Source organism: Acuticoccus kandeliae (genome assembly GCF_003073115.1).
Map to the genome: position 1 here is coordinate 283813 of NZ_QBBV01000001.1, position 223935 is coordinate 507747.

General features: G+C 69.0%; 217 protein-coding genes and 1 tRNA gene (2 of these 218 cut by a window edge). 122 read left to right on the top strand and 96 right to left on the bottom strand.

Annotation, left to right across the window (positions count from 1 at the left end; translation table 11 throughout):
- The 4 genes from DBV35_RS01295 to DBV35_RS01310 form a co-directional block, all read left to right on the top strand.
- Positions 1-203, top strand: partial view of a DapH/DapD/GlmU-related protein gene (locus DBV35_RS01295; protein ID WP_108658451.1) — the end only. It extends 409 nt beyond the left edge of the window; 203 of the gene's 612 nt are visible here — the last part of the coding sequence; its start codon lies off the left edge, out of view; the stop codon is at positions 201-203.
- Positions 204-378: 175 nt separating this feature from the next.
- Positions 379-1038 carry a DUF1045 domain-containing protein gene (locus DBV35_RS01300; RefSeq protein ID WP_157961526.1) on the top strand — a complete coding sequence of 220 codons (660 nt, stop codon included), beginning with the start codon at positions 379-381 and terminating at the stop codon, positions 1036-1038.
- A 3-nt stretch (positions 1039-1041) separates the two neighbouring features.
- Positions 1042-2172 carry an alpha-D-ribose 1-methylphosphonate 5-triphosphate diphosphatase gene (locus tag DBV35_RS01305; protein WP_108658453.1) on the top strand — a complete coding sequence of 377 codons (1131 nt, stop codon included), beginning with the start codon at positions 1042-1044 and terminating at the stop codon, positions 2170-2172.
- Between the two features lie 232 nt (positions 2173-2404).
- Positions 2405-4501: a putative bifunctional diguanylate cyclase/phosphodiesterase gene (locus tag DBV35_RS01310; RefSeq protein ID WP_170134858.1), complete on the top strand. Its 2097-nt coding sequence runs from the start codon at positions 2405-2407 to the stop codon at positions 4499-4501.
- Positions 4502-4531: 30 nt separating this feature from the next.
- Here DBV35_RS01310 and DBV35_RS01315 read toward each other — a convergent pair whose 3' ends face one another.
- Both DBV35_RS01315 and DBV35_RS01320 read right to left on the bottom strand, forming a co-directional pair.
- The gene (locus DBV35_RS01315) at positions 4532-5611 is read right to left on the bottom strand and encodes a metallophosphoesterase family protein (RefSeq protein ID WP_108658455.1); all 1080 of its coding nucleotides are present in this window, start codon (positions 5609-5611) and stop codon (positions 4532-4534) included.
- Positions 5608-6513 carry a diacylglycerol/lipid kinase family protein gene (locus DBV35_RS01320; RefSeq protein WP_108658456.1) on the bottom strand — a complete coding sequence of 302 codons (906 nt, stop codon included), beginning with the start codon at positions 6511-6513 and terminating at the stop codon, positions 5608-5610. Before DBV35_RS01320 ends, DBV35_RS01315 begins: the two co-directional genes overlap by 4 nt.
- Before the next feature lie 148 nt (positions 6514-6661).
- Between DBV35_RS01320 and DBV35_RS01325 the strand changes: the two genes are divergently transcribed.
- From DBV35_RS01325 to DBV35_RS01340, 4 genes are all read left to right on the top strand, one after another.
- The gene (locus tag DBV35_RS01325; RefSeq protein ID WP_245943803.1) at positions 6662-8113 is read left to right on the top strand and encodes a YcjX family GTP-binding protein; all 1452 of its coding nucleotides are present in this window, start codon (positions 6662-6664) and stop codon (positions 8111-8113) included.
- Positions 8110-9156 carry a YcjF family protein gene (locus DBV35_RS01330; RefSeq protein ID WP_205648418.1) on the top strand — a complete coding sequence of 349 codons (1047 nt, stop codon included), beginning with the start codon at positions 8110-8112 and terminating at the stop codon, positions 9154-9156. Before DBV35_RS01325 ends, DBV35_RS01330 begins: the two co-directional genes overlap by 4 nt.
- 6 nt (positions 9157-9162) lie before the next feature.
- On the top strand, positions 9163-10350 hold the full coding sequence (locus DBV35_RS01335; protein ID WP_108658458.1) for a vWA domain-containing protein: 1188 nt from the start codon (positions 9163-9165) through the stop codon (positions 10348-10350).
- A gap of 77 nt (positions 10351-10427) precedes the next feature.
- Complete coding sequence (locus DBV35_RS01340) at positions 10428-11753, top strand: DUF3754 domain-containing protein (protein ID WP_108658459.1); 1326 nt, start codon at positions 10428-10430, stop codon at positions 11751-11753.
- 33 nt (positions 11754-11786) lie between these two features.
- On the opposite strand, the gene aroQ is transcribed toward DBV35_RS01340, so the two are convergent.
- The gene (gene aroQ, locus DBV35_RS01345) at positions 11787-12233 is read right to left on the bottom strand and encodes a type II 3-dehydroquinate dehydratase (RefSeq protein ID WP_108658460.1); all 447 of its coding nucleotides are present in this window, start codon (positions 12231-12233) and stop codon (positions 11787-11789) included.
- Between the two features lie 55 nt (positions 12234-12288).
- Positions 12289-12969: an aspartate/glutamate racemase family protein gene (locus tag DBV35_RS01350; protein WP_108658461.1), complete on the bottom strand. Its 681-nt coding sequence runs from the start codon at positions 12967-12969 to the stop codon at positions 12289-12291.
- A 138-nt stretch (positions 12970-13107) separates the two neighbouring features.
- On the opposite strand from DBV35_RS01350, the gene alaS reads away from it, so the two are divergent.
- On the top strand, positions 13108-15747 hold the full coding sequence (alaS, locus tag DBV35_RS01355) for an alanine--tRNA ligase (protein ID WP_108658462.1): 2640 nt from the start codon (positions 13108-13110) through the stop codon (positions 15745-15747).
- 74 nt (positions 15748-15821) lie between these two features.
- On the opposite strand, the gene DBV35_RS01360 is transcribed toward alaS, so the two are convergent.
- The gene (locus DBV35_RS01360; RefSeq protein ID WP_108658463.1) at positions 15822-16226 is read right to left on the bottom strand and encodes a DUF4112 domain-containing protein; all 405 of its coding nucleotides are present in this window, start codon (positions 16224-16226) and stop codon (positions 15822-15824) included.
- A gap of 193 nt (positions 16227-16419) precedes the next feature.
- On the opposite strand from DBV35_RS01360, the gene DBV35_RS01365 reads away from it, so the two are divergent.
- The 10 genes from DBV35_RS01365 to DBV35_RS01410 all read left to right on the top strand — a co-directional run bounded on the left by DBV35_RS01365 (position 16420) and on the right by DBV35_RS01410 (position 24581).
- Positions 16420-17265 (top strand): transporter substrate-binding domain-containing protein, encoded by an 846-nt coding sequence (locus DBV35_RS01365; protein ID WP_170134859.1) that lies wholly within the window; start codon positions 16420-16422, stop codon positions 17263-17265.
- A gap of 79 nt (positions 17266-17344) precedes the next feature.
- Positions 17345-18070, top strand: coding sequence for an amino acid ABC transporter ATP-binding protein (locus DBV35_RS01370; protein ID WP_108660491.1), 726 nt, complete (start codon positions 17345-17347; stop codon positions 18068-18070).
- Positions 18070-18771 (top strand): amino acid ABC transporter permease, encoded by a 702-nt coding sequence (locus DBV35_RS01375; RefSeq protein ID WP_245943804.1) that lies wholly within the window; start codon positions 18070-18072, stop codon positions 18769-18771. Before DBV35_RS01370 ends, DBV35_RS01375 begins: the two co-directional genes overlap by 1 nt.
- Positions 18772-18780: 9 nt before the next feature.
- Entirely contained in the window at positions 18781-19446 is a 666-nt protein-coding gene (locus DBV35_RS01380) for an amino acid ABC transporter permease (RefSeq protein ID WP_108658464.1), read from the top strand.
- 10 nt (positions 19447-19456) lie between these two features.
- On the top strand, positions 19457-20380 hold the full coding sequence (locus DBV35_RS01385; RefSeq protein ID WP_108658465.1) for an N-carbamoyl-D-amino-acid hydrolase: 924 nt from the start codon (positions 19457-19459) through the stop codon (positions 20378-20380).
- The gene (locus DBV35_RS01390) at positions 20380-21021 is read left to right on the top strand and encodes a flavin reductase family protein (protein WP_108658466.1); all 642 of its coding nucleotides are present in this window, start codon (positions 20380-20382) and stop codon (positions 21019-21021) included. The genes DBV35_RS01385 and DBV35_RS01390 overlap by 1 nt, the downstream gene beginning before the upstream one ends.
- Positions 21018-21968 carry a dihydrodipicolinate synthase family protein gene (locus DBV35_RS01395; protein ID WP_108658467.1) on the top strand — a complete coding sequence of 317 codons (951 nt, stop codon included), beginning with the start codon at positions 21018-21020 and terminating at the stop codon, positions 21966-21968. The genes DBV35_RS01390 and DBV35_RS01395 overlap by 4 nt, the downstream gene beginning before the upstream one ends.
- A complete protein-coding gene (gene hydA / locus DBV35_RS01400) occupies positions 21965-23422 on the top strand; it encodes a dihydropyrimidinase (protein WP_108658468.1) in 1458 nt (485 codons plus the stop codon). Before DBV35_RS01395 ends, hydA begins: the two co-directional genes overlap by 4 nt.
- A gap of 194 nt (positions 23423-23616) precedes the next feature.
- On the top strand, positions 23617-24096 hold the full coding sequence (locus DBV35_RS01405) for a carboxymuconolactone decarboxylase family protein (RefSeq protein WP_108658469.1): 480 nt from the start codon (positions 23617-23619) through the stop codon (positions 24094-24096).
- The gene (locus tag DBV35_RS01410) at positions 24096-24581 is read left to right on the top strand and encodes an RrF2 family transcriptional regulator (protein ID WP_108658470.1); all 486 of its coding nucleotides are present in this window, start codon (positions 24096-24098) and stop codon (positions 24579-24581) included. The genes DBV35_RS01405 and DBV35_RS01410 overlap by 1 nt, the downstream gene beginning before the upstream one ends.
- Before the next feature lie 136 nt (positions 24582-24717).
- On the opposite strand, the gene recA is transcribed toward DBV35_RS01410, so the two are convergent.
- The 3 genes from recA to dksA form a co-directional block, all read right to left on the bottom strand.
- Positions 24718-25821 carry a recombinase RecA gene (gene recA / locus DBV35_RS01415; protein ID WP_108658471.1) on the bottom strand — a complete coding sequence of 368 codons (1104 nt, stop codon included), beginning with the start codon at positions 25819-25821 and terminating at the stop codon, positions 24718-24720.
- A 107-nt stretch (positions 25822-25928) separates the two neighbouring features.
- Complete coding sequence (locus tag DBV35_RS01420) at positions 25929-27932, bottom strand: ATP-binding protein (protein WP_205648419.1); 2004 nt, start codon at positions 27930-27932, stop codon at positions 25929-25931.
- Between the two features lie 78 nt (positions 27933-28010).
- On the bottom strand, positions 28011-28427 hold the full coding sequence (dksA, locus tag DBV35_RS01425) for an RNA polymerase-binding protein DksA (protein WP_108658472.1): 417 nt from the start codon (positions 28425-28427) through the stop codon (positions 28011-28013).
- 477 nt (positions 28428-28904) lie between these two features.
- Between dksA and DBV35_RS01430 the strand changes: the two genes are divergently transcribed.
- Positions 28905-29813, top strand: a complete 909-nt coding sequence (locus DBV35_RS01430) for a DMT family transporter (RefSeq protein ID WP_108658473.1) — start codon at positions 28905-28907, stop codon at positions 29811-29813.
- A gap of 91 nt (positions 29814-29904) precedes the next feature.
- Here DBV35_RS01430 and DBV35_RS01435 read toward each other — a convergent pair whose 3' ends face one another.
- Positions 29905-30948 carry a metallophosphoesterase family protein gene (locus DBV35_RS01435; RefSeq protein WP_157961528.1) on the bottom strand — a complete coding sequence of 348 codons (1044 nt, stop codon included), beginning with the start codon at positions 30946-30948 and terminating at the stop codon, positions 29905-29907.
- A 408-nt stretch (positions 30949-31356) separates the two neighbouring features.
- Here DBV35_RS01435 and DBV35_RS01440 point away from each other — a divergent pair, with 408 nt between their 5' ends.
- From DBV35_RS01440 to DBV35_RS01465, 6 genes are all read left to right on the top strand, one after another.
- Positions 31357-32199 (top strand): AAA family ATPase, encoded by an 843-nt coding sequence (locus tag DBV35_RS01440; RefSeq protein WP_108658475.1) that lies wholly within the window; start codon positions 31357-31359, stop codon positions 32197-32199.
- Positions 32199-32669: a SixA phosphatase family protein gene (locus DBV35_RS01445; protein ID WP_108658476.1), complete on the top strand. Its 471-nt coding sequence runs from the start codon at positions 32199-32201 to the stop codon at positions 32667-32669. The genes DBV35_RS01440 and DBV35_RS01445 overlap by 1 nt, the downstream gene beginning before the upstream one ends.
- The gene (gene otnC / locus DBV35_RS01450; protein ID WP_108658477.1) at positions 32666-33316 is read left to right on the top strand and encodes a 3-oxo-tetronate 4-phosphate decarboxylase; all 651 of its coding nucleotides are present in this window, start codon (positions 32666-32668) and stop codon (positions 33314-33316) included. The genes DBV35_RS01445 and otnC overlap by 4 nt, the downstream gene beginning before the upstream one ends.
- A gap of 106 nt (positions 33317-33422) precedes the next feature.
- Positions 33423-34925 carry an amidohydrolase family protein gene (locus tag DBV35_RS01455; RefSeq protein WP_108658478.1) on the top strand — a complete coding sequence of 501 codons (1503 nt, stop codon included), beginning with the start codon at positions 33423-33425 and terminating at the stop codon, positions 34923-34925.
- A gap of 87 nt (positions 34926-35012) precedes the next feature.
- Positions 35013-35849, top strand: coding sequence for an ABC transporter ATP-binding protein (locus DBV35_RS01460; protein ID WP_170134860.1), 837 nt, complete (start codon positions 35013-35015; stop codon positions 35847-35849).
- A complete protein-coding gene (locus tag DBV35_RS01465) occupies positions 35846-36673 on the top strand; it encodes an ABC transporter permease (RefSeq protein WP_108658479.1) in 828 nt (275 codons plus the stop codon). The genes DBV35_RS01460 and DBV35_RS01465 overlap by 4 nt, the downstream gene beginning before the upstream one ends.
- On the opposite strand, the gene DBV35_RS01470 is transcribed toward DBV35_RS01465, so the two are convergent.
- Together DBV35_RS01470 and DBV35_RS01475 are read right to left on the bottom strand one after the other, a co-directional pair.
- Entirely contained in the window at positions 36621-37607 is a 987-nt protein-coding gene (locus DBV35_RS01470) for a DMT family transporter (RefSeq protein ID WP_245943805.1), read from the bottom strand. The two genes, DBV35_RS01465 and DBV35_RS01470, sit on opposite strands and share 53 nt — an antisense overlap.
- A gap of 153 nt (positions 37608-37760) precedes the next feature.
- Entirely contained in the window at positions 37761-38813 is a 1053-nt protein-coding gene (locus DBV35_RS01475; protein WP_108658481.1) for an ABC transporter substrate-binding protein, read from the bottom strand.
- Between the two features lie 249 nt (positions 38814-39062).
- On the opposite strand from DBV35_RS01475, the gene DBV35_RS01480 reads away from it, so the two are divergent.
- Positions 39063-40493, top strand: coding sequence for a dihydroorotase (locus tag DBV35_RS01480; RefSeq protein WP_108658482.1), 1431 nt, complete (start codon positions 39063-39065; stop codon positions 40491-40493).
- A 25-nt stretch (positions 40494-40518) separates the two neighbouring features.
- Positions 40519-42867 (top strand): xanthine dehydrogenase family protein molybdopterin-binding subunit, encoded by a 2349-nt coding sequence (locus DBV35_RS01485; protein ID WP_108658483.1) that lies wholly within the window; start codon positions 40519-40521, stop codon positions 42865-42867.
- A gap of 70 nt (positions 42868-42937) precedes the next feature.
- On the opposite strand, the gene DBV35_RS01490 is transcribed toward DBV35_RS01485, so the two are convergent.
- The 5 genes from DBV35_RS01490 to DBV35_RS30085 all read right to left on the bottom strand — a co-directional run bounded on the left by DBV35_RS01490 (position 42938) and on the right by DBV35_RS30085 (position 46202).
- On the bottom strand, positions 42938-43831 hold the full coding sequence (locus DBV35_RS01490) for a polysaccharide deacetylase family protein (RefSeq protein ID WP_108658484.1): 894 nt from the start codon (positions 43829-43831) through the stop codon (positions 42938-42940).
- A complete protein-coding gene (locus tag DBV35_RS01495) occupies positions 43828-44562 on the bottom strand; it encodes a maleate cis-trans isomerase family protein (protein WP_108658485.1) in 735 nt (244 codons plus the stop codon). The genes DBV35_RS01490 and DBV35_RS01495 overlap by 4 nt, the downstream gene beginning before the upstream one ends.
- Positions 44559-45281, bottom strand: a complete 723-nt coding sequence (locus DBV35_RS01500) for a GntR family transcriptional regulator (RefSeq protein ID WP_108658486.1) — start codon at positions 45279-45281, stop codon at positions 44559-44561. The genes DBV35_RS01495 and DBV35_RS01500 overlap by 4 nt, the downstream gene beginning before the upstream one ends.
- A gap of 138 nt (positions 45282-45419) precedes the next feature.
- Complete coding sequence (locus tag DBV35_RS01505) at positions 45420-46058, bottom strand: aspartate/glutamate racemase family protein (RefSeq protein WP_108658487.1); 639 nt, start codon at positions 46056-46058, stop codon at positions 45420-45422.
- 6 nt (positions 46059-46064) lie between these two features.
- Positions 46065-46202, bottom strand: a complete 138-nt coding sequence (locus tag DBV35_RS30085) for a hypothetical protein (RefSeq protein ID WP_157961529.1) — start codon at positions 46200-46202, stop codon at positions 46065-46067.
- A 294-nt stretch (positions 46203-46496) separates the two neighbouring features.
- On the opposite strand from DBV35_RS30085, the gene DBV35_RS01510 reads away from it, so the two are divergent.
- The 5 genes from DBV35_RS01510 to DBV35_RS01530 are packed head-to-tail and all read left to right on the top strand — an operon-like array spanning position 46497 to position 51108.
- Positions 46497-47552 carry an ABC transporter substrate-binding protein gene (locus tag DBV35_RS01510; RefSeq protein ID WP_108658488.1) on the top strand — a complete coding sequence of 352 codons (1056 nt, stop codon included), beginning with the start codon at positions 46497-46499 and terminating at the stop codon, positions 47550-47552.
- A 13-nt stretch (positions 47553-47565) separates the two neighbouring features.
- A complete protein-coding gene (locus tag DBV35_RS01515) occupies positions 47566-48663 on the top strand; it encodes an ABC transporter ATP-binding protein (RefSeq protein ID WP_245943807.1) in 1098 nt (365 codons plus the stop codon).
- Positions 48663-49532 carry an ABC transporter permease gene (locus DBV35_RS01520; RefSeq protein ID WP_108658489.1) on the top strand — a complete coding sequence of 290 codons (870 nt, stop codon included), beginning with the start codon at positions 48663-48665 and terminating at the stop codon, positions 49530-49532. The genes DBV35_RS01515 and DBV35_RS01520 overlap by 1 nt, the downstream gene beginning before the upstream one ends.
- Positions 49529-50329, top strand: a complete 801-nt coding sequence (locus DBV35_RS01525) for an ABC transporter permease (protein ID WP_108658490.1) — start codon at positions 49529-49531, stop codon at positions 50327-50329. Before DBV35_RS01520 ends, DBV35_RS01525 begins: the two co-directional genes overlap by 4 nt.
- A gap of 29 nt (positions 50330-50358) precedes the next feature.
- Positions 50359-51108: an aspartate/glutamate racemase family protein gene (locus DBV35_RS01530; protein ID WP_108658491.1), complete on the top strand. Its 750-nt coding sequence runs from the start codon at positions 50359-50361 to the stop codon at positions 51106-51108.
- A 22-nt stretch (positions 51109-51130) separates the two neighbouring features.
- Here DBV35_RS01530 and DBV35_RS01535 read toward each other — a convergent pair whose 3' ends face one another.
- Genes DBV35_RS01535 through DBV35_RS01555 form a run of 5 tightly spaced genes read right to left on the bottom strand, consistent with a single transcriptional unit; the run spans position 51131 to position 55416 of the window.
- Entirely contained in the window at positions 51131-51319 is a 189-nt protein-coding gene (locus DBV35_RS01535; protein ID WP_108658492.1) for a hypothetical protein, read from the bottom strand.
- Positions 51316-52161 carry an ABC transporter permease gene (locus tag DBV35_RS01540; protein ID WP_108658493.1) on the bottom strand — a complete coding sequence of 282 codons (846 nt, stop codon included), beginning with the start codon at positions 52159-52161 and terminating at the stop codon, positions 51316-51318. The genes DBV35_RS01535 and DBV35_RS01540 overlap by 4 nt, the downstream gene beginning before the upstream one ends.
- On the bottom strand, positions 52158-53123 hold the full coding sequence (locus DBV35_RS01545) for an ABC transporter permease (RefSeq protein ID WP_425428458.1): 966 nt from the start codon (positions 53121-53123) through the stop codon (positions 52158-52160). The genes DBV35_RS01540 and DBV35_RS01545 overlap by 4 nt, the downstream gene beginning before the upstream one ends.
- Before the next feature lie 5 nt (positions 53124-53128).
- Positions 53129-54433, bottom strand: a complete 1305-nt coding sequence (locus tag DBV35_RS01550) for an ABC transporter substrate-binding protein (RefSeq protein ID WP_108658494.1) — start codon at positions 54431-54433, stop codon at positions 53129-53131.
- 11 nt (positions 54434-54444) lie between these two features.
- Entirely contained in the window at positions 54445-55416 is a 972-nt protein-coding gene (locus DBV35_RS01555; RefSeq protein WP_245943808.1) for an ABC transporter ATP-binding protein, read from the bottom strand.
- A gap of 280 nt (positions 55417-55696) precedes the next feature.
- Here DBV35_RS01555 and DBV35_RS01560 point away from each other — a divergent pair, with 280 nt between their 5' ends.
- The 4 genes from DBV35_RS01560 (at position 55697) to DBV35_RS01575 (ending at position 60059) form a co-directional block, all read left to right on the top strand.
- A complete protein-coding gene (locus DBV35_RS01560; RefSeq protein ID WP_108658496.1) occupies positions 55697-56752 on the top strand; it encodes an ABC transporter substrate-binding protein in 1056 nt (351 codons plus the stop codon).
- The gene (locus DBV35_RS01565) at positions 56752-57657 is read left to right on the top strand and encodes an ABC transporter permease (RefSeq protein ID WP_108658497.1); all 906 of its coding nucleotides are present in this window, start codon (positions 56752-56754) and stop codon (positions 57655-57657) included. The genes DBV35_RS01560 and DBV35_RS01565 overlap by 1 nt, the downstream gene beginning before the upstream one ends.
- Positions 57654-58445, top strand: coding sequence for an ABC transporter ATP-binding protein (locus DBV35_RS01570; RefSeq protein ID WP_108658498.1), 792 nt, complete (start codon positions 57654-57656; stop codon positions 58443-58445). Before DBV35_RS01565 ends, DBV35_RS01570 begins: the two co-directional genes overlap by 4 nt.
- 75 nt (positions 58446-58520) lie before the next feature.
- The gene (locus DBV35_RS01575; RefSeq protein WP_108658499.1) at positions 58521-60059 is read left to right on the top strand and encodes an amidohydrolase family protein; all 1539 of its coding nucleotides are present in this window, start codon (positions 58521-58523) and stop codon (positions 60057-60059) included.
- A 43-nt stretch (positions 60060-60102) separates the two neighbouring features.
- Here the strand turns inward: DBV35_RS01575 and DBV35_RS01580 are convergent, their stop codons facing one another.
- From DBV35_RS01580 to DBV35_RS01620, 9 genes are all read right to left on the bottom strand, one after another.
- Complete coding sequence (locus DBV35_RS01580; protein WP_108658500.1) at positions 60103-60288, bottom strand: hypothetical protein; 186 nt, start codon at positions 60286-60288, stop codon at positions 60103-60105.
- A gap of 77 nt (positions 60289-60365) precedes the next feature.
- On the bottom strand, positions 60366-61460 hold the full coding sequence (locus DBV35_RS01585) for a DUF1513 domain-containing protein (RefSeq protein WP_108658501.1): 1095 nt from the start codon (positions 61458-61460) through the stop codon (positions 60366-60368).
- Entirely contained in the window at positions 61460-62539 is a 1080-nt protein-coding gene (locus tag DBV35_RS01590) for an imelysin family protein (protein ID WP_108658502.1), read from the bottom strand. Before DBV35_RS01590 ends, DBV35_RS01585 begins: the two co-directional genes overlap by 1 nt.
- Positions 62536-64254 (bottom strand): di-heme oxidoreductase family protein, encoded by a 1719-nt coding sequence (locus DBV35_RS01595; protein WP_108658503.1) that lies wholly within the window; start codon positions 64252-64254, stop codon positions 62536-62538. Before DBV35_RS01595 ends, DBV35_RS01590 begins: the two co-directional genes overlap by 4 nt.
- A gap of 246 nt (positions 64255-64500) precedes the next feature.
- Complete coding sequence (locus tag DBV35_RS01600; RefSeq protein WP_108658504.1) at positions 64501-65763, bottom strand: imelysin family protein; 1263 nt, start codon at positions 65761-65763, stop codon at positions 64501-64503.
- A gap of 177 nt (positions 65764-65940) precedes the next feature.
- Entirely contained in the window at positions 65941-67101 is a 1161-nt protein-coding gene (locus tag DBV35_RS01605) for an MFS transporter (RefSeq protein ID WP_108658505.1), read from the bottom strand.
- 184 nt (positions 67102-67285) lie between these two features.
- Entirely contained in the window at positions 67286-67609 is a 324-nt protein-coding gene (locus DBV35_RS01610) for a hypothetical protein (protein WP_108658506.1), read from the bottom strand.
- Complete coding sequence (gene ctaD / locus DBV35_RS01615) at positions 67606-70086, bottom strand: cytochrome c oxidase subunit I (protein WP_108658507.1); 2481 nt, start codon at positions 70084-70086, stop codon at positions 67606-67608. The genes DBV35_RS01610 and ctaD (DBV35_RS01615) overlap by 4 nt, the downstream gene beginning before the upstream one ends.
- Positions 70083-70685 (bottom strand): cytochrome c oxidase subunit II, encoded by a 603-nt coding sequence (locus tag DBV35_RS01620; protein WP_245943914.1) that lies wholly within the window; start codon positions 70683-70685, stop codon positions 70083-70085. The genes ctaD (DBV35_RS01615) and DBV35_RS01620 overlap by 4 nt, the downstream gene beginning before the upstream one ends.
- 72 nt (positions 70686-70757) lie before the next feature.
- Between DBV35_RS01620 and DBV35_RS01625 the strand changes: the two genes are divergently transcribed.
- Positions 70758-71273, top strand: a complete 516-nt coding sequence (locus tag DBV35_RS01625; RefSeq protein WP_108658509.1) for a DUF2231 domain-containing protein — start codon at positions 70758-70760, stop codon at positions 71271-71273.
- Here DBV35_RS01625 and DBV35_RS01630 read toward each other — a convergent pair.
- From DBV35_RS01630 to DBV35_RS31440, 6 genes are all read right to left on the bottom strand, one after another.
- Positions 71243-71755, bottom strand: coding sequence for a CopD family protein (locus tag DBV35_RS01630; RefSeq protein WP_108658510.1), 513 nt, complete (start codon positions 71753-71755; stop codon positions 71243-71245). The genes DBV35_RS01625 and DBV35_RS01630 overlap by 31 nt on opposite strands.
- Positions 71752-72450 carry a cytochrome c oxidase assembly protein gene (locus DBV35_RS01635; protein ID WP_108658511.1) on the bottom strand — a complete coding sequence of 233 codons (699 nt, stop codon included), beginning with the start codon at positions 72448-72450 and terminating at the stop codon, positions 71752-71754. Before DBV35_RS01635 ends, DBV35_RS01630 begins: the two co-directional genes overlap by 4 nt.
- A 247-nt stretch (positions 72451-72697) precedes the next feature.
- Positions 72698-72931: a DUF2093 domain-containing protein gene (locus tag DBV35_RS01640; RefSeq protein ID WP_108660497.1), complete on the bottom strand. Its 234-nt coding sequence runs from the start codon at positions 72929-72931 to the stop codon at positions 72698-72700.
- Positions 72931-73671, bottom strand: a complete 741-nt coding sequence (locus tag DBV35_RS01645) for an aldolase (RefSeq protein ID WP_108658512.1) — start codon at positions 73669-73671, stop codon at positions 72931-72933. Before DBV35_RS01645 ends, DBV35_RS01640 begins: the two co-directional genes overlap by 1 nt.
- A gap of 35 nt (positions 73672-73706) precedes the next feature.
- Positions 73707-75122, bottom strand: a complete 1416-nt coding sequence (gene tldD, locus DBV35_RS01650; RefSeq protein WP_108658513.1) for a metalloprotease TldD — start codon at positions 75120-75122, stop codon at positions 73707-73709.
- An 18-nt stretch (positions 75123-75140) separates the two neighbouring features.
- Entirely contained in the window at positions 75141-76193 is a 1053-nt protein-coding gene (locus DBV35_RS31440) for an invasion associated locus B family protein (RefSeq protein ID WP_108658514.1), read from the bottom strand.
- Positions 76194-76585: 392 nt separating this feature from the next.
- On the opposite strand from DBV35_RS31440, the gene coxB reads away from it, so the two are divergent.
- The 7 genes from coxB to DBV35_RS01690 all read left to right on the top strand — a co-directional run bounded on the left by coxB (position 76586) and on the right by DBV35_RS01690 (position 82993).
- A complete protein-coding gene (gene coxB / locus DBV35_RS01660; RefSeq protein ID WP_108658515.1) occupies positions 76586-77497 on the top strand; it encodes a cytochrome c oxidase subunit II in 912 nt (303 codons plus the stop codon).
- Positions 77498-77591: 94 nt separating this feature from the next.
- Positions 77592-79187 (top strand): cytochrome c oxidase subunit I, encoded by a 1596-nt coding sequence (gene ctaD, locus DBV35_RS01665; RefSeq protein ID WP_108658516.1) that lies wholly within the window; start codon positions 77592-77594, stop codon positions 79185-79187.
- A 197-nt stretch (positions 79188-79384) separates the two neighbouring features.
- Positions 79385-80302 (top strand): heme o synthase, encoded by a 918-nt coding sequence (locus DBV35_RS01670; RefSeq protein WP_108658517.1) that lies wholly within the window; start codon positions 79385-79387, stop codon positions 80300-80302.
- On the top strand, positions 80302-80508 hold the full coding sequence (locus DBV35_RS01675; protein ID WP_108658518.1) for a hypothetical protein: 207 nt from the start codon (positions 80302-80304) through the stop codon (positions 80506-80508). The genes DBV35_RS01670 and DBV35_RS01675 overlap by 1 nt, the downstream gene beginning before the upstream one ends.
- A complete protein-coding gene (locus DBV35_RS01680) occupies positions 80505-81089 on the top strand; it encodes a cytochrome c oxidase assembly protein (protein ID WP_108658519.1) in 585 nt (194 codons plus the stop codon). Before DBV35_RS01675 ends, DBV35_RS01680 begins: the two co-directional genes overlap by 4 nt.
- Positions 81090-81345: 256 nt before the next feature.
- Positions 81346-82215 (top strand): cytochrome c oxidase subunit 3, encoded by an 870-nt coding sequence (locus DBV35_RS01685; RefSeq protein ID WP_108658520.1) that lies wholly within the window; start codon positions 81346-81348, stop codon positions 82213-82215.
- Between the two features lies 1 nt (position 82216).
- Positions 82217-82993: an SURF1 family protein gene (locus tag DBV35_RS01690; RefSeq protein ID WP_157961530.1), complete on the top strand. Its 777-nt coding sequence runs from the start codon at positions 82217-82219 to the stop codon at positions 82991-82993.
- Positions 82994-83190: 197 nt separating this feature from the next.
- On the opposite strand, the gene DBV35_RS01695 is transcribed toward DBV35_RS01690, so the two are convergent.
- Both DBV35_RS01695 and DBV35_RS01700 read right to left on the bottom strand, forming a co-directional pair.
- Positions 83191-84147 carry a bifunctional riboflavin kinase/FAD synthetase gene (locus tag DBV35_RS01695; RefSeq protein WP_425428430.1) on the bottom strand — a complete coding sequence of 319 codons (957 nt, stop codon included), beginning with the start codon at positions 84145-84147 and terminating at the stop codon, positions 83191-83193.
- A 22-nt stretch (positions 84148-84169) separates the two neighbouring features.
- Positions 84170-85021: a TIGR01459 family HAD-type hydrolase gene (locus DBV35_RS01700; RefSeq protein WP_245943809.1), complete on the bottom strand. Its 852-nt coding sequence runs from the start codon at positions 85019-85021 to the stop codon at positions 84170-84172.
- 192 nt (positions 85022-85213) lie between these two features.
- Between DBV35_RS01700 and mutL the strand changes: the two genes are divergently transcribed.
- The 15 genes from mutL (at position 85214) to serA (ending at position 101954) form a co-directional block, all read left to right on the top strand.
- Entirely contained in the window at positions 85214-87124 is a 1911-nt protein-coding gene (mutL, locus tag DBV35_RS01705) for a DNA mismatch repair endonuclease MutL (RefSeq protein ID WP_108658524.1), read from the top strand.
- On the top strand, positions 87121-87528 hold the full coding sequence (locus DBV35_RS01710; RefSeq protein ID WP_108658525.1) for a YbgC/FadM family acyl-CoA thioesterase: 408 nt from the start codon (positions 87121-87123) through the stop codon (positions 87526-87528). Before mutL ends, DBV35_RS01710 begins: the two co-directional genes overlap by 4 nt.
- 236 nt (positions 87529-87764) lie before the next feature.
- Positions 87765-88475: a protein TolQ gene (tolQ, locus tag DBV35_RS01715; protein ID WP_108658526.1), complete on the top strand. Its 711-nt coding sequence runs from the start codon at positions 87765-87767 to the stop codon at positions 88473-88475.
- Entirely contained in the window at positions 88475-88924 is a 450-nt protein-coding gene (gene tolR, locus DBV35_RS01720) for a protein TolR (protein ID WP_108658527.1), read from the top strand. The genes tolQ and tolR overlap by 1 nt, the downstream gene beginning before the upstream one ends.
- A gap of 3 nt (positions 88925-88927) precedes the next feature.
- Positions 88928-89884 (top strand): cell envelope biogenesis protein TolA, encoded by a 957-nt coding sequence (locus DBV35_RS01725; RefSeq protein WP_108658528.1) that lies wholly within the window; start codon positions 88928-88930, stop codon positions 89882-89884.
- 32 nt (positions 89885-89916) lie between these two features.
- The gene (gene tolB / locus DBV35_RS01730; protein ID WP_108658529.1) at positions 89917-91230 is read left to right on the top strand and encodes a Tol-Pal system beta propeller repeat protein TolB; all 1314 of its coding nucleotides are present in this window, start codon (positions 89917-89919) and stop codon (positions 91228-91230) included.
- A gap of 41 nt (positions 91231-91271) precedes the next feature.
- A complete protein-coding gene (gene pal, locus DBV35_RS01735; RefSeq protein ID WP_108658530.1) occupies positions 91272-91775 on the top strand; it encodes a peptidoglycan-associated lipoprotein Pal in 504 nt (167 codons plus the stop codon).
- Between the two features lie 120 nt (positions 91776-91895).
- Positions 91896-92771 (top strand): tetratricopeptide repeat protein, encoded by an 876-nt coding sequence (locus DBV35_RS01740; protein WP_157961531.1) that lies wholly within the window; start codon positions 91896-91898, stop codon positions 92769-92771.
- A complete protein-coding gene (gene tilS, locus DBV35_RS01745; RefSeq protein WP_157961532.1) occupies positions 92768-94006 on the top strand; it encodes a tRNA lysidine(34) synthetase TilS in 1239 nt (412 codons plus the stop codon). Before DBV35_RS01740 ends, tilS begins: the two co-directional genes overlap by 4 nt.
- Before the next feature lie 128 nt (positions 94007-94134).
- Complete coding sequence (gene ftsH, locus DBV35_RS01750) at positions 94135-96054, top strand: ATP-dependent zinc metalloprotease FtsH (RefSeq protein ID WP_108658533.1); 1920 nt, start codon at positions 94135-94137, stop codon at positions 96052-96054.
- A 212-nt stretch (positions 96055-96266) separates the two neighbouring features.
- Positions 96267-97196 (top strand): CAP domain-containing protein, encoded by a 930-nt coding sequence (locus DBV35_RS01755; RefSeq protein ID WP_108658534.1) that lies wholly within the window; start codon positions 96267-96269, stop codon positions 97194-97196.
- 145 nt (positions 97197-97341) lie between these two features.
- Positions 97342-98685 (top strand): phosphoglucosamine mutase, encoded by a 1344-nt coding sequence (gene glmM / locus DBV35_RS01760; protein WP_108658535.1) that lies wholly within the window; start codon positions 97342-97344, stop codon positions 98683-98685.
- An 88-nt stretch (positions 98686-98773) separates the two neighbouring features.
- Positions 98774-98971: a hypothetical protein gene (locus DBV35_RS30090; RefSeq protein WP_157961533.1), complete on the top strand. Its 198-nt coding sequence runs from the start codon at positions 98774-98776 to the stop codon at positions 98969-98971.
- A 161-nt stretch (positions 98972-99132) separates the two neighbouring features.
- On the top strand, positions 99133-100299 hold the full coding sequence (locus DBV35_RS01765) for a phosphoserine transaminase (protein WP_108658536.1): 1167 nt from the start codon (positions 99133-99135) through the stop codon (positions 100297-100299).
- A gap of 71 nt (positions 100300-100370) precedes the next feature.
- Positions 100371-101954 carry a phosphoglycerate dehydrogenase gene (gene serA / locus DBV35_RS01770; protein ID WP_108658537.1) on the top strand — a complete coding sequence of 528 codons (1584 nt, stop codon included), beginning with the start codon at positions 100371-100373 and terminating at the stop codon, positions 101952-101954.
- A 101-nt stretch (positions 101955-102055) separates the two neighbouring features.
- Here serA and DBV35_RS30840 read toward each other — a convergent pair whose 3' ends face one another.
- Positions 102056-103558, bottom strand: a complete 1503-nt coding sequence (locus DBV35_RS30840; RefSeq protein ID WP_108658538.1) for a coiled-coil domain-containing protein — start codon at positions 103556-103558, stop codon at positions 102056-102058.
- Between the two features lie 41 nt (positions 103559-103599).
- Complete coding sequence (locus DBV35_RS01780; RefSeq protein WP_205648424.1) at positions 103600-105834, bottom strand: Gfo/Idh/MocA family protein; 2235 nt, start codon at positions 105832-105834, stop codon at positions 103600-103602.
- Positions 105835-105969: 135 nt separating this feature from the next.
- Here DBV35_RS01780 and ltnD point away from each other — a divergent pair, with 135 nt between their 5' ends.
- Genes ltnD through DBV35_RS01795 form a run of 3 tightly spaced genes read left to right on the top strand, consistent with a single transcriptional unit; the run spans position 105970 to position 108865 of the window.
- The gene (gene ltnD / locus DBV35_RS01785; protein WP_108658540.1) at positions 105970-106878 is read left to right on the top strand and encodes an L-threonate dehydrogenase; all 909 of its coding nucleotides are present in this window, start codon (positions 105970-105972) and stop codon (positions 106876-106878) included.
- Positions 106875-108119: a 3-oxo-tetronate kinase gene (otnK, locus tag DBV35_RS01790; protein WP_108658541.1), complete on the top strand. Its 1245-nt coding sequence runs from the start codon at positions 106875-106877 to the stop codon at positions 108117-108119. Before ltnD ends, otnK begins: the two co-directional genes overlap by 4 nt.
- Positions 108120-108121: 2 nt before the next feature.
- A complete protein-coding gene (locus DBV35_RS01795) occupies positions 108122-108865 on the top strand; it encodes a hydroxypyruvate isomerase family protein (RefSeq protein WP_108658542.1) in 744 nt (247 codons plus the stop codon).
- 51 nt (positions 108866-108916) lie between these two features.
- Here DBV35_RS01795 and DBV35_RS01800 read toward each other — a convergent pair whose 3' ends face one another.
- Positions 108917-109867: a DMT family transporter gene (locus DBV35_RS01800; RefSeq protein ID WP_108658543.1), complete on the bottom strand. Its 951-nt coding sequence runs from the start codon at positions 109865-109867 to the stop codon at positions 108917-108919.
- Positions 109868-110028: 161 nt separating this feature from the next.
- Between DBV35_RS01800 and DBV35_RS01805 the strand changes: the two genes are divergently transcribed.
- From DBV35_RS01805 to DBV35_RS01820, 4 genes are all read left to right on the top strand, one after another.
- The gene (locus DBV35_RS01805) at positions 110029-111318 is read left to right on the top strand and encodes an adenylosuccinate synthase (protein ID WP_108658544.1); all 1290 of its coding nucleotides are present in this window, start codon (positions 110029-110031) and stop codon (positions 111316-111318) included.
- 111 nt (positions 111319-111429) lie between these two features.
- Entirely contained in the window at positions 111430-113250 is a 1821-nt protein-coding gene (locus tag DBV35_RS01810; protein ID WP_108658545.1) for a hypothetical protein, read from the top strand.
- Positions 113251-113394: 144 nt separating this feature from the next.
- Positions 113395-114150 carry an ABC transporter permease gene (locus DBV35_RS01815; protein ID WP_108658546.1) on the top strand — a complete coding sequence of 252 codons (756 nt, stop codon included), beginning with the start codon at positions 113395-113397 and terminating at the stop codon, positions 114148-114150.
- Between the two features lie 105 nt (positions 114151-114255).
- Entirely contained in the window at positions 114256-115188 is a 933-nt protein-coding gene (locus tag DBV35_RS01820) for an ABC transporter substrate-binding protein (RefSeq protein ID WP_108658547.1), read from the top strand.
- A gap of 24 nt (positions 115189-115212) precedes the next feature.
- On the opposite strand, the gene DBV35_RS01825 is transcribed toward DBV35_RS01820, so the two are convergent.
- Entirely contained in the window at positions 115213-115764 is a 552-nt protein-coding gene (locus DBV35_RS01825; RefSeq protein WP_108658548.1) for a DUF1003 domain-containing protein, read from the bottom strand.
- A 170-nt stretch (positions 115765-115934) separates the two neighbouring features.
- Between DBV35_RS01825 and DBV35_RS01830 the strand changes: the two genes are divergently transcribed.
- The gene (locus DBV35_RS01830; RefSeq protein ID WP_108658549.1) at positions 115935-116567 is read left to right on the top strand and encodes a peroxiredoxin; all 633 of its coding nucleotides are present in this window, start codon (positions 115935-115937) and stop codon (positions 116565-116567) included.
- Between the two features lie 60 nt (positions 116568-116627).
- On the opposite strand, the gene DBV35_RS01835 is transcribed toward DBV35_RS01830, so the two are convergent.
- Positions 116628-117479, bottom strand: a complete 852-nt coding sequence (locus DBV35_RS01835) for a class I SAM-dependent methyltransferase (protein WP_108660498.1) — start codon at positions 117477-117479, stop codon at positions 116628-116630.
- 127 nt (positions 117480-117606) lie between these two features.
- Between DBV35_RS01835 and DBV35_RS01840 the strand changes: the two genes are divergently transcribed.
- Both DBV35_RS01840 and DBV35_RS01845 read left to right on the top strand, forming a co-directional pair.
- On the top strand, positions 117607-118608 hold the full coding sequence (locus DBV35_RS01840; protein ID WP_108660499.1) for an MDR family oxidoreductase: 1002 nt from the start codon (positions 117607-117609) through the stop codon (positions 118606-118608).
- A gap of 126 nt (positions 118609-118734) precedes the next feature.
- The gene (locus DBV35_RS01845) at positions 118735-119553 is read left to right on the top strand and encodes an ion transporter (protein ID WP_108658550.1); all 819 of its coding nucleotides are present in this window, start codon (positions 118735-118737) and stop codon (positions 119551-119553) included.
- Positions 119554-119574: 21 nt separating this feature from the next.
- On the opposite strand, the gene purD is transcribed toward DBV35_RS01845, so the two are convergent.
- Positions 119575-120843, bottom strand: a complete 1269-nt coding sequence (gene purD, locus DBV35_RS01850) for a phosphoribosylamine--glycine ligase (protein WP_108658551.1) — start codon at positions 120841-120843, stop codon at positions 119575-119577.
- A 200-nt stretch (positions 120844-121043) separates the two neighbouring features.
- On the opposite strand from purD, the gene ubiA reads away from it, so the two are divergent.
- Positions 121044-121988, top strand: a complete 945-nt coding sequence (ubiA, locus tag DBV35_RS01855) for a 4-hydroxybenzoate octaprenyltransferase (protein ID WP_108658552.1) — start codon at positions 121044-121046, stop codon at positions 121986-121988.
- Between the two features lie 2 nt (positions 121989-121990).
- On the opposite strand, the gene DBV35_RS01860 is transcribed toward ubiA, so the two are convergent.
- The gene (locus DBV35_RS01860; protein ID WP_157961534.1) at positions 121991-122626 is read right to left on the bottom strand and encodes a DUF6101 family protein; all 636 of its coding nucleotides are present in this window, start codon (positions 122624-122626) and stop codon (positions 121991-121993) included.
- 201 nt (positions 122627-122827) lie between these two features.
- Between DBV35_RS01860 and DBV35_RS01865 the strand changes: the two genes are divergently transcribed.
- The 5 genes from DBV35_RS01865 (at position 122828) to lpxK (ending at position 127552) form a co-directional block, all read left to right on the top strand.
- Entirely contained in the window at positions 122828-124189 is a 1362-nt protein-coding gene (locus DBV35_RS01865; RefSeq protein ID WP_108658554.1) for a TldD/PmbA family protein, read from the top strand.
- Positions 124190-124211: 22 nt separating this feature from the next.
- On the top strand, positions 124212-124991 hold the full coding sequence (locus DBV35_RS01870; protein ID WP_157961535.1) for an inositol monophosphatase family protein: 780 nt from the start codon (positions 124212-124214) through the stop codon (positions 124989-124991).
- 67 nt (positions 124992-125058) lie between these two features.
- The gene (locus tag DBV35_RS01875; RefSeq protein WP_108658556.1) at positions 125059-125301 is read left to right on the top strand and encodes a DUF4170 domain-containing protein; all 243 of its coding nucleotides are present in this window, start codon (positions 125059-125061) and stop codon (positions 125299-125301) included.
- Positions 125298-126575, top strand: coding sequence for a 3-deoxy-D-manno-octulosonic acid transferase (locus DBV35_RS30485; protein WP_117434467.1), 1278 nt, complete (start codon positions 125298-125300; stop codon positions 126573-126575). Before DBV35_RS01875 ends, DBV35_RS30485 begins: the two co-directional genes overlap by 4 nt.
- Positions 126572-127552: a tetraacyldisaccharide 4'-kinase gene (gene lpxK, locus DBV35_RS01885; RefSeq protein ID WP_108658558.1), complete on the top strand. Its 981-nt coding sequence runs from the start codon at positions 126572-126574 to the stop codon at positions 127550-127552. Before DBV35_RS30485 ends, lpxK begins: the two co-directional genes overlap by 4 nt.
- A gap of 155 nt (positions 127553-127707) precedes the next feature.
- Here the strand turns inward: lpxK and DBV35_RS31445 are convergent, their stop codons facing one another.
- A complete protein-coding gene (locus DBV35_RS31445; protein WP_108658559.1) occupies positions 127708-127938 on the bottom strand; it encodes a DUF1127 domain-containing protein in 231 nt (76 codons plus the stop codon).
- A gap of 264 nt (positions 127939-128202) precedes the next feature.
- Here DBV35_RS31445 and DBV35_RS01895 point away from each other — a divergent pair, with 264 nt between their 5' ends.
- On the top strand, positions 128203-129132 hold the full coding sequence (locus DBV35_RS01895) for a LysR family transcriptional regulator (protein ID WP_108658560.1): 930 nt from the start codon (positions 128203-128205) through the stop codon (positions 129130-129132).
- Between the two features lie 12 nt (positions 129133-129144).
- Here the strand turns inward: DBV35_RS01895 and DBV35_RS01900 are convergent, their stop codons facing one another.
- The 4 genes from DBV35_RS01900 to DBV35_RS01915 form a co-directional block, all read right to left on the bottom strand.
- On the bottom strand, positions 129145-129282 hold the full coding sequence (locus DBV35_RS01900; protein ID WP_157961536.1) for a hypothetical protein: 138 nt from the start codon (positions 129280-129282) through the stop codon (positions 129145-129147).
- Positions 129283-129399: 117 nt separating this feature from the next.
- Positions 129400-130893, bottom strand: coding sequence for an oligosaccharide flippase family protein (locus tag DBV35_RS01905; protein WP_170134861.1), 1494 nt, complete (start codon positions 130891-130893; stop codon positions 129400-129402).
- Between the two features lie 25 nt (positions 130894-130918).
- Complete coding sequence (locus DBV35_RS01910; protein WP_157961537.1) at positions 130919-132160, bottom strand: glycosyltransferase; 1242 nt, start codon at positions 132158-132160, stop codon at positions 130919-130921.
- A 28-nt stretch (positions 132161-132188) separates the two neighbouring features.
- Positions 132189-133550: an O-antigen ligase family protein gene (locus DBV35_RS01915; protein WP_157961538.1), complete on the bottom strand. Its 1362-nt coding sequence runs from the start codon at positions 133548-133550 to the stop codon at positions 132189-132191.
- 128 nt (positions 133551-133678) lie between these two features.
- Between DBV35_RS01915 and DBV35_RS01920 the strand changes: the two genes are divergently transcribed.
- Entirely contained in the window at positions 133679-134614 is a 936-nt protein-coding gene (locus DBV35_RS01920) for a glycosyltransferase family 2 protein (RefSeq protein WP_108658565.1), read from the top strand.
- 56 nt (positions 134615-134670) lie between these two features.
- Here DBV35_RS01920 and DBV35_RS01925 read toward each other — a convergent pair whose 3' ends face one another.
- Complete coding sequence (locus DBV35_RS01925; RefSeq protein ID WP_108658566.1) at positions 134671-134865, bottom strand: 4-oxalocrotonate tautomerase; 195 nt, start codon at positions 134863-134865, stop codon at positions 134671-134673.
- A 209-nt stretch (positions 134866-135074) separates the two neighbouring features.
- On the opposite strand from DBV35_RS01925, the gene DBV35_RS01930 reads away from it, so the two are divergent.
- The 9 genes from DBV35_RS01930 to DBV35_RS01970 all read left to right on the top strand — a co-directional run bounded on the left by DBV35_RS01930 (position 135075) and on the right by DBV35_RS01970 (position 143836).
- Positions 135075-135860, top strand: a complete 786-nt coding sequence (locus tag DBV35_RS01930) for a DeoR/GlpR family DNA-binding transcription regulator (RefSeq protein WP_108658567.1) — start codon at positions 135075-135077, stop codon at positions 135858-135860.
- A complete protein-coding gene (locus tag DBV35_RS01935) occupies positions 135857-137401 on the top strand; it encodes a sugar ABC transporter ATP-binding protein (RefSeq protein WP_108658568.1) in 1545 nt (514 codons plus the stop codon). The genes DBV35_RS01930 and DBV35_RS01935 overlap by 4 nt, the downstream gene beginning before the upstream one ends.
- Before the next feature lie 44 nt (positions 137402-137445).
- On the top strand, positions 137446-138390 hold the full coding sequence (locus tag DBV35_RS01940; protein ID WP_108660500.1) for an ABC transporter permease subunit: 945 nt from the start codon (positions 137446-137448) through the stop codon (positions 138388-138390).
- 57 nt (positions 138391-138447) lie between these two features.
- Complete coding sequence (locus DBV35_RS01945; protein ID WP_108658569.1) at positions 138448-139392, top strand: ABC transporter substrate-binding protein; 945 nt, start codon at positions 138448-138450, stop codon at positions 139390-139392.
- Positions 139393-139563: 171 nt separating this feature from the next.
- Positions 139564-140253 (top strand): L-ribulose-5-phosphate 4-epimerase AraD, encoded by a 690-nt coding sequence (araD, locus tag DBV35_RS01950; protein WP_108658570.1) that lies wholly within the window; start codon positions 139564-139566, stop codon positions 140251-140253.
- A gap of 1 nt (position 140254) precedes the next feature.
- Positions 140255-141826 (top strand): ribulokinase, encoded by a 1572-nt coding sequence (locus tag DBV35_RS01955; RefSeq protein WP_108658571.1) that lies wholly within the window; start codon positions 140255-140257, stop codon positions 141824-141826.
- A gap of 97 nt (positions 141827-141923) precedes the next feature.
- On the top strand, positions 141924-142670 hold the full coding sequence (locus DBV35_RS01960) for an aspartate/glutamate racemase family protein (RefSeq protein ID WP_245943810.1): 747 nt from the start codon (positions 141924-141926) through the stop codon (positions 142668-142670).
- A gap of 18 nt (positions 142671-142688) precedes the next feature.
- Positions 142689-143123, top strand: a complete 435-nt coding sequence (locus tag DBV35_RS01965; RefSeq protein ID WP_108660502.1) for a lysozyme inhibitor LprI family protein — start codon at positions 142689-142691, stop codon at positions 143121-143123.
- A 77-nt stretch (positions 143124-143200) separates the two neighbouring features.
- Complete coding sequence (locus DBV35_RS01970; protein ID WP_108658572.1) at positions 143201-143836, top strand: isochorismatase family protein; 636 nt, start codon at positions 143201-143203, stop codon at positions 143834-143836.
- 94 nt (positions 143837-143930) lie between these two features.
- On the opposite strand, the gene DBV35_RS30100 is transcribed toward DBV35_RS01970, so the two are convergent.
- The 3 genes from DBV35_RS30100 to DBV35_RS01980 all read right to left on the bottom strand — a co-directional run bounded on the left by DBV35_RS30100 (position 143931) and on the right by DBV35_RS01980 (position 145413).
- Positions 143931-144311 (bottom strand): hypothetical protein, encoded by a 381-nt coding sequence (locus tag DBV35_RS30100; protein ID WP_157961539.1) that lies wholly within the window; start codon positions 144309-144311, stop codon positions 143931-143933.
- Positions 144312-144569: 258 nt separating this feature from the next.
- Positions 144570-144645 (bottom strand) — tRNA-Ala (locus tag DBV35_RS01975).
- A gap of 369 nt (positions 144646-145014) precedes the next feature.
- Complete coding sequence (locus tag DBV35_RS01980) at positions 145015-145413, bottom strand: TIGR02300 family protein (protein ID WP_108658573.1); 399 nt, start codon at positions 145411-145413, stop codon at positions 145015-145017.
- A 120-nt stretch (positions 145414-145533) separates the two neighbouring features.
- Here DBV35_RS01980 and aroA point away from each other — a divergent pair, with 120 nt between their 5' ends.
- The 4 genes from aroA (at position 145534) to DBV35_RS02000 (ending at position 150553) form a co-directional block, all read left to right on the top strand.
- Complete coding sequence (gene aroA, locus DBV35_RS01985) at positions 145534-146871, top strand: 3-phosphoshikimate 1-carboxyvinyltransferase (protein ID WP_108658574.1); 1338 nt, start codon at positions 145534-145536, stop codon at positions 146869-146871.
- Entirely contained in the window at positions 146868-147506 is a 639-nt protein-coding gene (gene cmk, locus DBV35_RS01990) for a (d)CMP kinase (RefSeq protein WP_108658575.1), read from the top strand. The genes aroA and cmk overlap by 4 nt, the downstream gene beginning before the upstream one ends.
- Positions 147507-147695: 189 nt before the next feature.
- Positions 147696-149399, top strand: coding sequence for a 30S ribosomal protein S1 (gene rpsA, locus DBV35_RS01995; protein WP_108658576.1), 1704 nt, complete (start codon positions 147696-147698; stop codon positions 149397-149399).
- A gap of 287 nt (positions 149400-149686) precedes the next feature.
- Complete coding sequence (locus DBV35_RS02000) at positions 149687-150553, top strand: RNA polymerase factor sigma-32 (protein WP_108658577.1); 867 nt, start codon at positions 149687-149689, stop codon at positions 150551-150553.
- A 78-nt stretch (positions 150554-150631) separates the two neighbouring features.
- On the opposite strand, the gene xseA is transcribed toward DBV35_RS02000, so the two are convergent.
- On the bottom strand, positions 150632-152200 hold the full coding sequence (xseA, locus tag DBV35_RS02005; protein WP_108660503.1) for an exodeoxyribonuclease VII large subunit: 1569 nt from the start codon (positions 152198-152200) through the stop codon (positions 150632-150634).
- 63 nt (positions 152201-152263) lie between these two features.
- Here xseA and DBV35_RS02010 point away from each other — a divergent pair, with 63 nt between their 5' ends.
- The gene (locus DBV35_RS02010) at positions 152264-152983 is read left to right on the top strand and encodes a 16S rRNA (uracil(1498)-N(3))-methyltransferase (RefSeq protein ID WP_108658578.1); all 720 of its coding nucleotides are present in this window, start codon (positions 152264-152266) and stop codon (positions 152981-152983) included.
- 3 nt (positions 152984-152986) lie between these two features.
- Here the strand turns inward: DBV35_RS02010 and DBV35_RS30105 are convergent, their stop codons facing one another.
- Positions 152987-153145, bottom strand: a complete 159-nt coding sequence (locus DBV35_RS30105) for a hypothetical protein (RefSeq protein ID WP_157961540.1) — start codon at positions 153143-153145, stop codon at positions 152987-152989.
- Between the two features lie 177 nt (positions 153146-153322).
- On the opposite strand from DBV35_RS30105, the gene DBV35_RS02015 reads away from it, so the two are divergent.
- Entirely contained in the window at positions 153323-154693 is a 1371-nt protein-coding gene (locus DBV35_RS02015) for a glutamate--cysteine ligase (RefSeq protein ID WP_108658579.1), read from the top strand.
- Positions 154694-154738: 45 nt separating this feature from the next.
- Here the strand turns inward: DBV35_RS02015 and DBV35_RS30110 are convergent, their stop codons facing one another.
- Both DBV35_RS30110 and DBV35_RS02020 read right to left on the bottom strand, forming a co-directional pair.
- Positions 154739-156400 (bottom strand): hypothetical protein, encoded by a 1662-nt coding sequence (locus DBV35_RS30110; RefSeq protein WP_157961541.1) that lies wholly within the window; start codon positions 156398-156400, stop codon positions 154739-154741.
- Between the two features lie 95 nt (positions 156401-156495).
- Positions 156496-157167: a DUF1134 domain-containing protein gene (locus DBV35_RS02020; protein ID WP_108658580.1), complete on the bottom strand. Its 672-nt coding sequence runs from the start codon at positions 157165-157167 to the stop codon at positions 156496-156498.
- Between the two features lie 55 nt (positions 157168-157222).
- Here DBV35_RS02020 and DBV35_RS02025 point away from each other — a divergent pair, with 55 nt between their 5' ends.
- Complete coding sequence (locus tag DBV35_RS02025) at positions 157223-157846, top strand: histidine phosphotransferase family protein (protein ID WP_170134862.1); 624 nt, start codon at positions 157223-157225, stop codon at positions 157844-157846.
- Positions 157847-157921: 75 nt separating this feature from the next.
- Here the strand turns inward: DBV35_RS02025 and ctrA are convergent, their stop codons facing one another.
- Positions 157922-158623: a response regulator transcription factor CtrA gene (ctrA, locus tag DBV35_RS02030; RefSeq protein ID WP_108658582.1), complete on the bottom strand. Its 702-nt coding sequence runs from the start codon at positions 158621-158623 to the stop codon at positions 157922-157924.
- A 362-nt stretch (positions 158624-158985) separates the two neighbouring features.
- Here ctrA and DBV35_RS02035 point away from each other — a divergent pair, with 362 nt between their 5' ends.
- Positions 158986-159360, top strand: a complete 375-nt coding sequence (locus DBV35_RS02035; protein WP_108658583.1) for a hypothetical protein — start codon at positions 158986-158988, stop codon at positions 159358-159360.
- Between the two features lie 70 nt (positions 159361-159430).
- On the opposite strand, the gene DBV35_RS02040 is transcribed toward DBV35_RS02035, so the two are convergent.
- From DBV35_RS02040 to lgt, 6 genes are all read right to left on the bottom strand, one after another.
- Positions 159431-160363 (bottom strand): ribose-phosphate pyrophosphokinase, encoded by a 933-nt coding sequence (locus tag DBV35_RS02040; RefSeq protein WP_108658584.1) that lies wholly within the window; start codon positions 160361-160363, stop codon positions 159431-159433.
- A gap of 156 nt (positions 160364-160519) precedes the next feature.
- Positions 160520-161020 carry a hypothetical protein gene (locus DBV35_RS02045; RefSeq protein WP_108658585.1) on the bottom strand — a complete coding sequence of 167 codons (501 nt, stop codon included), beginning with the start codon at positions 161018-161020 and terminating at the stop codon, positions 160520-160522.
- Positions 161017-162168, bottom strand: a complete 1152-nt coding sequence (locus tag DBV35_RS02050) for a M24 family metallopeptidase (RefSeq protein WP_108658586.1) — start codon at positions 162166-162168, stop codon at positions 161017-161019. The genes DBV35_RS02045 and DBV35_RS02050 overlap by 4 nt, the downstream gene beginning before the upstream one ends.
- A 3-nt stretch (positions 162169-162171) precedes the next feature.
- Positions 162172-162951 carry a peptidoglycan editing factor PgeF gene (pgeF, locus tag DBV35_RS02055; protein ID WP_205648600.1) on the bottom strand — a complete coding sequence of 260 codons (780 nt, stop codon included), beginning with the start codon at positions 162949-162951 and terminating at the stop codon, positions 162172-162174.
- 40 nt (positions 162952-162991) lie between these two features.
- Complete coding sequence (locus DBV35_RS02060) at positions 162992-164071, bottom strand: class I SAM-dependent methyltransferase (protein ID WP_108658588.1); 1080 nt, start codon at positions 164069-164071, stop codon at positions 162992-162994.
- Positions 164068-164904 (bottom strand): prolipoprotein diacylglyceryl transferase, encoded by an 837-nt coding sequence (lgt, locus tag DBV35_RS02065; RefSeq protein ID WP_108658589.1) that lies wholly within the window; start codon positions 164902-164904, stop codon positions 164068-164070. The genes DBV35_RS02060 and lgt overlap by 4 nt, the downstream gene beginning before the upstream one ends.
- A 148-nt stretch (positions 164905-165052) precedes the next feature.
- Here lgt and DBV35_RS02070 point away from each other — a divergent pair, with 148 nt between their 5' ends.
- From DBV35_RS02070 to DBV35_RS02095, 6 genes are all read left to right on the top strand, one after another.
- Positions 165053-165313: an accessory factor UbiK family protein gene (locus DBV35_RS02070; protein WP_108658590.1), complete on the top strand. Its 261-nt coding sequence runs from the start codon at positions 165053-165055 to the stop codon at positions 165311-165313.
- Between the two features lie 165 nt (positions 165314-165478).
- Positions 165479-165982 (top strand): type III secretion system chaperone family protein, encoded by a 504-nt coding sequence (locus tag DBV35_RS02075; protein WP_108658591.1) that lies wholly within the window; start codon positions 165479-165481, stop codon positions 165980-165982.
- Between the two features lie 4 nt (positions 165983-165986).
- On the top strand, positions 165987-166784 hold the full coding sequence (gene proC, locus DBV35_RS02080; protein WP_108658592.1) for a pyrroline-5-carboxylate reductase: 798 nt from the start codon (positions 165987-165989) through the stop codon (positions 166782-166784).
- 84 nt (positions 166785-166868) lie between these two features.
- Positions 166869-167639 carry a TetR/AcrR family transcriptional regulator gene (locus DBV35_RS02085; RefSeq protein WP_108658593.1) on the top strand — a complete coding sequence of 257 codons (771 nt, stop codon included), beginning with the start codon at positions 166869-166871 and terminating at the stop codon, positions 167637-167639.
- Positions 167636-167983 carry a tRNA-binding protein gene (locus DBV35_RS02090; protein ID WP_108658594.1) on the top strand — a complete coding sequence of 116 codons (348 nt, stop codon included), beginning with the start codon at positions 167636-167638 and terminating at the stop codon, positions 167981-167983. Before DBV35_RS02085 ends, DBV35_RS02090 begins: the two co-directional genes overlap by 4 nt.
- A gap of 71 nt (positions 167984-168054) precedes the next feature.
- Positions 168055-168522, top strand: a complete 468-nt coding sequence (locus DBV35_RS02095) for a GFA family protein (protein WP_108658595.1) — start codon at positions 168055-168057, stop codon at positions 168520-168522.
- Here the strand turns inward: DBV35_RS02095 and DBV35_RS02100 are convergent.
- From DBV35_RS02100 to DBV35_RS02110, 3 genes are read right to left on the bottom strand one after another with little or no spacing between them, the layout of a single operon-like run.
- The gene (locus tag DBV35_RS02100; protein WP_245943813.1) at positions 168519-169898 is read right to left on the bottom strand and encodes an ATP-binding protein; all 1380 of its coding nucleotides are present in this window, start codon (positions 169896-169898) and stop codon (positions 168519-168521) included. The two genes, DBV35_RS02095 and DBV35_RS02100, sit on opposite strands and share 4 nt — an antisense overlap.
- A gap of 7 nt (positions 169899-169905) precedes the next feature.
- Positions 169906-170631: a response regulator gene (locus DBV35_RS02105; protein ID WP_108658596.1), complete on the bottom strand. Its 726-nt coding sequence runs from the start codon at positions 170629-170631 to the stop codon at positions 169906-169908.
- Positions 170631-171122 carry a MarR family winged helix-turn-helix transcriptional regulator gene (locus DBV35_RS02110; RefSeq protein ID WP_108658597.1) on the bottom strand — a complete coding sequence of 164 codons (492 nt, stop codon included), beginning with the start codon at positions 171120-171122 and terminating at the stop codon, positions 170631-170633. Before DBV35_RS02110 ends, DBV35_RS02105 begins: the two co-directional genes overlap by 1 nt.
- A 165-nt stretch (positions 171123-171287) precedes the next feature.
- Here DBV35_RS02110 and DBV35_RS02115 point away from each other — a divergent pair, with 165 nt between their 5' ends.
- Positions 171288-172184 (top strand): branched-chain amino acid aminotransferase, encoded by an 897-nt coding sequence (locus DBV35_RS02115; protein WP_108658598.1) that lies wholly within the window; start codon positions 171288-171290, stop codon positions 172182-172184.
- 128 nt (positions 172185-172312) lie between these two features.
- On the opposite strand, the gene DBV35_RS02120 is transcribed toward DBV35_RS02115, so the two are convergent.
- From DBV35_RS02120 to DBV35_RS02170, 11 genes are all read right to left on the bottom strand, one after another.
- On the bottom strand, positions 172313-173161 hold the full coding sequence (locus DBV35_RS02120) for a tetratricopeptide repeat protein (protein WP_108658599.1): 849 nt from the start codon (positions 173159-173161) through the stop codon (positions 172313-172315).
- A gap of 55 nt (positions 173162-173216) precedes the next feature.
- Positions 173217-173465, bottom strand: coding sequence for a 30S ribosomal protein S21 (gene rpsU, locus DBV35_RS02125; RefSeq protein ID WP_245943814.1), 249 nt, complete (start codon positions 173463-173465; stop codon positions 173217-173219).
- Between the two features lie 128 nt (positions 173466-173593).
- Positions 173594-174682: a 5-(carboxyamino)imidazole ribonucleotide synthase gene (locus tag DBV35_RS02130; RefSeq protein ID WP_108658601.1), complete on the bottom strand. Its 1089-nt coding sequence runs from the start codon at positions 174680-174682 to the stop codon at positions 173594-173596.
- Positions 174682-175143: a 5-(carboxyamino)imidazole ribonucleotide mutase gene (gene purE, locus DBV35_RS02135; RefSeq protein WP_108660505.1), complete on the bottom strand. Its 462-nt coding sequence runs from the start codon at positions 175141-175143 to the stop codon at positions 174682-174684. The genes DBV35_RS02130 and purE overlap by 1 nt, the downstream gene beginning before the upstream one ends.
- Before the next feature lie 41 nt (positions 175144-175184).
- Positions 175185-175388 carry a YdcH family protein gene (locus DBV35_RS02140; protein ID WP_108658602.1) on the bottom strand — a complete coding sequence of 68 codons (204 nt, stop codon included), beginning with the start codon at positions 175386-175388 and terminating at the stop codon, positions 175185-175187.
- Positions 175389-175463: 75 nt separating this feature from the next.
- Complete coding sequence (locus DBV35_RS02145; protein WP_108658603.1) at positions 175464-176771, bottom strand: M16 family metallopeptidase; 1308 nt, start codon at positions 176769-176771, stop codon at positions 175464-175466.
- A 23-nt stretch (positions 176772-176794) separates the two neighbouring features.
- A complete protein-coding gene (locus tag DBV35_RS02150; protein WP_245943916.1) occupies positions 176795-178132 on the bottom strand; it encodes a M16 family metallopeptidase in 1338 nt (445 codons plus the stop codon).
- A 373-nt stretch (positions 178133-178505) separates the two neighbouring features.
- On the bottom strand, positions 178506-179210 hold the full coding sequence (locus DBV35_RS02155) for a hypothetical protein (protein ID WP_108658605.1): 705 nt from the start codon (positions 179208-179210) through the stop codon (positions 178506-178508).
- Positions 179211-179340: 130 nt separating this feature from the next.
- Complete coding sequence (gene lspA, locus DBV35_RS02160) at positions 179341-179829, bottom strand: signal peptidase II (RefSeq protein WP_108660506.1); 489 nt, start codon at positions 179827-179829, stop codon at positions 179341-179343.
- Positions 179830-179831: 2 nt separating this feature from the next.
- Positions 179832-182900, bottom strand: a complete 3069-nt coding sequence (ileS, locus tag DBV35_RS02165; protein ID WP_108660507.1) for an isoleucine--tRNA ligase — start codon at positions 182898-182900, stop codon at positions 179832-179834.
- Between the two features lie 386 nt (positions 182901-183286).
- Positions 183287-183772 carry a peroxiredoxin gene (locus DBV35_RS02170; protein ID WP_108658606.1) on the bottom strand — a complete coding sequence of 162 codons (486 nt, stop codon included), beginning with the start codon at positions 183770-183772 and terminating at the stop codon, positions 183287-183289.
- 127 nt (positions 183773-183899) lie between these two features.
- Between DBV35_RS02170 and DBV35_RS02175 the strand changes: the two genes are divergently transcribed.
- From DBV35_RS02175 to DBV35_RS02200, 6 genes are all read left to right on the top strand, one after another.
- Positions 183900-184490, top strand: a complete 591-nt coding sequence (locus tag DBV35_RS02175) for a YqgE/AlgH family protein (RefSeq protein WP_108658607.1) — start codon at positions 183900-183902, stop codon at positions 184488-184490.
- A 70-nt stretch (positions 184491-184560) separates the two neighbouring features.
- Positions 184561-185958 (top strand): threonine synthase, encoded by a 1398-nt coding sequence (gene thrC / locus DBV35_RS02180; protein WP_108658608.1) that lies wholly within the window; start codon positions 184561-184563, stop codon positions 185956-185958.
- Positions 185958-187232, top strand: a complete 1275-nt coding sequence (locus DBV35_RS02185) for a M16 family metallopeptidase (protein WP_205648430.1) — start codon at positions 185958-185960, stop codon at positions 187230-187232. The genes thrC and DBV35_RS02185 overlap by 1 nt, the downstream gene beginning before the upstream one ends.
- Entirely contained in the window at positions 187229-187867 is a 639-nt protein-coding gene (locus DBV35_RS02190) for a GNAT family N-acetyltransferase (protein WP_108658610.1), read from the top strand. Before DBV35_RS02185 ends, DBV35_RS02190 begins: the two co-directional genes overlap by 4 nt.
- Entirely contained in the window at positions 187864-190716 is a 2853-nt protein-coding gene (locus DBV35_RS02195; protein ID WP_205648431.1) for an EAL domain-containing protein, read from the top strand. Before DBV35_RS02190 ends, DBV35_RS02195 begins: the two co-directional genes overlap by 4 nt.
- 4 nt (positions 190717-190720) lie before the next feature.
- Positions 190721-191332: a tetratricopeptide repeat protein gene (locus DBV35_RS02200; RefSeq protein WP_108658611.1), complete on the top strand. Its 612-nt coding sequence runs from the start codon at positions 190721-190723 to the stop codon at positions 191330-191332.
- Between the two features lie 107 nt (positions 191333-191439).
- On the opposite strand, the gene DBV35_RS30115 is transcribed toward DBV35_RS02200, so the two are convergent.
- Positions 191440-191610 carry a hypothetical protein gene (locus tag DBV35_RS30115; RefSeq protein WP_157961543.1) on the bottom strand — a complete coding sequence of 57 codons (171 nt, stop codon included), beginning with the start codon at positions 191608-191610 and terminating at the stop codon, positions 191440-191442.
- Between the two features lie 262 nt (positions 191611-191872).
- On the opposite strand from DBV35_RS30115, the gene DBV35_RS02205 reads away from it, so the two are divergent.
- Complete coding sequence (locus DBV35_RS02205; protein WP_245943815.1) at positions 191873-192547, top strand: DUF2848 family protein; 675 nt, start codon at positions 191873-191875, stop codon at positions 192545-192547.
- Between the two features lie 27 nt (positions 192548-192574).
- Here DBV35_RS02205 and DBV35_RS02210 read toward each other — a convergent pair whose 3' ends face one another.
- Positions 192575-193393: a ferredoxin--NADP reductase gene (locus tag DBV35_RS02210; protein WP_425428432.1), complete on the bottom strand. Its 819-nt coding sequence runs from the start codon at positions 193391-193393 to the stop codon at positions 192575-192577.
- Between the two features lie 176 nt (positions 193394-193569).
- Here DBV35_RS02210 and DBV35_RS02215 point away from each other — a divergent pair, with 176 nt between their 5' ends.
- The 3 genes from DBV35_RS02215 to cydB all read left to right on the top strand — a co-directional run bounded on the left by DBV35_RS02215 (position 193570) and on the right by cydB (position 197454).
- A complete protein-coding gene (locus tag DBV35_RS02215) occupies positions 193570-194769 on the top strand; it encodes an amidohydrolase family protein (protein WP_108658614.1) in 1200 nt (399 codons plus the stop codon).
- 238 nt (positions 194770-195007) lie between these two features.
- Positions 195008-196429, top strand: a complete 1422-nt coding sequence (locus DBV35_RS02220; RefSeq protein ID WP_108658615.1) for a cytochrome ubiquinol oxidase subunit I — start codon at positions 195008-195010, stop codon at positions 196427-196429.
- 5 nt (positions 196430-196434) lie between these two features.
- Entirely contained in the window at positions 196435-197454 is a 1020-nt protein-coding gene (cydB, locus tag DBV35_RS02225; protein ID WP_108658616.1) for a cytochrome d ubiquinol oxidase subunit II, read from the top strand.
- Between the two features lie 95 nt (positions 197455-197549).
- Here cydB and xylB read toward each other — a convergent pair whose 3' ends face one another.
- Genes xylB through DBV35_RS02255 form a run of 5 tightly spaced genes read right to left on the bottom strand, consistent with a single transcriptional unit; the run spans position 197550 to position 203177 of the window.
- Positions 197550-199019 carry a xylulokinase gene (gene xylB, locus DBV35_RS02235; protein ID WP_108658618.1) on the bottom strand — a complete coding sequence of 490 codons (1470 nt, stop codon included), beginning with the start codon at positions 199017-199019 and terminating at the stop codon, positions 197550-197552.
- Positions 199016-200008 carry a sugar-binding transcriptional regulator gene (locus DBV35_RS02240; RefSeq protein ID WP_108658619.1) on the bottom strand — a complete coding sequence of 331 codons (993 nt, stop codon included), beginning with the start codon at positions 200006-200008 and terminating at the stop codon, positions 199016-199018. The genes xylB and DBV35_RS02240 overlap by 4 nt, the downstream gene beginning before the upstream one ends.
- 9 nt (positions 200009-200017) lie before the next feature.
- Positions 200018-200893: a carbohydrate ABC transporter permease gene (locus DBV35_RS02245; protein ID WP_205648432.1), complete on the bottom strand. Its 876-nt coding sequence runs from the start codon at positions 200891-200893 to the stop codon at positions 200018-200020.
- On the bottom strand, positions 200890-201783 hold the full coding sequence (locus tag DBV35_RS02250; RefSeq protein WP_211099926.1) for a carbohydrate ABC transporter permease: 894 nt from the start codon (positions 201781-201783) through the stop codon (positions 200890-200892). Before DBV35_RS02250 ends, DBV35_RS02245 begins: the two co-directional genes overlap by 4 nt.
- 56 nt (positions 201784-201839) lie before the next feature.
- A complete protein-coding gene (locus tag DBV35_RS02255; protein ID WP_108658621.1) occupies positions 201840-203177 on the bottom strand; it encodes an ABC transporter substrate-binding protein in 1338 nt (445 codons plus the stop codon).
- A 156-nt stretch (positions 203178-203333) separates the two neighbouring features.
- Between DBV35_RS02255 and DBV35_RS02260 the strand changes: the two genes are divergently transcribed.
- The 8 genes from DBV35_RS02260 to DBV35_RS02295 all read left to right on the top strand — a co-directional run bounded on the left by DBV35_RS02260 (position 203334) and on the right by DBV35_RS02295 (position 210401).
- The gene (locus DBV35_RS02260; RefSeq protein ID WP_108658622.1) at positions 203334-204392 is read left to right on the top strand and encodes an ABC transporter ATP-binding protein; all 1059 of its coding nucleotides are present in this window, start codon (positions 203334-203336) and stop codon (positions 204390-204392) included.
- 7 nt (positions 204393-204399) lie between these two features.
- On the top strand, positions 204400-205734 hold the full coding sequence (locus tag DBV35_RS02265) for a sn-glycerol-1-phosphate dehydrogenase (RefSeq protein ID WP_108658623.1): 1335 nt from the start codon (positions 204400-204402) through the stop codon (positions 205732-205734).
- A 10-nt stretch (positions 205735-205744) separates the two neighbouring features.
- Positions 205745-206305 carry an SIS domain-containing protein gene (locus tag DBV35_RS02270; protein ID WP_108658624.1) on the top strand — a complete coding sequence of 187 codons (561 nt, stop codon included), beginning with the start codon at positions 205745-205747 and terminating at the stop codon, positions 206303-206305.
- A 4-nt stretch (positions 206306-206309) separates the two neighbouring features.
- Entirely contained in the window at positions 206310-207080 is a 771-nt protein-coding gene (locus DBV35_RS02275) for an SDR family NAD(P)-dependent oxidoreductase (protein ID WP_108658625.1), read from the top strand.
- On the top strand, positions 207077-208009 hold the full coding sequence (locus DBV35_RS02280; RefSeq protein WP_108658626.1) for a TIGR01459 family HAD-type hydrolase: 933 nt from the start codon (positions 207077-207079) through the stop codon (positions 208007-208009). The genes DBV35_RS02275 and DBV35_RS02280 overlap by 4 nt, the downstream gene beginning before the upstream one ends.
- 14 nt (positions 208010-208023) lie before the next feature.
- A complete protein-coding gene (locus DBV35_RS02285; RefSeq protein ID WP_108658627.1) occupies positions 208024-208881 on the top strand; it encodes a sugar phosphate isomerase/epimerase family protein in 858 nt (285 codons plus the stop codon).
- Positions 208878-209978, top strand: coding sequence for a mandelate racemase/muconate lactonizing enzyme family protein (locus DBV35_RS02290; protein WP_108658628.1), 1101 nt, complete (start codon positions 208878-208880; stop codon positions 209976-209978). Before DBV35_RS02285 ends, DBV35_RS02290 begins: the two co-directional genes overlap by 4 nt.
- Before the next feature lie 99 nt (positions 209979-210077).
- The gene (locus tag DBV35_RS02295) at positions 210078-210401 is read left to right on the top strand and encodes a hypothetical protein (protein WP_108658629.1); all 324 of its coding nucleotides are present in this window, start codon (positions 210078-210080) and stop codon (positions 210399-210401) included.
- Between the two features lie 21 nt (positions 210402-210422).
- On the opposite strand, the gene DBV35_RS02300 is transcribed toward DBV35_RS02295, so the two are convergent.
- From DBV35_RS02300 to DBV35_RS02345, 10 genes are read right to left on the bottom strand one after another with little or no spacing between them, the layout of a single operon-like run.
- Positions 210423-210845, bottom strand: a complete 423-nt coding sequence (locus DBV35_RS02300) for a MarR family winged helix-turn-helix transcriptional regulator (RefSeq protein ID WP_108658630.1) — start codon at positions 210843-210845, stop codon at positions 210423-210425.
- A complete protein-coding gene (locus DBV35_RS02305) occupies positions 210842-211543 on the bottom strand; it encodes an ABC transporter ATP-binding protein (RefSeq protein WP_108658631.1) in 702 nt (233 codons plus the stop codon). The genes DBV35_RS02300 and DBV35_RS02305 overlap by 4 nt, the downstream gene beginning before the upstream one ends.
- Positions 211536-212306, bottom strand: coding sequence for an ABC transporter ATP-binding protein (locus DBV35_RS02310; protein WP_108660510.1), 771 nt, complete (start codon positions 212304-212306; stop codon positions 211536-211538). The genes DBV35_RS02305 and DBV35_RS02310 overlap by 8 nt, the downstream gene beginning before the upstream one ends.
- On the bottom strand, positions 212303-214153 hold the full coding sequence (locus DBV35_RS02315; RefSeq protein ID WP_108658632.1) for an ABC transporter permease: 1851 nt from the start codon (positions 214151-214153) through the stop codon (positions 212303-212305). The genes DBV35_RS02310 and DBV35_RS02315 overlap by 4 nt, the downstream gene beginning before the upstream one ends.
- Before the next feature lie 49 nt (positions 214154-214202).
- Positions 214203-215414, bottom strand: coding sequence for an ABC transporter substrate-binding protein (locus tag DBV35_RS02320; RefSeq protein WP_108658633.1), 1212 nt, complete (start codon positions 215412-215414; stop codon positions 214203-214205).
- Positions 215415-215435: 21 nt separating this feature from the next.
- Positions 215436-216020, bottom strand: coding sequence for an amino acid synthesis family protein (locus DBV35_RS02325; protein ID WP_108658634.1), 585 nt, complete (start codon positions 216018-216020; stop codon positions 215436-215438).
- Positions 216021-216061: 41 nt separating this feature from the next.
- Positions 216062-216925, bottom strand: coding sequence for a UPF0280 family protein (locus DBV35_RS02330; RefSeq protein ID WP_108658635.1), 864 nt, complete (start codon positions 216923-216925; stop codon positions 216062-216064).
- On the bottom strand, positions 216925-218433 hold the full coding sequence (locus DBV35_RS02335) for a 6-hydroxynicotinate reductase (protein WP_170134864.1): 1509 nt from the start codon (positions 218431-218433) through the stop codon (positions 216925-216927). The genes DBV35_RS02330 and DBV35_RS02335 overlap by 1 nt, the downstream gene beginning before the upstream one ends.
- Complete coding sequence (locus DBV35_RS02340; protein ID WP_245943816.1) at positions 218430-221207, bottom strand: molybdopterin-dependent oxidoreductase; 2778 nt, start codon at positions 221205-221207, stop codon at positions 218430-218432. The genes DBV35_RS02335 and DBV35_RS02340 overlap by 4 nt, the downstream gene beginning before the upstream one ends.
- 2 nt (positions 221208-221209) lie before the next feature.
- Positions 221210-222046 carry an FAD binding domain-containing protein gene (locus DBV35_RS02345; protein ID WP_108660512.1) on the bottom strand — a complete coding sequence of 279 codons (837 nt, stop codon included), beginning with the start codon at positions 222044-222046 and terminating at the stop codon, positions 221210-221212.
- 226 nt (positions 222047-222272) lie between these two features.
- Here DBV35_RS02345 and DBV35_RS02350 point away from each other — a divergent pair, with 226 nt between their 5' ends.
- Positions 222273-223820, top strand: a complete 1548-nt coding sequence (locus DBV35_RS02350) for an acetolactate synthase large subunit (RefSeq protein ID WP_108658636.1) — start codon at positions 222273-222275, stop codon at positions 223818-223820.
- Between the two features lie 82 nt (positions 223821-223902).
- On the top strand, positions 223903-223935 hold the start of the coding sequence (locus DBV35_RS02355) for a cytochrome-c peroxidase (protein WP_108658637.1). 1305 nt of this gene lie beyond the right edge of the window; 33 of the gene's 1338 nt are visible here — the first part of the coding sequence; the start codon lies at positions 223903-223905; the stop codon falls past the right edge of the window.

Here is a 223935-nt window from a genome sequence, read left to right on the forward strand (position 1 = left end):
CCGTCGTCACGCGCGATGTCGACCCCTACACCATCGTCGCCGGCGTCCCCGCCCGGCCGCTGCGCCGCCGCTTCGCTCCCGACATCGCCGACCGGATCGACGCGCTCGGATGGTGGGACTGGCCGCACGCCAGCCTGCGCACCGCCCTCGCCGATTTCCAGCGTCTCGACGCCGCTTCGTTCCTGGAAAAATACGAGCGCTGACGGCGTCTCGCGCGCTGTTGCCACACTGTCACGAAAGTGTGGGAACGACGGAAGCGCGCGTTGCCCCGCCCCGCACTTTGCGCCGCCATCGGGCCGAAAGATGGTATCGGCCTCTTGCGCGGACGGCCGCAATCGGCCACCCGGTCCTGTTCGATTGAGCGAAAGTGAGACCCTCTTGAGGTACGCCGTCTATCTGACGCCGCCGCGCGGCGCTCCCTTCCTCGGAGCGGCCGAACGCTGGCTCGGGCGTTCGGCGTTCACCGGGACGGTCAGCGAGCCCGAGGCCCCGGTCGAGGCCCGCGCCGCGACGCCCGCGCGCTACGGCTTCCACGCCACGATGCGCGCCCCGTTCCGCCTCGCCGACGGGGCGTCCGAGGGCGATCTCGTCGCCGCCTTCCATGATTTCTGCGCCGAAAACCCGCCCCTCTCGGTCGCGCTGGAGATCGCCGAGCTTTCCCACTTCGTGGCGCTCGGGGCGGTCGACACCGCGCCGGTCGTGGCGGCGGGCGAGGCGGCCGTGCGCGCCTTCGAGCCCTGGCGCGCCGCGCTCGACGAGGCGGACCTTGCCCGGCGCCAGCCCGCGCTCCTCGATGCGCGCGGACGGGAGCTTCTCGACGCGTGGGGCTATCCCTATGTGATGGAGCGCTTCGTGTTTCACATGACGCTGAGCGGGTCGCTCGACCCGGCAGCGGTTCCGGAGGTCAAGCGCTGCGCCGCGGCCCATTTCGAGCCGCACCTCGCGACGCCGCAGACCCTCCACCACGCCCTATTCCGGGAGGACGAGCCGAACGGCCCGTTCACCATCATTGCCACCCAAGATGACCGGGACGCCTGAGCCGTGACCATCCTGACCAATGCCCGCATCGTTCTCGACGACGAGGTGATCCACGGCCACGTCGTGATGGAGGACGGGATCATCAATGCGATCGGCGAGGGGGCGGCCGCCGGCGAGGATTGCGAGGGCGACTATGTCGTCCCCGGCCTCGTGGAGCTGCACACCGACCATCTGGAAGGCCACATCTCGCCCCGCCCGCGCGTGCGCTGGAACACGACGGCCGCCATCCAGGCCCATGACGCGCAGATCGCCGCCTCCGGGATCACGACGGTGCTCGACGCGCTGCGCGTCGGGCTCGACGCCGATTCCTCGCTGACCTCGGAGGATTCGCGTCAGATCGCCGACGTGATCGCCGCCGCGCAGGACGAGGGGCGGCTGCGCGTCGACCACCGCTTCCACCTGCGCTGCGAGGTGTCGGACGAATACGCGCTCGGCGGGTTCGCCCTCTTCGACGACATGCCGCGCGTCGCGCTCGTCTCGCTGATGGACCACACGCCCGGCCAGCGCCAGTTCCGTTCGCTCGACGCCTACCGCGCCTATTTCCAGACGAAGAGCGGCATGTCCGACCCCGAGTTCGAGCGCTTCCAGGCCGAGCGGCGCGAGCGGGCGGCGATCTGGTCCGACAGCAACCGCCGCGAGCTTGCGATCCGGGCGAAGGCGCGTGGTGTGATCATCGCGAGCCACGACGACGCGACCGAGGCGCACGTCGCCGAGGCAGTCCGCGACGGCGTGACGCTGGCGGAGTTCCCGACGACCATCGACGCCGCCGTCGCGTCGCGCGCCGCGGGGATGAAGATCCTGATGGGCGGACCCAATCTCGTCCGCGGCGGGTCGCATTCGGGCAATATCTCGGTGGGTGAGCTCGCCGATATCGACGCGCTCGACATCCTGTCCTCCGACTATGTGCCGTTTTCGATGCTCCAGGCGGCCTTCGTCCTCGGCGAGCGCGAGGGGTGGACGCTGCCGCGCGCCATCGCGACGGTTACAAAGAACCCGGCAGCCGCGGTGAATCTCACCGATCGCGGCCGGATCGCGGTGGATTATCGCGCCGACCTCGTGCGCGTCCGCTGTCACAATGACGGCGACATCCCGGTGGTGCGCGCCGTCTACCGCGCCGGTGCCCGCGTCGCGTGAATCTCAACCCGTGGGACTTGACGCGCAATTCGCGTTGCCGTGCAATACAAGCTATGCATCCATGCAAGACACGTGCAACGAGGGCCGGGTTGATCTAGGTTGGCGGGACAAGCGCCTGCAGCTGCCGGTTTTTCCAACGAGGCGCGCTTGCGTCCAAACTTAGGGTAGAATGCAACGGACCACACAGGATAGGTGCGCCCAGAGCGATAGCGAATCCGGCGCGGAAACCGGTGTGTCCGTCAGTGCATCCTCGGAACGGCGCGATCCGCGCCTGACGCGATTGGCCGAACTCGCGGCCAAGGCGCTCCAGATGCCGGTCGGCCTGATCGATCTCGCGGACGGGCGACCCCTGGTGGTGGGCGCGGACGAGGCCGAACGATGGGCCGCGCACTGGACGCCGCCCGCCTCCCGCGACGGACCCGCGATTTCGCTGGTGGACGGCCCGTCCGGACCGCTGACGGTGGTGGCGATCCCGGTGGTCATCAAGGGCCGCCAGGCCTGGATCGGCGCGATCGGCCGGGGCGATGCGCCGCCGCCCGCCAGTGTCCTCGCCGTGCAGCACCTCATCGCCGAGCTTCAGGCCGAGACGGTGCGCGCGGCCGACACGGCGCGGAGCTGGCTCGCCCGCCTCGAACACGAGAACCGGCAGATGAACCGCGCCCAGCGCCTCATGGGCGTCGGCACGGTCAATTACGACTTCCTGGAGGACCAGCTCGACCTGTCGCCCGCGGCGGTCGACATTCTCGGCGGCGGCCGGTTCGGCTCGCTCGGCGACCTCCTCATCGCCTTCGACCCGTTCGACCGCAGCTTCGTTCACCGCGTCCTCACCGGTGTCGGCTCGCGCGGGGACGTGTTTGATTTCGAGCGCGAAATCGATTCCGGCGACGGCGGCCGCCGCCTCGTGCGCGTCAACGGCGAGGTGATGCGCGCCGAGGGTTCGCCGAGCTACATGTTCGCGACTGTGCACGACATGTCGTCCCTGCGCGGCGACGCGTTCGACCCGCGCACCAGCGCCGAACACGACCGCCTCACCGGCGTCTATAACCGATCCATGCTCGACGCGACGATCGCGAAGGCGACGCTGCGGGCGGGCGAGCAGCGCGTCCACGCCGCGCTCTTCATCATCGACGTCGACAACTTCAAGGACATCAACGACACCTACGGCCGCGAGGCGGGGGATGATGTCCTGCGCTTCGTCGCCCGCGCGCTCGCGAGCATCATCCGCGGCTCCGACACCGTCATCCGCCTCGGCGGGGACGAGTTCGCCGTCGTCATCTCGGGCCTGCCCCATCTCGACGGGGTGAACGAGCTCGCCGGCCGCATCCGCACGATCCTGACCTCGCGGGTCAATGTCGGCGCGACGATGGTCGAATTCTCCGTCTCGGTCGGCGTCGCGGTCTACCCGGAAGACGTGTCGGAGGGGGTCGACGCCTACCGCGCCGCCTCGCAGGCGCTCTTCGAGGCGAAGGCGGAGGGCGGCAACCGGCTGAAGCGGTTCGACCCGGCGCTGCGCGAGCAGCGCGAGGAGCACCGCGCCTTCACCGCGAGCGTCAGGGCCGGCCTCCTGCGCAACGAGTTCCTGCCCTTCTTCCAGCCCAAGCTCGACCTGCGGACCGGGACGGTCGTGGGCTTCGAGGCGCTCTGCCGCTGGCGCCATCCGGTGCGCGGCACGCTGGGCCCCGCCGCCTTCTTCCGCGCGTTCGAGGATCGCGATATCGGCGGCCCGCTCTCCGACGTCGCCCTCGTCGGCTCGTTCAAGGCGGTGCGCGGCTTTCACGAGTACGGCGTCTCGCCCGGCCACATCGCGGTGAACCTCAACCAGACCCAGCTCGAGCGGGTCGATCTCGTCCCCCAGGTCGAGCGGCTGACCAAGGAATATGGCGCGGAGCCGAGCGAGATCCTGTTCGAGGTGGTCGAGAACGTCCTCATCCGCGACAAGCGCGTCGTCTACGACAATCTGACCGAGCTCTTCCATCGCGGCTACCGCGTGGCGCTCGACGATTTCGGCACCGGCTTCGCCTCGCTGACCCACATCCGCGAGCCCTTCATCCGCGAGGTGAAGATCGACCGGAGCTTCGTCACCAACTCGGCCCTCAACCCGCTCGACCGGCAGATCGTGGCGGCGATCGTGCAGATGGCGCGCAAGCTCGGCCTCAGCGTGGTCGCCGAGGGGATCGAGGACGAGGAGACGATCAAGAACCTGCGCAGCCTCGGCTGCACGCTCGGCCAGGGCTTCGTCTTCTCCCACGCCCTCCCGTTCGAGGAGGCGCTTCAGTTCGTGGGACGGCAGGAGCGGATCATGGCGCTCCTCGACGATTCGCGCCTCTGACGGACGCCGGCCGGAAGGGCGGCGGCGCGGCTAGCTCTTGCGGCTCGGCGTCTTCGGCCGCGTGCCGAGCCCCAACCTGGCGCGCACGGGGTCCTTCTTCGCCTTGTCCTTCTCCCGGTCCCGCTCGCGGTCCTTGGATTTCGGCTTCTCCGCATCCTTCGCCGGCAGCTTCCCGCGGCTGATATCGCGGCGCTCCTCCAGCTCCTTCACCGCCTCGCGCAGCGCCTCAAGCTCCTCCTCGTCGTCCTCATCGAAGACGGTCGAGGAGTGGGCGTGGCGCTCGATGAAGACGAGGGGCTCCTCCTCGCGCTGCCAGCCCTTGCGGCCCCAGATCACCGGATGGACGGCCAGTTCGTCCTCCTCGATCTCGATCCGGTTGAAGCTGTTCGGCTCGCCGCGAGTGCGAGAGGAGAGGGCGGTGCCAGCCTGGATCACCGTCACCCGCTGGCCGGGCTGGGTGCGCGAGGCGACGACGGCGCCGACATCTTCCGGGGTGTGGAAGGCGGCCGAATAGGTGCGGTGGAGGTGCCCGGCGGTCACGAGGTCGACGCGCTGCTCCGCGAAGGCGGCGAGCGCCTTCTGCGCCCGGCGCACCATCACGCGCGGCCGGTCGGAGAGGTCCTCCGCGTCCTCGGCGATGAAGGGGTGATGGGCGACCACGATGCGGAAGGCGCTGTCGCGCGCACGGGCGAAGCGGTCGGACAATTCGTCGATCTGGCTGCGCGAGAGGCTGCCGTGCGACCAGTCGAGCCGCAGCGACATGCGCCGCGCGGTGTTGAGGCCGACGACCGCGACATCGCGACCGAACCAGCTCGGCTCCAGCTCGCGATGGACGTAGGAGTGCCAGCGGCGATAGGGCGCGAAGAAGCGCTCGCCGAGCGCATAGGGCGTGATGTCGTGATTGCCGGGGACCGCGATCACCGGCGCGTCGAGCGCGTCGATGAAGGCGCGGGCGCGCTCATATTCGTTGTGGCGCGCGGCCATGGTCAGGTCGCCCGACAGAATGATGAGGTCCATCTTCTCCCGGTTGAGCTCGTCGATGAGCGCTGCCGTCGTCTCCGGGTCCTCCGAGCCGAAATGGAGGTCGGAGATGTGGGCAAGGAGCGTCATGCGTGAACCTCTTGCACGTCAGGTTTGGCGAACACGGACACCTCGCCCGAATGCACCTCGATCGGGCACGGAGATGGCACGAGGACGCGCTCCCCGTCCAGCATCGCATGAAGTCTGCGTCGCGGCCCGCGAATTTCCGCGCTTGTGACGATGAGCTGTTCGACATGCGGATCGTCGGCGAGCGCGCCGAACGCGCCGCGCACCAGGAGGCGGGCGAAGTCCACGCCCGATTCGGGGTGGAGCGCGAACACCGTCAGCTTGCCGCCGGTGACGCTCGCCCGGTGCGGCACGGGGAGGAGCATCGGGTCGAGCGTGCCGACCACGATCGCGAAGGAGCGCGCCGTCATCGTGCGCGTCTCCCCGTCCGGGGTGGTCGCGGTCAGGACGTGGTTCGGGTCGCGCGGCAGCGTCGCGAGGGCGTGGAGGCCGAGCCAGATGCGGTCGAGCATCCGCATCCGCCCGCGCCGGTGCTCGCGGTGGACGCCGATGCGCACCGGCAGGCCCGTGAAGGCGGCGTGGAGGAAGACGTTGTCGCCGATCGTCGCGTAGTCGACCTCGCGCGTGTGGCCGCCGGTGATGACCTTCGTCGCCTCGATCGGGTCGATCGGGATGCCGTAATCGTGGGCGAGGAGGTTCATCGTCCCGCCCGGAATGATGCCGATCGGGCGGCCGCCGCCGCGATGGGCGGCGATCGTGGAGCGGATCGTCCCGTCACCGCCCGCGACGACGACCATGTCGGACGGGGTTTCGACGCTCTTGGCGATCTGTTTGCCGATCGATCCTTCGAGGGGCGTGACGCTGACGCCCCCCTCTTCGAGGCACGCGATCACGTTGTCGCGTGCGTTTCCGTGGTGGAGGTAGGTGCCGGAGGACGTGTTGAAGATCAGGACAGCGGATGGCATCGCAGACTTTTCATGAGGGGCCTACAACAACGCGCTTGGCGGGCATCCGTTGCGCCGGCAGCCGGGAAACCGCGCGTCAACGGGGCCTGCCGTCTGTTCAGCGGCGCACCCTGCCCTTAAGTGAGACCGCGGACAAGGGAGAGATGGATTGCGGCAAAGGCTCAGGCGGATCGAGGACCAGGCGCGTCTCGCCGCCACCACCTTGCACGAGCGCTTCGGCGGGATCATGGCCCCGACGCTGCGGCTCGGCGTCACCGGGTTGTCGCGCTCGGGGAAGACGGTGTTCCTCGCCGCGCTCGTCCACAATCTCGTCCATGGCGGCCGCCTGCCCCTCTTCGCGGCCTACGCGGAGGGGCGGCTGTCGAACGCCGCCCTCGCGCCGCAGCCGGATGACGAAGTGCCGCGCTTTCCCTACGAGGACCATGTCCGCGCGCTCGTCGACGAGCGGGTCTGGCCGGCCTCGACCCGGCGGATCGCGCAGCTTCGCGTCACCATCGAGTACGAGACGGCGCGCCTCCTCGGCCGCCGCTTCGGGCCGGGGCGGCTCCACCTCGATCTCGTCGACTATCCGGGCGAATGGCTCCTCGACCTTCCCCTGATGCACCTCTCCTTCAAGGATTGGTGCGCGACCTCGCTCGACGAGGCGGCGCGGCGGCCGGCCGAATCGCGCCACTTCCGCGGCGATCTCGACGCGCTCGACCCGCTCGCCCCGGCGCGCGAGGCTGACGCGCAGCGCCTCGCCGAGACCTTCACCGCCTACCTCCAGGCCGCGCGCGCCGACCCGCACGCGCTCGCCTCCCTGCCGCCCGGCCGCTTCCTGATGCCGGGCGACATGGAAGGCTCGCCCGCGCTCACCTTCGCCCCGCTGCGCCTGCCCGAGATCGACGAGATGCCGGCCGGCTCCCTCTGGGCGATGATGGAGCGGCGCTACGAGGCCTATAAGACGCACGTCGTGCGGCCTTTCTTCCGCGACCATTTCGCCCGGCTCGACCGGCAGATCGTCCTCGTCGACGTGCTTGCGGCGCTGAATGGCGGGCCGGAGGCGCTCGACGAACTGCGCCGCGCCATCACCTCCGTCCTTTCCTGCTTCCGCACGGGGCGTCTCTCCTTCCTCGGCTCGCTCGTCGACCGGCGGATCGACCGGATCCTCTTCGTCGCCACCAAGGCCGACCACATCCACCACACCGACCACGACCGGCTGGAGCGGATCCTCGAACACCTCGTCGCCGAGGCGAAGGCGCGGGCGCAGTTCACGGGCGCGGCGGTGGATGTCGCGGCGATGGCGGCGGTGCGGGCGACGCGCGAGGCGAGCGTCACGCGCGACGGCGAGGTCTGGCCGACCATCGTCGGCACGCCGATGGCGGGGGAGCGCATCAACGGGCGCGTCTTCAACGGGGAGTCGGAGATCGGCCTCTTCCCCGGCGACCTGCCGAATGACCCCTCGGCGGTGTTCTCCGAGGAGCGGGACGAGTATGGTGTGACGACGATGCGATTCCGCCCCGGCCGGGTGGAGCGCTCGAACACCGGCCTCACCCTGTCGCTGCCGCACATCCGGCTCGACCGCGTCCTGCAATATCTGATCGGAGACCGCCTCTCGTGAACCGACGCCGCCCCACGATCTTCGAAATCGACGAGGTGGCGTTCGAGGAGGATTCGGCCTTCGACGAGGCGCCGCGCGAGACCTACCGCGCCCGGCCGCAGCCGGACGAGGGGTTCGAGGCGGAGGAGGCGGCCCCGCTGCCGGTGCCGATCGAGCCGGAACCGCTGAAGAAGCGACGCCGGATCACCTGGCTTTCCCTCTTCACGATGGGCATCTCGGGCCTTGCCGCCCTCGCCCTCTCGATCTCGCTCTATGCGTTCGTGGAGGATCTTCTCGCGCGCATCCCGGCGCTCGGCTGGGTCGCCGCGGCGCTGACGGCGGTGATGCTCCTCGGCCTCCTCGGCATGGTCGGTCGCGAGTGGATCGCGCTGCGCCGGCTCAAGGAGGTAGAATCGCTGCGCCGCCGGGCAGACGAGGCCGTCATCAACGACGACCGTCATCAGGCGCTGGCCGCGCTGAAAGAGCTGATCGACCTCTACGACGATCGCCCGGTCACCGCCCGCGGCCGCAAGGCGATGAAGGGCCACATGCGCGAGATCATCGACGGGCGCGACCTCATCGCGCTCGGCGAGCGCGAGATCCTCGGCCCGCTCGACCGTGAGGCGATCGCGGAGATCGTCGGCACCGCGCGGCGCGTCGCGGCGGTGACGGCGCTCTCCCCGCGCGCGCTGGTGGACCTCGCCTTCGTGATCTTCGCCGCGCTCAGCCTCGTGCGGCGCATCGCGACCATCTATGGCGGGCGGCCGGGCACGCTCGGCTTCCTGCGCGTCCTGCGCCACGCCATCGCGCACCTCGCGGTGACGGGCGGCATGGCGGCGGGGGACAGCCTCGTCGGCGAGGTGATCGGCAAGGGCATCGCGGCGAAGCTCTCCGCCAAGCTCGGCGAGGGCATCGTCAACGGGCTGATGACGGCCCGCCTCGGCCTCGCGACGCTCGACGTCCTGCGCCCGCTGCCCTTCACGGGCACGCGCCGTCCGCGCATCAACGACATCCTGCCCGAGATCGCCCGCATCGTGCCGCGCAGCAAGGACGGGAAGGAGTAGGCGGCGATGTTCACGCCGCTCTTCGAGGGGCTGCGCGAGGAGGGCGTTCCGGTCTCGCTCCGGGAATATCTCGCGCTTCTGGAGGCCATGGAGAAGGGCCTCGACGACACCGACATCGAGACCTTCTACCACCTCGCCCGCACCATCCTCGTGAAGGACGAGACGAAGATCGACGCGTTCGACCGCGTGTTCGGCCGCGTCTTCCACGGCATCGCGGCCCTCTCTGAGGCGGAGGACGGGGTCGATGTCGTCGACCTGCCGGAGGAGTGGCTGCGCAAGCTCGCCGAGCGCGTCCTCTCGGCCGAGGAGATGGCGAAGATCGAGGCGCTCGGCGGCTTCGACGCGCTGATGGAGACGCTGCGAAAGCGCCTCGCCGAGCAGGAGGGCCGCCACCAGGGCGGCTCCAAGTGGATCGGCACGGCGGGCACCTCGCCCTTCGGCGCCTATGGCTTCAATCCGGAGGGCGTGCGCATCGGCCAGGCCGAGAGCCGCCACCGCCGCGCGGTCAAGGTCTGGGACCGGCGCGAGTTCCGCGACCTCGACGGGGATGTGGAGATCGGCACCCGCGCGATCCGCATCGCGCTGCGAAAGCTGCGCCGCTTCGCCCGCACCGGCGCCACCGAGGAGCTGGACCTGCCGGCGACGATCGATGCGACGGCGCGCGAGGGTTATCTCGACGTGCGCACCCATCGCGAGCGGCAGAACAACGTGAAGGTGCTCCTCCTCCTCGATGTCGGCGGGTCGATGGACGACCATGTCGCCGTCTGCGAGGAGCTGTTCTCGGCGGCGAAGTCGGAATTCCGCTCGCTGACGCACTACTACTTCCACAACTGCGTCTATGAGGGGCTGTGGACGTCGAACCGCCGCCGGCGCACCGAGCAGACGGCGACGCTCGACGTCATCCGCACCTTCCCGCCCGACACGCGCCTCGTCCTCGTCGGCGACGCCGCGATGAGCCCTTACGAGATCGTGACCCCCGGCGGCTCGGTCGAGCATTGGAACAAGGAGGCGGGGGCGATCTGGATGCAGCGCCTCCTCGGCCACTTCCCGAAGGCGGCGTGGATCAACCCTGTCCGGAGGGACCTCTGGAGTGTCACGCAGTCGACGCAGATCCTCTCCAAGCTGATGGGCGGGCGCATGTTCGAGTTGACTCTCGACGGGCTCGACGGCGCAATTAACGAATTGCGCCGGTAGGCGAAGGCCGAACGGCACGGGGAGATGCGGCGCGCGCCGGCCACCGGCCGAGGCCGCACGAGGGAGGACTGCGAGGAATGGATGCGACCATGGCCCCTCCGGCCCGGCCGCTGAGCCGCTACATTCCGCTTACGCGCCATGCGGTGATCGCCGACCTCTGCGCGAAGCTCACCGGTGACGATGACGGAGACCGCGACGCGTTCGCCCAGGTTGCCCTCCGCCTCCAGCGCCATCGCGGCCACGGCTACCGCCTCCTCGCCGAGGAGATCCGGCGCTGCTACCTGCCCTTCAGCCCGGACCAGGACACGGTGCGCGTCATCGAGTTCTCGCCCGAGGAGCGCAAGGCGATGGGCGACCGCCTCGCCGGGCTCATCAAGCATCTCCTCGAACGGGCGAACTACACGCGCCTGTCGAACGACGAGCTGACCGAGATGCTCTCGGCCCAGTCGCCCTATTCGCTGCGCATCGAGGTGGACCTTGCCGAATATGACGTGATGCACGTCTTCGTGCGCGACTCCTTCGACGAGACGCGCACGACGCGGCGGCCCGAATGGGCCTACCTCCTCAAGGAGCGCTATACCGTCCACATCTACCGCCGCCTCTTCGTCTTCCTGAAGCTGAAGTCGGACGAAATGCGCGCGAAGGAGATCGCTGAGGCGGAGTCCATCACCGAGGCGAAGGCGCTGAAGCTGGTCGCGAAGCGGCGCAAGCAGCTCCCGACGGGGACGAGCACGGACTTCATCTACGTGAAGGTCTTCAAGGACATGCCGCAGCATGACCTTCAGATCCTGTTTCCGCTGCGCCGCGTGCAGTTCCGCCCGTTCGACAAGATGAAATTCTACGCGACCGCCGGCGGCGGCACGCTCTTCGGCGTCTTCACCACGACCGGCAAGGTGCTGGCGGCGAGCAATCCGTTCACCGCGGTCGGCGCGCTGATCGCCTTCATCGGCCTCCTCGCCCGGCAGATCTCCACCTTCTTCAACCAGCGCACGCGCTACATGATGGAGCTGGCGCAGAAGCTCTTCTTCCACAATCTCGCGAACAACCGCGCCGCGCTCGCGCTGCTTCTCGACCGGGCGGAGGAGGAGGACGTGAAGGAAGATCTCATCACCCTCTCCTTCGCGGCGGGGCGCACGGTGCCGGAAGACGGGCTCGACGGGCTGAAGGACGAGATCTGCGCGAGCCTTTCGGAGCGCTACGGCGTTTCGGTGAATTTCGAGCTGCCCGACGCGCTCTCGCGCCTCGAGGAGGACGGGCTCGTCACGCGATCAGGCGGGATGGTGCGCTTTCCGACCCTCGCCGCCGCGGCGGATCGGCTCGAGGCGATCCTGAAATCGGACGATGCGGACGACGAGCGGCACCTGTGCGACGAGGCGCCGGCGGACGCGGTGGCCGAGGTCTGAGCCGCCGCGCCGTCGCCGTCCGGCGAGCCGTGGTCAGCCCTTCGGGCCGACGAGCGACACCATCTTCTGCAGGGCGAGATCGTAACCCTCGGTCCCGAAACCGGCGATGACCCCGTCCGCGCGCAGCGAGACGTAGGAGAAGTGGCGGAAGGATTCGCGCTTGTGCACGTTCGAGATGTGCACCTCGATCACCGGCCCGTCGAAGGCGTTCAGCGCGTCGAGCACCGCGACCGAAGTGTGGGTGAAGGCGGCGGGGTTGATGATGATCCCGGCCGCGATCTCCCGCGCCTCGTGGATCCAATCGATGATCTGATATTCGGCGTTCGACTGGTGAAAGCGGACCGCCATGCCGTGCCTGGCCGCGCGCTCGGCGCACATCGCCTCCACGTCGGCGAGCGTCACGTGTCCGTAGATCTCCGGCTGGCGTTTCCCGAGGAGGTTCAGATTGGGTCCGTTGAGGACCATGATTGTCGTTGTCATTGGTCGTCCCAGGTGAGTTCGGGGGCGACCATACACGCTCAACAGGTTTGTGCAGCTACGCCGCCGCGGCGTGGGCTCCGGCGCCGGCGCGCGCGAGGAGGACGAGGCCGAGCGCGTGGGCGGTCGCCGCCTGCGTCGGCTCGATCACCGGCACACCCAGCGCCTCGGTGAGGGGCGCGCGGTGGCGGGCCATGCCGGCGCAGCCGAGGATGATCGTCTCCGCCCCGTCGGCGACCAGCGCGCGCGAAACCTCGAGGACGCGCGGGAAGGCGGAGGCCTCCTCGGCGGCGGCGACGGAGAGGTGGAGGGGCCCCGATCCCGCCCACCGGCTCGCCACCCCCATCTCGCGGAAGGCGCGGGACTGGCGCTTCACGGAGGCCGGGCCGAGCGCGACCACGCCGAACCGGTCCCCCTGCATCAGGGCCGACATCACGGCGCACTCGCGGATGCCGAGGACCGGGCGCGTCGTCGCCTCGCGGCACACGGCGAGGCCGGGGTCGGAGAAGCAGCCGATGATGAAGGCGTCGACATCGGTCCGCTCCAGGACGATCTCGCGCAAGGGGAGCGTCACCGCCTCCACGTCGCGCTGCGTCTCGACGCCGAAGGGGCCGGAGGCGAGCGTCATCGCCTCGATCCGCGGCCCGCCGGGGAGGGCGAGCGCGGTGACGGCCTCGGCCATGCCGGCCGTGACGTCGGGGTTGGAGTTGGGGTTGATCAGGAGAATTGTGCCGGTCATGACATTCCGCTGCCGCCCGCTGGGGCCAAGGCTGGATGATGAGAGATGCGGGCAGGGCGCGTCAACGCGCGTTGCCCGTCGACATTTCACGGCGGAGTCGCTACCTCCGCCACTGGACATGAGCGAGGAGCCCCACAGGTGAGTGGCGTCAACGACATCCGCGGCAAGTTCTTGGACTATTTTGCGAGCGAAGGTCACGAGATCGTCGCGTCGAGCCCTCTTGTGCCGCGCAACGATCCGACGTTGCTGTTCACCAACGCGGGCATGGTGCAGTTCAAGAACGTCTTCACCGGCGCCGAGCATCGCCCCTATGACCGGGCGGTGACGAGCCAGAAATGCGTGCGCGCCGGCGGCAAGCACAACGATCTGGAGAATGTCGGTTACACGGCCCGGCATCACACCTTCTTCGAGATGCTCGGCAACTTCTCCTTCGGCGACTATTTCAAGGAACGCGCGATCGAGCTCGCGTGGCGTCTCGTCACGAAGGAGTTCGGCCTCGACCCCGACCGTCTCCTCGCGACGGTCTATGCCGAGGACGACGAGGCGGCGATCCTGTGGAAGAAGATCGCCGGCCTGCCGGACCACAAGATCATCCGCATCGCGACGTCGGACAATTTCTGGCAGATGGGCGACACCGGCCCGTGCGGCCCGTGCTCGGAGATCTTCTACGATCACGGCGACCACATCTTCGGCGGCCCTCCCGGCTCGCCGGACGAGGACGGTGACCGCTTCATCGAGATCTGGAACCTTGTCTTCATGCAGTTCGAGCAGGAAGCGGGCGGGGTGCGCCACAACCTGCCGAAGCCGTCGATCGACACGGGCATGGGCCTCGAGCGCATCGCGACGATCCTGCAGGGCGTCCACGACAATTACGACATCGACCTCTTCCGCGCGCTGATCGCCGCGGCCGAGGACGCGATCGGCGCGAAGGCCGAGGGCGCGGCGAAACCGAGCTTCAAGGTCATCGCCGACCATCTGCGCGCGACCTGCTTCCTGATGGCCGACGGGGTGCTCCCGTCCAACGAAGGCCGCGGCTACGTGCTGCGCCGGATCATGCGCCGCGCGATGCGCCACGCGAACATGCTGGGGGCGACGCAGCCTGTCTTCTACAAGCTCGTCCCCGCGCTGACGCGGGAGATGGGGCAGGCCTATCCGGAGCTGCGCCGCGCCGAAGGGCTCATCATGGAGACGACGCAGGCCGAGGAGGTCCGCTTCGGCCGCACCCTCGCGCGCGGCCTGACGCTCCTCGAGGAGGCCGTCGCCGACCTCCAGCCGGGCGCCGCGCTTCCGGGCGAGACCGCCTTCAAGCTCTACGACACGTACGGCTTCCCCTACGACCTCACCGAGGACGCGCTGCGTCCGCGCGGGCTGAGCGTCGACCGCTCCGGCTTCGAGACGGCGATGGAGGCCCAGAAGGCCGAGGCGCGGCGCCACTGGGCGGGTTCGGGCGAGGCGGCGGACGACAAGGTGTGGTTCTCGATCCGCGATCGCGTGGGCGCCACCGAATTCCTCGGCTACGACACGACGGTCGCGGACGGCGCGGTCGTCGCGATCGTGGTCGACGGGCAGGAGGTCGACACGCTGGAGGCGGGGAAGGAGGCGCGCGTCGTCTTCAACCAGACCCCGTTCTACGGCGAGTCGGGCGGCCAGGTGGGCGACCAGGGCGTCGCCGTCGCCGGGGACGCGCGCTTCGTCATCACGGACACGCAGAAGGTGGCGAACGGCCTCTTCATCCATCGCGGTACGCTGGAATCGGGCACGCTCGGCGTGGACGACGGCATGACGCTGACGGTGGACGAGAGCCGGCGGAACGCGATCCGCGGCAACCACTCGGCGACGCACATCCTGCACGAGTGCCTGCGGCGTGTGCTCGGCGATCATGTCGCCCAGAAGGGCTCGCTGGTGGCGCCGGAGCGGCTGCGCTTCGACTTCTCACACGCCAAGCCGATGTCGCGCGAGGAGCTCGCCGTGGTCGAGGTCGGGGCGAACGACCGCGTGCGCGAGAATGACGAGGTCGACACGCGCGTCATGGCGATCGACGAGGCGATGCAGTCCGGCGCGCGCGCCCTCTTCGGCGAGAAATATGGCGACGAGGTCCGCGTCGTCTCGATGGGGCGCGACGGCAACCGCCGCTTCTCGGTCGAGCTGTGCGGCGGCACGCACGTCAAGCGCACCGGCGATATCGGCCTCATCGTGCTGACGGACGAGAGCGCCGTCTCCTCGGGCGTGCGCCGTCTCGAGGCGCTGACGGGCGAGGCCGCGCGCCAATATCTCTCCGGCCAGCGCGACCAGCTCCGCGCCGTCGCGGCCGCGATGCGGGTCGCGCCCGACGATGCCGCCGCCCGCGTCGAGGCGCTGGTGGAGGAACGCCGCCGCCTGGAGCGTGACCTCGAGGAGGCGAAGAAGCGCCTCGCCCTCGCCGGTCCCGCGCAGTCCGAGGCGGCGAAGACGGTGGCGGGGGTGAGCTTCGTCGGCCGCGTGGTCGACGACCTGCCGGGCAAGGCGCTGAAGGGCCTCGCCGACGAGGCGCGCGATGCGGCGGGGTCGGCGGTGGTCGCGATCGTCGGCCGCGCCGAAGGGCGCGCGAGCGTCGTCGTCACGGTGAGCCCGGACCTCGTCGACCGGTTCGATGCGGTGGCGCTGGTGCGCGCTGGCTCCGAGGCGCTCGGCGGCAAGGGCGGCGGCGGCCGGCGCGACATGGCGCAGGCCGGCGGCCCTGACGCGGCGAAAGCGGACGAGGCGATCGCCGCGATCGTCGCCGCGATGGAAGCGGCCTGAGTGTCAGACACGAAAAAGCCCGGTGCCTCCTGCGAGGCGCCGGGCCCTTCGATCCGTCCGACGGGACGCTGCGTCTAGAAGCGACGGGGGTGCGCCTGGTTGCGCTCCAGCTCGCGCTTCAGGATCCGCATGTTGCTGCGGTTCGCCTTCCACATGACGTCGAACACCGAGCCGAGCAGCGGGATCGACCCCAACACCGTGTCTCCGGCGACATTCGCGGCCATGCGCGCGATGGTGCGCTTGCGCGCGCCCATGCGGTACGCCTGGATCAGCAGATAGGACGATAGGAAAAAGCCCACGAGGTCGCCGATGCCCGGCACGAGGCCGAGGATCGAGTCGAACCCGAACCGGATTCCGAACAAGCTGAACTTGGAATCCAGCCAGATGGCCAGATTGTCCAGCTCACGGGTCGACGGCGTGCCACCAGAAACGGCCCGGCGGTCACTGGCCCAGCGGTCAAACGTGATCGTGCGCGCCATACGCATTGTTCTCCTTGCAGCGACAGAACGCGCGATATGGGGAATTCGTTCCCAAATGCGAGACCCTGCGACGCGCGGCGCCACGGCACGGACCGCCCCGAGATCGACATCCGACGCAGATGTATGAGAACGTATGGATTGGCACGCCATTCGCTAAGACCACCGACAGAGAGTGGTCCGGAGGAGAAGCACCATGAAAACGATCCGCCCTGTCGCGTTCGCGATGTGCGCGCTGGCCGCACTGGCGACCGCCGGCCCGGCCTTTGCGCAGGACACCTACAAGGTCGCGCTGGACGGGACGTTCGCCCCGCACGCAATGCCCAAGCTCGGCGGCGGGATCGAGGGCTTCAACGTCGACCTCGCCAACGAAATCGGCAAGCGGCTCGGCGTCACGATGGACATCACCGCCGCCCAATTCTCCGGCCTGCTGCCCGGTCTCCAGGCAGGGACCTACGATTTCATCGTCGCGCCGACGACGATCACGCCCGAGCGGGCCGAGAACCTCCTCTTCAGCGAGGGCTATCTCGACACCGACTACCAGTTCGTCGTGAAGGCGGGGACGGAGGAGATCACCGATCTCCACCAGCTGAAGGGCAAGACCGTCGCCGTGAACAAAGGCTCGGCCTATGATGCCTGGGCGCGCGGCCTCGCCGACGAGATCGGCTGGACGGTCGAGAGCTACGGCACCAACACCGACGCGATCCAGGCGGTCCTCTCCGGCCGCGCCGACGCCAACGTCGCCGGCAACACCGTGTCGGCCTGGGCGGTGAAGAAGAACCCGGCGCTCGCGCTCTCCTACCTCCACTCGACCGGCCTCGTCTGGGGCATGCCGTTCCGCAAGGACGACGTCGAGACGCGCAACAAGGTCGAGGCGGTGATCGAGTGCATGAAGGCCGACGGCACGATTGCGGCGATGTCGGAGAAGTGGTTCGGCGTCACCCCGCCGGAAGGCTCCACGCCGACGACGCCGATGAAGGGCTACGGCCAGCCCGGCTTCCCCGGCTATGACGAGACCGAGCACGAGCTGAACTGCGGCTAAGGACGACGTGAGCGAGACCGACACCGCGTCCGCGCCGGCCGCCGGCGCGGGCAGGGCGCCCGCCAGGGGCACCCCGCCGATCCTGCAGCTCATCGCGCTGCACAAGCATTATGGCCCGCTCGAGGTGCTGAAGGGCATCGATCTCGCCGTCACCCCCGGCGAGATGGTGTTCCTGATCGGCCCTTCGGGGTCGGGCAAGAGCACGCTCCTGCGCTGCTGCAATCGCCTGGAGGAGCCGACCTCCGGCGCCGTCATCGTCGAGGGGCAGGACATCACGGCGCCCGGCGTCGACCTCAACAAGGCGCGCCGGCGGATCGGGATGGTCTTCCAGTCCTTCAACCTCTACCCGCACAAGACCGCGCTCGGGAACGTGACGCTCGCGCTGCGCAAGGTGTCGGGCCTCTCGCGCCGCGACGCGCGGGAGAAGGCGGCGGCCGCGCTCGCCGATGTCGGCCTCGCCGACAAGGCGGACGTTTACCCGGCCGCGCTCTCGGGCGGCCAGCAGCAGCGCGTCGCGATCGCCCGCGCGCTGGCGCTGGAGCCGAAGGTGATGCTCTTCGACGAGCCGACCTCCGCGCTCGATCCCGAACTCGTCGGCGACGTGCTCGACGTGATGCGCAAGGTGCGCGAGGCGGGGATGACGATGCTCGTCGTCAGCCACGAGATGCGCTTCGCCGCCGAGGCCGCCGACCGCGTGATCTTCATGGACGGCGGGGTGATCGTCGAAGAGGGGCCGCCCGAGGCCGTGTTCGGCGCCCCGCGCGAGGCGCGCACGCAGGCCTTCCTCGCGCGGGTGACGCACTGATGGACGAGGCCGCGCCGATGTCGGCGGGCGCGCGCTTCGTCGAGACCTTCTTCAACTGGACGGTCATCGAGCGCTATCTGCCGGCGATCCTGAAGGGCATGGTCGTCACGCTGGAGCTCGCGGTTCTCGTCGTGGCGAGCGGCATCCTTCTCGGCCTCGTCCTCGCGTGCCTGCGCGCCTACCGGGTGCTGCCGCTGAACCTCCTCATCGTGGGGTTCGCCGACATCTTCCGCGCGCTGCCGCCGCTCGTCCTCATCCTCATCGCCTATTTCGGGCTCCCCAATGTGGGGATCTCGCTCTCGGCCTTCGTGGTGATCTGGCTTATCCTGTCTCTGGCGCTCGCCGCGTTCGCGGAGGAGATTTTCTGGGCGGGGATCCTGTCGATTGGGAAGGGCCAGTGGCAGGCGGCGCGCTCCACCGGCCTCACCTACACGCAGACCCTCGTCTATGTGGTCCTGCCGCAGGCGGTGCGCCTCACCGTCCCGCCGCTCACCAACCGCGCGATCGCCATCACCAAGTCGACCGCGCTCGGCATGGTGATCGGCCTCTCCGACATTCTCGGCGCGGCGACCACGGCGCAGAGCTTCTCCGGCAGCGCGACCCCGCTGATGATGGCGGCGATCGCCTACGTGATCCTCTTCCTGCCCTTCGTCATCTTCGCGCGGTGGCTGGAGAGCCGCTTCAAGTGGCGCCACGCATAGGCCGATGTGATGGACGCCTTCCTGCAGCAATTCTTCAATTTCGAGATCATGGGCCAGGCCTGGCCGATGCTCCTCACGGGGCTGAAGATGACGGGGCTCATCTGCCTCATCGTCATCCCGCTCGGCCTCCTCGCGGGGATCGGGACGGCGCTGCTGTCGCTTGCCGAGCGGCGGTGGATCCGCTGGCCGGCCGTCGCCTTCGTCGACATCTTCCGCGCCCTGCCGCCGCTCGTCCTCCTGATCTTCGTCTATGCCGGGCTCCCCTTCGCCGGGATCCGCCCCTCGCCCTTCCAGGCGGTCGCGATCGCCTTCCTCCTCAACAACGCCGCGTACTATGGCGAAATCTACCGCGCCGGCATCCTGTCGATCGGGAAGGGGCAGTTCGAGGCGGCCCGCTCGACCGGCCTCACCGCGACGCAGGCGATGATCCACGTGGTCTTGCCGCAGGCGGTGAGAAATGTTCTGCCGGATCTCATTTCCAACACGGTGGAAGTGGTAAAGCTGACCTCCATCGCGAGCGTGGTGTCGCTGGCCGAGCTCCTCTACCAGGCCGACATGGCGCGATCCGTCACCTACAATGCCTCGCCGATCGTGGCGGCGGCGGGCATCTATCTCGTTCTCCTGTGGCCCCTGGTGCGCCTCGTCAGCCGCCTGGAGCGCCGCATCGCCGCCTGAGGATAAGACTATGAGACCGGTGCACATCGGGGCCGCGCAGCTCGGCCCGATCCAGAAGGCGGAGACGCGCGAGGAGGTCGTCGCGCGCATGATCGCGCTCTTCGACCAGGCCGCCGAGAAGGGTTGCGACCTCGTCGTCTTCCCCGAGCTGGCGCTCACCACCTTCTTCCCGCGCTGGTACATGACCGACCAGGCCGAGGTGGACACCTGGTTCGAGACGGAGATGCCGAACGCGGCCGTGCAGCCGCTCTTCGACCGTGCGCGCGAAGCGAACATCGCGATCTCCTTCGGCTTCGCGGAGCTGACGCCGGACGGGCACCACTTCAACACCTCGATCCTCACCGACCGCACCGGCGAGATCGTCGGCAAGTACCGGAAGGTCCACCTGCCGGGGCATGACGAATTCGATCCCGAGCGTGCCTTCCAGCACCTCGAGAAGCGCTATTTCGAGCCCGGCGATCTCGGCTTTCAGGTCTGGAACGCGCTCGGCGGCGTCGTCGGCATGTGCATCTGCAACGACCGGCGCTGGCCCGAGACCTATCGCGTGATGGGGCTGAAGGGCGTCGAGCTCGTCCTCCTCGGCTACAACACCCCCTCGGTGAACAGCCAGCGCAGCGACGAGGGGCCGGCCGACCGCCTCTTCCATCACCGCCTCGTGCTGCAGGCGGGCGCCTACCAGAACGCCACCTTCGTCGTCGCCGTCGCGAAGGCGGGCGTGGAGGACGGGCATCCGCTCATCGGCGGCAGCGTCATCGTGGATCCGAACGGCCACGTCATCGCCGAAAGCCAGACCGAGGACGACGAGCTGATCACCGCCGTCTGCGATCTCGACGACACCGTGTTCGGCAAGTCGACCATCTTCGACTTCGCCCGCCACCGCCGGATCGAGCACTACGGGGTCATCACGACGCAGACCGGCGTCGTGCGCGACTGATGGCCGTCTTCGACTGCGATGCGCTGACGCCGCAGGAACGCTACAAGATGCTGTGCGCCGCGGTGATCCCGCGGCCGGTCGCATGGATCACCACGGTCGACGGGGAGGGGCGCGTCAACGCCGCGCCCTACAGCTTCTTCAACGTGTTCGGGCAGACGCCGCCGCTCGTCATCATCGGCATCGACCTGCGTGAGGACGGGACGAAGAAGGACACCGTCGTCAACGCGCGCAGCGCCGGCGCGTTCACCGTCAACCTCGCCGACAGCGCGCTCGCGCCGCAGATGGTCGCGACCGCCGCCGCCTTCCCGCCCGGCATGAGCGAACCGGAGGCGATCGGCCTCGCCCTCGCGCCCGGCACGCGCATCGACGTGCCGCGCGTCGCCGATGCGCCGATCGCGCTCGAATGCGCGCTCTACGATATCATGGAGGTCGGCCCGTCCCGCTCGCTCCTGATGGGGGACGTGAAGGCGATCGTCGCGCGGGACGGGCTTTTCGACCCACAGACCAAGCGCCTCACGGTGCCGCATTGGGACCCGGTGGCCCGCCTCTACGCGACGTCCTATGCTCGCCTCGGCGAGGCCTACGAATTGCCGATCCCGGACTGGACCACCCTCGCCGATCGTGCGGAGACGACCAAATGAGCCATCGCCTGACCGAGGACGCGAAGGGCGTCTTCATCATCTCGGCGACCCCGTTCGCCGATGACGGGGCGCTCGACGAAGCGAGCCTCGACAGCCTGACCGATTTCTATCTCGGCCACGGCGTCACCGGCATCACCATCCTCGGCATGATGGGCGAGGCGCCGAAGCTGACCGCCGCCGAATCGGTGAGCGTGCTGAGCCGTGTGCTGAAGCGCGTCGACGGCCGCGTCCCGGTGATCGTCGGCGTCTCGAACGCCGGGCTCGACAATCTCCTCACCCTCGCCAGGACCTCGATGGACCACGGCGCGGCGGGCGTGATGATCGCGCCGAATGCCGGGCACAAGACCGAGACCGGGGTCATCGCGGCGTTCAAGACGATCTCCGACCGCCTGCCGGACGTGCCGCTGGTCTTCCAGGACTTCCCGCTCTCCACGCAGATGCCGATCTCCGCCGACGCCTTCACGCGCCTCGTGGAGGAGGTGCCCTCGGTGGTGATGCTGAAGCACGAGGATTGGCCGGGCCTCCAGAAGCTCACCGCCGTGCGCGAGACGGCCGCCAAGCGCGGGGCGCGGCGCGTGTCGATCCTCACCGGCAATGGCGGGCTCTACCTGCCGCAGGAGCTCGCGCGCGGCGCGGACGGCGCGATGACGGGATTTGCCTATCCGGAAATGCTGGTGGAGGTGGTGCGCCGCCATCAGGCCGGCGACGCGGACGGGGCGGAGGACCTCTTCGACGCCTATCTGCCGATCGTGCGGCACGAGCAGCAGCCGGGCTTCGGCCTCGCCGTGCGCAAGGAGATCCTGCGCCGGCGCGGGGCGATCCGCTCGGCGACGGCGCGCGCCCCCGGTCCCAAGCTCGACGCCGCCGGGCACGAGGAACTGACCCGGCTCATGCAACGCATGGAGCGCGCCTTAGAGAGCGTCGCTCCCGCCATGGCAGCAGAATGAATTTCGATCTCGTCATCAAGGGCGGCACGGTCGCGACCGCCGCCGACACCTTCACCGCCGATATCGGCATTGAGCACGGCATCGTCACCGCGATCGCGCGGGGCCTGCCGGACGGGCGCGACACGATCGACGCGTCCGGCAAGCTCGTGCTGCCGGGCGGCATCGAGAGCCACTGCCATATCGAGCAGGAATCGGCGACCGGGGCGATGACCTCGGACGACTACCTGTCGGGCAGCATCTCCGCCCTCTTCGGCGGGAACACGTCGTTCATCCCGTTCGCCGCGCAGCATCGCGGCCAGTCCGTCCACGACGTGCTCGCCCTCTATCGCGAGCGCGCCTCGAAGTCGGTCATCGACTACTCGTTCCACCTCATCATCACCGATCCGACCGAGACGGTGCTGAAGGAGGAGCTGCCGCAGGCCTTCCGCGACGGCGTGACGAGCTTCAAGGTCTTCATGACCTACGACAAGATGATCGTGTCGGACGAGATGATGCTCGACATCCTCGTGACCGCACGCGAGCACGGCGCGCTGACGATGACGCACGCCGAGAACAACGCGATGATCAAGTGGATGGTGCGCCGCCTCGTTGAGCGCGGCTACACCGAGGCCAAGTTTCACGCGGTGAGCCATCCGGCGGCGGCCGAGGCGGAGGCGATCAATCGCGGCATCCGCCTCGCGAACTTCGTCGGCGCGCCGCTCCTCATCGTCCACGTGTCGACGGACGAGGGGGCGCGCCTCGTCCAGGCGGCGCGCACCGACGGGCACCCGATCTTCGGCGAGACGTGTCCGCAATATCTCTTCCTCACCAAGGAGGAGCTCGACCGGCCGGGCGCGGAGGGGGCGAAATTCTGCTGCTCGCCGCCGCTGCGGGACGCGCAGACGCAGTCGGACCTTTGGCGTCACCTCCACGCCGGCAGCCTCCAGCTCTGGTCCTCCGACCACGCCCCTTACCGTTTCGACGCGTCGGGCAAGCTGTCGGCCGGCCCGAACCCGCCCTTCAACCGCGTCGCGAACGGGATGCCGGGGATCGAGCTGCGCGCCCCGCTCCTTTTCTCCGAGGGCGTGCGCAAGGGGCGTCTGTCGCTGAACCAGTTCGTGGCGCTGACTTCCACCAACGCGGCGAAGATCTTCGGCCTCCATCCCCGCAAGGGGACCATCGCGGTCGGCGGCGACGCGGACATCGCGATCTGGAACCCGGACGAGCGGCGCGTCGTCACCCAGTCGGGGATGCACGACGCGATGGACTACACCCCGTTCGAGGGGATGGAGCTGACCGGCTGGCCGGAGACGATGATCACCCGTGGCCGCGTCGCGATGTCGGACGGCACGCTGCGCGCGACACGCGGCGACGGCGCGTTCATGGCCCGTGCCCCGTTCGACTGGACGGGCTACAAGGCGCAGCTCCCGCCGGAACTGACGCCCGAGACGAATTTCGGCGCGGAGCTACTCTAGGAACCGCGGCGCGCGCCGGGCGGCCTCGCCCGGTCGCCCCCGGCATCGAGAACGCCTCCCGAGCGGAGGCTCAGCGCGGCAGACCCTGCCGCGCTTTTTTTGTGCCCAACGCCGTGTGGCAACTATTGACGAGTCATAATGCGGATACCAAATATCCTTAAGGATAAAAAATATCCGTATTAGGAGCGGATCACATGACGCAACGCCTCGACTACACCGCGATCTCCGGGGATCTCACGAAACGTCTCTTCGGCGTCGCCCAGGCGCTGAACCAGAGCAGCATCGAAGCCTCGCTGCGCCATCTCGTGGATATTCGGGCCTCGCAGCTCAACGGCTGCGCCTTCTGCGTGGACATGCACGTCAAGGAGGCGATGATCGACGGCGAGCGTCCGCTGCGCCTTCACCATGTCGCGGTTTGGCGCGAATCGCCGCTCTTCACCGAGCGGGAGCGCGCGGCCTTCGCCTGGACCGAGGCGCTGACCGCGCATGTCGGAGAGGGGGTCTCCGACGCCCTTTATGAGGAGGCGCGCCAGGTGTTCTCGGAGAAGGAGATCACGGACCTCACCTTCGCGGTGTCCGCGATCAACGCGTGGAACCGGCTGAGCGTCGCCTTCCGCACCGTTCCCGGCTCGCGGGACGAGGCGTTCGGGCTGACGCGGGCGGGCCTTGCCTGATGCAGCTGCGCAATCAGGTGGAGTGGGCGCTTCACTGCGGCGCGATCCTCGCGGGGCTTCCCGCGGGGCGCTACCTCTCCACCAAGGCGCTCGCCGAGCTGCACGGGGTGCCGAAGGAATATCTGTCGAAGGCGCTCCAGGGGCTCGCCCATGCGGGCCTCGTGGAGAGCACGCTCGGCCCCTCTGGCGGCTACCGGCTCGCGAAGCCCGCGGCCGAGATCAGCTTTCTCGACATCGTCGAGGCGATAGAGGGCAAGGGCCCGACCTTCGTGTGCACCGAGATCCGGAAGAACAACCCGTGCCGGCCGGCAGACACTTGCGAGACGGCGCCGTGTCCGGTCGCGCGCGCGATGTGGCGGGCCGACAAGGCCTGGCGCCGTGAGCTCGCCGCGGTCTCGCTCGCCGACATCGCGACGGCGGTGTCGGAGGAGGTGCCGGCGGAAATTCTGGAGAAAACGCGCGACTGGATCGCGGACCGGCGCTGAAGCACGGGCCTCTCGATCCGAGGCAGATCGGGAAGGCGAAGCGCTCGCCCACATATCTTGCGCTTCGCTCCTCGCTCAGATTGATCCAACCTGAGCGAAGAGTGCGCTGGGCGCGTCCGCGATCGTCGCGGTCGGCTTATTCGGCGGCGGGGAGCTCGCCGTCCTCGTCCGGATATTCGGCGTCGCCGTCGGGCTCGGCCGTGCCGGTGATGCGCTCGGCGATCAGGCCGGCATTCTGGCGGATGGCCGCTTCGATCGCCTGGGCGATCTCCGGATTGTCGCGCAGGAACTGCTTGGAGTTCTCGCGGCCCTGGCCGAGGCGCTGGCTGTCATAGGAGAACCACGCGCCCGACTTCTCGACGATGCCGGCCTTCACGCCGAGATCGAGAAGCTCGCCGGTCTTCGAGACACCCTCGCCGTACATGATGTCGAACTCGACCTCACGGAACGGCGGCGCCAGTTTGTTCTTCACAACCTTGACGCGCGTCTGGTTGCCGGTCACTTCGTCGCGATCCTTGATCGAGCCGATGCGGCGGATGTCGAGACGGACGGAGGAGTAGAATTTGAGGGCGTTGCCGCCGGTGGTCGTCTCCGGCGAGCCGAACATGACGCCGATCTTCATGCGGATCTGGTTGATGAAGATGACCATCGTGTGGGAGCGCGAGATCGACCCGGTGAGCTTGCGCAGCGCCTGGCTCATCAGGCGGGCCTGGAGGCCGGGGAGCTGGTCGCCCATCTCGCCCTCGAGTTCGGCGCGCGGGGTGAGCGCGGCGACCGAATCGACCACCAGCACGTCGACCGCGCCGGAGCGGACCAGCGTGTCGGTGATTTCCAGCGCCTGCTCGCCCGCGTCGGGCTGCGAGATCAGCAGATCGTCGACCTGGACGCCGAGCTTGCGGGCGTAGATCGGGTCGAGCGCGTGCTCGGCGTCGATGAAGGCGCAGATGCCGCCCTTCTTCTGCGCCTCGGCGATCGTGTGGAGGGCGAGCGTGGTCTTGCCCGACGATTCCGGCCCGTAAATCTCGACGATGCGGCCCTTCGGCAGGCCGCCGATGCCGAGCGCGATGTCGAGCCCCAGGGAGCCGGTCGACACGGTCTCCACCTCGATCGAGGAGCCCGCGCCGAGCTTCATGATGGAGCCTTTGCCGAAGGAGCGCTCGATCTGGGAGATCGCCGCGGTCAGCGCCTTGCTCTTGTCCACCGAGCTGCCCTCAACCAGACGTAGGTCCGACTGCGCCATGCTATTTCCCTTACGCTTCATCGCGTTATGCCCATCCCGTTGAAGCCCACCATCGCACAAAACGTAGACGTTCGCAATCTGTTCGATAACTTAAAATTGCGTTAACGCTATCCGCGTCCCAATTCCCGCTTCACCGCCTCCGCCAACGCCTTGAGCGTGAACGGTTTTGGCAGGAATTGCGCGTCACCCAATTCATCCACAGACGCGCCGTCGGCGTAGCCCGACATGAAGATCACCTTCAGATCCGGCCGTTCCGCGCGGATCTGTCTTACCAGACTTGGACCGTCGAGCTCCGGCATGATCACGTCGGTCAACAACAAATCGATCGAATCGGGGTCGGCGTCGAAGATCTCGGCCGCCTCGACGCCCGAGCTTGCCGAGAGAACATTGTAGCCCTTGGCCGCGAGGGCGCGCGCCGCGAAGGTGCGAATCGCCTCCTCGTCCTCCACGAGGAGGAGCGTCGCGCTGCCGGTGAGGTCGGCATTCTGGCCGGGCGGGCGGGCGCCGGGGCGGGCCTCGTCGCCCGATGGCGCGGTGCGGGTCTCGGCCGCCGCCTCGGTGCGGGGGAGGTAGACCTCGAAGGTCGTGCCCTTGCCCTCCTCGCTGGTGACGGAGAGCGCGCCGCCGGTCTGCTTGACGATGCCGTAGACGGTGGAGAGGCCGAGCCCGGTGCCCTCGCCGGTCGCCTTGGTGGTGAAGAAGGGCTCGAAGATCTTGTCGAGGATCTCCTGCGGCATCCCCGTGCCGACATCCTCGATCTCGATCAGCACCGCGTCGCCGTCGAGGCCCTCGCCGGGGCGGTCCGCCTCGGGTGCGCCGTGCGGCACGTTGCGGGTGCGGATGGTGAGCTGGCCGCCGCCCTTCATCGCGTCGCGCGCGTTGACGGCGAGGTTGATCACCACCTGCTCGATCTGGCTGAGGTCGGCGAGCACCGGCCACAGATCGCGGCCATAGCTGATCTCGAGCTGGATGGTCTCGCCGAGGAGGCGGTCGAGCATCATCGAGAGATCGGCGACGACGTCGTTGAGGTTCAGCACCGTCGGGCGCAGCGTTTGGCGGCGCGAGAAGGCGAGGAGCTGCTTCACCAGGCCGGCGGCGCGCTGCGCGCTCTGCTTGATGTTCATGATGTCCCGGAAGGCCGGGTCGGACGGGCGGTGGCTCTGGAGGAGGAGGTCGGAGAAGCCGATGATCGCCGTCAGCACGTTGTTGAAATCGTGCGCGATGCCGCCGGCGAGCTGACCGATCGCCTGCATCTTCTGGCTCTGCGCGATCTGCGCCTCGAGCTCTGACTGCTCCGTCACGTCGGAGACGGAGATGATCACGCGGCCCTTCGCGCCCGGAAAGGGCTTGGCCGAGAGGCGCACGCGGCGTTCCGGATTGTCGCGCAGGGGCGCGTCGACGCGGCTCGCATTGCGCTGCTCGGCCTGCGCGACGAGGCGGGCGATGCTCGCCTCGTCGACGTTCAGCCCGTCGGCGAGGTTCGCGCCCGATCCCGCGAGCGAGCGGTAGGGGGCGTTGGAGGCGAGGATGCGGCCGGTCTGGTCGGCGATGGCGGCGGCGGTCGGGAAGATCTCGACGAGGCTCGCATCGACCGGCGTCGTCAGCGCCTCGGGCGGCGCGCCGTCCTCGAAGACGTGGACGAGGTGGCCTTCCTGGCGCGTCAGGCGGGCGAGGAGGGACGGGGGGATGAAGCCGTCGGCCCGGCCATCGGCGATGGCGCGGCGGCGCAGCGCGAAGAGGGCGAGGGCGGCGGCGTCCTCGTCGGCGAGGGCGTCCGGATGGGCGGGGCGGCCGCGCGCGGCCATCATCGCCTGGAAGGCACGGTTGGTGGCGACGAGCGTGCCGGAAAGTGTGGTGACGGCGACCGGCTTGTCGAGCTCCTCGAGCCGCGCGAAAGGCACGGCCGGGCGCACGACGCGCCACGCACTCACCCCGGCCGCGACGAGCGCGAGGGCGGAGGCGGCGATGGTGATCGTGTCCGGCCCGGTGATCGCGACATTGCCCGCGGCGAGCGCCAGCCCGCCGAGCGCGACACCTGTCGGCCACCCGGTTTCAAGGCGTTTGGGCGGCACGCCCTCGCGTGGCGCCCCCGTTGCGATCAGATCGACCATGGGCCGACTATGCCCGATTCGCGGCGCCGTCGCGCCGGCCGGTGATCAGGTCCCGCGGCGCGAAGGCGCCGCAGGCCGTCAGTCGTCGCGATGGACGCGCTCGCGCCGCTCGTGACGTTCCTGCGCCTCGATCGACAGTGTCGCGATCGGGCGCGCATCGAGACGGCGCAGCCCGATGGGCTCCCCAGTCTCTTCGCAATAGCCGTAGGTGCCTTCGTCGAGCCGCGCCAGGGCGGAATCGATCTTGGCGATCAGCTTGCGCTGGCGATCACGGGCCCGCAATTCGATTGCATGGTCCGCTTCCGACGTTGCTCTGTCGGTCAAATCGGGATGATTTCGTTCCCGTTCGGCCAACTGTTCTAAGGTGAACTTCGCTTCGCGTAGGATCTCGGAACGCCAGTCAAGTAGTTTCTTGCGAAAATACTCTTGCTGCCGTTCGTTCATGAAGGGCTCGTCCTCTGACGGACGATAGGCCTCGTCGATCCCCTCTTCCATCACGGTACTCATCGGCGGCACGCTCCCCCGTCAGCGGTGCCGCTATACACCCTCCCTCAACGATTGCAACAGGAAGAGTGCAGCAATTACCGAACATTAAAGGACATTCCGTGGCTATGTGGTCGCGTGGGCGCAATTGCCGCGAGGCTCGCAATCGCTGGTTTTGGTGCCTTGCCACCTATGCGCGCTTCCCTTGGCCGTGCCCCCGCCAGGGGCTCCGCTGCGCCCGATCGGCCTCGGTTTGCAAATATTTATCCAAAAGCCGGCGTAGCTTTTCTCAAAAGATCATGGAACGTTCTTGCCTTCGTGCACCGCGAGACCGGCGCGTCGCGTCTCTGTGGACAGATGCCTGCGCGCAGGCGCCGCAGAAGCCTTGGCCGCGACACTTTACCCGGAGCGCCGAGGCGAGCATTCTTACTCTCCTGCCGACTTCCCGCCGGCCTCCAGCGCGTTCCGCGCCGAGACGGATCCCTTCTGATGACCTTCCTTCCCCTGTGGGTGCTCACGACCCTCGGCGCGGCCGCGGCCCAGACCGCGCGCAACGTGATGCAGCGCCATCTCACCGCGAGCCTCGGCACCCTCGGCGCCACGCTCGTGCGCTTCCTCTACGGCCTGCCCTTCGCGGTGGTCTTCCTCGTCCTCGTCATTGCGGTGACGGGCGAGGCGGTGCCGGAGCCGAGCCTCTCCTACGTCGCCCAGGTGGCGGTCGCCTCGACCTGCCAGATCGCCGGGACGGCGCTGATGCTCGCCGCGATGCGGATCACGACCTTCTCGATCACGGTCGCCTACACCAAGACCGAGCCGGTCCAGGTGGCGCTCTTCGGCTTCCTCGTGCTCGGCGAGCGGCTGAGCCTCGTCTCCGTCGCCGGCATCCTCGTCGCGACGGCGGGCGTCATCATCATGTCGCAGGTGAAGGGCGGGGCGCTCCTGCGCGGCCTTCTCGCGCGGCCGGCCCTCTTCGGCCTCGCCTCGGCGGCGGGCTTCGCGGCGGCGGCGGTGTTCTTCCGCGGCGCGATCCTGACGCTGGAGGAGGGGTCGAGCCTTGTGCGGGCGACGACGACGCTCGTCTGGTCGCTCGCGATCCAGTGCATCCTCCTCGTCGGCTGGCTCGCCATCACCGACCCGAAGGTCATCCTCGCGACGCTGCGCGCCTGGCGCCAGTCGATGTTCGCCGGTGCGATGGGCGCGCTCGCCTCGCAGCTCTGGTTCATCGGCTTCGCGCTCACCTCCACCGCGAACGTGCGCACGCTCGGCCTCGTGGAGGTGCTCTACGCGCACCTCGTCTCGCGCCGCCTCGCGGAGGCGACGACCCCGCGACAGCTCCTCGGCATGGCGCTCGTGGTCGCCGGCGTCGCCGCGCTGATCATCGGCCACGCCACCAGCTAGGACGTGCCTCGGAGCGTCAATCACACTGGCGCGCGCGGTCGCAACCGGGACCGCGTGTCTGTTATCCAACCGGATGCGGCCGTCGGACCGCTCAGTGACCCTTGCGGTCGTAGGCACCGAACAGGGACGGATCGAGCCCTTTCCGATCGAACAGTCCCTTGAGCGCGATGTTCGCGATTTGGGGCCCATCGTCGGTCATCGTCACCCACATGACGTGATCGACGTTGCCCGGGCCCTCCTCGTGGAAAGAGGCCCCGGCCGGTCCCATCGTGATGTATTCGGTGCCATCGATGAGGTCGTAGTCATAATAGTGCAGATGCCCCCCGAAGAAGGTGTGTTTCCTATCTTCGAGCAGCGCGCGAATCGCCTCGAAACTCGCTGACGGCTTTTCCCACGCGGGTTCATGCAGGAAGATGAAGGTCCAGCGAACGTCGGGGTTCTGCTTAAGGGTATTTTCCAGAAAAGCGAGTTGATCGGCCTGAAATTCCACGGGGACAGCGAGTCCCGCCACGACTGATTCATCCGACATGAATTCTGCGAGCATTTTCTTAGCCGCTTCGGGATCCTCCGTCTGCAGGCGGTTGTAGGTGTCGATCTTGTCCCTGATGCCCTCAGGCTCCGGACGGGGAGGATCTTCGCTGTCGAGCACGACGAACAAAGTGTTGTCGTACACGAAAGCGTAGTAGGTCGACCCATATCTCTCGCGCCATACCGCCTGGGCTGTCGTATTGGCGATATCGTGATTGCCCGTCACGCGGAAGAATGGCATGTCGAGGCCGCCGAGCATCTTGTCGATGCCATCCCATTCGGCATTCAGCTCCGCTTTGTCGTCGCTGTAACCTTCGATCAGGTCGCCGACATTGATCACGAATTCAGGCTGCAAGAGATTGATCTGATCGATGGCCAGCGCAAAGGTGCCCTGAACATTGGCGCCTCCGGTGCGGTCGCCGACGATCAGGAACTGAAAGTGTCCGGGATCATCGTTGAAGTTATCGGAAGTCCACGGTTTCGCATGAGGCAATGCGTTCTGATCATAGCTGAAATCGGCTCCGACGGCCGCGCCTACGCCAACTCCCAGAACGCAGAGCGCGGTCAGTCCCGCTGAGATGGGGAGCCGCAAATTCCGAGTGATCATGATGACCTCCCTCGCATGATCTGCTGCAGATCGGGCCATCGATAGAGCCACGCGTCAGGAATTGCGTTTTGATACTCATCAAGCCGATAACCGAGGCAGCAGCTGGCCGGCCGGCGCCGGGGCCTGATCGGCAATCTCGGCAGCCGGGAAGGCTGATTCCGTCGTATTGGCGCGCACAAGCTGGGTTGAAGATGCTCCAAGAGAAGCGCCATCGGGCTCCAGCCGTATCGCCATGACGTTTCGTGAGTCACCAACCTGGCCCGCCCGTCCGACACGCCCGGCGCGAAGGTTCGCCGCGCGCCGCGGGCTTGACTTTGAATCGGATGGCATAAACTCATGCCCTATCCATCGCGTGGGACGCCTCTAGCCTGCGCCTGAAGCTCCGTTCCCACGCCAAGGTTGCCGTCCATGCGCTTCGAAGGCTCCGATACCTACGTCGCGCCGAAAGATCTGCAGATCGCCGTCAACGCCGCCATCGCCCTGGAGCGCCCGCTCCTCGTGAAGGGGGAGCCGGGGACGGGCAAATCGGTGCTTGCGCGGGAGGTCGCCGACGCGCTCGGCGCCCCGCTGATCGAGTGGCACATCAAGTCGACCACCAAGGCGCGCGAGGGCCTCTACGAGTATGACGCGGTGGCGCGGCTACGCGACAGCCAGCTCGGCGACCCGCGCGTGTCGGACATTGCGAACTATATCCGCAAGGGCAAGCTTTGGGAGGCGTTCGTCGCGCCGACACGGCCGGTCCTCCTGATCGACGAGATCGACAAGGCCGACATCGAGTTCCCGAACGACCTCCTCCTCGAACTCGACCGGATGGAGTTCACCGTGGTCGAGACCGGCGAGCGCATCGCCGCCGGCACGCGGCCGATCGTGCTCATCACCTCGAACAACGAGAAGGAGCTGCCGGACGCGTTCCTGCGCCGCTGCTTCTTCCACTACATCAAGTTCCCGGACGCCGAGACGCTGGCGGAGATCGTCGAGGTCCACTTCCCGCGCCTGAAGCCGCGCCTCCTGAAGGCCGCGCTCGAAACCTTCTTCGAGCTGCGCGAGGCGCCGGGCCTCAAGAAGCGTCCCTCGACCTCGGAGCTTCTCGACTGGATCAAGCTCCTCGTCGTGGAGGATCTCGACCCCGACGCGATCGCCGAGCGCTCGGCCGGCAACGTGCTGCCGCCGCTCTACGGCGCCCTCCTCAAGAACGAGCAGGACGTCCACCTCTTCGAACGACTCGCATTTCTGGACAGGGCCCGCCGCTGATGCGCCATCTCGTGATCATGCGCCATGCGAAGGCCGAGCACGGCTACGACAAGCCGGACTTCGAGCGCATGCTGGAGCCGCGCGGCATCGCCGATGCCGACAGCGTCGGCGGCAAGCTCGCCGCGCTCGACCTCGTGCCGGACACGGTCCTGTGCTCCGCCTCGCGGCGCACGCGCGATACGCTGGCGGCGGTGCTTCCCCATATCGGGCGCGACTGCGTCGTCCACCTGCGCCGCAGCCTTTATGACGCCGAGGTCGCGGACCTGCGCGACGCGGTGCGCACCGCGCGTGGGCAGTGTATCCTCCTCATCGGGCACAACCCGTCCGTCCACGGCCTCGCGCTCGCCTTCGCCGGCTCGAACCCCGAGGCGGCCGAGCTGCAGACCGGCTTTCCCACGTCCCACGCGGCGGTCTTCTCCATGGGATTTGCCGTCGACACCGTGAAATTCGAGCGCGTGGTGACCCCATGAATACTGGCGTGATCTCCGAGACCACGAAAATCCGCGAGCGCATCGTGCGCCTCGCCGAGCTCCTCTATCTGCGCGGCTACGCGCACGGGACGACGGGCAACATCTCGGTCCGCACCGAGGGCGGCATCATCGTGACGCCCACGAACTCCTCGATGGGCCTCCTCGACCCGGCGCGCCTCTCCTTCGTGCGCGCGGACGGCACGCATGTGAGCGGCGACAAGCCTTCCAAGGAGACCTTCCTCCACATCGCGATGTACGAGGAGCGGGCGACCTCGAACGCCGTCGTCCACCTCCACTCGACCCATTCGGTCGCGATCTCGATCCTCGCCGAGACGGACCCGGCGAACGCGCTCCCGCCGCTCACCGCCTACCATCACATGAAGGTCGGCCGCCTGCCGCTCGTTCCTTATGTGCGGCCGGGCGACATGCGCCTTGCCGACGAGGTGCGCCAGCGCGCCGGCACCTATCACGCGATGCTGCTCGCCAATCACGGGCCGGTCGTCGCCGGCAAGTCGCTGGAGGACGCGCTCGCGATCGCCGAGGAGCTGGAGGAGACGGCGAAGCTGCGCCTCCTCACCGAGGGGCGGCCGGTGAACGCGCTGACCGCCGCACAGCTCGCCGAGCTCGACCACCACTTCCCGAGCTGACCCCGCCGCGCCCGGCAGCGGCGCGCGCGAAGAGTGGTGCTTCGGCCCATTCCTGATAGAAGGCGGCAGCCGCCCGCGCGGGCGGTGCAACGATCTCGGAGATGATATGGCGGCTTACACAGCCATCCGCGGCGCGACCCTCGTCACGCTCGACGAAGCGGGCACCGTGGTGGAGAACGGCGACCTCGTGATCGAGGGCACCCGGATCGCCTATGCCGGCCCCGCCGGCGGCCACAGCCTGCCCGAAGGGGCGGAGGTGGAGGAGGTGTCCGGCGCCGGGCGCGTGCTGATGCCGGGCCTCGCCAACTGCCATACCCACTCCTACGCCGCCCTCCTCAAGGGCTCCGTCGACACCGAGCCCGTCGACCTCTTCATGGTCAACGCGATCCTCGGTGCCGGCACGCGCGATGCGCGCGACGCCTACGTCTCGGCCCAGATCTCCGCGCTCGAGATGCTGGTGACGGGCTCCACCGCCTGCCTCGACCATTTCTCCCACCGCCCCCGCCATGACGGCGAAGTGCTCGACGCGGTGATGTCGGCCTATCGCGATGCCGGCGTGCGCGCGGCGGTCGCGCCGATGTTCTCCGACATCCCCTTCGTCGAAACGATCCCGCTCCTGCCGGAGGAAATGCCCGAGGCGCTGCGCGCCGAGCTTCCGGGCGCCCGGCAGCCGCACGACCCCTATTTCGAGATGATGGCCGACCTCGCCCCGCGCTGGCGCGACGACCCGCTCGTCGACCTGATGCTCGGCGTCGACAGCCCGCAGCGCTGCACGGAGGCGCTCCTGCGCCGCGGCGGCGATTTCTGCGCCGAGCACGGCATCGGCAACCACACCCATCTCCTGGAGGCGAAGACCCAGTGGGCGATGGCGGAGGGTCGCGCGCCGCACGGCTTCGTCGCCTACCTCGCCGATTGCGGCCTCGCCGGGCCGAAATCCTCCTTCGCCCACTTCGTCTGGTTCACCGACGCCGACGTCGAGAAGGCGGCCGAGACGGGCGTCCATGTCGTCCACAATCCGGCGAGCAACCTCATCCTCGGCTCCGGCATCCAGCCGCTCCTGCGCCTCATCGATGCGGGCGTCCCGGTGGCGTTCGGCTCGGACGGGCTCAACACCGGCCACATGTCGATGTTCGAGAAGACGCGCCTCGCCGCGCTCCTCACCCGCGTCACCGACGCGGACCCGGACCGCTGGCTGAAGGCGCCCTCGGCGCTGCGCATGGCGACGGTGAACGGCGCGTCGGCGCTCGGGCGCGGCGGCGAGGCGGGCGTCCTCGCGGCCGGCCAGCTCGCGGACGTGGTGGTTCTCGACGGCGAGACCGTCGCGCTCAGCCCGCGCGGCGAGATGCAGGCGCAGATCGTCTTCCACGAATCTGGCTCGAGCGTGCGGGACGTCTATATCGACGGGCGCAAGGTGCTCGCCGACGGCAAGCCGACCCTCTTCGACGGCGCGGCCATCCTCGGCGAGGCGCGCGAGCGGGCGGCCCGCCTCGCGCGCGACAGCCGCGCCGCGCTCGAGAGCGCGGAACGCTTCTATCCCGGCATCAAGGCCATGGTCCGCCGCGTCGTCGGCGGCGAGGCGGGCCCTTGCCGGATCGCCACCCTGTCATAGGGCAGGGCGCCACGCCGCGGACCCGTGGCGTGGATTTTGCCTTTTGAAGGCGCTACCGACAGGATGAGCGAGGAGGGCTCACACGCGATGGCATTGGCCGAACCGGCCCCCGCAAGGGGCGGCACAACGAGCGATCATTTCGTCAGCATCCGCGACGTCGACCTCGTCTATGGGCGGGGCGAGGCGAGGATGCAGGCGCTCGGCGGCGCGACCATCGACGTGAAGAAGGGCGGCTTCGCGGCCGTCGTCGGCCCGTCGGGCTGCGGCAAGTCCTCGCTGATGAAGCTCGTCACCGGCCTCCTGCCGCCCACCAAGGGGACGATCACCGTCGCCGGCAAGCTCGTCGACGGGCCGGTCAACGTCGCCGGCATGGCCTTCCAGAACCCGACGCTGCTGCCGTGGCGCTCGACGCTGAAGAACATCATGCTGCCGCTGGAGGTGGTGCAGCCGCACCGCCGCCAGCTCCGGCGCAACCGCAAGGCCTACGAGGCGCGGGCGAACGATCTCCTCGCCGCCGTCGGCCTCACTGGCTTCGGCGACAGCTCGCCCTGGCAGCTCTCGGGCGGGATGCAGCAGCGCGCCTCGCTCTGCCGCGCCCTCATCCACGAGCCCGAGCTCCTTATGCTCGACGAGCCGTTCGGCGCGCTCGACGCCTTCACCCGCGAGGAACTCTGGGGCGTCCTGCAGAAGCTCTGGATGGAGCGGCGCTTCACCGTCATCCTCGTCACCCACGATCTGCGCGAGGCGGTCTATCTCGCCGACACGATCCACGTGATGTCGGCCCGTCCCGGCCGGATCGTCGCGAGCCGCGACGTGCCGCTCCCCTATCCGCGCACGCTGGAGGACACCTTCAAGCCCGAGTTCGTCGACATCGTTCACGAGCTGCGCGACCATATCAGCCGCGAACGGCAGGCGGTGAAATGACCGACACAACCGAGACCGAGGCCGCTGCCGAGCCGGTGCGCCGCCGCTTCCGGATCAGCGACAACTGGGCGCCGTGGATCGTGGGCGCCGGCACCCTCGTCGTCTGGGAGGCGGCGTGCCGGATCTTCGCGATCAAGCAGTTCGTGCTGCCGGCCCCGTCGGCCATCATCGCGAGCCTGTGGAAGTGGCACGAGGTCATCGCGATCCACGCCGCGCAGACGCTCTACACCACGCTGTTCGGCTTCGTGTTCGCTGTCATCGGCGGGCTCATCCTCGGCGTCGCGGTCGGCTACTCGCGCTTCCTCTACAAGGCGCTGTACCCGATCCTCATCGCCTTCAACTCGGTGCCGAAGGTCGCGATCGTGCCGGTCCTCGTGATCTGGTTCGGCATCGGCACCATTCCGGCGGTCATCACCGCCTTCCTCCTCTCCTTCTTCCCGATCGTCGTGAACGTCGCCGCCGGCCTCGCGACCGTCGAGCCGGAGATGGAGGACGTCCTGCGCTCGCTCGGCGCGTCGCGGCGCGACATCTTCTTCAAGGTCGGCCTGCCGCGCTCGATGCCCTACTTCTTCGCCTCGCTGAAGATCGCGATCACCCTCGCCCTCGTCGGCTCGGTGATCTCGGAGACGATCGCCTCCAACGCCGGCATCGGCTACCTGATGCTGAACGCCAGCTCCCGCTTCGACGTGCCGCTGGTGTTCGCAGGCCTCTTCGTCGTCGCCTTCCTCGGCGTGATGATCTACTCGGTCTTCGCGATGTTCGAGACGCGCTTCACCGGCTGGGCGACCCGCGCGCAGGCGATTCGCTTCGAGGGCGGCGGCTGATCCTGCCGAGGGCGCGCCACGGCCGCCCGTCGATCGCCGCGAGGCCGAGCCCGATGAGGGCGATCCCGGCGAGATGCTGCGGTCGCAGGATCTCGCCGAGGAAGAGGATCCCGAGGAGGATCGCGCTCACCGGCACCAGGAAGGTGACGAGCACGAGGTTCGTCGCCCCCGCCGTCGACAGAATCCGGAAATAGAGCACGTAGGCGAGCGCGCTTGAGAGGCTCGCGACGGCGACGAGCGCGGCGATCACGTCCCATCCCGGCATCGCGAGCGTCCACGGCCGGTCGACGGCGAGCATCACCGGCATCAGGACGAGGGTCGACGCGGCGAGCTGGCCCGCCGCCGTCGTGATCGGCGGCACTCCCATGCGCGCGAAGCGGCGGCCGAAGATCCCGGCAAAGGCGTAGGAGATCGCGGCGCCGACGCACAGGAGCTGGGCGACGACGTGCCCGCCCATCGCGGAGACCGCGTCGAGCCCGACCATCACCCCGACCCCGCCGAGACCGAGGACGACGCCCGCGAGGCGGTTCGCGGTGAGCTTCTCGTCCGCCGTCAGCACATGGGCGAAGAGGACGGTGAAGAGCGGCGTCGAGGCGTTGAGGATCGCCGCCACCCCGGCCCCGATCTCCCGCTGCCCCGCCACGATCAGCGAGAAGGGGATGACGTTGTTGAGGAGCGCCATCACGACGAAAGCGCCGAGAATGCGCGGCGCGCGCGGGAAGGGGCGGCCGGTGAGGCGCAGCACCGCGGCGAGGATCAGCGCCGCGAGGCCGACGCGCGCGACGACCACGGTGAAGACCGGCAGCGCCGAGACCGCGATGGCGTTGAAATAGAAGGACCCGCCCCAGACGATCGAGAGGGCGACGAGCATCGCCCATTCGCCGCCATTCATGGCGGCGCGGGGCGGGACGGGTGCTTTGGCGGGGGTGGGCATCGGGCGGTCCTGACGGTGGCGTCGGCGCGGATGTGCCACCGCCGCACGCCGAGCGCCACCCGGACCTTGCGATCAAATCCGCCGGGCACGCGCCCGAAACGAAAGAAGCCGGCGCGGGGCCGGCTTCCTCGTCGTCGCGATGGGCGGGTCGCCTTACTTGGCGGCCTTCGCCTTCACGTCGTCGCTGATCGCGCGGGCTTCGGCGGGCGGCAGGAAGCTCGCGTCATAATAGTCGCCGATCTTCGGGTCGACATCGATGCCGTAGGCGGTCGCGATCTGCTTCGCTGCGGTCTCGAAACGGGCCGGGTCGACCTCGCTGATGCCGCGCTCGATCACGCTCGGCGTCAGGATGGAGAGCTCCTGGGCGAGCTCCCAGCGCGCGGCCTCGACGGTCTCGTCGACCAGCGGCTCACGCTTCTTGAGGAGCGCGAGGCCCTCGGCGGGGTCGGCGAGCATGTCCTGCAGGCCCTTCACGGTCGCGGCGACGAAGCCCTTCACCACCTCGGGGTTCGCCTCGGCGAAGTCCTTCCGGACGATGATGCCCGACGAGTAGGGGTTGAGGCCGAACTGGGCGAGGGTGAAATAGTTCACGTCGTCCTTGTCGACGCCGGCGAGCACGAAGTTGAGCGCCGTGGTCGTCGCGAAGCCGAAGGTGGCGTCGGCGGCGCCCTGGATCACCAGCGAGTCGCGCAGGTTCGGTTCGACGAACATGAACTCGACCGAAGCGGGGTCGATGTTGTTGAGGCCGGCGACGACCGGCCAGGCGAGCACCGTCGCCTCGTTCTGCGTGGCGGAGATCTTCTTGCCCACGAGGTCGGCCGGGGAGTTGATGCCGCTCTCCTTCAACGAGATCGCGCCGGTCGGCGACTGGTCGTTGATGATGAGGACGGAGATCACCGCGTCGTCCGGGTTCTCCTTGTTGAACTTGAAGAGGCCCGTGCCCTCGGCGAAGCCGATATCATAGGCGCCGGAGGCGACCTTGTTGATCGTGTCGCCCGAGCCGAAGCCGCGGTCGATCGTGACGTTGAGGCCCTCGTCCGAATAGTAGCCCTTCTCGAGCGCGATGAGGAACGGGCCGTGCATGGCCTGCCACGCCCAGTCGAGGACGAAGCGAACGTCGGTCTTGTCCTGGGCCTGCGCCCCGACGGTCGGCAGCGCGAACGCGGCGCTCGCCAGAGCCACGCCAAACAAGCGTGCAATCGTCATGTATCACCCCTCCAGATGTATGATGGTTGTCGGCGGCGGCATGCCGCGTGGCTGCCGCCTGCTCGTCGCGCGAAAGGATGCAACATCGAGACCAGCGCATCCGCCATCGTGCGCCGCGGCCCGAGCCGATCGCCGCACGACATGCAGTCAAAACACGGCGACGGTCTCTTCGGCAAGGCGGCGTCGTGGCGCTGGATCGGCGGGACAAGGTGTGCGACCAGAACCCCTGACGCGACGGAGTGAGAGACGATGGCGCAAACCGCCGACCTCGTGATTGCGAACGGGACGGTCGTGACCGAGCGGCTCGTGTTCGAGGCGAGCATCGCGATCCGGGACGGAACGATCGCCGCGATCGGCGCTGCCGCCGACATGCCGCCCGCGGCCGAGACGATCGACGCCACCGGCCTCCATGTCCTGCCCGGCGTGATCGACGATCACGTCCACTTCCGCGAGCCCGGCATGGACCACAAGGAGACGTGGCTGACCGGCGCGCGCGCGGCGGCGATGGGCGGCGTCACCACCGTCTTCGACATGCCGAACACCGCCCCGCCGGTCCATTCGGTCGAGACCTACCGGGCGAAGAAGGCCCTCGCCGAGGCGTCCTCCATCGTCGATTTCGGCATCTATGGCGTGCTCGACGAGCACAATCTCGCCGACCTCGCGCCGCTTTCGGAGGCCGGCGTCGTCGGCTTCAAGCTCTTCCTCGGCAACACCACCGGCAACCTGCCGTGCCCGTCGGACGGGGCGGTGCTCGAGGGGTTCGAGATCCTCGCCCGGCTCGGCAAGCGCTGCGCCATCCACGCGGAGAATTCGCCGATCCTCTTCTGGCGTGAGGACCGGCTGAAGGCGGCCGGGCGGAACGCGCCGATCGACCATCTCCACGCGCGCACGGACGTCGTGGCGCTGGAGGCGCTGTCGAAAAGCTGCATCTTCGCGGAGTGGACCGGGGCACGGATCCATATCGTCCACGAATCGTGCGCGGCGAGCCTGCCCTATATCGAGTTCTTCAAGTCGCGCGGCGTCGACGTCACCATCGAGACGCTGCCGCAATATCTCGTCCGCGCCGTGGAGGACATGGACCGGCCGGGCGGCGAGATCCTGCGCATGAACCCGCCGATCCGCGAGCGGCGCAACCAGGAGCCGCTGCGCCGGGCCCTCGCCGACGGCCTCATCGACATCATCGCGACCGACCACGCCCCGCACAGCCCCGAGGAGAAGGCGGGCAACCGCATCTGGGACATCGCGTGCGGCTTTCCGGGCGTCGAGACCTCGCTGCCGATCCTCCTTACCCTCGCGAAGGAGGGGGTGATGCCGCTCACCCGCTATGTCGAGGTGTCCTCCGCGAACCCGGCGCGCGCCTGGGGCCTCTATGGCCGCAAGGGCGTGCTTGCGCCGGGTGCCGACGCCGACATCGTCCTCGTCGACATGAACCGCGAAGAGATCCTCGGCGCCGATCGCCTGTCCTCCAAGACCAAGGTCTCCGCCTATGAGGGGATGAAGGTCACGGCATGGCCGGTCGCGACCCTCGTGCGCGGCAGGCCGGTGATGCGCGACGGGGAGATCACGGCCGAGCCCGGATGGGGTAGGGAGGTGATGTCTGCGATGCCGCCCGCCGCGCCCCGCAATCTCGACAAGCACCTCGCGACCCTCGTGGGGGTCTCGCCCGCCCCCTCCGCCTGACTGACGCCCAACCGCTTCGGTGACAATGACGACTGACGACACCGCGCCGGAAGGCGCCATCGGCCTATCCGTTCCGAATGTCCGCTCCGGCCGGCTGGTACAGGGGGGCGGGCACTTCCTCGCGAACCTTCGCCGCGCCGACGCGCTCGCCGCCGTGGTGGTCCGCTCGCCGATCGCGCACGGCATCATCACGGGCCTCGATGTCAAGGCGGCGCGCGCCTGTCCGGGCGTCGAGGCGGTGTTCACGGCGCAGGATGTCGACGCGGTGTGCGCGCCCTGGCAGGCGAACCACGCCTTCTTCGCCGATGCGCGGGTGCCGGCCGAGCGCCCGCTCGCGCGCGAGCGCGTGCGCTATGTGGGCGAGCCGGTCGCGATCGTCGTCGCCGACACGCTGTTCGCGGCGATGGAGGCGGCCGAGGCCGTGATCCTGGAGTTCGACGAGCTCGACCCGCTCCTTGACCCGCTGGAGGCGGCCGCGAACGAGGCGGACCCGATCCATCCGGACCTTCCGGGCAAGGGCGCCGCGAACGTCCACGCGGTCTTCGCGCGCCGCTCCGCGACGCCGGCCTCGGGCGAGGCGAAGGGGCTGTCGCTGCGCCTCTCGCGCGTCGCCGTCCAGCCGCTGGAGACGCGCGGCGTCCTTGCCGACTTTGACGTCGCGGACGGGACGCTGACCGTCCACCAGTCGCACCAGCATCCCCACCAGATGCAGGACATCTACGCCCGCCTCCTCGGCCTTCCCGAGCACAAGGTGCGGGTCGTCTGCGGCGATGTCGGCGGCGCGTTCGGCATGAAGCAGCAGCTTCATCCGGACGAGATGGCGGCGGTGTGCGCCGCGCGCCTCCTCGGCCGCCCGGTTCGCTTCCTCGTCGGCCGCAATGACAGCCTCCTGTCGGACGCGCAGGCGCGCGACCATCACCTCACCGCCGAGGCGCTGTGGGACGATGCGAAGGGCCGCGTCACCGGCTTTCGCCTGCGCGACGTGTGCGGCCTCGGCGCCTTCCCGCACTATCCGCGCACGAGCTTCGGCGAATCGGGCCAGGCCGTCCGCCTGATGGGCGCGCCCTACGCGATCGACCATCTCGACGCGGAGGCGAAGCTCGTCTTCCAGAACCGCCCGCATCTCGGCCACTATCGCGGTGTCGGGCACCCGGTCGCCTGCATCGCGACCGAGGCGCTGATGGACCGCATCGCGCGCGAGACGGGCGAGAACCCCATCACCTTCCGCCGCCGCCACCTCCACGACCTGGCCGCCGGTCCGGTCACGACGCCGGGCGGCATCCTCGTCGACCGCTACCGGATGGCCGAGTGCCTCGACGCGCTGGAGGCCGCGCTCGGCGCCGAGGCCTTCGCGGCGCGCTCCGATGGCGGGCGGATGCGCACGGGCGTCGGCATCGCGTGCCTCCTCGAGATCTGCGCCGGCAACTCGCGCTATTATGGCGATGGCGGGGTCCGCATTTCGGTCAACGAGAGCGCGACGCTGCGGATGGAGCCGAGCGGCGTCGTGCGCGTCGCGACCGCCAACACCGACCAGGGCCAGGGTGCGGACCAGGCGCTCGTTCAGATCGTCGCCGATGAGCTCGGCCTCGATGTCGGGAGCGTCCGCGTCGTCTCCGGCGATTCGGAGGCCTGTCCCTATGGTGGCGGCGCGTTCGCCTCGCGCGGCACGGCCCATGGCGGCGCGGCGGCCCATGACGGCGCGAAGCGGCTGAAGGCGCGGCTCCTCGCTTCGGCCGGCCTCCTCCTCCAGCGCGATCCGGCGAGCCTCGACATCCGCGACGGCCACGTCGTCGCGCCCGACGGCACCGCCCTGATGGACGTTCCGGCGCTCGCCGCGACCTGCCACTTCAAGCCCCACCTTTTCCCGCACGACCACGACACGGGCCTTGCCGTCGTCGGCCGCTTCACCCCGCAGAAGGATTTCCAGATCTGCTGCGCCGCCTTCGCGGCCGTCGTCACCGTCGACACCGACACCGGCGCGGTCACGACGGACCGGATCGTCGTCGCGCACGATGGCGGGCTCATCATCAACCCGGCGCTCGTTGATGCGCAGATCCAGGGCGGCTCGATCCAGGGTCTCGGCCAGGCGCTTCTGGAGGCGGTGCGGGTGGACGATGCCGGCCAGCCGCAGACCGGGTCGTGGATGGACTATGCGATGCCGCGCGCCGAGGACGCGCCGTCGGTGGAGATCATCCACATCCCCTCGCTCCCGAACGAGGGCTTCGCGCCGCGTGGAGTCGGGGAATCCGGCAATTCCGGCGCCCCTGCGGCGGTGTTCAACGCCGTCCTCGATGCACTCGCCCCCCTCGGCGCGACGCTCGACACCATGCCGGCGACGCCGCTCCGGGTGTGGGAGGCGATCCACCTCAAGTGAGGCGAGGCTTCAGAGCGCGTCATCCCGCCATGGAAACATGGCGGGATGAACCAACGCGCTCGTCAGATCGTCAGCGCGTCGCCTCGATCCAGTGGCGCGCGATCTCCATGCGCGGGGCGATGAAGGCGCCGCGCCGGGTGATGTGGTCGAGGATCGCGTCGAGTCCGCCGATCCGCCCCGGCCTGCCGATGAAGCGCAGGTGCAGCCCGATCGACATCATGCGCGGCATGGTCTCCCCCTCGCGCTCCAGCCAGTCATAGGCCGCGATCGTGTAGCGGGCGAAATCCTCGCCGTGGATGAAGCCGCCGCCCGGCGAGAAGCGCATGTCGTTGGTGTCGAACGCGTAGGGCATCACGAGATGCGGGCGGCCGGCGACCGGCACGTAGTAGGGCATGTCGTCGTCGTAGGCGTCCGAATCGTAGAGGAAGCCGCCGTGCTCCACGAGGAGGCGCCGCGTGTTGGGCGTCGAGGAGGAGCGGGTGTGCCAGCCGACCGGGGCGACGCCGGCCGCCTCGGTGATCGCGGCGTGGGTCTTCGCGATGATTGCCCGCTCCTGGTCCTCCGCCATGCCGGCATGGCGCTCCCACAGATAGGAGTGGCAGGAGACCTCGTGCCCGGCCTCGACCGCCATGCGCGCCATCCAGGGCGATCGCGCGACGGAGCGGCCGCAGGCCGAGAAGCTCGCGCGCACGCCGTGCTTTGCGAAGAGGGCGAGGAGGCGCGGGAAGCCGGCGCGCGGGCCGTATCCGAAATGGCTCTCCATGCACAGATCCGGCACGAGGCCGATGTCCTCGTTGATCTCGTGGACGGTCTCGTTGCGCGCGTCCCCGTCGCCGACCGACAGTTCGGCCCCCTCCTCGACATTGACGACGATGGAGACGGCGACCGGCGCCCCGCCCGGCCAGGTGACGGCCGGCGGGTTGGTGCTTTCGCCGATGAAATTGCGGCGGTCGTGGGCGGTCATAGGGCCCTCTCGAAGAGCTGGCCCCAGCCTTTGACGCGCGTCACGTCCTGGCCGGTCTGGCGCAGCGTGCCCCAGATCGAGGTCGCCACCGTGTCGTAGACGGGGATCCCCGTCTCGGCCTCGATCGCGGCGGCGATCGGCGCGCCGCGCATGTTGGTGCAGTAGATCACGATCGCGTCCGGCTTGGCGCGGGCGACGTCGCGGCAGAGTTCGGCAATTTCGGCCTCGGTGCTGTTGGCGAAGGCGAAATTCTCGCTGATGCCGAGGCGGCGGTCAGCGACGCATTCGATCCCGTTCGCGCGGTAGTTGGCGATGATGCGATCCTGCACATCGTCGATGTAGGGCGAGACGAGTCCGATCGTCTTCGCCTCGGTGAGGGCGAGGATCTCGTTGAGGGCGAGGATGGCGGAGGTGGCCTTCACCCCCGTGCGCGCCTCGATGGCGGCGCAGAGCGCGACGTCACGGTCGAAGCCGAGCCAGCCCGCCGACGTGCCGTTCCAGGCGATGGAGCCGACATGGGCGTCGGCGAGGAGCTCGGCGGCCGCCAGCATCGGCTCCATCTCGAACTGGCCGAGCGCGGCCTCGCGCAGCGAGATCTCGACGACGCGGAAGCGCCCGAAATGGGCCGTCACGTCGGGAAGGCCCGACAGCATCGCCGCCGTCACCGGCTCGAGCACGGTGTTGGAGGATGGGGTGAGCATCCCGATCAGGGTGCGGGGCGGAGACGTCATGAAGCATCCTTGTCGCGCTCGGTCCGCTTCAGCACGGCGGCGACGGTCTGTCCTGTGTGGGTGAGGTGGGTGCGCCAGATGCGGCCGGCGTCGGCGGCGTTGCGGCGCATGATGGCGTCCATGAGCTCCTCGTGCTCCTCCATCGCCTGCTGCCAGCGGCGCGGGTCGACGATCGCCATGTAGCGGCCGCGCTTGGCGCGCAGCATGAGCTGGCGGTGGGTCGCCAGGAGAACGGGGTTCTCGGTCGCGACGATCACCGCCTCGTGGATCTGGCTGTTGAGGGCGAAATAAGGGTCCTTCTCGCCGCGGGCATAATGGTCGGCCATGCGGCGGTGGAGGGCGAGGAGGTTGCGCATGCCTTCCGGCGTGATGCGCGCGGTCGCGAGCTCGGCGGCGAGGCTTTCGAGCCCGGCGAGCACCTCGAACAGGGAGACGGCCTCCTGCGTGGTGAAGGGGCGCACGCGCGCGCCGCGGTTCTGCGACAGCTCGATCAGCCCGTCGAGCTCCAGGAGCTTCAGCGCCTCCCGCAGCGGCGTGCGCGAGACGTTCATCTTGGCGCAGAGCGCCCGCTCCACGATGCGCGAGCCGGGTGCGAGGTCGCCCTTCACGATCAGCCCGCGCAATTCGTCGAGCACGCGCTGGGCGGCCGGCTGTCCGCCCGTCGGGTGTTCGGTGTCCGGGTCGGAGACGAGGGTCACGTGGGACGGCGGGCGGGGCATGGTCGGTCCGGTGTCGTCAAATGGAATGCCAATTCTAGAGCCTCGCCCGCCGATGGGCCAGACGTCCGCCTCACCGTGCGCGCCAACAGGCACAGGCACGATGCCTCAGCGCGCGTTTTCGGCGTGGACGGCGCTGCGCTAGAGGACCTCGCCCAAGGCCGCTTCCATCGCGGCGACGGCACTCGCGAGCGGGTCGATGAGCGCGATCTCGGCGCCGAGCCCGTCCGCCATGTCGGCGCGGAAGGCGCGCCAGTCGACGATGACCGACCGCGCCCCGTCATCCTTGAAGGCGGTGTGGACGCTCGCGAAGAAGCGCGCCGCGTCGCCGGGGCCGGCGGTGAAGGGGGTCTCGGTCTCGAACGCGCGCACCGAGGCGAGATGGGGCGCGAGGCCGTACGCCTTCGCGAGGGCGCGCAGGGCCTCGCCGAGCTTCGGGGCGGTGGTGACGATGGAGAAGGGGCCGCGCCGCGCGGCCGTGCGCATCGCCGCCTCACCCGCGCCGACGACCTTGCCGGGGAGGACGGCGCGGAGCCGCTCGATGCCTGGATCGAAGGCGGAGCCGACGATGACCCCGTCATCGTGGATGAGCGTGTCGGCCATCGTGCCGATCGCCTCGTGCGCGAGGCGCAGCGTCGAGGGGGTGGAGATGAGCTGGGCGCCGAAGGGCGCGCCGAGGGCGCGGATCGCCATCCCCTCCGGCGCGTGCGCGCGGGCGGCCGCCGCAAGCTCCTGCGCATCGCCGATGCGTGTGCTGGGATGGATCACCGACACACGCATCGTGGCTCAATCTGTGATGGGGATGGGGCGCGCGATGCGACGCCGGACGGTATTTTGATGCGAAAATTGGATGAAGGCAATCTCGCGCAACGACGCCTGACGCGCGTCCGCGCCCGTGTCCAGCATCCCGATTGCCTTCGCCATGCCGCGACTTCTCCCAATGCGCCGCCGGTTCGATCTGAGCCGGCGGTGGCATCCGGGTCGTGAAGTTGGGCAGCAAACTAAGGCGAGATTGCGGTGTAAATGGCATTCCGCTGCCTATACCCAATGTCAGATGCCGGTTCATCACGCTGAGTCTCAGTCGAATCTCCCGGTCGGAGAGGGAGTTTTCGGCTGTGAATCGCGTCAATGTCCTCGGCTCCATCGATTTGGCATGCAATTTGATTGCAGGGTTCGACAGTGCCGGTCAAGGGGGCCGGGTGACCCATTGGGGGATGTATGGATAAGAAAATAATCGACCTTGGGCTCAATCGTCGCCGCTTTCTGAAGTCGACCGTTGCCGCGGGCGCCGCAACTCTGGCCATGCCGGCAATCGTGCGTGCGCAATCGAATGAAATCGTCATCGGTTGTGCTGCCAGTCATACATCGTGGATGGAACAGATCGTCATTCCTAACTTCGAAAAGAAGTATGACGCGAAGGTTCTGTTCGAGGGAACGAAGTCGACCGTCAATCTGGAGAAGATGCGGGCGAACCGCGACAAGCCCTACCTCTCCGTCGTCCAGATGGACGATCCGGTCATGATCCTCGCGGTGGAGGAGGGCGTGCTCACCCCGATCACCGCCGAAGCCGTCCCGAACATCACGAAGTTGCGAGCGGGTGCCGTACATATGGACGGCATGTGGGCAAATTATGTGCAGCCTTGGGCAGGCATCGCCTACAACACGTCCGCGATGGACGGCGTGCCGAGCTGGTCGACGCTGTGGGAGCCTTCGTATGAAGGCAAGATCATCATCCCCTCGCTGCAGAACACGGAGGGCATGTGGACGCTCTTCGCTGCGGCGATGCTCGCGACCGGACTGCCTTTCGAACAGGCACAGTATGAAGTCGACGCCGCGTTCGACAAGCTCGCCGAGCTAAAGCCGAACCTCCTCAGCATCTATTCGGTGATGACGCAGAGCTTCAATCTCCTGGAGCAGGGCGAAATCTCGATGCTCTCCGGCCAGTTCTCGTCCTACGCGCTGCCGCGCAAGAACGAGGGGGCGCCGGTGGACCTCGCCGCGCCGAAGGAGGGGATCTTCGCGATGCCGTCCGGCATCTGCCTCGTGAAGGACGGGCCGAACCCGGAACTCGCCACCGCCTACGTGAACGAGATGCTCTCGGCGGACCTCCAGAAAGAGATCGCCGAGTTCGCGTTCTCGCTCCCGGCCAACACCGAAATCACCGGCCTCGGCGTGGTGCCGGAGGGCATCCCGGTCTTCGGACCGGACTGGGCCTTCGTGTCGGGAAACCGCAAGGACTGGGTCGAGCGGTTCGACAAGCTGATGGCCTCCTGATCGGAGGTCGGCCGTGACCGGGCAGATGACCGCCGAGAGCTACCTCTCCGTCGAGAAGGTGGCCAAATCCTACGGCTCGACGTCGGTGATGGAGGATCTCGATTTCTCCGTCGCCCGCGGGGAGCTCGTCTCGCTGCTCGGCCCGTCCGGCTGCGGGAAGACGACGCTCCTGAAGCTCGTCTCCGGTCTCATCGCGGCCGATCGCGGCCGGATCGTTGTGGGCGGTCGCGATATCACGCGGCTGCCCGCCCACAAGCGCAACATCTCCGTCGTCTTCCAGAATTACGCGCTCTTCCCGCACCTCAATGTGCGCGACAACGTGGCGTTCGGGCTGAAGGCGCGCGGGGCGGCGGCGGGGGAGATCCCCGGCCGGGTCGAGGAGGCGCTCGGCCTCGTGCGGATGACGGAGCTCGCCGAGCGGCCGATCGCGGCGCTCTCGGGCGGCCAGCAGCAGCGCGTCGCGGTCGCCCGCGCGCTCGTCGTCGGGCCGGACCTCATCCTCCTCGACGAGCCCTTCTCCGCGCTCGACCGCAAGCTGCGCGAGACGATGCAGGTGGAGCTGAAGAGCCTCCTGCGCGAGCGCGGCATGACGGCGATCTTCGTCACCCACGACCAGGAGGAGGCGCTCGCGGTTTCGAGCCGCATCGCGGTGATGAACCGCGGCCGGATCGAGCAATATGCCGACCCGACGACGCTCTATGCGCGCCCCTCCACCGCGTTCGTCCTCGATTTCGTGGGCCTGTCGAGCCACCTCACCGGGCGCGTGCTCGATGGGGCGGACGGCCATGTCCGGGTCGAGACCGCGCTCGGCGAGATCGTCGTGCCCGGCCGCTTCACGCCGGGATCGGACGTCCTCGTCGGCGTCCGCCCCGAGAATATCGACGTCGCGCCCGCCGGGACGCGCCCCGCCGAGGACCGGATCGCGATCGAGACGCGCCTCGCCGACGTGATGATCCTCGGATCGAAGACGCACCTCCACGCCGTCACCGGCGAGCAGGATCGCCTCGTCGCCGAGATCTCGGGCGGCACCGCCCCGCACGGGACGGGCGAGGCGGTGACCTTCCACTGGCCGCGCGCCTCGACCCTCGTCTATGCCGGCGAGGCCGGGTGATGGCGACGCTCGCGGCCGACCGCCGGCCCCTCCCGCGCCCCCGCATCGACGGCTTCGCCCTCCTCGCCGCGCCGGGGCTCCTTTATCTCGGCATCTTCTTCGCCCTGCCGCTCGCGATCCTGCTCTTCCGCAGCGTGCAGGGGCCGGACGGCGCGCTCTCCTTCGCCGGCTATGTCGAGTTCTTCTCCGAGCCGCTCAACCTTATCGTCACCTGGCGCACCTTCCGCGTCGCGATCCTGTCGACGCTCCTCTCCCTCGTCCTCGCCTATCCGACCGCCTTCGTGCTGGCGCGGGCGAAGGGGCTCGTACAGACCATCATCCTGATGGCGATGATCCTGCCCCTCTCGGTCGGGGTGATCGTGAAGGCCTTCTCCTGGTCGATCGTGCTCCGCTCGGACGGGATCGTGAATTCGGCGCTCGTCGCGACCGGCATCGTCGAGGCGCCGATCCGGCTCCTCTTCACCGAGACGGCGCTCGTCATCGGCGCGGCGAACGTGTTCCTGCCATTCATGGTGCTGCCGATCTACGCGGTGGTGCGCCAGATCGACCCCTCGCTCGGCTCGGCCGCGGCGACGCTCGGCGCGGGGCCCTTCTACCGCTTCTTCCGCGTGACGCTGCCGCTCACTTTGCCGGGCGTCATCGCCGGGGTCGCCTTCGTGTTCTCTCTGACGATCTCGATGTACGTGATCCCGAGCCTCATCGTCGGTGAGCGGCAGTCGACGCTGTCGATGCTGATCGCGCGCTCGTTCCTCTTCTACCGCGACGCGCAGCTCGGCTCGACGATCTCGGCGATCCTCCTCGTAATCGCCATCGCGGTGGTGCTCGGCTCGTCCTGGCTGATGCGGCGCTTTGCGGGAGAGCGGGCATGACGCGCGTCGACAGGGCCGCGATCTTCGGTGCATGGGTCGTGGCGGCGCTCGTCGTCGTCTACCTGCTGACACCGCTCGTGGTGACGGTGATCGTCTCCTTCACCTCGTCCACCGTCTACACCCTGCCGCCGCCGGACTGGTCGCTGCGCTGGTACGCGGCGCTCGGGCGCAAGTCGGGGCTGTGGGGCTCGGTGCTCCTCTCGTTCAACCTCGCCTTCGTGTCGACGGTGCTGTCGCTCGTCGTCGGCACGGCGGCCGCGCTCGGCGTCGCGCGCGGGCGCTTTCCGGGGCGCGGCGCGGTCGCGACCTTCGTCGTCTCGCCGCTGATGATGCCGGGCCTCGTGGTCGGCGTCGCGCTCCTCCAGTTCCTGCGCGAACTCGGGCTGCGGGACGCCTATTGGAGCCTCCTCATCGCCCACGTCGTCATCACGCTGCCCTATGTGATGCGCACGCTCCTCGCCTCCGTCGCGGCGTTCGACTTCTCGCTGATCGACGCGGCGCGCACGCTGGGGATGCCCTATCCGAAGGCGGTGCTGAAGATCATGGTGCCGAACCTTGCACCGGCCTTTCTGACGGCGAGCCTCTTCGCCTTCCTCGCCTCGATGGACAACTACCCCATTTCCATCTTCCTCACGGATGCGCGCAACAAGACGCTGCCCATCCGGATGCTCCAATATCTGGAGGAGACGCCCGATCCGACGATCGCGGCCATCTCCTCCCTCCTGATCCTGATGGCCTTGATCGCCCTCGTCCTGAGCGCCCGCACCGTCGGTCTCAACCGGATGATGGAGGGCTGAGTGGCCGAACGCGACCGAGGCGAGCGAACTTGAAGATACTCGTTGTCAATCCGAACACGACCGAGCTGATGACGGAGCGGATGCTCGACGTCGCGACCGCCGTCGCGGCGCCCGGCACCGAGCTCGTCGGCGTCACCGCCGCGCGGGGCGTGCCCTATGTCGCGAGCCGGGCGGAGGCGCAGCTCGCCGGGGCCTCGGTGCTGGAGCTGATCGCGGAGCACGGGGAGGGCGTCGACGCCGTCATCGTCGCCGCGTTCGGCGATCCGGGCCTCCAGGCCGCGCGCGAGCTCTTCGACGTGCCGGTGGTCGGGATGGCGGAGGCCGCGCTCCTCACCGCCTGCATGCTCGGCGACCGCTTCGTGCTCGTCACCTTCTCGCCGACGCTGACGCGCTGGTACGCGGACTGCGTGTCCCTCTACGGGCTCGACCAGCGCTGCGGGGCGATCGTGGTGCCCGACGTGGGCTTCGCGACGGTGGAGGGGGTTCGCTCGGAGCTGCGCGCGCCTCTCGTCGCCGCCGCGAACGAGGCGGTGGAGAGCGGGAAGGGGGATGTCGTCATCCTCGGCGGCGCGCCGCTGACGGGGCTCGCGAACCAGGTGAAGGGGGAGCTTCTCGCCCCCGTGGTCGACCCGATCTCGGCGGCCGTGGTGCAGGCGGAGGCGCTGGTGCGCCTCGGCGTGTGCGTGACGCGGCAGCCGACGAAGCCGCCGGGCAAGCCGAACAGCGGCCTCGCCCCCGCCCTCGCCCGCGCGATCGCGCGCAAGCACGCCGGGGGCTGAGCCGGGCGCGCCGCCCGCCGCGTCAGCGCCGCGGGTGGGCGGGGCGTCGCCGCGCCGAGCGGCGATCGAACCAGGTGCGGGCCGCGGCGAGCATTCCCTCGACCATCGCCGGGTCGACGCTCGGGGCGCTGAGCGCCTTCAGCCCGGTCGCGCAACGCCGGTCCGGCTCGCCGCCATCCTCGCGGCGCTGGGGCTTGTGGCGGCAGGTCAATGCCGCACCCGCTTGCGACGCACGAGCGTGATGAGGGCGAGCGAGATGCCGATCACGACCAGCGAGACCGCCGTCGTCATCGTGCCGAGCGCGTAGATCGCCGGCGTCGTCACCGTCTGGGTGAGGCCGCGCAGTTCGAGCGGCAGCGTGTTGCGGCCGCCGAGCGCCTGGCTCGTGCGCGCGATCTCGTCCCACGACAGGGTGAAGCCGAAGAGCGCGATGCCGATCAGCGACGGGGCGATGATCGGCAGGATGACGAGCCACAAGGTCTGCCCCGGCGAGGCGCCGAGATCGCGCGCGGCCTCCTCATAGCGCCGGTCGAACCGGTTGAAGGCGGCGAGCAGGATCAGGAGGCCGAAGGGCAGCGTCCAGGTGAGGTGCGCGCCCAGCGCCGAGGTGAAGAGACCTGCCGACGTCTCGTGGTTCGCGACGAATTCGCGGATCTCGTCGTCCATCAGCCGGAACTCGAGGCCGATGCCGAGCGAGACCACGATCGAGGGCATGATGAGGCTCGCGATCACCGTGTAGAAGAGCAGCGAGGCGCCGCGGAAGCCGATCCGGTAGGCGAGCGCGGCCGGCACGCAGATGAGCAGCGTGAGGCCGGACACGATCGCCCCGAGGCGCAGCGAGCGCCCGAACGCGGCCCAGATGTCGACGACGCCGACGCCCTTCCAGAGCTCCGAGAACCAGTAGGTCGACAGGCCCCGCATCGGGAAGACGAGGCCGCCCTCCGGCCCCTGGAAGGAGAGGGCGACGATCGCGAACATCGGCCCGTAGAGGAACAACGCGAACAGCGTGAAGATGCCCGCGAGGATCCAGAAGCGGCGTCCCCTCTCGTTCATAGCTCACGCCTCACGTCGACGATGCGCGTCATGCCCCAGATGATGAGGAGGACCGCGCCGAGGAGCACCACGGCGTTGGCCGCGGCGATCGGGATCTGAAGGAAGTTGAGCTGTGTCTGGATCACCTTGCCGACGGAGGCGATCTGCTGCCCGCCCATCACGCCGATGGTGAGGAAGTCGCCCATCACAATGGTGACGACGAAGATCGACCCGATGACGATGCCCGGCCGGCAGAGCGGGGCGATGACGAGGAGCGCGATCTTGATCGTGCCGGCGCCGGCGTCGCGGGCGGCCTCGATGATCTCCGGGTCGATGCGCAGCATCGAGTTCACGATCGGCACCATCATGAACATCGTGTAGAGGTGCACGAAGGCGAGCACGACGGCGAAATCGGAATAGAGCAGCCACTCGATCGGCTCGGTGGTGAGGCCGATCCCCATCAGCGACTCGTTGACGAGCCCGTTGCGCCCGAGAAGCGGGATCCACGCGATCATCCGGATGACGTTGGAGGTCCAGAACGGAATCGTGCAGATCAGGAAGAGGATGATCTGCGTCGAGACGTTCTTGATCTCGAACACGATGAACCAGCCGAGCACGAAGCCCAGCACCAGCGTGATCGCCCAGACGATCAGGCAGAATTTCAAGGTCGACAGGTACGTCGCGAAGGTGACGCACAGGTCCGGAAGCTTGGCGATGCAGCCATAGAAGACGTCATAATAGTTGACGGTCGTGAAGGCCGGCTCGATCGAATATTGCGTGTAGTTCCAGAAGGATACGATCAGCGTGAGGATCAGCGGCCCCACGAAGAAGACGAGCATGACGATCGCCAGCGGCGCCGCCAGGGCGTAGGGCGAGTTCAGGATCGAACGCTCGACGGCGACGCTGTGCGCCGCCGCCGCGTCGTGGCCGGTGGCCACGACATCTTCGGCAGGAGGGGTGAGCGGGCGCGTCGCCCGCTCCATGCTCGTCATGCTGCGACGAACTCGTTCCACTTGCGGATCATGTAGACGTTCTCGTCCATGACCGCATTCCAGCACGCGATCCCGCCCATGCGCTCATTGTAGGAGCCGCCGTCGCGGGTCTCGCCGGCCTTGGCGAGGAGCTGGCCGGACGGGGACATGATGTCCTGCGAGGCGGCTTCGCCCTCCATCCAGTAGGCCCACTCGTAGGGCTCCATGTTCTCCTTCGCGGTCTCGAGGACGGCGGAGTAGTAGCCCTGGCGGTTGAGGAAGGCGCCCGCCCAGCCGGACAGGAACCAGTTGATGAAGTCGTAGGCAGCGTCGAGCTTGCGGCCCTCGACGGTGCGCGGCAGGCCGAAGCCGGCGGCCCAGGCGCGGTAGCCTTCCTTCAGCGGCTGGTAGGTGCAGGGGATGCCCTGCGTGCGCACGGCCGTGACGGCGGGCGACCACATCGACTGGATGACGACTTCGCCCGAGGCCATCAGGTTGACGCTCTCGTTGAAGTCCTGCCAGAGGGCGCGGAACTGGCCGGCCTTCTTCGCCTCGATGAGGGTGTCGACGGTGAGGTCGATCTCCTCGCGGGTCATGTTGCCCTTGTCGGCATATTTGTGCTTGCCGAGCGCCTCGACGACCATCGCGGCGTCCATGATGCCGATCGACGGGATGTTGAGGATCGAGGTCTTGCCCTTGAACTCGGGGTTCAGCAGCTCGGCCCAGGTCTCGATCGGGCGGCCGATGAGGTCGGGGCGGATGCCGAGCGTGTCGGCGTTGTACACGGTCGGGATGAGGGTCATGTACTGGGTCGGCTCGTCCGCGAATTCCTTCGCGTTCTCGGACGGCATCCAGATGACCTTCTTCGGCGCCGTGCCCTGGTCGCCTACGAGCTTGCCGTCGATCTCACCCTTGGTGAAGAGCGGGGTGATCTGGTCGGACAGCGTGATGCGCTTCGTATCCATGCCGAGGAGGTTGCCCGTCGGCACGACGTTCTTCAGCGACATGTATTCGATGTCGATGAGGTCGAAGGTGTTCGGCTGAGTGACCGCGCGCCGCACCACGTCGTCGGTGGTGACGGGGATGTACTCGATGGTGATGCCGAGGTCTTCCTTCGCCTTGTCGGCGATTTCCTTGTGCTGGTTCACCGCGGTGCCGAGATAGCGCAGCGTGACCGCCTCCTGCGCGTGCACGGCGGGGGCGAAGAGCGGCGTGGTCGCGGCCGCGGCGGCGACACCGGCCGTGCCTTCCAGGAAGCGGCGGCGGGTGACGGACGTCTTCGGGGTCTTATTGTCTGCCATCGATTGTTCCTCTCTCCTCATTATGTCGTGGATCAGTCCGCGCCGCGGCTGAACGGAGTCGCGTCCTCGTCGCGCCAGGTGGCGCCGACGGTGGCACCCGGCTCGACCGGGTGGGCGATGATGTCGGCCTCGGGCACGATGGCGGCGAGCTCGTGCTCCCCGCCATTCAGCCGCACGAGGACGAAGTGTCCCTGATATTCGACCGAGACGACCTTCATCGTGAGGCGTCCGTTGGCCGGGTCGGTGAGGCGCACGCGGTCGGAGCGCAGGCTCGCATCATGACCGCCGGTGCGGATGATGTTGTGGGCGCCGATGAAGCGGGCGACGAACGGGGAGGCGGGCTCGTCGAACACCTCGCGCGGGGTGCCGACCTGCTCGATCCGCCCGGCATTCATGAGGACGACCATGTCGGACAGGGCGAGCGCCTCGTCCTGGCTGTGCGTGACGTGGATGAAGGAGATGCCGAGCTCGTTCTGGAGGCGCTTCAGCTCGGTGCGCATCCTGAGGCGCAGCGTCGGGTCGAGCGCCGACAGCGGCTCGTCGAGAAGGAGGACCTGCGGGTCGGTGATGAGGGCGCGGGCGAGCGCGACGCGCTGCTGCTGGCCGCCCGACAGCTCCGCCGGCTTGCGGCTCGCATAGGGCGTCATCTCGACGAGCTCGAGCCGCTCCATCGCCTCCTTGCGCCGCTTCGCCTTGGGCACGTTGCGCACGCGAAGGGCAAAGGCGACGTTGTCGACGACGCTCATGTGCGGAAAGAGGGCGTAGGACTGGAACATCATCGCGGTGCCGCGCTGGGCCGGCGGCAGGATGGTGACGTTCCGCCCGTCGAGGATGACGTCGCCGCCGCTCGCCCTCTCGTGCCCGGCGATCATGCGCAGGGTCGAGGTCTTGCCGCAGCCGGACGGTCCGAGAAGGCAACAATAGGCGCCGGCGGGTATTTTCAGATTGATCCCGGCCACCGCGACCGTGTCGCCGTATCGCTTCGACACGTCGACGAGTTCCAAGGTTGCTCCGCGCACAACGATCCCCTGCCTGGTGCACTCTGAACGTGCAATCGCTATGCCAAACGATCAAGCACGCAAGCGCAAGCGCGCTCCGCGGCGGCGGCATTCCATCGCCCCCCGAACGCCGCCGCCTCGCTGAATTCCTCCAGCAAAATCGGACGTTTTCGCGGTCGTGATCGCGTTTGGCATGCAATCTGCAGCGTCGGTGTCACGCTGGCCTTGCGTGATTTCGCGCCAGGCACCGCGGACTTTGGCCAACCGGACTGAGGGGAGTCCCACCATGTGTGATCACCACGGAAATCGCTGCTTTCCGAAGTTGGAGAATATCGACGTCAGCCGCCGTTCCGTCCTGAAGGGCGCGGGCGCCGCGACGCTGACCTTCGGCGTCGCCGGCATGTGGGCCCATCCCGCCGCGGCCGCCTCGACGGTGACCTCGACGCACGGCACCGGCTTCTGCAACCTGCCGCTCTTCCTCAGCCACGCCCGGCAGACCGCGAAGGAAGACGGCCTCACCCTGGAATTCGTGAACACCCCCACCTTCGCCGAGCACGTGACCTTCCTCGGCGCGGGCCTCGTCGATGTCGGCGTCCTGCCCTACACGAGCTTCGTCGCCCTCTATGACGCCGGCGCGCCGGTGAAGATCGTCGCGGGCTCGGGCATCGAGGGCTGCGCCATCGTCACCCAGCCGGGCCTCGACACGCCCGAGAAGCTGAAGGGCAAGACGCTCGGCACCTTCCAGCTCGATACGCTCGAAGTGATGCCCTACGACTTCCTGAAGAAGAATGGCATTCCGTTCTCCGACGTGAACGTGCGCTACATGGGCAATACGCCCGAAGCGGTCGAGGCCTTCAAGGCCGGCGCGCTCGACTGGATCTGCACCATCGAGCCCTACGCGTCCGCCCTCCTCCAGGACGTTCCGGGCAGCCACATGCTGACCGACGGCAAGGACCTCTACGGCGCGAACTACACCGACTGCGTGCTGTGCGCGCGCGACAGCCTGATCGCCGAGAACCCGGACGCCATCAAGGCGCTCATCAAGGCGATGATGAAGTCGCAGCTCGCCTTCGAGGAAGACCGCGAGGCGGTGCTCAAGGAGGTCGTCGGCACCTACTACAAGACGTCGATGGAGAACGCGATCATCGGCTCCACCAAGCAGCCGCCGATGGTGGACCAGCGCGCCAACACCGACTTCATCCTCGACCGCACCGACAGCCTGATGGAGATGGGCTACATCAAGCAGAAGCCCGGCCGCGACGCCATCGACTGGACGATGCTCGAAGCGGTCATCGCCGAGAACCCCGACGTGTACTCCAAGCTGCAGTACAAGTCGGCCTGATGGCGAGCACAGAAGCAGTCGAGCGCGAGGAGCTCGTCGCTCCTCCGCGCCGGCCTCTGGCCGACTGGTGGCGCGCCTCCGCGCCCCAGATCGGCTGGACGTTTGCGTCGGTCGGGCTCTTCGTCCTGATCTGGGAGGTGCTGTGGGCGACCGGCGTCGCCGATCCGAAGCTCCTCCCGCCGCCCCATGTCTTCATGGGCGACATCATGGGACAGGCGAAGAACTTCAACACCGCGCAGCGCTGGCAGATCGGGGCCGATGCCTCAGCCGGGCCGACGCCGCTGATGGCTGTCGTCATCACCATCCTGTCCACGACGATGCGCGTCATCGCCGGGCTGTTCGTCGCGTCCGTCGTCTCGATCACGGTCGGCGTCGCGATCCGCTACTGGTCGCTGTTCCGCAACCTCACTCTGCCGACGATCACCCTGCTCGCCCCGGTCTCGCCGATCGCGTGGCTGCCGGTGGCGATCTTCATCTTCGGCATCGGTGACAAGCCGGCGATCTTCATGGTGTTCATCGCGCTCTTCTTCACCATGACGCTGGCGACGATCACCCAGATCGACAGCGTGAACGTCAACTACATCAACGTCGCGCGCACGATGGGGGCGTCCAAGCGCCAGATCTACACGCGCGTGATCCTGCCGGCGATCCTTCCGGGCCTCCTGGTCGTGCTGCGGCTCAACATGTTCGCGGCATGGATGGTCGTGCTGATCGCCGAGGCGACCGGCGTCGGCTATGGTCTCGGCCAGGTGATCATGCTCGCCCGCAACACGTTCAATCCGGGCCTCGTGTTCTTCACGATCGTCCTGATCGGCCTCGTGGGCTTCCTGTTCGACCTCATCCTGCGGCTCGTCCAGCGCAAGATCCTCTACTGGGTGCCGAACGGCCAGGGGGCCCTGTCATGAGCGACATCGCGATTTCCTGCCGCAATGTCGGGAAGATCTGGGCCAAGGGCACGCCGCGCGCGCACGAGGCGCTCGTCGGGATCGACCTCGAGGTCGCGCCCGGAGAGTTCGTCGTCCTCCTCGGCCCGTCGGGCTGCGGGAAGTCGACGCTCCTCTATCTGGCCGCCGGGCTTGAGGACAACACCTCCGGCGAGCTCCTCTCGTTCGGCCAGCCGGTAGAGAAGCCGGGGCCGGACCGCAGCCTCATCTTCCAGGAAACGTCGCTCTTTCCCTGGCTCACCGTCGGGGAGAACGTGACGTTCGGGCTGCATCTTGCCGGCGTCGACAAGGCGACGCGGCGCAAGACGGCGGACGAGGTGCTGCAGCGCGTCGGCCTCAAAGCGGCGATCGACAAGCGGCCGAGCGAACTCTCGGGCGGCATGCGCCAGCGCGTCGCCGTGGCGCGCGCGCTCGCCATGCATCCGAAGGTGCTCCTCATGGACGAGCCCTTCGCCGCGCTCGACGTGCAGACCCGCGCCAAGATGCAGGACTTTCTCGTCGACGTGTGGCGGGCGTCCGAGGCGTCGGTGCTCTTCGTCACGCACCATATCGACGAGGCCGTGGCGCTCGCCGATCGCGTGGCGATCTTCACCGCGCGACCGGGACGCATCAAGGAGATCGTGACCGTGGACCTGCCGCGCCCACGCGATCCGTTCTCGCCAGAGGCGCAGGAATTGCGCAAGCATCTGACCGCGGTGCTGAGCGCGGAGGTCGACCGCGCCTTCGCCGAGCAGGAAGCGCTCGCCTAAGGCGGCGCCATCGAAGAAGGGGAGGCCGCGGCGCGTGCTGCGGCGTCCGTCATCAGGGGCAATCAAGGAGCCAAGATGTCTGCCTCAATCGTTCGTGGCCGGCAGGTCGTCACCCACGTGGTCGACCGCCACCATGCCCATGCCGTCGATGACGGCGCCGTCCTCGTCGAAAACGGGATCGTGCGCGCCGTCGGCCCGTTCGCCGAGATCCAGGCGGCCCATCCCGATCTTCCGGTCCACGGCACGGGCAACCAAGTGGTGCTGCCGGGCTTCGTGAACGGTCACCACCATGTCGGCCTCACCCCGGTGCAGCTCGGCTCGCCGGACATGCCGCTGGAGCTGTGGTTCATCACCCGCCTCGTGTGCCGCTCGGTCAATCTCTATCTCGACACGCTCTATTCGGCGTTCGAGATGATCTCCTCCGGCTGCACCACCGTGCAGCACATCCACGGCTGGATTCCGGGCACGGTCGACAAGGTCACCGCCGGGGCCAACGAGGTCATCCGCGCCTACGAAGACATCGGCATGCGCGTGTCCTACTCGTTCGCCGTGCGCAACCAGAACCGGCTCGTCTACATGGACGACACCGAGTTCGTGAAGATGCTGCCGGAAGAGCTTCAGCCGCCGATGCGCAACCACTTCGCGCGCTTCGAGATGACGCTCGACGACAACATGAACATGTTCGAGACGCTGCGCGCCCAGCACCACAACAAGGAGCGCGTCGGCATCCAGCTCGCCCCGGCGAACCTGCACTGGTGCTCCGACGAGGCGCTGGAGCGGCTCTCCGACATGTCGGAGCGTCACGACGTGCCGATGCACATGCACCTTCTGGAGACGGCCTATCAGAAGGAATATGCGCGCCGCCGCGGCGGCGGCACGGCGGTGGACTATATCGACCGCTTCAAGATGCTCGGACCGCGCATGACGCTCGGCCACGGCGTCTGGCTGAACGAGAGCGACATCGAGCGCGTCGCGGAGACGGGCACCAACATCTGCCACAACTGCTCGTCGAACTTCCGCCTGCGCTCCGGCGTCGGCGCGCTGAACGTGTGGGAGGCGAAGGGCGTCAACACCGCGATCGGCATGGACGAGGCGGGCATCAACGACGATCGCGACATGCTCCAGGAGCTGCGCCTCGTCCTGCGTGCCCACCGCACGCCGGGCGCGGACGACAGCGTCCCGACCGTGCCGCAGGTGCTGCGCATGGCGACCGCGGGCGGCGCGGCGACGACCGCCTTCCGCAACAAGATCGGCACGCTCACCGAAGGGCAGGGCGCCGACCTAACCCTCATCGACTGGGACAAACTCTCCGCGCCCTATCTCGACCCGGAGATGCCGATGCTCGACGCGCTCGTCCAGCGCGCCAAAACCGACGGCGTCGACATGGTGATGTGCGCGGGCGACGTGATCTATGAAGGCGGCAAGTTCGCCAAGATGGATCGCGCGGCGGCGCTGGAGGCGCTGCGCCAGGACCTGACCCGCGCCCTCACCGAGGACGAGGTGGAGCGGCGCGGCCTGTCGAAGAAGCTCCTGCCGCACGTGAAGGACTTCTACGACAAGTACTTCGATCCCGGCCAGCACGAGCCCTTCTACAAGCCCTCGTCGCGGGTCTGATAACGCAAAAAGGGCGCCCTCGGGCGCCCTTTTTCATAGCGGATCATTCGCCGATCCGGGCCTTCAGATCGTCGATATTGTGCGTGAGCAGGTTCGTGTGATGGTGGATCTTCTGCGCCGCCACGCTGTCCGTTTCGCTCACATGGTCGCCGATGACGCGCAGCGCGTGTGAGATCCGCTCCAACGCCTCGTGGACGTCTCGCTCCAACTGTTTGATCCGGTCTTCCATGCCGTCCTCCTCATGACTGCGCCCCCATGGAAAAGCAGGGCGCGGCGGAGGACAAGCTCAACCCCAAATCGCACCGCTCAGGCAGGGACGATGCGGCGCAGATGGTTGTCCCACCGCACGTCCGAATGGGTCGGCCGGCTCTCGGCGGTCAGGATGTCCCCTTCGCCCGAGGAGTAGGCGAACGCGTCATGGTCGGCGGTCGCGCCGGCGACATCGACGACGTCGGAGGCGTGGACGAGGTCAAGGCTCTTCGCGTCCCACACCATGATCTGGCCGCCACGCGGGCTCGTCGCGGCGACGCGCGAGCCGTCCCGGTTCGCGGCGATCGAGCCGACATAGTGGTTCATCCGCGCGTAGATGTTGTCCGGCGCCTCCACGAGGCGGATGCCCGCGCCGCGCTTGTAGATGCCGACCACCGGGATCCGGTCCGTGTTCGGCCCCTCATACTGGCAGCCGAACCAGATCGTGTCGGGATCGGGCTGGGCGAGGTGGCGGATCGAGAGGCGATGCTGGCCCGCGGGCAGCGCCGCCTCCTCGATGAGGTCGCCGGTCCTGATGTCGACGAGGGTGAGGTTCGGCGCCATCGTCGCAAGGTTCAGCTTGTGGCGGGGGAAGTCGGGGTGGGTGAGGATGCCCCCGTTGGCGACCGCGATCGTGCGCCCGTCCGAGAGGAGCATCGCCTCGTGCGGGCCGACTCCGCGCGTCGCGAACTCGCCGATCCGCTTGTACCCGTCCGTCGCGTCATAGACGCCGAGGACGCCGTGCTCGCCGTCGAAATCGTTCTCCGTCGCGATGAGGAGCTTGCCGTCCGAGGAGTAGAAACCGTGCCCGGCGAAGCGGCGGTCGTCGGGCGGGGCGAACGAGGTCGCCTTGCGCCGGTTCGCGATGTCGAGGACGAGGGCGAAGCGACCGGGGCGGCGGGCGAAGAAGACCGCATTCGCGCCGTCCGGGCTGACGGTCGCGTCATGACCGCGCCCGTCGAGCTCCTCGGTGAAGAGGATGCGGCCGGATGCGTCGAGGACCGCGGCGGCGAAATCACCGCTCGCCTGGCGGCAGGCGGCGACGAAGGCGGGCGCCGCCTCGGCGCGGGCGGGGCGGAGCGGGATTGACAGGAGGCCCGTCGCGCCGGTGGCGGCGGCCCCGGAGAGAAAGGTGCGGCGATCGAGGGGCATCAGTCACCATCCATCGAGTTGAAGCCGACGATGAGGCCGAAGGCGGTGGGGATCTGCTCGGCGAAGAGGCGGCGGGCGGCGTTGAGCGGGCTCTCGGCATAGGTGAGGCGCCGGTGCGCGTCCGGGTCCTCGGCGAGCTCCGGCCAGGGGCGCGGGTCGGCGAGGAGCGGGGCGAAGGCGCGGTCCACCTGCGACAGCTCGAAGAGGATCGAATCGGCGAGGTTGTACTGGTCGCCGAGGAGGGCGCGCAGCGGCTCGATCACCAGCGCACGCGCGCCCGCGACGTTCGCGGCGTAGGAGGGGAGGGTGAGGTTGGAGCGCCAGAAGGGCGCGCTCTTGGCGTTCCCGTCCCCGGCCTCCTCGCCGATGACGGCGCGGAGCTTGATATCGCCGAGGAGCTGCAATTCCTCCGCCCCGGCCTGGAGGATGTCCTGGATCGCCTCGCCGTGGGAGCGATAGGCGGGGTTGTCGGGCCCGGCCGTCATCAGCGTCTCGCGAAAGGAGGTGCGCCAGCCGTCCTCGATCGCGGCGGCGACCTCGGCGATGGAGGTCGCCACCGTCGCGGCGTAGCGGCAGCGGAAGGGCGTCGGGCCGGTGAGCGTCTCGCTGCCGGAGCCGAAGAGGGCGAATTCCAGCGCCGGCAGCCCCTGCACCGCGACGCTCTTCGCGTGGAGCGTGGTGAGGTCGAGAGCCGTCTCGTCCTCGGTGGCGATCAGGCGCTGGATCTGCTGGAGGCCGCGGCTGCGCCGGTCCGGCCAGAAGAGGAGGCGCTCGGCGCGGTTGTCCTCGCGCGCAGGGCCGAAGCGGTACATCTCGACCTCGGAGAAGGCGAGGACGAGGCCGCCGAACGCCTCGCGCGCCGCGTTCAGCGTGGCCTCGCCCGGCGCCTCGCACAGCGCCGCGGTCGCGGTGGCCGCGGTGCCGGCGGCGGCGGTGAAGCGGGCGTGCGCCGGGATGATGACATCGTCGATGAGGGCCTCGACCACCGGGGCGAAGGCGAAGCCGCCCTGGCTCTGCGCACCGGCGGGGGTGAGGGCGACCGCGGCGAGCGCGGCCCCGGCGAGGAGCGGTCGGATCATAGCGACTCCAGGAACTTGAGAAGCGAACGGCGCTCCTCGGGGGACATTTCGACGACGCGGGTCTTCGCCGCCTCCGCCTCGCCGCCATGCCAGAGGATCGCCTCGAGAAGGTTCCGGGCCCGCCCGTCGTGCAGGAAGAAGGTGTGCCCGTTGACGGTCTCGGTGAGGCCGATCCCCCAGAGCGGCGGCGTGCGCCATTCGCTGCCCGACGCGCTGCCGACGGGGCGTCCGTCGGCGAGCCCCTCGCCCATGTCGTGGAGGAGGAGGTCGGTGTAGGGCCAGATGAGCTGGAAGCGGTGCTCGTCATTCGCGGCGCGGCGGCTCGTCACGAATTTCGGCACGTGGCAGCTCGCGCAGCCCGCCGCGTAGAACAGCGCCTTGCCGGCGAGCACGTCCGGGTCGTCGACATCGCGCCGCTCGGGAACGGCGAGATTTTTGGAATAGAAGGTCACGAGGTCGAGGATCGGGTCCGGCGCCTCGACCTCGCCAAGCCGCGGCTGCACGCCGGACGGCATGTCGCGGCAGATCTGCTGGGCGATGGAGCACTCGCCGAACGCGTCGGTCACGAGAGGGGTGGAGATGCCGATATCGCCGGAAAAGGCCTCTGCCGCCTGCACCTCGACGGAGGGCGTCGTCGCCTTCCAGCCGAAGCGGCCGACCGTGAGGACGCCCGTCTCCGGGTCGCGCGCGAGCGAGACGCGGCCCGAGATGCCGTCCGCGTCCGCATCATCGGGGTCGGCAAGGGCGAGGATATCGGCCGGGTGGATCGCCTCCAGGAGGCCGAGACCCAGCATCGGGTTCGCGACGCGCACCGAGGTCATGACATTGGCGGCCATCGGGCCATAGCCGAGATTCGTGACCGTCGCGGTGGGCTTGCGCAGCGAGGCGGTCTCGCCGCCCGCTAGCGCGACGGGGATCTCCTCGTAGGTGATGGCGATCTTGCCCTCGGCATCGAGGCCGGGGACCGCGAAATCCTGGAGCTGGCCGCCATAGGTGGGCTCGGGAATGCGGGTCGTCGTGAAATTCGCGAGCGCGGCCTTCTCCTCCTCCGTCGAGGGGGGGACGGAGAGGCGCATCAGCATCGTCGTCGTGTCGTTATCGTTGGGGCCGGGGGGATGGCCGCGCCCGTCCTTCAGGTGGCAGCGCTGGCAGGCGCGCGCGTTGTAGAGCGGGCCGAGCCCGTCCGAGGCGGCCGTGGAGGAGGGCGCCGAAACCCAGAGCTTCTTGAAGATGCCGTTGCCGACGAAGAATTGCTCGCGCCCGGCGAAGGTGAGGTTCTCGGACGGGTGGGAGAAGGCGTTGCCGTCGGCGGTCTTGGTGGAGGTCGCCGCGCCCCCGGACTTCGCCTCGAAGCGCTCGGCCTTGGTGAAGTCGCGCGCGGGCTTCGTCACCGCCTCGACGCGCTTGCGGTCCTTCGGCGTGAGGTCGTCGCGCACGGTCGGGACCGACAGCGCGGCCTCGGGTGTGGCGCGGTCGGCGGTGGCGGCGCCCGCAAGCGTCAGCGCGACCGCGACGGCGAGCCCCCCCGTCAGCCCCTGCCAGGCGGTGAAACGGATCGGTTGGCGCAACCGGTGGCGCTTCGACGGGTTCGAAGTCTCGCCGGATGGACTCCCTCTGGTCACTCTTCTCAGTCCTGGTTCGCGGGCCGGATCGGAACGCGCGGGCGCATTCCGGCCCCGTCCTCTTGGTCTTCGCGGATTGTCCACCCCATCCATAGCGCTTCATCGGCGGCCGTGGCGCAACTGATTGCGCGCATCGGGGTTGCGCGTGGAGCCGGTCGGCGGGGCGCCGCTTCGGCTCCTGATGGGGTGCGATCGTTCGGGGATGGATGCATCGGCCGCGTCTCCGCCTCTGGTGCGGGTCGTCGCGTGGCGGCGGACGGGAGCGTCGGGCGCCGGCGGCGGCTCGGGTCGTGGGGTCGCGCGGGCGCGCAGTGGCGCCCGCGCGGGGCCGGTGTCGGCTTACTGGAAGACGGCGTCCGGGTCGTCGAGGCTGTCGGAGCCTTCGATCTCGATCGCGCCGAGATCGAGGGCGGCGACGGCACGCTCGATGAACGGGGTCTGGGCGATGAGCGCATCGATCGCGGCCTGGACCACGGCGTTGCCCTCCTCGTTGCCCTCGCCGATCATCTGATCATAGGCCTCGACGCTCTCGGCGCGCGCCTTCATCACGGCCATCGCGTCTATGGTGGCGTCGAGATGGGCGAGGAGCTCCTCGTTCAGCGCCGGGTCGATGGCGGCGACGAGATCGGCGACGGACGGGCCGGACACCACCGTGCCGTCCACGCGCTTGTAGTGGCCGGTGTAGACGTTGCGGATGCCCACCGCGTCGAAGAAGTGGGAGTTGTGCGTGTTGTCGGAGAAGCAGTCGTGCTCTTCCTCCGGATCGTGGAGGAGGAGGCCGAGCTTCATCCGCTCACCCGCCTGCTCGCCATAGGAGAGCGAGCCCATCCCGGTGAGGATCGCCGAGAGGCCGGCGCTCGCGTCGGCGAGCACGGCGGTGCGGGCCTCGCCGTCCGCGTCCCACGCGGCGACGATGTCCCCGAGATCGGAGATGAGGAGGGTGGAGGCCGCCTTCAGATATTCGGCGCGGCGCTCGCAATTGCTGCCGGTGCAGTTCGCCGGGTCGTAGTCGGTCGCGGGACGGTTGCCGGCGCCGGGTTCCGTGCCGTTGAGGTCCTGGCCCCAGAGGAGGAACTCGATGGCGTGATAGCCGGTCGCGACATTCGCCTCGACCTCTTCGGCCTCATGGAGCGTGTCGGACAGGAGTTCCGGCGTGATCGATGAGGCGTCGACGGTCTCGCCGTTGATCGTGATCTCGGGGTTCGCGATCACGTTCACGGTGTAGAGGGCGTTGGAATCCGACTCGGTGCCGTAGAGCGCGTCGACATAGTCGATCAGCCCCTCGTCGAGCGGCCAGGCGTTCACCTTGCCTTCCCAGTCGTCCACCACCGGATTGCCGAAGCGGAAGGCCTCGGTCTGCTGGTAGGGCACGCGGGCCTGGACCCAGGCGGCGCGGGCGGCGAGCAGCGTCGCATCGCTCGGCGCCGCAATGAGGGCGTCGATCGCGGCGTCGAGGGCTTCGGCGGCGCGCAGCGCGTCGGTGTAGCCGGCCAGCGCGATGTCCGCATAGGTCTCGAGCACGGCCTCTGGCGCGGGCGATTGCGCATTGGCGCTGCCAGCAACCGCACAGCATGCGACCACAGCGAGTGTCGCAACTCTCATTGTTGCCTCCGGTTCGGGGGAAGGGGTCTGATCCGGCGCAACTTACAGATCGAAGATCGGTGCGACAACCGCGAATATTGATTAAGCGGGTCGCAAAGCTTTCAATGGGCTACAATAGATTTTATAAATTCTACTTAGCGCGATATTTTACTTAGTGTGATTCTAATCCGCGACGGCCTACGGGACCGCGACCGGGGCCGGGCGGACCAGGCAGAGCGTCGCGAGGATCAGCGCCGAGGCGGCGGCGACGATGAGATATCCGGTGGTGATCGACGTCGCCTGCATCATCGGGCCGAGCACGATCGGCGCCAGGAACTGGCCGAGGAAGAACAGCGTCGCGGAGAGCGAGGTGCCGCGTCCGAGGAGGCGGTCGGGCACGAGGTCGGCCACCATCAGCGACAGCGTGGCGAAGGCGACGCCGTTGCCGAAGCCGAGCAGCATCGTCGCGACGACGAGGATCACCGGGTCGCCCGTCAGCCCGAACAGCGCATAGGCCGCGACCCAGCAGCAGGCGGAGAAGCGCAGGAGGGCGAGCTTCGACAGATGCTGGCGGGCGCGGGCATAGCCGAGGCCCGCGACGCTCATCATGCCGGCCATCAGCGCCATGTAGAGGGAGGCGATGATCGGCGAGGTGATGTCGATCTCGGCGAGGCGCTGCGGCAGGAAGACCGCGATCGCGTAGATGAGGACGGCCATCATCAGGAAGAGGACGTAGACGCCGAGGAGGGCGGGCTTGCGCAGGAGCACGAGCGTGCTCTCCGAGGTGCCGCCCCGCTCGATGATGCGGTCCGGCAGGATGCGCAGCACCGCGATCGCGAGCGGGATGCCGAAGAGGTAGATCGCGAAGGCGAAGTGCCAGGACGAGAAGCTGCCGATGAGCCCGGCGAGGATCGGGAAGACGACGCCGCCCGCGCTCGTCGCCGTCGTGCGCCAGCCCATCACGCGGTTGCGGAAGGCGCCCTGCCAGATGGTGAGGATCGCGGTGGTGGTGCCGGTGAAGACGATCGCCGCGCCCATGCCGAAGATGAGCCGGCTCACGATGAGCGCGGGGAAGGTGGACAGGAAGACGCCCGCGCCGCCCGCGAGGCCGTAGATCACGAGGCCGATGGCGAGCGGGACACGCGGCCCCCAGCGGTCGATCATCATGCCGGCGACGGGGCCGGTGATCGCGATCGCGAGGCCGTGGACGGCGAGGATGAGGCCGGCCTGCGTACCGGTGAGGCCGAGATCGGTGCGCAGGAGTTCCAGGATCGGCGTCACGATCGCGCCGGCCATTACGCCGAGGGTGGAGGATAAAAGCAACACCGCGAGGGCGGACGGGTGAGCGATCGTGGGCATGGAGACGACGTCCGGAAGGGTTTGCGGGTCCGCAGGCGAGTCAAACCCTCGGCTCGGCGCGCCACCTATGGGGTGACGTCCGACAGGACAGGTCGTGAGACGTCTTCGATCCGAACAGGTGCCATACCGCGTTTCGCCCCCCGATGCACCCTCTCATTCGTTGCCGCGGTGCTAGCGCGGCCCATCAGAGGCAGACGGAGGTGACGGCGACGGGGAAGAGCGTCCACACCGTCGCGACGAGCCCGGCGAGGGCGCTGACGATCCCGACCTGGCGGAAGAAGGGCGAGGCCGAGCCGAGGCGCGTGCTGCGCACCGCCTGGAGCGTCGCGGCCTGGGCGAGAATCGCGACCGCGAAGGCGGCGAGGAGGGCGAGCCGCAGCGGCGTCGGTGAGGCGGGCGCCTCGCGCCCCCAGCCGAGGGAGCAGCCATAGCCCTCGATCGCGTAGAGGAGCGCGAAGGCGGCGGCCCAGACGAGAAGCCCCGCCATGGCGCGAAAGACCTCGATCATGGCAGCACCGCGAGGTTCGCGGCCGCGAGCGAGACGATTCCGACCCCCGCCCCATAGTCGGCCCAGAGCCGCACGATCTCGAACTCCGCCCGCCGCGCGCGCGAGGTGTAGCCCGCCGCGTGCCGGCGCCAGAGATTGACGACCATCAGGAGCGCGAGGCCGGCGTGGAAGAGGCCGTACGCGCCGAGGACGAAGAGCGTTGCGGCGTAGGCGTGCCCGGTCGGCGGCGGCGTGCGCAGGAGGAGCGAGAGGAGCGCGCCGAACAGGAGCGCGAGACCCGCCGCCGCCGCGAGGAGGCCGGGGAGGGGCGTCGCGCCGCCCGCGTTCCGCCGTCCCGCGAGGCGCGCGCCCACGACCGCGATCGCCCCGCCCGAGATCCCCGCACCGAGCTCGGTGAGCGAAGGGGTGAGCCAGGTTTCGGGCGGCCAGCCGGGCGCGATCGTCCACAGGAAGGCGTAGCCGAAGAGGAGGGAGGCGAAGAACGTCCCGTCGGCGGTGAGGAGCGCGGCACTCCCCCAGAAGCCCGGCCCGCGATCGACCTCGCTGTGGACGGGAAGGCGCGTGTCGCACCCGACCGGCGCCGGCCCCTCGTCCGCGCGCGCGCCGAGCTGCCAGACCCAGCGCAGCGCGAGCGCCGCCATCATCAGGAGGGCGACGGGCGTCAGCACGTAGACCTTGATGAGGAGGGAGAGGAAGAAGAGCCCCGTCGCGAGCGCGAGCCAGAGGGGAAGGGCGGAGTTTCCGGGCAGGACCACCAGAATCTCGGGCTTTCCGGACACGGTGTCGACCATCAGCGTCTCGCGCCGGTCGCCCACGGGGTCGCCGAGATAATATTCGCCGCGCGCGATCCGGACCGGGAGCTGCGGGTCGTCGGCGAGCGGTTCGCGCGAATGGATCGCCGGCAGGCTCGCGAAATTGTAGGCCGGCGCCGGCGTCAGCATCGCCCATTCGAGCGTCCCCGCCCGCCACGGATTGCGCGGCCCGCGCGAGGCGAGGAGCATCTGGAGGGCGAGGTCGATGAGGATCAGCGCGAACCCGATCGCCATGATGAAGCTGCCGATCGAGGAGATGAGGTTGATCGCCGTCCACCCCGCCTCCGCGCTGTAGGTCTCGATCCGGCGCGGCTGGCCGAGAAGGCCGACCCAGTGCATCGCGAAGAACGTGCCGTGGAAGCCGATCGCGACCAGCCAGAAGGCCGCCTCGCCGAGCTTGAAGAAGCGCTGCCGCCCGGTGAAATGGGGCAGCCAATAATAGGCGCCCGCGAGGATCGGGAACACGAAGCCGCCGACGAGCACATAGTGAAGGTGCGCGGTGATGAAGGCGGTGTCGTGCGCCTGCCAGTCGAACGGGACGACGGCGACCATCACCCCGGTGAGCCCGCCCATCACGAAGGTGGCGAAGAAGCCGAGGAGGTAGAGCATCGGCAGACGCATCTGCGGCCGCCCTTTCCACAGCGTGCCGATCCAGGCGAAGATCTGGATCCCCGTCGGGATCGCGACGAGCGTCGATGCCGCCGAGAAGAAGGCGAGCGCCATGTGGGGGATGCCCGTCGTGAACATGTGGTGGACCCACAGCCCGAACGACAGGAAGGCGAGCGAGAGCGCCGACGCGACGACCCAGCCGTAGCCGAGCAGCGTGGTGCGCGCCATCACCGGCAGCACGGTGGAGATCACCCCCGCCGCCGGGAGGAAGATGATGTAGACCTCCGGATGGCCGAAGAACCAGAAGAGGTGCTGCCAAAGGAGGCTGTCCCCGCCGAGCTCGGCCTGGAAGAAGGGGAAGCCGAAGGCGCGCTCGATCTCGAGGAGGACCGAGCCGAGGATCAGCGGGGGAAAGCCCGTCAGCATCATCAGCGCGGTGACGAGGATGTACCAGGCGAAGATCGGCATCTTGTCGAGCGACATCGAGGGCGCGCGGTATTTCAGCACCGAGACGGTGATCTCGACCGCCGCCGCGATCGCGGAGATCTCCACGAAGGTGATGCCGATCAGCCAGAAATCGGAGTTGATTCCCGGCGAATAGAGCGTCGAGGAGAGCGGGGTGTACATGAACCACCCGCTGTTCGGCGCGATCCCTGCGAGCAGCGAGACGAGCAGCATCGAGCCGCCGAAGATGTAGCACCAGAAGCCGAAGGCGGTGAGGCGCGGGAAGGCGAGGTCGCGCGTGCCGAGGAGCTTTGGCAGGAGATAGACCGCGAGCCCCTCGAACATCGGGATCGCGAACAGGAACATCATGATGCTGCCGTGCATCGTGAAGAGCTGGTTGTAGATCTCCGGGCCGACGAAGGCGGAGCGTGGCGAGGCGAGCTGGGCGCGGATCAGCATCGCGAGGAGGCCGCCGACCAGGAAGAAGAAGCACGCCGCGCCCATGAAGCGCTTGCCGAGCGTCGTGTGGTTCACCGAGGTGAAGTTGCCCCGGAAGCCTGGGTCGTTCTGCCAGATCCGCGTCAGCCGGCGGTGGCGGGCGAGCGCGGTCATGGCGTCTCTCCATCGAGGAAATTCTGCCATCCGGCCGCGTCGTGGGCGATGACGGTGAAGGTGTGGCCGAGATAGCCGACGCCGCTATATTCCGCGCTCCGCCCGGCATAGGTCCCCGGCGCGTCGGCCTCGATGCGCAGCGTGTTGACGCGGCCCGGAATCGCGTCGAGCTTGCCGGCGAGGCGCGGGACCCAGAAGGCGTGGATGACGTCGGTCGTGCTGATCGCGACATCGACGGGCCGTCCCGCCGGGATGTGCAGCGTGCCGACCGTCACGCGGTCGCTGTCGCCATATCCGAAGCGCCACTGCCACTGGCTCGCCTCGGCCCGCACGCTCACCGCGTCGTCGGCCGGGCGCGGCAGGAAGCGCTCGCCGATCACGAGCCCGTAGGCGAGGAGGGCGGCGAGCACCACGACCGGGAAGGCGAGGCCGAGCTTTGCGAGGAAGAGGCGCTCGTGCCGGGCCTCGTCGCCCGCCCCGCCGCCCCGGAAGGCGGCGACGAGAAGGCCCATCACGAACAGGAAGATCGCGGTGGCGCCGGCGAGCATCACCCACCAAAGCGTCGCGATCGCCCTTGCCGACGGGCCGGCGGGATCCATAGTCGACAAGGCACCCTCGCATCCGGCGAGGGCGAGGCACGCCACCAGCAACGCGCCGAGGAGCCGCACGCGATGACCGAGATTCAAGTCCAGACGCATGACGAGCGGCTGATCGACCCGATCAGCGAGGACCCCGAGTTCGACGACACCCGGTCCTTCGTCGCGATCTCGGGCCATCCGATCCACGCGATGAGCGTGGCCTTCCCGGTCGCGCTCACCTTCTGCACGTTCGGCGCGGACATTTTCTACTGGTATACGGGCGACCTCTTCTGGGCGCGGGCGGGCCTGTGGGCGGCGGGCACGGGCTTCCTGTTCGGCCTCCTCGCCGGCCTCTCGGGCACGGCGGAGCTGCTCCTCGTGCCGGGCATCCGGGCGCGCGCCGCGGCGTGGACGCACTTCATCCTCGCCGTGCTGCTCCTGTCGCTCCTCGGCACGAACTGGGGGATGCGCCTCTCCGGCTTCGAGACCGCGGTGCTTCCCTACGGGATCCTGATGTCGGCGCTGTGCCTCATCGTGGTGATGATCGCTGGCTGGCATGGCGGCAAGCTCGTCTTCGACTACCGGATCGGGACATCGACGGGGAGCTGACGCCCCAGCGGCTCGGTCAGCCAGTCCGGAAAGACGATCCACGAGAGATCGGGCTTGGCGAGAACGAGAAAGAGGATCGCGAGCATCGGGGTGATCGCGATGGCCGTCGGCCACAGGGGATTGGGCGGCCGGTGCGTCCCGGCCGTCTCGGCGACGGCGACGAGGGTGTGGCCGACCCAGGCGTGGACGAGCACGAGAAGCGCCACGAAGACGAGCTTGGCATAGAGCCACGGCTCGAACACCGCGCGCAGGAAGATGAGCGCGGTGCCCGAAGCGACGGCGATCACCGCCGTCGGCGTCACCGCCAGCACATAGGTGAAATGGGAGAAGCGGCGCACGCGGGTGTAGTCGGCCTGGGTGATCGCCGGGTCGTGCCGCGCGAGCATCAGCGGCAGGGCGAGGAGCCCCGCGCACCAGGTGACGAGCGCCGCGATGTGGATCGCCTTCAGAAGCGGGATGAACCCCGAGAGGGCGGGGATCATGCGGTCCGCTCCCCGAACTGCGCCCAGAGCCGGCGGGCGAGAAGCGCGCCGATCACCGCATAGGGGAGCGCCGCCGGGACCCACATGATGAGGCCGCCGAGCTGCTGGTCGGCGATCGGCCGCATCCCCCAGTCGAGCGGGGCGAGGCGGTGGATGGCGTAGAGCGGCTCCGGCGCGAAGGTGAGGAGCGCGCCGAGGAGGCCCATCTGGGCGAAGGCGGCGATAACGGCGAGCAGCGCGTCGGCGGGCGAGCGGTCCGCCGCGAACACCGCGCGCCAGAACCAGACGGCCGAGGCGAGAAGTGTCGTCTGCATCAGCCAGTAGATCGCGACGTTGGCGAGCGCGACGTCATAGAGCGCCGGCGCGTGCCACAGCCACAGGACCAGCGAGGAGATCGCGAGCGGGAGCGCCACGGAACGGGCCCGCGCGACCGGCCACACGAGGGCGAGGAGCGGGGCGGCGACCGCGACGAGGAGGAGGTGGTGGACGACGCGCGCCGAAAAGAGCGCCGCCGACAGCGCGCAGAGCGGCGAGACGAAGGCGACGAAGAGCACGCCGACGGCGGCAAGCCCCGCCGGCCGGCGACCCACCACGAGCGCGAGGACGGCGAGCGCGGCGAGAAGGGGCGGATCGAAATTCCACCGCGTCAGGAGGTCGGCCGGAAGAGGTGCGGGGCCGCAATAGGTCCAGTTCATCGCATCCGTTCGCGTCGCGGGGTCAGGGAACGCTGCGCGGAGCGTCCCGGAACCAACGACGAAGGGGGCGATTTGGTGCCGCAGCCGCGACGATTTATCGTATCCGCCGCATCATTCTTGCGTCGGCCGTGCGAGATCTTGCGGCATTCGGTGCGTGCCAGCGATCATCCGGGCAATCCGGCGCGGTCGGTCGCGGCCGGCGGGTGGCTCCAGCGCTGCGGCGCCCCGATGAAAGGGCGCGGCGCGGTCAGCCCTTCTTCTTCTGGGCCTCGTAGGCCTTGAAGGCGGTGTAGGCGGCCGCCGCGTCGAGGTAGGCTTCCTGGGTGTCGACGTTCCAGTAGCGCAGTTCGGCCAGCGGGATCGGCTTGCCGGTGATCGCGCAGCGCACGAACGTGCCCGGCGACATCACCTGGAAATCCGCGTCGAGATAGCGCAGCCGCGCTTCGCCGCCGGGCCGCCCGGCCATTTCATGTCGGTTCATCATGAGCGTGCGGGGGCGGGGTGAAGGCGCTTCAACACGACGAAATGCTCCTCGGCCTGGACCTTCATGACCTGCCGGATCTGGCGGGCCGTGTGCTCGATCTGGTCCTTCGTCATCAACTTGAGCGGCAGCCCGGTCGACTGGGCGAGGATCTGCTGACGCGCCGCACGCTCCAGATAATAGAGATCATCGAAGGCTTCCGCCACCGTTGCGCCGCAGACGGTGACGCCGTGATGGGCGAGGAAGAAGACGTCGGACAGATTGTCCGACTTCGCGCTGGTGGCGATCGCCTCGCCTTCCTCGGCGTCGAGCGCGAGGCCGCCGAACTCCTCGATATAGATGACGCGGCCGTGATAGCGGCAGGCGGTCTGGTGGGCCATTTCGAGGCGGCCGCCCTGGAGCATCGTCAGCGCCGTGCAGTGCGGCATGTGCGTGTGCATCACCGCCGCGTGGCGCGGGTTCGCCCGGTGCGCGGCGATGTGGAGGTTGCGGGCGGTCGCCTCGACCTCGCCTTCGCCCTCGATCACCAGCCCGTCCCCATCGATGAGGACGAGGTCCTCCGGCCGCATCTCCGACCAGTGCACCCCGTACGGGTTGATGAGATAGCGCTCCTCATCACCCGGCACGACGACGGAGAAGTGGTTGCAGATCCCCTCGTTGAGATCCATGAACGCCGCCACGCGGAAAGCGGTGGCAAGGTCCTCGCGAAGGGTGGCGATGTCGGTGGCCTCGGTCGTCAACGGCGGGTCCTCAACGTGTTCTTGGTGCGTCTTTTTCAGGTTTCCGTGCCGCCGACCGTCATCGCGTTGATGCGGATCGTCGGCTGCCCGACGCCGACGGGGACCCACTGGCCTTGCTTGCCGCAGGTTCCGATGCCGTGGTCGAGCGCCATGTCGTTGCCGACCGCGGTGATGCGCGTCAAGGCGTCCGGCCCGTTCCCGATCAGCATGGCGCCGCGGACGGGCTCGCAGATCTTGCCGTCGCGCAGGCGATAGGCCTCGGTGGAGGCGAACACGAACTTGCCGCTCGTGATGTCCACCTGCCCGCCGCCGAAGGAGACCATGTAGAGGCCGTCCTTGACGCCGGCACGGATCTCTTCCGGGTCGTGGTCGCCGCCGCGCATCAGCGTGTTGGTCATGCGCGGCATGACGGTGTGGGCGTAGGACTGGCGCCGGCCATTGCCCGTCGGGAGCATCCCCATCAGGCGCGCATTCTGCCGGTCCTGCATGTAGCCGACGAGGCGGCCGTCCTCGATGAGGACCGTCTCGTGCGAGGGGGTGCCCTCGTCGTCGATGCTGAGCGAGCCGCGCCGGTCCGGGTGGGTGCCGTCGTCGACGACGGTGACGCCGGGCGAGGCGACGCGCTCGCCCATAAGGCCCGCGAACGCGCTCGTCTTCTTGCGGTTGAAGTCGCCCTCGAGACCGTGCCCGACCGCCTCGTGGAGGAGGATCCCCGGCCAGCCGGGGCCGAGCACGACGTCGAACGTGCCGGCGGGGGCGGGGGCGGCGTCGAGATTGACGAGCGCGCGGCGCAGCGCCTCGTCGACCGCCTTCTGCCAGGACCCGTCGGCGATGAAGCGCGCATAGGGCTCACGACCGCCGGCCCCGTAGCTGCCGGTCTCGCGCCGGCCGTTCTCGGCGACCATCACCGTGACGGAAAACCGCACCAGGGGGCGGATGTCGAAGAGGCGCTGCCCGTCGGCGCGCAGGATGTTGACCACCTGGCGCTCGGCGTTCAGCGAGACCGAGACCTGCCGCACACGGCTGTCCTTGCCGCGGGCGTAGGCGTCGATCTTCGCGAGGAGGTCCGCCTTCTCGCCGAAATCGGGGGCGGCGATCGGGTCGAGATCGCCATAGAGGCGGCGGTTCGTGCCGGACGGGGCGACGTCGGTCGTGCCCTCGCGCCCGCGCCCGACGATGCCGACCGCGTCGGCGGCCCGCCGCAGCGCCCGCTCCGAGACGTCCGAGGCGTGCGCGACGGCGACCGATTCGCCCGCGACGGCACGCAGGCCGAACCCGTCCGAGACGTCGAACGCCGCCGATTTCAGGCGGCCATCGTCGAAGACGAGGCTTTCCGAGGTGCGATGCTCGACGAAGAGCTCGCCATCGTCCGAACCGATGAGGGCGTCCTCGACGATGGATGTGGCGCGGGATGCATCCAGCCCGTGCCGCTCGAAGAGGTCTTCACTCATTGTCTACCCTTCTCCTTCCTACGACGACCGCGGAGGACGTGGGGTTCCGGGGGAACGCGGTCCCGTGGGAAGGCGGTTCGGCTTTGCGCCGGGCCGCTCACCCCGCTTCTGCGGTGCCTGAGGGAGTTGGCGCTGCGTGGTCGGCCCGGCAAGACGCGGCGGCTCGCGACGGCCCGTGATCATGCGTCGGGCGGCCGGATCGAGGTCCTCTTCCGGCTCCTCGTCGTCGTGCTCTTCATAGAGTTCGGCCTCGGCCGCGCTCTGGGCCTGCGCCTCCTCCTCGGCGCGCGCCTCGGCCCGCCGCCGGCGCCGCTTGCGGCCGCTGCGCACCGCCATCCAGATGATGAGGACGAGGAGGACCATGCCGCCGGCGACCGCGCCGCCGACATAGGGGAGGAGATCGTCTTCCAGGAGCCGGTCGAGTTCGGACCGCTCGTCGGGCGGGATCGAGAAGCTCGACGCCGTGGGCGCGCCGCTCGGGGGCGCGGCGACGACGCGCGTGTTCGTCTCCACGGGCTCGCCCGCGGTCTCGATCTCGGGCGTCTCGGCCGCGGGGGGCGGATTGTCGAGCGCGCTGAAGCCTTCGCTGAACCCGTTCAGCGAGATCGGGATGCCGATCCCCTCCTCGGGCGTCTGGAAAATGACGAAGGTCGCCGTGTTCCCCGCCTCGAAGCGCTCCATCAGCCCGTCATCTAGCTCGACCTCGGCAATGCAGCCTTCGGGGAGGCAGCGCACGAAGCCGGCGAGGCCCACCTCGTTCTCGTCGATCGAGAGGCCGAGGCCGGAGGGGAGGAGGACGCCGAGCGGGGCGAGGACGCGCAGGATGCGGGCCTGCCGGTCCGCGGTGTGGAGAAAGATGACGGTGAGGCCGACATTGGCGCGGTCCTGCGCCTCGACATTCTGGACGAGGGCGCATTGCTCGGACGGCGCGCCGACCGGCCTTTCGCAGCGGATCTGCCAGTCGCCATGGCGCCCGACGATCCGCCCTTGCGCGGCCGCGGGGTCGGCGGTGGCGATCGCGCCGGCGGCGAGCGCGAGGCCGGCAATCAGGAAAAAGAGGGTACGCAACATCGTGGCAATCCTTCGGCGGCGGCGCTTGACCTAGCACACCTCGCCGCGGTGGTCAGGTGTCCGCAACGATCTGTCCGCGCGAGGGCGGCGCGAAAGCGATTCGCAACCATAGCGCTTCATGTCGCGAAGCCCGAGGGTTGTGTGACCCATTCTCCACGCCTTCCACGTCACACGCCGTCTTGGGGCTGGACCCGCGACGTCTCTGGCTTGCCTTCGCTGTGGCGTCGGCGGACCGAGAGGGATATGGAGATGCCTGTGCCCACAGAAGGTTCGGCGCCGCCGGATCGGTCTGTGGACGTCGGTTCGTTCTGCCGCTAAGTTCAGGACATACCGAAATCCGTGAGATAACGGTCCGCGCAGGGCATGGGCGAAACGTTGAGATGGGGCGAGGAATGATACGAGCGCTTGCGAAGTGCGGGCTTTTGAGCGCGGTGGTGCTTTCGGCGATGATGGGGCTCCTGGGTGTGGCAGAGGCCGCCCAGCCCGCGCCGTGGGGGATCGGTCCGCAGGAGGCCGCGACCGGCCTTGCCGAGCAGGTGTTCTGGTTCGAGAGCTATACGCTCTGGATCGTGACCGCGATCGTGATCTTCGTCCTCGCGCTGCTGGTGTGGGTGATCGTCCGCTTCAATGCGAAGGCGAACCCGACGCCGAGCGCGACCTCGCACAACACGATGATCGAGGTGATCTGGACGATCGTTCCGGTCCTCATCCTCGTGATGATCGCCTTCCCGTCCTTCCGTCTCCTGTTCGCGCAGACCACGATCCCGACGCCCGACCTCACCATCAAGGCGATCGGCGGCCAGTGGTACTGGAACTACGAGTACATGGATCCGGGCATGGAGGAGATTAAGATCACCTCGTACATGCTCGACGACGACCAGCGCGCCGAGCGCAAGGAAAAGTACGGGATGAACGAGCACGACGTCCCGCGCCTCCTCGCGGTTGACTATCCGATCGTCGCGCCCGTCGGGGCGACCGTGCAGGTCCTCGTCACCTCGCTCGACGTGAACCACGCCTGGACGGTGCCCGCCTACGGCATCAAGCGCGACGCCATCCAGGGCCGTCTCAACGAGACCTGGTTCAAGGCCGATGAGGTCGGCGTCTATTACGGTCAGTGCTCCGAGCTGTGCGGCACCCAGCACGCCTTCATGCCGATCGAGGTCCACATCGTGACGCCCGAGCGTTTCGAGGAGTGGTCGACCGCGGCGAAGGAGAATCTCGACGCGGCGAACGAACTGCTGCTTGGCTGGCAGGCCGAGGCGAGCGGCCAGGCCGTCGCGAGCCTCAGCACGAACCTGCGTTAATCGGGGAACGCGGCCGCGGCGACGCGGCCGCCGACCCTTCGAATAAGAATTGAACGGCTTCGCATGAGCCGGAGCAAATAAAGCGGAGAAACCGATGGCGCACGCGGCAGCAGACCACGCGCACGATCATCCAACGGGCTGGCGGCGCTGGTTGTTTTCGACCAACCACAAAGACATCGGTACGATGTACCTGATCTTCGCCATCTTCATGGGCTTCTTTGGTGGCGGCCTGTCGTTCGCGATGCGCCTCGAGCTCCAAGAGCCGGGGATGCAGATCTTCGCCAATCCGCACGTCTACAACGTGTTCACGTCCTCGCACGGCCTGATCATGATCTTCTTCATGGTGATGCCGGCGATGATCGGCGGGTTCGGCAACTGGTTCGTCCCGATTATGATCGGCGCGCCGGACATGGCGTTCCCGCGCATGAACAACATCTCTTTCTGGCTGCTGCCGGCGTCGATCACGCTGCTGATCATCTCGCTCTTTGTCCCCGGCGCGCCGGGCGCGAACGCCTTCGGCGGCGGCTGGACGATCTATCCGCCCTTGTCGACGACCGGGAACCCCGGACCGGCGATGGACTTCCTGATCCTGTCGCTGCACATCGCGGGCGCCTCGTCGATCCTCGGCGCGATCAACTTCATCACCACGATCCTGAACATGCGCGCGCCTGGCATGACCATGCACAAGATGCCGCTGTTCGTGTGGTCGGTGCTGGTGACGGCCTTCCTGCTCCTGCTCTCGCTCCCGGTGCTCGCCGGCGCGATCACGATGCTGCTGACGGACCGCAATTTCGGCACGACCTTCTTCAGCCCCTCCGGCGGCGGTGACCCGATCCTCTACCAGCACCTCTTCTGGTTCTTCGGCCACCCGGAAGTGTACATCCTGATCCTGCCGGGGTTCGGCATGATCAGCCAGATAGTGTCGACCTTCTCGAAGAAGCCCGTGTTCGGCTATCTCGGCATGGCCTACGCCATGGTCGCGATCGGCGTCGTCGGCTTCGTCGTGTGGGCGCACCACATGTACACGGTGGGCCTCTCGGCCAACACGCAGGCCTACTTCGTGTTCGCGACGCTGGTGATCGCGGTGCCGACCGGCATCAAGATCTTCTCGTGGATCGCGACGATGTGGGGCGGCTCGATCGAGTTCCGCACGCCGATGCTGTGGGCGATTGGCTTCATCTTCCTGTTCACCATCGGCGGCGTGACGGGCGTGCAGCTCGCCAATGCCGGTCTCGACCAGGTCTTCCACGACACCTACTACGTGGTGGCGCACTTCCACTACGTGCTGTCGATGGGCGCCGTGTTCGCGATCTTCGCCGGCTGGTACTACTGGTTCCCGAAGATGTTCGGGATCATGTACTCCGAGCGCCTCGCCAACATCCATTTCTGGCTGATGTTCGTGGGCGTGAACGTGATCTTCTTCCCGCAGCACTTCCTCGGCCAGCAGGGCATGCCGCGCCGCTATGTGGACTATCCGGACGCGTTCGCCGGGTGGAACCTCGTGTCCTCGATCGGCGCCTACATCACGGCGGTCGCCATGTGCGTCTTCGTGTGGGTGATCGTCGATGCGCTGGTGAAGCACCGCAAGGCGCTCGCCAATCCGTGGGGCCCGGGCGCGACCACGCTCGAGTGGACGCTGTCCTCGCCGCCGCCCTTCCACCAGTTCGAAACGCTGCCGCGGATCCGCTAACCCCGCGACGACATTGCGCAGGCCGGCTCACCCCCGGCCTGCCACGCATTCGGCCCGGTGCGGGCACGGCGAAACGCACCCTCGGCCCGACCTTCGAAACGGACGGGTTCCAAGGCCAGATGTGAATTACTATAGAGAACGGCGCGGCGCGGCTCTGGCCCGCCGCATGTCTGCGTAAGGGGGAGGAAACCGGCGAGATGACCATTCGAGAGACAGACGCGGATGCCGTCTTCCTGTCGGAAGCGACCCCTCAGGATTTCTTCGAGCTCCTGAAGCCGCGCGTCATGTCGCTCGTCGTGTTCACGGCGTTCGTCGGCCTCATGCTTGCCCCCGGCTCGATCCACCCGGTTCTCGCGGTGGTCTCCCTCTTCGCGATCGCGGTGGGCGCGGGCGCGTCCGGCGCGCTCAACATGGGCTTCGATTCCGATATCGACGCCATCATGACGCGGACCTCCAAGCGCCCGGTTCCCTCCGGCCGCGTCTCGCGCGAGGCCGCGCTCTCCTTCGGCGCGATGCTCTCGCTCGGCTCGGTCGTCCTCCTCGGCATGGCCTCCAACTGGACGGCGGCGACGCTCCTCGCAGTCACCATCGGCTTCTATGTCGTCATCTATACGCTCTGGCTGAAGCGCCGGACCCCGCAGAACATCGTCATCGGCGGTGCGGCGGGCGCGCTCCCGCCGGTCGTCGCCTGGGCGGCGGTGACCGGGTCGGTCACGCTGGAGCCGATCGTGCTCTTCACCATCATCTTCCTGTGGACGCCGGCGCACTTCTGGGCGCTCGCGATCCTGAAGCGCGAGGAATATGCCCGCGCCAACGTCCCGATGCTGCCCGTCGTGGCGACGAAGGCGGCGACGCGCGCGAACATCCTCGCCTACGCGGTGCTGACGGCCGTCTCCGGTCTCCTCCCCACCGCGCTCGGCTATGCGAGCCTTGCCTACGGCGCGATCGCGCTCGCTCTTGGCGCATGGTTCGTCCAGCGCGCGCTCATCCTGCGCAAGGCCGATGATGCGAGCGAGCGGCGCGACGCTGGCCGTCTCTTCGCGGTCTCGATCGTCTATCTCTTCGCGATCTTCGGCGCGCTTCTGGCCGACCGTCTCATCGCGGGGCTGATCTGATGGCGGCGAGCGCACCCCAGGTCGGCGGCGAGGACAGCCCGCCGCAACCCGAGTTCCTGTCGCGCGAGGCGAGCGAGGAGGCCGGCCGCCGTCGCCGCAGCCGCTCCATCGCGATCGCCCTCGTGCTCCTCGGCATGGTGATCCTCTTCTACGTGATCACCATCATCCAGATCGGCAACGCGGTCAGCGGGGGCGCGGCGTCATGAGCGAGGACGCCCCGCGCCCGGCCCCGAATCGCCACCGCTTCGTCGCGCTCGCCTGCGCGGCCTTCGTGTGCCTGATGGTGGGCGCGGCCTACGCCGCCGTCCCGCTCTACAACCTCTTCTGCGCCGTCACCGGCTTCGCCGGCACGCCCTCGATCGCCAAGGTCGAGGCGCTCCCCGCGATCGAGGTGCTCGACCGCCAGCTCACCATCCGCTTCGACACCAACGTCGCCAACGGCCTGCCCTGGCGCTTCCGGCCGAAGGAGCGCACGATGGTGGTGCGCGTCGGCGAGATCGCCGAGGCGACCTTCATCATCGAGAATCTCTCGGACAAGCCAACCGTCGGAAACTCGGTCTACAACGTGACCCCGTTCCAGGGCGGCGGCTACTTCACCAAGGTCCAGTGCTTCTGCTTCAACGCGCTGCCGCTCGGGCCGAGGGAGAAGATCGAGGTGCCGATGGTCTTCTACGTGGACCCGGCCTTCGACAAGGACCGTGACGCCCGCGGCATCGGCGTGATCACGCTGTCCTACACCTACTTCCCGCATGTGGGCGGGGCCGTGACGGAGGACGTCGCGGGCTGAGGCCCACAGACGGGAAAAATGCGACCGATGGAGCACCCTTCGGCCATCGCCGTGTCGACGACGCGGGCAGAGCATGGCACAAACGAAAGGTGAGCGTTGAATTCGACGGGGCGCGAGCCTCGACCGCAGGGGCGGGCGCCTTCGCAAGGAGGCGCGCCGCGCCAAAGGCGCCGGCCTCGTCCGGCACAGGGATGGGGCCCCGCCCCGCTTAGGCAGCACGACCGGCCGCTGTCGTCTGGCCGGCAAAGGAAGAACGATGGCAGGCGCGACGAAGCCCAACCACGACTATCACATTCTGCCCCCGAGCCCGTGGCCGGCGGCCGGCTCCGTCGGCGCGTTCACCATGGCCATCGGCGCGGTGTCGCTGATGCGGTGGAACAAGGGCGACCAGCTCGTCCTGGCCGGCGTCGATATCGCGGGGTGGGGCATCTTCGCGATCGGCCTCGCCATCGTGCTCGGCACCATGGCCGGCTGGTGGGCCGACACGACGAAGGAGTCGCTTCGCGGCGACCACACGCCCGTCGTCAAGCTGCACCTGCGCTACGGGATGCTGCTCTTCATCGCCTCCGAGGTGATGTTCTTCGTCGCCTGGTTCTGGGCCTATTTCGACGTCGCGCTCTTCCCGGCCGCGATCAATCAGCCGCTGCGCCTCGAAGAGACCGGCGGCGTCTGGCCGCCGATGTCGATCGAGACGTTCGATCCCTGGCACCTGCCGCTCTTCAACACGATGATCCTGCTCCTGTCGGGCACGACCGTGACCTGGGCCCACCACTGCCTTCTCGAGGATGACCGCGAGGGGCTGCGCTGGGGCCTCCTCATCACCGTGATCCTCGGCGCGCTGTTCTCGATCGTGCAGATCTTCGAGTACACGCACGCCACGTTCGCCTTCGGCGGCAACATCTACGGCGCCACCTTCTTCATGGCGACGGGCTTCCACGGCTTCCACGTGTTCGTCGGCACGGTGTTCCTGCTCGTCTGCCTGGTGCGGGCGATGAAGGGCCACTTCACGCCGCAGCGCCATTTCGGCTTCGAGGCGGCGGCCTGGTACTGGCACTTCGTCGACGTGGTGTGGCTGTTCCTCTTCATCTGCATCTACGTCTGGGGTGCGAGCGCCGCCGCGCACTGACGTGGCCCCTCGGACGATCTCGGGAGCGCGGGTCCTTCTCGCGCTCCTGATCCTGTCGGCGTTCGCGATCCTCGTCGGGCTCGGAACGTGGCAGCTCCAGCGCCTCGCCTGGAAGGAGGCGCTGATCGCGACGGCCGGCGAACGGCCCGGCCTTCCCGCCGTCGCACCGCCTGGCCCCGGGGACTGGGCCGCCTTCGACATCAAAGACTGGGATTTTCGCCGCGTCCGCCTCACCGGCACGTTCGGTGAGAAGGAGGCGCACGCCTGGGCCGTGCTCGCCGAGCCGCACGGGCCGCTCGGCGGAGCAGGGGAGTTCGTCGTCGCCCCCCTCACCACGGCCGAGGGCTGGTCCGTCCTCGTCAATCGCGGCTTCGTGCCCGAGGCGCAGAAGGACCGGTCGACACGCCACGGTTCCGAGCCGCCGTCCGGTCCGGTCACGATCGAGGGCATCATCCGGCGCGACGACACGCCCGGCATGTTCACGCCCGATCCGGATCCCGCCGCGAACCGCTTCTACGGCCGCCACATCGCGACGCTCGCCCGCTTCCTCGGCCTCGACCCGGCGAAGACGGCGCCCTACTCGATCGACCTCGTCGCGTCGGAGACCCCGCCGGGCGGACTGCCGCAGGCGGGCGAGAGCGTCGTCACTTTCCGCAACCCCCACCTCCAATACGCGCTGACCTGGTACGGCCTCGCGGCCGCGCTCGTCGGCGTGGTGATCGCCGTGCTGGTGAAGCGCCGGCGCGAGGGGCGGGCGGCGAAGGCGGACGCGGTCTGAACCACCCGCTCAGTTCGGGTCGGACGGCGCGTTCACTGCACAGATCCGGGCCGATTGCTCTTCGCTGAGGTCAATCCAACCCGACCGGAAAGCGCGATAGTGCGCGTCATCCCGTCATGGAAGCATGGCGCGATGAACGGTCGTGCTCGTCAGGCAAAAGACGGGAGCCGGGCGTTTCCGCGAGGAAATGGCTGGCGCTAGAAATTCACCGCCGCGTCGAGCGGGGAGATCGGGGCGATGCCGATGAGGGAGGCGCGGGCGTCGCGGCTGTCCTCGTCCATCTGGGCCATCAGCGCGTCCATGCCGGTGAAGGCGATTTCGGGCCGCAGATAGCGCACGAATGTGACGGGGAGGGTCTTCCCGTAGAGGTCGCCCGCGAAGTCGAACACGAACGTCTCGAGGAGGGGGGCGCCGTTGTCGAAGGTCGGGCGCCGGCCGTAGCTCGCCACCCCGTCATGCCATTCGCCGTCGATCCCGATGCGCACGGCGTAGATCCCGTGCTGGAGGCGGTTGTCGGGGCCGAGCGTCTGGTTCGCCGTCGGGTAGCCCATCGTGCGGCCGCGCTTCTCGCCGTGGATGATCTCTGCCTCCACCGTGTAGCGGTAGCCGAGGAGCATCGCGGCGGCGTCGAGGTCGCCCTCGGCGAGGAGGCGGCGGATGCGCGAGGACGACACCGCCCCGCGTTCGTCGGCGAACTGGTCGACGACGATCACCGAGAAGCCGTGCCTGTCGCCGGCCTCGATGAGGCTCGCGACGCTGCCGCCGCGGCGGGCGCCATAGTTGAAATCGTGCCCCACGACGACCGTCTTCGCGGCGAAGCGGTCGACGAGGATCTCCGTCACGAAATCATCGGCGGAGAGGGCGGCGAAGGTCGCGTCGAACTGGCCGATCACCATCCCATCGAGCCCCAGCGCCTCCATGAGGCGGCCCTTGAGGTGCGGCGGGGTGAGACGGAAGAGCGGCTCGCCGGAGAAGAAGGCGCGCGGGTGCGGCTCGAAGGTGAGGGCGGCGACCGGGCGGCCGGCCGCGCTCGCAACGTCGAGCACGGCCTGGTGGCCGCGATGGACGCCGTCGAAATTGCCGATTGCCACGGTCCCGCCGCGCAGCCCGTCGGGGACGGCGTCGAGGGTGGCGATGAAAGAGGCCGCGCGCATGGTCATCGTCCCGCCGGGGTCTTTACCAGACGAGGCGCGGGGCGAAGTGCGTCGCGACCAGCCGGTCTTCGGCGAGGCGCGCGTCGATCTTCGCGGGATCCGGCGAGCCGTGGCCGCCGAACTCGTCCGCATGGATGCCGTTGGTGATGAGGAGGGCGTCGAAGCCCTGGTTCTTGGCGCCCAGAATGTCGGTCGGCAGGCCGTCCCCGACCACCAGCACGCGGCCGGCGCCGGGCTTGCGCGCGCGCACCTCCGAGAGGGCCGCCTCGTAGATCGCGGCGTGGGGCTTGCCGAAATGGAGCGTGGTGCCGCCGAGCTGGTCGAAGAGGCGGGCGATCGAGCCGGCGCAATAGACGAGCGTCTCGCCGCGCTGGACGACGATGTCCGGATTGGCGCAGATCACCGGCAGGCCGAGCGACAGGATCGCTTCCAGCTCGGCGCGATAATCTTCCGGCGTCTCGGTCCGATCGTCGCGCAGCCCGGCGATGACCACCGCGTCCGCCTCGTCCACCGTCTCGGCGAGAGTGATCGGCGTGCCCTCGTAGAGGGGAAGGTCGCGGGTCGGGCCGATATGGAAGACGTTCATCAGCCCGTTGCCGAGGAGATAGCTCCGGACAACGTCGCCGGACGACACGATCGCGTCGAAGGCGTCGCGCTCGATCCCGAAGCTCTGGAGCTGATGCACCACCGGGGCGGACGGGCGCGGCGCGTTGGTGATGAGCACCACCGGCCCCTTCTCGCGGAAGCGCGCGAGCGCGTCGGCGGCGCCGTCATGGGCCTTGATGCCGTCATGGAGGACACCCCAGACGTCGCACAGGATGGCGTCGTAGGTGTCGGCGATGGTGGACAATCCAGGCAGCGGAGCGTTCGGCATAATTTGGGACCGGCGCGCGGGGCGGGGGCTCCCGACGCGTGTAAGACCTGTGGACGGATGGCGGACGAATGGGCGTCGCTGGGGACGCCCGACCCGGCTGGCCTAGCGCAAACGGCGCCGACATCATAGACCTTTCCAGGATTTGACCCGAGACGCCCCAACGCGTCGCACCCGATCCGAGCGAGGAGGAGCATGGGCGACCCCGCCGAGACCCTTCGCATTTCCGCCTCCGTCCGCCGTCTCGACGACCGGCTGATCGACAAGATCGCGGCGGGCGAGGTGGTCGAGCGGCCGGCGAGCGTGGTGAAGGAGCTCGTCGAGAACGCGCTCGATGCCGGGGCCCGCGCCATCGAGATCACCATCGAGGCGGGCGGGGTCGGCCTCATCCGCGTCGCCGATGACGGGCACGGGATCGCCGCGGACGAGCTGCCGCTCGCCGTCGCGCGCCATTGCACCTCGAAGCTCTTCGACACGGCGGGCCTTTCGCGCATCATGACGATGGGCTTTCGCGGCGAGGCGTTGCCCTCGATCGGCGCGGTTGGTCGCCTGACGCTGACCTCGCGCCACCAGGGCGCCGAAAGCGGCGCGCACATCGTCGTGGAAGGCGGGCGGACCGCCCCGGTCGAGCCCGCGGGCCGGGCCGTCGGCACCACGGTCGAGGTGCGGGACCTCTTCTTCGCGACCCCGGCGCGGCTGAAATTCTTGAAGAGCGAGCGGACCGAGGCGACCGCGATCACCGACACCGTGCGCCGCCTCGCTTTGTCGGCGCCGGGCGTCGCGTTCACGCTCGCGATGGGCGGGCGGCCGACGCGCTTCCAGCCCGGAACGCCGGCGACGCGGGCGCGCGAGGTGCTGGGCGCCGATTTCGCCGAGGAGGCGATCGCGCTCGCGGCCGAGCGGGAAGGGGTCCGCCTCACCGGCCAGCTTGGCCTGCCGACGAACGGCCGCTCGACCTCGCAGCACCAATACGCCTTCGTGAACGGCCGCGTGGTGCGCGACAAGCTCGTCACCCAGGCGCTGCGGGCGGGCTACCAGGATGTGATGGCGCGTGACCGGCAACCGATGGCCGTCCTCCATATCGAGCTCGATCCGGCCGCCGTCGACGTGAACGTCCACCCGGCGAAGGCGGACGTGCGCTTCCGCGATTCACAGCTCGTGCGCGGGCTGATCGTCTCTGCGATCCGCCGCCAGCTCGCTGACGCGGCGCCGCGCAGTTCGCGCTCGGTGGCGAACGCCGCGATCGCGGCCCTCTCGAGCCGCCCGCGCCCCGAGCCGCAGCCCCTCTTCGCGATGGCGCCCGAGGCGGAGGTGGACGAGCTGCCGCCGGGCTTCGCCGACGAGGGGACGCCCTGGCGCGAGAGCGAGGCGGCCCGGCGCGAGGCGACGCGCGCCCCCGCCGCGCGGGCGAGCTTCCCGCCGGTGGCGCGCACCTTCGTGCGCCCACCGATGCGGCCGATGGCGACGGCCCCGGCCCCGACCCCTGCGGCGATGCCCGAGCCCGCACCGCCCGCGACGGCGCTCGACCATCCGCTCGGCGCGGCGGTCGCGCAGGTGCACGGCAACTATATCGTCGCGCAGACGGCGGACGGGGTCGCGATCGTCGACCAGCACGCCGCGCACGAACGCATCGTCTACGAGGCGCTGAAGAGCGCGGCGAAGAGCAAGGCCCCGCCGACGCAGGGCCTCCTCATCCCCGACGTGGTGGAGCTCGACCCCAACGACGTCGCGGCGCTCGCCGAGCACGCCGATGCCTTCGCCCGCTTCGGCCTCGTCCTGGAGCCGTTCGGGCCCGGCGCGGTCGTCGTGCGCGAGACGCCCGCCGCGCTCGGCAATTTCGACGTCGCGCGCCTCGTGCGTGAGCTTGCAGACGAGATCGCCGAATGGGGCGCGGCGAGCGCGCTGGAGGTGCGGCTCGACCATGTGGCCGCGACGATGGCCTGCCACGGCTCGGTCCGCTCGGGCCGCCAGCTGCGGCCGGAGGAGATGAACGCGCTCTTGCGTCAGATCGAAGCGACGCCGTCGGCCGGCCAATGCAATCACGGCCGGCCCACTTTCGTGGCATTGTCGTTGGCGGAAATTGAGAGATTGTTCGAGCGGCGATGACATTCCGGTTCGACATCCGCGTCTACTTCGAGGACACCGACTTCACCGGCCGGGTCTATCACGGCGCCTATGTCCGCTACCTTGAGCGGGGCCGGACCGAGTGGCTGCGCGTCGCGAAGATCGACCATGCCGAACTCGCCCGCCGCGAGACGCCGCTCTTTTTCACGATCCGATCACTTTCTCTTACGTTCCATGCACCCGCCGTCATCGACGACGTGGTGACCGTGACCGCGACGACCGCCGAGGAGCGGCGCGTCGCCTTCGTGATCGACCAGTCGATCTGGCGCGGGGATGTGAAGCTCGTCACGGCCCAGGCCGAACTTTGCCTGATTGATCAGAATGGTCGCCCGCAGCGCCCGCCGCCCTCCGTGCGCGATGCGCTGTCGAGCCGGCCGGTGCGCTGATCGCGGCTGTGGCAAGTCGACACGCGGCCTCCAACTGGCCGCCAGAATGGTTCAGATGGGCGCTTCATGCGTCCCTCGGACGGCGGACGGCTAGCCAGCGCTAGGCCGACGCGCTAGAGGGACCGTTGGTGCCGCAAACGAATTTGCGGCGATCGTTGCGAAATGGTGACGTCAGCGTTGGAGTGTGGGAGTGGCCCCCAGCACGACTATGACAAGATTTGCGTCAGGACTCCTCCGTGGGTGATGCTGTAACGACAGGCGCGGCACTCGCGTCTCCCGGTGATTTCTCTCTCCTCACCCTCTTCCTCGAAGCACACATCGTTGTGAAGTTGGTGATGATTGGCCTCGTCCTGGCATCCTGCTGGTGCTGGGCGATCATCTTTTACAAGAGCCTCGCCTTCCGCCGCGTGCGGTCGCGCATCGGGGCGTTTGAGGATGATTTCTGGTCCGGCCAATCGCTGGAGGAGCTTTATCGCAAGCAATCCGAGGAGAACCCGGACGGGCTCGCCGCGGTCTTCGTCGCGGCGATGCGCGAGTGGAAGCGAAGTCACGAGGGCGAGAAGCCCGCGCTGGCCTCGCTCGCTCAGCGCATCGACCGGGTGATGACGATGACGCTCGCCCGCGAGGGAGAAGAGATGGAGCGCGGCCTCACGGTGCTCGCCTCCGTCGGCTCCGCGGCGCCCTTCATCGGCCTCTTCGGCACGGTCTGGGGCATCATGAGCTCGTTCCAGGCGATTGCGGCCTCCGAGTCGACCAATCTCGCCGTCGTCGCGCCGGGCATCGCCGAGGCGCTGCTCGCCACGGCGCTCGGCCTGCTCGCCGCCATTCCGGCGACGATCTTCTACAACAAGCTCGCGTCTGACGTGGGTCGGATCACCCAGCAGATGGAAGGGTTCGCCGACGAGTTCCTCGCGATTCTGTCGCGGGAGATTGACGAGAGGCTCTGATGGGAATGTCGGCGCCACGCTCCGGGGGCATGGGAGGCGGTCGCGGTCGTCGCGGACGCCGCTACCAGCCCATGAGCGAGATCAACGTCACGCCGTTCGTCGACGTGATGCTCGTGCTCCTCATCATCTTCATGGTCTCGGCGCCCCTCCTCACGGTGGGCGTGCCGATCGACCTGCCGAAATCGGCCGCCAAGCCGCTGGAAGGCAATGTCGACCCGCTGACCATCTCGATCGACGCGAACGGTGTGATCTTCCTCCAGGAGACGGAGATCGAGATCGACCAGCTCATCCCGCGCCTCGAGGCGATCGCGCAGACGGGCTACGAGGAGCGGATCCTCGTGCGCGGCGACGCCTCGTCGAACTATGGGACGATCATGCGCGTGATGGGGCGGCTCAATAAGGCCGGCTTCAATCGCATCGCGCTCGTGACGACCGAGGAGGCCAGCTAGACGATGCGGGCAGCGTTCATCGTCTCGGCGGTGCTGCATATCGCGATCCTCGCGACCGCGATCATCTCGCTGCCGCCAGCCGAAACGTTCGCGACGCCGTCGGTCAACGCGCTGCCGGTGGAGCTGGTGACGATCGCCGACGAAACCGATCTCACCGCCGGCGACGTGCGGGAGACCGAGGTGATCGAGAACGCCGCGCCGGAGACGGTGGAAGCGGAAACGCCGGCCGAGCCCGAGACGCAGCCGGGCGCGACCGACGCCCCGGCCGAGACGGTCGCGACCGAGGAGAACGCCATCGCGTCGGGCGCCGAATCGAGTGCGCCGGAGCCGGCCGCCGAGCCGGAGGTCGCCGAGGAGACGCCGCCGCAGCCCGAGGCCGCCGAGCCCGAGCAGCAGGTGGCCGCGCTCCCCGAGCCCGACCCGGTCGAGACGCCGCCCGATCCCGCCGAGACGCCCGCCCCCGTCCCGCAGACGGTGACGCCGACGAAGAAGCCCCGCCCGCCGCGCCGCACGCAGCAGGCGCGCGTGCAGCAGCAGGCGAACCCGGATGCGTTCAACGCGGACCGCCTGTCCCAGCTCATCAACCGGACGAACCCGACAGGCGGCGGCAGCGGCGCCTCGCAGGCCTCGCTCGGCACCCAGAGCGGGCGCGCGCAGGCCTCGCTCACCCTGTCCGAGATGGACGCGCTGCGCGCGCAGATGCAGCGCTGCTGGAACCCGCCGATCGGACTTGCCGGGGGACAGGACATCATCGTTCAGGTACAGATCCGCCTGACGCCCGACGGCGCCGTGGAATCGATCGACCAGATCGGGGCCCAGGGCGTCGGCTCGCTCTACGATGTCGCTGTGGACGCCGCGCGCCGTGCGGTGCTGCAGTGCCAGCCCTACCGCCTGCCCGCGGAGAAGTACGAGGTCTGGAAGGATGTTCAGGTCTCGTTCGATCCGAGAGAGTTGTTTTGAGAATTCTGTCTGGTGACCCAAGGTTGAGAGTGATGTTCACCCGCACCAAGCTCGCTGCGTTGGCCTTCGTCGCGATGACGCTCTATTCGATCGGAGCGGCACAGGCGCTGGTCTCGATCGACGTGACCGAAGGCGAGGCGCGGCCTTTGCCGATCGCCATCCCCTTTTTCTCCGGCCAGGTGCGCGACGACCAGATCGCCGCACAGATCGCCGACGTGGTGAGGGCGGATCTCGCGAGTTCCGGCCTCTTCGCCCCGATCGACCGCGCCGCCTATATCGAGCAGACGCTCGGCGTGTCGACGATGCCCCGCTTCCAGGACTGGCGCACGATCGGCGCGGAGGCGCTCGTCACCGGGTCCGTCACGCGCGAGCAGGGCGACCGGCTGAAGGTCGAGTTCCGCCTGTGGGACCCGCTCCAGGAGCAGCAGGTCGTCGGCCAGCAATTCTACACGACGCCCGAGAACTGGCGCCGCGTCGCCCACATCGTGGCGGACGCGATCTATGAGCGGCTGACGGGCGAGACCGGCTATTTCGACACGCGCATCGTGTTCGTGGGCGAATCGGGGCCGAAGAATGCCCGCGTGAAGCGCCTCGCGATCATGGATCAGGACGGGGCGAACCTCACCTACCTGACGAATGGCGGCAATCTCGTCCTCACGCCGCGCTTCAGCCCGGCCGGCCAGATGCTCACCTACATGAGCTATGAGGGCGCGCAGCCGCAGGTCTATCTCCTCGATATCGAGACGGGCCGGCGCGAGCTCCTCGGCAATTTCAACAACATGACCTTCGCGCCGCGCTTCTCGCCGGACGGCTCGCGCGTCGCGATGAGCCTCGAAGAGGGCGGCAACGCCAACATCTTCGCGATGGATCTGCGCTCGCGGAAGATGCAGCGCCTGACGAATTCGGGCGCGATCGACACCGCCCCGTCCTATTCGCCGGACGGCTCGCGCATCGTGTTCGAGAGCGACCGTGGCGGCACGCAGCAGCTTTACGTGATGGGGGCGGATGGCTCGAACCCGACGCGCATCTCGTTCGGCGACGGGCGCTATTCGACGCCGGTCTGGTCGCCGCGCGGCGACCTCATCGCTTTTACCAAACAGTCGCAGGGACGCTTCGCGATCGGCGTCATGCGGCCTGACGGCACGGGGGAGCGTATCCTCACCTCCGGCTATCACAACGAGGGCCCGACCTGGGCCCCGAATGGTCGCGTCCTCGCCTTCTTCCGCGAATCGGGAGGTCCGCAGGGGGGACCCGGCATCTATACGGTCGACATCACGGGTCGCAACGAGCGCAAGCTTGACATTGCGACGCTGGCGTCCGATCCCGCGTGGTCCCCTCGGCGTTAACGTTGTCTGCCAAGGACCCGTTTACCGAGTTCCCTTACCTAATGGCTCTCCCGCCCCTTCGGAGTCGTGTGATGACAGAGTTCCGAGCGAAACGTTGGCTGCCCACCTTGGCGGCGATCTGCCTGATGGCATTCGCCGCCGGCTGCGCCAAGCAGCCGACCAATACCGGTGCCGGTGCAGCGACACCCGGTTCGCCGCAAGATTTCGCGGTCAATGTTGGTGACCGCATCTATTTCTCGGTGGACTCCTCGTCCATCGACGCCACCGCCGCCGGTATCCTGAACCGGCAGGCCGCCTGGCTGAACAAGTATCCCAAGTACAACATCACGGTCGAAGGCCACGCCGACGAGCGCGGCACGCGTGAGTACAACATCGCGCTGTCGGCCCGCCGTGCCAATGCGACCCAGAGCTACCTGCAGAGCCGTGGCGTCGCCAGCAATCGGATGCGCACCATCGCGTTCGGCAAGGAGCGGCCCGTGGCCGTCTGCGACAACGAATCGTGCTGGTCGCAGAACCGCCGCGCCGTGACGGTGCTCGGGAACTAGCGCCCCTCCGGCGTCTCCGGACCGCAGCCAGCGCGGTCCGGGCGCAACGAAACCGTTCAAATGCGCGACGGGTCGCGTTATAAGGCGACCCGTTCCATAACTCGCCGCAGGAGACCTGAGATGCGCTCGCGCCTCGCCGCCCCTGTCGTCGGATGTCTCGTCGCTGCGCTCGCCCTCCCGGCGGCCGCGCTGCCGCGCCTTCCGCTCGCCGCCGACCCCGGGGTCGTGTCGGTGCAGAATCGCTTCATCCCCCGCATCTTCGGTGAGGGTGAGAAGGATGAATCGCAGGCCCAAACGCAGATGCGCCTCCAGGAGCTGGAGTCGCAGGTCCGCATGCTCACCGGCCAGGTCGAGCAGCTGACCTTCACCGTGCGCCGGCTCGAGCAGGCGATCGCCGCCGGCGGCACCCCCAATCTCGGCGACCGGAGCCAGGCGACGCCCGGCCCCGGCGAGCCGCCGCGCTCGCTCGGCTCGCTGCCGACGACGCCCGGCCAGTCCACCGCGAGCAACGGGGGCGGCGCCGTCGTCGATCTCGGCCGCGGCCCGGTCGACCTCTCCGCCCTCAACCAGGGCAATCCCGCCGTCTCGACGGCGAGCGCGCCGCCGCGCCCGGTCTCGACCGACGCGTTGCAGCAGGTGCGCGACCTCCAGCAGTCCGGCCGCTATCAGATGGCCGCGCAGGAGGCGCGCAAGGTCCTGACCGACAATCCGAGCGGCCCGGTCGCCGGCGAGGCGCGCTTCCTCCTCGGCGAGGCGATGCTCGCCCAGGGCGACTATCGCAACGCCGCGAACCTCTTCCTCGAGAACTACACGTCCGACCCCAACGGGGCGCGGGCGCCCGCGAGCCTCCTGCGCCTCGGCACCGCGCTCAACGGGCTCGGCGAGAAGGAAGCCGCGTGCTCCTCGCTCGCGGAATTCTTCGGCGCCTACCCGAATGTCGACGGCCAGCTCCGCGCCGAGGCCGAACGGGAGCGCCGCGCCGCCAACTGCGCGTGACGATCGCGCCGGCGCCTTCGCTGCCGGCCGCGATCACGCTCGACCGCGCGACGCTCGACGCGGTCGACGGCCCGCTCGGGATCGCGGTCTCGGGGGGAGGGGACTCCACGGCGCTCGCCATCCTCCTCGCCGATTCCTGCCGCGATCGCGGCCTCGTCATCCTCACCGTCGACCATCGCCTGCGCGCCGGATCGGCGGATGATGCCGCCGCAGTGATCGAACTCGGCGCGCGCCTCGACCTCCCGACCGAATCGCTCGCCATCGAAGGCGGGGCCAAAGGCTCGCTCCAGGCCTGGGCGCGGGCGGAGCGCTACCGCCTCCTCGCCGAGGCCGCGCGCCGGCTGGGGCTCGCCGCCATCGTCACCGGCCACACGCGCGACGACCAGGCCGAGACGCTGCTCCTGCGCCTCGCGCGGGGCAGCGGGCTGCGCGGGCTCGGGGCGATGCGCCCCGTCGCGCGGCACAGCGGGACCACGATCCTGCGCCCGCTCCTCGGCGTCTCGCGCGAGGAATTGCGCGCCTTTCTCCTCGCGCGCGGCCATGGCTGGCGCGAGGATCCCTCGAACGAGAACCCGCGCTTCGACCGGATCGCGATGCGCGCGATCATGCCCCGCCTCGCCGCGCTCGGCCTCACCTCCACGCGCCTTGCCGAATCGGCCTCCCACCTTGCCCGCGCGAGCGAGGTGGTCGACACCCTGGCGCGCCGTCTCTGCGCGGACGTGATGCGGATGGACCAGGCGGGCGCGCTCGCCATCGACCGCCCCGCCTTCGCCGTGGCCGAAACCGAGGTGCGCCTGCGCGCCCTCGCAGACGCCATCCAGCGTACCGGCGGCCTCGACCACACGCCCCGCTTCGAGGCGCTGCGTCGCGCCGATGCGGCGATACGTGCCGGCGGCGCAAGCCTCACGCTCGGCCGCGCGCGCATTCTCTCCGAGGCGGACATCGTGCGGTTGTGGCGCGAGGATCGGGGCATTTCGCCGGTCGCCCTCGGCTCGGGCGGCCGCGTGACGTTCGACGGACGCTTCACGTTTTCGTCACGAAATGGGGCGCCCGATGTCGTCATCGCGGCAATCGGCACGGCCAATGCGCGCGCGGTTCCGACCGATGCGTTCCGCCCGGCTGTCGCCACCGCGCCCGGCATCTTCCAGGCGGGCCGCCTCGTCGCCGCGCCGACATTCGGCGCGCGGCTGAAATCCTGGGATGCAGGAGCGTTCGCGTTTCAGCGGATGCGCTGATTCGCGTCATGCCCCAAGGATGGGGCGAAGTGTTGGCACAAGCCCCGCTACTCCCTATGTTGGGACAGGAAACGGCGGGGCGACGACCGCCATACGCGCCTCGGGAGAGCGCAACGCAAGGTCCGCGAATGAACAATCATTTCCGAAATTTCGCGCTATGGGTGGTGATCGCATTGCTGCTGATCGCCTTGTTCCAGCTGTTCCAAAATCCGGGACAGCGCGCGAACACGTCCGAAATTTCCTACTCGCAATTCCTGACCGAAGTGCGCAACGGCAACGTGCGCGCCGTCACAATTCAGGATCGTGAGGTCAGCGGCCAGTACAATTCCGGCGGCCGCTTCCAGACCTACACGCCGCACGACGCCAACTATCTCGACGCGCTCGAAACCCAGAACGTCACGATCCGGGCCGAGCCGCCGAACGACGGCATCTCGCTCTGGGGCATCCTTGCGACCTGGTTCCCGATGCTGCTCATCCTCGGCATCTGGCTCTTCCTGATGCGCCAGATGCAGGGCGGCGGCGCCGGCAAGGCGATGGGCTTCGGCAAGTCCAAGGCGAAGCTGCTGAACGAGGCGCACGGCCGCGTCATGTTCGAGGACGTCGCCGGCGTCGACGAGGCGAAGGAAGACCTGCAGGAGATCGTCGACTTCCTGAAGGATCCGTCCCGCTTCCAGAAGCTCGGCGGCAAGATCCCGCGCGGCGTGCTCCTCATCGGCCCTCCGGGCACGGGTAAGACGCTTCTCGCCCGCGCCATCGCCGGCGAGGCGAACGTGCCCTTCTTCACCATCTCGGGCTCGGACTTCGTGGAGATGTTCGTCGGCGTGGGTGCGTCACGCGTGCGCGACATGTTCGAGCAGGCGAAGAAGAACGCCCCGTGCATCATCTTCATCGACGAAATCGACGCCGTCGGTCGTCACCGCGGCGCGGGCCTCGGCGGCGGCAATGACGAGCGCGAGCAGACGCTGAACCAGCTCCTCGTCGAGATGGACGGCTTCGAGGCGAACGAGGGCATCATCCTTATCGCCGCGACCAACCGGCCGGACGTTCTCGACCCCGCGCTGCTGCGTCCGGGCCGTTTCGACCGCCAGATCGTCGTGCCGAACCCCGACCTCATCGGCCGCGAGAAGATCCTGAAGGTCCACGTGCGCAAGGTGCCGCTGGCGCCGGACGTGAATCTCAAGGTGCTCGCCCGCGGCACGCCGGGCTTTGCCGGCGCGGATCTTGCCAACCTCGTCAACGAGGCGGCGCTTCTGGCGGCGCGGCGCAACAAGCGCCTCGTCACCCACCAGGAGTTCGAGGACGCGAAGGACAAGGTGATGATGGGCGCCGAGCGGCGGACCCTCGTCATGAGCGAGGACGAGAAGAAGCTGACCGCCTATCACGAGGCCGGTCACGCCCTCGTCGCGCTGCACATGCCGGCGTCCGACCCGATCCACAAGGCGACCATCATCCCGCGCGGCCGCGCGCTCGGCATGGTCATGCGCCTGCCGGAGCGGGACCAGATCTCGCTGACCCGCGCCAAGTGCAAGGCCGACCTCGCGGTGGCCATGGGCGGCCGCGTCGCCGAGGAGCTGATCTTCGGCCACGAGAAGGTGACCTCGGGCGCCTCGGCCGACATCAAGATGGCGACCAAGCTCAGCCGCGCGATGGCGACCCAGTTCGGCATGTCCGACGAGCTCGGTCCGCTGCTCTATGGCGAGAACGAGGAAGAGGTCTTCCTCGGCCATTCGGTGGCGCGCAGCCAGAACGTCTCGGAATCGACGATGGAGCTCGTCGACCGCGAGGTGAAGCGCTTCGTCAATGACGGGTACGAGACCGCCATGGCGATCGTGAAGACCAACCTCGACGATCTGCACACGATCGCGAAGGGTCTCCTCGAATACGAGACGCTGACGGGTGACGAGATCCGCGATCTCCTCAAGGGCAAATCGCCGGTGCGTGAGACGACCGACGACGATATGACCCCGCGCGCCTCCACCGTGCCGACGACGGGCGCCTCGAAGCCGCGCCCGCCGAGCGGCGGCGGGCTGGAGCCGCAGCCCTTCTGACGCTTCGCGACCGCGCGAGACATCGAACCGCCCGGGTTTCCCCCGGGCGGTTTTTTGTTGCCGAGGCTCCGCGTGAAATTTCGCGTATGTTGCGCTGAGCCTTTGATTGTTGGCTGAAATTCACAAAACGTGTCGTTGGATTGTTGCATCCGGCGAGTCAAACGTCCTAGATCAGAGGAAGAGTTTCCGCGGACTGCTTCTGGAAGACGTGAATGGTCGACATCTACTCTCCCTCTCCCGACGATCACCTGTCCCTCGACGAGCTCGAACTCTACAAGCTGATGATGGACTACCGGGCGAGCCTCGGCCTGCCCGACATTCCGCTGTCGAAGAGCCTCACCCTCGTCGCCGGCCGCCACGTCCTCGACACGGTCGAGAATTCCAAGGGCTATGTCGGCCACAATTGGAGCGACGCGCCCTATGACAGCGCCGACTCCTCCACCTATCCGAACATGTGGGACGCGCCGCAGCGCCTCGGCACGCCCTACACGGGGTCGGGCTTCGAGATCTCGACCGGCTATCTCGGCAACGCGATCAACCTCTACGACGTGACGCCGCAGAGCGCGCTCACGAACTGGCAGAACTCCGCCCCCCACAACGACGTCATCACCAATGGCGGCCCCTGGACGACGCCCTGGATGGCGATCGGCGTCGGCATGAAGGACGGCGTCGCGCACGTGTGGTTCGGCTGGGACACCGATCCGGGCGTCCCGCAGATCAAGGGCACCAACGGCAAGGACAAGATCGTCACCACCCGCTTCGATGACAACATCAAGGCGGGGAAGGGCGACGATGTCGTGAAGGCGCTCGGCGGCGACGACTCGCTGCGCGGCATGGGCGGCGACGACAAGATGAATGGCGGCCCGGGCGCGGACCTTCTCATCGGCGGCGGTGGCGACGACACCATGACGGGCGGCGGCGGGCCGGACCGCTTCGTCTTCAACAACCGCTCGGGCGACGACGTGGTGCGCGGCTTCAAGAACGGCGACGTGCTCGACCTGCGCAAGACCGATGCCGACGATTTCGGTGACCTCGCGATGTCGCGCCAGGGCGACCACACCCTGATCGAGTTCGGCAATGCGAGCGTCCTCATCGTGCGGACCGCCCCGCAGGATCTCGACGCGAGCGACTTCCTCTTCTGACCCCGGCCGGCGGCGCGCGAGTGTGGCATCGGTGACAGCGGCACGCCGCGCGGCGCGCCCGCGGGGCTGCATCCGCGCACGCCGCGGTTGACTTCACATTGGCGCGATCGCTTAGTTCGGCCGATGTGTGCGGGAGTGTGAGTCGATGTCACGCAGCTACTTCGGAACCGACGGGATTCGGGGCCGCGCCAACGATGGCGTCATGACGCCCGAGGTCGCGATGCGCGTCGGGATGGCGACCGGGATCGTGCTTGCCGAGCACGACGCCGCGCAGCGGATCGTCATCGGCAAGGACACGCGCCTGTCGGGCTACATGCTGGAGAACGCGCTCGTCGCGGGCTTCACCTCAGTCGGCGCCGACGTCCTCCTCCTCGGCCCGATGCCGACGCCCGCGGTCGCGATGCTCACCCGCTCGCTCCGCTGCGATATCGGGGTGATGATCTCCGCCTCGCACAACGCCTATTTCGACAACGGCATCAAGATCTTCGGCCCCGACGGCTACAAGCTGTCGGACGACGTTGAGATGAAGATCGAGGCGCTGATCGACGGCGACATGTCCCGCCGCCTCGCGCGGGACGGCGATATCGGCCGCGCCACCCGCATCGACGGCGTGCGCGACCGCTATATCGAGTTCGTGAAGCGCACCTTCCCGCGCCAGCACAGCCTCGAAGGGTTGCGCGTCGTGGTCGATTGCGCGAACGGGGCGGCTTACCGCGTCGCCCCCGAGGCGCTGTGGGAGCTCGGCGCCGAGGTGGTGACGCTCGGCGTCGGCCCGAACGGCACGAACATCAACCTCGATTGCGGCTCCACTTCGCTCGACGCCGTGCGCGCGAAGGTGCTGGAGGTCCGCGCCGATATCGGCATCGCCCTCGATGGTGACGCCGACCGCGTGATCATCATCGACGAGAAGGGGAAGGCGGTCGACGGCGACCAGCTCCTCGCCGTCATCGCCTCGTCCTGGCTCCAGACGGGCCGCCTGCGCAAGGCGATGGTGGTCGCGACCGTGATGTCCAATCTCGGCCTCCAGCGCTATCTGGAATCGATCGGCGTCGGCCTGGAGCGCACCAAGGTGGGCGACCGCTACGTCTCGGAGCGGATGCGGGCCGGTGACTTCAATATCGGCGGCGAGCAGTCCGGCCACATCATCCTGTCCGACTACACGACGACCGGAGACGGCCTCCTCGCCGCGCTCGAGATCCTCGCCGTGGTGGTCTCCTCCGGCAAGCGCGTCTCGGAGATCTGCCACCTCTTCGAGCCGGTGCCGCAGATCCTGAAGAATGTCCGCTTCAACGGCGGCAAGCCGCTCGAGAGCGACGTCGTCGCCGGCGCGATCGACGCGGCGAAGGAGCGGCTCGGCAAGTCCGGCCGCATCGTGGTGCGCCCCTCCGGCACCGAGCCGCTGATCCGCATCATGGCGGAAGGCGACGATGCCGGCCTCATCCACACGCTCGTCGACGAGCTCGCCTCCGTGGTCAGCGCGCACGGCTGATCTGCAGCCCGCGGGCCCCGCTGGCGGGGCCGCCGCCGTTGTGTAGAATGCAAGGCGTTCCGGCACCGGAGGAGGTTGAGCGCGCTTGATGGAAGGGCTCCTGGTTCGCATGGCGATCTGGTTGCGGCGGCCGCCTTCGCGCCGCTTCATCCTCGTCGCCATCGTCGTTCTCGTCGCCGCCGCGCTCCTCTACTCGATCGAACGCCTCGGCCACTGGCCCGACTGGCTCACCGCCGACCGCATGGGCCGCCGCGGCCCGGTGATCCACCCCGTCCCGCCTCAATAGTTCACGCCCCATCGCCGCGCGTGCGCTGGCGTTTCGCGCGCTCAGCGGCCCGGATTCGCAAATGTTGCGAGAGGCCCCTTGCCGAGATTTAGGGGAAGGCGTATGTCCGCGAGTGGGACACCCCTCCCCAACGAGGGGCGCCTATCTGAGAGGATAGCTACATGGCGAATCTTGCGATGCCTGGCCGCCGGCCGGGCAATCCCCACTTCTCGTCCGGACCCTGCGCCAAGCGCCCGGGTTGGACCCTCGCCGGGCTCGAGGATGCCTCGCTCGGCCGCTCCCACCGCTCCAAGATCGGCAAGGCCAAGCTCGGCGAAGTCATCGACCGCACGCGCGCCCTTCTCGGCGCGCCGGCTGACTATCGCATCGGCATCGTGCCCGCGTCCGACACCGGCGCCGTCGAGATGGCGATGTGGTCGCTCCTCGGCGCACGCCCCGTCACGCTGCTCGCCTGGGAATCCTTCGGCGAAGGCTGGGTGACGGACGCCGTCAAGCAGCTGAAGCTCGACGCTACGATCATCAAGGCCGACTACGGCCACGTGCCGGACCTCGCCAAGGTCGACTTCAGCAACGACGTCGTCTTCACCTGGAACGGCACCACCTCCGGCGTGCGCGTCCCGAACGGCGACTTCATCCCCGCCGACCGCGAGGGCCTCACGATCTGCGACGCCACCTCCGCGGCGTTCGCGCAGGACCTGCCGTTCGACAAGCTCGATGTCGTCACCTTCTCCTGGCAGAAGGTGCTCGGCGGCGAGGCGGCGCACGGGATCCTGATCCTCAGCCCCCGCGCGGTCGAGCGGCTCGAGACCTACACCCCCGCCTGGCCGATGCCGAAGCTCTTCCGCATGACGAAGGGCGGCAAGCTCAACGAAGGCATCTTCAAGGGCGAGACGATCAACACCCCGTCCATGCTGGCGGTGGAGGACTGCCTCGACGCGCTGAAGTGGGCCGAGAGCCTGCCTGAGACGCTCGCGGCGCGCTCCGACCGCAATCTCGGCGTGATCGCGGACTGGGTGGCGAAGACGCCGTGGGTCGACTTCCTCGCGGTCGATCCGGCGACGCGCTCCAACACCTCGGTCTGCCTCAAGATCGTGGACCCGGCGGTCGCGAACGCCTCGGCCGACGAGCAGGCGGCCTTCGCCAAGGCGATGGTCTCCAAGCTCGAGGCGGAAGGCGTCGCCTTCGATATCGGCGCGTACCGCGATGCGCCTCCGGGTCTGCGGATCTGGACCGGCGGCACGGTGGAAGCGGACGACGTCGCCGCGCTCACCGAGTGGCTCGACTGGGCGTTCGCCGCGACGGCGAAGCCCCAGGCCGCCGCCGCCTGACGCACCGCACCCTTTCCTGAAATTCTCTTCGGCGGACGGCCTCGGGCCGTCTCGCCTGTCAGAGCACGCCCATGCCCACCGTTCTCATTTCGGACAAGCTGTCCCCCACCGCCGTCGACATCTTCAAGGATCGCGGCATCACCACGATCTACGAGCCCGATCTCGGCAAGGACAAGGACGCCCTCCTCGCGGCGATCGCCGAGGTCGACGGGCTCGCGATCCGCTCCGCCACGAAGGTGACCGAGAAGGTCCTCGAGGCCGCGAAGAACCTCAAGGTCATCGGCCGCGCCGGCATCGGCGTCGACAATGTCGACGTGCCCGCCGCTTCCCGCGCCGGCGTGATCGTGATGAACACGCCGTTCGGCAACTCGATCACCACCGCCGAGCACGCGGTCGCCATGATGTTCGCCGTGTCGCGCCAGATCGCGGCGGCCGACGCCTCCACCCAGGCCGGGAAGTGGGAGAAGAACCGCTTCATGGGCCGCGAGCTCACCGGCAAGACGCTCGGCGTGATCGGCTGCGGCAATATCGGCTCCATCGTCGCCTCGCGCGCCATCGGTCTGCGCCTGCGCGTCATCGCGTTCGACCCGTTCCTCACGTCCGAGCGGGCGCAGGAGATCGGCGTCGAGAAGGTGGAACTCGACGAGCTCTTCCGCCGCGCCGACCTCATCACCCTCCACACCCCGCTCACCGAGCGCACGAAGAATATCGTGTCGGCTGAGGCGATCGCCTCCATGAAGGAGGGCGCGATCCTCATCAACTGCGCGCGCGGCGGCCTCGTCGACGAGACGGCGCTCCGGGCCGCGCTCGATTCGGGCAAGCTCGGCGGCGCGGGGATCGACGTGTTCTCGACCGAGCCCGCGACCGAGAACGTCCTCTTCGGCGCGCCGAACCTCGTCTGCACGCCGCACCTCGGCGCGGCGACGACCGAGGCGCAGGAGAATGTGGCGCTCCAGGTCGCCGAGCAGATGGCGGACTATCTCCTGCGCGGCGCGGTCTCGAACGCGCTCAACATGCCGTCGATCACCGCCGAAGAGGCCCCGATCCTCACCCCGTTCGTGACGCTCGCCGAGCGGCTCGGCTCGTTCGCCGGCCAGCTCACCGAGACCGGCATCAAGGGGCTGCGCATCGAGTATGAGGGCACGGTCGCCTCGCTGAACCTCAAGGCGCTGACGGCGGCGGCCGTGACGGGCCTGATGCGCCCGCTCCTCCAGGACGTGAACATGGTCTCCGCGCCGACCATCGCGCGCGACCGGGGCATCGCCGTCGAGGAGGTGCGCCGCGAGCAGCAGGGGGCGTACGAGAACTATATCCGCCTCACCGTGATCACCGAGCGGCAGGAGCGCTCGGTCGCCGGCACCGTCTTCTCCGATGGCAAGCCGCGCATCATCCAGGTGAAGGGGATCAACCTCGACGCCGACTTCGCCTCGCACATGCTGTACGTGACGAACCAGGACAAGCCGGGCTTCATCGGCAATATCGGCACGACGCTCGGCGAGGCCGGGGTGAACATCGCGAACTTCACGCTCGGCCGCAAAGAGGCCGGCGGCGAGGCGATCTGCCTGATCGAGGTCGACGGCGCGCCCGATCCCGCCATCCTCGCCAAGGTCGAGGCGCTGCCGCTGGTGACGCAGGCGAAGGCGCTCAGCTTCTGATCGTCCGGCCGGCGAACCGGCCGCTCAAACAGAAAAGGGCCCGGCGGTGATCCGCCGGGCCCTTTTTCGTTCCGCCGATGCCCCGCTGCGGGGCCGCGCCCTTACTGGCGGGCGAGGGAGACGCCGCTCAGCTCCATGCAGGAGCCCTGGTGCTGGCCGAAGGTGAGGATCTCGCCTTCGAGCATCACGCGGCAGGTCATCGGGAAGGTGTTGGCGGTCGGCCCGTCGACATTGGCGAGGCGCAGAAGGTCGTCGCCGTAGCTGAAATCGCCCTCGATCGTCGCGCCGCCCGCGACCTCCAACGAGAAGTGCTCGCTCGCATCGAGGCGGAGCGACACCTGCTCATTGGCATAGACGACCTCACCCTCGCCGCTGCCGGGCGAGAAGGGGAGGAGGCCGGTGGTGTCGCCGGTCGCCGGGGTCTCTGTCGCCGGCGCTTCGGTCGCGGGGGCGTCCGTGGCGGGCGCCGCAGCCGGGGCCGCGTCCGTCCCCTCGGTGGCCTCGGGAGAATCGATCAGCGGGGCCATCGCGGCCTTCGAGGCTTCGAGGTGCTCGCGCAGCGTCTCGATCGAGCCTTCGAGCTCGTCCTTCATGGTCTCGATCTGCTCGACGGTCGTCTCAAGCACCTGGTTGCGCTGTTCCAGCGTGTTGACCGCGTTGGAGAGCGTCGAGCGCGTCTTGCGCAGCACGCTGACCTCTTCCTGCAGCGCGGAGAGCTGGCCCTTCGCCGCCTCGCTGTCGCTGCGGTGAGCCTCGATCTCCTCCTGGAGCGCGCCGTTCTGGAGCTGGAGGGTCGACACCTCGTCGGAGAGCTGCTCGCGCGACTGGTCGAGCCCGCGCACCGTCTCCTGAAGGAGGAGCTCGCGGCGCTGCAATTCGCCCTGCTGCGTCTCGGCCGCCTCCAGCGCGGCCTGGAGCTCGTCGCGCGTGGCGTTCAGCGCGGTGATCTCGTCGTTGAGGGCCGTCTGCCGACTCTCGGCCGAAGCGATATCCTCGCGTGCGGAGGCGAGGGTCGCTTCCGTCGCTTCGAGGTCCTTCGACATCTGGTCGTTCTGCTCGGTGAGCGCGTTGATCTGGTCGGACAGCTCGCTGCGCGTGCCGGTCAGCCCTTCGACCTCCTCGCGGATCGAGGCGAGCGACTGGCGCGCCTCCTCGGCCTGGGCCTGGCTGTTCTGCAGCGAGGTCTGCACCTCCTCGAGGCTCGACGTGGCGCTCGCGTGCTGTTCCTGGGCGGCCGTGAACTCGCTGGAGAGCGATTGGACGCGGTCGGACAGGGTGGACGCCTCGGACTGCATCGATTCGATGCGGGCACGGGCTTCCTCTTCCGCGGTGGCCGCCTCGGTCGCCGCGGTCTCGAGTTCGGCAAGGCGCGTCTGGGACTCGGTGATGGAGCCCTGGATCGTGTCGAGCTCGCCCGAGGTCTCCACGAGCGTGTCGTATTCGGACTGGAGCGACGTGCGCGACTGGGTCGCCGTCGCGAGCTCGGCTTCAAGTTCCGCGACTTCACGCGCGCCTTGGAAGTAGAACGTGGCGGCGGCCGCGATCGCGATGATCGCGATCACCGACACCGCAAGGAAAAGCGGTTGGCGCAGGAGGGTCGTCATGAAGAAGCTCCAATTCAGCCGACGGGCGGTAGATTGAAGATTTAGCCCGCAAGATCAGCGCTGTCAGCAGTCTCGGCATCCGCCGCAAGCGCGGTCGCGATGCGCGCGCGCAGCCCGGCGAGACCGGCCGAGAGGGCGAGCGGGGCGATGGGGCTCTCCGTGGCGCGCTCCGCGACGAGGCGCGCGAAGTGCTCCAGAAGGGGCGAAAAGGCGCTGGCGCCGTAGCTCACCGTCTCCATGCGCGGGGGCGTGACGGCGCGGCCGACGCGCCGCGCGACGCCGCTCCGCTTCAGCCGCGCCGCGATCTGCGCCCGCGTCGCCGCGCCCGGCACGGGGGCGGCGTGGCTCTCGGCGTCGGCGGCCGGAGGGGGCGAGGCAAGACGCCGCACGCCGAGCGTCTCGGCCGCGCCGATCGGCTCCTCGATCCGCACCGCGCCCTCCGTGCAGGCGATCCGCGCCGCGTTCGACATCATGCCGACGAGCGAGGCCGCGATCTGGCTGATCCCGCCGCGCGAATGGCGCAGGATGAGGCTCGCGTGGACGGGCACCCCGTCCTGCCGCGTCGCGACGGCGTCGATCTCGGCGACCTCGCCGAAGAGGGCCAGCGCAAGCGCCAGCGGATCGGAGAGGGTGGCGACGATGCCGGGCGCGGCGAAGAGGTCCGGCCGCGCCTCGCGCGGCAGCGGCTCGCCGACCTCCAGCGAGAGCTGGGTCGGGGTGCCGAGCGTGCCTGAATTCGCGAGGTCGAGCGCGCGTCCGATGGCGGGCAGCAACTTCACCGGCAGCGCCTCGACGAGGAGGACCCGCGCCGCCTGCGCCGCTGCGATCACCGCCTCGACCTCCGCGGGCGAGGCGCCGAGCGGGGCCTCGCACAGCACCGGCTTGCCGGCCTTCAGCGCCGCGATCGCCGCCGCGGCGCGTTCGGCAAGGGGGAGGGCGATATAGACCGCGTCGACCTCGCCGGCGACGAGCGCGTCGACGCCGCCGAACGCGTGCTCGACCCCGAGCTCGCCCGCGAAGGCGTCGGCGGCGTCTTTCTCCGCCGCGCCGACGGCGACGATCGCGAGGCGCCGTTCGTGCCGGACGGCGTCGGCGAGGGCGATTGCGGACGGTCCGGTGCCGAGGATGCCAAGCTTGATGGGTTCCACCGTGCTCTCCCGCCTGGAGGGTTTGGCCCACGCCATCGGCGCCATGGGCTCGAAGGTCGACTGGATCGCGACCGCCGCTTCCGACCGCGCATTGTGCATCGCGAGCATCACCTCGGTGAGGTGGAGCGCGAAGTCTCCCGCGAGGCGCGGCGCGCGGCCCGCCGCGATGGCGGCGAGCATCTCGTCCGGCCCGAGCATCCGGTTGAGCGGCAGGCGACGGCGCGCGAAGGGGCGCGCATAGGGCGGGCGGGCGATCCGCACCGGCTCGCGCACCAGCCCCTCCACGAGGCGGCCGCGCACCGTGCGCCGCCGCTCGATCCGCACCGACGCGCCATCGTCCCACACATCGTCGACCACGAGCGTGCCGCGCTCTCCAATGATCCTGAGGCGGTGGTCGCGCCGGCCGAGCGTGGAGCAGGTGAGGCGGGCGACGACACCATGGTCGAAGGTGAGGACGGCACTCGCGAAATTCGGCCCGTCCTCCGCGCCGCCGCCGATGGTGGCGGTGCTGCCGGTGAGCGTGCGCACGGGGCCGAACATCGCCATCAGCCAGGTGAGGTGGTAGCCGGCATAGTCGAGGACGGCGCCGGTCGCGAACGCGCCTGCGGCATTCCACCGCGCCCCGCTCTCCGACACCCACCCCTCATGGGGTGCCTGGGCGAGATAGCCGTCGTCGAGGTCGGCGTAGATGAGCTGGGGCCGGCCGATCATCCGGCGCCTGAGGGCTGACCACATCGTCTGCGCCGCCTCGCCGAGAATGGTGGAGGGGGCGCTCGCGATCGGCACGCCCCGCGCGGCCGAGAGGTCCATGAGGTCGCGTGCGTCGGCGAGCGTCGTCGCGAGCGGCTTCTCGCAATAGACCGGCACACCCGCCTCCAGCGCGGCGCGGTTGATGGCTGCATGGACCGACGGGGGCGTCAGGTTGAGGAGGAGGTCGGGCCGCTTGGCGCCGGCGAAGAGGTCGTCGAGCCCGCGCGCGGCCGGCACGCGCCAGTGCGCGCAGAAGCGGGCGAGGCGCTCCGGATTCTCGTCCCACGCGCCGACGAATCGGTGATCCGGGAAGAGGCCGGTGGATCGCATGTAGGAATCGGCCACATAGCCGGCGCCGACGATGGCGATCTTTCCCATGCGCATTCCTCTGTCCCGAACGAGCATCTGCCATAGACGGGCGGACGGATCGAGAGGCAAAGGCTTGGGAACGCAACCATCCGGGTCGCCTCCGCGCGAGAGGAGGCTTAAGTTGCCCCGCGAGGAGGACCAACAATGACAAAGAAACGTGTGGCTCTTATCGGGCTCGGCTCGATGGGGGGCGGCATGGCGCGGACGCTGGTGAAGGCGGGATTCGCCGTTCACGGGTTCGACGTCGATGCGGACCGTGAGGCGGCCTTCGCGGCCGAGAGCGGCGAGGCCGCCGATCCCGCCGCCATCGCCGATGCCGATGTCGTCGTCCTCGTCGTCGTGAACGCGGCGCAGACCGAGGGGGTCCTCTTCGGCGCCGGCCGCTACGGCCCCGAGGGCATCGCCGCGAACCTCAAGGCGGACGCCGTTGTGGTGAGCTGCGCGACCGTGCCGCCCGCCTTCGCGCGCGAGATGGCCGAGCGCGTGGGCGCCGACCGCTATCTCGATGCGCCGATCTCCGGCGGCAGCGTGCGCGCAGCGAAGGGCGAACTGTCGGTGCTGGCGTCGGGCACGGAAGAGGCGTTCCGCCGGGCCGAGGGGGTGCTGTCGGCGGTCGCCGTCAACGTCTTCAATCTCGGCGACGCCGCCGGGATCGGGTCGGCCATGAAGGCCGTGAACCAGCTCCTCGCCGGCGTCCATATCGCCGCCGCGGCCGAGGCGATCACCTTCGGGATGTCGCAGGGGCTGGAGCCGGGGCAGATCGTCTCGGTGATCAACGAATGCGCAGGGAACAGTTGGATGCTGCAAAATCGCGGCCCCCACATCGTCGAGGGGGACTACACGCCACACTCCGCGGTGGACATCTTCGTCAAGGACCTCGGCCTCGTCGGCGACATCGCGCGCACCGCGCGCTTCTCCGCCCCGATCGCGGGCGCGGCGCTCCAGCAATTTCTCGCCGCCTCCGGCTCCGGCCTCGGCCGTGAGGACGACGCGGCCGTCGCCAAGGTCTACGCCCGCAATGCCGGCATCGATCTTCCCGGGAGCAAGGCATGATCCTCGGCGCGATTGGAGATGATTTCACCGGCTCGTCTGACCTCGGCCTGATGCTCGCCGATGGCGGGATGCGCACGGTCCAGTATGTCGGCGTCCCGGACGGGCCGGCCGACCCGTCGGTCGAGGCGGGGGTGGTCGCGCTGAAGTCGCGCTCGATCCCGGTCGAGGACGCGGTCCGCCAGTCGCTGGAAGCGCTCGAATGGCTGATCGCGGCCGGCTGCAAGCAGTTCCTCTTCAAGATCTGCTCCACCTTCGATTCCACGCCCGAGGGCAATATCGGCCCGGTGGCCGAGGCGCTGATCGAACGGCTCGGCACCAAGGAGCCGGTGGTGGTGTGCCCGGTGTTCCCCGCGACGGGGCGCACGCTCTACTTGGGCCACCTCTTCGTCAACGACACGCTCCTGTCCGAATCGGGTCTCGAGAATCACCCGATCAACCCGATGACGGATCCCGACATCCGCCGCTGGCTCGCGCTGCAGACGAAGACGCCCGTCGGCCACGTGCCACTCCCGAAAGTGCGCGGCGGCGCCGAGGCGTGCCGCGCCGCGCTCCTCGCCGAGCGCGATGGCGGGCGCCAGCTCGCGATCGTCGACGCGATCGATGACGGTGATCTGGAGATCATCGCGGACGCGGCGGACGGCTTCCCGCTCCTCGTCGGCGGCTCTGGCATCGCGCTCGGCCTGCCGGCCCTCTACCGCCGCACCGGCCTCATCGGCGCGACGAGCGGGGCCTGGGCGGGGGCGGGCGGTCGCGCCGTCGCGCTCTCCGGCTCCTGCTCGAAGGCGACGCGCGCGCAGGTCGCGGCCCACGCCGCCGCCGGTCCGCAAAAGAAGATCGACACCGACGCCGTGATGGACGGCTCGCTCTCCGTCGGTTCGCTCGTCGACTGGGCGATGGCGCAGGACGGGCTCCCGCTCATCTACTCCTCCGACGATCCGGCGGCCGTCGCGGCGGCGCAGACCAAATATGGCGGCGCCAAGGTCGCCCACGCGCTGGAGAACCTCTTCGGCGAGGTCGCCAAGGGCCTCGTCGCGAACGGGGTGGAGCGGCTCATCGTGGCGGGCGGCGAGACGTCGGGCGCCGTCGTCACCGCGCTCGACCTCGACGCGCTGGAGATCGGTCCGAAGATCGATCCGGGCGTCCCGGCGGTGCGCGCGGGCGATCTCGTGCTCGCGCTGAAATCCGGCAATTTCGGTGCGCCGGACTTTTTCGAGAAGGCCAAGAAGGTAATGGGGCGGTGACGATGCTGTTTTCTGCAAATCTCGGATTTCTCTGGAAGGATCGCCCCTTCCTGGAGCGGATCAAGGCGGCCCGCGCGGCCGGCTTCACCCACCTCGAGTTCCACGATCACGCGCAGAGTGAGGACGTCGAGGCGCTGAAGGACGCGATCAACGGGATGCCGGTCGTCGGCATCAACGCGCGCATGGGGCCGACCAATGGCTGCGCTGCGATCCCCGGCATGGAGGCGCAGGCGAAGGAGGACATCGCAACCGCGATCGCCGTCGCGCGCGCGATCGGCGCCAAGGCGGTCCACGTCATGTCCGGCCGCACCGAGGATCCGGCGGGGATGGACCTCCTCGTCGCGCGCCTCCGCGAGGCCTGTGACGAGGCGCCCGAGATCACCATGCTCGTGGAGCCGCTCTGCCCGCAGGCCTTCGCCGGCTACTTCGTGCCGTCGCTGGAGAAGGGGGTCGAGGTCATCGAGAAGACCGACCGGCCGAACGCCAAGATCATGTACGACTGCTACCACATGCAGCGCACGGGCGGTGACATCCTCGCCCGCTACGAGGCGAACAAGGACCTCATCGGCCACATCCAGATCGCCGGGGGCCTCACCCGCGCCGAACCCGATGATGGCGAGCTGAACTACGGCTTCCTCCTGCCGGCCTTCGTGAAGGCGGGTTATGACGGGCCGTTCGGGTGCGAGTACAACCCGCGCACGACGGTGGAAGAAGGGCTCGGCTGGCGCGACGCGTTCACGCGCTGAGACGATGCGCGCTCCGTCGGGTTCGACGGGGCGCGCCACATTCTCCCACTATCAGGACGCCCGCGCGGTCGCCCCGACCCGCTTGCCGAGCTGCGCCGCAGCGATCCCCGTGAGGATCAGGAGCCAGCCGATGGCGTGATGGGCGCCGATGCTCTCGCCGAGAAAGAAGACCGCCATCAGCGAGCCGAACACCGGCACGAGGTGGAAGAACGGGCTCGCGCGGTTGGAGCCCACCAGCGCGACCCCGCGATTGAAGCAGAAGAAGGCGATCAGCGAGGGGAAGATCGCGACATAGAGCGCCGCCCCGACCATCGTGAGGTCGAACGGCACGTGTGCGCCGCCGGCCGCCTCGAGCAGCGCGAAGGGGATAAGCGCGATCGTCCCGAAGAAGATCGTCACCGTGAGGAGGGAGACCGGATGGATCGCCGGACGCTTCCTGAGGAGCACGGTGTAGGCCGCATAGGCGACCTGAGCGGTGAGGATCCACAGATCGCCGACCGCGAAGTGGAAATTGCGCAGCGCCGCGAGGTCGCCCTTCGACAGGACGACGAGCGCGCCGAGGCACGAGATGAGGATGCCGAACGCCTGCGCGAGGGTCAGCCGGTCGCGGAACAGGACGAAGCCCGCCGCCGCGATCATGACCGGGAAGGTGGAGGACAGCACCGCCGCGTTCACCGCCGTCGTGTGGTGGACGCCGATATAGAGGAGCGTGTTGTAGGCCCCGATCCCGAGGATGCCGAAGAGGAAGAGCATCGGCCAATGGGCACGTATCTCGGCCCAATCGGTCCGCAGATGACGCCGGGCGAGCGGCAGGATCAGCACGAAGGCGAGCGCCCAGCGGATCTGCGCGAGCGCCACCGGCGGGATGTGATCGACCACCGCGCGCCCGACGATGAGGTTGCCCGACCAGAGGAGCATGGTGAGCGTCAGGAGCACGTAGGGCTGGTTGTCGATCATCGCGAGGAGGCCGCGGCCCGCATGGGCATCGGGGCTGTTTCTCATGGCATCACATTTCGTGCATGGAGGTCCGCGGTGGGCAGGACGTGGAATTGCTTGCTCGCGTGGCCCGTTTCGGGCGAGAACCGCCGCTTGCCGGTCTGTGACACGGCAGGAAGCCCACGACCAGAGGGTCGCGGGAAGTTCTAGAAGCAAAGTCGAGGCTGATGGGCAGCGTTGTGGTGGTCGGCTCCCAGTGGGGAGACGAGGGCAAGGGAAAGATCGTCGATTGGTTGTCGGAGCGCGCCGAGGTGATCGTGCGCTTCCAGGGCGGCCACAATGCCGGCCATACGCTGGTGATCGACGGGGTGACCTATAAGCTGAGCTTGCTGCCGTCCGGCGTGGTGCGGCCCGGGAAGCTCTCCGTGATCGGCAACGGCGTCGTGCTCGACCCGAAGGCCCTTCTCAGCGAGATCGAGGCGATTCGCGCCAAGGGCGTCGAAATCTCTCCGCAGAGCCTGAAGGTGGCCGAGACCGTGCCGCTGATCCTCTCCCCCCATCGCGAGCTCGACCAGCTCCGCGAGGCGGCGAGCGGGGCCGGCGCGATCGGCACGACCGGGCGCGGCATCGGCCCGGCCTACGAGGACAAGGTGGGCCGCCGCGCGATCCGCCTCGCCGACCTTCTGGACGAGGCCTCGCTGGCGCAGCGCATCGAGCGGCTCCTCGCGCACCACAACGCGCTGCGCGTCGGGTTCGGCGCCGAGCCGATCACCGCCGCGGCGATTACCGAGGAGCTGGATGCCGCGCGGCCGATCCTCGCCTATGCCGACGCGCCCTACCGCCTCCTGCGCGAGGCGCGGCGCGAGGGGCGCAACATCCTCTTCGAGGGCGCCCAGGGCACGATGCTCGACATCGACCACGGGACATATCCGTATGTCACTTCGTCGAATACTGTCGGCGGGCAGGCTGCGGCAGGAAGCGGCGTCGGGCCCTCTTCCCTCGGGCGGATACTCGGGATAACCAAGGCGTATACGACCCGAGTGGGCAACGGACCGTTTCCAACCGAGCAGGCCAACGCGATCGGCGAACGGATGGGTGAGCGGGGCGCCGAGTTCGGCACCGTCACCGGCCGCAAGCGTCGCTGCGGTTGGTTCGACGCGGTGATGGTCCGCCAAGCGGTCGAAGCCGGCGGCATTGACGGCCTCGCACTGACCAAGCTCGATGTCCTCGACGGGTTCGATGAGCTGAAGATCTGCGTCGCCTACAAGCTTGACGGAAAGACGCTGGATCGACTTCCCGCGGACGGTGCGAGCCAGATGCGGGTCGAGCCGGTCTATGAGACTGTCGAGGGCTGGAAGCGCTCCACGCGGGGCGCCAGGACATGGGGTCAACTGCCTGCCGAGGCTGTCAAATATGTCCGTCATGTGGAAGAGTTGGTGGGCGCGCCGGTGGCCATGTTGTCGACGAGTCCTGAGCGAATCGATACAATACTTGTTGACGACCCTTTTCGCGTTTAATTCGATGCCGATGGGCAGGAAGGGCGTGTGGTCGAAATGACCGACTTTTATTCCGTGCTGCAGCGGGCGGTATCCTCGTTGCCCGACGGAAGCGGGCCGCAGCGACGGGCCGTGTACGACAAGGCGCGCAAGGCGCTGTTGAAGCAGTTGCAGAGTTTCGATCCGCCGCTCCCCTCGGCGGACGTGACGGCGCAACGGCTCGCACTCGAAGACGCGATCCGCAAGATCGAGAACGAAATCGCGCGGCAGATCCGCACGCGCCGCGCCGTCCAGGGCGCCGCGCTGCCGCCCCGCGCCGGGACCGCCGGCGCCGCCAGCGGCCCGCGCGAGACCGAAGCCGAGCGTGAGGCGCGTCGTCGCGCCGAGGCCCAGCGCAATCGCGAACAGCAGGCCGAACTCCTGCAGAGCGCCGTCTCCCAGGCGACGCTCGGCCAGGAGACCGGAGACGATTCCCGCCTTCTCCCCGTGCCGCAGCAGCACATCGTCCCGGCCCCCGTCGAGGAGGAGCCCGAGCCCGACTCGATGATGTTCGAGGCCGAGGTCGAGGACGACCATGACATGGTCCTCGGCAACGCGCGCAGCCGCCGCCGTCCCGAGCCCGCCATCGAGGAAGAGGCCGAGGACGTCGCCTACGAGGACGAGCGCGAATACGCCGACTCCTACGAGGACGAGGAATACGAGGACGAGGACGAGGAGCAGCCGGCCGAGAGCCGCCGCGACCGTCGTCGTCGCGAGAAGGAAGAGGAGCGGGCGCTCCGTGCCGAACGGCGCGCCGCGCGCTCCAGCCGCAGCCCCCGTGGCCGCGATCGCGGCGGCAAGGCCGCCCGCCGGTCCGAGGTCGCGGCGGCCGAGAATCCGGCGCGCGAGAAGTCGGGGCGTTCGTTCGTCTCCCGCCTCGTCCTGCCGGTCGTCGTGCTCGCCCTCCTCGTCGGTGCGTCCTACGCCGCCTTCACGCAGCGCGAGAAGCTGATGGCGGTGATCGATTCGTTCGAGGGGCAGGGCGGCCAGACCGCCGGGACCACCCGCGCGCCGATCGCATCGGCCGGCCCCGCCGTCTCCAAGAATTCCGACCGCCTGCCCTCCACGCTCGAGGGCGAGGACACGCGGACCGTCACGACCACCCCCTGGCCGCCGCGTGACGAGAATGTTGCCGAGGGCGAGGAGATGCTCGATGGCGGCGACGCCGTCGCCGAGGCCGCGCCCGATTCAGGGCAGGCTGCCCCGTCGCGCACCGTCGGCGAGGACGTGAGCCCGTTCACGACCGAAGGCGCCGAGACCCCGGCCGAGCAGCAGCTCGCCGCGGTGGACGCCACCTCCGACGAGGCCGAGGCGACCGCCGAGGACCAGCAGGTCCGCTCCGAGGCGCCGATCGGCGACATCTCCCCCGGCGGCAGCCAGCAGGCGGTCCTCTACGAGGAAGCCGCCCAGGCCGGCGAGCAGGGCTCTGCGGTGCCGGGTGCGGTGGAATGGTCGATGGTGCGCCAGTCGGTCGGCGGCGGCGAGCCCGAGCCGGTCGTGCGCGCCACGGCCGAAGTGCCCGATCGCGGCATGACGGCGACCATCACGATCCGCGAGAACCGCGACGGCCAGCTCCCGGCGAGCCACCTGATCGAGATCTCGTTCGACGTGCCGGCGAGCTTCGAGGGCGGCGGCGTGAAGAACGTCCCTGGCCTCATCATGAAGGAATCGGAGCAGGCGCGCGGCGACGCGCTGCGCGGCGCCGCCGCGCGGGTCTCCTCCGGCCTCTTCTGGATCGCCCTGTCGGAGGATGCGAACGACCGCGCGCAGAACTTGCGCCTCCTGCGGGACCGCGACTGGATCGACATCCCGATCCTCTACGAGTCCGGCCGTCGCGCGATCCTGACCCTGCGCAAGGGCAGTGACGGGTACAAGTCCGTCAACGCCGCGATCCAGGCGTGGAGTCCCGGCTAGGCCCGGTCGACGCCACGCGTCACGCCCGGCCCGTCCCATGAAGTCGATGATTGTCGCACGCGGTACGCCGCGTGCGTTTTCATGTGGTGAGAGGGCTTCGGCCCCGGCCCCGGCCCGCCGCGGATCGCGCATGGACCCGCGGCCATGAAAAGGCGGCTCGGCCGGCTGGCGCGCGCCGTCTCGGGCGTCGCGCTCGTCCTCGTCCTGTGGTGGGCGGCGACCGAGATCCTCTCGCCTCCATCCTATGTCTTCCCCGGACCGCTCGATGTCGGCCGCGTCTTCCTGACGCGCTGGTCCTATCTCCTCCACCATGCCGCGATCACCGCGAGCGAGATCGTGCTCGGCCTCCTCGTCGGGCTCGTCGCCGGGGTGGGGACGGCGCTCGCGATCGCGGCGACGCCGCTCGTGCGCCGCCTCGTCCTCCCCGCCGTGGTCGTGACGCAGACGCTCCCCGTCTTCGCGATCGCGCCGCTCCTCGTCGTCTGGCTCGGCTACGGCCTCGTCTCCAAGATCACGATGGCGGCGCTCATCATCTATTTCCCGATCGCGACCGCCTACGCGGAGGCGATGGCGCGGGTGGACCGCCAGCTCATCGACCTCGCCACGCTGAACGGGGCGAGCCGCACGCAGATCCTCTGGATCATCCGCGCGCCGGGCGGCCTTCCCGGCCTCGTCGCGGGTCTCAAGGTGGCCGCGACGGTCGCGCCTATCGGCGCAGTGGTCGGCGAGTGGGTGGGGGCGTCGGCCGGGCTCGGCTTCATCATGCTCCACGCCAACGCGCGGCTTCAGACCGACACGCTCTTCGCCGCGCTCTTCCTCCTCGCCGCGCTCGCCCTCGTCCTGCGCGCCGTGGTGGACCGGATCGCCGACCGGCTCGTGCGCTGGCAGCCCTCGCTTTGACGAATGCAGGACACCTATGCGCGAGCGGTCAGCTCGCGGGGCCCTTTCGCCTTGCGCGCCCGGCCCCCGCCCCTAGCATGGGCGAAAAATACATGGGATTCCTCGATGCTACGCACCGGCCTTCTCACGCTCGCGCTCCTCGGCGCGACCCTTTCGGGCGCCTCGGCGCAAGACCGGCTCACCGTCCTCCTCGACTGGTTCATCAATCCGGACCACGCCCCGCTGATCGTGGCGGAGGCCCGCGGCGCCTTTGCGGCGCGTGATCTCGATGTCGAGATCGTCGCGCCGGCCGACCCGTCCGCGCCGCCCCGCCTCGTCGCCGCAGGCGAAGGCGACATCGCCATCACCTACCAGCCGAGCCTCTACCAGCAGGCCGCCGAAGGGCTGCCGGTCACGCGCGTCGGCACGCTGGTCGCGACGCCGCTGAACAGCCTCGTCGTCCTCAAGGATCGCGGCGTCGAGACCCTCGCCGACCTCGAAGGCAAGACCGTCGGCTACTCGGTCGGCGGCTTCGAGGACGCGCTCCTCGGCAAGATGCTCGAAAGCGTCGGCCTCGGGCTCGACGACGTCACGCTCATCAACGTCAACTTCGCGCTCTCGCCGGCGCTCCTGTCCGGCCGCGTCGACGCCGTCATCGGCGCGTTCCGCAATTTCGAGCTCACGCAGATCCACCTCGAAGGGGCCGAGGGCGTCGCCTTCCTCCCCGAGGAGCACGGCGTTCCTTCCTATGAGGAGCTGATCTTCATCACGAAGAACGACCGGACCGACGATCCGGCGGTCGCCCGCTTCCTCGACGCGCTCGACGAGACGACGGCCTGGATGCAGGCGAACCCGGAGGAGGCGGCGAAGGTCTTCTTCGAGGCGCAGCCCGACATCGACGACGCGCTGAACCAGCAGGCCTTCGTCGACACGCTGCCGCTCTTCACCGCCGAGAGCCGCCCGCTCGACACCGACGCCTACGCCGCATTCGCCGACTTCATGGTCGAGGCGGGCCTCGTCTCCGACCTCCCGCCGCTCGAGACCTACGCGACGGAATAGACCTGCCGCACCGCGGGCCGTGTCTCAGGTGCGGTCCGCGAGGCGGGACTCGATCCGGTCGAGGCGCTCGATGATCGAATTCATCGCGCCCGACAGCTCGGCCACCTCGGCGTGCTTCAGCGCGTCGATCTTCTCGTGGAGCGCGATGATCTCCACCTCGGCCTTGAGGTTCACCTCGTAGTCGTGGTTCGCCTCGATGCGGTCGCGATCGGCCGCCCGGTTCTGCGACATCATGATGATCGGCGCCTGGATCGCCGCGAGCATCGACAGGATCAGGTTGAGGAAGATGAACGGGTAGGGGTCGAACGCGTCCGTCGCGAGGACGACGACATTGACGATCGCCCAAAGGACCAGAAAGCCCAGAAAGCCGAGGATGAAGACCCAGGAGCCGCCGATCTCGGCGATCCTGTCGGCCACGCGGTCGCCGAACGAGGTGGCGGCGTCGACGCGGGCGTTGGCGTCGGGCGCCATCGGCTTGCCGGCATATTCGATGACGCGCCGCTCCACCGGGTGAAGCGAGTCGAGGGGGCGTCCGAACCAGCGGCGGGCGCGCTCCCGGCTGACGTCGTTTGTCATGGTTCCACGTCTCCCGTTCGCGGGACGGCCATATCAGCCCCTTGCCCGCGTGCGAAGCGGTCCGCGACGGGGATGGCGATCTCGATTACGCCTTGAACCGGCGCACCAACAAGGCGATGTGACAGGTTCAGGGCCGGGCCCATGGACCGGTCCCAACAAGGAGGAGCAACATGGCACTGCAGATTGGCGACAAGGTCCCCGATTTCGAGGCCGAAACGTCCGAAGGCCCCATCCGGTTCTACGATTACATCGATGGGAAGTGGGCGGTTCTGTTCTCGCATCCGAAGAATTTCACCCCCGTCTGCACGACCGAGCTCGGCTACACCGCGAAGCTGAAGGACGAGTTCGCCAAGCGCGGCGTCGTCGTGATGGGCCTGTCGGTCGACAAGCTCGTGGACCACGACAAGTGGGCGAAGGACATCGAGGAGACGCAGGGCACCGCCCTCAACTTCCCCCTCATCGCCGACCATGACCGCAAGGTCGCGACGCTCTACGGGATGATCCACCCGAACGCCAGCGACACCATGACGGTGCGCTCCGTGTTCGTGATCGGCCCGGACAAGGCGCTCAAGATGAGCCTCAACTACCCGGCCTCCACCGGGCGCAATTTCGACGAGATCCTGCGCGTGATCGACTCGCTGCAGCTCACCGCGCAGCACAAGGTCGCGACGCCGGTGAACTGGAAGCACGGCGAGGACGTCATCATCGTCCCGGCCGTCAGCAATGAAGAGGCGAAGGAGCGCTTCCCCGGCGGGTGGAAGGAGCTGAAGCCTTATCTGCGGATCGTCCCGCAGCCGAAATGAGTGATTGAGGGCCCGCTCCGCGGGCCCTTCTCACATGGGGAGCCGCGCGCCGGCGCGGCGTCAGCGAAGGCGCAGGAAGAGCGCGCTCTCCCGCGCCCCCTCGACGAGGGGAAGCCGGTCGAGCACCGTCCCGGCCATCGCATCGCGCATCGCGTCGAGCACATAGGCGCTGGAGAAGAGGATGTCCGCCCGCCCGCCGATCAGCGGGGCGACCCCGTTCTGCTCGTTGTAGGCGGTGAAGGGCCAGGCGTCCGGATAGGGTCCCGGCAGGAAGATGTCGTGGAAGGCGACGACCACGCCCGCCGGCAGCGCCGGGACGACGTGGTTGAGGAGCATGTCGACGTCCGTCCCCGGCATCAGGACGTGGCTGGAATCGACGAGCAGGATGTCCCCCGGCGCGAGCCCGGCGAACGGGGCGAGCCCCGCCTCCTGCACCGGCTTGCGCAGGAGCGTGATCGGCAGCCCCGCAAGGTCCGCGCGCGGCTGCGGGTCGATCGCCGTGAGGTCCGTCCCGAGCCCGCCATCGCGGATCGCGCGGGCGATGAAGCGGGTGGAGTGACCCGAGCCCACCTCCACGATGCGCTGCGGGCGCATATGGCGGACCATCGCGTAGAGTGCCGCCGCGTCGAGGCGGGGGAACCAGGACTGGTCGAAGCGCGGCTCCGGCGGCGGGCCCTTCAGCAATTCGAGGTCGGCGGCGAGCGCGTCGATGCGGGCGATGTGCGCGCGCATCTCCCCCTCGGCCGCGGCGAAGGCCGGGCGCAGCGCGTCGAACGGGCGGCGCGACCAGTCGGCGGAGGCGGGCGCGTTGCGCATCGGGATGAAATAGCCGCGCTGGCGAATGCCGAGCACGGTCTGGAGCCCGAAGGAGAGGGTGCGCCGCTGGGCGCGGGTCGAGAAGGGGATGGGCATCATGGCTCCGGGTCGCCTCGCGTCGATCCGATGTCGCCCACCTCGCCCCACGGCGCAAGCGAAGCGGCGCGATTTGACTTTGCGCCCCAACCGGTCGATGCGCCGTGAGGAAGCCGAGGAGAGCACCATGAAGGCATTGATCGTCGACAAGACCGACGATGGCGTCGTCGCGAAGATCGAGACGGTGGACGAGGCGCGGCTGCCGGCGGGGGAGGCCGGCGACGCGATGGTCACCGTCCGCGTCACCCACTCCACCGTCAACTACAAGGACGGGCTGTGCCTCTCGGGAGGCGGCGGCCTCGTGCGCACCTATCCGCACGTGCCGGGCATCGACTTCGCCGGGATCGTCGAGGCCTCGGACGATCCGCGCTATGCGCCGGGCGATGCGGTGGTGCTCACCGGCTGGCGCGTCGGCGAGACGTGGTGGGGCGGCTATGCCGAAAAGGCGCGGGTGAAGGGCGACTGGCTCGTCCCGCTGCCGAAGGGCCTCACCGCGCGCCAGGCGATGGCGGTCGGCACCGCGGGCTTCACCTCGATGCTGGCGGTGATGGCGCTCGAGGCGCACGGCATGAAGCCTGGCGGACGGCCGGTGCTCGTGACGGGCGCGGCGGGCGGCGTCGGCTCGGTCGCGACGGCGATCCTCGCCAAGCTCGGTTACGAGGTGGCCGCGGTCACGGGCCGGCCGGAGACGGAGCCGTACCTGAAGTCCCTCGGCGCGGCGAGCATCCTCCCGCGTGACGCGATCGCCGGACCGCCGACGCGCCCGCTCGGGCGCGAGACCTATGCCGGTGTCATCGACGCGGTGGGCGGGGCGATGTGCGCCCACGCACTGACCCTCCTCCAATATGGCGGCGGCGTCGCCGCGGTCGGCCTCGCGGGCGGGGTGGCGCTGGAGGGGGCGACGGTGATCCCGTTCCTGTTGCGCGGGGTCAATCTCCTCGGCATCGATTCGGTGATGCAGCCGCGCGAGAACCGCCTCGTCGCCTGGGAGCGCGTCGCCTCGGACCTCCCGCTCGATCTCCTGGAGACGATGATTGAGGACGTGCCGCTGGAGAAGGTCACCGCCATCGGCGATGCGATCCTCAAGGGGAATGTGCGCGGGCGGGTGGTGGTGGACCTCACGGCCTAGCCAGACCGGCCGGCTCCGGCGCCGTCCCGTCCTCGGCGGATCGTCGCACCTGGCGGGGCTGGCCCCGAAGCTGGATTGAGCCTTTCCGCGGGCGCCCCATATCCCGCCTGCCCGCGGAGACCCTTGATGCGCGAAACGATCCGTCATGTCCTTGAAACGCGGTGGTGGGACCAGGCCATCACCGCGCTCATCGTCGTCAACGCCGTCACGCTGGGGCTGGAGACGAGCGAGACGATGATGGCCCAGGCCGGGCCCATCCTGCTCGTGATCGACAAGGCGATCCTCGCGATCTTCGTCGTCGAGATCGCGCTGCGCCTCTACGTCCATCGCCTGCGCTTCTTCCGCGACCCCTGGAGCCTCTTCGACTTCGCGATCGTGGCGATCGCGCTCATCCCGGCGAGCGGGCCGTTCCAGGTGCTGCGCGCGCTGCGGATCCTGCGCGTCCTGCGGCTCCTGTCGATGGTGCCGTCGCTCCGGCGCGTGGTGAACGGGCTCGTCACCGCGTTGCCGGGGATGGGGTCGATCATCGTGCTCCTGTGCATCGTCTTCTACGTCGCATCGGTGATCGCGACGGAGCTCTTCGGCGCGACCCATCCCGAGTGGTTCGGCACGATCGGCCTCTCGGCCTACACGCTCTTCCAGGTGATGACGCTGGAATCCTGGTCGATGGGGATCGCGCGGCCGGTGATGGACGCCATGCCCTATGCGTGGATCTTCTTCGTCCCCTTCATCCTCCTCACCTCCTTCGTCGTCCTGAACCTCTTCATCGGCGTCGTCGTCTCCGCGATGCAGGAGACGGTCGAGGCCGAGGCGGAGGAGGACCGCGAGGCGATCCACGAGGAGAGCACCGAGATCGCGCGCTCGATCCGCGAGCTGCGCGGCGAGATCAGCGAATTGAAGCGCGCCCTGGAGCGGAACGTGCTCGCGGAGCGCTCGGGCGGCTGAGCCGCCCCGCGCTCCGGCGGGTCAGCCCGCGATGTCGCGGCGCATCCGGCCGCCCGGCCAGTCGAGGTGGGCGAGCGCGTCGTAGACGGTCTTGCGCGCGGCGGCGACGTCCGGCCCGGTCGCGACCACGGTGAGCACGCGCCCGCCGTTGGAGAGGACGAGCTCTCCGTCCGGCCGCGTCCCGGCATGGTAGACCGTGGCGCCGGCGGCCGAGACGGCGTCGAGCCCGCGGATCACCTCGTCCTTGCGCACGGCGGCGGGGTACCCCTCCGCGGCGACGACGACACCGACGGCCGCGCCATCCTCCGTCGTCAGCTTCATGTCGGCGAGGTTGCCGGTCGCGGTGGCGTAGAGCACCTCGTAGGCGTCGGCGCCGAGGCGGGGGAAGATCACCTGGCACTCCGGATCGCCGAAGCGGACATTGTATTCGATGAGCTTCGGCCCCTCGCGCGTCAGCATAAGCCCGGCATAGAGGACGCCCACATAGTCGATCCCGTCCGCCGCAAGCGTCGCGAGGGAGGGGCGCACGATCGTGTCCATCGCCGCGTCGCGCTCGGCATCGCTGAAGCCGGGGGCGGGGGAGACCGCGCCCATGCCGCCGGTGTTCGGGCCGCGATCGCCGTCGAAGGCGCGCTTGTAGTCGCGGGCGGTGGCGAGCGGGCGCACGCACTTGCCGTCGGAGAGGGCGAAGAGGCTGACTTCCGGCCCTTCGAGCCGCTCCTCGAGGACGACCCGCGCGCCGGCCGCGCCGAACGCGCCGTCGAAACAGACCGAGACCGCGCGCTCCGCCTCCTCCAGCGTGTCGGCGAGGACGACGCCCTTGCCGGCGGCGAGACCGTCCGCCTTGACGACGATCGGCGCGCCCATTCGACGCACGGCGGCGAGCGCCTCCTCCAGCGTGTCGCAGATCGCGGCCTTCGCCGTCGGCACGCCGGCGCGGGTGCAGATCTCCTTGGTGAAGGCCTTGGAGGCTTCGAGCTGCGCGGCGGCCTGGGAGGGGCCGAACACGACGAGGCCGGCCGCGCGCAGGCGATCGGCGAGACCGTCCGCGAGCGGGGCCTCGGGTCCGATGACGGTCAGGTCGAAGGAGGGCGCGACCTCTTCGATCCGCTCCGGTGCGATGCGCTCGGCGATGGCCTCGAGCCCGGCATTCGGCCCGCCGGCGAAGGCGACGGTCGCGACCTTCGGCGATGCGGCGATGGCCGCCGCCAGCGCGTGTTCCCGCCCGCCAGAGCCGACCACCAGGACGCGTGCGCCCGAGGGGGCCCCGGTTGCCGTCGATGCCGCCATTTCGTTCTCTTCCTCTGATGTCCCGCCACGCCACGCTTCGGCCGGCGAAAAATCGCCCCGATCGCAACGGCGTTTGACGGCGGGCCCATTGTTCGGTCATGCCAAACGCGAGTTAGGCATTAGCGCATTGTGCCGGTGCGAGGCCACAGCCGCGCTGGCCGCACCGTTCGGGGCGACCCGGCGCGCACGAGAGGGCACCCATGACCGACGTTCACGCATCCCCTGACACCAGCGGACGGGTCCAGGATGCGCCGTCCGGCAATCTCGTCGACCGCTTCGTGCCGGACGCGCTGCGTCCCTACGCCCAGCTTGCCCGCCTCGACCGGCCGATCGGCTGGTGGCTCCTCATGTGGCCGTGCTGGTGGAGCGTCGCGCTCGCCGCCGTCGCGGTGGGGGCGGCGCCGAATGTGTGGCACCTCGCCCTCTTCATGATCGGCGCGATCGTGATGCGCGGCGCGGGCTGCACCTACAACGACATTCTCGACCGCAACATCGACGCGCGCGTGGAGCGCACGAAGTCACGCCCGATCCCGTCCGGCCGCGTGTCGACGGAGGCGGCGACGCTCTTCATGCTCGCCCAGGCCTTCATCGGGCTTGCGGTGGTGCTGTGCTTCAACGCGTTCACGATCGTCACCGCGTTCGGCTCGCTCGCGATCGTCGCGCTCTATCCGCTCGCCAAGCGCGTGACGAACTGGCCGCAATTCGTCCTCGGCCTCGCCTTCTCGTGGGGGGCGTGGCTCGGCTGGACGGCGACGGTCGGTTCGCTCGGCTGGGCCCCGGCCCTTCTCTATGTGGGCTCCATCGCGTGGACGATCGGCTACGACACGATCTACGCCCACCAGGACCGGCGGGACGACGCGATCATCGGCGTGCGCTCGACCGCCCGCCATTTCGGGGCCAACACGAAGCGCGCCGTCGGCCTCTTCTACGGCACGACCGTGGTCCTGTTCGCGGGGGCGCTCTTTCTGGCGGGGGCGGGCGCGCTCGGCTATCTCGGCCTCGCCGCCTTCGCGGTCCATCTCGGCGTGCAGATCACCCGCGTGTCGACGGAGGACCCGGCCTCCTGTCTCGACGCGTTCCGGTCCAACCGCTGGGCGGGCTGGCTGCTCTTCGCGGGGCTCGTCGCCGACTCGCTCGTCGGATGATCTCAGGTGCGCGCGATGATCTCGCGCTCACCCTGGATGATCGGCATCTGGCCGAGCGGACGGGCCATCGCGGTGGCGCGGCGGCGGCGGCCATAGGGCGAGCGGCGGCCGACGAGGGCCGACCCCTTGCGCCGGTCCGACGGACGCTCCGCGAGGAGCACGCCGAGGGCGGTGAGCTCCGCGTGGACCTTCCCGTCGGATTCGATCGCGACGAGGGGCAGCGACAGGGCCTTCGCCCAGGCCTGCCACTCGCGGGCGACCGCGGCGACGTCCGTGCCCGTCGACAGGAGCACCGAATGCTCGCGATCGTCGTGCAGGAGGGAGAGATGGAAGACGGGTTCGCCTTCACCCTTCTCCACCGTCACGGCGACGCCGCGATAGGAGGAGAGGGGCTGCGTGGCCGCGGCGGCCTCCCCGCTGTCGGGGCGGATGGTGACCGCCTCGCGCGAGATGTCCACGGAAACCGGACGGTCGCGCCGGCTCCGCACGGAGAGGCGCGTCGGCAACGTCACGGTCATTCGCTCCGGCTTGTTCGGCGTCACGTCGTTGGCGACGTTCGCGGCAAGCGAGGACGAGGCGAAAGCGGTCACGGGGGCGGACGACACGATTGCGGCGCTGTTCAAGCTTGCAGCGTACATGGGTTGCGCTCCGTGAGTGCTCGTTCGATCTGATGGAGACACCCTACAGCCGCCCCATTTTCGTCCGACCTAAGTGAAGCGACCGAATCAAGAGCGGCGGCTTAACCAATGCTCAACCAATCCCCAGCCGACTCCGCGGAATTCCTGGCGATTCGAGGATTGCCTTGCTTCAGGCGGTAAGGATTTCTAAACCATCAGCCTATGTCCTCAGACACGATCGATTCCCTCAATCTTGAAGAGCTCGGCTCGCTCGCCGGAACGGTCCTCGATGCCGCGAGGCAGGCCGGGGCGGACGCCGCGGAGGCCGTCGCGCTGGCGCGCGTGGCCGTTTCCGCCACCGTTCGCAACGGTGTGACGGAGGAGATCGAGAGCGCGGACGAGGTGGATCTCGGCCTGCGCGTCTTCATCGGCGCGCAGTCGGCGCTCGTGGGCGTTAACCCCCGTGGCGACATCAGGATGGCCGCAGGGCGCGCCGTCGCGATGGCGAAGGCCGCGCCGCCCGACGAGTCGGTGGCGCTCGCCGAGCCCGCCGCGTTCGCGACCGCGATCGACGCGGCGGCGCTGGAGATTGACGACGAGATCATCCTCACGACCGAACAATTGACGGATCGCGCCCACCGCCTCGAACACGCCATGAAGCGCGTTCCGGGCGTGACGAACTCGGCCGGCGCGTCCGCCTCCGCGACGCGGGCGGCCCGCTGGTTCGCGACGAGCAACGGCTTCTCGGCCGGCTACTTCACCACGACCCACAGCCACGTCGCCCGCGCCATCGCCGGCGACGGGACGAAGATGGAGCGGGACCAGTGGTACTCGGCGAAGCGCCACGTCGCCGATCTCGTCGATGTCGAGACGGTGGGGACGACCGCCGGCCGCCGCGCCGTGCGCCGGCTCGAGGCCGAGCCGATCTCCACCCGCGTCGCGACCGTGGTGTTCGAGCCGACCATCGCGGCCGGTTTCGTCGGCCATCTGTTAAGCGCCATTAACGGTTCGGCCGTCGTGCGCGAGGCGAGCATTCTCGCCGGCCAGCTCGGCGAGCGCGTGATCGCCGAGGGCATCACCATTCGCGACGATCCGCGCCTCGTGCGCGGCCTCGCCTCCCGCCCGTTCGACGGGGAGGGGCTCGCGGCCGAGCCGATCGACCTCGTCGCAGACGGGGTCCTGCAATCCTATGTGCTCGACCTGTCGACCGCCCGCCGCCTCGGCGTCGCGGGCAACGGGCGCGCCGCGCGCGGCACGGGCCTGCCGGGCCCGGCGACGACCAATGTCTCCGTCATCGGCGGTTCGGGCGACATGACGAGCCTGATGCGCGAAGCGGGGAGCGGGCTCCTCGTCACCGAGCTGATCGGCAGCGGGGCGAACATCGTCTCCGGCTCCTACAGCCGCGGCGCCGCCGGCTTCTGGTTCGAGAATGGCGAGATCGTCGCCCCCGTCGCCGAGATCACCATCGCGGGCGAACTGAAGGACATGCTCGCCCGCGCGCGCTTCGCCGACGATGCGCCCGGCCTCTATGCGACCAACGCGCCCTCCATCGCGATCGAGGGGCTGACCATCGGTGGTCGCTGAGCCGTCTCCTGTCGATTGGCCCGTGGAGGAGGACCTCGCCCTTCTCCGAGAGGCGGTGCAGGAGGGCGGTGCGATCGCGACCGGTTTTTTCGGCGGCTCCATCAAGCAATGGAACAAGGGCGACGGCTCGCCCGTCTCCGACGCCGACATCGCGGTGGACGAGATCCTGTCGGAGCGCCTGCGCCGGGCGCGGCCGGACTATGGCTGGATCTCCGAGGAGATCGGCATCGCGCCCGGCATGGCCTCGCGCGCCTTCGTGGTGGACCCGATCGACGGCACCCGTGCCTTCCTGCGCGGGGAGAGTGCGTGGACGGTGGTCGCCGCCGTCATCGAGGACGGCCGGCCTATCGCCTCCGTCGTCCTGCGGCCCGTCACGGGCGAATTCTATGAGGCGCGGCGCGGCCACGGGGCCTATCGCAACGGGGAGCGGGTCTCGGTCGCACGCCGTCGCGGGCTCGACGGGGCGCACGTCTCGATGCCGGGACCGCTCTTCCGCGCCGCCGGCTTCCGCGACATGGGCGTCGCGCGGGCCGGTTCCGTCCCCTCGCTGGCGCTGCGTCTCGCCAAGGTTTCCGACGGCCAGCTCGACGCGGTCATCACCAAGCAAGGCCCGCACCATTGGGACCTTGCGGCGGCCGACCTGATCGTGCACGAGGCGGGAGGAACGCTCACATCGCTCGACGGGACCGTCCCGCGTTATGACAGCGTCGTCACGGCTCATGCGCCCGTGGTGGCCGGCCCGCCGGATCTGGCCGACCGCCTGAGGCGCATGGCCGCGGCCTTCGTGGCCGACGCTGCTTGATGCGAAGGCGCACCGACGGCACCTCGTGTAGGCGTTAGGTCACTCGGCAGCGGACAAGGCGATCGGCATGACGGACTCGAAACAGCTTCTTCACCTGGTGCTCGGCGGCGAACTCTCGGATCTCAAGAGCGTCACCTTCCGGGACCTCGACAAGGTCGACATCGTCGGGGTGTTCCCGAACTATGCCGAGGCGCACAAGGCCTGGCAGTCGAAGGCGCAGCAGACGGTCGACAACGCGCACATGCGCTATTTCATCGTCCACCTTCACCGCCTGCTCGACCCCGAGACCGACAAGACCCACCCCGCGTGAGCGGTCGCGGCGGCGCAGTCTGGTCGCTCTATGACGCGGCCGGGCGACTGGCGTCGCCGCTGGCCCGGCCGTACCTGAGGCGCCGGGCGACGCGCGGAAAAGAAGACGCCGCCCGGCTCGACGAGAAGCGCGGCATCCCCTCCCGCACCCCGTTCGCGACCCGGCCCATCTGGGTCCACGCGGTGAGCGTCGGGGAGAGCGTCGCCGCGCTCTCGGTCGCCGAGACGCTCGTCGGGTGGAACTATCCGGTCCTCGTCACCACGGCGACGCCGACGGCGGCGGGCCGCGTCGCCGCGCACGAGGGGCCGGCGCTCGTCCACCAATATGCACCGCTCGACGCTTTGCCCTTCGTGAACCGCTTCCTCGCGGGCTGGCGCCCGCAGGCGGCCCTCTTCACCGAGTCGGAGGTGTGGCCGGCGACTCTCGGCGCGCTCGCCCGGCACGGCGTGCCGCGCGCGCACGTCAACGCGCGTCTCTCAGACCGCTCCTTCGCGCGCTGGCAGCGGCGGCCGGCGCTCGCGGCCCCGCTCTTCTCCACGATCGACATCGCGCTCGCCCAGTCCGAGACCCAGGCCGCGCGGTTTCGCGCGCTCGGCACGCCCGAGGCGGTCGCGACGGGGCAGCTGAAATTCGACGCCGCGCCGCCCGTCGCCGATCCCGCGACGGTCGCGGCGCTCGAGGCGGCGATCGGGGGGCGGCCCGTCTGGCTCGCGGCGAGCACGCATCCGGGCGAGGACGAGATCGTCATCGCCGCGCACGCCCGCCTCGCCGCCCGCATTCCCGACCTCGTCACCATCATCGCGCCGCGCCATCCGGAGCGCGCCGCCGCGATCTCCGCGCTCGTTCCGGGCGGGATACCGCGCCGCAGCGCCGGGGCGGCCCCCGCGCCGGGGCTCTATCTCGCGGACACGTTCGGCGAGATGGGCGCGCTCTTCCGCGTCGCGCCCATCGTCTTTCTCGGCGCCTCGCTGGTGCCGCTCGGCGGGCACAACCCGGCCGAGCCCGCCGCGCACGATGCCGCGCTCCTCACTGGCCCGGCGCATGGGGAGATGTTCGCCCCCTTCCTCGCCGCCGACGCGGCCCGCATCGTCGCGGACGCGGACGCCCTCGCGGCGGCGGTCGAGGCGCTCGTCTCCGACCCCGCCGCCCGCGCCGCGATGGCCGGGCGTGCGGGGGCCGTCCTCGAGACCGAGCGCGGCGCGCTGCGGCGCACGATGGACGCGCTCTCCGACTGGTTCGCGCGCGCGGGCGTGCGAGCGGAGGAGCGCCGGTGAAGGCGCCGTCCTTCTGGTGGACGCCCGAGCGCGGCCTCGCGGCCCATCTTCTCGCCCCGGCCGGGGCGGTCGTCGGCGCGGTCGCGGCGCGGCGGATGCGCCGTCGGCCAGGCGCGCGGGCGGCGGTGCCGGTCCTGTGCGTCGGCAACCCGACGGTGGGCGGGGCGGGGAAGACGCCGGTCGCGATCGCGATCGCCGGCATTCTGAAGGCGGACGGCCTCCGCCCCGTCTTCCTGACGCGGGGCTATGGCGGGCGTCTCGCCGGGCCGCTGCGGGTCGGCGGGGAGGGGGCGGCCGATGTCGGCGACGAGGCGCTGCTTCTGGCCGAAATCGCGCCGACGATCGTCTCGCACGACCGGGCGGCAGGCGGTGCGCTCGCCGCGACGCTCGGCGACGTGATCGTGATGGATGACGGCTTTCAGAATCCGGGCCTCGCCAAGGACTGGGCGGCCCTCGTGATCGACCGCGCGGTCGGGATCGGCAACGGGCTCGTGACGCCCGCCGGGCCGATGCGCGCGCCGCTTGCCGCGCACGCGCCGTTCGCGGACGCGATGATCCTGGTCGATGCGGGGGAGGGACGCGAGGCGCCGCGCCCCGACATCACGCCCGACTACAATGCGCGGCTCGAACCCTTCACCGCCGAGCCGATCGCCGGGCGGCGAGTCCTCGCCTTCGCCGGCATCGGGCGGCCGGAGAAATTCTTCGCGAGCGCGCGGGCGCTCGGCGCTGAGATCGTGGAGGCCCGGCCCTTCCCGGACCACCACCCCTTCGGCGACGACGAGATCGCGGCGATCGAGGCGGCCGCCGCGGCGCAGGACCTTCAGCCGGTGACGACGCGCAAGGATCTCATGCGATTGCGCACGGGCGGGGCGGCGGGACGGCGTCTCGCGGCGCGTTGCGTGACGGTCGAGGTGCGGGCCGTGCTCGACCCCGGTCTCATCGAGGCGGTGCGCGTCGCGGCGCGGCGGCGGGCATAGGAAGACGGGGGCGCCTGTCGGCTGCAGCCCGAACACCGTCCGCACATTCACCCGCCGCGCCGACACGACGAGGCGCGGGCGGGTGGCGCGGCACGGGCCGGTGGGAGAGGCCGGCGGGGCCGCGCGGTGCAGGACGGAAGGCGCCCCCGAAGGGCTTAGATCTGGTCGATGCTCTGGCGCGCGATTTGACGCAGGTCGCAGCGCGAGAAGCCGAGGTCGGCGAGGTTGCGGTCGCTGAGCTGGCTCAGCTCGCGATAGGTGCGCGCGATGGCGCGGCGGCGGGTCTCGATCCGGACGACGCGGGACTGGGCGCGAAGGATCGCGTTCGACAGGCGATCCGCGGCGTTCGAGACCCAACCGCGCTCCTGCGTGTTGGTGAGGGACATGCGACAACTCCTTGACTGTGGCCGCCGCCGCGCCGGGAAAAAGGCCCGATCGCGCGTCGACCCGTAGAATTCGGGCAAGTCCGTCGCGACATTCACGCTTGCGGGTGGGACAACGCCGGGGAGCTGCTACCCATCGGCAGCCATTCTCCGGTATGGTGCGCCGCAATAGACTTGCTGCAGCGCACAACCTATGTGAGCCGTGTCGACTTCGGAAGTCGATGCCAAGTCAACAGGCCTTTGACTGAGAGGTAAGGACGAGCGGCGATGGACCTTTCGAGCCAGATGGTTCTCTTTGCCGAAGTGGTGGAGGGCGGCAGCTTCTCCGCCGCCGCACGCTCGCGCGATCACTCGACCTCGGCGGTGAGCCGCCAGATCGGCCTTCTCGAAAACCGCCTCGGCGTCCGCCTCCTCAACCGCTCCCACCAGGGCATCTCGCTGACGCGCGAGGGGCAGGTCTTCTTCGAGAAGTGCGTTGCGCTGGCGGAAAACGTCTCCGAGGCGGAGGCGCTCGTCCGCTCCATGGGCGCGCACCCGACCGGGACGCTGCGCATCGCCTCCACCGTGGCGTTCGCGAAGTCGCAGGTGATGCCGCTTCTGCCCGAGTTCCTGGAGCGCTATCCCGAGATCCGCATCTCGCTGGAGGTGTCGGACAGCGAGGAGGCGCTGGCCTCCGAGGAGTTCGACATCTCGCTCCGCTTCTCCGAGCAGATTGCGAACCCCAACGTCATCGTGCGCCGCCTCGCGCCGAACCGGCGCGTCCTGTGCGCCTCGCCCGCCTATGTCGCGCGCAACGGCGCGCCGCGCTCGCTCGACCAGCTTTCGGGGCACAACTGCCTCGCCCTGTCGAAGGTCGCGTCCTTCAATGACTGGATGAGCGCCGCGCCGGCGGCGAAGACGCGGCCCCGCCTCACCGGGAATTTCGAGGCGAGCAGCGCGGACCTTCTCTATCACGCGGCGCTCGCCGGGGTCGGGATCGCGCGCCTGTCCACCTATCTCGTCGGCGACGACATCGCGGCGGGACGGCTGGTGCGCCTCATCCCGGACTATATCGACACGAGCTCCGACATCGTCGCGGTCTATCTCGACCGCCGCAATCTCGCGCCGAAGGTGCGCGCCTTCATCGACTTCCTGGTCGAGGCGTTCGGCACCGTTCCGCCCTGGGAGCGGGACGAGCGGCAACCGGCCACGCTCTGACGTCTCGGGCCGTCAGAGGGCGGCGCGCTTCGCCTTCAGGAGCGAGAGGGGCGTCATCGCGAGGATGTAGAGGTCCAGCGCGAGGGTCCACTGCTCGGCATAGCGGATGTCGTGGTGCACGCGGCCGAGCCGCACCTGGCGTCGCGCCAAGAACGCGGCCTCGCTGATCGCAAAGGGCGCGGTCTCCGCGCTCGCGCGCAAATTCTCACACGACCGGGATCTCGCGCGGGCCGCGCGCGAGGGCGAATAGCAGCCGTCCGTCGCCGCTCAGGGGGCGGCGGGCTTGCCCTTGCGGGGGCGGATCGCGGTGAGGGCGTGGCGGCGCAGGCCCGGCATCGCGATCGCGATCATGGGCAGATAGAGGAGCGCGCCGAAGGCGACGCCGATGCCGAGCGCCATCCAGTCGGCGACATGGCCGGCCGCCGCGTGGACAAGGAGGTTGGTCGCGACCGCCATCGCGATCGCCGCCGTGAACGGCACCCCGAACGATTTCAGCACCGCGCCCGGCTTGAGGCCGAGCCGCAGGACGATCGCCCGCGCGGCCCATCCGGCCTCGGCGATGTCGGCCGCCATGCGCGCGACGCCCGCCCCGATCCCCGGCAGATGCAGGACCACCGCGCCGACGAGGCCGATGAGGAGCGCGACGAAGCCGATCGCGCGCTGGACGACGAGATAGCCCGGCAGCCCCCGCGCGTTGAGGGCGGTGGAGGCGAGGTCCAGCGGCAGGATCAGCGCCGTGCCGAGCGCGAGCACCTGCACGATGACCGCCGCGTCTCCCCAGCCCGGCCCCACGAGGACGCTGAGGAGCAGCTCCGAGATCGCCGCGATGCCGAGGAAGACCGGCGCGATCACCGCCGTCGCGATGCTGAGGATGAGCGCGAAGCGGGTGGTGAAGTCGCCCTGCGATTGGGTCCGCTCGCGCATGAACTCGAATGCGGTGTTGTGGGTGATGCCGCGGAAGAGGCCGCGCAGCGGCTCGGTGAGGCGCAGCGCCATGTTGAACGAGCCCACCGCCGCGACGCTGAAGAAGGTCGCCACCGTGTAGTTGATGAGGATGTAGGCGCTGTCGGTCGCGATGCGCTGGCCGAGGCTGAAGCTCGAATAGTGGGCGATGTCGCGCAAATGCCGGAGCGAGAAGCCCGGCACGACCCGCACCCCGGTGCCGAAGGCGAGGACGAGCGCGCTCCCCGCGAGCATCAGCACCCGCGTCAGCACCACCGCCCACGGCCCGGCCCCGAAATAGGCCGCGATGATGCCGCCGACGGCGCCCGCGATCGCGCCGACCGAGTTGGATCGGCCGATGAGGGCGAACTTGCGCCGCCGCCGGGCGAGCGCGGTGTGGACGGTGACGAATGCCTGGCCGAAGAGCGAGAGGTTGGCGAAGGCGAGGAGCGGCCAGAAGGCGTCCGATCCGAACACCGGGCCTACGATCTCGCCGAGGACCAGCGTCGCGGCGAGGGCGAGGATGCTGAGCGCGATCGAGACGCCGAGCGCGGTGTCGAGATGCTTGCGCCGCAGGACGCGCCGCTGCGCGAGCGCCTCCTCGAACGGGATCCCCCCGGCGAAGACGGCGAGGAAGAGCGAGATGCTGGTCGCAAGACTCGCGAGGCCGAAATCCTCCGGGGTGAGGAGGCGGGCGAGCACGATCGTCGCGCCGAGGAGGAGGGCGGTGCGCAGGAGCGCCCCGGTGATCAGCGAGCCGACCCAGCGCGCGACGCGCCGCGCCGTCCCGCCATCGGCCGCGGCGCGCGCGGTGCTCATCGCCCGGATGCCGGCGCGCGGACTGTCACGCGAGCTTGCCCGCTGCGACGTCCTCGGCGATGCGGGCCATCGAGGCGGCGATCGTCGGCTCCAGCACGTCGAGCGAGGCGTTCGACCGCGCCCAGGTCCGCGCGCGTGCCCCCATCGCGGCGAGGCGCGCCCGGTCGCCGAGGAGGGCGCGGCAGGCGGCGGCAAGGTCGGCATTGCTTTCGGCGATGATGCCGATGTCCTCGCGCGCGATCGGGATCCCCTCGCTGCCCATCTCCGTGGTGACCACCGGAAGGCCCATGGCGAGCGCCTCCAGGATCTTGAGCTTCGTGCCGCCGCCGCTGCGGATCGGGGCGAGGAGGAGCGAGAAGCGCTCGAAGAGCGGGCGCGGATCGTCGACGAAGCCCGTCATCGTGACGCCGGCCTCGGCCGCGCCGGCCTTGAGGGCCTCGCTCGGGTGCGCGCCCATGGCGAAGGCCTCGAAGGACGGCCCGTCCTCGCGCAGCATCGGCACGATGCGGAAGAGCTCGAACGCGGCCTCCACGTTCGGGTAGTACTCGTAGTTCGCCATGAAGCCGATGACGGGCGGCGCGTCGGGCGCGGTGCCCTTCGGGTCGATCTCGAAGGCGGAGGGCTGGGCGACGTTCGGGACGGTGAGGATTTCGACGCCCATGATCCGCTCCAGAAGCGCGCGGTCGGTGTCGGACACCGCCCAGTGCTCGCGCACCCCGGCGACGTCGTGCTCGAGCTTGCGGAAGGCGCGCGCGTCGACCATCGGCGCGATGCGCGAGGGGCCCTTCCGCGTCGCCGCCATCCGGTCGTAGTTCACCGACTCCACGTTGTGGTGGTCGATGATGATGCGCTGATCGGTGAGGCCGAGCCGGTCCTTGATGCTGTAGATCGAGAGCGAGCCGAGGACGACGACGTCCGGCTTGTGGGCCTCGATCGCGGCGCGGGTCGCTTCGCACAGCGCACCCATCCCGTATTTTTCCATCCAGCGGTTGCGGTTGGTCGCGGCGGCCATCGCGTGGATCAGGCCCTTCTGCCACTTGGCCTGGGGCGGGGCGTCCACGAAGTCGGCGGCGAAGCGCTCCCGCGTGGCGCGCTCGGACGTCTCGTCGTGGCCGCGCTGGAGGACGAGGAAGCGCAGGTCCGAATGGCGGGCGAGGACGTTGCCGATCGTCTGGATCCGCACGGCATATCCGTTCCGCGCCGGACGGGGCGGGGCCATCGTCACGTAGGTGATGCGTGGCGTCTTCGCCGGTCCGTCGGTTGCCATGGATCTCCTTTCGCGCGCGGCCGCGCACTCAGCGCCTGCGGCGGGCGCCCTCCGTCGCCGTGATCTGCCATGAATGATGGGCCAGAACGAAGAGCACGAGGAACTGTCCGAGCAGGCCTTCGGGGAAGAACAGCGTGGATTCCAGCATGTTGCTGAACAGGACGGAAACAAAGAACGCGGCAAACATCGCAGATCCTGCAATATCCCACCGGTCCCGGCTCCGCTTCCCCATCGCGGTTCCGATCTCCCAGAATGTATTGATGACGAAGATCGCGACGAACGTGGCGAGGAACACCCCGCCATGGATCATGATGTCGAGATATCCGTTGTGCGACTGGCGCAGGATGTTGAGGTTTTCCTCGTTCCCGGTCCAGAAGCCCGCATAGTACCAGAGCGGGTGGTAGATCGGCAGCATCGACCATTGTGCGCCGAACCCGTAGCCGAGCATCGGGTGCGCGGAAATGTGGAGGACGCTCGCGCGCCAGATCTGGTCGCGCTCGGTGAGCGTCGGGTCGCCCGTCGTCAGCTCGGCCCAGTCGGGGCCGGTGAGCTGGAGCGCGCCCGTCATGAACACGATCAGCCCGACGATCGCGACGAGCCCCACCGCGACGAGGAGCGCGATCACCTTGTTCTGCCGCGCGAGGACGAAGACGGGGATGACGCCGAAGACGGCGAGCGCGGTGATGCCGAGGCTCGTCTTCGACAGGGTGAGGGCGAGGAAGGCGAGCGCCATGAAGGTGAGGAGCACGAGCCCCCAGAAGCGGAACGGGCGGCGCTCGGCGACGACGGCGGCGGCGAACACGATCGACATCATCTGCGCGACCATGCCGGCGGTGTTCTTGGAGGCGTGGAGGGCGGCGAGCCCGATCGGCGTGAAGGCGCGGCCGGGCAGCGCGACGGTGACCGCGTAGTCGATCAGCAGCGTGACCGTGAAGGCGATCATCACCGGCCCCAGATATTTGCGCGGGCTGTCGAGCACGCTCGCAATGGCGAGGGCGATGATGAGGAGGATCACGTAGACGATGAAGCGGCGGATGGTGACGTCGGGGTATGCCGACCAGGCCGCCGTCGCCGCGAGCGCGCCGAAGACGAGGAGCATCGCCCAGGACCGCGCGAGGATCGCGAGCGCGCGGTTGAAGCGCAGCAGGATCAGCGGCGAGGCGAGGCCCGCGAGGCCGAGGAGAACGATCTGCCGCATCGCGCTGCCGCCGGCCGACTGGCCGTCGTCCTGCGACATCGGGCTGAGGCCGATGAGGAGGAAGAGCACGGTGAGGACGAGGAGGGCGCCGGCGGCGAGCTCGGTGTAGGCGTCCCACGCGACCGCGCGCCGCGCGGAGGCGCGGCTGTCCCGCTCGGACAGGTAGTCGAGCCATGTCGCTCGGTCGGTCATCGGGTCGCCACCGCTCGCATCGAACCCCATCGCGGCGTGCGCGAGGAGCGTCGCAGTATTGGGTTATCCTGTCGTAAAGATGCGATGATGCAAGGAGATGGCCTCAGACGCGAGCGGAGAGTGACACCATGACCTACGCGCTGATCGCGCCGTGCCGGAACGAAGCGGCCTATCTGCGCACGACGCTCGATAGCCTCGTCGCACAGACGGTGACGCCGACGCGGCTCGTGGTCGTGGATGACGGCTCCACCGACGAGACGCCGCAGATCCTCGCCGAATACGCCGCGAAGCATCCCTGGATCAGCGTCGCGAAGAAGCCCGATCGCGGCTTCCGCGCGGTCGGCGGCGGCGTGGTCGAGGCGTTCAATTTCGGCCTCTCCACCATCGACATGGACGACTACGACTATATCGGAAAGATCGACTTGGACCTCGATCTTCCGCCCCGCTATTTCGAGGAGCTGATGGCGCGGATGGCGCCCGACCCGCGCATCGGGACGGCGAGCGGCAAGCCCTACAACCGCCGGCCCGACGGCTCGCTGGTGTCCGAGCGGCGCGGCGACGAGATGTCCGTCGGCATGACGAAATTCTTCCGCGTCGACTGCTTCAAGGAGATCGGCGGGTTCGTGCCGATGGTGATGTGGGACGCGATCGACTGCCACAAGGCGCGTTCGCTCGGCTGGAAGGCGGTGAGCTGGGACGCGCCGGACCTCGACTTCATCCACCTGCGGCCGATGGGGTCGAGCCAGAAGAGCATCTATCACGGCCGCCGCCGCCACGGGCTCGGCCAGTATGTGATGGGGAGCGACCTTCTCTATTTCACCGCGAGCTGCGCCTTTCGCGGGCTGGAGCCACCCTACATCCTGGGCGGCATCAACATGTTCATCGGCTACGTAAACGCGTGGCTGCACGGGGAGAAGCAGCTTCCCGACCTGGCGCTCCGGTCCTTCATCCGCCGCTATCAGCGCCGGGCCATGCTGGTGGGCCGGCGCCGCGCCGTCGCCGAGATCGAGGCGAAGACGGAGGCGGACTGGAAGGCGCGCCACGCCGCCCTCGCGGCGGCCTGAGGCCGATGGAGAGGCGGCGCGCGGAGCGCCGCCCGGCACGGAGCTGACGGGGGGCGTCAGCTCTTTTTTCGGTCCGACATCAGCTCGCCGCCATTGCCCCAATTTTCAGCAGGCACGTCGCTGATCACGACCTGGAGGCTCGCCGGGTTGCCGCCGCAGGTGCGCACGAACGCTTCCGTCACTTCCTTCACGAGGGCCCGCTTCTGGTCGACCGTGCGGCCTTCGAGAAGTTCGACGCGAATGATGGGCATGGGGGCAATCTCCCGGCTGGCCGGGCGGCGCCCGGCATTGTGACGCGTCCGACCGACGCGATTCGTCCATAGGACCGGGAGGTGCCGCAAGGCAACCGGGCGCCCGAAACGGGCGGCTCCGGCCGCGTGATCGCGTCTGCACTTTGTGATTGCTCCGATGATCGAGATCGCTTACGGTTTGATCAACTCGTGTCATATTGTCGTGCAGCATGAGCGATTTGGAGCGGCACCAGACCATCGTGGAGCTACTCTCGTCACAGACCTTCGCGTCTGTGCGCGAGTTGCAGCAGACGCTTGGCGTGTCCGCGGCCACCGTCCGGCGCGACATCGACAAGCTCAACGACGCCGGCGTCGCGCGGAAGGTCTATGGCGGGGTCGCCGCGCTCGAGGAGCAGCTCTGGCGCCGCCGTCCCTCGCCACTCCCCTTCGTCGAGAACCGGGATCTCGCGGTCGAGCAGAAGCGGGCGATCGCGCAGGCGGCCGAGGGGCTGGTGCGCGACGGATCGTCGGTCATCGTTCACGCGGGCTCCACCTGCTTCACGTTCGGCTGCCGCCTGGCGCTGCGCAATGTGCGTGTCTTCACCAACTCGATGCCGCTCGCGGCCTATCTCGCCGAGAACGGGACGTGCCACCTCACCGTCGGCGGCGGGGACATCCATCGCGAGCCCGGCATCGTCTACGACCCCGCGCCCGGCGCGCCGATCCACTATGCGGCGCAATTCTTCGTCGGCGCGCTCGGCGTCTCCAGTGAGGGGATCCTCGAATCCCACCCCCTCCTGGTGCGCTTCGTGAAGGAGTTCAGCGAGCGCGCGAACGAGATCATCGTCCTTGTCGATTCCTCGAAATTCGCGCTGCGTCCGCCCGTCGTCGCCCTGCCCATGCAGCGCATCACCACGCTGATCACCGACGACGGCGTCTCGGCCGCCGACGAGCGGATGGTGCGCGACCAGGGCGTCAATCTCATCATCGCCGAAACGAGCGCAGGTCCCCAATGAGCGCGCCCCTCCTCGAAATGCGCGGCATCTCGAAGACGTTCGGCCCCGTGGCCGCGCTGAAGGATGTCTCGCTGACCGTCCACAAGGGCGAGCTGCACGCCCTGATGGGCGAGAACGGCGCCGGCAAGTCGACGCTGATGAAGATCCTGTCGGGCGCCTATGTGGCGGACCGGGGCGGGGTGATCCTCATCGACGGCGAGGAGGTCGCGACGGGCGATCCGAAGATCGCCAAGGCCAACGGGATCGCCGTCATCTACCAGGAGCTGGCGCTCGCCCCGAACCTCACGGTCGCCGAGAACATCTTTCTCGGCCAGGAGATCTCGAAAGGCCTCTTCGTCGACCGCAAGGCGATGAACGCTGCGGCGCAGGCGATCCTCACCCGCCTCGGCCTCCAGTTCGCACCCGAAACCCCGCTCGGCCGCCTCTCGCTCGGCGAGCGGCAGATGGTGGAGATCGGCCGCGCCCTCTCCACCAACGCGCGGATCATCGTGATGGACGAGCCGACGACCGCCCTCACCACGCGCGAGACCGAGCGCCTGTTCGAGGTGATCGCCGCGCTGAAGGCGGACGGGATCGCCATCATCTATATCAGCCACCGGATGGATGAGATCTACGCGCTCGCCGACCGGTGCAGCGTGCTGCGCGACGGGGCCTATGTCGGCACGCTGGAGCGCAACGAGCTCGCCGCCGACCGTCTCGTCTCGATGATGGTCGGGCGCGACCTATCCACCTTCTACAAGAAGGACCACAGCGCCGCGGCGGGGCCGGGCGATGTGGTGCTGAAGGTCGAGGGGCTCGGCGACGGCCACTTCGTGACCGACTGCTCCTTCGAGGTGCGGCACGGCGAGGTGGTCGGCATCGCGGGCCTCGTCGGCGCGGGCCGGACCGAGCTCGCCCGCCTCATCTTCGGCGCCGAGGTGCCGGTGACGGGCCGCGTCGTCTTGGAAGGGGAGGCGCTGAAGATCGCGTCCCCGCGCGAGGCGCTCGCCCACGGCATCGCCTACCTCACCGAGGACCGGAAGGGGCTCGGCCTCTTCCTCGACATGACGATCTCCGAGAACGTCAATGCCGGCGTGCTGCAACGCGACGCGCACCGGGCGGGCGTGCTCGACTTCAAGGCGGCGGCGCGCCGCGCGGCGGGGGCGATGAGCGGGCTCTCGATCCGTGCGCCGAACCCGCGCCTCCTCGTCTCGGCGCTGTCGGGCGGCAACCAGCAGAAGGTGCTGCTCGCCCGCCTCCTCGAGATCAATCCGCGCGTCATCATCCTCGACGAGCCGACGCGCGGCGTCGATGTCGGCGCGAAGTCCGAGATCTACCGCCTGATCGACAATCTCGCGAAGGAGGGGATCGCCGTCATCGTGATCTCCAGCGAGCTGCCCGAGATCGTCGGCATCGCCGACCGCGTCCTCGTCATGCGCGAGGGGCGGATCGCGGGCGAGGTGCGCCCCCATGAGAGCGGGGCGATCCGCCAGGAAGACATCATGGCCTATTCCACCGGCGCCGCCCTGAACGAGCGCCGGAGCGAGGGGAGACACGCTTGAGCGCGACGACAAACGACGCGGAACGGGCCGCGCTTCAGCGCAAGATGCAGCTGCGTGCGGTGCTCACCGCGCTCGGCATGCTCCCCGTCCTCATCCTGCTCGGCATCGGCTTCGAGCTGCTGTCGGGCAAGTTCCTCACGGTCAACAACCTGTCGATCGTGATGCAGCAGGCCTCGATCAACATCGTGCTCGCGGCCGGCATGACGTTCGTCATCCTGACCGGCGGCATCGATTTGTCGGTCGGCTCGATCCTCGCGGCCTCCTCGATGGTGGCCGTCATCGCCTCGCTGTGGCCCGATATCGGCCTCCTCGGCGTGCCGATGGCGCTCGCGATGGGGCTCGCCTGCGGCCTCGCCAACGGGGCGCTCATCGCCTTCATGGGGCTGCCACCCTTCATCGTCACATTGGGATCGCTGACGGCGGTGCGCGGCCTTGCCCGCCTCCTCGGCGACGACACCACGGTCTTCAACGCCGACCTGCCGTTCGACTTCATCGGCAACGGCTCGCTCTTCGGCGTGCCCTGGCTCGCGATCATCGCGATCGCGGTGATCCTCGTCTCCTGGTTCATCCTGCGGCGGACCGTGCTCGGGATGTGGATCTACGCCGTCGGCGGCAACATGGAGGCGGCGCGCCTCACCGGCATCAAGGTGAGCCTCGTCCTCCTCTTCGTCTACGCGATGTCCGGCCTCCTCGCCGGGCTCGGCGGCGCCATGACCGCCGCGCGCCTCTACGCCGCGAACGGCCTGCAGCTCGGCCAGGCCTACGAGCTCGACGCGATCGCCGCCGTCATCCTCGGCGGGACGAGCTTCGTCGGCGGCGTCGGCTCGATCTGGGGGACGCTCATCGGCGCCCTCATCATCGCCGTGCTCTCCAACGGCCTCATTCTGACCGGCGTGTCGGACATCTGGCAGTTCATCATCAAGGGCCTCGTCATCATCATCGCCGTCGCCCTCGACCGCTATCGCCTCAAAGGCGTGTCGCGCGCCTGATCCGGCGCGCGACGGGACGATCCGTCAAACCCTGAAAACAAACTGGGAGGAAAGACCATGGGTACATTCACGAAGCTCCTCGCGACGACCGCGCTCGCGGCCCTCGTCGCGACCGGCGCGTCGGCGCAGGACAAGAAGCTGGAATCGATCGGCATCTCCGTCGGCCTGCTCGGCAATCCGTTCTTCGTCGCCACCATCAAGGGCATCGAGGACCGCGCGAAGGACATCAATCCGGACGTGCAGGTGACGTCGGTGTCGGCCGACTACGACCTCAACAAGCAGGTCTCCCAGATCGATTCCTTCATCGCCGCCGGCGTGAACATCATCATGCTGAACGCGGTGGACGCTGTGGCGATCGCCCCGGCCGTGAAGCGCGCGCAGAATGCCGGCATCATCGTCGCCGCGTTCGACGTGTCGGCGCCGGGCGCCGACGTCACCGTGATGACGGACAATGTCGCCGCCGGCTCCAAGGCCTGCCAGTACATCGTCGACCAGCTCGAGGGTGAGGGCGACGTCATCATCATCAACGGCCCGCAATCCTCCTCGATCATCGACCGCGTGAAGGGCTGCAAGGAAGTCTTCGCCGCGAACCCCGGCATCAAGGTGCTGTCCGACGAGCAGAACGGCCAGGGCAGCCGTGAAGGCGGCCTCGCCGCCATGCAGGGCCTCCTGACCCGCTACGACAAGGTCGACGGCGTGTTCGCGATCAACGACCCGACGGCGATCGGCGCGGCGCTCGCGGCCAAGCAGCTCGGCCGCTCCGAGTTCATCATCACCGCGGTCGACGGTGCGCCGGACATCGAGGAAGAGCTCGCGAACGACGCCTCGCTGATCAAGGCGTCCGCCTCGCAGGACCCCTACGTGATGGCCGGCCAGGCGCTCGAGATGGGCTACGAGGCCTTCCAGGGCAAAAAGCCGGCCGAGGACACCGTTCTCCTCGATCCGGAGCTGATCACGGCGGACAATCTCGACGGCTACAAGGGCTGGACCGACCCCCGCTGACGCACCGGCCGGCGGCCCGCGTGCGCGCCGCCGGTCCACCCACGGGCGATGCCGGGCGCGGGCGACGCGCCGGGCGCCGCCCGCCTCCCATCCCTCCGGCGCGCGCGCGTGCGGGCCGGGTAGAATTGGCCTTCCGGCCCGCATGACGGGCCGGATAGAACTGGGAACTTCATGTCGATCGACGGTCTGAAACAGCGCGTGCTCGCGGCCAATCTGGAGACGGTCGCGCGCGGCCTCGTCATCTCCACCTTCGGCAATGCGAGCGGCATCGACCGTTCCGAGGGCCGCATCGTGATCAAGCCGAGCGGCGTCCCCTATGCCGAGATGACCGCCGAGCAGATGGTCACGACGACGCTCGACGCCGTGCCGCTCGACAACCGGATGAAGCCGTCCTCCGACCTCCTCACCCACGCCGTCCTCTATCGCGCCTTCGAGACGATCGGCGCGGTGATCCACACCCATTCCACCTACGCCACGATCTTCGCCCAGGCCGGGCGGCCGATCCCGGTCCTCGGCACCACCCACGCCGACTATTTTCGCGGCGCGATCCCGGTGACGCGGCCCCTCACCGTCGAGGAGATCGAGACGCGCTATGTCGAGGCGACCGGCGAGGTCATCGTCGAGACCTTCGAGACGCTCGATCCCGGCGAGATCCCGGCCGCCCTCGTCCACGGGCACGGCCCGTTCGTTTGGGGCGAGACGCCCGAGGCGGCGGTGGAAAACGCCTTTCTCCTCGAAGAGATCGCCAAGATGGCCTGGCACACGCTGACCCTCGCACCCGCCAAGGAGCCCATCTCCGACGCCCTTCTCGACCGGCACTATCTGCGCAAGCACGGTGCCGGCGCGACCTACGGTCAGTGACATGGCGATTGTCGCGGGGGTCGATTTCGGAACGCTGAGCGCGCGCGTCACGCTGATGGACACCGAGGCCGGCACCCAGCTCGGCGCGGGTGTCGCCTCCTATCCGCTGAAGACGCGCGCGGACGACCCGCATTTCGCGACCCAGGCCCACGCCGATCACATGGACGCGCTCGTCACCGCGATGCGCGGCGCGATCGAGGCGGCCGGGATCGACGGGCGCGAGATCGCCGCGCTTGCCTGCGACACGACCGGCTCCAGCGTCGTCTTCGTCGACGACGCGCTGCGTCCGGTTGCCGACTATTATCTGTGGTGCGACCACCGCGCCCATCGCGAGGCGGCCGAGATCACGGCCGCCTTCCGCGCCTCCGGCCACGAGGCGCTCGACTGGTGCGGCGGAATCTACTCGCACGAATGGGGCTACGCGAAGGTCCTCCATTTCCTGCGCCACAATCCGGCCGCGGCCGGGATGGCGACCGCGCTCGAGCATTGCGACATGGTGGCGGCGACCCTCTCGGGCGTGACGCGCGTCGCCGACCTCAAGCGGTCGGCCTGTGGGATGGGCCACAAATGGATGTGGAACCCGCGCTGGGGCGGGCTGCCGCCGCAGGAGATCCTCGCGACCGTCGACCCGCGCTTTGAGGGCATCAACGACCGGCTCGGCGGCGAGATCCTCTCCTCCGAGGCGATCGCGGGCACGCTCTCGTCGGAATGGGCCGACCGGCTCGGCCTCGCGCCCGGCATCCCGATCCCGGTCGGCGCGTTCGACGCGCACTGGGACTCGATGGGGGCGGGCTGCCAGATGGGCGACATCGTCAACGTCGTCGGCACGTCGACCTGCGTCGTCGCGCTCGGCCCGGCCGGAATGGCGACGATCCCCGGCGTGTGCGGGATCGTGCCCGGCAGCGTCCACCCGTCCTTCATGGGGATCGAGGCGGGCCAGTCGGCGACCGGCGACGTGTTCGACGCGATCGCCCGGCGCGCGGGGCGCGGCATCGCCGACCTCTCCGCCGCCATCGCCGCCTATCGCCCCGGTCAGACCGGCCTCCTGCGCGTCGGCTGGGACAATGGCGACCGCACCGTGCTGGTGCGGCCCGATCTCGGCGGCATCACGCTCGGCTGGAGCCTGCAATCGACCGCGGCGGACGAGCTCTTCGCCGCCATCGAGGGCATGGCGCTCCACGTGCGCATCATCCTGGAGCGGATGGGGGAGGGGGGCGTGCCCGCCGAGCGCGTGATCAATGCCGGCGGCGTGCCGCAGAAGAACGACGTGCTCAATCAGGTCTACGCCAACGTCCTGGGGCGCGACATCCTGGTGCCGACGCGCTCGCCCGTCGGCGTCGGCTCGTGCCTCTTCGCCGGCCTCGCGGCGGGCGCCTTGGCGAGCCTGGAGGAGGCGCAGGCTCGCCTCTGTCCGCCGATGCGCGTCTTCACCCCCGACCCCGCCGCGGTCGCGGTCTATGACCGCCTCCACGCCCTCTTCCGCGATGTCTATTTCGCGTTCGGCGAGGGCCGGCCGGCGGACCTTGCCCGCGTCCTCCCGACGCTTCAGGCGATCCGCGCCGAGGCGTCCTGACCCGGCGGGCACGCGCGCTGAGCCGGCAAAGCTCGCCTCGACCGCGGCCCCGCATCGTGCGAACCTCCGCCCGCCAACGCGTTGCAGGAGAGGCGGAATGGACCAGGATTTGCGGATGCTCGGGGGGCGGCGGATCGCCCGGGGCGGCAAGTCGATCTACGGCGCGCCGCTCGGCATCCTGATGCTGGAGGCGCGCTTCCCGCGCATCGCCGGCGACATGGGCAATGCCGAGACGTGGCCCTTCCCGGTCCTCCTTCACGTGGTGCGCGGGGCGAGCCCTGAGCGGATCGTCCTCAACAACCCGCTCGAGATGCTGCCCCAATTCATTGAGGCGGCGAAGGATCTCGTCGATCTCGGCGCCGAGGCGATCACCACCAATTGCGGCTTCCTCGCCCTGATGCAGGCCGAACTGTCGGCGGCGGTGGGCGTCCCCGTCGCGACCTCCTCGCTCATCCAGGTGCCCTGGGTGCAGGCGATCCTGCCGCCCGGCAAGCGCGTCGGCGTCGTCACCGTCTCGGCGAGCACGTTGACGCCGCGCCACTTCCAGTCGGTCGGCGCCCCGGTCGACACGCCGACCCGCGGCACCGAGAACGGGCGCGAATTCTTCCGCGTCATCATCAAGGGCGAGAAGGACACGCTCGACATCGACATGGCCGAGGCGGACATCGTGGAGGCCGGCCGCGCGCTGGTGGAGGCCAACCCCGACATCGGCGCGATCGTGCTCGAATGCACGAACATGCCGCCCTATGCCGCGGCGCTCCAGCAGGCGGTGGGGCTCCCCGTCTACGACATCTACTCGATGATCACCTGGTTCCACGCGGGACTGCGGCCCCGCGTTTTCTGACAGACTGAGGAGACAATGATGGTCTTGCAGCACACCCTGGCGCGCTCCGTTCTCGGCGGCATCGTCGCGGCGGCCTTCGGCCTCGTCCTCGCGCCCGCCGGCGCGCGGGCCGAAGGCTGCGGCGCGGACGCCAACCAGTCGCAGCTGAACATGTGTGCCGACAAGGCCTATGGCGCGGCCGACGCCGCGCTCAACACGCACTACGAGGCGATCCTCTCCCGCCTCGACGGCAACGACGCGGCGATCGATGCGCTGCGCGCGGCCCAGCGCGCCTGGATCACGTTCCGCGACGCGGAGTGCGCCTTCGCCGCCTCGGGCGTCGAGGGCGGGTCGGCCTACCCGATGGTGCTCGCCGGCTGCCTCGAGGACCTCACCGAGGCGCGGGTCGAGGCGCTGGAAGGCTTCCTCGCCTGCGAGGAGGGCGACATGAGCTGCCCGGTCCCGCCCCAATAGGGGCCTGCAACGCTAAATCGGTGGCCGCGCCGCCGAACTCGCCCTAGCCTCGTCGCTTCGCGGGGCGGAGAGCTAGGATGAGCGACGACTATCAAAATCGCAGCTACGGCGAGATTCCGGTCGGCTTCGGCGACAAGCCGGGCATCGTTGTCGTCGATTTCCAGGTCGGCTTCACCGACCCGCAATATCCCCTCGGCGGCGCGCCGCTGGTGATGCGCGCGCTGGAAAACACCGCGCGCCTCCTGGAGGTCGCACGCCGCTACGACGTGCCGGTCGCCTCCTGCTACACCTCGTACATGAACGAGCGGGAGATGCCCTACTGGAAGATCACCGCCGTGCGCGAGACCTTCCGGCACGACCACCCGAGCGTCGCCCTCGACCCGCGCATCTACGATCCGGACTACGACCTCGTCGTGTGCAAGAAGGGCCCGTCGATCTTCTTCAACACGGGCGTCGCCGACTATTTCGCCAAGGAGCGGGTCGACACGGTGATCGTGACGGGGTGCAACACGTCCGGCTGCATCCGCGCGAGCTCGATCGATTCCTTCAGCCACCGCTACCGCACGATCGTGCCGGAAGATTGCGTGGGCGACATCGAAGAGGGCCCGCACCACGACAACCTGCGCGACATCGGCCGCCGCTATGTGGACGTGTCGGATCTCGCGACGGTGCTGGACCAGATGGAGGCCTGGCGGCAGCGGAATGCGCATTGAGGGGAGGGGTCTCTTTTTTGATGAGGTCCCCGGCAATGGCGCCGCGCCCGAGCGACGATCAGGCCACGATGGGTGCGATCTAGCTGTTGGTGTCTTAACCTTGGGGCCGTGGCAGAGCGCGGTTGAGCAATTCCTTCAAAGGTTCGGGAAAACTGCCATGGCAAGCGTCCACATGTTGGATCGCGGTCTCGCCGTCGAAAAATTGATAGAACTCGTAGTGGTCTTGGAAGACCTCGATCTCAATCGGATTGTCTTTCAGATGCCACACAAGTTGGATCGTGGGCCAATAGCCGTATGAAACCACGCCGGGTGGCTCATATCGAGTTTGGCAAAAACGCACGAACGCTTTTGCGTTGTCGATGACACCTCGCGACAGTTCGGGATGCTTCGAGGCCAATCGATCAATCGCTGCCTCGGCTTCAATCCAGGTCGAGACAGACGGAGACGCGGACGGGTCGTCAGATCGGCTTGTCATCTCTCGTTTCGACCACCGGCGGCTCCGCTATTTCCAGCCCTCGCTCTATGCCGAATTTGGCGTGGCGTAAGGAGAAGGCCATGGCTTCGGCCGTCTAAGAGGGCAGGCGAAAGCAGCGTCGCCATGAAGCCCGAGACATTTCAGAATACTGGAAAGGCGTGCCGAATGCGGATGCTGTGTCGCGGCGAACGCGCAAGATCAATCCGAAGTCGGGTCGACTCGTTCACTTTGCTGGGAGTTCGCCAGAACCGGGACGGGTGGTGGAGCCAAGGGGAGTCGAACCCCTGACCTCTTGAATGCCATTCAAGCGCTCTCCCAACTGAGCTATGGCCCCCCGGTCGTTGCGCCGAGATAGAACCATCTTCGGCGAATTGCAAACCCTATGATCGCATTTCGTGGATTGCGTTGTGGGTGATCCACATCGGGCGGTGGATTTGGTGGCGCGCGGGCGCCTCGCGGGGCCCGAACGCTGGGGAAATGGTGCGCGGGCGCGGGGCGCGCGCGGCCGGCCGCGCGCCGTGACGCGGGGACGGAGCGACCCGCCCGCGACGCGACGACGCGGCAGCGTCGGGCCGGCCTCGACCCGGCCGGCAGGGACGGGGGCGGGACGGCGTGCGGGAGCGGCGGGACGGATCGCCGCCACGGCGCTCCCGGCGGCGGGACAGAGGCCCGGCCGCCGTCGGCTCAACCCGCTCCGAGGCGCTCAGCGCTCCTCGTCGTCCTCGTCCGGGCCGCGAACGACGTCGCTGACCTCGTCGTCGTCATCGTCGTCGATCAGCGCGTCGTCGTCGGAATCGACGTCGACATCCACGTCGTCGTCTTCATCGACGACGATGGTGTCATCGTCCTCGTCCTCGCTGTCGGACGAGGTTTCCGACTGCTCGGCGTCCTCGAGGGAGACGAGATCGACACCTTCCTCTTCGTCATCGGTGTCGGTGTCGTCCTCCTCGTCGTTCGCCGTCGCCGGTCGGACCGAGGAAATGACGCCCGTCGCGAAAATCGTGTTGCACTTCGGGCAGATGATGGGATCGCGGTTCAAGTCGTAGTACTTGGCGCCGCAATTGGGGCATAACCGCTTGAGACCGAGTTCGGGTTTCGCCACAGAGCGCTCCGTCAAACAAAAAAGGCGGGGTCGGATGGCACATTGCTGGTGCCACTGTAAAGCTGGTGTCAGCGGCGCAGCTCTTCTATGAGAGCACGCGCCGGTCAAGAAGGTTGTTCCATGTCAGAGACGCGTCAAGCCGCCACCGCCTCGCCGAGCGGGCCATTGACGGGACGAGTGCGTGTTCCGGGTGACAAGTCGATCTCCCATCGCGCGCTGATGCTCGGCGCGCTCGCGGTCGGCCGTTCGCGCGTGACGGGCCTCCTCACCGCCGAGGACGTGATGGCGACGGGCGCGGCGATGCGGGCGCTGGGGGCGACCATCACAACCGGGCCCGACGGGGCGGTCACGGTCGACGGCGTCGGCCTCGGCGCGCTCGCCGAGCCGGACCATGTGCTCGATTTCGGCAATGCCGGGACGGGATCGCGCCTCACGATGGGCATCGTCGGCGGCCATCCGATCGCGGCGACCTTCGTGGGCGACGCCTCGCTGTCGCGCCGTCCGATGGGGCGCGTCCTCAACCCGCTGCGCGAGATGGGCGTCGCCGTCATCGCCCGCGAGGGGGACCGCCTGCCCCTGACGATCAAGGGGCCGAAATCGCTGGCGCCGATCGTCTACCGCCTGCCGGTCGCCTCCGCGCAGGTGAAGTCGGCCGTGCTCTTCGCCGGCCTCAACGCGCCGGGCGAGACGTCCGTGATCGAGCCCGTGCCGACGCGCGACCACACCGAGCGGATGCTCACCGCGTTCGGCGCGAAGCTGCGGCGCGAGGCGGGGCCGGACGGCAACATCATCACCGTCGCGGGGCGCAACCCGCTCACCGCGTGCGATGTCATCGTGCCGGCGGACCCGAGCTCGGCGGCTTTCGCGATCGTGGCGGGCCTCATCGTTCCGGGGTCGGAGCTCGTCGTCGAGGACGTGATGCTGAACCCCTCGCGCACCGGCCTCATCACGACGCTGCAGGAGATGGGCGCCGATCTCGCGATCGAGAATGTGCGCAATGCCGGCGGCGAGGAGATCGGCGACATCCGCGTCGCGGCGAGCCGGCTGAAGGGCGTCACCGTTCCCGCTTCCCGCGCACCCTCGATGATCGACGAATATCCGGTCCTCTCGATCGCCGCCGCCTTCGCGGACGGGGCGACGCTGATGGAGGGGCTCGACGAATTGCGGGTGAAGGAGAGCGACCGCCTCGCGGCCGTCGCCGCCGGGCTCGCGGCGAACGGAATCGTGCACGAGACGGGGCCGGACTGGCTGCGCGTCGAGGGACGCGGCGGCAAGGTCGGCGGCGGGACGGTTCTGACCCACCTCGACCACCGCATCGCGATGAGCTTCCTCGTCCTCGGCCTCGCCGCCGACAAGGCGGTCACGGTCGACGATCACGCCACGATCCAGACGAGCTTCCCGAGCTTCATGCCCCTGATGCGCGGCCTTGGGGCCGAGATCGCGACGGAAGCCGCGTGATCATCGCAGTCGACGGGCCGGCCGCGTCCGGCAAGGGGACGCTGGCGAAGCGACTCGCGGCGCATTACGGCCTCTTCCATCTCGACACAGGCCGCACCTATCGCGCCGTCGCGGCGGCGATGTGCGACGCCGGCCACTCGCTCGACGACAGCGCGGCCGCCGTGGAAACCGCGCGCACGCTGGACTTTTCCGGCCTCGACGCGCCGCGCCTCGCCTCCTCCGCGGCGGGCGAGGGAGCCTCGCGCATCGCGGTGATGCCGGCGCTGCGGGCCGCCTTGGTGGAGCGCCAGCGCGCCTTCGCCCGCGCCGCCTCGGCGGACGGTCACGGCGCGGTGCTCGACGGGCGCGATATCGGCACGGTCGTCTTCCCGGACGCGACGGTGAAGCTCTTCATCACCGCCTCGCCGGCCGAGCGCGCGCGGCGCCGCGCGCTGGAGCTGTTCGGCGAGGAGGCGGGTCCCAATTTCGAGGCGATCCTCACCGATCTGCGCCGGCGCGACGAGCGCGACGAGGGGCGGGCCGCGAGCCCTTTGCGGCCGGCCTCCGATGCCTATATTTTAGACACCACCCAAATGTCCGCCGATGCTGCCTTTTTCGAGGCGACGAGGCTTGTGGACAAGGCGCTGAGGAATTAGGTTCCGCGCCACTAACGGGATCGGCTGGGCCGACCCCGCTTTCGGCGTATGAAACCGGCGCGCCCGGTGTCATTCCCAGACTTGGCGTATCAGCGTGACGGAATGCGGCGATCCGGCACGATGAGCGCACCCGAGTTCCACTCCAACCACGCCGCATGCGCTCGAATGAGCGCCCGTTTCGGAGAACGAATGTCTTTAACAACCCCAACCCGTGAAGATTTCGCGGCCCTGCTCGAAGCGTCCCTCAATCAGACCGAGATGGTCGAGGGGTCCGTGGTCAAAGGCACCGTGGTCGGTTTCGAGAAAGATCTGGCGGTCATCGATGTCGGCCTGAAGGTCGAGGGTCGCATTCCGCTGAAGGAATTCGGCGGTCGTCCCGGCGAAGAGAACATCGCCATCGGCGATGAGGTCGAGGTCTACCTTGAGCGCGTCGAGAATGCGCTCGGCGAGGCCGTGCTGTCGCGCGAAAAGGCGCGCCGCGAAGAGTCCTGGGTGCGCCTGGAGGCTGCGTTCGAGAAGAACGAGAAGGTCACCGGCAAGATCTTCAACCAGGTGAAGGGTGGCTTCACCGTCGATCTCGACGGCGCGGTGGCCTTCCTGCCCCGCTCGCAGGTCGACATTCGTCCGGTCCGCGACGTGTCCCCGCTGATGAACACGCCGCAGCCCTTCCAGATCCTCAAGATGGACAAGCGCCGCGGCAACATCGTCGTGTCGCGCCGCGTCGTTCTCGAGGAGACCCGCGCCGAGCAGCGTCACGAGATCGTGCAGTCCCTCGAGGAAGGCCAGATCATCGAGGGCGTGGTCAAGAACATCACCGACTATGGTGCGTTCGTCGACCTCGGCGGCATCGACGGCCTGCTGCACGTGACCGACATGGCCTGGCGCCGTGTCAATCACCCGACCGAGATCCTCTCGATCGGCCAGTCGGTGAAGGTGCAGGTCATCCGCGTCAACCAGGAGACGCACCGCATCTCCCTCGGTATGAAGCAGCTCCAGGCCGACCCGTGGGAAGGCATCGAGGCGAAGTACCCGATCGACGCCCGCTTCACCGGCCGCGTCACGAACATCACCGACTATGGTGCGTTCGTTGAGCTCGAGCCCGGCATCGAGGGTCTCATCCACGTCTCCGAGATGAGCTGGACGAAGAAGAACGTCCATCCGGGCAAGATCGTCGCCACTTCGCAGGAAGTGACCGTGATGATCCTCGAGGTCGACGCTGCGAAGCGCCGCATCTCGCTCGGCCTCAAGCAGGTCATGGACAACCCGTGGGAGGCCTTCCTCGAGGCCAATCCTCCGGGCTCCGTCGTCGAAGGCGAAGTCAAGAACAAGACCGAATTCGGCCTGTTCGTCGGCCTCGACAACGACATCGACGGCATGGTCCACCTCTCCGACCTCGACTGGAACCGTCCGGGCGAGGAAGTCATGGACGACTACAACAAGGGCGAGACGGTCCGCGCCGTCGTGCTCGAAGTCGACTCGGAGAAGGAGCGTATCTCGCTCGGCATCAAGCAGCTCTCGTCCGACCCGTTCACCGAGGCGGCAGACGGGGCCGAGGTGCGCCGTGGCGCGATCGTCACCTGCGAAGTGAAGGAAGTGAAGGAAGCGGGCCTCGAAGTCAGCATCGTCGGCACCGAGCTCTCCGCCTTCATCCGCCGCTCCGAGCTTGCGCGCGAGCGCAACGACCAGCGTCCGGACCGCTTCTCCGTGGGTGAAAAGTTCGACGCCCGCGTGACGCAGTTCGACCGCAAGGCGCGTCGCGTGGCCGTCTCCATCAAGGCGCTCGAGATCGCCGAAGAGAAGGAGGCCGTCGAGCAGTACGGTTCGTCCGACTCCGGCGCCTCGCTGGGCGACATCCTTGGTGCGGCGCTCCGCGCTCGCAACACCCAGGAATAAGGTTCGGGGCCTTCGGGCCTCGTCCGACCGAGACGGGAAAAGGCGCCTTCGGGCGCCTTTTTTCATGCCCGAGAGGCGCCGCGAGGGGCTTTACGGAGGCCATCCGGCCGGGTCGCGCAAAACCCCAGCATTTCCGGGGGTTTTCGGTGCGAACGAGCGCGCACGCGCGGCGTGCGGCAATCGGACCGCCATAGAAATGATATGAAATCTTGCGCCGAACGGGAACGATTTGCCCGCCGGGACGCTTGTCCTCATCGCCACGTTACAAGCGGCTGGATGGGGTGCTTATGCCAATCGAAAATGGATCACCGCGTCACTTCGTCAAGGCGGCCATGGCGGCGCCCTATCTGGAGAGAGAGGAAGAACACCTGCTCGCGCTGCAATGGCGCGATGACCGGGACGAGAAGGCGCTCGCGAAGCTCGCCGCTTCGCACATGCGTCTCGTGATTTCCATCGCCTCCCGGTTCCGCCATTTCGGGCTGCCGATGGGTGACCTGATCCAGGAAGGCCATGTCGGCCTTCTCGAAGCGGCGGCGCGGTTCGAGCCGGAGCGCAATGTGCGCTTCTCGACCTACGCCACCTGGTGGATCCGTGCCTCGATCCAGGACTACATCCTGCGGAACTGGTCGATCGTGCGCGGCGGCACCTCGTCGACGCAGAAGGCGCTCTTCTTCAACCTGCGTCGCCTGCGCTCCAAGATGGCCCGCAACGGGTCGGGCGCGCCGGATGCGGCGATGTACGAGGAGATCGCGGCGGCGATCGGCGTCTCCAAGGCGGACGTCGAACTGATGAACGCGCGCCTCTCCGCGCCGGACGCCTCGCTGAACGCGCCGGTGATCGAGAGCGACTCCAGCGCGGCGGACCGGCAGGACTTCATCCCCTGCACGCAGCCTTTGCAGGACCAGACGGTGTCGGAGACGATCGACACCGACCGCCGGTCCCGCTGGCTCCACACCGCGCTCAACGAGCTGAACGAGCGCGAGCTGCGCATCGTGCGCGAGCGGCGCCTGTCGGAGGATGGGGCGACCCTCGAATCCCTCGGCGAGAAGCTCGGGATCTCGAAGGAGCGGGTGCGCCAGATCGAGAGCCGCGCGCTCCAGAAGCTCCGCTCCGCGCTGCTGCGCGACCACGAGCGCGCGGTCTTCGTGAACTGACGCGGGGTAGGGGACCCGCTCCGGCCGGAGCGGGGCTCACGAAAAAGAGCCGGCGGGATCACCGCCGGCTCTTTTTGTTCAGAAGAGGACGCCCTGCTTGTCGTCGGCCGGCTTCGACCGGCGCACGCTGCGCACGGCGGACTTCGCGGTCCGCGGCGTGCCGGACGCCTCCACCACCGAGACGCGCCCGTCGGCGAACTGGAGCTGCAGCGCCTCGCCCTTGTCGACGGAGGCGGCGGTGCGCACCGGCGTGTCGTCGCCCCGGCGCACCAGCGCGAAGCCGCGCGCGAGCACCCCCTGATAGGAGACGGCGGTGAGGAGCTTCGCCGCGCTCGCGAGCCGGGTCGAGGCCGCGCGCACCACCGCCGCCGCCGCACGGTCGCGCCGGGCGAGGAGGCGGCCGAGATCGGCCTCCGATTCGGAGAGGCGCCGCACGAGGAGGGCCGGCTGGAGCCGCGCTGCCGCACGGCCGGCGGCGGCCCTGCGGTCGAGAAGGGTGGCGTCCGCCGCGCGCGAGAGGCGGCGCGCCGTGTGGGTCAGCGTATCGCGCGACTGGACGATCGGGCGCGCGGCAGTGTGAGGCGACAATCGCGAGGCGGTCGCGAGATAGCGCCGCCGCGCCTCCGCAGTCGCCTTGAAGAGCGCGCCCGCCAGCTTGTCGGCCGACATGTCGAGCCGCTGGCGCGGGGTCTGGAGGAGGGCGGGGCCGACGGGGAGGCCGCGCGCGAGGAGACGCAGATCCGCGCCGCGCTTGTGGAGGAAGGTCGCCATCGCAACGTCGAGCCGGCGCGATCGGTCGGCGAGCGTCGCAAGACACTCGGCCCGGACCGGGACGACGCGCTCGGCCGCGCCCGTCGGCGTCGGGGCGCGATGGTCGGCCGCGTGGTCGATCAGCGTCCAGTCCGTCTCGTGGCCGACGGCGGAGACGACCGGGATCGGCGAGGCGGCGACCGCGCGCACGACGGCCTCGTCATTGTAGCCCCACAGATCCTCGACGCTGCCGCCGCCGCGCGCGACGATGATGACGTCGGGCCGCGGGCCGCCATAGTCGCCGGCAAAGCCCTTCACGGCGGCCGCGACCTCCGCCCCCGACGTCTCGCCCTGGACGCGCACGGGCCAGACGACGACGTGGGAGGGGAAGCGGTCGGCAACGCGGTGGAGAATGTCGCGGATGACGGCGCCGGTCGGCGAGGTGACGACGCCGATGACGCGCGGCAGGCTCGGCAGCGCCCGCTTGCGCGCCTCGTCGAACAGCCCCTCGGCGGCGAGCTTCTTGCGCCGCTCCTCGAGGAGCTTCATCAGCGCGCCGATGCCGGCCGGCTCGAGCTGGTCGACGACGAGCTGGTAGGAGGACTTCTTCGCGAAGGTCGTGAGCCGCCCGGAGGCGATGACCTCGAGCCCCTCCTCGGGCTTCACGCCGAGTCGGGCATAGGAGCCGCGCCAGACGACCGCGTCGATATTGGCCTCGGCGTCCTTCAGCGAGAAATAGCAGTGGCCGGAGGAGTGGCGGCCGCGAAAGCCGGAGATCTCGCCGCGCACGCGCACGTGGCCGAAGCCGTCCTCCACGGTGCGCTTCACCGCGCGCGACAGCTCCGAGACGGTGAACTCGGCGGCGTTGGAGCGCGGAAGGTCCGCCTCCTCGTCCATGGCGAAGGGGTGGCTCATTCCTCTACAATAGGCATTCGTCCCTTCCTCTGGAACACTCCTCCCGTGTCCGATTTCAACGCTCCACGCCTCTTCGTCGACGACGATCTCCCCGGATCGATCACCTTCGACGCCCGCCAGACCAACTATCTGCGCAACGTCATGCGCCTGAAGCCCGGTGATTCGATCATCGTCTTCAACGGGCGCGACGGCGAATATCGCGCGACGATCGACGAGCTCGGCAAGAAGGCGGGCGAGGCGGTGGCCTCGGAGAAGCTGCGCGCGCAGACCAGGCGCCCGTCCCTCTGGTACGCCTTCGCCCCGCTGAAGCAGGCCCGGCTCGACTATATGGTCGAGAAGGCGGCGGAGATGGGAGCGGGACGCCTCGTCCCGGTGCTGACCCAGCACGGCCAGGTCCGCCGCATCAACCGCGAGCGCCTCACCGCGAACATCGTGGAGGCGTGCGAGCAGTGCGGCATCCTCTCGGTGCCGGACATCGTGGAGCCGGTGCCGCTCGCCGACTTCCTCGGCAGCCTCGACGGGCGTTCGCTGGTGGTCGCCGACGAGGCGCTTGCCGGGGAGGAGGGGGACGCGATCGCGACGATTCGCGCCGCAGGGGCCCCGCTCGCGGTGCTCGTCGGGCCGGAGGGCGGGTTCAGCGCGGAGGAGCGGGCGCTCTTCACCCCGCGCGCGAGCCGCGTCTCGCTCGGGCCGCGCGTGCTGCGGGCCGACACCGCCGCCGTCGCGCTTCTCGCCCTCGTCGAGGCGGCCTTCCCGAGCAAGTAGAAGTCAGTCGCCCTTGCCGAGGCTGCGGATCGTCTGCTGTGACGGCCACTGGTCGACCGGCACGTCCTTGTACTGGCTGTCGGTCGTGTTGCATGCGGCAAGGGCGAATCCGAAGAGCATCAGCGCCGCCGGGCCCGCCCATCTGCGCGAAAGAATGTTCATCGCCAACCTCATTGTGTGCGGCGTCCGCTGCCCACAATTTGCGCCCCGATCGCCGATGCGCCAATGGATCGGATCGTCGCTCATCACAACGTGAAAAGATTGCAATCGCGTGTCATGACACATGATTGCGTCTCGTGCGGTGTCCGCCTATGGTCCGCCGCTCAAAGCGAGGAGCCTATGGCGCGCGATACTCTGGACGAGACGCCGATCGAAGGACGGGACGAGCTCGTGGAACATCTCCGCAAAGGAGAGAAGCCGGCCGATCAATTCCGGATCGGGACCGAGCACGAGAAATTTCCGTTCCGCTTCGCGGACCTCTCGCCGGTCCCGTACGAGGGGCCGGACGGCATCGGCGCGATTCTGTCGGAGTTGCAGGCGCTGAGCGGGTGGGACGTGATCGCTGAGCGCGGCAACGTGATCGGGCTCGCCGATCCGGCCGGCGGCGGGGCGATCAGCCTGGAGCCGGGCGGGCAGTTCGAACTGTCGGGCGCGCCGCTCGAGACGCTGCACCAGACGTGCGTCGAGGCGAACGGCCATCTCGCCCAGGTGCGCGAGATCGCGAAGTCGCTCGGACTCGGCTTCCTCGGCCTCGGCGTCGCGCCGACCTGGTCGCGCGACGAGATGCCGATCATGCCGAAGCAGCGCTATGGCATCATGACGCGCTACATGCCGAAGGTCGGCACGCGCGGCCTCGACATGATGTACCGCACGACCACCATCCAGGTGAATCTCGATTTCTCGGACGAGGCGGACATGGTGCGCAAGATGCGCGTCGGCCTCGCCCTCCAGCCGATCGCGACGGCGCTCTTCGCGAACTCCCCCTTCATCGACGGCAAGGCGAATGGGCTCCGCTCCAACCGCGCCGCGATCTGGCACGATGTCGACCTCGCCCGCTCCGGGCCGATCCCCTTCGCGTTCGAGGACGGGTTCGGCTACGAGCGCTACACCGACTGGGCGATCGACGTGCCGATGTATTTCGTGAAGCGGGGCGACGAATATATCGACGCCACGGGCTTCACCTTCGGTGACTTCATGGCCGGCCGCTTCGCGCCGCTTCCCGGCGAGCGGCCGAACATGGGCGACTGGGTGAACCATCTGTCGACCCTCTTCCCCGAGGTGCGGCTGAAGCGCTTCCTCGAGATGCGCGGCGCGGATGGCGGGCCGTGGAACCGCATCTGCGCGCTTCCGGCGCTCTGGGTCGGCCTCCTCTACGACACGGGCGTGCTTGCCCAGGCCGAGGCGCTGATCGGCGAGTTCTCCGCCGAGGACCGGCGTCACATGTGGCTGACGGTGCCGAAGGAAGGGCTTTCCGCCACGGTGGGCAACCGCACCGTCGCCGCGATCGCGCGCGATGTGGTGGCGCTCGCCTCCGAGGGGCTGAAGCGGCGGGCGAAGCCCGGCAGCGACGCGCCCGACGAGCGCGGCTTCCTCACGCCCCTCGAAGACGCCGCCCATTCCGGCCGCTCCCCCGCGGACGAGCTGATCGCGGCCTATAACGGCCCGTGGAAGGGCGACCTCACCAAGGTGTTCGAGACGAACGCGTTCTAAGGTGAACTGCGCCGCGCCCCGCCGAGGCGGGGCCGGCGCGACGGCTCAGGCGCCGCCGTTGGGCGGGCTCGCGGCGCGGGCGGCCTTGAAGGCGCGGATCTTGTCGGCGAGCGTCGGCTCGGCGGAGATGTCGGGCTCGGCCTCCTCGACGCCGGAATCGGCGACGAAGCGGTCGGCGAGCGTCTTCAGCTTCTCCTTCAGCGCGGCGATCTCGTCCTGGCCGATCTGCGCGGTGGCGTCCGCGGCGGCCTTGAGGCGCATGTTCTCGGCCTCAAGGGCCTCCATCGCCTCGCGCGTCGCGGTCAGCTCCTGCGTCGCCTTCTCCAGCGCGGACGCGCCTTCCTCGCCCTGCGCGGCCGCGTCGCCGCTCGCCGCCACCCGCAGCGCCTCCAATTCGTCGAGGAGGGAGCCGTTCTCGTTGCGCACCTGGTCGAGCTTGTGCTGGAGCCGCTCGATCCGCGCGTCGGAGGCCGCGGCGGTCGCCTCGGCGAGCGCCGCCTGCGCCTCCTCGGAGAGGGTGAAGCCTTCGCCATCGGCCCCGCCGGCGGACGCGGCGGCGGTGAGGGCGGTCACGCTCTCCTCCGCCATCTCGGCCCGGCGCTGCGCCTCGCGAAGCTGCGTGTGCTGGTCGCGAAGGCGCGCCTCCAGCTCGTAGATCTTCTGGAGGCGCAGCTCGAGCAGCGCCTCGCGCTTCTCGATCTCCACCTTGCTGTCCCGCTCGGCCTTCTCGACGCTCGCGATGCGGCTCTGCAGCCCGTCGCGGTCATAGGCGAGGCGGGAGAGGCTCTCGTTCGCGTTGGCGACGCGGCCCTCGGCCTCGCGCAGGAGGCCGGAGAGCCGGTCGACTTCCCCGGTGTCCACAGCCTTCGGCGCGTCCTGGCCGACGCCGACGGCCGCGCGCAGCTCGGCGATGGTGGAATCGCGCTCGCGCACCGTGCGGCGCAGCAGCGCCTCGCGCTCGGTGAGGTTCGCGAGTTTCTTGGACAGCTCCGCATTCTCGGCCTGGTCGGAGGCGTCGGTGCCGGCCTTCGCGCGCAGCGCCTCGATCTCGCGGCGCAGCTCCGTCACCGACGTGCCGAGCCGGGCGGCCTCCTCGCGGGCGGTATCGCGCTCGCGCGTCAGCGTGTCGACGGCGCCGCCCTGGTTGGTCCGGTCGGCCGTCGCGCGCGAGAGCTTCGCGATCGTCTCCTGCAACTCGTTGCGCAGGTTCGAGATGATCTCGGACTGGCGCGAGACCTCGCTGCGCGCCCGGTCGCGGTCGGAGGTGAGCTGCGGCACCTGGTGGACGCGCTCCAGAAGCTCCTCCCGCTCCAGCGAGAGGCTTTCGACGCGACTCCTGAGGTTGGCGGCGTCGGTCTCGTGCTTGGTGATCTCGCCGCGCGCCTCGGCGAGGGTGCGGTCCATCGCCTTCAGCTTCAATTCGGCGTCGAGGTTCGCCTGCACGCGCTTCTGCGTGTCGGCGAGCTTGCCCTCCAGCGTCGCGATCTCGACCGCGTGGTTGGCCCGCAGCGTGTCGCGCTCGGCCTGGACGGCGGCGATGATCTGCGCCGTGTCGCGCGGCTTGCCGCTGCGCCCGCCCCGGCGGCCCGCCTTGTCCGTGGTGCGCGGCTTCGCGATCATCCCCCGCAGCAGCGAGACGACGAGCACGAGGCCGGCGAGGACCAGGGCGACGACGACAGGAAGGCTGAGCGTATCGGGCAGGGTCATGGCACCGGCTTCGGTTGGCTTTGCGGGAACGGGGCGCCGCACGCCCCGATCTTGTCTCTTAGCGCTCGTTCTTCGCCGCTGTCACGCGGGACGGCTCAGAACGGGTTCCAGGTCGGCTCCGGCGTGAATTTCAGGTAACCGAGGCTGAAGCCGAGCCGGGCGCCGACGCCGGTGCGCACGGGGATGAGGTAGGTGCTGTCGGCCGCCATGACGGTCATCGAGAGGCCACCGACCAGATAGGCCGAGCCGTCGACGCCGGTGAAGCGCTGCATCAGCGCGTCGGGCGAGGGGAGGTCATAGACGAGCATCATGACGCGGCTGCCCGAGCCGCCGAGATCCCACCCCATCGACGGGCCCTGCCAGAAGATGGAGCGCGAGCCCATGGTGCGCGTGTTGAGGGTGCCCTCGCCATAGCGCAGGCCCCCGAACACGGCGCCCGAGGCCTCCTCGCCGAGGATGTAGGCGTTGGGCTCGCCGAAGCGGGACAGGAGGTTCTCGATCATCGAGGCGAGGCCGCTGGAGGCCTGGCCGAAGAACTCGTGCCCGGCGGAGAGCAGCTCGTCCTGGTTGTAGGTGGTGGAAAGCTGGCCGGTCGATCCGGCGGGCGCCGAATCATATGTGCCGGGCGTCGGGTCCGCGGCGACCGGGGAAGCGGGGTAGGCGGGGTAGGCGGTCTGCGCGGCGGCGCCCAGCGGGGCAAGGGCGAGCGCGGCGAGCGCCAGGGCCGTTTTCGCGGCCTTTGCGGTGGGTCTGAGGGAACGCAACATGGGACACCTCACGGAACTGGCTTCAAATTCGGGGGGGCGCGTGCGACGGTCAGGCATGACGCGCTACGATGGACGAACGATGCCGAACGACCTCGACCTTGCGAGCCTCCTCGCGTCCCGCCTGTGCCACGATGTCGTGGGACCGGTCGGGGCCATCCAGAACGGTCTGGAATTGATGGCCGAGGATGAATCCATGGCCGAGATGGCGCTCGAACTCATCAAGAAGAGCGCCGCCCAGGCCACCGCCAAACTGCAATATGCACGCATGGCCTACGGCGCCGCCGGCGGCGCGGAAGAAATCGACCCGAACGAGGCGGGGCGACTGACGGCCGGCGTCTTCGCCGGGGAGCGGGCGACGCTCGAATGGGATTGGGGCGGCGGCGCCGTCCCGCGCATCCCGGTCAAGCTCGCCATGCTGATCGCCACCTACGCGCTCGGCTGCGTGCCGCGCGGCGGCACGATCACGGTGCGGTACGAGAATGAGACGCTCAGCGTTCATGCAGCGGGAGCCCAGCTTCGCACGCCGCCATTTCTCGAAGTCATCACCGATGGCGGCGAGATCACGGATCCGCGGGCGGTGCAGGCGCTCTGCATTCAGAAGCTCGCGGACAGCGCCGGCTGGCGCATCGTCGTGAAGACCGAAGAAGGCTCGATGACCTTCAAGACGGTCTCGCGCTGAAGACCGGGCCGAGGCCCGGTTCGCGCGTTTCTCTCGATCTGCGACGGCGCACCGCGGCGCGCCGGCACGGTCTCGTCAGGCCATCTCGCGCCGGACTTCATTGTCCGGCTCGCGCAGCACATAGCCGCGGCCCCACACGGTCTCGATATAATTCCGCCCGCCGGTCGCCGCGGACAGCTTCTTGCGCAGCTTGCAGATGAAGACGTCGATGATCTTCAGCTCGGGCTCGTCCATGCCGCCATAGAGATGGTTGAGGAACATCTCCTTGGTGAGCGTGGTGCCTTTGCGCAGCGAGAGGAGTTCCAGCATCTGGTACTCCTTGCCGGTGAGGTGCACGCGCTGCCCGTCGACATCCACGGTCTTGGTGTCGAGGTTCACGGCAAGCTCGCCGGTGCGGATGATGGACTCCGCATGTCCCTTGGAGCGGCGGACGATGGCATTGATGCGGGCGACGAGCTCGTCCTTGTGGAAGGGCTTCGTCAGATAGTCGTCAGCGCCGAAGCCGAGCCCGCGGACCTTGTCCTCGATGTTGCCGAGACCTGAAAGGATCAGGATCGGCGTCTCGATCTTCGCGACGCGGAGCGCCCGCAGCACCTCGTAGCCGGACATATCGGGGAGATTAATGTCCAGCAGGATGATGTCGTAGTCGTACAACTTGCCGAGGTCGATGCCTTCCTCGCCAAGGTTCGTCTGATAGACGTTGAACCGCTCCGAGTGCAGCATGAGCACGATGCTTTGTGCGGTGGCGCTGTCGTCCTCAATCAGTAGAACGCGCATGCGGTTCCTCTCATGCGAGACCGCCCGAAAGCGGTTTTCCTCTTATAAACGGTCATTTGACCCGACGGCGTCGCCGAATCGGAACAAGGTATTGTTACCAAATCGGCATGTGGCCGGACGGCCGACGCGACGGTTGTCCTCACGTTTCGTCGACCGGTGGCCAGCGCCGGTAACGAACATGAGCGGAGCCGGTAAATGATTGTTTAAGAAGCGGGCGATGTGATTCGAGTGTGGCCGAAAGGCGTGGGTAACAGGTTGGCCGAATCTGGTTAACGGGCGAATGTCAGTTGCCCCTACCGGTCGAACCAAATTGCAACGCCTCATCGCTAGAGTGTCCTCAGAAGCGATGAGAGGCACAAGTGATGAAGCCGCGCGAGAGCACGATTCAGGCCAAGGAATTCCAGGCGGGCGCCCTGCGTCGCCAGCTCGCTCAGTTCGACCGGATGATCGCTGATCTTGAGGTAATCCGGGTCGAACTTGGCAAGCAGATCGAGGGTGAAGAGCGCCGGACCGGGGTCAACGACCCTGCCAATTTCGCCTACTCCACGGTGGCCCGCGCCGCGCGCGAGCGTCGCCGCAATCTGAGCGCCACGATCGCCGATATGTCCGAACGTCGCGCCCGCGTCGTCGAATCCCTCACCGAGATCGACGGTTTCTTCGATGCGCTGAGCAATGCCGGGGACCTCATCGTCGAGGCCGGGCAGGGTGCGCGGCAGCTTCGTCACGCGCACGCCTGAACGATGCGAGGCGGCCTGGCCGGCGTTCGCGAACGCCAGGCTGGCCGCCGAATTTCGGCTCGGGACGCGATCAGTCGAACAGGCTCGAGACCGACTTTTCCAGCGCCGTGCGGGCAATCGCCTCGCCAATCAGTGGCGCAATTGACACAACCCTCAGCTTTTTCGCCGCGATCATCGCCTCGGTGGGCTCGATCGAGTCCGAAATGACGAGTTCGTCGAGTTTCGAGGCTTCGATTCGCGCGACCGCGCCCCCCGACAGCACCCCGTGGGTGATGTAGGCGGACACGCGATTCGCGTTCGCGGCGAGGAGGGCCTCGGCGGCGTTGCACAGCGTGCCGCCGGAATCGACGATGTCGTCGAACAGCAGGCAGTCGCGGCCCGACACGTCGCCGATGATGTTCATGACTTCCGATTCACCCGGACGCTCGCGCCGCTTGTCGACGATGGCGAGCGGGGCGTCGATGCGCTTGGCGAGGTCGCGGGCGCGCACCACGCCGCCGACGTCCGGCGAGACGACCATCAGATTCTCGAGCGAGTAGCGCTCCTTGATGTCCCGCGTCATCACCGGCGCGACATAGAGGTTGTCGGTCGGGATGTCGAAGAAGCCCTGGATCTGGCCGGCGTGGAGGTCGAGCGTGAGGACGCGGTCGGCGCCGGCGCGGGTGATGAGGTTCGCGACGAGCTTGGCCGAGATCGGCGTGCGCCCGCCCATCTTCCGGTCCTGCCGGGCATAGCCGAAATAGGGGATCACCGCCGTGATGCGCCGGGCCGAGGCACGGACCAGCGCGTCGATGATGATGAGGAGCTCCATCAGATTGTCGTTCGCCGGGTAGCTCGTCGACTGGAGGACGAACACGTCGGCGCCACGGACATTCTCGTTGATCTCGACGAAGACCTCCTGGTCGGCGAACCGCCGCACCACGCACTGGGCGAGCGGCAGGTCGAGATAGGAGGAAATCGCTTCCGCGAGCGCGCGGTTGGAGTTTCCGGCAACGAGCTTCATGGCCTACGTCCTGGCAACGGCGAGAGAGGGGCTCCTACGGCGTTCAACGCCTCGCCTCGAATGTGAAGGCGGGACGCCGGTTTCGGGCCCTTCGAGTGGTGATTGGGGTCCGCTGCGCGACATTTGCGCCACGGGGAGAGGGGCAGCCTGTCGATCTCATGCGTCCGCATGGAGCCAGGCGTTGATGAGGGCGACGAGGCGCCGGGCGATCACGTCGAGATCGCCGCTCGCGATGCTCGACCAGGGATCGCCTTCCGACTCCTGCGAGCGCTGGCGGCCGGAGATCCGGTGGAGGCGCCGGCCCGTCACATCCTTGATATCGAAGACGTAGATGATCAGCGAGTTGGTGTCGTTCGAGACGGCCGTCAGCGTCCCCTCGACCGTGAAGCGGGCCGTGCCGCCGGGGCGCTTCACGACTTGAAGGCCCTCGCGCTCGGCGTGCTGCCAGATGCGGCGCAGGAGATCGTCGCCCACATTGCCGGGAATACCGGGGAACGGCTCGAAGGCGAAGGTCGCCTCGGACGGGTCGTTGATGGGCGGCCCCTGCGGCGCGGTCATGTTCGTCTCGAGGCCAGCGGCGATGCCCGAGAGCTGGGGCGCGTCGCAGCCGGCGAGGAGGATCGCCGCGGCGAGGAGGGGGGCGAGGGCCCGTCTCATCGTGTCAGGAAGGCCGGCGCGATGGCCGACAGCATCTCCGGCTCACCCTCGGTGGTGAGGAAGGTGCGGCCGATGGCCATCGCCGTCTGCGTCTCGGAATCGAGCAGGACCATGTGCGCGAAGAGCACCATGTCGGGCACGATCTCCGCCGGGTTGGCGTGATAGAACATCGGCCATTCCATCCAGGACGGCTGAAAGGATGCGCCCAGCGAGTAGCCGCACGCGTTCAGCTTCCATGAGTTCATACCATGCTCTTGCGCCACGCGGGCGTGCGCATCGAACACATCGCCGAAGGTGTGGCCTGGGCGCATCGTCCCGACGACCGCGTCGAGCTGCGCCTTCGCGACGTCGAACATCTCGCGATGGCGCGCGCGCGGCGTCCCGATCACGACCGTCTCCATCAGGGCGGCGTGGTAGCGGCGATAGGCGCCGGCGAATTCCAGCATGAGCTGGTCGTTCGCGCTGAGGATGCGGCGGCCGGTGTGGGAGCGCACGAGCACCGCGTCCCGGTCGGAGCCGATGATGAACTCGTTCGCCGGATAGTCGCCCCCGCCCGCGAGCACCGCGCTCTGCATGGCGGCGAGGATGTGGCCCTCGTCGGCGCCGGGGCCGGCCCGGTCGACGCCCGCGTGCCAGGCCGCGTCGCCGAGGCGGGCGGACTCGCGCACATAGGCGATCTCGGCCGCGCTCTTCACGCTGCGCAGGCGCGGGATGAGCTGCGAGGCGTCCTCCGCGGCGGCGAAGCTCGTGAGCTGGTCGTCGAGGTCGCGCCCGTTCTTGGCGTTGAGGCCGGGCGTGTCGTACTCGACGCCGATGCGCGCGCCAAGGAGGTCCATCTCGAAGAGGTGGTCCTTCAGCGCCTTGGTCGGGTTCGCGTCGGCCCGGTCGGCCCACACGATGATCTCCTCGATGATCGAGGTCGCGCGCGCCTGGCGCAGGTCCGCCGAGCGCGTCACGAGCGCCATCCGGCGCTCCTTCGACACGATGAGGCACTGGAAGAAGACGAAGCCGAACGAATCGTAGCCGGTCAGCCAGTACATGCTCTCCTGCGAGAAGAGCAGCATTGCGTCGAGCTTGCGCTCGGCCATGGCGGCCTGGAGGCGGTCCATGCGCGCGTCGAATTCCTCGCGCTCGAAATGAATGGCCATGCTCTAACCCTCCAGGACGATCGCTGAGATGAGCCGGCCATAGTCCGGCTCGCCGCGATGGGTGGCGCGGCGATAGGAGAAGAATCGCGCCTCGTCGGCATAGGTGTCGAGGCCGAGATCGACGACGGTGCCGACGCCCGCAGCCTCGGCCCGGCGCACCACGAAGGCCGGCAGGTCGAAGAGGTGATGGTCGGGCCGCGCGGACGGGCGGAAGAGGTCGTCCGCGGCGGGATGGTCGGCGACGACGCGCTCGCGGAATTCCGGCCCCACCTCATAGGAGGGCTGCGCGATGGTCGGCCCGACGACGGTGATCATCGCGGCCGGATCGGCGCCGAGCGCGACCATCGCCGCGATCGTCGCCTCGACGACGCCGCCGGTCGCGCCGCGCCAGCCGGCATGGGCCGCGCCCACCACCTTGTTCACCGGGTCGGCGAAGAGAACCGGGGCGCAGTCGGCCGTCAGCACGCCGAGCGCGACGCCGGGCGTCGCACTCACGATCCCGTCGACCTTCGGCCGCCCGGCCGGCGGCTCCGTCACGGTGAGGACGTCGGGCGAATGGATCTGGTGCATCGTGACCAGCGCCTCGGTCCTGACGCCCATGGCGTCGGCGATCCGACGGCGGTTCTCGTGGACCTTGTCCGACCCGTCGGCGGATCCGAGACCGGCATTCAGCGAGTGGTAGATGCCGTCCGAGACCCCACCCTGCCGGGTAAAGAAGGCATGGCGAAGGCCGGCGCGGTCGAGCGCGTCAGCCGTGATGACATCAGGCGATCGGTCGAGGATAGGTCACCCCAATGAAAAGCGAGCCCGCGATGGGCTCCTATCAGCCGGCATGGCGTCCGACAACATCAAATCCCGGCGGAATGGTCGGGTTTGCCGTCACCGCGAGCACCTTGAAGAGGGCGCCCATCTCGCCCGGCCCCTCGCCGGCGAGGCGGGAAACGTCGGCGTGGAGGCGGGCCTGCACCTCGGCCGAGGCGCCGGCGCCGAGCTGTCCGGCGCGCGCGAGGAGGCCGAGCGCGAGGAGGAACGGGCCCTGTCCGACGGGGCCGTGGACGCTCACCCCCTCGATACGCGCGGCGGTGGCGAGCGCGGAAAAATCCACGTGCGCCGAGAGGTCCGCCTCGCCGGGGTCCGCGAGGATATCGGCGTAGGCGTGGCGGCGGACGGCCTGGAGCGTGTCGCCGTCGCCGGGCCGGTCGTAGCCATAATCCACGATCAGTGCGGCGCCCTTGCCGTGCCGCGCGATGATCGCCGCGATCTCGCGGGCGGCGGCGTCTGCGGCGGGCCGGACCTCGCGCATCGCCCCCTCGGGCGCGTCGGCCTTCAGCGGCGCGGGGAAGGGGCTGAGGCCGAAGACGAGCCGGTCGCCGTCCCGCCCGATCGTGCGCTCGAACCACTTGCCGCCGCGGCGGACGAACTGGCGGATCGGCAGCGCGTCGAAGAACTCGTTGGCGAGGAGGTAGATCGGCCGCTCGTCCGGCACCCCGTCGCGCCAGAGGAGGCGCGGGTGGAGCGGGGCGAGCGCCGCCTCCTGGATGGCGCGAAGGCGCGGCGAGGCGTCGACGAGGACGACCCGGCTCGCGGCGGCGAAGCCCGGATCGCGCATCGCGACGCGCAGCGCGTCCGCCATCAGCGTGCCGCGGCCGGGGCCGAGCTCGACGAGATCGACCGCCTCGGGCCGCCCGTCGGCGTGCCAGCGGTCGAGGACGAAGGCGCCGAGAAGCTCTCCGAACATCTGCGAGATCTCGGGCGCGGTCACGAAGTCGCCGGCGGCGCCGAACGGCTCGCGCCCGCTATAGTAACCGTCGGGGTCGGTGAGGCAGGCGGCCATGTATTCGGCGACGCTGATCGGCCCGGTGAGCGCGATGCGGCGCAAGAGGCGCGCCTCGACGGGTGTCATCCGGCCGCCCTGTCACGCGCCGGATAAGGCGGGCGGGCGAGCGCGACGGCGACGATGACCGCGCCGATGATCACCATCGGCAGCGAGAGGAGCATGCCCATCGTGATGGGGCCGAAGAGGAAGCCGAGCTGCGCGTCGGGCATGCGGAAGAACTCGCCGACGATGCGCACCACCCCATATCCCCCACCGAAGAGGCCGAGTGCGAGGCCGGGGCGGCGAAGCGCCCCCATGCGAATCGCGATCGACACCACAATATAGAGGAGTAAGCCCTCGAGGAGGGCCTGGTAGAGCTGGCTCGGATGGCGCGGCTCGGGCCCGGCGCCCGGAAACACCATCGCCCAGGGCGCGTCGGAGGGACGTCCCCACAACTCGCCGTTGATAAAATTCGCGACTCGTCCGAATAATAGGCCGATCGGGACCACACCCGACAGCACGTCGAGGACGGCGACCGGCGAGAGCTGCCGGGCGCGGGAAAAGAGGAGGACAGCCACGATCACACCGGCGAGGCCTCCGTGGAAGGACATTCCCCCCTGCCACAGCATGAGCGCCTCGCCAGGATGGGCGAGATAGTACGCGGGGTTGTAGACGAGCACGAAGCCCAGCCGCCCGCCGAGGACGATGCCGAGCGTCACCCAGGTGACGAGATCGTCGATGTCGCGGACGGAGGGATGCGGGCGGGTGCCCCACAGAGCCGGCCGTGACACGATCCGCCGGGCGAGCGCCCAGCCGATCAGGATGCCGGCGATATAGGCGAGCGCGTACCACCGGATGGCGACGGGACCGACAGAGATTGCCACCGGGTCGAAGGTAGGAAACGTCAAGACGAGGGACATCGGGCGACTCGCTCGGGTGGGAACACGCCTCTATCGCCCTTTGAGGGGCGGAGGGGAACCGGTGGCCTCACTTGTGCGACCAGTCCGGCAGAACCATAGTGGCTGCTATGCACAGCGCGTCCTGTTGCTGCGCTAGACGGAGAGGGTTATGACCCAAACGAACAATCGCCTCATCGATGAAATTGCTCGCCTCGCCACGGACGCTGCCGCCGTTGCGCAAGGCGCTCGCCGTGAAGTGGAGACCGTCGTCCGCTCTCAAATCGAAAACCTGCTGTCCGAGGCGAACGTTGTCCATCGTGACGAATTCGAGGCGGTGAAGGCCATCGCCACGCGCGCGGCGGATGAGGTGGATCGCCTGAGGGCGCGGATCGAGGCGTTGGAAGCAGAGAAAACGAAGGAAAGCGTGTGAAACGGGCCGTGGACCACGTGCCTCTGCACCTTTTCTCCCAGCACCTAATTTGATCTCCTGTCGGCGGCGCCGCCGGATTCGTTCCAGTCTGGCGTAAGAGCGTCGTCGCAAGCGCGGGTCGCCTCGCCTGGGGGCGCACCCCGTGTGGGCCTGAAAGGATCAGCGATGAGCTTGATCGACTACGACGAATTCACCGTCTCCGCCAATCCCATCGACCGCATTGAAGAGGTGGCCAACGGCAACGACTGGACCTATGAGCGCGCCGGAGACGACGAGATCACCATTTCGATCTCGGGCCGCTGGAGCGCCTACCATGTCGCCTTCACGCACATGGAGGAGTTCGATTCCCTTCACATCGCGGTCGCGTTCGACCTGAAGGTCACCGAGCCGCGCTACACCGAAGTCGTCCGCCTGCTCGCTCTCGTCAACGAGCGGATGTGGATGGGCCATTTCGACCTGTGGAGCAAGGAGGGCGTGGTCATCTTCCGCCACACCCAGCTTCTCGCCGGGGACGAGCTGCCCGCTTCGGGCCACGTGCAGGCGCTGCTGTCGCACGCGGTCGAGACCTGCGATTCCCACTACCAGGCGTTCCAGTTCGTCGTCTGGGCCGGCAAATCCGCCACCGATGCGCTGGAGAGCGCCCTGTTCGAGACCCTTGGTGAGGCCTGACACGATGACACCCGAGCGTCCCCTCGTCCTTGTGGGGGCCGGAAAGATGGGAGGAGCCATGCTGGAAGGCTGGCTCGCTTCCGGGATCGACCCGCGCGCCATCGTCGTGGTCGAGCCGCATCCCGCCGACACGCAACCCATGCAGACGCCCGGCCTGCGCGTGGTGGCCGAGCCGCCCGCCGTCGTCGCCGGGACGCTCGTCCTCGCGGTGAAGCCGCAGATGATGGGCGGCGTCCTGCCGATGCTCGCCGCGATCCGGGACGAGGAGACGCTCGTCATCTCCATCGCCGCCGGCGTCACCGTGAAAACGCTCCAGACCCTCGGCCCCGGCCCGATCGTGCGCGGCATGCCGAACACGCCCTGCTCGGTCGGCAAGGGGATGACGGCGGCCGTCGCGTTCGGCCTGTCGGAGGCCCAGCACGCCCTCGCCGACAAGCTCCTGCGCGGCTTCGGCGCGGTGGAGTGGGTGAAGGACGAGCCGCTGATCGACGCGGCGACGGGCGTCTCGGGCTCGGGCCCGGCCTACGTCTTCTATCTCGTTGAGTGCCTCGCGGCCGCGGGCGTCGCGGAGGGGCTGCCGCCGGATGTCGCCGCCGTGCTCGCGCGGCAGACGATCATCGGCGCCGGTGCGCTTCTTGATCGCAGCACGCTTGATCCGGCGACCCTGCGACGCAATGTGACATCCCCAGGGGGCACGACGGCCGCCGCCCTGTCCGTCTTGATGGACACCGGCGACCTCGAGGACCTGATGACGCGCGCCGTGCACGCGGCGACGGTCCGCTCCCGCGAACTCGGCAGCTGAAGCGCCCCCGCGCGGGGCTCCGCTTCGGCGCCGTTGTCACGTGAAGCAGCGGCGGGCCCCGTCCCGCCTTGGGAGGCGCCCACCGTGTCGGACACTGCGGATCGCATCATCGAGGCCACCATGCGCCTCCTCGCCGAACGGCCGTTCGAGCGCGTCACGGTCGGCGACATCGCCGACGAGGCGGGGGTGAGCCTCGCGACGCTCGCCGCCCATTTCCCGACGCGCGGCGCGATCCTCGACGGGTTCGCCCGCAAGATCGACCAGGCGGTCCTGCGCAACGACGTCTCCGACATGGCCGACGAGCCGCCGCGCGAGCGCCTGTTCGACGTGCTGATGGGCCGCCTCGACGCGCTGCGCCCCTACCGCGCGGCGATGAAGTCGCTGATGCGCTCGGCTTTGCGCGACCCCTCGCTCGCGATGGGCCTCAACACGCTCGAGGTGCGCTCCCAGTCCTGGATGCTCGCCGCCGCCGGGATCTCCGCCGCCGGCTGGCGCGGACGCGTGGTCCTTCAGGGGCTCGCGGTCGCGTTCGCCCGCGTCCTGCGCATCTTCGTCGACGAGGAGGACACGGGCCTGCCGCGCACGATGGCCGCGCTCGACAAGGAGCTTCGCGAGGCCGAGCGGCGCCACAAGCGTTTCGCCCGCGTCTTCGGCGCGGCCGTGGGCGACGCGTCCCCCGCCTCCGCCGACGGCTCGGACGGCGCCGAGGGCGGCTGGCCGGAGGACGGCGAGGGCGAGGGCTGGGCGAGCGGCGAGGACGACGGCGAGCCGACGACGCGCCGCGTGTCGCCCGGAGCGGATGATCGTGCTATGGGCGGGGCCGACAGATCCGAAGACCAACCATCCGCATCGTGACCGACACCAAAACCATCTCCTTCGACGACTTCATGGCCGTCGACATCCGCATCGGCACCGTCGTGGCCGCCGAACCCTTCCCCGAGGCGCGCAAGCCCGCGATCAAGCTCCGGATCGATTTCGGTCCCGAGATTGGCGTGAAGCGCTCCTCCGCCCAGATCACCGTGCACTACGAGCCGGACGCGCTCGTCGGGCGCAAGGTGATGGGCGTCGTCAACTTCCCGCCGCGCCAGATCGGCCCGTTCATGTCCGAGGTGCTGACGCTCGGCTTCGCGGACGAGAGCGGCGCCATCGTCCTCGCCGTGCCGGACAAGAACGCACCGGACGGCGCGCGCCTCATGTAGGCAACGCGCGTTGCGCCCACCGCCCGATTGAGGCAGCGTGCGCCGGGGCTCCCGGACACGCGAGGTGGGCGATGGCTGAGTTCGCAGGCGGATGCGCGTGCCGCAGGGTGCGCTATGTCATGGAGACGACACCGCTTTTCGTGCACGGCTGCCACTGCAGGTGGTGCCAGCGCGAGACCGGGTCGGCGCTCGTCATCAACGCCATGATCGAGGCGGACCGGGTGCGCCTCACCTCGGGCGAGCCGCACGTGGTCCTCACCCCGAGCGAGAGCGGACGGGGGCAGCGCATCAGCCGCTGCCCGTTCTGCCAGATCGCGCTGTGGAGCAACTATGCGGGGTCGGGTGAGCGCGTGCGCTTCGTGCGCGTCGGCACGCTCGACGATCCGGACCGTTTCCCGCCCGACGTCCACATCTACACCCGCTCCAAGCAGCCCTGGCTGATCCTGCCGGAGGGCGTGCCGGCCTTCGAGGAATATTATGACCGGACCGCGCTCTGGCCGGAGGAGAGCCTGCGCCGCCGCGAGGCGCTCTACGCCTAGAGCGGCAGGCGGGCGGTCGCGCGCAGGCCCCCGAGCGGGCTCGTCGTCAGCACCACATCGCCGCCCTGTCGGCGCGCCACGTCGCGCGCGATGGTGAGGCCGAGCCCCGTCCCTCCGCGATCGCGATTGCGTGCGCTGTCGAGCCTGTAGAAGGGCTGGAAGACCGCGCGGCGCTCCTTCTCCGGGATCCCCGGCCCGTCATCGTCCACGTGGATGAGGAGGCGGCCCTCGTTCGCCGTCGCCTCCACGCTCACCGTCTTCGCGTGCTCCGTCGCGTTGGCGACGAGGTTGGTGATGAGCCGCCGCGTCGCCACCGGCCGCAGATTGGCCTGGAGGCCCGGCTGCACGCGCACGCTCACCGTGGGGTGCTTGCGCACCGCGTCGGCGATGAGGTCGCGCAGGACCACATTGTCGGCGTGCTCGTCCGTGTCGGTGCGGGCGAAGGTGAGATAGTCCTCCAGCATCGCCTGCATCTCGTCGACGTCGGCGCGCAGGGCGGCGGTGTCGTCGGATTCGGGCAGCAGCGCGAGCTCCAGGCGGAAGCGCGTCAGCATGGTCCGCAGATCATGGCTGACGCCGGCGAGCATCGCCGTGCGCTGCTCGATCTGCCGCTCGATCCGCCGCCGCATCTCCAGGAAGGCCCAGGCCGCCTGCCGCACCTCGATCGCCCCGTGCGGGCGGAAATGGCCGACGGGCCGGCCCTGACCGAAACGCTCGGCCGCCGCCGCAAGCTCCTGGATCGGCCGCACCTGGCCCTTGAGGAAGAGGAGGGCGACGGCGATGAGGACGAGCGCCGTCCCCACCATCCAGACGAGCGTGATGTGCGCGTTGGAGGCGTAGGTGTGGCTGCGCCGGGTGATGATCTGGAGGATGCCGACGTGCGTCTTGATGCGGATCTCGACGAAGCGGGTGCTCTCCACCGTGTCGATCCAGAAGGGGCGGCCGACCGCGTTCGAGATCTGGCGGCTCAGCGTCCGGTCGAGGAGGGAGAAGAAGAGCTTGCGGTGCGGCGCCGGCAGGCGGTCGCCGGGCAGGAGGTTGATCTCGCTGAAGAGATTGTTCGCGGCGACCTTCAGGACGAGCGGCCGTGCGTCGGGCTCGGACTGCTCCAGAAGCTCCACGATCGCCGCGATCTCCGTCGCCGTCGCGACCGAGAGGCGGGTCGTCATGTTCTCCCAGTGCCGGTTGAGGAAGACGAAGGCGACGACCGACTGGAGCACGATCATCGGGATGACGATGATGAGGATCGAGCGCGCGAAGAGCCGGCGCGGCAGCCGCCGCCGCAGCCAGCGCTCCATCGGCGGCGGCAACCCCATCCAGCGCAGCATCCGCCGCCAGAGCGGGCGGCGGGGGCGGTCGTCGAGGCTGATGGTCATGCCGGCCTCAGGTTTCGGTGGGGTCGGCGAGGAGGCGATAGCCGAGGCCGCGGATCGTCTGGAGATAGCGGGGCGCGGCCGGGTCGTCCTCGAGCTTGCGGCGCAGGCGGTTGATCTGCACGTCGATCGCGCGGTCGCCGAGATCCTCGTCGGCGACGAGCTCGTGGCGGGGGATGGTGGCGCCCGGCCGGCTCGCGAAGAGGCGCATCAGGCGCCGCTCGCGGTCGGTGAGGCGGATCGGCTCGCCCTCGCTCGACAATTCCTCGCGGCGGATGTCGAACACAAAGCGGCCGAAGCGGACGAAGCGCTGCGTCTCCGGCCGGCGGCGCATGAGGTTGGTGAGGCGCAAGGCAAGCTCGCGCGGCTCGAACGGCTTGCCGAGATAGTCGTCCGCGCCGAGCTCCAGCCCGTGGATGCGCTGGTCGGGCTCGGTCCGCGCGGTCAGCATCAGGACGGGCAGTGGCGGGTTCGCGTCGGCGCGCAGGGTCGCGAGGAGCGAGAAGCCGTCCTCGCCCGGCATCATCACGTCGAGGACCACGGCGTCGAACAGAAAGCCTTCGAGGCGCTTGCGCGCCTGTCCGGCGCTCTCGGCGGAGGTCACGCGGAAACCCTCCTTGCGCAGGAACCGCTCCAGCAGGGAGCGGATGCGGTGGTCGTCGTCGACGATGAGGACGTGCGGCGCCTCGTCGTCGGCGCGCGGCTCCCCCGCGTCGGCGCGATCGGCGTACCGCATCAGACGCGGCCCGCCTCGATCCGGCGCAGCACGGCGGCGCGCTCCTTCTCGTCCACGAGGCCGGCGAGGAAGGCGCCGACGATCTCGCGCGCGCCCGCGGGGAGCGGCGCCAGCGCCGCCTCGATCCGCGCGCTCTGGAGGCGCGACAGCTCGCTCGCGAGGGCATGGCCCGCCGCGGTGACGGTGAGCCGCTTCTCGCGCCGGTCATGCTCGCCCGGACGCACCTCGATCATCCCGTCTTCCACCAAGGTCCGCAACACACGCGCCACCCCCTGCTTGGTGACCTTGAGGATCGTCAGAAGCTCGCCGACGGTCAGTCCCGGATTGCGGTCGACGAAGTGCAGGACGCGGTGGTGCGCCCGGCCATATCCGGTCTTGATCAGCGCCTCGTCGGCGATCCCGACAAAGTCCCGATAGCCGAAGAAAATGCGCTCGATGAGGTCGAGCGCAAGCGCGCTATCCGAGGCTGTATCTTTTTTTACGTCAACCATATTGACGTATCACGCAAGGAAGCATAGGTATGGGGCCCGCAAGTCGCTCGTTTGTTTCGCGAACTGGCGGTAAAACGTAACAATATTTCGTGGCGGCGAAAAATCATTCGATAAATCCGCAACGGAATGAGCCCCCGACCATTTGTCTCGGGGGAGGAGGATGAGATGGCTGTCCCTTTCGATCAGCATGAGGGTGAGATCTGGTACGACGGCGCTTTTGTGCCTTGGAAAGACGCGAAGGTGCACGTCCTGACGCATGCTCTGCACTATGCGAGCTGCGTGTTCGAGGGTGAGCGCGCCTATGGCGGCGAGATTTTCGAGTGCGAGGCGCATACCAATCGCTTGTTTGCTTCGGCGGAAACGCTGGGCTTCGAGATCCCCTATAGCAAAGAGGTGATCAACGCAGCCAAGCGCGAGACTGTAAAGCGCATGGGATTGACGGACGCCTACGTTCGCCCCGTCGCGTGGCGCGGCAGCGAGATGATGGGCGTGTCGGCCCAGAAGAACACCATTCATGTCGCGATCGCCTCGTGGGCATGGCCGAGCTATTTCGACCCGGCCGCGCGCGAGAAGGGCATCCGCATGATGGTCGCCGACTGGCGCCGTCCGGACCCGCTGACCGCGCCGTGCCATGCGAAGGCCGCGGGCCTCTACATGATCTGCACGCTGTCGAAGCATAAGGCGGAATCGAACGGCTATGCCGACGCGATGATGCTCGACTATCGCGGCCAGGTGGCCGAGGCGACGGGCGCCAACATCTTCTTCCAGAAGGATGGCAAGCTCCACACGCCGACGCCGGACTGCTTCCTCGACGGCATCACCCGCCGCACCGTGATCGGCCTTGCCCGCTCGCGCGGCATCGAGGTGGTCGAGCGCGTGATCATGCCGGACGAGCTGGCCTCCTTCGAGGAGTGCTTCCTCACCGGCACGGCGGCCGAGGTGACCCCGGTCGGCGAGATCGGCCCGTACAATTTCACGGTCGGCCCGATCACGCGCGCGCTGATGGACGAGTATGCGGTGGCGGTTCGCCCCGCGAGCGCGGGTCTGCGCGACGTCGCCTGACCGGCGGCGCACGGGTGGGGCGGGCCTCGGCCCGCCGGCTCGCGGCATGGCATCAGAAAAGGGCGCTCCGGCGCCCTTTTTTCGTGCCCACGGCGCGCCGTGGAGCGGCACCGATAAATCTGGGGATGTTAGGTGCGGACGGGCGGCTTGCCGGCGTCGATCCGCCCGATGCCTTCCTTGGCGGGGGGGTAGCCGGGGCTGATCTGCATCGCGCGATTGTAGGCGGCGCGGGCTTTCGTCGAGTCGCCCTTCGTCTCCAGCGCGAGACCGCGATTGGTCCAGGCGTCCGCATAGTCGCGGTCGAGGGCGAGGGCCTGGTTGAAATCGTCGAGCGCGGCGTCGACGTCGCCAGTCGCGAGATAGCTGATGCCGCGGCCGTTGTACGGCTCGGGCGCCTTCGGATCGAGGCCGATGGCGACGCCGAAATCCTCGACCGCGAACGAATGCAGGTTCTGGGTTTGGTAGATCAGCGCGCGGTTGTGGTAGGCGCGCGCGTCACCCGAATTGACGCGGATCGCGGCGTTGAAATCCTCCAACGCGCGCTCGTTCTGGCCCTTGAGGCGGTAGATGTTGCCGCGCCCGACGAGGGCGGACTCGTAGCTGGGATTGATCCTCAGCGCCGACGAATAGTCGTTCAGCGCGAGGTCCAGATTGTCCATCCGGCGATGGACGAGGGCGCGGTTCGCGTACGCCTGATAGTAGTTCGGGTCGATCTGGATCGCCTTGTCGAAATCGACGAGAGCGTCCCGCAGCTTGTTCGAACGGCCGAAGGCGGTGCCGCGCATATTGTATGCGCTGGCATCACCAGGATTCTGGTTCACGACCTCGGTCAAGGACGAGATGTTGGTGGCGGAACCCGCCTGCGGTTCAATCAGCCGACCTGGCGTACTTACGGCCTGGTCCACGACGCAACCGCTCAGAGCGACGGCGACGAGCGCGACTCCAGGAATCATCGCACGAGACAGGTTTGCAGCCATGATCACCCAACACTACTGACAACGGGGTCGGCGCAGAGACGTGGCCGAATCGAAATCAGCCGCGCTTCTTGCCCGGGATCAGACCTTCGCGCTGAGCGCGCTTGCGTGCAAGCTTACGAGCGCGGCGAACCGCCTCAGCCTTCTCACGAGCCTTACGCTCGGACGGCTTTTCGTAATGATTGCGCATCTTCATTTCGCGGAAGATGCCTTCGCGCTGCATCTTCTTCTTCAGCGCCTTCAGCGCCTGATCGACATTGTTGTCCCGAACGAGAACCTGCACTTGGCCCACTTCCTTCTGTTGCACGGTGCATCACGGCTGCACCGTCGTGCCGGGTGTGTGACGGCCGCCCGTCACACGCCGATGCGCGCAATGGCGGAGCGGTCACGGTGTACCACCCCACCCTCAGGCATAGACGCGAGTGACGCTCGCTATCAGGCCTTGCGCAAAGAGTCTACCGACTGGCCCATGAAATTTACATGGCCCATCTTGCGGCCCGGCCGTGCGGCACGCTTACCATAGAGATGGAGGCGGGCGGCCGGATTTTCCAGGTGAGCGTGCCAATCGTCGACATCGTCGCCGATCAGATTGTCCATCCGGATGTCGACGAGGCGACGGGTGCTGCCGAGCGGCCACCCCGCCACCGCACGTATATGATTCTCGAACTGGCTCGTGATCGCGCCATCCTCGGTCCAGTGTCCCGTGTTGTGGACGCGGGGCGCCATCTCGTTGGCGATCAGCGGCCGGGCCGGATCGCCGGTGACGAACCACTCGATGGTGAGGACGCCCACATAGTCGAGGCGGGCGGCGACGTCGGCGACCATTTCGGCCGCGCGCGCGGCGAGTTCGGCCGAGAGGGGGCCGGGCAGCGTCGAGTGGCGCAGGATCCCGTCCGCGTGGACGTTGGCGGGCGCGTCATAGGCCTCGGTCGTCCCGTCGGCGGCGCGCACCAGCACGGTGGACGTCTCCGCCTGGAAGGCGATCATCTCTTCGAGGATCGCCGGGACCGCGCCGATGGCGGCGAACGCCTCGGCGAAATCCTCCCCGCCCGTGAGGCGAAGCTGGCCCTTGCCATCATAGCCGAGGCGGCGCGTCTTCAGGATGCCGGCGGGGCCGAACTCGGCGACGGCCTCGGCGAGATCGTCGGCATTGTCGACCGCGGCGTGGCGGGCGACCGGCAGGCCGCATTCCTTGAGGAACGCCTTCTCGATCAGACGGTCCTGCGCGACGGCGAGCGCGCCGGGGGCAGGGCGCACCTTGTCGCCGAGCGTGCGCACCGGCTCCACCGGCACATTCTCGAACTCGTAGGTGACGACCGAGACGGTCTCGGCGAAGGCCGCGAGTGCGGCGACGTCGTCATAGGCCGCGACGGTGTGGCGGCCGGCGACGGCGAAGGCGGGGGAATCGGCGTCCGGCGCGTAGATGTGCGTCTCGAGGCCGAGGCGGGCGGCCGCGAGCGCCATCATGCGGCCGAGCTGGCCGCCGCCGAGGATGCCGACAGTGTCTCCGGGAGAAAGGCGCATCAGCTGTCCGTCGGCTCCGCGGCGACCGCGTCGGTGCGCGCCTGACGCCACTCGGCGAGCCGCACGGAGAGCTCCGCGTCCGACAGGGCGAGCACGGAGGCGGCGAGGATGCCGGCATTCGTCGCGCCCGCGCGCCCGATGGCGAGGGTGCCGACCGGGACGCCCGCCGGCATCTGGACGATCGACAGGAGGCTGTCCCACCCCGACAGGGCGCGGCTTTCGACGGGCACGCCGAACACCGGCAGCGTCGTCAGCGCGGCGACCATGCCGGGCAGATGGGCCGCGCCGCCGGCGCCCGCGATGATCACCTGGACGCCGCGCTCGGCCGCGGAGGTCGAGAAATCGTAGAGGCGCTGCGGGGTGCGGTGGGCCGAGACGATGGCGACATCGTGCGCGACGTCGAGTTCGGCGAGGAACTCGGCGGCATGGCGCATCGTCTCCCAGTCGGACTGGCTGCCCATGATGATCGCGACGGGCGCGGCGGGGGAGGGGAATTTCAGGGTCACGCGATAATATCCGGGAGGACTCGGTCCGCGAGCAGGCGAATCTCGTCCTTCAGCTGAAGCTTTCGCTTCTTCAGCCGTTTGATCTGCAGGAGGTCGGTCGAGCCTGAGGCTTCAAGCGCTGCAACGGCCGCATCGAGATCGCGATGCTCCTGCCGCAAAGTGTTCAGTCGCTCGATCAGGAGTTCGTCGTCGTTGTCCATCAAAAAGCACCGCGGTTCGATGGGCAATACATCGAACCGCGGAAGTCTGTCGAGTGGTCGGGATGTCCCGGCCGGTCAGCCGGCGGGGGCGCCCACGACGGCGACGGTCGGCACACCCTCGCCGAAGATGCGGCGGGCGGCGCGCTTCACGTCCTCCAGCGTCACCGCCTGGATGAGATCGTTGCGCTTGTCGATATAGTCCATCCCGAGATTTTCGAGCTGGATGAAGAGGAGCTGGCGCGCGATCGAGCCGGACGAACCGAAGCGGAGCGCATAGGAGCCGGTGAGGTAGGCCTTGGCGTCGGCGAGCTCTTCCTCGGACGGCCCTTCGGTCCCCATCCGCTCGAACTGGGCGCGGATGACGGTGAGCGCCTCCTCGGCCTGATCGTTGCGCGTGGCGGTGCCGCCGCCGAAGATCGCGCTGTGCTCGTAGGGGGCGAGGTAGGAGTAGACCGAGTAGGCGAGGCCGCGCTTCTCGCGCACCTCGTCGAAGAGCCAGGACGAGAAGGCGCCGCCGCCGAGGATGTGGTTCATCACGAAGGCGGGGATGAAGTCGTCGTCCTCGCGCGGGATGCCGGGGCCGCCGAAGCGGATCGCGGTCTGCGGCGTGTCGACGGTCTCGGTCACGGTGAGGCCGGTGGCGGGCTCGACTTCGGGCACCTCGGAGAGGGTCGCGGTGTCGGGCAGGTCGCCGAAGGCGCGGTCGAGAAGCGGGGCGAGGGTCTCCGCGTCGATGTCGCCGACGACGGCGATGACGAGATTGTCCTTCGCGATCCCGCTCATGGCGGCGACGAGATCGTCACGGCCGAGGCCGGCGACGGTCTCCGACGTGCCGTTGCTCGGCGTGCCGTAGGGGTGGTCCGGGAAGGCGGTGCGCGCCCAGAGCTGGGACACGATCGTCTCCGGATCCTTCTCCTCGCGGCGCAGGCCCGCGATGATCTGCGCCTTCATCCGGTCGATGGCTTCCTGGTCGAAGCGCGGCTCGGTGAGGGCGAGGTGGAGGAGGTCGAAGCCGCGCTCCACGCTGGAGGAGATCGTCCTCAGGTCGCCATAGAGGTGGTCGCGGCTCGATTCGAAGCTGAGCCGGACCGCGCTCTCCTGGAGGGCGGTCTGGAAGGCGACGGAGTCGAGATCGCCCGCCCCCTCGTCGAGCGTCGAGGCGAGGAGGTTGTTGCGGCCGGCCCGGTCCGCCGGGTCTTGCGAGGAGCCAGCATTCTCAAAGGCGATGTCGACCGCCACGATCGGCACGGTGTCATCCGACACGAGCCAGGCGGTGATCCCCTTCGGGCTGGTGACTTGTTGGATGTCGATGGCGGAAGCGCTCCCGATGGATGCCGCGAGAAGGCCGGCGGCGACAATGGCACGGTTCAGTAACTGATACATGGACCTGTTCCCTTACCCTAGCGCTACTCGGTGGCACTGGCCGGGGCGGAGGCGGCGACGAGCAGACGGCCCGTCACCGATCCTTCGCCGATCAGGAAGCGCTTGGCGGCGGCCTGCACGTTCGCGGCGGTCACGCCGGAGATGCGGGTCGGCCATTCCTGCACGTCCTCGACGGTGGAGCCGGTGGTGAGGGCGGAGCCGAAGATGCGGGCGAGCGACGACTGGCTGTCCTGCGCGAAGATCACGGAGGCGAGGAGGCTGGTGCGGGCGCGCGCCATCTCCGTCTCGGTGACGCCCTTCTCGGCGATGTCGGCGATGATCTCGCGCGAGCGCGCCTCGATCTTGTCGAGCGCGACGCCGTCGACCGGCGTCGCGTAGACGACGAAGCGCGTGTCGTCGACCGCGCTCGACTGGTACCAGGAGCCGGCCGTGGTCGCGATCTGGTCTTCGCGGACGAGCGCGGTGTAGAGGCGGCTCGTGTTGTTGCCGCCGAGGATCTCGCCGAGCACGTCGAGCGCCTCGGCCTCACCCGGCTCCGCGGTCGCGTAGCTCGGCACGAGCCAGGCGATTTGCGTGGAGGGCTGGGTCGTGCGCGGGTCGCGCAGCTCGACGATGCGGTCGGCGCGCACGCGCTGGGCCGGCGGACGGACGCGGTTGAAGGTGCCGAGCGTGTCGGTGATCTTGCCGTAGGTGTCGTTCGCGAGGCCGCGGATCTCGTCGACCGTGACGTCGCCGGCGATCACCAGGACCGCGTTACCGGGGCGGTAGAAGCTGCGATAGAAGTTGAGCGCGTCCTCGAAGGTGAGGGCGGCGAGCTCGTCCGGCCAGCCGATGATCGGATCACCGTAGGGGTGGTTGATATAGAGCGTCGCGTCGAGCGCCTCGCCGAGTTCGGCCGAGGGGCGGGTCTCGACCCGCGCGCGCCGCTCTTCCTGGACGACGCTGAGCTCCGGCAGGCTCACCTCCGGGGTGAGCTGGAGGTTCTTCATCCGGTCGGCCTCGAAGGCCATCATCGACGCCAGGTGCTCCTTGGAGACCTGCTGGAAGTAGGACGTGTAGTCGTTCGAGGTGAAGGCGTTCTCCTTGCCGCCGACGCGCGACACGGTGGCGGAGAACTCATTGCCCGGATGCGTCTCGGTGCCCTTGAACATCAGGTGTTCGAGATAGTGGGCGATGCCGGACTTGCCGGCCGGCTCATCCGCCGACCCGACCCTGTACCAGATCATGTGGGTGACGATCGGGGCGCGCCGGTCGGGAATGACGACGACCTCGAGACCATTGTCGAGCGTGAAGGATTCCGCGTCGGGGGCAAGTGTGAGGTCGCCGAGATCGACGGGCTCGGCGGCGGCGGGGAGCGTCATCAGCACGGCTATTCCAATCGCGGCGAGTGTTCTGGATGGCGATTTCATTCGCGGTGACCTTGTCATTCCTAATGCAGTGCGGAAGCGCCTGTACATGGCCGGGTCCGAGGATGGGCCCGGAGGCTCTTGCGGCGAACGAGGGTCCTGGCGGCGCAATGCCACCGGCCAAGCCGGTCCTGCGGCCGCATCCAGCACGCTAGGCGTGTCGGTAAGGTTGGGCCACTAAAGTTTCCGTAACGCGGCGGACGGAGACCCCTGCGCGGGGGCAAAAAGCCCGGAACGGCCTCGCAAAACGGAAATGCCGCCCGCGTCAGAAAGGCGCGGACGGCATTTCAAATTGAGATGAACGAGGCTTAAGTCGTTCGTTTTGCTGCTACTTCTGGGCGCGCGGCGGACGACGATCCTTCACGCCGTAGAGCCGCTTCTCGGCCCACTCCGAATTCTCGATGTCCCCAGGCTCGGGCAAGGCAGCGGTGTCGGCCGGGGTGCGATAGTCGGCCGGGGGCTGGATCAGATAGGCGCGCGGCGCGGCCTTGCCTTCCTCGGTGAGGATGGCGCGGTCGGTCGAGGTGGTGCGGAAGGTCTGCTTCATCTCCTCGCGCGACAGGCGGAAATCCTGGGCCCGCGTGTCCTCCAGGAGATAATCCTTCTGGTGGGCGAGGCCGCCGCCGGCGCGACGGGCCGCCGCCACTTCGTCAGGACCGACGCGGGCGACGCCGATCTCGCCGACGCCGTTCTGCTCGTAGGCGGCGGTGGCGCCGAGCGCGTCGAGCTCGGCCTGGCGCTGGCGGGCCTTCTCGTCCTGGTCGACGGGGAAGTTCACGGCCGCCTCGGCGGAGGAGGTGTCCTCCGGGGAGGGCAGGTCGCGCGAATTGGGGACCGCGAGCGGGGCGCGCGGCTTGTAGACGATCGGCGTCTTCTTCTCCTCGACCATGCCGGTCATGGAGAGGATGGCGCCAAAGGCGGTGGAGTCGCCCTGGGTGGAGTTGTCGGCTTCCTCTTCGAAATAGTTGTAGCTCGTGTTGCAGCCTGCGAGGGACAGGCCGAGCACGGTCACCAACAAGGCGAGACGGACCATTGGACAAACTCCACAATTCGGCAGCCTAGGCCACCATCGATCAGCCTTCTCGCGACAGGACCCGACAGTCAACCTTGCGCGCGGGACGATCGCCGACTGATGCGCAAATATCACAGTGCCACCGATCGGGTTAAGGCTTCGTTTGGGCTGTTTTCACCGGAAAGAGCCCGTCGATCAAAAGGAGGATCACGCCGACGACGATCGCGGTGTCCGCGATGTTGAAGACGTACCAGGAGAACCCGGCATAATGGAGGTGCACGAAATCGACGACCGCGCCGTAGACCACGCGGTCGACGAGGTTGCCGATCGCCCCGCCCACGATGGTCGCGACCGCGATTCGCACCAGCGGCCGCTCGGTGCGGAAGAACCAGACCGTGAGGGCCACCGTCGCGAGCGCGGTCGCCGCGACGAGAACCCAGCGCGCCGTCCCCTCCGACTGGAAGAGGCCGTAGCTGATGCCGCGATTCCACACGAGCGTCAGCGACATCACGGGCAGCACTGGCACCGGGCCGTTGGAGAAGTCGACCTTGTGCAGGATGAGGAGCTTCGTCGCCTGATCGGCGAGGAAGATCGCCGCGGCGAGGATGATCCCCGCCGCGCGTCCCCCGAATGGCGACACCGTCACGCGGCGGCGTCGATCTCGGCCATCGCCGCCGCGTCGCGCGGGGAGAGGTCCGGGTAGCGCGGGTCGGCGCCGACGTCCGTGCTCACCTTCCAGGACCGGGCGCAGCGCGTGCCTTCCGCCTTCTCGACGCGGACGGAGACGCCCGGCACCTCTGGCAGCGTGAAGGCGGCGGCGTCGGCCGGGCCCGGCTCGATCGTCACCGCGCTCGTGATCACCACGTCGTCGAACTGCACGGCCTCGACGGCGGCGCGCAGCGCGTCGTCCTCGATCTTCACGATCGGATGGGCTTCCAGCGAGGCGCGGATGCGCTTGTCGCGCCGCTCAATTTCCAGCGCGCCGGTGACGACGCGGCGGACCTTCTTCACCCGCTCCCAGCGCTCGGCGAGCGCATCGTCGCGCCAGGCGGGGTCGACGCCGGCGAACGCCTCGCGATGGACCGAGCGCTCGCGGCCGCGGCTCTCCCACGCCTCCTCCATGGTGAACGGGAGGAGCGGGGCGAGCCAGGTCACCAGCGTGTCGAACAGGATCGACACCACGGCGAGCGAGGCCTTGCGGCGGGCGCTGGAGGGCGCGTCGCAATAGAGCGCGTCCTTGCGGATGTCGAAATAGAAGGCCGACAGCTCCACGTTCGCGAAGTTCATCAGCGTGTGGGCGACGTGGTTGTAGTCGAACCGGCGGTAGGCGGCGCGGATCTCGCCGTCGAGCTCGGCGAGGCGGTGGAGCATCAGCCGCTCCAGCTCCGGCGCGGTCGCGAGGTCGACCGGCGTGCCGTCATCGTGCGCGAGCGTGCCGAGCATCCAGCGGATGGAGTTGCGCAGCTTGCGGTAGGAATCGGCGACGCCCTTCAGGATCTCCGGGCCGATGCGCTGATCGTCCGTATAGTCCTGGCTCGCGACCCACAGGCGCAGGATGTCGGCGCCATACTGGTCGATGATGTCCTGCGGGGCGATCGTGTTGCCGAGCGACTTCGACATCTTGCGCCCGTCCTCGGCCATCGTGAAGCCGTGGGTGATGACGGTGTCGTAGGGCGCACGGCCGCGCGTGCCGCAGGATTCGAGCAGCGAGGAGTGGAACCAGCCGCGATGCTGGTCCGAGCCTTCGAGGTAGACGTCCGCCGGCCACTTGAGGTCCGGGCGCTTGGCGAGACAGAAGGCGTGGGTGGAGCCGGAATCGAACCACACGTCGAGAATGTCGTCGACCTTCTCGTACTGGCTTGCATCGTGGTCGCCCGCGAGGAAGCGCTCGGCGGCGCCGTCGGCGAACCAGGCGTCCGCGCCCTCCGCGTCGAAGGCGTCGGCGATCCGTTCGTTCACCGTCTCGTCGATCAGGACCTCGCCCGTCTCCTTGTGGACGAAGACGGTGATCGGCACGCCCCAGGCGCGCTGGCGCGAGACCACCCAGTCGGGCCGGTTCTCGATCATGCCGTTGAGGCGGTTGCGGCCCGCCGCCGGCACGAATTGCGTGTCCCCGATCGCCTTCAGCGCGCGGGTGCGCAGCGTGGTGTCATCGCCCAGCGCCTTGTCCATGGCGATGAACCATTGCGGCGTGTTGCGGAAGATGACCGGCTTCTTGGAGCGCCAGGAGTGCGGATATTGGTGCTTCAGCCGCCCGCGCCCGATGAGCGCGCCGACCGCGACGAGCGCATCGATGACGGCCTTGTTGGCCTCGCCCTTCTTGCCCTCGTCGGTGATGACGGCAAGACCCTCGAAGCCGGGCGCCTCGCGGGTGTACCGACCATCTGCACCCACGGTGTACGGAATGTTCGTGTCGATGCCGGCAGCCTCAAGACGCCGCTTGTTCTCGGTCCAAACTTCAAAATCCTCAACGCCGTGGCCAGGTGCAGTGTGGACAAACCCCGTGCCTGCATCATCGGTAACGTGATCGCCGGGAAGAAGGGGCACCAAGAACGAGTAGGGAGCCGCTCCGCCCGCGAAATGCTTTCCTTGGGGACCTGGTACGCCTACAAATTGCTTTCCGCCCTGCGGGTAGAAGGGGTGGTCCTTTTCCCTTGGCCACAGCGGATGATAGCACATTGTACCGGCGAGGACGGCCGCCGGCACGTCGTCGCGGCGCACGAACGCGTCGACCCGCGCCTCCTTGAAGATCGCCTCGGCGAGGCTGTCGGCGACGACGAAGCGCTCGCCCACCTTCGCCCAGTTCTCCGCCGCCGCCTCGGTCACTTCATAGAGGCCGTAGGAGATGTTCGGGCCGTAGGCGATGGCGCGGTTGCCGGGGAGCGTCCAGGGCGTGGTCGTCCAGATGACGATCCGGGCCTCCAGGAGGTCGGTGATGACCGCCTCGTCCTCGGGCGAGCCGGGCTCGGACGGGTTGTCGCGCAGCGCGTTGATCGCGCGCGAATCGACATTGGCGACCGGGAACGCGACCAGCACCGTGTCCGACTGGTAGTCGTGATACTCGACTTCGGCCTCGGCGAGCGCGGTGCGCTCCACGACCGACCACATGACCGGCTTCGAGCCGCGATAAAGCTGCTTCGACACGGCGAACTTCATCAGCTCGCGGGCGATCTGCGCCTCCGCGAGGAAGCTCATCGTGAGGTAGGGGTCCTTGAAGTCGCCGATCACGCCGAGGCGCTGGAATTCCTCGCGCTGCACGCCGAGCCAGTGGGTCGCGAACTCGCGGCACTCGCGGCGGAACTCGTTGATCGGGATCGCGTCCTTGTTGCGGCCCTGGGAGCGGAAATTCTCCTCGACCTTCCACTCGATCGGCAGGCCATGGCAGTCCCAGCCGGGGACGTAGTTGGCATCGTAGCCGAGCATCTGGTGCGAGCGGACGACGAAATCCTTCAGGATCTTGTTGAGCGCCGTGCCGATATGGATGTGGCCGTTCGCGTAGGGCGGGCCGTCGTGCAGGATGAACTTCTCGCGGCCGGCGCTGTCGGCGCGCAGCGTCTCGTAAAGGTCGCCCTCGGACCATTTCGCGAGCCATTCGGGCTCGCGCTTCGGCAGGCCGGCCCGCATCGGAAACTCGGTCTTCGGCAGGTACAGCGTCTCGGAATAATCGCGCGCCGCGCCCGCTTCGGGGCTCTTGGCCTCTTTGGACGTCATGGTGGCATCGCTCATCGGGTCGACTTTCGGCATTGCGGCGCGTGCCCGGTGGCAGCGCCATGAAAACGGATAACGCGCCCCGCCTGCGAAACGGAATTTCGCCGCGGATCAGGCACGGTAATTGCAGAAGCCGATGGCGCGATCAGGCGCTGAACGAACCCCGTCCCGCCGACGGCTTCACACCGGCGGACGGGCTGAAAATTCGGCCAGTCGCCCGACCGACCAGGCCATTTGAGGTCATGCGTCTCATGATCCGAGTTCGCTTAGACGATGTTGAAGGCGACGGGAAGCGCCATTCGCGCGGGGCGCGCCCCATCAATTCCGCGCGAGGGGACACGGCGCGGACGCCGCGCCCTTCGCGCAGATGGGTTGTGGCCTTGATGGAATCAAAGGCTCGGCAGGATGGCGTCGGCGCCCGAGACCTTCGCCTCGCCCGGCGTCTCCTCGATGTTGAGGATCTTCACGACGCCGTCCTCGACCAGCATCGAATAGCGCTTGGAGCGGATGCCCATACCGAAGCCCGAGGCGTCGAGCTCGAGGCCGATCGCGCGGGTGAAGACGGCCGAGCCGTCCGCGAGGAAGGTGATCTTGCCCTCGCCGCCGGACGATTTCGCCCAGGCATTCATGACGAACATGTCGTTCACGGAGACGACGGCGACCTCGTCGACGCCCTTCGCCTTGATGGCGTCGAGGTTCGTGATGAAGCCCGGCAGGTGGTTGCGGTCGCAGGTCGGCGTGAACGCGCCGGGCACACCGAACATGACGACGCGGCGCCCCTTCGTGAACTCCTCGACGGTCATTTCGGACGGGCCGTCCGCGGTCATCACCTTGAATGTCGCAGGGGGAAGCTTGTCACCAACGGCGATAGTCATCGTGCGGTCTCCAGGATCGGGTGGAAAGGTCGCGGCGTTTTAGTCCACCGATGCGCCCGTGACGAGCCCCGACTCTCTCTTATCTGATACTATGCTAGGCTGATCGTTGACCTTGAGGAGGGCTGACATGGAGAGGACCGAAGGCTACCTCGAGGGACAGTGTCTGATCGCGATGCCGCAGATGGGCGACACGCGCTTCGAGCGCTCGGTGGTGTTCCTCTGCGCCCATTCGGCGGAAGGGGCGATGGGCATCATCGTGAACAAGCCCGCCCGCAACATCTCGTTCGTCGACCTCCTGACCCAGCTCAACGTGATCGAGGAGGGCAACGCGATCCTGCTGCCCGAATCGGCGCGCCGCGTCGCCGTCCACAATGGCGGGCCGGTCGAGACCGGGCGCGGCTTCGTGCTGCACACGCCCGATTTCGTGCTGAAGGAGGCGACCCTCGTCACCGCGAACGATGTGTGCCTCACCGCGACCGTCGAGATCCTGCGCGCCATCGCGAACGGGGAGGGGCCGTCCCAGGCGCTCCTCGCGCTCGGCTATGCCGGGTGGGCGCCCGGCCAGCTCGAGCACGAGATCACCAACAATGGCTGGCTCCATTGCGAGGCCGATTACGGCCTCCTGTTCGACGCCGATCTCGACGCCAAGTATGAGCGGGCGATCCACAAGCTCGGCATCGACCCGCTTCTCCTCTCCACGGCCGCCGGACACGCCTGAGAGCGTTGCCCGGTTGTTGACACAGCGCCATGAGAAGCGCTTCTGACAGGGCCACGGGAGGAGACCACGGGTGCAGTACATCTCCACACGCGGCGCGGCGGCGCCGCTCCGCTTTTGTGACGCGACGCTGACCGGGCTCGCCCCGGACGGCGGTCTGTTCGTTCCTGAGACCTATCCGGCCTTCGCCGAGGGCGAGCTGCGTGCGCTCGTCGCCCAGCCGTTCGAGACGATGGCGCGGGCGGTGCTGACGCGCTTCGCCGCCGGCGACCTCGCCGACGATGCGCTGGGCGCCGACATCGACGCCGCGATGGCGACCTTCGCGCACGCCGCGCGCACGCCGCTCGTGCAGGTCGGCCCGCGCGACTATGTGCTCGAGCTCTTCCACGGCCCGACCTTCGCCTTCAAGGACGTGGCGATGCAGACGCTCGCCCGCCTGATGGACCGCATCCTGTCGGCCCGCGGCCGGCGCGCGACGATCGTGACCGCCACCTCCGGCGACACCGGCGCGGCCGCCGCCGAGGCCTTCCGCGGCCGCTCGGCGATCGACCTCTTCATTCTCTTCCCGGACGGGCGCGTCTCCGAGGTGCAGCGGCGCCAGATGACGACCATCGCCGACGACAACGTCCACACCCTCGCGGTGGACGGCGACTTCGACGACTGCCAGCGAATCGTGAAGGCGCTCTTCGTGGATCGCGCCTTCAACGAGCGCGTCGCGATGAGCGGCGTGAACTCGATCAACTGGGCCCGCGTCGCGGCGCAGATCACCTATTATCTCTTCGGCGCCCTCGCGCTCGGCGGGCCGGACCGTAAGGTTGCGTTTTCTGTTCCCACAGGAAATTTTGGCGATATTCTTGCCGGCTACGTGGCCCATAAAATGGGTCTTCCGATCGAGCGCCTCGTGATCGCAACGAACCAGAACGATATTTTGGATCGCACCGCGAAGACCGGCCGGTACGCGCCCGGCCGCGTGATGCCGTCGACCTCCCCGTCGATGGACATCCAGGTCTCCTCCAACTTCGAGCGCCTGGTGTTCGACCTGTCGGGCCGCGACGCCGCCTCCATCGCCTCGCGCATGAACGACCTCTCCGCCGGCTTCTCCCTCACCGACGCCGAGCGCGCCGCGATGGGAACGCTCTTCTCCTCCGGCCGGGCCGACGACGAGGACACCCGCCGCACGATCGGCGAGATCTACGCCGAGACCGGCATGATCGTGGACCCGCACACGGCGGTGGGCCTCCACGCCGCGCGCGCGACGACGCTGCCCGAGGGCGTGCCGATGATCACGCTCGCGACGGCGCATCCGGCGAAATTCCCCGACGCGGTCGAGGCTGGATGCGGCGTGCGCCCGGTGCGGCCGGAGCGGCTTGACGCCGTGATGAGCGCGCCGGAGCGGATGACCCGGATTAGCGCCGATATCGCGAGCGTCGCCCGCCACATCGTCGACCGGTCGCGCGCGGTGACCGTCTGATGCGAATGACGCGGCTCGATAGCGGTCTCACCGTCGTCAGCGACGCGATGGCGCACGTCGATTCGGCGGCGCTCGGGGTGTGGGTGAAGACCGGCGCCCGCTCCGAGGGGGAGGGCGAGCACGGCATCGCCCACTTCTTGGAGCACATGGCCTTCAAGGGCACGGCCAAGCGCTCGGCGCGCGAGATCTCCGAGGCGATCGAGACGGTCGGCGGCGAGATCAACGCCGCGACAAGCGTCGAGACGACGGCCTACCACTCGCGCATCCTCGCCGAGGACATGCCCCTCGCGCTCGACATCCTGTCCGACATCCTCACCCAGCCGACCTTCGACCCGGCCGACATCGAGCGCGAGCGCAACGTCATCCTCCAGGAGATCGGCGCCGCCGAGGACGTGCCGGAGGACCGCGCGTTCGACGCCTTCCCGGAGGCGGCCTATCGCGGCCAGGCGCTCGGCCGGCGCATCCTCGGCACGCGCGACAGCGTCGGCGCGGTCGACGCGGCGGCGCTGCGCAAATTCTTCGACGGGCACTACACCGCCGGCGCGATGACCGTCTCGGCGGCGGGCGCCGTCGACCATGACCGGCTCGTCGACGCCGTCTCGCGCGCGTTCGAGACCCTGCCGCAGCGCGCCGCGCCCGTGCCCTCGCCCGCCCGCTACACCGGCGGCATCGCCAGCGAGGCGCAGGATTCGTCCGAGTGCCAGTGGATCCTCGGCTTCGAGGGGCGCCGCGCGACGGACCCGAAGGCGGTAACGGCGCAGCTCGCGGCGATGGTGATGGGGGGCGGGCTCTCCTCGCGCCTCTTCCAGGCGCTGCGCGAAGAGCGCGGCCTCGTCTACGACACCTCCGCCTTCCACTGGGCCTTCGCCGATTCGGGCGTGTTCGCGATCCATCTCGCCACCACCGCCGACGAGGTGGAGGAGGCCGAGACCGTCGTCCTCGACGAGTTGGAGAGCGCGATCGAGGGCATCTCCGTCGAGGAGCTCGGCCGCGCGAAGGCGCAGCTCAAGGCCGGCCTCCTGATGTCGCGCGAGAGCTGCAACGCGCGGATGGGGCAGGCGGCCCGGCAGGCGATCGTCTATGGCCGCCCCGTCTCGAAGGAAGAGCGGATCGCCGAGATCGAGCGCGTCGCGCCCGAGGACGTGCGCGCTCTCCTCGCCGAGATGGTGCAGACGGCGCCGACCCTCGTCGGCATCGGCGCGATGGCGATGCCGAGCGTTGCGGTGATCGCGCGGCGGTTCGGTGGATCGGGGCGGCGGGGGCCGATGGCATGAGCGCATTGCCGCGCTCATCCCTCGTTCGCGGATCGGCCGCGCTCAATGAAGGCACGATCCTTCGCGGCGAAAAGACCTTCCTCAAGATGCCGCTCGCCACGGACTATACCGAGTGGAGCCAGCTCCGCGCGGAGAGCCGGCATTTCCTGAAGCCGTGGGAGCCGATCTGGCCGCGCGACGATCTGACCCGCATGGCCTTCCGCCGCCGGATCCGCCGCTATCATCGCGAGATCCGCAGCGACGAAGGTTACGCCCTCTTTGTATTTGAGTCCGAACATGGCCAGCTCGCTGGCGGCCTCACGCTCGCGCACGTCAAGCGCGGGGTCACGCAATCCTGCTCGGTCGGCTATTGGATGGGTGAGCGATTCGCCGGCCAGGGGCTGATGGGCGACGCGGTGCGCCGCATCGTCCCGTTCTGTTTCGATGTGCTTGGCCTTAACCGGATAGAAGCGGCGACCCTGCCGCACAATGAACGGTCCATGCGTCTGTTGCGTCGAGTGGGTTTCAGTGAGGAAGGCTACGCGCGCCGTTTCCTCTGCATCAATGGCGCCTGGCGCGATCATGTCCTCTTCGCGCTCTGCGCCGGGGACCAGATCGGCGCGTCCCAGGGCGGCACGGAAGGGGGCGGAGCATGATCCGCGCTCTCGTCGCGCTCCTCCTGCTGGTGCTCGCAGGCGCGACGGCCGCGCACGCGGTCGACGCCGTCCCGGTGAGCGACACGGCCCCCTTCACGGACCTGCGCCCCCGCGTCGAGATGTACACCGACCAGCTCGGGGACCTGCGCGTCTCGACCGCGCCGGACCTCGACGGTGTCGTCCAGCGCATCGAGGTGCGCGCCACCAACCCCGAGACGCGCCACTGGGCGGTCATCGGCCTCCAGAACCCGGGTGACGAGCAGATCGACCGCCTGATGGTCGCGCCGCACCACCGTCTCGCCAATTCCGGCGTGCTGAACCCCGACCTCGGCGACGAGCGCATCGTCGCCATCACGCCGAGCGAGGGCTTCCCCCCGACCCGCGTCGCGAGCGCGGACGCGGACGTCTTCCTCATCACGCTCGATCCGGGCGCGACGGTCACCTACGTCCTCGAATTGACGACGCCGCAGCTTCCGATGCTGCGCCTGTGGGAGCCCGGCGTCTATCGCGACAGCCAGAACGCCTACACGCTGTTCAAGGGCATCGTCGTCGGCATCTCGGGCCTTCTCGCCCTCTTCTTCCTCGTGGTGTTCGTCATCAAGGGCTCGATGATGTTCGCCTCGGCGGCGGTCCTCGCCTGGGTGGCGTTCGGCTACGTGCTGATCGATTTCGCCTTCCTCGGCGACGTGCTCTCGGCGCGATTGTCCAATGAGGCGGTGCTGCGCGCGTTCGCCGAGTCGATGCTCGTCCTCGCGCTCGCGGCCTTCCTGATCTCCTATCTGAACTTCACCCGATGGCGCGTGCGCAACGCCTACGCGCTCTTCGCGATGGTGCCGCTCGCCGCCGTCGCCGGGTGGCTCGCCTCGAACGACCCGGTGCTGACGGCGAGCATCGCGCGCTGCGCGCTCGCGGGGGTGGCGGGGCTCGGCCTTATCGCGATCCTGATCTCCGCGATCCGGGGCCACGACCGGGCGATCCTGATCCTGCCGACCTGGCTCCTCCTCATCGCCTGGATCGTCGGCGCGGCGCTGACCCTCTCGGGCGAGATCGACAACGACTTCGTGCAGCCGGCGCTGAATGGCGGGCTGATCCTCCTCGTCCTCCTCATCGGCTTCACGGTGATGCAGTACGCCTTCGCCGGCGCGACCATCGCCCCCTCCCTCGCGAAGGACGTGGAGCGGGACGTTCTGGCGCTCGCCGGCGCCGGCGATATCGTGTGGGACTGGGACGTCTCGCGCGACCACATCTCGTGCGGCGCCGAGGCCGAGCACCGTCTGGGGCTCGACCGGGGCGAACTCCAGGGCCCGCCGCAGGATTGGTTCGCGGTCCTCCATCCGCAGGACCGCGATCGCTTCCGCGCGACGCTCGACGCGATCGTCGATCGCCGCCGCGGCCGCATCAGCGACCTCTTCCGCTTCCGCGGCGTCGACGGCCATTTCCGCTGGTTCCGCCTGCGCGCCCGCCCGGTGATCGGTTCGACCGGCGAGATCATCCGCTGCGTCGGCACCCTCAACGACATGACCGAGGCGAAGACGAGCGAGGAGCGCCTCCTCCACGACAGCGTCTACGACAACCTGACGGGCCTGCCGAACCGCCACCTCTTCCTCGACCGGATCGAGATGGCGCGCGCGTGGTCGAACGAGAGCACCGCCCAGCGCCTCTTCGTCGTCGTCGTCAACCCGGACGATTTCTCCGAGATCAACGACACGTACGGCCAGTCGGTCGGCGACTCGGTCCTCCTCACCATGGCGCGCCGCCTCGGGCGCATCCTGAAGCGGCACGACAGCGTCGCCCGCCTCTCCGGCGATTCGTTCGGCCTCCTCATCTATCAGGACCCCGCCAAGATCGAGGAGTTCATCGACAAGGTGCGCGAGACGATCGGCGCGCCGATCCAGTTCGCCGACCGCGAGATGTCGGTGAAGGTCTCGCTCGGCATCGCCGGCATCGACCTCAAGGCCGAAAGCGCGGCCGAGCTCCTCGACAATGCCGAGCTGGCGCTCCGCCGCGCCAAGCGCCAGGGCGGCGACCGTGGCGAGGTGTTCGATCCGCTGATGCGCCGCCTCAACATGAGCGGCCGCTCGCTCGCGCGCGACCTGAAGCGCGCGATCACCGAGGACAAGGTGAAGGTGCAGTACCGCCCGATCCGCGACCTCATGAACGACCGCACGGTCGGCTACGAGGCGATGCCGTCCTGGCATCACCCGCTCCAGGGCCCGCTCAACTGGGCCGAGCTTCTGGAGGTCGCCGCGCACGAGGGGATGGCCGTGCAGCTCGCGCTGGCGACGCTCGAACGGTCGGCCCAGACGCTCGCCGAGTGGCGCGCGGGCGGCAAGGCGCTCTCCCTCCTCCTCACGATCCCCGTGCCGGACGCCTTCCGCTCCGAGCTCGTCGGCGACGTGAAGACGGTGATCGCCCGCAACCGCCTCGACGCCGGGGCGCTTCAGATCGGTATCCCCGAATCGATCGTGACCGACAATCCCGAGTTCGCGGCGCAGCTCCTGTCGCGCCTGCGCGATGTCGGGGCGGGGACCTGGATCGTCGACTTCGCGCGGCGCACCACGGCGCTGCCGAACCTCCACCGCCTCGCGATCGACGGCATCCGCTTCGACGAGCACCTCACCGCCGCGGGCGAGGGCATCCGGCGCCAGAAGATGCTGTCGGCCCTCTTCGCGATGGCGACGGCGCTGGAAGCGCGGGTGATGGTCGGCGGCGTCTCTACGATGCGCGAGGCGACGGACCTCCACGCGCTCGGCGCGCGCTACGCCGTCGGCTCCGCCTTCGGGCGCCTCGTCACCGCCCAGGCGGCCCCGACCCTTGCGGTCGAGCACGCCGCCGCGGCCGCGGAATAGAGCCATGATGCGCAAGGGCGCCCGCCCCGCGGTCCAGCCGGAGCTGGACCGTCTGGCGCGGCGCTTCGAGGCGGCGGTCGAGGCCGGCGACTGGGACGACGCGATCGACGCGCTCGACGGGCTGATCGCCCTCCAGCCAGGCGCCCCCGCCCTCCACTACAACAAGGCCGTGGCGCTGCGCCGCGCGGGCCGTGCGGAGGACGCGGTCGCCGCCGCCGACGCCGCGCTCGCGCGCGAGCCGCGCTTCGTCAACGCGCTCTTCGAGCGGGCGTGCGCGCTGATGGAGCTTGGCCGCTACGACGCCGCCCGCGACGGGTTCGAGCGGTTCCTGTCGTCCGAGCCGCACGATATCGACGCGCGCCTCAACCTCGCCGCCCTCCTCCTGAAGGCGGAGCGGCCGGGCGATGCGCTGGAGCGCGTGATGGACATGTCCGGCAAGCACGCGGCGGTGATCCGCGCCGAGGCGCTGCGCGATCTCGGCCGGCTCGACGAGATGGAAGTGGCGCTCGGCGCCGTGTCGCCCGACCTTGCGGCTGAAGTCCGCAGCCAGCGACCCAACGCCCGCCTCGCCCTTGCCCTGCGCAAAAGCGCCGAGTCCGGGAAGAAGGCCGACTGAGCCCGGCGGCCGGCACGGCGCGACATGCGCCTCTCAGCCTTGCGATGATCTCGTGATGGAGCGGCCCCGCGTCGCCGTGTCGGCGGGCGGGCCGGAGCGCGCCTCGCTCAGCGCGGGGTCTTCGATTCCCGGCGGCGCAGATAGGTCCAGGTGAGGGCCGCGAAGAGGGAGATGAGCACGAAGACGACCTCGATGGCGTTGATGGTCGAGAACGGACCGGACCGGACCCGATTACCGGTTCCAGCGGGCAGTGTCCACGACGGATCGCCCGCGCGCAACGGGGTTTTGTCGCAGCGCCGCGACTGAAATGGTGCGAAGCGCGGCGCGCTGATGATTGTGGGCCACAGAAATCAGCGCGCGATCCGCTGGAGCGGCAAGATTTCCGCGTCCGGCCCGGCGGCGAAATTCGCGGACGGATGATCGTTGTCATGGCAGGGCGGAGGCGGCTGGGCGAGCATGGCCCCGGCGGCGCGCCCTTTGCGTTTCGCTTTATGGGCGTGGCGGTTAAGGTCGCGCGCAGAGTTGCCGAAGGAGGGACGGGTGCTGGAGTTTCATGTCGACGGCGCGACGATCGCGGTGGAGCCCGCCCACGTGGTCGTGGCGGGCTGGACCGGACGCGATCAGGCCGCCGTCCAGCATCATATCGACGAGCTCGCCGCGATCGGCGTCGCCCCGCCGAGCACGGTGCCGCTCTACTACCGCGTCGGCCGCCATCTGGTGACGCAGGACGGCGAGATTGACGCCGTCGGCGCCGGATCCTCGGGGGAACTGGAGCCGGTGGTGGTCGTGACGGCGGGCGGGCTGCTGCTCACCGCGGGCTCCGACCACACCGACCGCGATCTCGAAGCGCACTCGGTCGCGCTGTCGAAGGCGATCGCGGGCAAGCCGGTCGCCCGGCAGGCGCTGCGCTTCGCCTCGATCGACGATCTCGACGCGCTGACGCTGCATTCGGAAGTGAGCGAGGACGGCAAGCACTGGACGGATTATCAGCGCGGGACGCTCGCCTCGATCCGCCCGCTCGCCTCGCTGGTCGAGGGGGCGCGGGCCGCGCTCGGCGGCCTGCCGGAGGGGACGGTGGTGTTCTGCGGGACGCTGCCGACGCTGACGGGCGCGATCGTCCCCGCGCGGCACTTCCGCGGGACGATCAGCGATCCGGCGACCGACAAGTCGATCGCCTTCGCTTACTCGGTGAAGGTGCTGCCCGAGGTCTCCTGACCTCGCGAAAGGGGCGCGCCGCCGGCCTCAGCCGACGAAGGCGCGCTCCACCACGTAGGTGCTCGGCGCGTTGTTCGCGCCCTCGGTGAGGCCGAAGCCTTCCAGGATCGCCTTCGTGTCGTTGATCATCGCCATCGACCCGCAGATCATGGCGCGGTCCTCGTCCGGATTGATCGGCGGCAGGCCGAGATCGGTGAAGAGCTGGCCGGAGGCGAGGAGGTCGGTGATGCGCCCCGTGTGGGCGTGGGGCTCGCGCGTGGCGCTGCCGTAGTAGACGAGCTTGCCGTCCACCATCTCGCCGACGAGCGGGTCGTTAATCGTGCGATCGACCAGCTCCTCGCCATAGGCGAGCTCGGCGACCTCACGGCAGGTGTGGGTGAGGATCACCTGGTCGAACTTCTCGTACGTCTCCGGATCGCGGATCAGCGAGGCGAAGGGCGCGATGCCGGTGCCGGTCGAGAACATGTAGAGGCGCTTGCCCGGAATGAGGGCATCGTTCACGAGCGTGCCGGTCGACTTCTTCCGCAGGAGAATGGTGTCGCCGATCTGGATCTTCTGCAGGTGCTCGGTCAGCGGACCGTTCGGCACCTTGATCGAGAAGAATTCGAGCTCCTCGTCCCAGGACGGGCTCGCGATCGAGTAGGCACGGAAGACCGGCTTCTCCGCGTTCGGCAGACCGATCATCACGAATTCGCCCGAGCGGAAGCGGAAGCTCGCGGGACGGGTGATGCGGAACTTGAACAGGAAGTCCGTATAGTGGTGAACCGAGGTCACCGTTTCGGCAAAGCAGTTGGCAGGGATCGCGATGTGCGGACGTGCGCCGTCTGCGAGGGCCAAAGTGTCCAAGGAAACACTCCCAGCGTTAGGATCGGTCGCCATAAAGATCGTTAGTGCGCAAACAAATACTAGAGGGGGGCGGGAATCGTCAAGGTGCAGGCCTGCAACGCTTGTGCCAGGGTTGACCGGTGTTAGTGTGCGAACGAACCGGACCGCCGGTCGGACCCCGCGCGAAGAGACCGCTTATGTCAGAACCCCAAAAGCTCGTGATTCACAATATCGGCTTGCTTCTTTCCGGACGGATGGAGGAGCCGATCCTCGATGCTGACTGCGTGATCGCCATCGATGGGCGCATCACTGAAATCGGCAAGAAGAAGGATCTCGACACCGACCAGGCGCATCTGGAGATCGACGCGCAGGGCACGACGCTGGCGCCGGGCCTGATCGACAGCCACGTCCACCCGGTCGTGGGCGACTACACGCCGCGCCAGCAGCAGCTCCACTGGATCGACTCCACCCTCCACGGCGGCGTCACCACGATCATCTCGGCTGGCGAGGTCCACATGCCGGGCCGCCCGAAGGACATCGTCGGGCTGAAGGCGATGGCGATCGCGGCGCAGCGCTGGTACGAAAATCTCCGCCCCTCCGGCATGAAGGTCCACGCCGGCGCGCCCGTCATCGAGCACGGGCTCGAAGAGCACGACTTCAAGGAGCTTGCGGAAGCGGGCGTGAAGCTCCTCGGCGAGGTCGGCCTCGGCAGCGTGAAGGACGGGGCGACCGCGCGGCAGATGGTCGCCTGGGCGCGCAAATACGGCATCCAGTCCACCATCCACACCGGCGGCCCGTCGATCCCCGGCTCCGGCCTCATCGACAAGGACGTGGTGCTCGAGGCCGACACCGACGTCATCGGCCACATCAATGGCGGCCACTCGGCGCTGCCGGACGACCAGATCATCTGCATCTGCGAGAGCTGCAAGCGCGGCCTCGAGATCGTGCACAACGGCAACGAGCGGGCCGCGCTCCTGACGCTGAACACCGCGCGCGAACTGAAGGAGCTCGACCGGGTCATCCTCGGCACCGACGGGCCGGCGGGCTCGGGCGTCCAGCCGCTCGGCATCCTGCGCATGGTCGCGCTGCTGTCGAGCTTCGGCAACGTGCCGGCGGAGATCGCCATCTGCTTCGCGACGGGCAACACGGCGCGCGTGCGGGAGCTTGATTGCGGCATCGTCGAAGTCGGCCGCGCCGCCGACTTCGTGCTGATGGACCAGGCCCAGCACGCGCCGGGCAAGACGATCCTGGAATCGATCGAGCAGGGGAATTTGCCGGGCGTCGGCATGACGATCATCGACGGCGTCGTCCGCTCGCGCCGCAGCCGCAACACGCCTCCCGCCTACAAGATCCCCCTCATCGCCGGGGAAAAGGGCGAGGTCGGCGGCGGGCACTGACCCCCGACACCCGCTCAATCCAGCCATGCACGAAGGCGCCACCTGCGGGTGGCGCCTTTCTTTTTGCCCGGATTCCGGGACCTTCACGCCGGGTGCCGTCCCCCGGAGGTGGGTGCGACATATGATGCGCCGCCGCCGCGCAGGGGGTGAGTCGATCGTCGTCTTCCATTAATTTCAGAAATTACTGAAATTTGTGAAGGCCAATGGGTCGTCACCGCCGGCGAAAGGGTGAGCCCCGATGCTCGACACATTCGACCCGGTGATGCTGGCGCGCATCCAGTTCGCCTTCACCGTCGCGTTCCACTTCATCTTCCCGTCCTTCACGATCGGCCTCGCGAGCTTCCTCGCGGTGCTGAACGGGATGTGGCTCTGGACGCGCGACGACGCCTATCTCCAGCTCTGGAAGTTCTGGGTGAAGATCTTCGCCGTCGCCTTCGCGATGGGCGTCGTGTCGGGCATCACGATGAGCTACCAGTTCGGCACGAACTGGGCCGTCTTCTCCGACAAGACCGGCCCGGTCCTCGGCCCGCTGATGGCCTACGAGGTGCTGACCGCCTTCTTCCTGGAGGCCGGCTTCCTCGGCATCATGCTCTTCGGCCGCGAGCGCGTCGGCGACACGCTCCACATGATCGCCTGCCTGATGGTGGCGGTCGGCACCGCGATCTCCGCTTCCTGGATCCTCAGCGTGAACTCCTGGATGCACACGCCCGCCGGCTACTCGATCGCCGAGAACGGGCAGTTCGTGCCGGAGGACTGGTGGGCGATCATCTTCAACCCGTCCTTCCTGCCGCGCTTCGCCCACACGCTGACGGCCGCCTACCTCACGACCGCCTTCATCGTCGGCGGCGTCGGCGCCTACCACCTCCTCAAGGGGCGCGCCGGCAACAAGAGCGTCGTCACCATGTTCTCGATGGCGATGTGGATGGCCGCCCTCGTGGCGCCGGTGCAGATTTTCCTCGGCGATGCGCACGGTCTCAACACGCTGGAGCACCAGCCGATGAAGATCGCCGCGATGGAGGGGCACTATCCCGACTATCCGGACGGCGCGCCGCTCTTCCTCTTCGGCATCCCGAACGAGGCGGAGGAGCGGATCGACTACGCGGTCCAGATCCCGAAGCTCTCCTCCCTCATCCTGAAGCACGATCTCGACGCGCCGCTCGACGGCCTCGCCGCGATCCCGCGCGAGGACCGTCCGCCCGTCGCGATCCCCTTCTTCGCCTTCCGCGTGATGGTCGGGATCGGCTTCCTGATGCTCGGCATCGGCCTCTGGAGCGTCTGGGCGCGCTGGCGCGGGCGGCTCTACACCTCGCGCCCCCTCCTGCGGGCCGCGCTCCTGATGAGCCCGGCCGGCATCGTCGCGGTGATCGCGGGGTGGATGACGACGGAGGTCGGCCGCCAGCCCTACACCGTCTACGGGCTCCTCAGAACGGCCGAAAGCGCGTCGCCGATCGCGGCGCCGGCGGTGGGCGCCTCGCTGATCGCCTTCATCGTCATCTACTTCATCGTGTTCGGCGCGGGCGTCTTCTACATCCTGCGCCTGATGGGCCACGCGCCGACCCCGCTCGAAAAGGGCGTCTCCAAGGAGGACGGGCCGATCCGGACCTCCGGCATCACCCCGGCCGCGCAGATCGCCGGCCCCGGCGCCCTCCCGGCGGAGTAGGACAGATGGACTTTGCAAGCCTCGACCTCACAGTCGCCTGGGCGATCCTCCTCGCCACCGCGATCTTCATCTACGTCGCGCTCGACGGGTTCGATCTCGGCCTCGGCATCCTTTACCCCTTCTTCCCGAAGAAGGCCGACCGCGACCTCGTGATGAACTCCGTCGCCCCGGTGTGGGACGGCAACGAGACCTGGCTCGTCCTCGGCGGGGGCGGGCTCTTCGCCGCCTTCCCGCTCGCGTACGCGATCCTGATGCCGGCGCTCTACGCGCCCGTCATCGCGATGCTCCTCGCGCTCGTCTTCCGGGGCGTCGCGTTCGAGTTCCGCTGGCGCACGGTGCGCTGGCGGCCGGCGTGGGACTGGGCCTTCATCGTCGGCTCCACGATGGCCGCCTTCTGCCAGGGCGTGGCGCTCGGCGCGATCCTCCAGGGCGTCACCGTCGTCGGCCGGTCCTATGGCGGCGGCTGGCTCGACTGGCTCACCCCCTTCTCGGTCGTCACCGGGGCGGCGGTGGTGTCGGGCTACGCGCTCCTCGGGGCTACGTGGCTCAACATGAAGCTCCTCGGCGAGCCGCAGCTGAAGGCGCGCCGCCTCGCCTGGCGCTTCGCGCTCGCGACGGTCGCCTTCATCGTGATCGTGAGCCTCTTCACGCCCTATCTCGACGCGGCCTACTCGGAGCGGTGGTTCGCCTGGCCGAACATCCTCTATGCCGCGCCGGTGCCGGTGGTGGTCGCGCTGCTGACGTTCGCGCTCTTCCGCGCGATCCACATCCACGAGCACGACAAGTGGCCCTTCCTCATCGCGCTCGCCCTCTTCCTCGTGACCTTCTTCGGGCTCGGCATCTCGATGTGGCCGTACGTGATCCCGACTTCGGTGACGATCCACGAGGCGGCGGCGCCGTTCAAATCGCAGCTCTTCATGTTCGTCGGCGCGGCGGTGCTCCTGCCGATCATCCTCGCCTACACGGGCTACTCGTACTGGGTGTTCCGCGGAAAGCTCGACCCGGAGAAGGGCGGGTATCATTGATGGCCCGCAAGCTCGTCTGGTTCGCGCTCTACTGGCTCGCGGGCGTCATGACCGTCACGCTGGTCGCCTACGCCATCCGCGCGATGGTGCTGTGATCAGCCGCGCGCGATGCCGAGCCCGGTGAGCATCGACCGGTAGCGGTCGAACCGCCCGGCGAGTGTGTCGGCGAGGCGCGGCGCGGGCGCGACGCTCTCCGTCGCCGCCGGCTTCGCCGAAAGGATGTCCGTCGTGTCGAGCCCGGCCGCGATCCGGGCAAGACGCGCCGCGCCGAGGGGGGCGGCCATCGTGGCGGCGGCGCTTTTCGCCAGCGGCGCGTCCAGCATCGTCGCGATCAGCTCCAGCCACAGCCGGTTGCGCACCCCGCCGCCGACCACGAAGAAGGTGCTCGGCGAGAGGCCCGCCGAGCGCTGCGCGTCGACGCATTCGCGCAGCTGAAAGGCGACCCCTTCGAGGATCGCGTAGCCGAGGGCGGCGCGGTCGGTGCGGCCGGTGAGGCCGGCCATGATCGCGCCGACATCGGGCCGGTTGTGCGGGGTCCTGAGGCCGGAGAGGCTCGGCAGCGCGATCGGCGCCTCGCCGATCCGCCCCGCCGCGACGAAGGCGTCGACCTCGGCCGCGAGCGCCGACACGGTCGCGCCGGTGAGGTTCGCGGTCCAGGCGAAGGCAGCCGTCGCGCTCATGACGACGGCCATGGAGAGGAACGTGCCGGGCGCGGCGTGGACGCCGGTCAGGACCGCGTCGCGCGGGGCGGGGTGGAAGGCCCCGTCGACCGCGCAGACCACCGCCGATGTGCCGATGGTGATGAGCGCGTCGCCGGGCGCGGCGACCCCTGCGCCGAGCGAGGCCGCCATGTTGTCGCCCGCTCCGGCGGCGACCGGCACGTCCGGCCGCATCGACCAGCGCGTCGCGAGGCGACGGCGCAGTCCGCCCCCGTTCGCCCAGGACGGGATGATCGGCGGCAGGCGCGCCACGTCCCATCCGGCGGCGGCGCAGAGGTCCGCGTCCCAGGTGGCGGAGGCATTGTCCATCAGCATCGTGCCGGAGGCGTCGCTCGCCTCGCTCGCCCGCTCCCCGGTGAGCCAGAGGCGCACATAATCCTTCGGCAGCATCAGGAGGTCGGCGTCGAGCGCGGAGGGCTCGTGCGCGGCGAGCCACAGGAGCTTCGGCGCGGTGAGGCCGGGGTCGGGCTGGCCGTTGGTGCGCATCCCGATGTCCGGCACGCGACGCGCGAGCTCTGCGCATTCGGCGATGGCGCGCTGGTCGTTCCAAAGGATTGCCGGACGCACGGGCCGATCCGCCGCGTCGACGAGCACGGCGCCGAGCATCTGGCCGGAGAGCCCGATCCCCGCGACCCGCGCCATCAGCGCGGGATGGTCGGCGGCGAGCCGGTCGAGGCAGGCGGTGATCGCCTCGCACCACAGGTCCGGCGCCTGCTCGCTCCAGCCGGGATGCGGCGAAGAGACGGCGATCGCCTGGTCGGCCTCGGCGAGCGGATGGTCGATCCCGTCGGTGATGACGGCCTTGACGCCGGAGGTGCCGATATCGATGCCGAGCGTGGCGGTCACACCGGCTCCAGCGCCGGGGAACTCACCGGCTCCAGGAGGGCGCGGGCGGTCGCCTCGTCGCTGACGAAGGTGTCGACAAGCCCGCGCGACAGCACCGCCCGGATGATCGGCACCTTGTGCGCGCCGCCTGCGGCGAGGATCACGTTCGGGATCGCGGCGAGGTCGGTGAAGTCGATGCCGATGAGGCGCTCGTTGATCGGGTGGTCGATCGGGTGGCCGGACGCGTCGAGCACCGTGCCGAGCACGTCGCCGACGGCGCCGGCGGCGAGGAGCGCCTCCACCGTCACGTCCGGCGGCAGCGCGTCGCGCATCAGGAGCGAGCGCTCCGACATGTCGCCCACCGCCATCGCGAGCGCGTCCACCTTGCGGATGCGCTCCAGGATGTCGGTGAAGACGGCCTGGCCGACGATCGTGTCGCGCGAGGCGCGCGTGCCGGCATAGAGCGGGGCGGGGAAGAAGGAATGGTGCGCGTTGCAAAGGTCCGCGAGGCGCGTCGTGATCTCGAAGGAGGAGATGTCGGAGCCGCGCGTCGTGCCGCCCATCACCGAGAGGATCTCGAGGTCGGGCCGGTCGAGCGGGTCGACATGGCGTGTCGCGATGTTGAGTGTGTTGCCCCAAGACATGCCGAACTGGGTGAGCGCCGGGTCCGCGAGGACGACGCTGAGGAGGTGGCCGAGCGCGATGCCGACGACGGTCTGCGTGTCCTCCACCCGCTCCGGGCTCGGCGCGATGGCTGCCTCGCGCAGCCCGTAGCGCGCCTTCAGCGCCTCTTCCATCTCGATGCAGGGGGCGAAGTGGGTGTTCAGCGAGATGCGCACGAGGCCCTTCCGCCGGGCCTCGGACAGCGCCTTGTTGACCCGAAGGCGCGTGACGCCGAGGCGTTCGGCGACGGCCCCCTGCGTCAGCCCCTCCACGTGATAGGCCCAGGCGACGCGCGCCAGGAACCGCTCGTTCTCGTCGATGGCGAGGGTCTTCGGCGCGCGCGGCATCGCCGGAGCCTACTTCACGGCGCCCATCGTCAACCCGCGCACGAGCTGCTTGGATGCGATGAGGGCGAAGATGATCACCGGGATCACGATCAGCGTCGAGGTCGCCATGATCTTCCCGTAGGGCAGGTTGTAGCCCTCCATGAAGGACACGGCCATTGCCGGCGCGGTCTTGGCATAGGTGCGCGTCAGCACCAGCGCGAACATCAGTTCGTTCCACGAGAAGATGAACGAGAAGATCGCGCTCACCGCGACACCCGGCATCGCGAGCGGCAGGCAGACCGAGCGGAAGATCCGCCATTGCGACGCGCCTTCGAGGATCGCCGCCTCGTCGAGATCGCGCGGGATGGAGCGGAACTGGTCGGTGCAGATCCAGATGACGATCGGCAGGTTGAACGTCAGATAGATGAGGATCAGCACGATGTGCGTGTCGAGGAGCCCCAGCATCCGCACAATGAGGAAGAAGGGGAGGGCGAGCACGACCGGCGAGACCATGCGGTTCGTGATGAACCAGAACCAGAGGTCCTTCTTGCCGCGGAACTCGAACCGGGCGAGCGCGTAGGCGGCGGGGCAGCCGAGCCCGATCGCGAGGATCGTCGTCGACACCGCCACGATCAGCGAGTTGATCAGCGTCGCGCCGACACCGTCGTCGAAGAGCACCTCGGTGTAGTTCGCGGTGGTCGCGTCGAAGATCCAGACCGGCGGGGACTGGAGGGCGATCACCTGCGTCTTCAGGCTCGTCGTCACCATCCAGTAGAACGGGAAGATGCAGAACAGGATGACGAGCGCGATGAGGAGGATCTGAACCCAGAGGCCGCGCTCGCGCTTGGCGGCGGCGGGCGCGCTGGCGACGGCGGGCGCCGCCCCGGTGGCGGTCTCGACGCTCACGAGTGCACCTCCCGATAGAAGAACCAGATGTAGAGGCGCGACAGGACGATCGTGATGATGAGGAGGATCACCGCCTGCGCCGAGGCGAGGCCCTGGTCGAATGCGCGGAAGCCGACGCGCTGGATCAGGAGGGCGATGAACTCGGTCGCCGCGCCCGGCCCGCCGCGCGTCATGGTGAAGACCATGTCGAAGAGCTTCAGCGTGTCGGCAGTGCGCAGGATGAGGAGCGCCGTCAGCCCCGGCACCAGGAAGGGGAGCTGCACGTGGCGCAGGATCGTGAGCCAGCTCTTGGTCTCGAGCCGCGCGGCCTCCTCGATCTCGGGTGGCACGGTGGTGAGCCCGGCGAGGAGCACGAGGGCGCAGAAGGGCGTCCACTGCCACACGTCCCAGAAGATGACGGTGACGAAGGCGAGATCCGGATCGCCGAGCCAGTCGAACGGTCCGAGCCCGACGAAGCCGAGGAGCTGGTTCACCACCCCATATTTGAGATTGAACATCACCTGACCGAGGAGGCCCACCACAGCGTAGGTGGTCGCCATCGGCACGACGAGGGACAGGCGCGCGATCGTCTTGAAGAAGCCGAGGCCCGGCTTGTGAAGGAGGAGCGCGATGCCGAGGCCGAAGGCGAGCTGCAAGGGCAGCGCGATCGCGAGCAGCGTGAAGGTGCGGCCCATCGCGTCCCAGAACGCGCCGTCGGTGAGCACCGTCGCGTAATTCTCGAGCCCGATGAATTTCTGCCGGGCGAGCTTGGTGAGGTTGTAGTCCCGCAGCGAGGTCCACACCGCGAAGAGAAGCGGCACGATCCCGATCACCGCCAGCGCGATGACGGCGGGGCCGAGGAAGCCGAACAGCGTGGCGCGCGAGACGCGCCCTGGCATGGTCTGAGGCATGGATCGCACCGCGAAGTTGTCAGCCAGGCACCGGGGTGCCTGGCTGATCGGGAGTCTTACTGCGCGAGGGGCTTCTCGCCGTCATAGTAGCCGGCGTCGTCGAGCACGGCTTCCATGCGGGTTCCGATCTCCTGCGCGCCTTCTTCGGTCGTGACCTCGCCGAGCATCATCTTCGTGCCCCACTCCTGCACGATCTCGGTGATCTCCGGCCACTCGGCGAACCGCGGGCGGAACTCCGGCACGCCTTCCTGCCAGCTCTCGACCAGCGCGTCGGCGAAGAAGAACTTGTCGCGGATCGACTCGTCCTCATAGACCGACTGGCGGGCCGAGACGCCGCCGAGGTCGAGATAGGTCTCCGCGTTCGCCTTCGACGTCAGATACTGGATCATCAGCCAGGCCGCGGCCTTTTCGTCGTCGTCGGCCTGCGTGGCGACGGCGAGCGAGAAGCCGCCGAGGGCGGGCTTGCGGCCGGCGGGGCCCTTCGGCTCCGGCGCGACGGCGATGCAGTCCGCGACGGTGGAGGTGTTCGGATCCTTCAGCGTGGAGGCGAAGGCCGACCATTCGGTGATGATCGCGACGTCACCCTGTGCAAGGCCGTTCACCGTCTCGGCATGGTCATAGGCGACGATGCCGTCCGGCATGTACTGCATCAGGTCCTGGCGGAATTTCAGCCCGGCCTGGCTCTCCGGCGAGTTCAGGTTGGAGCGGAATTCGGCGTCGAGGAAGGAGCCGCCGAACGGCCACAACATGCGGGCGAAGCTGTCGGCCGACTGGGTCTCGTTGCGCTTGGACTGGAGGGCGAAGGCGAACTTGCCGTCCTTGGTCAGCGCCGGACCATACTTGTCCTTCAGCTCTTCCCAGGTCTCGGGCGGACCGTCGAAGCCGGCCTCCTCCAGCATGCACTTGTTGTAGAACATGAGGCCCGAATAATTGTCGAAGGGCAGGCCGTAGACCGTCCCGTCCCAGGTGCCGAACGCGTCGAGCGTCACCGGGAAGAAGTCTTCGAGGTCGAGATCGGGATCGGCGAGGTCCGCGTTCGAGGTGAACTCCTCGATCGGCACGATCCAGCCATTCTCGGCGAAGTTGCCGATCCACACGAGGTCGATCAGCGCGACGTCGAGATCGCCGCCGGCGACGAAGTCGCGGACCTGCTCGCCGAGCGCGTTCTCGTACGGATGCTTGATGATGTTGACGTTGATGCCGGTCTTCGCGGTGAAGTCCTTCAGCATCTCCTCGGCGGCTTCATAGCCGGGGCGCAGCAGGAACACGACGTCGACCGTGGTGCCGGCGTAGGGCTTGGCGGCTTCTTCCAGCGACCAGGCCTGGGCCGCGCCCGAGCCGAACGCCATCGCCGCGGTGAGCGCGAGCGCGCTCACGGTTGTCCTCAACTTCATAGCGTCTCTCCCTATGCGGCGGTTTGGCCCGCTCTTTGACCGTCTGCCGCGTTCGTCCGATTGACTCGTTTGTAACGGCAGCAATACATTTGTAAGAAAATGACGGCGCGTCAAACGCATTTTTTGCGCCGCGTGGCTCAGTAGGGAGGGTCAGGGATGGCGGACGTCCGCCTGTCGCATGTCGACAAGCACTATGGCGAGGCTCAGGCGCTCTTCGATATCTCGCTCGACATCAAGGACGGCGAGTTCGTCGTTTTCGTCGGCCCGTCGGGCTGCGGGAAGTCGACCTTGCTGCGCTCGATCGCCGGTCTCGAAGGGATCTCCAGCGGCACGATCATGATCGGCGCCGACGACGTGACCCACACCGCCCCGTCCGACCGCGGCGTCGCGATGGTGTTCCAGTCCTACGCGCTCTATCCGCACATGAGCGTCCGCGAGAACATGGAATTCGGCATGAAGATCAACGGCGTGGGCCGGAAGGACCGCGCTGCCCGCGTCGCCGAGGCCGCCCGTGTCCTCCAGCTCGAGCCTTATCTGAACCGAAAGCCCGCCCACCTCTCGGGCGGACAGCGCCAGCGTGTCGCCATCGGCCGGGCGATCGTGAAGGAGCCGAAGGTCTTCCTCTTCGACGAGCCGCTCTCCAACCTCGACGCCAAGCTGCGCATCCAGATGCGCGTGGAGCTCGAGGCGCTGCACGCCAAGCTCGGCGCGACGATGATCTACGTGACCCATGACCAGGTCGAGGCGATGACGATGGCCGACACGATCGTGGTCCTCAACCAGGGCCGGATCGAGCAGGTCGGCGCGCCGATGGAGCTCTATCACCGCCCGCGCACCCGGTTCGTGGCCGACTTCATCGGCGCACCCGCGATGAACTTCCTCAAGATCCGCACCGAAGGCGGCGCTGTGCGCTATGGGGCCGGCACGGTCGGCGGGCCGGCCGCCGCGCCGGAGGGGGCGGTGACGCTCGGCATCCGGCCCGAGCATATCGAGCTGACGGCACCCGGCGGCGGCGCGTTCGACGCGCGGGTGGAGGTGAAGGAGGCGCTCGGCGGCGAGAGCTATCTCTACGCCACCGCGCCGGAGGGGGAGCGCATCGTCGTGAAGACGGCGGGGGACGACCCGACCCACCATGGCGACGTCGTCGGGCTGAAGCTGCCGGCCGGCCGCATCCACCTCTTCGGTGCCGACGGCACCAACCTCTCGCTCGCCTGAGGATCCGATGGCCAAAGCGAATTCCCTGCTCGATTCGGCGGTCGCGCGCTCCAAGGCGATCGCCGAGATCGCGGTCGGCAACGGCATCCTCGCCGACGTGCCGGCCATGGCGCGCCGCCATTTCGGCGACGGCGCCTATGTGATCGTCGCCGACGAGAACACCTTCGCGGCCGCCGGCCGCGAGGTCGCCGAGCGCCTCTCCGCGGACGGGCTCTCGGTCGAGACGCACCTTCTCCCGGCCGTGCCGCGGCCGAAGCCGAGCGTGGAGCTCGGCGAGTCGATCGCCGCGGTGCTCGGCGACGCCATCCCCGTCGCGGTCGGCTCCGGCGTCATCAACGACGTCACCAAATATGCCGCCTTCACCAAGGACCGGCCGTATCTTTGCGTCGCGACGGCGGCCTCGATGGACGGCTACTCCTCGGCCGGCGCGCCGCTCTCCGACAAGGGCTTCAAGAAGACCATTCCGTGCCGCGCCCCGCTCGCGATCCTCGCGGATCTCGACGTGATCACGAAGGCGCCGGCGGAGATGTCCGGTTGGGGCTATGGCGATCTCGCGGGCAAGGTGCCAGCGGGCGGGGACTGGCTGATCGCCGACGCGCTCGGCATCGAGCCGGTCGACAAGGTCGCCTGGCCGCTCGTCCAGAACAATCTGCCGGGCTGGCTCTCCGCGCCCGGCGCGGTGCGGGCGGGCGAGGCGAAGGCGATCAGCGATCTCTTCGTCGGCCTCACCCTCTCCGGCCTCGCGATGGAGTTCCACGGCACGTCCCGCCCCGCGTCAGGCGCGGACCACCAGATTGCGCACATGTGGGAGATGGAGGGGCTCACCTTCCACGGCGAGCGCGTCTCTCACGGGGCCTGCGTCTCGGTCGGCACGCTCGCGACGCTGAAGCTCTATGACTGGCTGATCGAGAAGGACCTCACGGCTCTCCCGATCGACGAGATCGTCGCCTCCGCCGCGCCGATCGAGACGAAGGAGGCCGAGATCGCCTCGCTGATGGACGAGGCGCTCGCGCAGCGCGCGGTGGTCGAGACGCGCGCCAAGCACGCCGACCCCGACACCCATCGCGCGCGCCTCGAACGCCTCACGGCCGTGTGGCCGGACCTTGCGGCGCGTCTCACCGAGCACGTGAAGCGCGCGGACGCGATGGAGACGCTCCTGATCGAAGCCGGCGCGCCGACCGGGCCGCAGGATATCGGCATCAATCACGAGCATCTGCGCGCCACGGTCCGCGCCGCCCGCTTCATCCGCTCCCGTTACACGATCCTCGACCTCATCGAGGAATGCGGGCTCTTCGAGATGGCGATCGCCGAGGCGCTCGCCACCCCCTCCCGCGCCGCGTAAGGAGGGGAGCATGAATCCGACCGATCTTTCCGTCCGCGCGGTGGAGGAGCTGAAGGGCGTCCTCCTCGCCGTATCGCCGGAGGAGCTGAGCGCGATGGTGGACGCCATCGCGCATGCCCGGACCATCGCCGTCTACGGCGTCGGGCGCGAGGGGCTGATGATGCGCGCCCTCTCGATGCGCCTCTACCATCTGGGGCTCGATGCGAGCGTGGTGGGCGACATGTCCGCGCCGCCGCTGGGGCCGGGCGACCTGCTCATCGTGAGCGCCGGGCCGGGCGACTTCTCCACCGTCGCCGCGCTCGTCGCCGTCGCGCAAGGGGCGGGGGCGGCGGTCGCATGCGTCACCGCGCAGCCGGGCGGGCCGGTCCCGCGCATGTGCGACGTGGTGCTGACGCTCCCCGCGCAGACGATGGCGGACGACACCGGCGAGGCCCCGCCCTCGACGCTGCCGATGGGCTCGCTCTACGAGGGCGCGCAATATCTCGCCTTCGAGATCCTCATCCTGATGCTGCGCGAACGGCTCGGCGTGACGCCCGAGGCGATGCGCGCGCGGCACACGAACCTCGAGTAGCGCCGTGCCCAACTGGACGAGCCGTTTCAGCCTGGAGGGCCGCAAGGCCCTTGTCACCGGCGCCTCCAAGGGGATCGGGGCCGAGATCGCCCGCGTCTTCGCCGACGCGGGCGCCGACATCGTCGCCGTCGGCCGCAACGAGGGCGAGCTCGCGGACACCGCCGCCGCCGTGCGCGTCCACGGGCGCGAGTGCCTCACCCTCGTCGCCGACCTCGCGGAGCCCGAGGCGCCCGCGCGCGTCGCTGCGGAGGCGCTGGCCGCCTGGGGCACGATCGACATCCTCGTCAACAATGCAGGCATTGCCCGCATCGCGCCCGCCATGGACCTCACCGTCGAGGATTGGGACCTCACCATGGCGGTGAACGTGCGCGCGCCCTTCCTCCTCGCCCGCGCCCTCGCGCCCGGCATGATCGCCCAGCGCTGGGGCAAGATCGTCAACATCTCCTCGCAGACCGGGGTGATCGCGCTGCCCGAGCACGCCGCCTACGCCGCCTCCAAGGGGGCGCTCAACGCGCTCACCAAGTCGCTGACGGCGGAGTGGGCGCAGCACAACGTCCAGGTCAACGCCATCTGCCCGACCGTGGTGATGACCCCGATGGGGAAACAGGTGTGGAGCGCTGAGGAGAAGAGCGGGCCGATGCTCGCCGGGATCCCGCTCGGCCGCTTCGGCGAGCCGGTCGAGATCGCCGATTGCGCGCTCTATCTCGCCTCGCCCGCCGCCGAACTCGTCAACGGCGCGCTCATCATGATCGAAGGGGGCTACACCGCGCTATGAACGACGCCACGGCGCTCCGCCCCATCGTCGACGCCGACTGGGTCTTCGACCGCTACGAGGCCGTGCGCGGCCGCCTGCCGGACCTTCCCGCGGGCGACGCCGCGGCCGCCGAAGCGCCCGACCTCTCCGCCCTCTTCGGCGCGTACGACGTCTTCGTCCTCGACGGGTTCGGCGTCCTCAATGTCGGCGAGGCGCCGATCGCAGGGGCGGTCGAGCGGATCGGTCAGATGCGGGCGGCGGGAAAGCGGGTCATCGTCCTCACCAACGCGGCGACCAACCCGCCGGCGGCCTCGGTCGAGAAATATCGCCGCCTCGGCTTCGACTTCACGATGGACGAGATCGTGTCGAGCCGCGACGTCACCATGAGCGCGATGGCCGCCTTCCCGCGCGAGACGCATTGGGGCGTCGCGGCGGCCGGTCCCGCCTCGCTCGCCGGCCTCGCGCCGAACACCACCGCGCTCCTGGCCGACAGCGCCGCCTACGATGCCGCGGAGGCCATCATCCTCCTGTCGGGCGGGGAGTGGGACACCGCGCACCAGGCCCGCCTCGTCGCGAGCCTCAGGAACAACCCGCGCCCGGTCCTCGTCGCGAACCCCGACCTCGTCGCCCCGCGCGAGGACGGCCTCTCGATCGAGCCCGGCTACTGGGCGCACGAATTGATGGACGCGACGGGCCTTCCGGCCGCCTTCTACGGCAAGCCCTTCGGCAACGCCTTCGACGCCGTGCTCGACCGCCTCGGCCCCGACGCGCCGCCGCGCGCGCGCATGGCGATGGTCGGCGACACGCTGCATACCGACATTCTGGGCGGTCGCGCGGCGGGCATGGGGACGATCCTCGTCGCCCGGCACGGCATCTTCGCGGGCCGCGAGGTGGCGCCCTATATCGAGAAGTCGGGCATCGTCCCCCACCACGTGGTCGCCACCACATAGAGGGAGAAACGGCCATGGCAGTCACCGGTTTCGGCGTCCACACCAGCCTCTGGTCGCACAACTGGACGCGTGAGGCGGCGCAGAAGAGCCTCGCCGAGGCCGCCCGTTTCGGGCTCGACTTCATCGAGATTCCGCTCCTCGATCCCGACGCGGTGGATGTCGCCCACACGCGCGCCCTCGTGGAGGGATCGGGCGTCGGCGCGATCTGCTCGCTCGGCCTGCCCGAGCACGCCTGGCCGAGCCGCGATCCGGAGGCGGGCATCGCCTTCCTGCGGCACGTCCTGGACATCACCGAGGCCATGGGCTGCACCGCGCTGACGGGTGTCACCTATGGCGGGATCGGCGAGCGCACCGGCGCCGCGCCGACAGAGAGGGAACTGGACAATGTCGCCCGCGCGCTGGGGGCGACGGCCGCCTACGCCCGCGAGAAAGGGCTCGATTTCGGCATCGAGGCGGTGAACCGGTACGAGAACCACATCCTCAATCGCGGCATCGACCTCACGCGGATGATCGAGAAGGTGGGCGCGCCGAACATCTTCGCCCAGCTCGACACCTATCACATGAACATCGAGGAGAAGGGGCTCGGCAACGGCATCATCGATTGCCGCGAGCACCTGAAATATATCCACCTCTCCGAATCCGATCGTGGCGTCCCCGGCGCGGGGACGATCGGGTGGAACGAGGTCTTCGCGGCGCTGGCCGCGATCGGTTTCACCGGCGGCCTCGCGATGGAGAGCTTCATCAACCTGCCGCCGCAGATCGGCGCGGCGCTCTCCGTCTGGCGTCCCGTCGCCGACAGCGCCGAGCAGGTGCTGGAGGAGGGGCTCCCCTTCCTGCGCAACAAGTCGCGCCAATACGGCCTCATCGCGTGAGCGCCGTCCGCTCCGTCACCGTCCGCGTCGCCGAGCGGACGATGGAGGGGACGCTGTGGAACCCGCGGACCCGCTGGATCACGAAGCCCATCATCCTCGCCTTCATTGAGGACGAGGCCGGCCGGATCGGCGTCGGCGAGGCGTGGGTCTATGATGGCGGCGTCACCGCCATCGCCGCGATCATCCGCGAGGACATGGCGCCTGCGATCGTCGGCCGCTCGCCGTTCGAGACCCGCCGCCTCACCGAGCGCATGTTCCGCGCGGCGGAGATGTCGGGCCGTGGCGGGGCGACGGCGGCGGCCTGGAGCGCGCTCGACACCGCGCTCTGGGACCTCGCCGCCCGGCAGGTGGGCCTCCCCCTCTGCGATCTTCTCGGCCGCGCGCACGACGACCTCGCCGTCTATGCGAGCGGTGGCCTCTATGGCGACGGCAAGGGGCCGGGCGACCTCGCGAAGGAGGTTGCGGGCTGGATCGGCGACGGCTTCGGCGGGGCCAAGATCAAGGTGGGCGGCGCGCCGCTGGCGCAGGACGTCGCGCGCGTCGCGGCGGTGCGTGAGGCGATCGGCGCCGGGCCCCGCCTGATGGTCGACGCGCTCTACAATCTCGACGTCGCCGAGGCGATCGCGATGGCGCGCGCCTTCGCGCCCTACGACATCGCCTTCTTCGAGGCGCCGGTCTCGCCCTACGACACGGCCGGCCAGGCGCGCGTCGCCGCCGCGAGCCCCATTCCCCTCTGCGGCAACGAGGTCGGCGCGTGGGCGCCCGCCTTCCGCGAGCTGATCCGGGCCGACGCCATCCACTTCGTGCAGTTCAATGTCGGCGCGTGCGGGGGGATCACGGAGGCCAAGCGGATCGGCGAGCTCGCCCATGTCTTCCACCGACCGGTGACGTTGCAGGCCTCCTCCACGGCGGTGACCTACGCGGCGAGCCTTCATCTCGCGGCGAGCCTGCCGAACGCCCATTCGGTGGAGCATCACATGGTGCACCAGTGGCTCGCCGACCTCGTCCCGCCCGGCGTGCTCACGCCGGTGAAGGGCCGCCTCGCGCCGCCGCCCGGTCCGGGGCTCGGCCTCGATCTCAACCCGGACGACATCTGACGAGACGAAATCGCGAATTGGGGCCCGCGCCCATCACGGCGCAATTGCATTCTTGAACGGGGGCGGCTCTATGACGTCAGATCCCTTCAGGAGAAGATCATGATCCGTCTCGTCGCCGCCATCCTCGCCGGCCTGCTGGTCCTGTCGAGCCCGGCCGCTTTCGCGCAGTCGCCCGAGCAGTTCGCCCTCAATCGCTGCGAGAACCCCGTCATCCAGACCGTGCGGCGTCAGCTCGGCGCGCGCTTCCGCGTCGAGTTCCTCTCGAACACGTTGCGCGTCGAGAGGCTCTCGAACGTCGAGAACCGCCTGCGCGGGCGCGGCCAGTACGAGCTGCAGAACCGCACCTTCTCCCGCTTCTCCTTCGTCTGCAGCGTCAACACCCGCAACGGCTCGGTCTTCGACATCACCGTCATCCAGCGCTGAGGATGGGTGGCGCGGCCGGCGTCAGCCGAGCTTGCGCAGGAGCTTGATGACCGTCTCGCGCTCGCGCGGGCTGAGCGGCTCCAGCGTCTCCTCGGTGATGATCTCGCCGAGGCGGCGCAGCTCCGGGATCAGCGCCTTGCCGGCCGGCGAAAGGTCGATGACGCGGCGGCGATTGTCGCTGGCGTCGGCCGAGAAGGTGATGAGATCCTTCGCCTTCAGCCGGTCCACGACCCCCTTCACCGTCGCATTGTCGAGCCCGGCGAGACGGCCGAGCTGGTTCTGTGAGCTCGGCCCCCCTTCCGCGAGGCGGATGAGGACGGTGAATTGCGTCGGCGTCAGCCCTTCGACGATGCGCTCCTGGAAGATCGACGTGTGCCGCTGGTGGGCGAGCCGCATCAGGTAGCCGATCTGCTCGTCGAGGACGTAGGGCGCGGGCTCGGTCATATGGCGAGCGTCGCCTGCGCGATGTCGGGGTTGGCGTCGAGATCGGCGAAGCTGCCGGTGAAGCGGACCTCGCCCTTCTCGATGATCACCGCGCGGTCCGAGACGATGCGGGAGAAGTGGAGATTCTGCTCCGAGATCAGCACCGCGAGCCCCTCGCGCTTCAGCTCTTTGATGACCCGCGCCATCTGCTCGACGATGAGCGGGGCGATGCCCTCGGACGGCTCGTCGAGGAGGACGAGGCGCGGGTTGCCCATGAGGGTGCGCGCGATCGTCAGCATCTGCTGCTCGCCGCCGGAGAGGCGTCCGCCCGCCTGCCGCCGCCGCTCGGCGAGGTTGGGGAAGAGCTGGTAGAGGCGGTCCGGCGTCCATTCCGGCGCGTCCGGCCGGGGCGGGCGGCGGCCGACCTCGAGATTTTCCTCCACCGACAGCTCTGTGAAGATGCGCCGCTCCTCCGGCACGTAGCCGATGCCGAGGCGGCAGACCCGGTAGGCCGGCCACCCGGTGATGTCCTGCCCGTCATAGGCGACGCGGCCCGAGCGCGGGCGTACGAGGCCCATGATCGACTTGATGGTCGTCGACTTGCCCGCCCCGTTGCGGCCGAGGAGGGCGACGACCTCGTTGCCGCCGACCGCGAGGTGGACGTCGGACAGGATGTGCGCCTGTCCGTAGAAGGTGTTGAGGCCGCTCACCTCAAGCATGGCTCGCCTCGCCTTCGAAGACCGTTCCGCCGCCGAGATAGACCTCCTGGACGAGCGGGTTGGCGCGGATCTCGGCCCCCGTCCCCTCCGCGATCAGCACGCCGCGATTGAGGACGAGGATGCGGTGCGCGTGTGCGAAGACGACGTCCATGTCGTGCTCGGTGAAGAGGACGCTGACGCCCTGCTCGGCGATGATCTCGCCCGTCAGCGCCATCAGCGCGATGCGCTCGGACGGGGCCATGCCGGCGGTGGGCTCGTCCATCAGCAGGATCTTCGGCTTGTGGGCGAGGGCGACGGCGAGCTCGAGGCGCTTGAGGTCCCCATAGGCGAGCTCGGCGCAGGCGCGCTCGGCTTGCGTGGCCATCGCGACGCGGTCGAGGAGGGCGTCGGCCTCCTCGACATAGAGACGCGTCGCGCGGTGCGTGAGGTTCAGCGTGCGGTGATGGTGCGAGATCAGCGCCATCTGCACGTTCTCGCGCACCGTCATCGAGGCGAAGGTCTCGGTGATCTGGAAGGTGCGGCCGACGCCCATGCGCCAGATCGCGCGCGGGCGGCGGCCGACGAGCTCGGTCCCCTCGAGGCGCACCGAGCCGCGGTCGGGCTTGATGTAGCCATTCAGCATGTTGAAGCAGGTCGTCTTGCCCGCCCCGTTCGGCCCGATGAGGGCGAGGAACTCGCCGCGCTTCAGGTCGAACGAGACGTCGGAGACGGCGGCGACACCGCCGAACCGCTTCGACAGGCCGGTGACGACGAGGACGCTCATGCCGCGCGCCTCGCGGGTCTGACGAGGCGCCACAGGCGGCCGAGACCGCCCGCGATCCCGTCCGGCGCGGCGAGCACGATCACGAGGATGATCGAGCCGAAGATGAAGCGCCAGAAGTCGAGCCGGGTGACGTAGTCCTCGATCAGCACGAAGGCGGTGGCGCCGAGGATCGGGCCGATCAGCGACTGGACACCGCCGAGGAGCACCATGATGAGCCCGTCGATCGACTGGCTGATCGACAGCGCGTCGGGGAAGACCGAACCCTTGGAGAAGGCGAAGATCACGCCCGCGAGCCCCGCGAAGCCGCCGGCGATGATGAAGCCGAGCCACTGGTGGGAGCGCAGGTCGATGCCGATCGCCTCGGTCCGGCGCGGCGAGTCGCGCCCGCCCCGCAGCACATAGCCGAACGGGGAGTGGGCGAGCTGGCGGATGAGGACGAGGCCGACGACGCAGAGCGCGAGGGCGAGGTAGAAGAACACCGTCTTCGAGGACGCCCATTTCGCCGGCCACACGCCGAGAATGCCGTCATCGCCCCCCGTCACGCTCTGCCACTGGAAGGTGACGCCCCACAGGATCTGCGCGGCCGCGAGCGTCAGCATCGCGAGATAGACGCCGGAGAGGCGCACGCAGAACCAGCCGAAGATCAGCGCCCCGAACGCCGCGACGAGCGGGCCGAAAGCCATCGCCGCCAGCATCGGCAGGCCGAGCGCCTTCACCGCGAGCGCGGCGGCGTAGGCGCCGAGCCCGAAATAGGCGGCGTGGCCGAAGGAGACCATGCCGCCGACGCCCATGAGGAAGTGGAGGCTCGCGGCGAAGAGCGTCGCGATGAGGAGATCGACCGCGAGGACGAGGAGGAAGCCGTCGTCGAGGGTCGGCAGGAGCGCGAGCAGCGCGACGACCGCCGCCATCACGACGATGCCGGCGCGCGACATCGGCTTCAGCGGCGCTTCCGGCACCGTGGGCGACCCGTGCGCGGAGGCGGCGCTGCCGAAGAGGCCGTAGGGCCGCACGATGAGGACGACGGCCATCACGAGGAAGGGCAGGATCAGCGAGATCTGCGGGAAGACGAGCACGCCGAACGCGTTGAGGACGGAGATGATGACGGCCGCCACGAACGCGCCCGTCACCGAGCCCATCCCGCCGATGACGACGACCACGAACGCCTCGCCGATGATGGAGAGGTCCATCAGGAGCGACACCGATTCACGCGGCACCTGGAGCGCGCCGCCGAGGCCGGCGAGGAAGGAGCCGAGCATGAAGGCGCTTGTGAAGAGCCAGCGCTGGTTGACGCCGAGCGCGCCGACCATCTCGCGGTCCTGCGTCGCCGCGCGCACGAGGACGCCCCAGCGCGTGCGGCTGAAGACGAGCCATATCAGGCCGAGGACGAGGGGGCCGATGATGATGAGGGCGATGTCGTATTGCGGGATCGGTTCGCCGAAGATGCGCACGGCGCGGCTGAGGCCCGGCGCGCGGGGGCCGAGAAGATCCTCCGCGCCCCAGGTCGCGAGCGTGATGTCCTGGATGATGAGGAGGACGCCGAAGGTCGCGACGAGCTGGAAGAGCTCGGGCGCGCGATAGATCCGGCGCAGGACGAGGATCTCGATCACCGCGCCGATCAGCGCGACGGCGGCGGCGGCGAGGAGGACGCTGCCCCAGAAGCCGACCGGCCCGCCCTTCAGCGTGGTGACCAGCGTGTAGGCGATGTAGGCGCCCAGCATGTAGAGCGAGCCGTGGGCGAAGTTCACGATCCGCGTGACGCCGAAGATGATCGACAGTCCTGAGGCGATCAGGAACAGCGACGATGCATTGGCCAGCCCCGTGAGGAACTGTGCGAAATAGAAGCCCATGGCGCGCGTGCGATGCTAGGGGCGCGGACGTGCCGCGCCCCCAACGGCCTTATTCGGCCGGACGCATCTTGGCGGCGTCTTCCTCCGAAGGGAGGAATTCGGCGCCATCGGCGTAGTACCAGTCGACCATGCCGGGCTTCCCGTCGACGAGCGCGGTCTTGCCGACGTAGGCGCCCATCGTCGCCTGGTGGTCGGCCGGGCGATAGAAGAAGGGACCCGTCGGGCTGTCGACCTTGAGGCCGCTCAGCGTCGAGAGGAGATCCTCGGTCTCGAAGGAGGGCGCGGCTTCGAGGAGGGCCTTGATCGTCAGGACCGAGTTGTAGCCGACGATCGAGCCGGTCTTCGGCGCCTCGCCCCACTTGGCGACATAGGCCTTCTCGAAGGCGTCATGCTCGGGGGTGTTGATGTCGAGGCCGGGATAGCCGGTCACGAGCCAGCCGTCCGGGGTCTCGTCGCCGAGCGGCTCCAGATATTCCGGCTCGCCGGAGAGGAGGCTGACCACCGGGCGGTCGTCGAAGAGGCCGCGCAGCGAGCCTTCGCGCACGAACTTGGCGAGGTCGCCGCCGAAGGTGACGTTGAAGATCGCGTCGGGCTTGGCCTGCTCAAGCGCACGCACGGACGAGCCGGCGTCGATCTTGAAGAGGGTCGGCCACTGCTCCTCGATGAACTCCACGTCCGGCTTCAGCGCCTTCAGCTGCTCCTTGAAGGCGGCGACGGCGTCGGTGCCGTAGGCGTAGTTCGGCGCGATCGTCGCCCACTTGGTGGCGTCGAGCTTGGCCGCCTCGGCCGCGAGCATCCCGGTCTGCATCCAGTTCGAGGGGCGCAGGCGGTAGGTGTACTTGTTGCCGTTCGACCAGACGATCGCGTCGGTCAGCGGCTCGGACGCGAGGTAGAGCGTCTCGTTCTGCTTGGCGAAGTCGGCGAGCGCGAGACCGATATTGGAGAGGAAGCCGCCGAACAGCATGATGACTTCGTCACGATTGACGAGCTCCTCGGCGATGCGGATCGCGGTCGCCGGATCGCCGGTGTCGTCACGGCTGATGATCTCGAGCGGACGGCCCTTGACGCCGCCGGCCGCGTTGATCTCCTCGACCGCCAGCTCCCAACCCTTGCGATACGGCTCGGTGAAGGCCGCCATGCGGGTATAGGAGTTCATCTCGCCGATCTTGATGGGGTCCTGCGCAAAGGCGGGAGCCCCGGCGAACGGCGCTGCCAGGATGGTGACTGCGAGCGCCTTGTGAAGTCCGCGACGGGTCAGCATAGGGTCTCCTCGTGAGGGATGTCAGCGAAGGCCGTCTTCGCCCTTGATGTCGTCTTTGACCAGCCCGCCGACGCGTGGCAAGGGCCGACCGGACGCCGTGACCGCCACGGCCACCAGAATTTCGCCCGCGCGCGGCGCGTCGTTGAGCCGAACTTCCATGCCGTCGAAGTGGGAGCGGACATAGGCCGCGTCCTTGTGGCCGAGCGGGATGTCGAGCACGTGACCGGGGCCGCCCATCTTCTTGGAGGACGGGATGAGCGCCTTGCCGCCGCCGATCTCGGCCCGGAGCGGGGCGCCGAGCTTCGGATGGAGGATCGCGGCGGCGTGCTCCAGCTCGCCGTCCTCGCCGACCATCGCGGCCTTGCCGTAGCTCTCCGCCGCCTCAGGCGCGATGCCGAGCGCCTCGACGCAGCGCTTGCCGAGGAGGCCGCCGAGCTCGGCGCCGATGTCCATCAGGAGGGAGAGGTCTTCCTCGTAGCGCCCCGCAAAGGGGTTCTTCACGACGGCGACGGCCGCGGCGCGCCGTGTGGGCGGGTCGATCGTCTTGCCCATCTCCATGTGCGTCTCGTCCACGAACAGGGCGAGCTTGCGAATCTCGGCGGCCATCGGTGTTCCTTTAGATCGGGAAGGGGAGGGAGCGGGACGCCTCAGACATCCGGCGTCCCCCGGTCGAGGCGGTTGAAGGAACCGACGGTCCGCGCGTGGCCCTGGAGGAAAAAGGCAGCGCCGCGAATCAGTCCGCGGTCGATCATAGACTGGCCGAGGAGAATGCCGGACGAGACCGCTGCATATTTCTCTTCCCGCGTCAGTCGGCCACATCCGGTGGTGACGAGGCGAGAGCCGAGATCGCTGTCGGGGTCTAGCGTCTCGGCCGGCGCGCGGGTGACGGCGGGATGGTCCGGCAGGTCGACGGCGTTGGCGAGCAGCGTCGCCGCCGCGTCCGCCTCCGCCGCGCTGCGCGCGAGCACCGTGACGCTGTCGGCGATGCCGAGCGAGAGGCTGCGCCCCTCGCGCCCCGAGGTCGCGATCCCGCCGATGCCCGAGCCGCCGGCGATGGTGACGCTGCCGAGATCCGCGTTGTCGGTCGCGACGAGGCGGGCGTGGGCGATCTGCCCCGGCAACAGGTGAATCGCGATGTCGCCCCCGTTGTTGACGATCGCGCGAGTGAGCGGGGCGGAGGCCGTCATCACGTCGACGATCTCGTCCGCGACGGCGCCCGCGACGGCGGCCATCGGTGTCACGAAGGTGCCGTGCGCGTGGGGCGTCACCGCGCGGACCATGCGCGAGGCGATGAGCCCGGTCATCTCGCTGTCCGGGTCGACCGGCCGGCGCAGGAGCGGCAGCTCCTCGACAAGCTCGTTCAGCACCGAGACGAACCGCCCCGCGGCGGCGCGGAAAGCGGAATCGACCGCCTCCATCGGCCCGTCCGCGCTGATCACCAGATCGATCGGGCCGTGTTGCAGATGAAGCCTGCCATCCGGGAGGATGGCGGCGGATGGGCCGTTGGACATCAGGCAGCCTCCCCGCTTTTCGGGAGCGGCGAGATCGCCGGGCCCGGTTCCGCCGCCATTGTGCCTGCCTCGCGCGCGATTGTCCTGATCCCAGAGGGTGTGCCCTTGGAAAGAACATCGTCGAGCGTGCGGATTTCGTCCACATGCCCGCCGAGCGCGGCGTAGTCGTCCCGCGTCATGGTGAACTCGATCGGCGCGACGAGGGCCGGGGTCGGCACGTAGCCGAACGCGTTTTCCGGCATGTCGAGCACGTCGACCATGACGGTGATGCCGCCGCCCGGCCAGATGTAGGTCTCGGCCCCGCCGCAGGTGACGCGGGTGAGGGCGCGGCGCACCGAGCGGGTGAGGGCGACCGGGTTCTCCGTCACGCCCGCGCGCAGCGAGCCGCCCGCGCCGCCCATGAAGAGGACGGAGCAGGTGGCGGGCTCGCAATTCTCCGCGATGCGCTCCACCACCGCCTCCAGCGGCGGGGTGAGCGGGGCCGGCTGCGGCGCGAGGTTCTCGTCGAGCGTGAAGTAGGCGAACTGCTCGCCGGTGGTGGAGACCATGAGGAGGCGCAGCCCCGGCCAGGCGATCTTCGGGTCGAACGCGTTCAGGATCTCGCGCGGATCTTCGATGTTGGTGCCGCCCCAGGAGGTGCCGGGCGCGGCGACCTGGAAATAGCGCCCCGGCGTGGAGCGGCGGCCTTTGATCTTGATCCCGGTCGGCTTCATGTCGAGGAGCTTGCCGGCCTGGTGCTCGGAGAGGACGCCGGTGATGTGGTCGTCCACCACGACGACCTCGTCCGCATGGCCGATCCACTGGGTCGCGAACATGCCGATGGTCGCCGAGCCGCAGCCGACGCGCATTCGCGCCTCGGTGACGCCGTTGATGATCGGCGCCTTGCCGGCCTGGACGACGAGGTGCGCCCCGTCGTCGATCGTCATCTCCACCGCCTCGCGGTTGCAGAGCGCGAGGAGCGCGGCGCAGGTGACGCGCCCCTCCTTCTTGGAGCCGCCGGTGAGGTGGTCGACCCCGCCGAGCGAGAGCATCCGCGAGCCGTATTCGGCCGTCATCACATGGCCGATGGCCTCGCCGTCGACGCGCACGATGGCGCGCTCCTCGCCGATATGGCGGTCGGTGTCGATCTTCACCTTCACGCCGCAATAGCTGAAGATTCCCTCCGTCACGACGGTGACGACATCCTCGCCCGTGCGCAGCGGCTGGCTGATGATGAAGGGGGCGGGCTTGTAGTCCGGATAGGTGGTCCCCGCGCCGACGGCGGTGACGAAGGGGCGGTCGGCGAGGAGGAGGTCGCCGTCCCACTCGGCCTTGTCGTTGTCGAGGAAGGGGACGAGCTTGCCGCCGGCGCGCTGGTTCGCCTCCAGGATGGTCAGCGGGTCGAGGCGCACGAGCGTGCCGCCGTGGTTCGCGTAGCGGTCGCACGCGCCGGTGCGCCCGTCGGCGATGTAGCAGAGCACGGGGCAGGCGTCGCAGCGGATCTTCTCGGACGGGGCGACGCTGGTCATGACCGGGCCTCCAGGATGGCCGCGCGCACACGGTCGGGCGTCGCGGGCACTTGTGTGATGCGGGCGCCCGTCGCGTGCCGGATGGCGTTGAGGATCGCGGGGGCGGTGGGGATAAGGACGTGCTCGCCGAGGCCCTTCGCGCCATAGGGGCCGTTGGCGTCGGCCTCTTCGACGATCAGCGTCGTGACCGGCGGCATGTCGCCGATGGTGGGGATCAGGTAGTCGTGCAGGTTCTCGGTGCGGCCGGGGATGTAGGCCTCCATCAGCGCCATCCCGGCCCCCTGCGCGATGCCGCCCTCCACCTGCCCCTCCACGAGGAGCGGATTGATGGCGCGGCCGACATCGTGGGCGGCGGTGAAGTGGAGGAGCCGCACGGTGCCGAGCTCGATATCGACCTCCACCTCGGCGAGGTGGGCGGCGTAGCCGTAGACGGCGTAGGGCGCGCCCTGGCCGTTCTCGTCGAGCGGGGCGGTCGGCGGGTCGTAGCTCTCGGCGACGACGAGCGCGTAGCCCTCCGGATCGGCCGGGAGGACGGAGAGGTCGATCGCCTGCCGCCGCCCCTCGTCGACGACGCCGAGCCCGTCCGGCCCCGCGACGAGGGTCGCGTCCTCGCCCGCGTTCGCCTGGCGCAGGAGCGCGGTGCGCAGCGCAAGCCCCGCGAGGCGCGCCGCGTTGCCGGAGATGAAGGTCTGGCGCGAGGCCGAGGTCTTGCCGGCGTCGGGCGTCACGTCCGTGTCCGGTCCGACGATCGCGACCGAGCCGAGATCGACGCCGAGCGCGGCGGCGAAGATCTGCGCGATGACGGTGTTCGCGCCCTGGCCGATGTCCATCGCGCCCTGGTGGAGGACGATCCGCCCGTCCCCGGTGACGCCGGCTTTGATGGTCGAGGGGTTCGCCATCGAGGTGTTGCCGCAGCCATACCAGCCGGAGGCGAGGCCCGCGCCGCGCCGGAGCGGCCCCGTCGCCGCCCGGTTGAAGGCCGCCGCCTCGCCCCGCGCACGGGCGAAATGGGGGGCGAGCGCGTCGAGGCAGGCGCCGATCCCGACGCCCTGCGCGAAAACCTGTCCGCACACGGTGGGCGTCCCGTTCGCGAGCGCGTTGCGGCGGCGGAAAGCCAGCGGATCGAGCCCTAGCGCCTCGGCGAGATCCTCGAACAGCACCTCCTGCGCGATCGCCGATTGCGGCACGCCGAAGCCGCGGAAGGCGCCGGAGGGCGGGTTGTTGGTGTGGACCCCGGCGCTCCGCGCGCGATAGTCGGCGACTCGGTAGGGGCCGGAGGCGTGGACGGGGACGCGGTTCGCGACCGTCGGGCCCCAGCTCGCATAGGCGCCGGTGTCGAACGTGCCGTCGAAATCGAAGCCGCAGATCAGCCCGTCCCGCGTCGCGCCGATGCGCAGGCGGATGTCCGACGGGTGCCGCTTGGTGGTCGACTGCATGGATTCGTTGCGGCTGTAGGCCATGCGGACCGGCCGGTCGGTGCGCATCGCGGCGACCGCCAGGAAGGGCTGGACCGAGAGGTCGAGCTTGGAGCCGAAGCCGCCGCCGACCGCGGTCGGGACGATGCGGACCCGCTCGAGCGGGATGCCGAGGATCGCGGCGACGCCCTCCTGGTCCATCACCGGGGCTTGCGTGCAGGCGTGGATCTCGATCCGGTCGCCGACGCGGCGGGCGACCCCGGCCTCGGGCTCGATATAGGCGTGCTCGACGAAGCCTGAGCGGAAGCGCCCCTCGACCACGATATCGGCGCGGGCGAGCGCCGCCTCCGCGTCGCCGCGCTGGACGATGCCGCGGCACATGACGTTGCCGGCCCGGCCCGCATGAAGACGCGGCGCGTCCTCCCGCAGCGCCTCTTCGGGCGAGGTGAGCGCGGGGAGGGGCTCCCAGGAGACTGGGAAGGCGCGATCGTCGAAGCCCGCCATGGTGTCGGGCTCGCCGACCACGGCCGCGATCGCCTCGCCGCGATGGCGGACCTCGCCCTCGGCGAAGACCGGCTGGTCGGCAAAGGGCGGGATGACGCCGAAGATGTTGCTGCCGGGCACGTCCGCGTGCGTCAGCACCATCGCGATGCCGGGGCGGGCGGCGCGGTAGGCGTCGAGGTCGCCGAGCACGAAGCGGGCGCGCGCATGGGGGCTGCGGATGACGCGCAGGACGAGGCTGTCGGCGGGGGCGATGTCGTCGCCGAAGCGCTCTGTGCCGTCGACCTTGGCGCGACCGTCGATCCGGGTGACGCGGCTGCCGATGCCGCCATCGGTGCGCGCCGCGTCGGGGGCGGGCCCGGCAAGGGCGGCGACCGCCTCCACGATCTTGCGGTAGCCGGTGCAACGGCAGAGGACGCCTCCGAGCGCGTCCTGGATCTCGGCCTCGCTGGGGGCCGGCCGTTCGGTCAGGAGGTGGGCCGCCGCGACCATCATGCCCGGCGTGCAGACCCCGCACTGGGCCGCGCCGTGGGCGAGGAAGCTGTCCGCGAGGCGACGGCCGACCGGGCTCGCGACGACGCCGGCGACGCTCTCCACCGCGCGTCCCTCGGCCTGCTGCGCGGCGACGAGGCAGGCGCACACCGGCGCGCCGTCGAGAAGAACCGTGCACGCGCCGCAGTCGCCCGCATTGCAGCCGATCTTCACGTCGCGCGCGTCGCATTGCTCGCGCAGCGCCTCGGACAGGCGCATTCCGGGGCGGGCGCGCACCGCGACCGGCGCGCCGTTCAGGCGGAAGCTGACCCGCTCCCCGGCCATCGCATCGTCCCGATCCTCGATGATGATGGCCGCGTCGGTCATGGTCATCCTTTGGGGCTGGCGAAGGTCGCGAGGAGGCGTTTCAGGAGCGTCGAGGCGGCGTCGATTCGGTAGCGCGCCGAGCCGCGGACGTCGTCGATCGGGGCGAGCGGGGCGAGGTGCTCGTCCGCGACGCAGGCGGCGAGGTCGCCGACCGGCGCGTCGAGGAGAGCGGCTTCGAGCGCCGGAAGGCGCACGGCGACCGGCGAGCAGGCGCCGACCGCGACCCGCGCTGCCGCGACGCGCCCGTCAGCGGCGTCGATCACCGCCGAGGCCATCGCGATGGAGATCACCAGATAACGGCGCGCGCCGAGCTTCAGGAACGCGCCGCGCGCCGCGCCCTGCGGCGGAATGTGGATCGCGACCACCATCTCGCCGGGCGCGAGCGCGGTGCGGCGCACCCCGGTGATGAAGACCTCCAGCGGCACGCGGCGCGACCCGGCGCGCGAGGCGACCTCCACCACCGCGCCGAGCGCGAGGAGGGCGGGCACGCCGTCCGCCGCCGGCGAGGCGTTGCACAAATTGCCCGCGATGGTGCCGGTGTTCTGGATCTGGATGGAGCCCACCTCGCGGGCCGCGGCCTTCAGCCCGTCGAAGGCGGGGGGCAGGGGGGCTCGCACGAGGTCGGTCCAGGTGGTGGTCGCGCCGATGCGCCAACCCGCGTCGCTCGCCTCGATGCCGCGCAGGGCCGCGAGGCGCGAAATGTCGATGATGGGCCGGTCGGGCGCGCGCTCGCCGAGCGCGGGGAACACGTCGGTTCCACCCGCGAGGATGCAGACGGGCGCCGGTCCGCGGATCGCGTCGAGTGCGTCGTCGAGCGTCAGGGGTGTCACATACGTCACGATCACGTCCCCGCTTGATCGTTCGTATGCTAACGATATGACGCGTTCTTCGCGCAAGTCAATCGGGGCGACTTCGTGGCAACCGATCGCAGCGGAAGGCTTTGCGGCCGGGCCCGATCGGCGGCATGATGCGCACCGCTCCGCCGCCGCGGGGTGCCAGTCACAGACGTTCCCGCGAAGGCGCCGGTGTCCCTGCCGGCGCAGGGGCCGTCCCAGAGGAGATCCGATGAACGGCGCCGAAAGTCTCGTCCGCACGCTCAGTGGAGCGGGCGTCTCCGTTTGCTTTGCCAATCCCGGCACGTCCGAGATGCAGTTCGTCGACGCGCTCGACCGGACGGGCCTGATGCGCTGCGTTCTCGGCCTCTTCGAGGGCGTGGTGACCGGCGCCGCGGACGGCTATGGGCGCATGGCGAAGAGCCCGGCGGTGACGCTCCTCCACCTCGCGCCGGGCTTCGCGAACGGGGCGGCGAACCTTCACAACGCCAAGAAGGCGCGCACGCCGATCGTCAATCTCGTCGGCGACCACGCGACCTATCACCTCCAGTATAATGCGCCGCTGACGGCCGATCTCGAAGGCGCGGTCACGCCCTTCAGCGACTGGGTGCGGATGTCGACCTCCGCCGCGACGATCGGCGCTGACGGTGCCGCCGCGGTCGCTGCCGCGATGAGCGGGCCGGGCCGCGTCGCGACCCTCCTCGCCCCCTCCGACACGGGGTGGGATCCGGGCGGCGTCGTCGCCGCGCCGATCGCGCCGACGCCGCCGGGCGCCTATGACCGGGCCGCGCTCGATGCCGCCATCGCCGCGATCGAGAGCGGGGAGAAGACGCTGATCTATGCCGGCGGCGCCGTGCTAGAGGACCCGGAGCTCACCGGCCTCCTCAACGCGATCGCCGAGAAGACCGGCGTGACGGTGCTCGCGCCCGGCTCCAACCGGCGCATCGAGCGGGGCGCGGGCCGCGCGCGCATCAACAAGCTGCCCTATCCGATCGACATGGCGCTCGAGGTGCTCGCCCCCTACCGCCACGCGATTCTCATCGAGGCGCCGGAGCCGGTCGGCTTCTTCGCCTACCCGAACAAGCCGAGCCGCCTCCTGCCGGACGACACCGCCCGCGTCGTCCTCGCGACGGCGGAGGAGGACGGGGTCGGGGCGGTGCGCGCCCTCGCCGACCGGCTCGGCGTGAGGAAGCCGCTCGTCGTCGACGCCGCGCGCCCGGTCGCCCCCGGCGCCGGCTCGATCACCTATGGCGCGCTCGCCGCCGCGATCGCCGCCGCGCTCCCGGAAGGGGCGATCATCTCCGATGAGGGCATCACCGTCGGGCGCGACATCTACGGGATGACGGCCGGCGCGCCGCCCATGACCTGGCTCGCGATCACCGGCGGCTCCATCGGCATCGGCCCGCCGCTCGCGACCGGCGCGGCCGTCGCCTGCCCGGACCGACCTGTGGTGGCGCTCCAGGCGGACGGCTCGTCGATGTACACGATCCAGGCGCTGTGGACGCAGGCGCGCGAGAATCTCAACGTCACGACCGTGATCTTCGCCAACCAGTCCTACGAGATCCTCAAGCAGGAGCTCTTCCGCGTCGGCGCCAATCCGGGCCGCAGCGCGCTCGACATGCTGGAGATCAACCGGCCGGAGCTCGACTTCGTCTCGCTCGCGTGCGGGATGGGCGTGCCGGCCAAGCGCGTCAGCGACGCGGCGGAACTCTGCCGCGCCATCGCCGACGCCGTGAAGGAGCCCGGCCCCTTCCTGATCGAGGCCATGATCGACGGCTGACCCCTCGGCCGTTCATCGGGCCGGTTTCGGCCCCGCCTGAAGCGCGATATTCTCCCCCGCAAAACGACACGCGGGGGAGACGATGCGGGCGATCCTTGCTGCCGGAGCGACCCTC

What these genes read in the sequence shown, in the direction of transcription:
- DBV35_RS02155 (WP_108658605.1), bottom strand. Translation starts at nt 179,210, where the DNA reads ATGGTCCGTCTCGCCTTGTTGGTGACCGTGCTCGGCCTGTCCCTCGCA.
- DBV35_RS01610 (WP_108658506.1), bottom strand. Translation starts at nt 67,609, where the DNA reads ATGATCGAGGTCTTTCGCGCCATGGCGGGGCTTCTCGTCTGGGCCGCC.
- DBV35_RS01625 (WP_108658509.1), top strand. Translation starts at nt 70,758, where the DNA reads ATGACCGAGATTCAAGTCCAGACGCATGACGAGCGGCTGATCGACCCG.
- DBV35_RS01485 (WP_108658483.1), top strand. Translation starts at nt 40,519, where the DNA reads ATGACGACTGACGACACCGCGCCGGAAGGCGCCATCGGCCTATCCGTT.
- DBV35_RS02255 (WP_108658621.1), bottom strand. Translation starts at nt 203,177, where the DNA reads ATGAAGTTGAGGACAACCGTGAGCGCGCTCGCGCTCACCGCGGCGATG.
- DBV35_RS02140 (WP_108658602.1), bottom strand. Translation starts at nt 175,388, where the DNA reads ATGGACAACGACGACGAACTCCTGATCGAGCGACTGAACACTTTGCGG.
- aroA (WP_108658574.1), top strand. Translation starts at nt 145,534, where the DNA reads ATGTCAGAGACGCGTCAAGCCGCCACCGCCTCGCCGAGCGGGCCATTG.
- DBV35_RS01630 (WP_108658510.1), bottom strand. Translation starts at nt 71,755, where the DNA reads ATGATCCCCGCCCTCTCGGGGTTCATCCCGCTTCTGAAGGCGATCCAC.
- glmM (WP_108658535.1), top strand. Translation starts at nt 97,342, where the DNA reads ATGTCACGCAGCTACTTCGGAACCGACGGGATTCGGGGCCGCGCCAAC.
- xseA (WP_108660503.1), bottom strand. Translation starts at nt 152,200, where the DNA reads ATGGACGAGGAGGCGGACCTTCCGCGCTCCAACGCCGCCGAGTTCACC.
- DBV35_RS02295 (WP_108658629.1), top strand. Translation starts at nt 210,078, where the DNA reads ATGATCCGTCTCGTCGCCGCCATCCTCGCCGGCCTGCTGGTCCTGTCG.
- DBV35_RS02265 (WP_108658623.1), top strand. Translation starts at nt 204,400, where the DNA reads ATGGCCAAAGCGAATTCCCTGCTCGATTCGGCGGTCGCGCGCTCCAAG.
- ileS (WP_108660507.1), bottom strand. Translation starts at nt 182,900, where the DNA reads ATGACGTCCAAAGAGGCCAAGAGCCCCGAAGCGGGCGCGGCGCGCGAT.
- ctaD (WP_108658516.1), top strand. Translation starts at nt 77,592, where the DNA reads ATGGCGCACGCGGCAGCAGACCACGCGCACGATCATCCAACGGGCTGG.
- DBV35_RS02070 (WP_108658590.1), top strand. Translation starts at nt 165,053, where the DNA reads ATGACCCAAACGAACAATCGCCTCATCGATGAAATTGCTCGCCTCGCC.
- DBV35_RS01590 (WP_108658502.1), bottom strand. Translation starts at nt 62,539, where the DNA reads ATGATCCGACCGCTCCTCGCCGGGGCCGCGCTCGCCGCGGTCGCCCTC.
- DBV35_RS02025 (WP_170134862.1), top strand. Translation starts at nt 157,223, where the DNA reads ATGACGCGCTACGATGGACGAACGATGCCGAACGACCTCGACCTTGCG.
- ltnD (WP_108658540.1), top strand. Translation starts at nt 105,970, where the DNA reads ATGACAAAGAAACGTGTGGCTCTTATCGGGCTCGGCTCGATGGGGGGC.
- DBV35_RS01455 (WP_108658478.1), top strand. Translation starts at nt 33,423, where the DNA reads ATGGCGGCTTACACAGCCATCCGCGGCGCGACCCTCGTCACGCTCGAC.
- DBV35_RS01365 (WP_170134859.1), top strand. Translation starts at nt 16,420, where the DNA reads ATGAAAACGATCCGCCCTGTCGCGTTCGCGATGTGCGCGCTGGCCGCA.
- DBV35_RS02315 (WP_108658632.1), bottom strand. Translation starts at nt 214,153, where the DNA reads ATGGGCTTCTATTTCGCACAGTTCCTCACGGGGCTGGCCAATGCATCG.
- recA (WP_108658471.1), bottom strand. Translation starts at nt 25,821, where the DNA reads ATGGCGCAGTCGGACCTACGTCTGGTTGAGGGCAGCTCGGTGGACAAG.
- DBV35_RS01500 (WP_108658486.1), bottom strand. Translation starts at nt 45,281, where the DNA reads ATGCCCCGCCCGCCGTCCCACGTGACCCTCGTCTCCGACCCGGACACC.
- DBV35_RS01410 (WP_108658470.1), top strand. Translation starts at nt 24,096, where the DNA reads ATGCAGCTGCGCAATCAGGTGGAGTGGGCGCTTCACTGCGGCGCGATC.
- DBV35_RS02340 (WP_245943816.1), bottom strand. Translation starts at nt 221,207, where the DNA reads ATGACCGACGCGGCCATCATCATCGAGGATCGGGACGATGCGATGGCC.
- DBV35_RS01315 (WP_108658455.1), bottom strand. Translation starts at nt 5,611, where the DNA reads ATGACGCTCCTTGCCCACATCTCCGACCTCCATTTCGGCTCGGAGGAC.
- DBV35_RS01905 (WP_170134861.1), bottom strand. Translation starts at nt 130,893, where the DNA reads ATGAGCACCGCGCGCGCCGCGGCCGATGGCGGGACGGCGCGGCGCGTC.
- DBV35_RS30110 (WP_157961541.1), bottom strand. Translation starts at nt 156,400, where the DNA reads ATGACCCTGCCCGATACGCTCAGCCTTCCTGTCGTCGTCGCCCTGGTC.
- DBV35_RS02035 (WP_108658583.1), top strand. Translation starts at nt 158,986, where the DNA reads ATGAAGCCGCGCGAGAGCACGATTCAGGCCAAGGAATTCCAGGCGGGC.
- DBV35_RS30085 (WP_157961529.1), bottom strand. Translation starts at nt 46,202, where the DNA reads ATGGCGAAGGCAATCGGGATGCTGGACACGGGCGCGGACGCGCGTCAG.
- ubiA (WP_108658552.1), top strand. Translation starts at nt 121,044, where the DNA reads ATGACCGACGTTCACGCATCCCCTGACACCAGCGGACGGGTCCAGGAT.
- DBV35_RS02325 (WP_108658634.1), bottom strand. Translation starts at nt 216,020, where the DNA reads ATGGCCGCCGAGATTCGCAAGCTCGCCCTGTTCGTGGACGAGACGCAC.
- DBV35_RS02145 (WP_108658603.1), bottom strand. Translation starts at nt 176,771, where the DNA reads ATGTATCAGTTACTGAACCGTGCCATTGTCGCCGCCGGCCTTCTCGCG.
- DBV35_RS02270 (WP_108658624.1), top strand. Translation starts at nt 205,745, where the DNA reads ATGAATCCGACCGATCTTTCCGTCCGCGCGGTGGAGGAGCTGAAGGGC.
- DBV35_RS01945 (WP_108658569.1), top strand. Translation starts at nt 138,448, where the DNA reads ATGGGTACATTCACGAAGCTCCTCGCGACGACCGCGCTCGCGGCCCTC.
- DBV35_RS02000 (WP_108658577.1), top strand. Translation starts at nt 149,687, where the DNA reads ATGCCAATCGAAAATGGATCACCGCGTCACTTCGTCAAGGCGGCCATG.
- lgt (WP_108658589.1), bottom strand. Translation starts at nt 164,904, where the DNA reads ATGTCCCTCGTCTTGACGTTTCCTACCTTCGACCCGGTGGCAATCTCT.
- DBV35_RS02050 (WP_108658586.1), bottom strand. Translation starts at nt 162,168, where the DNA reads ATGGCCATTCATTTCGAGCGCGAGGAATTCGACGCGCGCATGGACCGC.
- ctrA (WP_108658582.1), bottom strand. Translation starts at nt 158,623, where the DNA reads ATGCGCGTTCTACTGATTGAGGACGACAGCGCCACCGCACAAAGCATC.
- DBV35_RS02100 (WP_245943813.1), bottom strand. Translation starts at nt 169,898, where the DNA reads ATGACCATCAGCCTCGACGACCGCCCCCGCCGCCCGCTCTGGCGGCGG.
- DBV35_RS02045 (WP_108658585.1), bottom strand. Translation starts at nt 161,020, where the DNA reads ATGAGACGGGCCCTCGCCCCCCTCCTCGCCGCGGCGATCCTCCTCGCC.
- DBV35_RS02220 (WP_108658615.1), top strand. Translation starts at nt 195,008, where the DNA reads ATGCTCGACACATTCGACCCGGTGATGCTGGCGCGCATCCAGTTCGCC.
- DBV35_RS01435 (WP_157961528.1), bottom strand. Translation starts at nt 30,948, where the DNA reads ATGATCACTCGGAATTTGCGGCTCCCCATCTCAGCGGGACTGACCGCG.
- DBV35_RS01835 (WP_108660498.1), bottom strand. Translation starts at nt 117,479, where the DNA reads ATGCCCATCCCCTTCTCGACCCGCGCCCAGCGGCGCACCCTCTCCTTC.
- DBV35_RS01960 (WP_245943810.1), top strand. Translation starts at nt 141,924, where the DNA reads ATGGACCAGGATTTGCGGATGCTCGGGGGGCGGCGGATCGCCCGGGGC.
- rpsA (WP_108658576.1), top strand. Translation starts at nt 147,696, where the DNA reads ATGTCTTTAACAACCCCAACCCGTGAAGATTTCGCGGCCCTGCTCGAA.
- DBV35_RS31440 (WP_108658514.1), bottom strand. Translation starts at nt 76,193, where the DNA reads ATGTTGCGTACCCTCTTTTTCCTGATTGCCGGCCTCGCGCTCGCCGCC.
- DBV35_RS01445 (WP_108658476.1), top strand. Translation starts at nt 32,199, where the DNA reads ATGCGCCATCTCGTGATCATGCGCCATGCGAAGGCCGAGCACGGCTAC.
- DBV35_RS01765 (WP_108658536.1), top strand. Translation starts at nt 99,133, where the DNA reads ATGGCGAATCTTGCGATGCCTGGCCGCCGGCCGGGCAATCCCCACTTC.
- aroQ (WP_108658460.1), bottom strand. Translation starts at nt 12,233, where the DNA reads ATGACAACGACAATCATGGTCCTCAACGGACCCAATCTGAACCTCCTC.
- DBV35_RS02215 (WP_108658614.1), top strand. Translation starts at nt 193,570, where the DNA reads ATGTCAGAACCCCAAAAGCTCGTGATTCACAATATCGGCTTGCTTCTT.
- DBV35_RS01685 (WP_108658520.1), top strand. Translation starts at nt 81,346, where the DNA reads ATGGCAGGCGCGACGAAGCCCAACCACGACTATCACATTCTGCCCCCG.
- DBV35_RS01580 (WP_108658500.1), bottom strand. Translation starts at nt 60,288, where the DNA reads ATGGAAGACCGGATCAAACAGTTGGAGCGAGACGTCCACGAGGCGTTG.
- DBV35_RS01525 (WP_108658490.1), top strand. Translation starts at nt 49,529, where the DNA reads ATGACGCGCGTCGACAGGGCCGCGATCTTCGGTGCATGGGTCGTGGCG.
- DBV35_RS01335 (WP_108658458.1), top strand. Translation starts at nt 9,163, where the DNA reads ATGTTCACGCCGCTCTTCGAGGGGCTGCGCGAGGAGGGCGTTCCGGTC.
- serA (WP_108658537.1), top strand. Translation starts at nt 100,371, where the DNA reads ATGCCCACCGTTCTCATTTCGGACAAGCTGTCCCCCACCGCCGTCGAC.
- DBV35_RS02175 (WP_108658607.1), top strand. Translation starts at nt 183,900, where the DNA reads ATGGAGAGGACCGAAGGCTACCTCGAGGGACAGTGTCTGATCGCGATG.
- DBV35_RS30090 (WP_157961533.1), top strand. Translation starts at nt 98,774, where the DNA reads ATGGAAGGGCTCCTGGTTCGCATGGCGATCTGGTTGCGGCGGCCGCCT.
- DBV35_RS01430 (WP_108658473.1), top strand. Translation starts at nt 28,905, where the DNA reads ATGACCTTCCTTCCCCTGTGGGTGCTCACGACCCTCGGCGCGGCCGCG.
- DBV35_RS02015 (WP_108658579.1), top strand. Translation starts at nt 153,323, where the DNA reads ATGGCGCGCGATACTCTGGACGAGACGCCGATCGAAGGACGGGACGAG.
- DBV35_RS02120 (WP_108658599.1), bottom strand. Translation starts at nt 173,161, where the DNA reads ATGGCTGCAAACCTGTCTCGTGCGATGATTCCTGGAGTCGCGCTCGTC.
- DBV35_RS01970 (WP_108658572.1), top strand. Translation starts at nt 143,201, where the DNA reads ATGAGCGACGACTATCAAAATCGCAGCTACGGCGAGATTCCGGTCGGC.
- DBV35_RS01320 (WP_108658456.1), bottom strand. Translation starts at nt 6,513, where the DNA reads ATGCCATCCGCTGTCCTGATCTTCAACACGTCCTCCGGCACCTACCTC.
- DBV35_RS01470 (WP_245943805.1), bottom strand. Translation starts at nt 37,607, where the DNA reads ATGCCCACCCCCGCCAAAGCACCCGTCCCGCCCCGCGCCGCCATGAAT.
- DBV35_RS01635 (WP_108658511.1), bottom strand. Translation starts at nt 72,450, where the DNA reads ATGAACTGGACCTATTGCGGCCCCGCACCTCTTCCGGCCGACCTCCTG.
- DBV35_RS01915 (WP_157961538.1), bottom strand. Translation starts at nt 133,550, where the DNA reads ATGACCGACCGAGCGACATGGCTCGACTACCTGTCCGAGCGGGACAGC.
- DBV35_RS02190 (WP_108658610.1), top strand. Translation starts at nt 187,229, where the DNA reads ATGAGCGCATTGCCGCGCTCATCCCTCGTTCGCGGATCGGCCGCGCTC.
- DBV35_RS01440 (WP_108658475.1), top strand. Translation starts at nt 31,357, where the DNA reads ATGCGCTTCGAAGGCTCCGATACCTACGTCGCGCCGAAAGATCTGCAG.
- ftsH (WP_108658533.1), top strand. Translation starts at nt 94,135, where the DNA reads ATGAACAATCATTTCCGAAATTTCGCGCTATGGGTGGTGATCGCATTG.
- araD (WP_108658570.1), top strand. Translation starts at nt 139,564, where the DNA reads ATGTCGATCGACGGTCTGAAACAGCGCGTGCTCGCGGCCAATCTGGAG.
- DBV35_RS01575 (WP_108658499.1), top strand. Translation starts at nt 58,521, where the DNA reads ATGTCTGCCTCAATCGTTCGTGGCCGGCAGGTCGTCACCCACGTGGTC.
- DBV35_RS01965 (WP_108660502.1), top strand. Translation starts at nt 142,689, where the DNA reads ATGGTCTTGCAGCACACCCTGGCGCGCTCCGTTCTCGGCGGCATCGTC.
- DBV35_RS01710 (WP_108658525.1), top strand. Translation starts at nt 87,121, where the DNA reads ATGACATTCCGGTTCGACATCCGCGTCTACTTCGAGGACACCGACTTC.
- DBV35_RS01595 (WP_108658503.1), bottom strand. Translation starts at nt 64,254, where the DNA reads ATGGATGGGGTGGACAATCCGCGAAGACCAAGAGGACGGGGCCGGAAT.
- DBV35_RS01405 (WP_108658469.1), top strand. Translation starts at nt 23,617, where the DNA reads ATGACGCAACGCCTCGACTACACCGCGATCTCCGGGGATCTCACGAAA.
- DBV35_RS01800 (WP_108658543.1), bottom strand. Translation starts at nt 109,867, where the DNA reads ATGAGAAACAGCCCCGATGCCCATGCGGGCCGCGGCCTCCTCGCGATG.
- DBV35_RS01640 (WP_108660497.1), bottom strand. Translation starts at nt 72,931, where the DNA reads ATGAACCGACATGAAATGGCCGGGCGGCCCGGCGGCGAAGCGCGGCTG.
- DBV35_RS02240 (WP_108658619.1), bottom strand. Translation starts at nt 200,008, where the DNA reads ATGCCGCGCGCGCCGAAGACCCTCGCCATCGACGAGAACGAGCGGTTC.
- DBV35_RS01795 (WP_108658542.1), top strand. Translation starts at nt 108,122, where the DNA reads ATGCTGTTTTCTGCAAATCTCGGATTTCTCTGGAAGGATCGCCCCTTC.
- cydB (WP_108658616.1), top strand. Translation starts at nt 196,435, where the DNA reads ATGGACTTTGCAAGCCTCGACCTCACAGTCGCCTGGGCGATCCTCCTC.
- DBV35_RS01935 (WP_108658568.1), top strand. Translation starts at nt 135,857, where the DNA reads ATGAGCGCGCCCCTCCTCGAAATGCGCGGCATCTCGAAGACGTTCGGC.
- DBV35_RS01845 (WP_108658550.1), top strand. Translation starts at nt 118,735, where the DNA reads ATGCGCGAAACGATCCGTCATGTCCTTGAAACGCGGTGGTGGGACCAG.
- DBV35_RS01545 (WP_425428458.1), bottom strand. Translation starts at nt 53,123, where the DNA reads ATGGAGCGGGCGACGCGCCCGCTCACCCCTCCTGCCGAAGATGTCGTG.
- DBV35_RS02280 (WP_108658626.1), top strand. Translation starts at nt 207,077, where the DNA reads ATGAACGACGCCACGGCGCTCCGCCCCATCGTCGACGCCGACTGGGTC.
- DBV35_RS01490 (WP_108658484.1), bottom strand. Translation starts at nt 43,831, where the DNA reads ATGACCGCCCACGACCGCCGCAATTTCATCGGCGAAAGCACCAACCCG.
- DBV35_RS01920 (WP_108658565.1), top strand. Translation starts at nt 133,679, where the DNA reads ATGACCTACGCGCTGATCGCGCCGTGCCGGAACGAAGCGGCCTATCTG.
- DBV35_RS01520 (WP_108658489.1), top strand. Translation starts at nt 48,663, where the DNA reads ATGGCGACGCTCGCGGCCGACCGCCGGCCCCTCCCGCGCCCCCGCATC.
- DBV35_RS01815 (WP_108658546.1), top strand. Translation starts at nt 113,395, where the DNA reads ATGAAAAGGCGGCTCGGCCGGCTGGCGCGCGCCGTCTCGGGCGTCGCG.
- DBV35_RS02150 (WP_245943916.1), bottom strand. Translation starts at nt 178,132, where the DNA reads ATGACGCTCCCCGCCGCCGCCGAGCCCGTCGATCTCGGCGACCTCACA.
- DBV35_RS02095 (WP_108658595.1), top strand. Translation starts at nt 168,055, where the DNA reads ATGGCTGAGTTCGCAGGCGGATGCGCGTGCCGCAGGGTGCGCTATGTC.
- DBV35_RS01925 (WP_108658566.1), bottom strand. Translation starts at nt 134,865, where the DNA reads ATGCCCATCATTCGCGTCGAACTTCTCGAAGGCCGCACGGTCGACCAG.
- pal (WP_108658530.1), top strand. Translation starts at nt 91,272, where the DNA reads ATGGCTCTCCCGCCCCTTCGGAGTCGTGTGATGACAGAGTTCCGAGCG.
- DBV35_RS02110 (WP_108658597.1), bottom strand. Translation starts at nt 171,122, where the DNA reads ATGGTTGACGTAAAAAAAGATACAGCCTCGGATAGCGCGCTTGCGCTC.
- DBV35_RS01725 (WP_108658528.1), top strand. Translation starts at nt 88,928, where the DNA reads ATGCGGGCAGCGTTCATCGTCTCGGCGGTGCTGCATATCGCGATCCTC.
- DBV35_RS01805 (WP_108658544.1), top strand. Translation starts at nt 110,029, where the DNA reads ATGGGCAGCGTTGTGGTGGTCGGCTCCCAGTGGGGAGACGAGGGCAAG.
- DBV35_RS02020 (WP_108658580.1), bottom strand. Translation starts at nt 157,167, where the DNA reads ATGTTGCGTTCCCTCAGACCCACCGCAAAGGCCGCGAAAACGGCCCTG.
- DBV35_RS01820 (WP_108658547.1), top strand. Translation starts at nt 114,256, where the DNA reads ATGCTACGCACCGGCCTTCTCACGCTCGCGCTCCTCGGCGCGACCCTT.
- tolR (WP_108658527.1), top strand. Translation starts at nt 88,475, where the DNA reads ATGGGAATGTCGGCGCCACGCTCCGGGGGCATGGGAGGCGGTCGCGGT.
- purE (WP_108660505.1), bottom strand. Translation starts at nt 175,143, where the DNA reads ATGGGCAGCCAGTCCGACTGGGAGACGATGCGCCATGCCGCCGAGTTC.
- DBV35_RS01895 (WP_108658560.1), top strand. Translation starts at nt 128,203, where the DNA reads ATGGACCTTTCGAGCCAGATGGTTCTCTTTGCCGAAGTGGTGGAGGGC.
- DBV35_RS01560 (WP_108658496.1), top strand. Translation starts at nt 55,697, where the DNA reads ATGTGTGATCACCACGGAAATCGCTGCTTTCCGAAGTTGGAGAATATC.
- DBV35_RS31445 (WP_108658559.1), bottom strand. Translation starts at nt 127,938, where the DNA reads ATGTCCCTCACCAACACGCAGGAGCGCGGTTGGGTCTCGAACGCCGCG.
- DBV35_RS01840 (WP_108660499.1), top strand. Translation starts at nt 117,607, where the DNA reads ATGAAGGCATTGATCGTCGACAAGACCGACGATGGCGTCGTCGCGAAG.
- DBV35_RS02105 (WP_108658596.1), bottom strand. Translation starts at nt 170,631, where the DNA reads ATGCGGTACGCCGATCGCGCCGACGCGGGGGAGCCGCGCGCCGACGAC.
- dksA (WP_108658472.1), bottom strand. Translation starts at nt 28,427, where the DNA reads ATGGAAGAGGGGATCGACGAGGCCTATCGTCCGTCAGAGGACGAGCCC.
- DBV35_RS01395 (WP_108658467.1), top strand. Translation starts at nt 21,018, where the DNA reads ATGAGCCATCGCCTGACCGAGGACGCGAAGGGCGTCTTCATCATCTCG.
- hydA (WP_108658468.1), top strand. Translation starts at nt 21,965, where the DNA reads ATGAATTTCGATCTCGTCATCAAGGGCGGCACGGTCGCGACCGCCGCC.
- DBV35_RS01740 (WP_157961531.1), top strand. Translation starts at nt 91,896, where the DNA reads ATGCGCTCGCGCCTCGCCGCCCCTGTCGTCGGATGTCTCGTCGCTGCG.
- purD (WP_108658551.1), bottom strand. Translation starts at nt 120,843, where the DNA reads ATGGCGGCATCGACGGCAACCGGGGCCCCCTCGGGCGCACGCGTCCTG.
- DBV35_RS02130 (WP_108658601.1), bottom strand. Translation starts at nt 174,682, where the DNA reads ATGCGCCTTTCTCCCGGAGACACTGTCGGCATCCTCGGCGGCGGCCAG.
- DBV35_RS01340 (WP_108658459.1), top strand. Translation starts at nt 10,428, where the DNA reads ATGGATGCGACCATGGCCCCTCCGGCCCGGCCGCTGAGCCGCTACATT.
- mutL (WP_108658524.1), top strand. Translation starts at nt 85,214, where the DNA reads ATGGGCGACCCCGCCGAGACCCTTCGCATTTCCGCCTCCGTCCGCCGT.
- DBV35_RS01910 (WP_157961537.1), bottom strand. Translation starts at nt 132,160, where the DNA reads ATGGCAACCGACGGACCGGCGAAGACGCCACGCATCACCTACGTGACG.
- DBV35_RS02170 (WP_108658606.1), bottom strand. Translation starts at nt 183,772, where the DNA reads ATGACTATCGCCGTTGGTGACAAGCTTCCCCCTGCGACATTCAAGGTG.
- tldD (WP_108658513.1), bottom strand. Translation starts at nt 75,122, where the DNA reads ATGAGTGAAGACCTCTTCGAGCGGCACGGGCTGGATGCATCCCGCGCC.
- DBV35_RS01755 (WP_108658534.1), top strand. Translation starts at nt 96,267, where the DNA reads ATGGTCGACATCTACTCTCCCTCTCCCGACGATCACCTGTCCCTCGAC.
- DBV35_RS02330 (WP_108658635.1), bottom strand. Translation starts at nt 216,925, where the DNA reads ATGTCCAACGGCCCATCCGCCGCCATCCTCCCGGATGGCAGGCTTCAT.
- DBV35_RS02350 (WP_108658636.1), top strand. Translation starts at nt 222,273, where the DNA reads ATGAACGGCGCCGAAAGTCTCGTCCGCACGCTCAGTGGAGCGGGCGTC.
- DBV35_RS01830 (WP_108658549.1), top strand. Translation starts at nt 115,935, where the DNA reads ATGGCACTGCAGATTGGCGACAAGGTCCCCGATTTCGAGGCCGAAACG.
- DBV35_RS30105 (WP_157961540.1), bottom strand. Translation starts at nt 153,145, where the DNA reads ATGAACATTCTTTCGCGCAGATGGGCGGGCCCGGCGGCGCTGATGCTC.
- DBV35_RS01860 (WP_157961534.1), bottom strand. Translation starts at nt 122,626, where the DNA reads ATGTACGCTGCAAGCTTGAACAGCGCCGCAATCGTGTCGTCCGCCCCC.
- DBV35_RS01940 (WP_108660500.1), top strand. Translation starts at nt 137,446, where the DNA reads ATGCAGCTGCGTGCGGTGCTCACCGCGCTCGGCATGCTCCCCGTCCTC.
- DBV35_RS02300 (WP_108658630.1), bottom strand. Translation starts at nt 210,845, where the DNA reads ATGACCGAGCCCGCGCCCTACGTCCTCGACGAGCAGATCGGCTACCTG.
- DBV35_RS01565 (WP_108658497.1), top strand. Translation starts at nt 56,752, where the DNA reads ATGGCGAGCACAGAAGCAGTCGAGCGCGAGGAGCTCGTCGCTCCTCCG.
- DBV35_RS02075 (WP_108658591.1), top strand. Translation starts at nt 165,479, where the DNA reads ATGAGCTTGATCGACTACGACGAATTCACCGTCTCCGCCAATCCCATC.
- DBV35_RS30100 (WP_157961539.1), bottom strand. Translation starts at nt 144,311, where the DNA reads ATGACAAGCCGATCTGACGACCCGTCCGCGTCTCCGTCTGTCTCGACC.
- coxB (WP_108658515.1), top strand. Translation starts at nt 76,586, where the DNA reads ATGATACGAGCGCTTGCGAAGTGCGGGCTTTTGAGCGCGGTGGTGCTT.
- DBV35_RS01680 (WP_108658519.1), top strand. Translation starts at nt 80,505, where the DNA reads ATGAGCGAGGACGCCCCGCGCCCGGCCCCGAATCGCCACCGCTTCGTC.
- DBV35_RS01420 (WP_205648419.1), bottom strand. Translation starts at nt 27,932, where the DNA reads ATGGTCGATCTGATCGCAACGGGGGCGCCACGCGAGGGCGTGCCGCCC.
- DBV35_RS01480 (WP_108658482.1), top strand. Translation starts at nt 39,063, where the DNA reads ATGGCGCAAACCGCCGACCTCGTGATTGCGAACGGGACGGTCGTGACC.
- otnC (WP_108658477.1), top strand. Translation starts at nt 32,666, where the DNA reads ATGAATACTGGCGTGATCTCCGAGACCACGAAAATCCGCGAGCGCATC.
- DBV35_RS01865 (WP_108658554.1), top strand. Translation starts at nt 122,828, where the DNA reads ATGTCCTCAGACACGATCGATTCCCTCAATCTTGAAGAGCTCGGCTCG.
- DBV35_RS02260 (WP_108658622.1), top strand. Translation starts at nt 203,334, where the DNA reads ATGGCGGACGTCCGCCTGTCGCATGTCGACAAGCACTATGGCGAGGCT.
- DBV35_RS02335 (WP_170134864.1), bottom strand. Translation starts at nt 218,433, where the DNA reads ATGACCAGCGTCGCCCCGTCCGAGAAGATCCGCTGCGACGCCTGCCCC.
- DBV35_RS02320 (WP_108658633.1), bottom strand. Translation starts at nt 215,414, where the DNA reads ATGCTGACCCGTCGCGGACTTCACAAGGCGCTCGCAGTCACCATCCTG.
- DBV35_RS01875 (WP_108658556.1), top strand. Translation starts at nt 125,059, where the DNA reads ATGACGGACTCGAAACAGCTTCTTCACCTGGTGCTCGGCGGCGAACTC.
- DBV35_RS02200 (WP_108658611.1), top strand. Translation starts at nt 190,721, where the DNA reads ATGATGCGCAAGGGCGCCCGCCCCGCGGTCCAGCCGGAGCTGGACCGT.
- DBV35_RS01380 (WP_108658464.1), top strand. Translation starts at nt 18,781, where the DNA reads ATGGACGCCTTCCTGCAGCAATTCTTCAATTTCGAGATCATGGGCCAG.
- DBV35_RS01930 (WP_108658567.1), top strand. Translation starts at nt 135,075, where the DNA reads ATGAGCGATTTGGAGCGGCACCAGACCATCGTGGAGCTACTCTCGTCA.
- DBV35_RS01780 (WP_205648424.1), bottom strand. Translation starts at nt 105,834, where the DNA reads ATGGGAAAGATCGCCATCGTCGGCGCCGGCTATGTGGCCGATTCCTAC.
- DBV35_RS01375 (WP_245943804.1), top strand. Translation starts at nt 18,070, where the DNA reads ATGGACGAGGCCGCGCCGATGTCGGCGGGCGCGCGCTTCGTCGAGACC.
- DBV35_RS01360 (WP_108658463.1), bottom strand. Translation starts at nt 16,226, where the DNA reads ATGGCGCGCACGATCACGTTTGACCGCTGGGCCAGTGACCGCCGGGCC.
- DBV35_RS02285 (WP_108658627.1), top strand. Translation starts at nt 208,024, where the DNA reads ATGGCAGTCACCGGTTTCGGCGTCCACACCAGCCTCTGGTCGCACAAC.
- DBV35_RS01825 (WP_108658548.1), bottom strand. Translation starts at nt 115,764, where the DNA reads ATGACAAACGACGTCAGCCGGGAGCGCGCCCGCCGCTGGTTCGGACGC.
- DBV35_RS02310 (WP_108660510.1), bottom strand. Translation starts at nt 212,306, where the DNA reads ATGAGCGTCCTCGTCGTCACCGGCCTGTCGAAGCGGTTCGGCGGTGTC.
- DBV35_RS01390 (WP_108658466.1), top strand. Translation starts at nt 20,380, where the DNA reads ATGGCCGTCTTCGACTGCGATGCGCTGACGCCGCAGGAACGCTACAAG.
- DBV35_RS02115 (WP_108658598.1), top strand. Translation starts at nt 171,288, where the DNA reads ATGGCTGTCCCTTTCGATCAGCATGAGGGTGAGATCTGGTACGACGGC.
- DBV35_RS01460 (WP_170134860.1), top strand. Translation starts at nt 35,013, where the DNA reads ATGGCATTGGCCGAACCGGCCCCCGCAAGGGGCGGCACAACGAGCGAT.
- DBV35_RS01585 (WP_108658501.1), bottom strand. Translation starts at nt 61,460, where the DNA reads ATGCCCCTCGATCGCCGCACCTTTCTCTCCGGGGCCGCCGCCACCGGC.
- DBV35_RS02195 (WP_205648431.1), top strand. Translation starts at nt 187,864, where the DNA reads ATGATCCGCGCTCTCGTCGCGCTCCTCCTGCTGGTGCTCGCAGGCGCG.
- DBV35_RS01670 (WP_108658517.1), top strand. Translation starts at nt 79,385, where the DNA reads ATGACCATTCGAGAGACAGACGCGGATGCCGTCTTCCTGTCGGAAGCG.
- DBV35_RS01620 (WP_245943914.1), bottom strand. Translation starts at nt 70,685, where the DNA reads ATGGATCCCGCCGGCCCGTCGGCAAGGGCGATCGCGACGCTTTGGTGG.
- DBV35_RS01695 (WP_425428430.1), bottom strand. Translation starts at nt 84,147, where the DNA reads ATGCGCGCGGCCTCTTTCATCGCCACCCTCGACGCCGTCCCCGACGGG.
- DBV35_RS01675 (WP_108658518.1), top strand. Translation starts at nt 80,302, where the DNA reads ATGGCGGCGAGCGCACCCCAGGTCGGCGGCGAGGACAGCCCGCCGCAA.
- DBV35_RS01495 (WP_108658485.1), bottom strand. Translation starts at nt 44,562, where the DNA reads ATGACGTCTCCGCCCCGCACCCTGATCGGGATGCTCACCCCATCCTCC.
- DBV35_RS02305 (WP_108658631.1), bottom strand. Translation starts at nt 211,543, where the DNA reads ATGCTTGAGGTGAGCGGCCTCAACACCTTCTACGGACAGGCGCACATC.
- DBV35_RS01700 (WP_245943809.1), bottom strand. Translation starts at nt 85,021, where the DNA reads ATGCCGAACGCTCCGCTGCCTGGATTGTCCACCATCGCCGACACCTAC.
- DBV35_RS01570 (WP_108658498.1), top strand. Translation starts at nt 57,654, where the DNA reads ATGAGCGACATCGCGATTTCCTGCCGCAATGTCGGGAAGATCTGGGCC.
- DBV35_RS02060 (WP_108658588.1), bottom strand. Translation starts at nt 164,071, where the DNA reads ATGACACCCGTCGAGGCGCGCCTCTTGCGCCGCATCGCGCTCACCGGG.
- DBV35_RS02250 (WP_211099926.1), bottom strand. Translation starts at nt 201,783, where the DNA reads ATGCCTCAGACCATGCCAGGGCGCGTCTCGCGCGCCACGCTGTTCGGC.
- DBV35_RS01350 (WP_108658461.1), bottom strand. Translation starts at nt 12,969, where the DNA reads ATGACCGGCACAATTCTCCTGATCAACCCCAACTCCAACCCCGACGTC.
- ctaD (WP_108658507.1), bottom strand. Translation starts at nt 70,086, where the DNA reads ATGACCGCGCTCGCCCGCCACCGCCGGCTGACGCGGATCTGGCAGAAC.
- DBV35_RS01550 (WP_108658494.1), bottom strand. Translation starts at nt 54,433, where the DNA reads ATGAGGAGAGAGGAACAATCGATGGCAGACAATAAGACCCCGAAGACG.
- DBV35_RS02040 (WP_108658584.1), bottom strand. Translation starts at nt 160,363, where the DNA reads ATGAAGCTCGTTGCCGGAAACTCCAACCGCGCGCTCGCGGAAGCGATT.
- DBV35_RS01475 (WP_108658481.1), bottom strand. Translation starts at nt 38,813, where the DNA reads ATGACGATTGCACGCTTGTTTGGCGTGGCTCTGGCGAGCGCCGCGTTC.
- DBV35_RS01465 (WP_108658479.1), top strand. Translation starts at nt 35,846, where the DNA reads ATGACCGACACAACCGAGACCGAGGCCGCTGCCGAGCCGGTGCGCCGC.
- DBV35_RS01605 (WP_108658505.1), bottom strand. Translation starts at nt 67,101, where the DNA reads ATGCCCACGATCGCTCACCCGTCCGCCCTCGCGGTGTTGCTTTTATCC.
- DBV35_RS30840 (WP_108658538.1), bottom strand. Translation starts at nt 103,558, where the DNA reads ATGACGACCCTCCTGCGCCAACCGCTTTTCCTTGCGGTGTCGGTGATC.
- DBV35_RS01385 (WP_108658465.1), top strand. Translation starts at nt 19,457, where the DNA reads ATGAGACCGGTGCACATCGGGGCCGCGCAGCTCGGCCCGATCCAGAAG.
- tolB (WP_108658529.1), top strand. Translation starts at nt 89,917, where the DNA reads ATGTTCACCCGCACCAAGCTCGCTGCGTTGGCCTTCGTCGCGATGACG.
- DBV35_RS02185 (WP_205648430.1), top strand. Translation starts at nt 185,958, where the DNA reads ATGCGAATGACGCGGCTCGATAGCGGTCTCACCGTCGTCAGCGACGCG.
- proC (WP_108658592.1), top strand. Translation starts at nt 165,987, where the DNA reads ATGACACCCGAGCGTCCCCTCGTCCTTGTGGGGGCCGGAAAGATGGGA.
- DBV35_RS01600 (WP_108658504.1), bottom strand. Translation starts at nt 65,763, where the DNA reads ATGAGAGTTGCGACACTCGCTGTGGTCGCATGCTGTGCGGTTGCTGGC.
- DBV35_RS01510 (WP_108658488.1), top strand. Translation starts at nt 46,497, where the DNA reads ATGGATAAGAAAATAATCGACCTTGGGCTCAATCGTCGCCGCTTTCTG.
- DBV35_RS01955 (WP_108658571.1), top strand. Translation starts at nt 140,255, where the DNA reads ATGGCGATTGTCGCGGGGGTCGATTTCGGAACGCTGAGCGCGCGCGTC.
- DBV35_RS01540 (WP_108658493.1), bottom strand. Translation starts at nt 52,161, where the DNA reads ATGAACGAGAGGGGACGCCGCTTCTGGATCCTCGCGGGCATCTTCACG.
- otnK (WP_108658541.1), top strand. Translation starts at nt 106,875, where the DNA reads ATGATCCTCGGCGCGATTGGAGATGATTTCACCGGCTCGTCTGACCTC.
- DBV35_RS01505 (WP_108658487.1), bottom strand. Translation starts at nt 46,058, where the DNA reads ATGCGTGTGTCGGTGATCCATCCCAGCACACGCATCGGCGATGCGCAG.